Annotated in this window: 199 protein-coding genes, 7 pseudogenes and 1 other annotated feature (2 of these 207 cut by a window edge); of the genes and pseudogenes, 130 read left to right on the top strand and 76 right to left on the bottom strand. The window is 45.6% G+C overall.

The annotated features are described in order from the left end of the window. Window positions 1–603: the 5' portion of a class D beta-lactamase gene (gene blaOXA / locus QA442_RS21325; protein ID WP_071580983.1), read on the bottom strand. Its footprint begins 201 nt before the window's first position; the window shows 603 of its 804 coding nt (coding positions 1–603); it begins with the start codon at window positions 601–603; its stop codon lies off the left edge, out of view. A gap of 172 nt (window positions 604–775) precedes the next feature. Here blaOXA and cypC point away from each other — a divergent pair, with 172 nt between their 5' ends. Continuing rightward, on the top strand, window positions 776–2,029 hold the full coding sequence (gene cypC / locus QA442_RS21320) for a CYP152 family fatty-acid peroxygenase CypC (protein WP_095431161.1): 1,254 nt from the start codon (window positions 776–778) through the stop codon (window positions 2,027–2,029). Between the two features lie 39 nt (window positions 2,030–2,068). On the opposite strand, the gene QA442_RS21315 is transcribed toward cypC, so the two are convergent. Continuing rightward, window positions 2,069–2,329 (bottom strand): hypothetical protein, encoded by a 261-nt coding sequence (locus tag QA442_RS21315; RefSeq protein ID WP_003234883.1) that lies wholly within the window; start codon window positions 2,327–2,329, stop codon window positions 2,069–2,071. A 266-nt stretch (window positions 2,330–2,595) separates the two neighbouring features. Here QA442_RS21315 and QA442_RS21310 point away from each other — a divergent pair, with 266 nt between their 5' ends. Then, a complete protein-coding gene (locus QA442_RS21310) occupies window positions 2,596–4,215 on the top strand; it encodes a glutamate/serine transporter AimA (RefSeq protein WP_040084326.1) in 1,620 nt (539 codons plus the stop codon). Between the two features lie 205 nt (window positions 4,216–4,420). Continuing rightward, window positions 4,421–6,049, top strand: a complete 1,629-nt coding sequence (locus QA442_RS21305; RefSeq protein ID WP_095431242.1) for a Na/Pi cotransporter family protein — start codon at window positions 4,421–4,423, stop codon at window positions 6,047–6,049. Window positions 6,050–6,074: 25 nt separating this feature from the next. Here QA442_RS21305 and QA442_RS21300 read toward each other — a convergent pair whose 3' ends face one another. Next, window positions 6,075–6,965: a glycerophosphodiester phosphodiesterase gene (locus tag QA442_RS21300; RefSeq protein ID WP_071580981.1), complete on the bottom strand. Its 891-nt coding sequence runs from the start codon at window positions 6,963–6,965 to the stop codon at window positions 6,075–6,077. 98 nt (window positions 6,966–7,063) lie between these two features. Further along, entirely contained in the window at window positions 7,064–8,398 is a 1,335-nt protein-coding gene (gene glpT / locus QA442_RS21295) for a glycerol-3-phosphate transporter (protein WP_040084398.1), read from the bottom strand. Between the two features lie 294 nt (window positions 8,399–8,692). Here glpT and QA442_RS21290 point away from each other — a divergent pair, with 294 nt between their 5' ends. The 3 genes from QA442_RS21290 to QA442_RS21280 all read left to right on the top strand — a co-directional run bounded on the left by QA442_RS21290 (window position 8,693) and on the right by QA442_RS21280 (window position 11,196). Beyond that, window positions 8,693–8,941 (top strand): YbeF family protein, encoded by a 249-nt coding sequence (locus QA442_RS21290; RefSeq protein ID WP_095431243.1) that lies wholly within the window; start codon window positions 8,693–8,695, stop codon window positions 8,939–8,941. Between the two features lie 90 nt (window positions 8,942–9,031). Next, on the top strand, window positions 9,032–9,949 hold the full coding sequence (locus QA442_RS21285) for a bifunctional helix-turn-helix transcriptional regulator/GNAT family N-acetyltransferase (RefSeq protein ID WP_095431162.1): 918 nt from the start codon (window positions 9,032–9,034) through the stop codon (window positions 9,947–9,949). Continuing rightward, window positions 9,946–11,196: an MFS transporter gene (locus tag QA442_RS21280; RefSeq protein ID WP_095431163.1), complete on the top strand. Its 1,251-nt coding sequence runs from the start codon at window positions 9,946–9,948 to the stop codon at window positions 11,194–11,196. The genes QA442_RS21285 and QA442_RS21280 overlap by 4 nt, the downstream gene beginning before the upstream one ends. A 34-nt stretch (window positions 11,197–11,230) precedes the next feature. Here the strand turns inward: QA442_RS21280 and QA442_RS21275 are convergent, their stop codons facing one another. The 4 genes from QA442_RS21275 to QA442_RS21260 all read right to left on the bottom strand — a co-directional run bounded on the left by QA442_RS21275 (window position 11,231) and on the right by QA442_RS21260 (window position 15,740). Then, a complete protein-coding gene (locus tag QA442_RS21275; RefSeq protein ID WP_095431164.1) occupies window positions 11,231–11,656 on the bottom strand; it encodes a hypothetical protein in 426 nt (141 codons plus the stop codon). A gap of 76 nt (window positions 11,657–11,732) precedes the next feature. Further along, on the bottom strand, window positions 11,733–13,922 hold the full coding sequence (locus tag QA442_RS21270; protein WP_095431165.1) for a glycoside hydrolase domain-containing protein: 2,190 nt from the start codon (window positions 13,920–13,922) through the stop codon (window positions 11,733–11,735). Window positions 13,923–13,995: 73 nt separating this feature from the next. Next, the gene (locus QA442_RS21265) at window positions 13,996–14,916 is read right to left on the bottom strand and encodes a DMT family transporter (protein ID WP_071580977.1); all 921 of its coding nucleotides are present in this window, start codon (window positions 14,914–14,916) and stop codon (window positions 13,996–13,998) included. Then, a complete protein-coding gene (locus QA442_RS21260; RefSeq protein WP_095431166.1) occupies window positions 14,913–15,740 on the bottom strand; it encodes an AraC family ligand binding domain-containing protein in 828 nt (275 codons plus the stop codon). Before QA442_RS21260 ends, QA442_RS21265 begins: the two co-directional genes overlap by 4 nt. Before the next feature lie 205 nt (window positions 15,741–15,945). On the opposite strand from QA442_RS21260, the gene purT reads away from it, so the two are divergent. The 11 genes from purT to trhO all read left to right on the top strand — a co-directional run bounded on the left by purT (window position 15,946) and on the right by trhO (window position 25,540). Beyond that, the gene (gene purT, locus QA442_RS21255; RefSeq protein ID WP_014662609.1) at window positions 15,946–17,100 is read left to right on the top strand and encodes a phosphoribosylglycinamide formyltransferase 2; all 1,155 of its coding nucleotides are present in this window, start codon (window positions 15,946–15,948) and stop codon (window positions 17,098–17,100) included. Between the two features lie 144 nt (window positions 17,101–17,244). Continuing rightward, entirely contained in the window at window positions 17,245–18,186 is a 942-nt protein-coding gene (gene mpr, locus QA442_RS21250) for an extracellular metalloprotease Mpr (RefSeq protein ID WP_095431167.1), read from the top strand. After that, complete coding sequence (locus QA442_RS21245) at window positions 18,149–18,547, top strand: YbfJ family protein (RefSeq protein WP_095431168.1); 399 nt, start codon at window positions 18,149–18,151, stop codon at window positions 18,545–18,547. Before mpr ends, QA442_RS21245 begins: the two co-directional genes overlap by 38 nt. 172 nt (window positions 18,548–18,719) lie before the next feature. Further along, the gene (gene cesB, locus QA442_RS21240) at window positions 18,720–19,604 is read left to right on the top strand and encodes an enantioselective carboxylesterase CesB (protein ID WP_095431169.1); all 885 of its coding nucleotides are present in this window, start codon (window positions 18,720–18,722) and stop codon (window positions 19,602–19,604) included. A 198-nt stretch (window positions 19,605–19,802) separates the two neighbouring features. Then, window positions 19,803–20,336, top strand: a complete 534-nt coding sequence (pssA, locus tag QA442_RS21235; RefSeq protein ID WP_014475661.1) for a CDP-diacylglycerol--serine O-phosphatidyltransferase — start codon at window positions 19,803–19,805, stop codon at window positions 20,334–20,336. Then, window positions 20,327–20,815, top strand: coding sequence for a DedA family protein (locus QA442_RS21230; RefSeq protein WP_095431170.1), 489 nt, complete (start codon window positions 20,327–20,329; stop codon window positions 20,813–20,815). The genes pssA and QA442_RS21230 overlap by 10 nt, the downstream gene beginning before the upstream one ends. Then, window positions 20,808–21,617, top strand: a complete 810-nt coding sequence (locus QA442_RS21225; protein WP_095431171.1) for a phosphatidylserine decarboxylase — start codon at window positions 20,808–20,810, stop codon at window positions 21,615–21,617. Before QA442_RS21230 ends, QA442_RS21225 begins: the two co-directional genes overlap by 8 nt. Window positions 21,618–21,652: 35 nt before the next feature. Further along, window positions 21,653–21,931 (top strand): hypothetical protein, encoded by a 279-nt coding sequence (locus QA442_RS21220; protein ID WP_095431172.1) that lies wholly within the window; start codon window positions 21,653–21,655, stop codon window positions 21,929–21,931. A 104-nt stretch (window positions 21,932–22,035) separates the two neighbouring features. Continuing rightward, entirely contained in the window at window positions 22,036–23,376 is a 1,341-nt protein-coding gene (locus tag QA442_RS21215; RefSeq protein ID WP_095431173.1) for an erythromycin esterase family protein, read from the top strand. Window positions 23,377–23,484: 108 nt separating this feature from the next. Beyond that, window positions 23,485–24,363 (top strand): helix-turn-helix transcriptional regulator, encoded by an 879-nt coding sequence (locus QA442_RS21210; RefSeq protein WP_095431174.1) that lies wholly within the window; start codon window positions 23,485–23,487, stop codon window positions 24,361–24,363. A 208-nt stretch (window positions 24,364–24,571) separates the two neighbouring features. Beyond that, window positions 24,572–25,540 carry an oxygen-dependent tRNA uridine(34) hydroxylase TrhO gene (gene trhO, locus QA442_RS21205; RefSeq protein ID WP_014662617.1) on the top strand — a complete coding sequence of 323 codons (969 nt, stop codon included), beginning with the start codon at window positions 24,572–24,574 and terminating at the stop codon, window positions 25,538–25,540. A 34-nt stretch (window positions 25,541–25,574) separates the two neighbouring features. Here the strand turns inward: trhO and gltP are convergent, their stop codons facing one another. The 3 genes from gltP to nagB all read right to left on the bottom strand — a co-directional run bounded on the left by gltP (window position 25,575) and on the right by nagB (window position 29,630). After that, the gene (gltP, locus tag QA442_RS21200) at window positions 25,575–26,819 is read right to left on the bottom strand and encodes a glutamate-aspartate/proton symporter GltP (protein ID WP_069148882.1); all 1,245 of its coding nucleotides are present in this window, start codon (window positions 26,817–26,819) and stop codon (window positions 25,575–25,577) included. Between the two features lie 144 nt (window positions 26,820–26,963). Next, a complete protein-coding gene (gene ptsG / locus QA442_RS21195) occupies window positions 26,964–28,859 on the bottom strand; it encodes a glucose-specific PTS transporter subunit IIBC (RefSeq protein WP_095431175.1) in 1,896 nt (631 codons plus the stop codon). A gap of 21 nt (window positions 28,860–28,880) precedes the next feature. Next, window positions 28,881–29,630, bottom strand: a complete 750-nt coding sequence (nagB, locus tag QA442_RS21190; protein ID WP_095431176.1) for a glucosamine-6-phosphate deaminase — start codon at window positions 29,628–29,630, stop codon at window positions 28,881–28,883. A 218-nt stretch (window positions 29,631–29,848) separates the two neighbouring features. On the opposite strand from nagB, the gene gamR reads away from it, so the two are divergent. The 3 genes from gamR to QA442_RS21175 all read left to right on the top strand — a co-directional run bounded on the left by gamR (window position 29,849) and on the right by QA442_RS21175 (window position 32,144). Next, window positions 29,849–30,556, top strand: coding sequence for a transcriptional regulator GamR (gene gamR, locus QA442_RS21185; protein ID WP_014662621.1), 708 nt, complete (start codon window positions 29,849–29,851; stop codon window positions 30,554–30,556). Window positions 30,557–30,589: 33 nt separating this feature from the next. Further along, complete coding sequence (locus QA442_RS21180) at window positions 30,590–30,865, top strand: DUF1648 domain-containing protein (RefSeq protein WP_069148885.1); 276 nt, start codon at window positions 30,590–30,592, stop codon at window positions 30,863–30,865. Between the two features lie 208 nt (window positions 30,866–31,073). Then, window positions 31,074–32,144: a branched-chain amino acid aminotransferase gene (locus tag QA442_RS21175; RefSeq protein ID WP_069839762.1), complete on the top strand. Its 1,071-nt coding sequence runs from the start codon at window positions 31,074–31,076 to the stop codon at window positions 32,142–32,144. Window positions 32,145–32,180: 36 nt separating this feature from the next. Here QA442_RS21175 and mmuP read toward each other — a convergent pair whose 3' ends face one another. The 4 genes from mmuP to QA442_RS21155 form a co-directional block, all read right to left on the bottom strand. Further along, the gene (mmuP, locus tag QA442_RS21170) at window positions 32,181–33,593 is read right to left on the bottom strand and encodes an S-methylmethionine permease (protein ID WP_095431177.1); all 1,413 of its coding nucleotides are present in this window, start codon (window positions 33,591–33,593) and stop codon (window positions 32,181–32,183) included. 120 nt (window positions 33,594–33,713) lie between these two features. Beyond that, window positions 33,714–34,661: a homocysteine S-methyltransferase gene (gene mmuM / locus QA442_RS21165; protein ID WP_095431178.1), complete on the bottom strand. Its 948-nt coding sequence runs from the start codon at window positions 34,659–34,661 to the stop codon at window positions 33,714–33,716. Window positions 34,662–34,787: 126 nt separating this feature from the next. Then, a complete protein-coding gene (locus QA442_RS21160; RefSeq protein ID WP_014662627.1) occupies window positions 34,788–36,224 on the bottom strand; it encodes an alanine/glycine:cation symporter family protein in 1,437 nt (478 codons plus the stop codon). Between the two features lie 21 nt (window positions 36,225–36,245). Next, window positions 36,246–37,229, bottom strand: coding sequence for a glutaminase (locus QA442_RS21155; protein WP_069839766.1), 984 nt, complete (start codon window positions 37,227–37,229; stop codon window positions 36,246–36,248). A gap of 301 nt (window positions 37,230–37,530) precedes the next feature. Between QA442_RS21155 and glnK the strand changes: the two genes are divergently transcribed. The 15 genes and pseudogenes from glnK (at window position 37,531) to QA442_RS21080 (ending at window position 53,773) form a co-directional block, all read left to right on the top strand. Next, a complete protein-coding gene (gene glnK, locus QA442_RS21150; RefSeq protein ID WP_095431244.1) occupies window positions 37,531–38,763 on the top strand; it encodes a two-component system sensor histidine kinase GlnK in 1,233 nt (410 codons plus the stop codon). A gap of 10 nt (window positions 38,764–38,773) precedes the next feature. Then, window positions 38,774–39,718 carry a glutamine utilization two-component system response regulator GlnL gene (gene glnL, locus QA442_RS21145; protein WP_014662630.1) on the top strand — a complete coding sequence of 315 codons (945 nt, stop codon included), beginning with the start codon at window positions 38,774–38,776 and terminating at the stop codon, window positions 39,716–39,718. A gap of 225 nt (window positions 39,719–39,943) precedes the next feature. Then, window positions 39,944–40,868, top strand: a pseudogene (kdgD, locus tag QA442_RS21140) (5-dehydro-4-deoxyglucarate dehydratase). Window positions 40,869–40,897: 29 nt separating this feature from the next. Then, complete coding sequence (gucD, locus tag QA442_RS21135; protein ID WP_095431179.1) at window positions 40,898–42,364, top strand: alpha-ketoglutaric semialdehyde dehydrogenase GucD; 1,467 nt, start codon at window positions 40,898–40,900, stop codon at window positions 42,362–42,364. Between the two features lie 84 nt (window positions 42,365–42,448). After that, complete coding sequence (gene gudP / locus QA442_RS21130) at window positions 42,449–43,816, top strand: glucarate transporter GudP (protein WP_071580965.1); 1,368 nt, start codon at window positions 42,449–42,451, stop codon at window positions 43,814–43,816. 36 nt (window positions 43,817–43,852) lie between these two features. Next, window positions 43,853–45,220: a glucarate dehydratase gene (gene gudD / locus QA442_RS21125; protein ID WP_095431180.1), complete on the top strand. Its 1,368-nt coding sequence runs from the start codon at window positions 43,853–43,855 to the stop codon at window positions 45,218–45,220. 69 nt (window positions 45,221–45,289) lie between these two features. Further along, window positions 45,290–45,991: a FadR/GntR family transcriptional regulator gene (locus QA442_RS21120; RefSeq protein ID WP_095431181.1), complete on the top strand. Its 702-nt coding sequence runs from the start codon at window positions 45,290–45,292 to the stop codon at window positions 45,989–45,991. 92 nt (window positions 45,992–46,083) lie between these two features. Beyond that, window positions 46,084–47,616 carry a galactarate dehydratase gene (garD, locus tag QA442_RS21115; RefSeq protein ID WP_095431182.1) on the top strand — a complete coding sequence of 511 codons (1,533 nt, stop codon included), beginning with the start codon at window positions 46,084–46,086 and terminating at the stop codon, window positions 47,614–47,616. Between the two features lie 280 nt (window positions 47,617–47,896). Then, the gene (gene mphK / locus QA442_RS21110) at window positions 47,897–48,817 is read left to right on the top strand and encodes a macrolide 2'-phosphotransferase MphK (protein ID WP_095431245.1); all 921 of its coding nucleotides are present in this window, start codon (window positions 47,897–47,899) and stop codon (window positions 48,815–48,817) included. A gap of 56 nt (window positions 48,818–48,873) precedes the next feature. Beyond that, window positions 48,874–49,121, top strand: a binding site (T-box leader). Window positions 49,122–49,218: 97 nt separating this feature from the next. Further along, window positions 49,219–49,380 carry an anti-TRAP regulator gene (rtpA, locus tag QA442_RS21105; RefSeq protein ID WP_003234807.1) on the top strand — a complete coding sequence of 54 codons (162 nt, stop codon included), beginning with the start codon at window positions 49,219–49,221 and terminating at the stop codon, window positions 49,378–49,380. 20 nt (window positions 49,381–49,400) lie between these two features. After that, entirely contained in the window at window positions 49,401–50,339 is a 939-nt protein-coding gene (locus tag QA442_RS21100; RefSeq protein WP_095431183.1) for a DMT family transporter, read from the top strand. Between the two features lie 96 nt (window positions 50,340–50,435). Next, complete coding sequence (gene ycbL / locus QA442_RS21095; protein WP_095431246.1) at window positions 50,436–51,116, top strand: two-component system response regulator YcbL; 681 nt, start codon at window positions 50,436–50,438, stop codon at window positions 51,114–51,116. 1 nt (window position 51,117) lies between these two features. Beyond that, the gene (locus tag QA442_RS21090) at window positions 51,118–52,053 is read left to right on the top strand and encodes a HAMP domain-containing histidine kinase (protein ID WP_071580959.1); all 936 of its coding nucleotides are present in this window, start codon (window positions 51,118–51,120) and stop codon (window positions 52,051–52,053) included. 91 nt (window positions 52,054–52,144) lie between these two features. Then, the gene (locus QA442_RS21085) at window positions 52,145–53,068 is read left to right on the top strand and encodes an ABC transporter ATP-binding protein (protein ID WP_095431184.1); all 924 of its coding nucleotides are present in this window, start codon (window positions 52,145–52,147) and stop codon (window positions 53,066–53,068) included. Between the two features lie 18 nt (window positions 53,069–53,086). After that, window positions 53,087–53,773 (top strand): ABC transporter permease, encoded by a 687-nt coding sequence (locus tag QA442_RS21080; protein WP_095431247.1) that lies wholly within the window; start codon window positions 53,087–53,089, stop codon window positions 53,771–53,773. Here QA442_RS21080 and QA442_RS21075 read toward each other — a convergent pair. Together QA442_RS21075 and QA442_RS21070 are read right to left on the bottom strand one after the other, a co-directional pair. Continuing rightward, window positions 53,734–53,868, bottom strand: coding sequence for a hypothetical protein (locus QA442_RS21075; RefSeq protein ID WP_119122840.1), 135 nt, complete (start codon window positions 53,866–53,868; stop codon window positions 53,734–53,736). The two genes, QA442_RS21080 and QA442_RS21075, sit on opposite strands and share 40 nt — an antisense overlap. Beyond that, on the bottom strand, window positions 53,828–54,214 hold the full coding sequence (locus QA442_RS21070; protein WP_095431185.1) for a YndM family protein: 387 nt from the start codon (window positions 54,212–54,214) through the stop codon (window positions 53,828–53,830). The genes QA442_RS21075 and QA442_RS21070 overlap by 41 nt, the downstream gene beginning before the upstream one ends. A 359-nt stretch (window positions 54,215–54,573) precedes the next feature. Between QA442_RS21070 and cwlJ the strand changes: the two genes are divergently transcribed. The 6 genes and pseudogenes from cwlJ to tatC all read left to right on the top strand — a co-directional run bounded on the left by cwlJ (window position 54,574) and on the right by tatC (window position 58,850). Continuing rightward, window positions 54,574–55,002 carry a cell wall hydrolase CwlJ gene (cwlJ, locus tag QA442_RS21065; RefSeq protein WP_095431186.1) on the top strand — a complete coding sequence of 143 codons (429 nt, stop codon included), beginning with the start codon at window positions 54,574–54,576 and terminating at the stop codon, window positions 55,000–55,002. Between the two features lie 89 nt (window positions 55,003–55,091). Continuing rightward, window positions 55,092–55,810, top strand: a pseudogene (locus tag QA442_RS21060) (vWA domain-containing protein). Window positions 55,811–55,889: 79 nt separating this feature from the next. Beyond that, window positions 55,890–56,066, top strand: a complete 177-nt coding sequence (locus tag QA442_RS21055) for a hypothetical protein (RefSeq protein WP_003234785.1) — start codon at window positions 55,890–55,892, stop codon at window positions 56,064–56,066. An 18-nt stretch (window positions 56,067–56,084) separates the two neighbouring features. Beyond that, the gene (phoD, locus tag QA442_RS21050; RefSeq protein WP_095431187.1) at window positions 56,085–57,836 is read left to right on the top strand and encodes an alkaline phosphatase PhoD; all 1,752 of its coding nucleotides are present in this window, start codon (window positions 56,085–56,087) and stop codon (window positions 57,834–57,836) included. Between the two features lie 12 nt (window positions 57,837–57,848). Beyond that, on the top strand, window positions 57,849–58,061 hold the full coding sequence (gene tatAD, locus QA442_RS21045) for a sec-independent protein translocase protein TatAD (RefSeq protein ID WP_003223835.1): 213 nt from the start codon (window positions 57,849–57,851) through the stop codon (window positions 58,059–58,061). Window positions 58,062–58,121: 60 nt separating this feature from the next. Beyond that, window positions 58,122–58,850 (top strand): twin-arginine translocase subunit TatC, encoded by a 729-nt coding sequence (gene tatC / locus QA442_RS21040; RefSeq protein WP_095431188.1) that lies wholly within the window; start codon window positions 58,122–58,124, stop codon window positions 58,848–58,850. On the opposite strand, the gene pcp is transcribed toward tatC, so the two are convergent. Then, entirely contained in the window at window positions 58,847–59,494 is a 648-nt protein-coding gene (pcp, locus tag QA442_RS21035; RefSeq protein ID WP_095431189.1) for a pyroglutamyl-peptidase I, read from the bottom strand. The two genes, tatC and pcp, sit on opposite strands and share 4 nt — an antisense overlap. A gap of 78 nt (window positions 59,495–59,572) precedes the next feature. On the opposite strand from pcp, the gene QA442_RS21030 reads away from it, so the two are divergent. Next, complete coding sequence (locus QA442_RS21030; RefSeq protein ID WP_095431190.1) at window positions 59,573–60,685, top strand: aminotransferase class V-fold PLP-dependent enzyme; 1,113 nt, start codon at window positions 59,573–59,575, stop codon at window positions 60,683–60,685. A 42-nt stretch (window positions 60,686–60,727) separates the two neighbouring features. On the opposite strand, the gene lmr(B) is transcribed toward QA442_RS21030, so the two are convergent. Continuing rightward, the gene (gene lmr(B) / locus QA442_RS21025; protein ID WP_095431191.1) at window positions 60,728–62,167 is read right to left on the bottom strand and encodes a lincomycin efflux MFS transporter Lmr(B); all 1,440 of its coding nucleotides are present in this window, start codon (window positions 62,165–62,167) and stop codon (window positions 60,728–60,730) included. A 37-nt stretch (window positions 62,168–62,204) separates the two neighbouring features. Next, window positions 62,205–62,771, bottom strand: a complete 567-nt coding sequence (gene lmrA / locus QA442_RS21020; RefSeq protein ID WP_095431192.1) for a transcriptional regulator LmrA — start codon at window positions 62,769–62,771, stop codon at window positions 62,205–62,207. 214 nt (window positions 62,772–62,985) lie between these two features. On the opposite strand from lmrA, the gene ansZ reads away from it, so the two are divergent. Beyond that, window positions 62,986–64,113: an asparaginase AnsZ gene (ansZ, locus tag QA442_RS21015; RefSeq protein WP_095431193.1), complete on the top strand. Its 1,128-nt coding sequence runs from the start codon at window positions 62,986–62,988 to the stop codon at window positions 64,111–64,113. Between the two features lie 162 nt (window positions 64,114–64,275). Beyond that, the gene (gene estA / locus QA442_RS21010) at window positions 64,276–64,914 is read left to right on the top strand and encodes a lipase EstA (protein WP_095431194.1); all 639 of its coding nucleotides are present in this window, start codon (window positions 64,276–64,278) and stop codon (window positions 64,912–64,914) included. Between the two features lie 37 nt (window positions 64,915–64,951). Here estA and QA442_RS21005 read toward each other — a convergent pair whose 3' ends face one another. Continuing rightward, complete coding sequence (locus tag QA442_RS21005) at window positions 64,952–65,335, bottom strand: RDD family protein (protein WP_015482755.1); 384 nt, start codon at window positions 65,333–65,335, stop codon at window positions 64,952–64,954. Between the two features lie 234 nt (window positions 65,336–65,569). Between QA442_RS21005 and QA442_RS21000 the strand changes: the two genes are divergently transcribed. Beyond that, entirely contained in the window at window positions 65,570–66,646 is a 1,077-nt protein-coding gene (locus QA442_RS21000) for a helix-turn-helix domain-containing protein (RefSeq protein WP_095431195.1), read from the top strand. A 39-nt stretch (window positions 66,647–66,685) separates the two neighbouring features. Here QA442_RS21000 and natK read toward each other — a convergent pair whose 3' ends face one another. Further along, window positions 66,686–67,642 (bottom strand): two-component system sensor histidine kinase NatK, encoded by a 957-nt coding sequence (gene natK / locus QA442_RS20995; RefSeq protein WP_095431196.1) that lies wholly within the window; start codon window positions 67,640–67,642, stop codon window positions 66,686–66,688. Between the two features lie 12 nt (window positions 67,643–67,654). Next, window positions 67,655–68,356: a two-component system response regulator NatR gene (gene natR / locus QA442_RS20990; RefSeq protein ID WP_014662661.1), complete on the bottom strand. Its 702-nt coding sequence runs from the start codon at window positions 68,354–68,356 to the stop codon at window positions 67,655–67,657. A gap of 142 nt (window positions 68,357–68,498) precedes the next feature. Between natR and natA the strand changes: the two genes are divergently transcribed. The 3 genes from natA (at window position 68,499) to QA442_RS20975 (ending at window position 71,469) form a co-directional block, all read left to right on the top strand. After that, the gene (gene natA / locus QA442_RS20985; RefSeq protein WP_095431197.1) at window positions 68,499–69,239 is read left to right on the top strand and encodes a sodium ABC transporter ATP-binding protein NatA; all 741 of its coding nucleotides are present in this window, start codon (window positions 68,499–68,501) and stop codon (window positions 69,237–69,239) included. Continuing rightward, window positions 69,240–70,400, top strand: a complete 1,161-nt coding sequence (gene natB / locus QA442_RS20980) for a sodium ABC transporter permease NatB (protein WP_095431198.1) — start codon at window positions 69,240–69,242, stop codon at window positions 70,398–70,400. Between the two features lie 136 nt (window positions 70,401–70,536). After that, the gene (locus tag QA442_RS20975) at window positions 70,537–71,469 is read left to right on the top strand and encodes an aldo/keto reductase (RefSeq protein WP_095431199.1); all 933 of its coding nucleotides are present in this window, start codon (window positions 70,537–70,539) and stop codon (window positions 71,467–71,469) included. Window positions 71,470–71,508: 39 nt separating this feature from the next. Here the strand turns inward: QA442_RS20975 and QA442_RS20970 are convergent, their stop codons facing one another. Together QA442_RS20970 and QA442_RS20965 are read right to left on the bottom strand one after the other, a co-directional pair. After that, window positions 71,509–72,573: a DUF4352 domain-containing protein gene (locus tag QA442_RS20970; protein WP_069839784.1), complete on the bottom strand. Its 1,065-nt coding sequence runs from the start codon at window positions 72,571–72,573 to the stop codon at window positions 71,509–71,511. 22 nt (window positions 72,574–72,595) lie between these two features. Continuing rightward, on the bottom strand, window positions 72,596–72,727 hold the full coding sequence (locus QA442_RS20965; protein ID WP_139236117.1) for a hypothetical protein: 132 nt from the start codon (window positions 72,725–72,727) through the stop codon (window positions 72,596–72,598). A 173-nt stretch (window positions 72,728–72,900) separates the two neighbouring features. On the opposite strand from QA442_RS20965, the gene QA442_RS20960 reads away from it, so the two are divergent. Both QA442_RS20960 and QA442_RS20955 read left to right on the top strand, forming a co-directional pair. Then, the gene (locus QA442_RS20960) at window positions 72,901–74,319 is read left to right on the top strand and encodes a YcdB/YcdC domain-containing protein (RefSeq protein WP_095431200.1); all 1,419 of its coding nucleotides are present in this window, start codon (window positions 72,901–72,903) and stop codon (window positions 74,317–74,319) included. Window positions 74,320–74,504: 185 nt separating this feature from the next. After that, the gene (locus QA442_RS20955) at window positions 74,505–75,866 is read left to right on the top strand and encodes a YcdB/YcdC domain-containing protein (RefSeq protein WP_095431201.1); all 1,362 of its coding nucleotides are present in this window, start codon (window positions 74,505–74,507) and stop codon (window positions 75,864–75,866) included. Window positions 75,867–75,873: 7 nt separating this feature from the next. On the opposite strand, the gene cwlK is transcribed toward QA442_RS20955, so the two are convergent. Further along, window positions 75,874–76,377, bottom strand: coding sequence for a peptidoglycan L-alanyl-D-glutamate endopeptidase CwlK (gene cwlK / locus QA442_RS20950; RefSeq protein ID WP_014662669.1), 504 nt, complete (start codon window positions 76,375–76,377; stop codon window positions 75,874–75,876). Between the two features lie 122 nt (window positions 76,378–76,499). On the opposite strand from cwlK, the pseudogene rapJ reads away from it, so the two are divergent. The 6 genes and pseudogenes from rapJ (at window position 76,500) to znuB (ending at window position 82,914) form a co-directional block, all read left to right on the top strand. Continuing rightward, a pseudogene (rapJ, locus tag QA442_RS20945) lies at window positions 76,500–77,619 on the top strand (response regulator aspartate phosphatase RapJ). 107 nt (window positions 77,620–77,726) lie between these two features. Further along, entirely contained in the window at window positions 77,727–78,503 is a 777-nt protein-coding gene (locus tag QA442_RS20940) for an SDR family oxidoreductase (RefSeq protein WP_071581412.1), read from the top strand. 26 nt (window positions 78,504–78,529) lie between these two features. Beyond that, window positions 78,530–80,218 (top strand): glycoside hydrolase family 13 protein, encoded by a 1,689-nt coding sequence (locus tag QA442_RS20935; protein ID WP_095431203.1) that lies wholly within the window; start codon window positions 78,530–78,532, stop codon window positions 80,216–80,218. Window positions 80,219–80,403: 185 nt separating this feature from the next. Next, entirely contained in the window at window positions 80,404–81,363 is a 960-nt protein-coding gene (locus QA442_RS20930; RefSeq protein ID WP_069839790.1) for a metal ABC transporter substrate-binding protein, read from the top strand. 55 nt (window positions 81,364–81,418) lie between these two features. Next, window positions 81,419–82,114, top strand: coding sequence for a zinc ABC transporter ATP-binding protein ZnuC (znuC, locus tag QA442_RS20925; protein ID WP_014475714.1), 696 nt, complete (start codon window positions 81,419–81,421; stop codon window positions 82,112–82,114). After that, window positions 82,072–82,914, top strand: coding sequence for a zinc ABC transporter permease ZnuB (gene znuB, locus QA442_RS20920; protein ID WP_014662674.1), 843 nt, complete (start codon window positions 82,072–82,074; stop codon window positions 82,912–82,914). Before znuC ends, znuB begins: the two co-directional genes overlap by 43 nt. Before the next feature lie 36 nt (window positions 82,915–82,950). Here the strand turns inward: znuB and QA442_RS20915 are convergent, their stop codons facing one another. Further along, window positions 82,951–83,946 carry an LLM class flavin-dependent oxidoreductase gene (locus QA442_RS20915; RefSeq protein ID WP_095431204.1) on the bottom strand — a complete coding sequence of 332 codons (996 nt, stop codon included), beginning with the start codon at window positions 83,944–83,946 and terminating at the stop codon, window positions 82,951–82,953. Window positions 83,947–84,229: 283 nt separating this feature from the next. On the opposite strand from QA442_RS20915, the gene QA442_RS20910 reads away from it, so the two are divergent. The 7 genes from QA442_RS20910 to niaP all read left to right on the top strand — a co-directional run bounded on the left by QA442_RS20910 (window position 84,230) and on the right by niaP (window position 90,998). Then, a complete protein-coding gene (locus QA442_RS20910) occupies window positions 84,230–84,829 on the top strand; it encodes a TerD family protein (protein WP_014662676.1) in 600 nt (199 codons plus the stop codon). Between the two features lie 21 nt (window positions 84,830–84,850). Continuing rightward, on the top strand, window positions 84,851–85,432 hold the full coding sequence (locus QA442_RS20905) for a TerD family protein (protein ID WP_014475718.1): 582 nt from the start codon (window positions 84,851–84,853) through the stop codon (window positions 85,430–85,432). 34 nt (window positions 85,433–85,466) lie between these two features. Beyond that, window positions 85,467–86,045: a TerD family protein gene (locus QA442_RS20900; RefSeq protein WP_003241242.1), complete on the top strand. Its 579-nt coding sequence runs from the start codon at window positions 85,467–85,469 to the stop codon at window positions 86,043–86,045. Between the two features lie 51 nt (window positions 86,046–86,096). Further along, window positions 86,097–86,870 carry a TerC family protein gene (locus QA442_RS20895; RefSeq protein WP_014662678.1) on the top strand — a complete coding sequence of 258 codons (774 nt, stop codon included), beginning with the start codon at window positions 86,097–86,099 and terminating at the stop codon, window positions 86,868–86,870. A gap of 83 nt (window positions 86,871–86,953) precedes the next feature. After that, window positions 86,954–88,567: a YceG family protein gene (locus QA442_RS20890; protein WP_095431205.1), complete on the top strand. Its 1,614-nt coding sequence runs from the start codon at window positions 86,954–86,956 to the stop codon at window positions 88,565–88,567. Between the two features lie 15 nt (window positions 88,568–88,582). Next, entirely contained in the window at window positions 88,583–89,674 is a 1,092-nt protein-coding gene (locus tag QA442_RS20885) for a toxic anion resistance protein (protein WP_095431206.1), read from the top strand. 121 nt (window positions 89,675–89,795) lie between these two features. Further along, entirely contained in the window at window positions 89,796–90,998 is a 1,203-nt protein-coding gene (gene niaP / locus QA442_RS20880; protein ID WP_095431207.1) for a niacin permease NiaP, read from the top strand. 232 nt (window positions 90,999–91,230) lie between these two features. On the opposite strand, the gene QA442_RS20875 is transcribed toward niaP, so the two are convergent. Together QA442_RS20875 and QA442_RS20870 are read right to left on the bottom strand one after the other, a co-directional pair. Beyond that, entirely contained in the window at window positions 91,231–92,403 is a 1,173-nt protein-coding gene (locus QA442_RS20875) for an MFS transporter (protein WP_095431208.1), read from the bottom strand. A gap of 68 nt (window positions 92,404–92,471) precedes the next feature. Further along, on the bottom strand, window positions 92,472–92,774 hold the full coding sequence (locus QA442_RS20870) for an ArsR/SmtB family transcription factor (RefSeq protein WP_010886398.1): 303 nt from the start codon (window positions 92,772–92,774) through the stop codon (window positions 92,472–92,474). A 289-nt stretch (window positions 92,775–93,063) separates the two neighbouring features. Here QA442_RS20870 and opuAA point away from each other — a divergent pair, with 289 nt between their 5' ends. Genes opuAA through opuAC form a run of 3 tightly spaced genes read left to right on the top strand, consistent with a single transcriptional unit; the run spans window position 93,064 to window position 96,051 of the window. Beyond that, window positions 93,064–94,320 carry a glycine/proline betaine ABC transporter ATP-binding protein OpuAA gene (opuAA, locus tag QA442_RS20865; protein WP_095431209.1) on the top strand — a complete coding sequence of 419 codons (1,257 nt, stop codon included), beginning with the start codon at window positions 93,064–93,066 and terminating at the stop codon, window positions 94,318–94,320. Window position 94,321: 1 nt separating this feature from the next. After that, window positions 94,322–95,170, top strand: coding sequence for a glycine/proline betaine ABC transporter permease subunit OpuAB (opuAB, locus tag QA442_RS20860; RefSeq protein WP_014662685.1), 849 nt, complete (start codon window positions 94,322–94,324; stop codon window positions 95,168–95,170). Further along, window positions 95,170–96,051: a glycine/proline betaine ABC transporter substrate-binding protein OpuAC gene (opuAC, locus tag QA442_RS20855; protein WP_095431210.1), complete on the top strand. Its 882-nt coding sequence runs from the start codon at window positions 95,170–95,172 to the stop codon at window positions 96,049–96,051. Before opuAB ends, opuAC begins: the two co-directional genes overlap by 1 nt. Window positions 96,052–96,189: 138 nt before the next feature. Here the strand turns inward: opuAC and QA442_RS20850 are convergent, their stop codons facing one another. Together QA442_RS20850 and QA442_RS20845 are read right to left on the bottom strand one after the other, a co-directional pair. Then, on the bottom strand, window positions 96,190–96,789 hold the full coding sequence (locus tag QA442_RS20850; RefSeq protein WP_095431211.1) for a DUF421 domain-containing protein: 600 nt from the start codon (window positions 96,787–96,789) through the stop codon (window positions 96,190–96,192). 136 nt (window positions 96,790–96,925) lie between these two features. Beyond that, entirely contained in the window at window positions 96,926–98,029 is a 1,104-nt protein-coding gene (locus QA442_RS20845; RefSeq protein WP_255220396.1) for a chloride channel protein, read from the bottom strand. A gap of 420 nt (window positions 98,030–98,449) precedes the next feature. Between QA442_RS20845 and QA442_RS20840 the strand changes: the two genes are divergently transcribed. The 5 genes from QA442_RS20840 to QA442_RS20820 all read left to right on the top strand — a co-directional run bounded on the left by QA442_RS20840 (window position 98,450) and on the right by QA442_RS20820 (window position 104,184). Next, window positions 98,450–98,602, top strand: coding sequence for a hypothetical protein (locus tag QA442_RS20840; RefSeq protein WP_176465929.1), 153 nt, complete (start codon window positions 98,450–98,452; stop codon window positions 98,600–98,602). A 77-nt stretch (window positions 98,603–98,679) separates the two neighbouring features. Beyond that, window positions 98,680–99,171: a DUF6773 family protein gene (locus QA442_RS20835; protein WP_071581403.1), complete on the top strand. Its 492-nt coding sequence runs from the start codon at window positions 98,680–98,682 to the stop codon at window positions 99,169–99,171. A 235-nt stretch (window positions 99,172–99,406) separates the two neighbouring features. Continuing rightward, the gene (gene amyE / locus QA442_RS20830) at window positions 99,407–101,386 is read left to right on the top strand and encodes an alpha-amylase (protein ID WP_279473394.1); all 1,980 of its coding nucleotides are present in this window, start codon (window positions 99,407–99,409) and stop codon (window positions 101,384–101,386) included. Between the two features lie 175 nt (window positions 101,387–101,561). Beyond that, window positions 101,562–102,527 carry an L-lactate dehydrogenase gene (locus tag QA442_RS20825; RefSeq protein WP_069839801.1) on the top strand — a complete coding sequence of 322 codons (966 nt, stop codon included), beginning with the start codon at window positions 101,562–101,564 and terminating at the stop codon, window positions 102,525–102,527. Between the two features lie 31 nt (window positions 102,528–102,558). Continuing rightward, complete coding sequence (locus tag QA442_RS20820) at window positions 102,559–104,184, top strand: L-lactate permease (RefSeq protein WP_251199244.1); 1,626 nt, start codon at window positions 102,559–102,561, stop codon at window positions 104,182–104,184. 43 nt (window positions 104,185–104,227) lie between these two features. On the opposite strand, the gene bmr3 is transcribed toward QA442_RS20820, so the two are convergent. Continuing rightward, window positions 104,228–105,766 carry a multidrug efflux MFS transporter Bmr3 gene (bmr3, locus tag QA442_RS20815; protein WP_040084243.1) on the bottom strand — a complete coding sequence of 513 codons (1,539 nt, stop codon included), beginning with the start codon at window positions 105,764–105,766 and terminating at the stop codon, window positions 104,228–104,230. A 112-nt stretch (window positions 105,767–105,878) separates the two neighbouring features. Here bmr3 and QA442_RS20810 point away from each other — a divergent pair, with 112 nt between their 5' ends. From QA442_RS20810 to QA442_RS20800, 3 genes are all read left to right on the top strand, one after another. Further along, a complete protein-coding gene (locus tag QA442_RS20810; protein WP_014662695.1) occupies window positions 105,879–106,343 on the top strand; it encodes a MarR family transcriptional regulator in 465 nt (154 codons plus the stop codon). A 73-nt stretch (window positions 106,344–106,416) separates the two neighbouring features. Then, window positions 106,417–107,046 carry a LysE family translocator gene (locus QA442_RS20805; protein WP_069839804.1) on the top strand — a complete coding sequence of 210 codons (630 nt, stop codon included), beginning with the start codon at window positions 106,417–106,419 and terminating at the stop codon, window positions 107,044–107,046. Between the two features lie 69 nt (window positions 107,047–107,115). After that, window positions 107,116–107,877, top strand: a complete 762-nt coding sequence (locus QA442_RS20800) for a YqcI/YcgG family protein (RefSeq protein WP_279473393.1) — start codon at window positions 107,116–107,118, stop codon at window positions 107,875–107,877. A gap of 1 nt (window position 107,878) precedes the next feature. Here the strand turns inward: QA442_RS20800 and QA442_RS20795 are convergent, their stop codons facing one another. Continuing rightward, window positions 107,879–109,219 carry an amino acid permease gene (locus tag QA442_RS20795; RefSeq protein ID WP_014662698.1) on the bottom strand — a complete coding sequence of 447 codons (1,341 nt, stop codon included), beginning with the start codon at window positions 109,217–109,219 and terminating at the stop codon, window positions 107,879–107,881. 129 nt (window positions 109,220–109,348) lie between these two features. On the opposite strand from QA442_RS20795, the gene QA442_RS20790 reads away from it, so the two are divergent. Then, a complete protein-coding gene (locus QA442_RS20790; protein WP_003246345.1) occupies window positions 109,349–109,945 on the top strand; it encodes a DUF1989 domain-containing protein in 597 nt (198 codons plus the stop codon). Window positions 109,946–110,074: 129 nt separating this feature from the next. Further along, entirely contained in the window at window positions 110,075–110,893 is an 819-nt protein-coding gene (gene nadE, locus QA442_RS20785; RefSeq protein ID WP_071578697.1) for an NAD(+) synthase, read from the top strand. 49 nt (window positions 110,894–110,942) lie between these two features. Here the strand turns inward: nadE and tmrB are convergent, their stop codons facing one another. After that, entirely contained in the window at window positions 110,943–111,536 is a 594-nt protein-coding gene (gene tmrB, locus QA442_RS20780; RefSeq protein ID WP_147772878.1) for a tunicamycin resistance ATP-binding TmrB, read from the bottom strand. A gap of 256 nt (window positions 111,537–111,792) precedes the next feature. Here tmrB and QA442_RS20775 point away from each other — a divergent pair, with 256 nt between their 5' ends. Beyond that, entirely contained in the window at window positions 111,793–112,353 is a 561-nt protein-coding gene (locus QA442_RS20775) for a shikimate kinase (RefSeq protein WP_071581393.1), read from the top strand. A gap of 27 nt (window positions 112,354–112,380) precedes the next feature. Here QA442_RS20775 and QA442_RS20770 read toward each other — a convergent pair whose 3' ends face one another. Continuing rightward, window positions 112,381–113,142, bottom strand: a complete 762-nt coding sequence (locus QA442_RS20770; protein ID WP_279473392.1) for a class I SAM-dependent methyltransferase — start codon at window positions 113,140–113,142, stop codon at window positions 112,381–112,383. Between the two features lie 117 nt (window positions 113,143–113,259). Here QA442_RS20770 and QA442_RS20765 point away from each other — a divergent pair, with 117 nt between their 5' ends. The 7 genes from QA442_RS20765 (at window position 113,260) to putR (ending at window position 121,725) form a co-directional block, all read left to right on the top strand. Further along, on the top strand, window positions 113,260–114,234 hold the full coding sequence (locus QA442_RS20765) for a LysR family transcriptional regulator (protein WP_279473391.1): 975 nt from the start codon (window positions 113,260–113,262) through the stop codon (window positions 114,232–114,234). A 71-nt stretch (window positions 114,235–114,305) separates the two neighbouring features. Then, window positions 114,306–115,262 carry a cephalosporin C deacetylase gene (gene cah / locus QA442_RS20760; protein ID WP_014662705.1) on the top strand — a complete coding sequence of 319 codons (957 nt, stop codon included), beginning with the start codon at window positions 114,306–114,308 and terminating at the stop codon, window positions 115,260–115,262. 83 nt (window positions 115,263–115,345) lie between these two features. Next, window positions 115,346–116,128 carry a nucleotidyltransferase domain-containing protein gene (locus QA442_RS20755; protein WP_279473390.1) on the top strand — a complete coding sequence of 261 codons (783 nt, stop codon included), beginning with the start codon at window positions 115,346–115,348 and terminating at the stop codon, window positions 116,126–116,128. Window positions 116,129–116,315: 187 nt separating this feature from the next. Next, window positions 116,316–117,227: a proline dehydrogenase PutB gene (putB, locus tag QA442_RS20750; RefSeq protein ID WP_080478302.1), complete on the top strand. Its 912-nt coding sequence runs from the start codon at window positions 116,316–116,318 to the stop codon at window positions 117,225–117,227. Window positions 117,228–117,243: 16 nt separating this feature from the next. Continuing rightward, window positions 117,244–118,791: an L-glutamate gamma-semialdehyde dehydrogenase gene (gene pruA, locus QA442_RS20745; RefSeq protein ID WP_040084225.1), complete on the top strand. Its 1,548-nt coding sequence runs from the start codon at window positions 117,244–117,246 to the stop codon at window positions 118,789–118,791. A 124-nt stretch (window positions 118,792–118,915) separates the two neighbouring features. Continuing rightward, window positions 118,916–120,337, top strand: a complete 1,422-nt coding sequence (gene putP / locus QA442_RS20740) for a sodium/proline symporter PutP (protein WP_231560788.1) — start codon at window positions 118,916–118,918, stop codon at window positions 120,335–120,337. 152 nt (window positions 120,338–120,489) lie between these two features. Continuing rightward, window positions 120,490–121,725 carry a proline utilization transcriptional regulator PutR gene (gene putR, locus QA442_RS20735; RefSeq protein WP_095431221.1) on the top strand — a complete coding sequence of 412 codons (1,236 nt, stop codon included), beginning with the start codon at window positions 120,490–120,492 and terminating at the stop codon, window positions 121,723–121,725. A 36-nt stretch (window positions 121,726–121,761) separates the two neighbouring features. Here putR and QA442_RS20730 read toward each other — a convergent pair whose 3' ends face one another. The 3 genes from QA442_RS20730 to QA442_RS20720 all read right to left on the bottom strand — a co-directional run bounded on the left by QA442_RS20730 (window position 121,762) and on the right by QA442_RS20720 (window position 124,459). Then, window positions 121,762–122,619 (bottom strand): TIGR03943 family putative permease subunit, encoded by an 858-nt coding sequence (locus tag QA442_RS20730; RefSeq protein ID WP_095431222.1) that lies wholly within the window; start codon window positions 122,617–122,619, stop codon window positions 121,762–121,764. A 4-nt stretch (window positions 122,620–122,623) separates the two neighbouring features. Continuing rightward, a complete protein-coding gene (locus tag QA442_RS20725; RefSeq protein ID WP_095431248.1) occupies window positions 122,624–123,505 on the bottom strand; it encodes a permease in 882 nt (293 codons plus the stop codon). Window positions 123,506–123,595: 90 nt separating this feature from the next. Beyond that, window positions 123,596–124,459: an alpha/beta fold hydrolase gene (locus QA442_RS20720; RefSeq protein WP_095431223.1), complete on the bottom strand. Its 864-nt coding sequence runs from the start codon at window positions 124,457–124,459 to the stop codon at window positions 123,596–123,598. A 161-nt stretch (window positions 124,460–124,620) separates the two neighbouring features. Between QA442_RS20720 and ffoR the strand changes: the two genes are divergently transcribed. Continuing rightward, window positions 124,621–125,631 (top strand): ferredoxin--NADP(+) reductase, encoded by a 1,011-nt coding sequence (gene ffoR, locus QA442_RS20715; RefSeq protein ID WP_095431224.1) that lies wholly within the window; start codon window positions 124,621–124,623, stop codon window positions 125,629–125,631. Window positions 125,632–125,661: 30 nt separating this feature from the next. Here ffoR and cobA read toward each other — a convergent pair whose 3' ends face one another. From cobA to nirB, 5 genes are all read right to left on the bottom strand, one after another. After that, window positions 125,662–127,113, bottom strand: a complete 1,452-nt coding sequence (cobA, locus tag QA442_RS20710; protein WP_095431225.1) for a uroporphyrinogen-III C-methyltransferase — start codon at window positions 127,111–127,113, stop codon at window positions 125,662–125,664. A 60-nt stretch (window positions 127,114–127,173) separates the two neighbouring features. Continuing rightward, complete coding sequence (gene nirD, locus QA442_RS20705) at window positions 127,174–127,494, bottom strand: nitrite reductase small subunit NirD (protein ID WP_014662717.1); 321 nt, start codon at window positions 127,492–127,494, stop codon at window positions 127,174–127,176. Between the two features lie 31 nt (window positions 127,495–127,525). Then, the gene (gene nasD, locus QA442_RS20700) at window positions 127,526–129,943 is read right to left on the bottom strand and encodes an NADPH-nitrite reductase (protein ID WP_095431226.1); all 2,418 of its coding nucleotides are present in this window, start codon (window positions 129,941–129,943) and stop codon (window positions 127,526–127,528) included. A 120-nt stretch (window positions 129,944–130,063) separates the two neighbouring features. Continuing rightward, window positions 130,064–132,196 carry an assimilatory nitrate reductase catalytic subunit NasC gene (gene nasC / locus QA442_RS20695; protein ID WP_279473389.1) on the bottom strand — a complete coding sequence of 711 codons (2,133 nt, stop codon included), beginning with the start codon at window positions 132,194–132,196 and terminating at the stop codon, window positions 130,064–130,066. 6 nt (window positions 132,197–132,202) lie between these two features. Further along, window positions 132,203–134,518, bottom strand: coding sequence for a nitrite reductase large subunit NirB (nirB, locus tag QA442_RS20690; RefSeq protein ID WP_095431228.1), 2,316 nt, complete (start codon window positions 134,516–134,518; stop codon window positions 132,203–132,205). 179 nt (window positions 134,519–134,697) lie between these two features. Between nirB and QA442_RS20685 the strand changes: the two genes are divergently transcribed. From QA442_RS20685 to zinU, 4 genes are all read left to right on the top strand, one after another. Then, on the top strand, window positions 134,698–135,903 hold the full coding sequence (locus tag QA442_RS20685) for an MFS transporter (RefSeq protein ID WP_095431229.1): 1,206 nt from the start codon (window positions 134,698–134,700) through the stop codon (window positions 135,901–135,903). Between the two features lie 116 nt (window positions 135,904–136,019). Next, window positions 136,020–136,934 carry a GTP cyclohydrolase FolE2 gene (gene folE2 / locus QA442_RS20680; protein WP_095431230.1) on the top strand — a complete coding sequence of 305 codons (915 nt, stop codon included), beginning with the start codon at window positions 136,020–136,022 and terminating at the stop codon, window positions 136,932–136,934. After that, complete coding sequence (locus QA442_RS20675; protein WP_095431231.1) at window positions 136,931–137,515, top strand: L,D-transpeptidase; 585 nt, start codon at window positions 136,931–136,933, stop codon at window positions 137,513–137,515. Before folE2 ends, QA442_RS20675 begins: the two co-directional genes overlap by 4 nt. A gap of 373 nt (window positions 137,516–137,888) precedes the next feature. Beyond that, window positions 137,889–139,082, top strand: a complete 1,194-nt coding sequence (gene zinU, locus QA442_RS20670) for a zinc metallochaperone ZinU (protein WP_040084212.1) — start codon at window positions 137,889–137,891, stop codon at window positions 139,080–139,082. A gap of 48 nt (window positions 139,083–139,130) precedes the next feature. Here zinU and QA442_RS20665 read toward each other — a convergent pair whose 3' ends face one another. Next, entirely contained in the window at window positions 139,131–139,811 is a 681-nt protein-coding gene (locus QA442_RS20665) for an amino acid ABC transporter permease (RefSeq protein WP_095431232.1), read from the bottom strand. Between the two features lie 9 nt (window positions 139,812–139,820). Next, a complete protein-coding gene (locus tag QA442_RS20660; RefSeq protein WP_095431233.1) occupies window positions 139,821–140,684 on the bottom strand; it encodes a transporter substrate-binding domain-containing protein in 864 nt (287 codons plus the stop codon). 179 nt (window positions 140,685–140,863) lie between these two features. Between QA442_RS20660 and QA442_RS20655 the strand changes: the two are divergent. The 7 genes and pseudogenes from QA442_RS20655 (at window position 140,864) to bglC (ending at window position 145,046) form a co-directional block, all read left to right on the top strand. Beyond that, window positions 140,864–141,026: pseudogene (locus tag QA442_RS20655) on the top strand (hypothetical protein). Between the two features lie 32 nt (window positions 141,027–141,058). Further along, window positions 141,059–141,503: pseudogene (locus tag QA442_RS20650) on the top strand (RDD family protein). A gap of 80 nt (window positions 141,504–141,583) precedes the next feature. Continuing rightward, a complete protein-coding gene (locus QA442_RS20645; RefSeq protein WP_095431249.1) occupies window positions 141,584–141,916 on the top strand; it encodes a YckD family protein in 333 nt (110 codons plus the stop codon). 125 nt (window positions 141,917–142,041) lie between these two features. Next, a complete protein-coding gene (locus QA442_RS20640; protein ID WP_041521243.1) occupies window positions 142,042–142,464 on the top strand; it encodes a MarR family winged helix-turn-helix transcriptional regulator in 423 nt (140 codons plus the stop codon). After that, the gene (locus tag QA442_RS20635; RefSeq protein WP_095431234.1) at window positions 142,452–142,793 is read left to right on the top strand and encodes a DUF3147 family protein; all 342 of its coding nucleotides are present in this window, start codon (window positions 142,452–142,454) and stop codon (window positions 142,791–142,793) included. Before QA442_RS20640 ends, QA442_RS20635 begins: the two co-directional genes overlap by 13 nt. Window positions 142,794–142,811: 18 nt before the next feature. Next, on the top strand, window positions 142,812–143,540 hold the full coding sequence (locus QA442_RS20630) for an AAA family ATPase (RefSeq protein ID WP_014662733.1): 729 nt from the start codon (window positions 142,812–142,814) through the stop codon (window positions 143,538–143,540). A gap of 72 nt (window positions 143,541–143,612) precedes the next feature. Then, entirely contained in the window at window positions 143,613–145,046 is a 1,434-nt protein-coding gene (gene bglC / locus QA442_RS20625; protein ID WP_095431235.1) for a 6-phospho-beta-glucosidase, read from the top strand. A gap of 36 nt (window positions 145,047–145,082) precedes the next feature. On the opposite strand, the gene nin is transcribed toward bglC, so the two are convergent. The 5 genes from nin to hxlA form a co-directional block, all read right to left on the bottom strand. Next, window positions 145,083–145,481, bottom strand: coding sequence for a DNA-entry nuclease inhibitor (nin, locus tag QA442_RS20620; protein WP_095431236.1), 399 nt, complete (start codon window positions 145,479–145,481; stop codon window positions 145,083–145,085). Between the two features lie 26 nt (window positions 145,482–145,507). Further along, entirely contained in the window at window positions 145,508–145,957 is a 450-nt protein-coding gene (gene nucA, locus QA442_RS20615; protein WP_120698809.1) for a DNA-entry nuclease, read from the bottom strand. Between the two features lie 176 nt (window positions 145,958–146,133). Continuing rightward, complete coding sequence (tlpC, locus tag QA442_RS20610; RefSeq protein WP_095431237.1) at window positions 146,134–147,855, bottom strand: methyl-accepting chemotaxis protein TlpC; 1,722 nt, start codon at window positions 147,853–147,855, stop codon at window positions 146,134–146,136. A gap of 110 nt (window positions 147,856–147,965) precedes the next feature. Further along, window positions 147,966–148,523 (bottom strand): 6-phospho-3-hexuloisomerase, encoded by a 558-nt coding sequence (hxlB, locus tag QA442_RS20605; RefSeq protein ID WP_095431238.1) that lies wholly within the window; start codon window positions 148,521–148,523, stop codon window positions 147,966–147,968. Window positions 148,524–148,528: 5 nt separating this feature from the next. Next, on the bottom strand, window positions 148,529–149,161 hold the full coding sequence (hxlA, locus tag QA442_RS20600; protein WP_095431239.1) for a 3-hexulose-6-phosphate synthase: 633 nt from the start codon (window positions 149,159–149,161) through the stop codon (window positions 148,529–148,531). 232 nt (window positions 149,162–149,393) lie between these two features. Between hxlA and hxlR the strand changes: the two genes are divergently transcribed. The 6 genes from hxlR to QA442_RS20555 all read left to right on the top strand — a co-directional run bounded on the left by hxlR (window position 149,394) and on the right by QA442_RS20555 (window position 177,795). Further along, window positions 149,394–149,756, top strand: coding sequence for a transcriptional activator HxlR (gene hxlR / locus QA442_RS20595; protein WP_014662740.1), 363 nt, complete (start codon window positions 149,394–149,396; stop codon window positions 149,754–149,756). Window positions 149,757–150,319: 563 nt separating this feature from the next. Further along, entirely contained in the window at window positions 150,320–161,083 is a 10,764-nt protein-coding gene (gene srfAA / locus QA442_RS20590) for a surfactin non-ribosomal peptide synthetase SrfAA (protein ID WP_279473388.1), read from the top strand. A gap of 12 nt (window positions 161,084–161,095) precedes the next feature. Further along, complete coding sequence (gene srfAB, locus QA442_RS22290) at window positions 161,096–171,847, top strand: surfactin non-ribosomal peptide synthetase SrfAB (protein ID WP_423856553.1); 10,752 nt, start codon at window positions 161,096–161,098, stop codon at window positions 171,845–171,847. Between the two features lie 36 nt (window positions 171,848–171,883). After that, window positions 171,884–175,711 (top strand): surfactin non-ribosomal peptide synthetase SrfAC, encoded by a 3,828-nt coding sequence (gene srfAC / locus QA442_RS20565; RefSeq protein WP_095432802.1) that lies wholly within the window; start codon window positions 171,884–171,886, stop codon window positions 175,709–175,711. 28 nt (window positions 175,712–175,739) lie between these two features. After that, window positions 175,740–176,468 carry a surfactin biosynthesis thioesterase SrfAD gene (gene srfAD / locus QA442_RS20560; protein ID WP_095432801.1) on the top strand — a complete coding sequence of 243 codons (729 nt, stop codon included), beginning with the start codon at window positions 175,740–175,742 and terminating at the stop codon, window positions 176,466–176,468. Window positions 176,469–176,568: 100 nt separating this feature from the next. Continuing rightward, window positions 176,569–177,795: an MFS transporter gene (locus tag QA442_RS20555; protein WP_279473387.1), complete on the top strand. Its 1,227-nt coding sequence runs from the start codon at window positions 176,569–176,571 to the stop codon at window positions 177,793–177,795. 14 nt (window positions 177,796–177,809) lie between these two features. Here QA442_RS20555 and QA442_RS20550 read toward each other — a convergent pair whose 3' ends face one another. Both QA442_RS20550 and QA442_RS20545 read right to left on the bottom strand, forming a co-directional pair. After that, complete coding sequence (locus QA442_RS20550) at window positions 177,810–178,367, bottom strand: YcxB family protein (RefSeq protein ID WP_071581069.1); 558 nt, start codon at window positions 178,365–178,367, stop codon at window positions 177,810–177,812. Window positions 178,368–178,420: 53 nt separating this feature from the next. Continuing rightward, the gene (locus QA442_RS20545; RefSeq protein WP_095432800.1) at window positions 178,421–179,359 is read right to left on the bottom strand and encodes a DMT family transporter; all 939 of its coding nucleotides are present in this window, start codon (window positions 179,357–179,359) and stop codon (window positions 178,421–178,423) included. 123 nt (window positions 179,360–179,482) lie between these two features. Here QA442_RS20545 and QA442_RS20540 point away from each other — a divergent pair, with 123 nt between their 5' ends. Continuing rightward, window positions 179,483–180,817 carry an aminotransferase-like domain-containing protein gene (locus QA442_RS20540; RefSeq protein WP_095432799.1) on the top strand — a complete coding sequence of 445 codons (1,335 nt, stop codon included), beginning with the start codon at window positions 179,483–179,485 and terminating at the stop codon, window positions 180,815–180,817. Here the strand turns inward: QA442_RS20540 and QA442_RS20535 are convergent. The 6 genes from QA442_RS20535 to bsdA all read right to left on the bottom strand — a co-directional run bounded on the left by QA442_RS20535 (window position 180,812) and on the right by bsdA (window position 185,603). After that, window positions 180,812–181,486 carry a 4'-phosphopantetheinyl transferase gene (locus QA442_RS20535; RefSeq protein ID WP_040084190.1) on the bottom strand — a complete coding sequence of 225 codons (675 nt, stop codon included), beginning with the start codon at window positions 181,484–181,486 and terminating at the stop codon, window positions 180,812–180,814. The genes QA442_RS20540 and QA442_RS20535 overlap by 6 nt on opposite strands. Window positions 181,487–181,589: 103 nt before the next feature. Beyond that, window positions 181,590–182,237 (bottom strand): YczE/YyaS/YitT family protein, encoded by a 648-nt coding sequence (locus tag QA442_RS20530; protein ID WP_069839839.1) that lies wholly within the window; start codon window positions 182,235–182,237, stop codon window positions 181,590–181,592. A gap of 123 nt (window positions 182,238–182,360) precedes the next feature. Then, window positions 182,361–183,104, bottom strand: a complete 744-nt coding sequence (gene tcyC, locus QA442_RS20525; RefSeq protein ID WP_069148941.1) for a cystine ABC transporter ATP-binding protein TcyC — start codon at window positions 183,102–183,104, stop codon at window positions 182,361–182,363. Window positions 183,105–183,117: 13 nt separating this feature from the next. Next, window positions 183,118–183,822 carry a cystine ABC transporter permease TcyB gene (gene tcyB / locus QA442_RS20520; RefSeq protein ID WP_014662754.1) on the bottom strand — a complete coding sequence of 235 codons (705 nt, stop codon included), beginning with the start codon at window positions 183,820–183,822 and terminating at the stop codon, window positions 183,118–183,120. Continuing rightward, a complete protein-coding gene (gene tcyA / locus QA442_RS20515) occupies window positions 183,809–184,615 on the bottom strand; it encodes a cystine ABC transporter substrate-binding lipoprotein TcyA (protein ID WP_071581063.1) in 807 nt (268 codons plus the stop codon). The genes tcyB and tcyA overlap by 14 nt, the downstream gene beginning before the upstream one ends. 115 nt (window positions 184,616–184,730) lie before the next feature. Further along, a complete protein-coding gene (bsdA, locus tag QA442_RS20510; protein WP_095432798.1) occupies window positions 184,731–185,603 on the bottom strand; it encodes a transcriptional regulator BsdA in 873 nt (290 codons plus the stop codon). Between the two features lie 89 nt (window positions 185,604–185,692). On the opposite strand from bsdA, the gene QA442_RS20505 reads away from it, so the two are divergent. From QA442_RS20505 to QA442_RS20485, 5 genes are all read left to right on the top strand, one after another. Next, entirely contained in the window at window positions 185,693–186,307 is a 615-nt protein-coding gene (locus QA442_RS20505) for a non-oxidative hydroxyarylic acid decarboxylases subunit B (RefSeq protein ID WP_071581062.1), read from the top strand. A gap of 2 nt (window positions 186,308–186,309) precedes the next feature. Further along, on the top strand, window positions 186,310–187,731 hold the full coding sequence (bsdC, locus tag QA442_RS20500; protein WP_069839843.1) for a phenolic acid decarboxylase BsdC: 1,422 nt from the start codon (window positions 186,310–186,312) through the stop codon (window positions 187,729–187,731). A gap of 16 nt (window positions 187,732–187,747) precedes the next feature. After that, window positions 187,748–187,975: a phenolic acid decarboxylase subunit BsdD gene (bsdD, locus tag QA442_RS20495; RefSeq protein WP_071581061.1), complete on the top strand. Its 228-nt coding sequence runs from the start codon at window positions 187,748–187,750 to the stop codon at window positions 187,973–187,975. After that, window positions 187,972–188,436: a pyridoxamine 5'-phosphate oxidase family protein gene (locus QA442_RS20490; RefSeq protein WP_095432797.1), complete on the top strand. Its 465-nt coding sequence runs from the start codon at window positions 187,972–187,974 to the stop codon at window positions 188,434–188,436. Before bsdD ends, QA442_RS20490 begins: the two co-directional genes overlap by 4 nt. Before the next feature lie 68 nt (window positions 188,437–188,504). Then, entirely contained in the window at window positions 188,505–189,350 is an 846-nt protein-coding gene (locus QA442_RS20485; protein WP_103749796.1) for an alpha/beta fold hydrolase, read from the top strand. A gap of 39 nt (window positions 189,351–189,389) precedes the next feature. Here QA442_RS20485 and QA442_RS20480 read toward each other — a convergent pair whose 3' ends face one another. After that, window positions 189,390–190,868, bottom strand: a complete 1,479-nt coding sequence (locus tag QA442_RS20480; RefSeq protein WP_071581058.1) for a peptide MFS transporter — start codon at window positions 190,866–190,868, stop codon at window positions 189,390–189,392. A gap of 279 nt (window positions 190,869–191,147) precedes the next feature. On the opposite strand from QA442_RS20480, the gene QA442_RS20475 reads away from it, so the two are divergent. Then, complete coding sequence (locus tag QA442_RS20475; RefSeq protein ID WP_095432796.1) at window positions 191,148–192,902, top strand: right-handed parallel beta-helix repeat-containing protein; 1,755 nt, start codon at window positions 191,148–191,150, stop codon at window positions 192,900–192,902. A gap of 16 nt (window positions 192,903–192,918) precedes the next feature. Here QA442_RS20475 and QA442_RS20470 read toward each other — a convergent pair whose 3' ends face one another. Further along, entirely contained in the window at window positions 192,919–193,140 is a 222-nt protein-coding gene (locus QA442_RS20470) for a YczF family membrane protein (protein WP_071581056.1), read from the bottom strand. 125 nt (window positions 193,141–193,265) lie between these two features. On the opposite strand from QA442_RS20470, the gene gerKA reads away from it, so the two are divergent. From gerKA to gerKB, 3 genes are read left to right on the top strand one after another with little or no spacing between them, the layout of a single operon-like run. Then, on the top strand, window positions 193,266–194,900 hold the full coding sequence (gene gerKA, locus QA442_RS20465) for a spore germination protein GerKA (RefSeq protein WP_095432795.1): 1,635 nt from the start codon (window positions 193,266–193,268) through the stop codon (window positions 194,898–194,900). After that, window positions 194,890–196,113: a spore germination protein GerKC gene (gene gerKC / locus QA442_RS20460; RefSeq protein WP_095432794.1), complete on the top strand. Its 1,224-nt coding sequence runs from the start codon at window positions 194,890–194,892 to the stop codon at window positions 196,111–196,113. Before gerKA ends, gerKC begins: the two co-directional genes overlap by 11 nt. Window positions 196,114–196,138: 25 nt before the next feature. Continuing rightward, window positions 196,139–197,260 (top strand): endospore germination permease GerKB, encoded by a 1,122-nt coding sequence (gene gerKB, locus QA442_RS20455; protein WP_095432793.1) that lies wholly within the window; start codon window positions 196,139–196,141, stop codon window positions 197,258–197,260. A 104-nt stretch (window positions 197,261–197,364) separates the two neighbouring features. Here gerKB and QA442_RS20450 read toward each other — a convergent pair whose 3' ends face one another. Further along, window positions 197,365–198,045: an ABC transporter ATP-binding protein gene (locus tag QA442_RS20450; RefSeq protein ID WP_095432792.1), complete on the bottom strand. Its 681-nt coding sequence runs from the start codon at window positions 198,043–198,045 to the stop codon at window positions 197,365–197,367. 15 nt (window positions 198,046–198,060) lie between these two features. Further along, window positions 198,061–199,536: an ABC transporter permease gene (locus tag QA442_RS20445; RefSeq protein WP_095432791.1), complete on the bottom strand. Its 1,476-nt coding sequence runs from the start codon at window positions 199,534–199,536 to the stop codon at window positions 198,061–198,063. A gap of 212 nt (window positions 199,537–199,748) precedes the next feature. On the opposite strand from QA442_RS20445, the gene yclJ reads away from it, so the two are divergent. From yclJ to phrC, 4 genes are all read left to right on the top strand, one after another. Further along, window positions 199,749–200,432 carry a two-component system response regulator YclJ gene (gene yclJ / locus QA442_RS20440; protein ID WP_041521471.1) on the top strand — a complete coding sequence of 228 codons (684 nt, stop codon included), beginning with the start codon at window positions 199,749–199,751 and terminating at the stop codon, window positions 200,430–200,432. Continuing rightward, window positions 200,419–201,840, top strand: coding sequence for a two-component system sensor histidine kinase YclK (gene yclK / locus QA442_RS20435; RefSeq protein WP_095432790.1), 1,422 nt, complete (start codon window positions 200,419–200,421; stop codon window positions 201,838–201,840). The genes yclJ and yclK overlap by 14 nt, the downstream gene beginning before the upstream one ends. A 162-nt stretch (window positions 201,841–202,002) precedes the next feature. Further along, on the top strand, window positions 202,003–203,151 hold the full coding sequence (gene rapC / locus QA442_RS20430; protein WP_095432789.1) for a response regulator aspartate phosphatase RapC: 1,149 nt from the start codon (window positions 202,003–202,005) through the stop codon (window positions 203,149–203,151). After that, window positions 203,135–203,257 (top strand): phosphatase RapC inhibitor PhrC, encoded by a 123-nt coding sequence (phrC, locus tag QA442_RS20425; RefSeq protein ID WP_014662771.1) that lies wholly within the window; start codon window positions 203,135–203,137, stop codon window positions 203,255–203,257. The genes rapC and phrC overlap by 17 nt, the downstream gene beginning before the upstream one ends. A gap of 97 nt (window positions 203,258–203,354) precedes the next feature. On the opposite strand, the gene QA442_RS20420 is transcribed toward phrC, so the two are convergent. Continuing rightward, complete coding sequence (locus tag QA442_RS20420; RefSeq protein ID WP_040084173.1) at window positions 203,355–203,465, bottom strand: YjcZ family sporulation protein; 111 nt, start codon at window positions 203,463–203,465, stop codon at window positions 203,355–203,357. A gap of 142 nt (window positions 203,466–203,607) precedes the next feature. After that, window positions 203,608–204,972, bottom strand: a complete 1,365-nt coding sequence (locus QA442_RS20415; protein ID WP_069839855.1) for an aspartate kinase — start codon at window positions 204,970–204,972, stop codon at window positions 203,608–203,610. Between the two features lie 384 nt (window positions 204,973–205,356). Between QA442_RS20415 and yclN the strand changes: the two genes are divergently transcribed. The 5 genes from yclN to QA442_RS20390 all read left to right on the top strand — a co-directional run bounded on the left by yclN (window position 205,357) and on the right by QA442_RS20390 (window position 210,090). Further along, entirely contained in the window at window positions 205,357–206,307 is a 951-nt protein-coding gene (yclN, locus tag QA442_RS20410; protein WP_014662773.1) for a petrobactin ABC transporter permease YclN, read from the top strand. After that, entirely contained in the window at window positions 206,300–207,247 is a 948-nt protein-coding gene (gene yclO / locus QA442_RS20405; RefSeq protein ID WP_040084169.1) for a petrobactin ABC transporter permease YclO, read from the top strand. The genes yclN and yclO overlap by 8 nt, the downstream gene beginning before the upstream one ends. Beyond that, window positions 207,241–207,999, top strand: coding sequence for a petrobactin ABC transporter ATP-binding protein YclP (gene yclP, locus QA442_RS20400; protein WP_095432788.1), 759 nt, complete (start codon window positions 207,241–207,243; stop codon window positions 207,997–207,999). Before yclO ends, yclP begins: the two co-directional genes overlap by 7 nt. Window positions 208,000–208,020: 21 nt before the next feature. Further along, complete coding sequence (yclQ, locus tag QA442_RS20395) at window positions 208,021–208,974, top strand: petrobactin ABC transporter substrate-binding protein YclQ (protein WP_014662776.1); 954 nt, start codon at window positions 208,021–208,023, stop codon at window positions 208,972–208,974. Between the two features lie 180 nt (window positions 208,975–209,154). Beyond that, window positions 209,155–210,090, top strand: coding sequence for a restriction endonuclease (locus tag QA442_RS20390; RefSeq protein WP_095432787.1), 936 nt, complete (start codon window positions 209,155–209,157; stop codon window positions 210,088–210,090). Window positions 210,091–210,134: 44 nt separating this feature from the next. Here the strand turns inward: QA442_RS20390 and QA442_RS20385 are convergent. The 4 genes and pseudogenes from QA442_RS20385 to QA442_RS20370 all read right to left on the bottom strand — a co-directional run bounded on the left by QA442_RS20385 (window position 210,135) and on the right by QA442_RS20370 (window position 213,669). Next, window positions 210,135–211,554: pseudogene (locus QA442_RS20385) on the bottom strand (MDR family MFS transporter). A gap of 19 nt (window positions 211,555–211,573) precedes the next feature. Further along, on the bottom strand, window positions 211,574–212,452 hold the full coding sequence (locus QA442_RS20380; RefSeq protein WP_095432803.1) for a TetR/AcrR family transcriptional regulator: 879 nt from the start codon (window positions 212,450–212,452) through the stop codon (window positions 211,574–211,576). A gap of 163 nt (window positions 212,453–212,615) precedes the next feature. Further along, window positions 212,616–213,365, bottom strand: coding sequence for an oxygen-insensitive NADPH nitroreductase (gene nfsA / locus QA442_RS20375; protein WP_014662779.1), 750 nt, complete (start codon window positions 213,363–213,365; stop codon window positions 212,616–212,618). A 16-nt stretch (window positions 213,366–213,381) separates the two neighbouring features. Then, on the bottom strand, window positions 213,382–213,669 hold the full coding sequence (locus tag QA442_RS20370) for a putative quinol monooxygenase (protein WP_014662780.1): 288 nt from the start codon (window positions 213,667–213,669) through the stop codon (window positions 213,382–213,384). A gap of 140 nt (window positions 213,670–213,809) precedes the next feature. Here QA442_RS20370 and QA442_RS20365 point away from each other — a divergent pair, with 140 nt between their 5' ends. Continuing rightward, window positions 213,810–214,124 carry an ArsR/SmtB family transcription factor gene (locus QA442_RS20365; RefSeq protein WP_003234476.1) on the top strand — a complete coding sequence of 105 codons (315 nt, stop codon included), beginning with the start codon at window positions 213,810–213,812 and terminating at the stop codon, window positions 214,122–214,124. Between the two features lies 1 nt (window position 214,125). Here QA442_RS20365 and gabR read toward each other — a convergent pair whose 3' ends face one another. Then, window positions 214,126–215,565, bottom strand: coding sequence for a MocR-like transcriptional regulator GabR (gene gabR, locus QA442_RS20360; protein ID WP_095432785.1), 1,440 nt, complete (start codon window positions 215,563–215,565; stop codon window positions 214,126–214,128). A 105-nt stretch (window positions 215,566–215,670) separates the two neighbouring features. Between gabR and gabT the strand changes: the two genes are divergently transcribed. After that, window positions 215,671–216,981, top strand: a complete 1,311-nt coding sequence (gene gabT / locus QA442_RS20355) for a 4-aminobutyrate--2-oxoglutarate transaminase (RefSeq protein WP_095432784.1) — start codon at window positions 215,671–215,673, stop codon at window positions 216,979–216,981. A 68-nt stretch (window positions 216,982–217,049) separates the two neighbouring features. Beyond that, a complete protein-coding gene (gene gabD, locus QA442_RS20350; RefSeq protein ID WP_095432783.1) occupies window positions 217,050–218,438 on the top strand; it encodes a succinate-semialdehyde dehydrogenase in 1,389 nt (462 codons plus the stop codon). Window positions 218,439–218,537: 99 nt separating this feature from the next. Here gabD and QA442_RS20345 read toward each other — a convergent pair. The 4 genes and pseudogenes from QA442_RS20345 to QA442_RS22285 all read right to left on the bottom strand — a co-directional run bounded on the left by QA442_RS20345 (window position 218,538) and on the right by QA442_RS22285 (window position 223,022). Beyond that, window positions 218,538–219,685 (bottom strand): annotated as a pseudogene (locus QA442_RS20345) (IS3 family transposase). 179 nt (window positions 219,686–219,864) lie between these two features. Continuing rightward, window positions 219,865–221,622 (bottom strand): ATP-binding cassette domain-containing protein, encoded by a 1,758-nt coding sequence (locus tag QA442_RS20340; RefSeq protein ID WP_095432782.1) that lies wholly within the window; start codon window positions 221,620–221,622, stop codon window positions 219,865–219,867. Between the two features lie 292 nt (window positions 221,623–221,914). Continuing rightward, window positions 221,915–222,499, bottom strand: a complete 585-nt coding sequence (locus QA442_RS20335; RefSeq protein WP_095431768.1) for a hypothetical protein — start codon at window positions 222,497–222,499, stop codon at window positions 221,915–221,917. Beyond that, window positions 222,489–223,022, bottom strand: coding sequence for a MauE/DoxX family redox-associated membrane protein (locus QA442_RS22285; RefSeq protein WP_095431767.1), 534 nt, complete (start codon window positions 223,020–223,022; stop codon window positions 222,489–222,491). Before QA442_RS22285 ends, QA442_RS20335 begins: the two co-directional genes overlap by 11 nt. Before the next feature lie 356 nt (window positions 223,023–223,378). On the opposite strand from QA442_RS22285, the gene glcU reads away from it, so the two are divergent. Together glcU and gdh are read left to right on the top strand one after the other, a co-directional pair. After that, a complete protein-coding gene (gene glcU, locus QA442_RS20330; protein WP_014662784.1) occupies window positions 223,379–224,242 on the top strand; it encodes a glucose uptake protein GlcU in 864 nt (287 codons plus the stop codon). Between the two features lie 19 nt (window positions 224,243–224,261). After that, window positions 224,262–225,047 (top strand): glucose 1-dehydrogenase, encoded by a 786-nt coding sequence (gene gdh / locus QA442_RS20325; RefSeq protein WP_095431766.1) that lies wholly within the window; start codon window positions 224,262–224,264, stop codon window positions 225,045–225,047. Window positions 225,048–225,091: 44 nt separating this feature from the next. Here gdh and QA442_RS20320 read toward each other — a convergent pair whose 3' ends face one another. Genes QA442_RS20320 through cutR form a run of 3 tightly spaced genes read right to left on the bottom strand, consistent with a single transcriptional unit; the run spans window position 225,092 to window position 227,952 of the window. Then, window positions 225,092–225,706 (bottom strand): YcnI family copper-binding membrane protein, encoded by a 615-nt coding sequence (locus QA442_RS20320; RefSeq protein ID WP_095431765.1) that lies wholly within the window; start codon window positions 225,704–225,706, stop codon window positions 225,092–225,094. 13 nt (window positions 225,707–225,719) lie between these two features. Beyond that, entirely contained in the window at window positions 225,720–227,345 is a 1,626-nt protein-coding gene (gene ycnJ / locus QA442_RS20315) for a copper transporter YcnJ (RefSeq protein WP_095431764.1), read from the bottom strand. A gap of 34 nt (window positions 227,346–227,379) precedes the next feature. Further along, window positions 227,380–227,952, bottom strand: coding sequence for a copper uptake transcriptional regulator CutR (gene cutR, locus QA442_RS20310; RefSeq protein ID WP_095431763.1), 573 nt, complete (start codon window positions 227,950–227,952; stop codon window positions 227,380–227,382). Between the two features lie 164 nt (window positions 227,953–228,116). Between cutR and QA442_RS20305 the strand changes: the two genes are divergently transcribed. The 4 genes from QA442_RS20305 to QA442_RS20290 all read left to right on the top strand — a co-directional run. Further along, window positions 228,117–228,470: a hypothetical protein gene (locus QA442_RS20305; RefSeq protein ID WP_003246726.1), complete on the top strand. Its 354-nt coding sequence runs from the start codon at window positions 228,117–228,119 to the stop codon at window positions 228,468–228,470. A gap of 173 nt (window positions 228,471–228,643) precedes the next feature. Beyond that, window positions 228,644–230,080 (top strand): PTS mannitol transporter subunit IIBC, encoded by a 1,437-nt coding sequence (locus QA442_RS20300; protein ID WP_095431762.1) that lies wholly within the window; start codon window positions 228,644–228,646, stop codon window positions 230,078–230,080. 24 nt (window positions 230,081–230,104) lie between these two features. After that, window positions 230,105–230,536, top strand: a complete 432-nt coding sequence (locus QA442_RS20295; protein WP_095431761.1) for a PTS mannitol transporter subunit IIA — start codon at window positions 230,105–230,107, stop codon at window positions 230,534–230,536. 1 nt (window position 230,537) lies between these two features. Next, window positions 230,538–230,686 carry the start of a mannitol-1-phosphate 5-dehydrogenase gene (locus QA442_RS20290; protein ID WP_095431760.1) on the top strand. It continues 973 nt past the right edge of the window, so the window shows 149 of its 1,122 coding nt (coding positions 1–149); the start codon lies at window positions 230,538–230,540; the stop codon falls past the right edge of the window.

The raw sequence follows: 230,686 nt of genomic DNA, 5'->3' as shown, positions 1-230,686 counted from the left end.
CATCATGCGCTTGACGGTTTTCATTACCGGCTTGTCAAATGGAAGCTCCTCTTTAGCCAGTTTCTCCAAAAAAGTTTCTTGTTCCAGCGGAGATATTGTAAGCGAGCTTTGCAGCCAAAACTGGTCGATTCCCCCGCTGATATCCTCGTTGCCGTAAGATAGTGTATGAAGCCATGATTTCATCCTTTCCTCGCCGATATCTCTCGCTAATTCCTGATAATACCAGATTGCGGATTCGCGCATGGCCGAGCCAAGCGTATGGTCGCGGTTCCATGATTCGAATTCACGCTTGACCCCGTCCCATCGTTTAACATCGTATTCATCTCTTACAGCTTTGACCTGCAAACCGATTAAAGCGTTCACGACTTTAAAGGTGGATTGCGGAGTTTGTCTTTGATTTGCCCGTTTTCTGTTATAGACAAATGTCTGATCCTTTTGCAAATCGTGGAGAATGAAGGTTCCATCCGTATCCTTGAATTCGTCATCGACATTCATTCTGTTGACATTCAAGTGTTTTTCATGAGCAGATGATGCTGCGTGCACGGAAAAGCCGCCGATCCCTGCAATACTTAGCACAAGCACAACATATACCCATTTCTTCATTTTGTTCTCCCCTTTGTTTTGATTAACTACCTTTTCTCTCTTTCGTTTGTTCTTCCTTTAAAAAATAATCAAAAAGCGCTTAAATTTGGATTTGCAAACAAATACTGTTACTGGGTTTATATTCGGAAGATAACGTGAAAATAGAGGGTAAAAAGGAAGGCAGGGTAAGCGGATGAATGAGCAGATTCCACATGACAAAAGTCTCGATAACAGCCTGACACTGCTGAAGGAAGGGTATTTATTTATTAAAAACAGAACAGAGCGCTACAATTCAGATTTGTTTCAGGCCCGTTTGTTGGGAAAAAACTTTATTTGCATGACTGGCGCTGAGGCGGCGAAGGTGTTTTATGATACGGATCGATTCCAGCGGCAGAACGCTTTGCCTAAGCGGGTGCAGAAATCACTGTTTGGTGTTAATGCGATTCAGGGAATGGATGGCAGCGCGCATATCCATCGGAAGATGCTTTTTCTGTCATTGATGACACCGCCGCATCAAAAACGTTTGGCTGAGTTGATGACAGAGGAGTGGAAAGCAGCAGTCACAAGATGGGAGAAGGCAGATGAGGTTGTGTTATTTGAAGAAGCAAAAGAAATCCTGTGCCGGGTAGCGTGCTATTGGGCAGGTGTTCTGTTGAAGGAAACGGAAGTCAAAGAGAGAGCGGATGACTTCATTGACATGGTCGATGCGTTCGGTGCTGTGGGACCGCGGCATTGGAAGGGAAGAAGAGCAAGGCCGCGTGCGGAAGAGTGGATTGAAGTCATGATTGAAGATGCTCGTGCCGGCTTGCTGAAAACGACTCCCGGAACAGCGCTGCATGAAATGGCTTTTCACACACAAGAAGATGGAAGCCAGCTGGATTCCCGCATGGCAGCCATTGAGCTGATTAATGTACTGCGGCCTATTGTCGCCATTTCTTACTTTCTGGTGTTTTCAGCTTTGGCGCTTCATGAGCATCCGAAGTATAAGGAATGGCTGCGGTCTGGAAACAGCCGGGAAAGAGAAATGTTTGTGCAGGAGGTCCGCAGATATTATCCGTTCGGCCCGTTTTTAGGGGCGCTTGTCAAAAAAGATTTTGTATGGAATAACTGTGAGTTTAAGAAGGGAACATCGGTATTACTTGATGTATATGGAACGAATCACGATCCTCGTCTATGGGATCATCCTGATGAATTCCGGCCGGAACGATTTGCGGAGCGGGAGGAAAATCCCTTTGATTTGATTCCTCAAGGCGGGGGGCACGCCGAGAAAGGCCATCGCTGTCCAGGGGAAGGCATTACAATTGAAGTCATGAAAGCGAGCCTGGATTTTCTCGTCAATCAGATTGAATACGACGTTCCGGAACAATCACTGCACTACAGTCTCGCCAGAATGCCGTCATTGCCTGGAAGCGGCTTTATCATGAGCGGAATCAGGCAGAAAAGGTAAATAAAAAGCTCTCTTCCTTATCGAAGAGAGCTTTTTTGATTACTTCTTTTTTTCATCGTAGTATTGGACGGGATACATGGAGCCTTCTGATACCATTTTGTTGTCCTCGATATCTTGCGGGTCCGGGTGGCCGGCTTTATCGACTGGGAACGTTTCCATGTCTGGCTGTTTTGTTATTTTCATCTTCATGCTGTGAATGAATTCTCTTGCTTTTTGGCGATTTGACGGGTCTTTTAATAGATAAGAAGTGATGCCGACAGTTGAAACAGCGAGACCTGAAAGTAACAGTTTTTGTTTCATGGTGATACTCCTTTCTATTTTAAGAGTAGTGTTTCCTGTATCATTCCCGTTTTGGCTATAGCTAAACCTACTATGTTTTTATCATTCGAATTCTCAGTAAAATCCATTTTTTAAAAATTAGTGACTTCATTCCTGTATTGGAAGGTAATATACATTGATTTATTATTATTTTAGTCAAAATTCGATAAATATTGACAAGGTCAAGTAATCAGAATAATAATATAACTAGCAAGAGAATGCCATCATACATGAAAGGTGTTTACGATATGAATCAATTGCATCGAAGAATGGGAACGTTTTCCCTCATGATGGTCGGGCTCGGGTCGATGATTGGCTCAGGCTGGCTGTTCGGGGCGTGGCGTGCGGCCCAGATAGCAGGACCAGCTGCTATTATTTCATGGATTATTGGAATGGTCGTCATTTTATTTATTGCTCTTTCTTATAGTGAATTAGGATCTATGTTCCCTGAAGCCGGGGGAATGGTAAAATATACGCAGTATTCACACGGTTCGTTTATCGGTTTTATCGCAGGCTGGGCCAACTGGATTGCGATTGTGTCAGTTATTCCGGTTGAAGCCGTTGCCTCTGTTCAATATATGAGCTCTTGGCCTTGGGAATGGGCAAAATGGACAAGCGGTTTGGTGAAGAATGGAACACTGACTGGGGAGGGGCTGGCATTTGCCTCTGTATTGCTTCTCATTTATTTCCTGCTGAACTACTGGACAGTCAATCTATTTTCTAAAGCGAATTCATTCATTACAATTTTTAAAATTATTATTCCGGGTCTGACGATTGGAGCTTTGCTGTTTGTCGGATTCCACGGAGAAAACTTTACTGACGGTCAAAGCGTTGCGCCGAATGGCTGGGCGAGTGTGCTGACAGCGGTGGCCACTTCCGGTATCGTTTTTGCGTTTAATGGTTTCCAAAGCCCGATTAATATGGCGGGTGAAGCAAAAAATCCGGGAAAATCAATTCCGATTGCAGTTGTCGGTTCTCTTTTCGTAGCAACAGTCATTTATGTCCTGCTGCAGATCGCCTTCATCGGAGCGGTGAACCCTTCTGATATTGCTCATGGCTGGAGCCACCTGAACTTTAATTCTCCTTTTGCTGATTTGGCGATCGCGCTTAATATTAACTGGCTTGTGATCGTGTTATATGCGGATGCATTTGTATCACCTTCTGGAACTGGGATTACGTATACGGCGACAACGTCCCGAATGATTTACGGAATGGAAAAAAACAAATATATGCCGAGTATATTCGGGAAGCTTCACCCGATTTACGGTGTGCCGAGACAAGCCATGTTCTTTAACTTGATTGTTTCGTTCATCTTTTTGTTCCTGTTCAGAGGGTGGGGCGTGTTAGCGGAAATTATTTCTGTTGCTACGTTAATTTCTTATATCACCGGCCCGGTTACAGTGATGACATTGAGACGGACGGGGAAAGACCTGTACAGGCCTCTTCGTTTAAAAGGCTTAAACGTGATTGCGCCGCTTGGATTTATCTTTGCGTCGCTGGTGCTATATTGGGCCCGCTGGCCGTTAACAGGACAGGTGCTGTTTATTATCCTGATCGGTCTGCCGATTTATTTCTATTATCAGGCGAAGGCGAAATGGAAAGGGTTTGGCCGAAACTTCAAAGCCGGCGTCTGGATGGTGTTTTATCTGCTGGCCATGATGGTCATTTCTTATTTGGGCAGTGATAAATTCGGCGGCCTGAATGTCATTCATTATGGCTGGGATATGGTTCTGATTGCGATGGTATCACTTGTATTCTATGTGTGGGCGCTGAAGAGCGGCTACCAGACAGAATACTTAAAGGATGCGAAAGAGATAAATTCTCAGCTGCTTAATGGACAGTCAGAAGCTGCTGCCGGAAAAGAATAAATGAAAACCTTGCGCGGAGGGCGCAAGGTTTTTTTGTTGATTTGCTTCATATCGAAATGTTACACCATTGTAAATTCAATTTGGGTTTTAAAGGCCCATTGTTAAGTTAGTGTAAATTTGTTAGAAGATTCATTTACATTCATATGAACTTGAAACATAATCATAGGGAGTTTTGCTGATATATGTCGAGACAGAGGTGAAAGCGTTGACGATTGATATCCAAACATTACTGTTCGAATTCTTTGGGGGTCTCGGTATTTTCCTAATTGGAATTAAGTTCATGGGAGAGGGACTTCAGAAATCGGCTGGGGATAGATTGAGAAATATATTAGACCGTTTTACAAGCAATCCGCTGATGGGCGTATTGGCGGGCATCATTGTGACGGTTTTGATTCAAAGCAGCTCGGGAACGACGGTAATTACCGTCGGGCTTGTCAGTGCGGGCTTTATGACGCTTCGTCAAGCCATTGGCGTTATTATGGGAGCAAATATTGGAACAACGGTTACCGCGTTTATTATCGGGATTGACATAGGGGCTTATGCATTGCCGATTATTGCTGTCGGCGGATTTTTACTGTTTTTCTTTAAGCATAAACATGTGCAAAATGCCGGTCAGATTGTGTTTGGGTTTGGGGCTCTGTTTTATGGGCTGGAGTTAATGAGCGGCGGCATGAAACCGCTCCGTTCACTTGAGGCATTTCATGATTTAACTGTCAGTATGAGCTCTAATCCGTTACTAGGTGCTGTCATTGGGACTTTGTTTACGGTTCTTGTGCAAAGCTCCAGCGCCACGATCGGCATCTTGCAAGGTTTATTCTCAGACGGGCTGATTGATATTAACGGTGCGCTGCCGGTGTTATTCGGTGATAATATCGGGACGACGATCACCGCGGTTCTTGCGTCTTTAGGTGCATCTGTTGCGGCGAGGCGTGCTGCTGCTACTCATGTGCTGTTTAACCTAATCGGGACAGCAATTTTCCTGATTTTTCTTAAGCCGTTTACAGCATTGATTCTGTCACTTCAGGCTTCGATAGGGCTTGATCCGAAAATGACAATTGCATTCGCACATGGAATCTTTAATACGACCAATACGATTATACAGCTTCCTTTTGTCGGGATATTGGCTTTGATCGTAACAAAACTGATTCCGGGCAAGGATTCAATGGTCGAATACAAGTCGCATCTTGATCCGATTTTTATTGAACAATCACCATCTATTGCTCTCGGACAGGCAAAAGAAGAAGTGATCCAAATGGGGAATTTTGCGATGCAGGGGCTGGAAGTCACAAAGCAGTTTTTGGTAACAAAACAGCCAAAATATGCGGCCAATGCTTATCAGATAGAGGATGCGGTTAACAATCTCGACCGGAAAATTACCGATTATTTGATCGAACTTTCTTCAAGTTCTCTCTCAGAGCACGAGTCTGAGGAGCATCATATGTTGATGGATACGGTCAGAGACATTGAAAGAATCGGAGATCATTTCGAAAATGTGATTGAATTGATAGAATACCAGCAGGCGCATCGTGTGGTTATAACTGAATCTGCCATGACGGATTTAACTGAAATGATGGATTTGACGATTTCTACTGTGAAGGCGTCCATTGAAGCTTTGCACCACAATGATGCAAAGATAGCTGAACAAGTCATTGAAAAAGAAGATGACATTGACAAAATGGAACGGAAGCTTCGCAAAAAGCATATTATCCGTTTGAATGAAGGGCTGTGTACTGGACAAGCGGGCATCGTCTTTGTTGATATGATCAGCAACCTAGAGCGTATCGGCGATCATGCGGTCAATATTGCTGAAGCTGTTATTGGTGAAAATCGATGAGGAAAAAGCATAGAATCCTAGGATTCTATGCTTTTTTGTAGTCTTTTTTCACCTTCTGGAAGACATCAGCGTAATTTGTGAACACCCCTGTCACGCCCCAATCAAGCAGACGGCGCATATCTGCTTCTGTATTGACTGTGTAAGGGTGCAGCAGGAGGCCGTGGCTGCGGATCATACGGACGTTTTCTTGATTCAAAGCTTTATAATCCGGGCCTGCACCAACAGCGTATGTTTTGATTTCTTCCAGTTCAGCATCTGTCATTGTCGCCATTTGTTTGGCTTCCAGCAATTGAACGGTCGGCAGTTTTGGCTGTAATTGATGGACTTTTAACAGGCTTTCTTTGCTGAACGATTGAATGATCACCTGGCCGGGCTTAGAATGTTTGCCTAGTAATTTATGTTTCTGTAAGGAAGCGATCAGTTTTTCTTCCATACCAGGGTAGGTGTCAGGCGATTTTGTTTCAATGTAGTAGTTCGCGTGCTTTCCAAAACGGTCTAATACTTCTTCTAATGTAGGAACTTTAAGGCCGGCGTACTGCGGCTTCGCTTTTTCCGGATAAGCTTCATTAAACCAAGAACCGGCGTCCAGCTTCTTAATGTCTGCGAGCGTATGGTCTTTCACCCAGCCCGTTCCGTTTGTGGTACGGTCCAGTTTTTCGTCGTGCATGACAATCAATTTCCCGTCTTTTGTCATTTGCAGATCCAATTCAATATAATCTGCTTTCATTTTTTGAGCGGTTTCGTAAGACAGAATCGTGTGCTCAGGCACATATCCAGAAGCCCCTCTATGCGCAACAGTCAGGATACGGTCAGGCGACAGCAGGTTTCCTTTTGACGCTGCCGACACTGGTGTTACCATAAATGAGAGTAAGCCTAGCGACAGAACAACCAAGGCAAGTATTCTATTTTTTCTCATGATTTCTCCTCCTTATCGATAAAGACTACCTGTCTTTCATATTAAAAAACGGATGTAAACGGCGTGTTGGAAAATGATTAATCTTTTATGTGGCTTTTTTAAACGTGCTCTGCCCGTTTGCCTGTATTCCATGTCAAAGCTAAGAAGACGATAGCAAGAATGCAGGAAGAGATCAGCATGATAAAGCCGCCGTTCCAATCAAACCGATCAACGACAAAGCCCATAATGGCGTTTGCGAAAGCAGATCCGCCGATGTATCCGAAAAATCCGGTCAAACCGGCTGCAGTTCCGGCTGCTTTTTTCGGTGCTAGGTCAATCGCTTGCAGGCCGATCAGCATAACAGGTCCGTAGATTAAGAAGCCAATGCTGATCAAGGCGATATTGTCTACGAGCGGATTGCCGGCTGGATTCAGCCAGTACACCAATACGGCAATGAAAACACCTGCCATAAACAAAACGCCTGCCGGTGCCCGGCGGCTTTTGAAGAATCGGTCACTGATCCAGCCGCACAAAATGGTTCCCGGTATGCCGGCATATTCGTAAAGAAAATAGGACCAGCGCGAGTCTTCTGGAGAAAAGCCTTTGGCTTCTGTTAAGTAAGTAGGCGCCCAGTCCACCACGCCGTATCGCACGAAATAAACAAATACATTGGCAAACGCGATATACCAAAGAAATTTGTTATTCAGCACATATTGAAAAAGGATTTCTTTTGTTGTTAATTCCTTTTCTTGATTTTTAAAAGCGTGTTTTGGATAGTCATTCCGATACTCTTCAATTGGCGGGAGTCCGCAGGATTGAGGCGTATCACGAACCAATAAAACAATTAAAAATGAAATGATAATGGCGATGATGGCAGGGAAGAAAAACACGCTTTTCCAAGTGACGAACATCGCGATGCCAAGAGTGACAAGCGGAGCAAGAATACCGCCGCCTATGTTATGTGCGACATTCCAGATCGACATTTTTGTGCCGCGTTCACTTATAGAAAACCAATGGGCCATTGTCCTGCCGCATGGCGGCCAGCCCATTCCTTGAAACCATCCGTTGATAAACATAAAAATAAACATGATGGTGACGCTCGAAGTCACCCACGGCATTGAAACGAATAGAATATTGACGATTGCTGATAGAAATAAGCCTGTTGCGAGAAAATATCTCGGATTACAGCGGTCAGATACCATTCCCATGATGAATTTGCTGAAGCCGTACGCAATGGACACAGCGGCCAGCACCAAACCTAGTTCTGTTTTGGAAAATCCCTGTTCCTGCAGATAAGGAATGGCAAAGGCAAAGTTTTTCCGCAGCAGGTAGTAGCCTGCGTAGCCAATGAAAATACCAATGAATACTTGCAGCCTGAGCCGTTTATAAGCCGCATCCATCTTTGAATCATCCAGTCTCTCAATGTGAGGAGCCGGTTTAAATATATGAAGCATCAAAAAATTATCCCCCTTTGCTGTTTGTGCTGGATGTATGCGTGCCTCCTTTCTGAAAAACAAAAAGAGCCAGAAAACACCCCTTGTCAAAAGGGGTTGGATTCCTGGCTCTCCTCATCTCCATCCAAGCTATTAACTTATTATGATAGCGCTTTCTTAAGTTATCATAGTCTAGAAGGAATGTAAACAGGTATTTTCAAATTGGGTATTGAGAAAGTAAATATAATCCTTTTACTAAATGGAGTTATGTTTTTTTACTGGCAGCATAAAAATCTGGAGGGAGGCTGTTTAAAGGTGGATGAATTAGATATCGCATTCTTTATTTTACCGTTAGGAATTATGCTGTTGTCGATTGTCGGGACTTGTATTTGTAAAAAAGCGTATCTGATGCCAATGCTTAGTTTGGTGATTTCTCTAGTGCTCACCTTTACCATTTTTAATGAATCATTTTTGGGATGGGTTGTAGTCTATAGCTTGATTTCCCTGGTTTTATCCTATATCACATTGATTGTGGTAAGGAAAAAGAAAGAATCAGGAAAATAAAAATCCTCACTTTCTAACAGATTGTTGACTAAGGCAACTATATGTGATTATAATTGGCTTAGTCAACGATATTAGAAAGTGGGGATTGATTTGAAAACAAGAGAATCATCTGTCGGATTAAAATTCAGAAAGTTCAATCGATTTTATACAAACGTCCTTGGTTTCCTTAATGAGCATATTTACGACAGCCCGTTTTCCTTAACGGAAACACGGATATTATTTGAAGTTTATAATACGCCTAATTGTACGGCAAAAGCCCTTCAGGATAAGCTGGGGCTTGACCGGGGATATGTCAGCAGGATTGTGAAGCAGTTTGAGAAAGAAGGTTTGATCTATAAACAGAGGAGCAAAGATGACGCCCGCCACCATTATATTTTTGTCACAGAAACAGGAAAAACGATTTATAAAAAGCTGGAGGAGAAAGCCAACGAACAAGTAGAACTGATGCTGAAGGAAATCAACCAAAAGGAGCAGCACAAGCTTGCCGAGGCGATGGCAGAGATTGAAGTGATCCTTTCACAGTCGCTTTCTGCCAGAACATCAGAGATATCGATTAGAGATTATTTTCTGTCGGATGATCTTCAACTCCTTATTGAGAAACAAAGACAATTTTACGCGGAGGCTCACGGTTGGGACGACACGTTTTTAGCTTACCTTCAGGAGACATTTGACGCTGACATCGAAAACATATGGATTGCGGAAAGCGGCGGGAAATTTGCCGGCTCTGTCGGGCTGGTCAAGCATGATGATAAGACAGTCCAGCTCAGATGGTTTCTGGTTGATGCGGCTTTTCGGGGCAGGGGGCTCGGCACTCAATTGCTGGAGCATCTGGTTGCATACTGCCAAGACATGAAGTTTGACCGCATTTTCCTTTGGACGGTGAGCACCATGGCTGAGGCTCGTCCGCTCTACGAAAAATTTGGATTCAGGATAAGTGAAGTGAAACAAGAAGCGCCATTGTGGGGACAGCAGCTGACAGAAGAACGGTGGGATTTGGAGCTGTCATGAAAAGACTGCACTATGCTTGGATCATCGTCTCCGTCACCTTTTTGATCTTATTGGCGGTTCAGGGGGTGCGGCTGTCGTTTGGTGCATTTGTGGAGCCGTGGGAACGGCAATTTTCAATGGATAGAAGCACCATCTCGTTGATTTCGACGATGAGCTTTATTGTTTACGGCATATCACAGCCTGTGATCGGCCGGCTTGTGGACAAGTGGGGTGCTCGGGCTGTTTTGGCATGGAGTGCGTTACTGACAGGCGTCAGCATTTTCTTAACATACCTTGTGACTTCGCCTTGGCAGCTGTTTTTGCTTTATGGGCTGGGTGTCTCGCTTGGGGTTGGCGGAGCATCGAATGTGGCAGCAAGTGTATTGGTCGTCAATTGGTTCAGCAAAAAGCGGGGACTAGCCTTTGGGATCATGGAAGCAGGATTTGGCGCGGGGCAAATGCTTCTCGTCCCTGGCTCACTCATGCTGATCCATTGGTTTAGCTGGAAGCTGACGGTTGTGGTGTTGGGGCTGCTGTTAATCGTGATTGTTTTTCCGGCTGCGCTGCTGATGCTGAGGAACAATCCTTCAGAAAAGAAGACAGAGCCGATAGGCGGACTGGTTGCTTCAGAAAAAGACACAGCACCTAAAACAACTGCTCTTTCAGTGACCGGGATGTTTCGAATGAGGCAATTCTGGTTTTTGATATTGCCGTTTTTGATCTGCGGATTTACGACCGTTGGGCTGATGGATACCCATTTGATTCCCTTTTCTCACGATCACGGCTTTTCCACGAAGGTCACGAGTGCCGCTGTCAGTCTGCTGGCAGGCTTTAATATTGCCGGCATCTTACTGTCGGGAATTGTAGCGGACCGGTGGAGCAGCCGGAAAATCCTTTGCTTTTTATATGCGGTGCGCGCGATGTCGATCGTGATTCTCATATACAGCCACGAGCCCTACTTGCTTTTAGCCTTTGCGATTCTGTTTGGGTTAGTGGACTTTGCAACGGTAGCACCGACTCAAATGCTCGCCACCCAGTACTTTCAAAACTACTCGATCGGCCTCATGATTGGCTGGCTCTCACTCGCCCACCAGATCGGATCGGCACTTGGCGCGTACGTGCCTGGCGTCATCTATACGATAACAGGTGAATATACACTGGCTTTTTATTTGTCGATTGGAATGCTCGTGCTGGCGAGCGTGATGAATGTGATGCTGAGGGAGCCCGCGGCGGTCACGCGTGACAGTGCAGCTGTGATAGAGAAATGATAAGGGCAGAGGGGAAGCATCTCTGATTTCGGAATTATTCAGAGATGCTTTTTTTGTATTTTTGTTCTAATACGAAGTCGATCATACCGACAATGCGGGCGTTTTCGGATTTTTGTTTGAAGTTTTGGGAGACTTGAATGGCTTTTGCGTTTTTAAAACAAGAGGCAAGCCAGATAAACCCGACAACAACAAAAAATAATCTAGCAAGTAAACTCCCTGCATGGGGTAATTCATTCGTTGTAAAATATAAAAATAGAGTAACTAATGTGCCGTAGATTACTGTTTTTATACTATGTAAAAGAGTCAGCTGAGGCTCACTAAAGAATACTTTTAGTTGATTCAGCATGATAGAATCCTGTTTGGTTAGAAAGGCCAGGATCTCTTTATCATTTTCCTTGTACTGTTTAATAGTTTCGGCCATTTTTACAGTCTCTTTAAATGTTTGTTGATTTAGAGTCATCCAGTATCCTCCTTAAAAGTAAAGCACTACATGAGGAATGATAAAGATCCATAGACCCATGTAGTGCCGATCTATATTATTTATTTGCAGAAGGGAATAAAGCTAAAAACGCACTTATAAAAGCTACAGCTCCACCTACTGCTAAGGTTTCAGGTATAGCCGTTAGCAAGGCAGCAATTCCTAATACAGCAGCCACTCCAAATGTAATATGAGTGAGAGTAGATTCCCAATCTGGTGAGTATACTTCCTCAGTATCTGGTAAAGTAAAGTGCTTCTGTTTTATTTTAAACGTAATCGTAGTCGTTAGTCCAGTTGTGACATTGTCACCTACTGGAATATCAGGTGTATAGATTTTAATTTGAATATTTAAAGATTCAGCTGTTGGATTTACATAAACCTCCAAATAGCCGTTGCGTACTGATAAGCTGAGACTATTTAAAAGGTTTTGATAAGAGTCGATTTGTGACGCAGTGAGAGACGTTTGAGTGTCGCCCAATAAACCCGTGATATAGGCACCTGGTTTACCATTTGTAATGGTAATTGTGTTTGGTGAACCTTCACTTGGTATGGTTGCCAGAAGTGAAGTTGATAGAATAATATCCAACTCAGGTGATGTGAAAATGGTTTCTGTCGTATCAAATTCAAACATCGCGTTTGCCAAACTTGTTAGATTTTCTAAAGCCGGAATGGTAGATAAAATGTCTGTCAGTGTACGCAGCCTTGCATCATATACCGGATCAGACGGCGGATTTACATTGCTTGCACCTGAGTCTCTTCCTGAAAACCCGTCTTTATCAATCCCGATGCTTCCAGAGCCGCTTCCGATGGTTCCTTCATAAAATTGATCAAAGGCCCAGTTGTTGGGCATCGGATAGCCGAGATTGCCGCTAAATCCTGTTGACATATTTGCCACAAAGCTATACTTTGTCAGTCCTGCTTCTGATGTACGGATACAAATGTTTCTTGGTCCGTAAACCCCTATTTCATACTTAGGTGCGGTTGAAAATGTCTGCATCTTTGTAAATGCTGACTTAATCTCTTGGAAATAAGGAATGATTTTATCGGTCACTTCATAATCGTATGCATCAAAATCGACAGCAAAATAAATGGTCGTGCCTGACGGAAAACCTAATCTTCTAGCAGCAGAAGCGGCGCTATATGCATCTCTTGTGCCTTGGTCTTTGACAAAATAAGAAGATTCATAGCCGCCGTCTTGATAAATTGGGAAAACCTTCAACCCGGCATCAAAAATAACTGCAAGTTCTTTAGATGTCAGGGCTTTTGATGTGAGGCCGCTGCTTGTCCGCACATTTCCGGTCAAATATCTGCCAACCGTTTTATAACCGTTATTCCGCAGTGTTTGAGCTTTTTCTGCGGTTATAATTGCAGCAGTGTCACAAGCAGAAGCGGCGCGAGTTGTGTCTCCTGAGCTCGATAATAAAGCTTTAATGGTTGGCATATCTGCATAACCTGTTTGCGGCAGACACATGAACTCTTGAAATGCTTTAACGACTGAAACAACACCAACACCATATTTGCCGTCAAACTCACCAGGATCGAACGATTTTCCGTTACAATAAAGGGCGTACTGAACAATTAAGACAAACCCTGTTCTTGAATCGCCGGGAGTTAAAGTAGGGCATAAACTTGTGGTGCCATTTCCGAAAAATCCATTGGCAACACTTGTGCTCATGCCTTCTTCTTTTTGCAGGGCATAAATAAGAGCTTTATTTGTATCGCGGCCATACAGTCCGTCACAAGGCATTAACCCGATATAGTCATTGTAGTCTCGATTTAAGTTTTGTTGAATCTGGCGAATTCTTGAATCACCCCCAGACACCAGCTTAAAAGCGCTCATGTCTAATAAGGCTTTCATAATTAACGTGGTGACAATCCCATCCTGTGTTGTCAGTCCGGCAGCTTTTTGAAATTCTTTTACCGCATTTTCTGTTTTTTCGTAAAAGACGCCTGTAAAACCGCCGGGATTAAAGCCTTTACACCATAAAGCCCCTTGTAAAATAAAATTCATGTTGCTTGGTTTTGAATCTGGAGCTTGGCGTTTAAGAGGCTTAAATAAGCGCTGTGTTGTCGGCCCGAAGTTATCGGCTGGCTCTGAGATACCCAATTCAATTTGAAGCGCCCGAGTCAGGCCGTAGATCGTATCCCACCCAGTTTTCCCGCTTTCTTCAACTGGGTTATACCCATGTTTGCCGCTGTACGTATCGTTCAGCCATTGCTGTGTGATTAAGACCATTTCATCAACCATTTCGATTCCTCCTTTGTTAGATTGCGTTCATTTATAGGTGGCAAACGTAGGACAAAATAAAAAATGGATGCCGTTAAGCATCCATTCTAGATCCGTTCTCCATCAGCTTCGCTTTCGGTTTCAGCTCTGAAATGTAGAGGCCTGAAAGTGTAAGTGCGCCTCCTAGAAGAGCGATCCATGTCATGTTTTCGTGCAGAATCAGGACGGAAGCGGCGATTGTGATAACCGGGACCATGTAAATATACGCACTGGATTTGACGGCTCCGAGCACGCCAACTGAATAATTCCAAGTGGCGAAGCACAGGGCGGAAGCGCCAATGCCTAGGAAAAGCATGTTAAGCGCATTCGAAGCAGATGAAAATCGGCTCAGGCCAAAATGGAAGTCGAACAAAAATAAGGCGGGCACCATAAACAATAAGCCGTACAAAAATACTCTCTGTGTCAGCTCGATGATGTGGTATTCGTAAGCGCTTAATTTTTTCATGAATATCGAGTAGCCTCCAAACACGAGAGCGGCCCCGGCTGCCATGATGTCTCCGAGCGGATTCAGACGCAGTACCACATTGCCGTTAAACGTAATCAATAAAAGCCCGATCAGTGCCGAGACAAATCCAATGAAAAAAGTGAGACGCAGTTTTTCGCCTTCGAGCAGAAAATGGGCCAAAACCGCAGTGATCATCGGTATAATGGACACGATCATGCCGACATTGGATGCGTATGTATAGGTGAGAGCTATATTTTCTAATAAAAAGTATAAGGTTACGCCAAATAAACCAGCCCCGGCAAACAACAGCTCCTGCCGCCAATTTCTGAACGGAATCATGTTGGGACGAACGAGGATCAGAGCGATAAAGCCCATCAAAAACCGATAAAATAATATTTCCATTGGAGAGAAGTCAGCCAGCAGAACCTTTGTCGAAATAAAGGTCGTCCCCCAAATCAGAATGGTCACAATGGCTGCGATATGCCCGGAAGTTTCTCTTTGTATGTTCATCTGTGAAGCTCCTTTTCAAAAATCTTCATGTATTGCTTCGGTGTCAGCCCCACCTGCCGTTTAAAAAACTTCGTCATATGGCTCTGATCACTGAACCCTGTCTGAAATGCGGCATCAATTGGTCTAACCCCTTGTTCAAGAAGTTTTTTCGCTTGATTAATCCGGATTGTTTCCATATAGCTATTAGGCGTAATTCCTTTTTGTTTTGTAAACGAACGCAATAAATGATACTTGCTCCACCCTGTTAATTCACTCAAATCATTGAGCGTGACGTTTTCGGCATAATGCTCTTCTAAAAATTCGCAAACCAATTTGACTTCGTCGGATGGTTCGGGAACGCTATTAAGGAACGTAACATCGGAATAGTGGCGAATCAGCTCTTCCAGCAGATGAAGAAACAGCTCCTCCTTACGCAAAGCTTGTTTTTCGTCTGATATCAAAATATGCAATTCCTGCAGGCTGGCTGTCAGCTCATGGCGGAATAACACATGCTGGGAGAAGTAAGGGAGATGCCCGGCGTCGGTAATCTCTTTCACCGCCTTCTCCATGACATCTGGCATGACATTGATACACCGATAATCAAGCGTCCGGCCGTCAATCTGTTCACAGCTATGCGTGTCACGGGGGTTAAAGAGGAGAAGATCACCTGGATTGATGATATATTCTTGATCCTGACAGGCCAGATACCGTTGCCCTTTTTCAATAAATCCAATCACATAATAATCGTGAAAGTGGTTCGGGAACTTTTGCATAATCCCCTTGAAGCGGTAGGCTTCTATATGAAGATGTGGGTCAAGCTGCAGTGTGCGGGTTTCGTTTTGCATGGGATGCCTCCTGTCGGTATGGTGGTCTTGGATTAAGTGTAGCATGGTTTTGGGGGATTTCTTGTATGATGTTGCTGTTTAAAAAAGCTAACCTTTATTGGCTGCTTTCGTTTAGGAATCAAATAATAATATTTTCTATTTTAATAAAAATTTATTTTTCAAATATTTCAGTTATAATGGTTTGGAACAGATAGGAGGGGCAAAGATGTATCAATCAAAGAAGGTTTTATTGTTAGGTTCAGGTGAGTTAGGTAAAGAGGTAGTGATTGAAGCCCAGCGTCTTGGGGTACAGACGGTGGCGGTTGACAGTTACGAGCATGCTCCGGCGATGCAGGTGGCGCATAACAGCTATGTCGTTGATATGCTTGACCCCGAGCAGATCAGAGCCATCATTGAGAAAGAAAAGCCGGATTTGATTGTGCCTGAGGTTGAGGCGATTGCGACGGATGAATTGCTGAAGCTTGAAGAAGAAGGATTTCACGTCATCCCGAATGCCCGTGCGGCCAAGCTGACGATGGATCGGGAAGGCATCAGACGGCTTGCGGCGGAAACGCTCGGACTTGCGACGGCTGGCTATGAATTTGCGAATACATATGATGAATTTATACAAGCGGCAGCTCAGATCGGTTTTCCTTGTGTCGTTAAGCCCTTGATGAGTTCTTCTGGAAAAGGCCAAAGTGTGTGCCGCTCAGAAGCGGATTTAGAGAGCTGCTGGGAGACGGCGATGGAAGGCGGACGGGTGAAAAACGGCCGCGTGATCGTTGAGGAGTTTATCCCTTTCGAATCAGAAATCACACTCTTAACCGTACGTGCGGTTAACGGTACGGCATTTTGTGAGCCGATCGGTCATGTGCAAAAGGACGGGGATTATATCGAATCGTGGCAGCCGCATGATATGACAGAGCAGCAAATAGAAGAAGCGAAGCATATTGCAAAAGCGATCACGGATGAGCTTGGCGGATACGGCTTGTTTGGTGTTGAACTGTTCCTTGCGAAAGATAAGGTATATTTCAGTGAAGTATCTCCCCGTCCGCATGATACAGGCCTTGTCACGCTGGTGACGCAAAATTTGTCAGAATTCGCGCTGCATGTCCGGGCGATTCTCGGCTTTCCGATTACAGAAATCACACAGCTTTCTCCTGGCGCCAGCAGGCCCCTCAAAGCACCAGAAGAATTAGCGGATTACACTGTTGAAGGACTGGAACACGCACTGGCAGTCCCACAGACACAAGTGCGCGTCTTTGGAAAGCCAATAACGAAAGCCGGACGGCGTATGGCAGTTGCGCTTTCTGCTGCTGATACAGTCGAAACGGCGAGAGAGAACGCTAAGAAAGCATTGGATCAGCTAACGATAAAATAGAGTTTGAGCAGGCCTTGTCATCGCACAAGGCCTGTTTTTTTTCTTTCTCCATAAAAGTTTTATCATAAGAATCCGAAACCTGATTATAATGTAAAAGTCTTCCATCAATACGGGTGGTTGACACTAAAGGAGGGAGATGACAAAATGAAATTAGTTCCAAGATTCAGAAAACAATGGTTCGCTTACTTAACGGTTTTGTGTTTGGCTTTGGCGGCAGCGGTATCTTTCGGTGTACTGGCAAAAGCAGCAGAGAATCCGCAAACTTCTGTATCGAATACCGGTAAAGAAGCTGATGCCACGAAAAACCAAACGTCAAAAGCAGAACAGGTTTCCGCACCTTATGAGGGAACTGGGAAAACAAGCAAATCGTTATACGGCGGTCCAACGCAACTGGAAAAAAACATTCAAACCTTACAGCCTTCGAGCATTATCGGAACTGATGAACGCACCAGAATCTCCAGCACGACTTCTTTTCCATATAGAGCAACCGTTCAGCTGTCAATCAAGTATCCCAACACTTCAAGCACTTATGGATGTACCGGATTTTTAGTCAATCCAAATACAGTCGTCACGGCTGGACATTGTGTGTACAGCCAGGATCATGGATGGGCTTCAACGATAACCGCCGCGCCGGGACGCAATGATTCGTCATATCCATACGGAACTTATTCCGGCACGATGTTTTATTCAGTCAAAGGATGGACGGAAAGCAAAGACACCAATTATGATTACGGAGCTATTAAATTAAACGGTTCTCCTGGAAACACGGTTGGCTGGTACGGCTACCGGACTACAAACAGCAGCAGTCCCGTGGGCCTTTCCTCGTCAGTGACAGGATTCCCGTGTGACAAAACCTTTGGCACGATGTGGTCTGATACAAAGCCGATTCGCTCTGCTGAAACGTATAAGCTGACCTATACAACCGATACGTACGGCTGCCAAAGCGGCTCGCCTGTATATCGAAACTACAGTGATACAGGGCAGACAGCTATTGCCATTCACACGAACGGGGGATCGTCATATAACTTGGGAACAAGGGTGACGAACGATGTATTCAACAATATTCAATATTGGGCAAATCAATAAATACAGCAAACTAGCCATATTCATATCTATTTTGTTTTTATGCGGATGCAGTTCGCAGACGCATTCTTCACAAAAAGAAATGACGATTCCTGTCACTCTTCATGTGGAGGATGCTAAGGGGCTTCCGGTCGAAGGAGTTCAAGTGACGATTGTCAAAGCGCCTGCGTCAGATGAGGAGCCGAGTACAGAGATCGGCGAGATACTCGGTAAAACAGACAAAAACGGAGACATCAAATGGGATACCGGTAAAAAAGGCGATTATTCAGTCGCGTTGACGAAGGGTGAAACATCAGTAACCCATCAAATTTCATTAACAGAGGATAAAAAAGATCAAATCATTCCATTAGTCTTTAAAGAATAGCAGTTTCCCTGATTTTAAGGGAAACTGCCTTTTTTTTATTGATCACAGGAAGCCAAACTATATACTGGAAATTTATAATATGAGATAATAAGAAATAGGTATTTTTTCTTACGAGACAAAAGGGCGCTATCCTTTCATTTATATCAATCAAACCCGGAGGAAAAAGAAGAAGATGACACAAGATTCGATGCAGCTTGCCGCGGTTGAAAGCGGTCTTCGCTTTTACAAGGCGTATAATCAAAGCCTTTCTTTGTGGCCGATTGAGTCGGAAGCATTCTATGTTTCTACTCGTTTTGGAAAAACACATATCATTGCAAGTGGGCCAAAGGGCGCACCTTCGCTCATTTTGCTTCACGGGGGCCTTTTTAGCTCTGCGATGTGGTATCCGAATATTGCGGCGTGGAGCAGTCAATTTCGTACATATGCGGTCGATATAATAGGAGACAAAAGTAAAAGTATACCATCAGCAGCGATGGAAACAAGAGCTGATTTTGCAGAATGGATGAAAGATGTCTTTGATTCTCTTGGACTTGAGACAGCACACCTGGCCGGTCTTTCGCTTGGCGGCTCCCATATCGTGAATTTTTTGCTTCAAGCGCCTGAAAGAGTAGAGCGGGCGGTTGTTATGAGTCCCGCTGAAGCGTTTATTTCATTTCATCCGGATGTCTATAAATACGCTGCGGCGCTTACAGGGGCAAGAGGAGCCGAAGCATATATCAAGTGGATCACAGATAACAGATATGATCTGCATCCTTTACTGCAAAGCCAAATTATGGAGGGCGCGGCGTGGCAGGATGAACAAAGGAGCCTGAAGCCGACAGAAAATGGCTTTCCGTACGTGTTCACAGACCAGGAATTGAAATCAATACAAGTCCCGGTACTGCTGATGTTCGGTGAGCACGAGGTCATGTACCATCAGCAAATGGCTTATGAGCGGGCGTCGGTGCTGGTGCCGGGAATTCAGGCTGAAATCGTAAAGGACGCCGGACACTTGTTATCTCTGGAGCAGCCAGAGTACGTCAATCAACGCGTTTTGTCCTTTTTGGACGGAGAATAAATGAGTAAAAAACATGAAAAGATTGGCATTCATTTTTCAAATGGTAACAAATGTTGTATAATAATAGAATTTGAATGCTGCTTTTTTGGGGGCATTTTATGTTATCATGCTTATTGAAGAAATTTTTTCCTGAAACGCTATTCGATTACTATCGTCGAATAATATAGATGGTTTTACAATTGGAGGTTTGGTTACACTGTGAATTACATCCCCTGTATGATTACGATAGGAAACTTCATTTGCGGATTGCTGGCGATTCATTCCTTGCTCTATCACAACATTCATTCAGCAGTGCTATTCATTTTTACCGGCATGTTCCTTGATTTCTTTGACGGTATGGCTGCACGTAAGCTGAATGCCGTTTCTGATATGGGAAAAGAATTGGATTCGTTTGCCGACTTGGTTACGTTTGGGGTGGCTCCCTCTATGCTTGCTTACAGTGTCGCGTTGTATACCCTGCCATTTATAGGGATCTTATGCGCATTGACGTACAGCATTTGCGGAATGCTTCGTCTCTCTAAATTTAACATTGAACAAAGCAAACTCCCGACATTTATTGGTATGCCGATTCCATTTGCGGGCATGTGCCTTGTTATTCTAAGCTTCACCTATAACCCGATCCTTCTGGCAATCGGCACTTGCGGACTTTCATATTTAATGGTGAGTAAAATAAAATTCCCTCATTTTAAAAAACATGCGGCAGAAAACCTGGAGTCCGGGAGATGGAATTAGTTCAGCAGCTCATAGCGGATTACGGTTATCTCGCTATTTTTTTGATGCTCGTATTAGGGATTGTAGGATTGCCGATTCCAGATGAAGTGATGATGACCGTTGTTGGCTATTTCACGCATACCGATGTATTGAATTATGAGCTTTCGATATTGATCAGTTTTGTCGGGGCTTTGTTAGGTATGCTGATCAGCTACATGATTGGCAGAAAAGCCGGACGCCCGTTTATCGATAAGTACGGCAAGTGGGTCGGCTTAAAAGAAAAAAGAATGATGAAAGTGGAGAAATGGATGAAGAGATACGGTCCATATTCTCTTATTTTAGGTTATTTTATTCCAGGCGTCAGACATGTGACATGCTACTTTTCGGGGATCGGCAAAATGGATTTGAAAACGTATATTGCGTTTGCGGCAATCGGCGCCTTTTTGTGGTGCTTTGTTTTTATTACAATCGGAAGGGTAATAGGGATTATTCATGTTTAATACGGCTGTAAAGATTCTGTATCGATCATTGATAGAGCTGACGAATCATCGTCTGTCATCCTATCTGATTAAAGGATTTTGCGAGTCGAAAATCAGCAAACCGGTCATTCCGCTGTTCTCAAAACATTTTCGGCTGAATTGGGATGATGTGGACGGGACGGCTGCTGATTACGGATCGCTGTCCGAATTGTTCATTCGACAAATTAATCTGGAGCGGCGCCCTGTTTCAAAAGAGGCGCATGCGGTGGTCAGCCCTGTTGACGGTGTGGTTCAGACGGTAGGAATCATCAACCCGAATCAAACCTTTACGGTGAAGGGGAAAGATTACTCATTCGCTGAGCTGACTGGCTGTAAAAGCGCGGACCATCAATACAACGGCGGATACTTCGTCGTGCTGTATCTAAGCCCGCGTCATTATCACCGTTTCCATTCTCCGATCAGCTGCAAGTATCAAAAGCTGGCCGAGCTCGGAAATCGCTCATATCCGGTCAATCAATTAGGGTTGAAATACGGAAAAGATGTGCTGTCGAAAAATTATCGGTTTGTGTACGAACTGAATGGCGGCAGCCGAAATATCCTGATGATTCCTGTCGGGGCGATGAATATTAATTCTATCGTGCAGACAAATACCCGTGCTGAATTGGAGATCGGCGAGGAGCTGGGATACTTTTCATTTGGATCAACCGTCATTTTGATTTTTGAAAAAGACGCGTTCCAGCCGTCCGCCAATTTAACAGAAGGCCAAGAAGTTCAAGTCGGAGAACTGATAGGTTACGAAGAGTTAAAAGAGGAGCTTGCATAGACGCAGCGCCTCTTTTTTGAAGAAAGGTGAGACCCATGGAGAAACAAATCATCAGCTGGATTACAGATTATCAGAACACCGGAGATGAGACCGTCCTGAGGCAAGTGCGGGAAGCGTGCTGGCCGATCATTGAAGCGGTTTTGCAAGAGACGGCAATAGATGAAGAGCAAGCGAACAATTTGCGCGAAAAAGGAATCGAGCGGTTTCCCTTTATCATCAGCAAATACCAAGCGGATGTGCAGCTTCCGGTTGAGACATTTTTACGAAATACATATCGGTTTTACTTTCATCAGGTGATAAGAGAATCCAGCTAAAGCTTCTTTCAACAGAGAAGCTTTTTTTGTTGGCGGAAAAAGGAAACTTTTTCAATATCTATCTCGTAACGACTAGAGAACCTAATAGAAAAGGAGAGATAGAATTGAAACGAATCATAGTGAGAATGACCCTGCCGCTGCTGATTGTCTGTCTGGCGTTTTCTTCTTTTTCAGTCTCGGCACGTGCTGCTTCTGAAGAAAAACATTGGGAGCGCTGGATTGAACGACATGCACAGCCGCTGGATGCTTCCGATGCTTCAAACAAAGACCTTCGCTTTCTGAAGAAAGTGCTGAAAGGAAAACGAATCGTTCAGTTAGGAGAAACCACACACGGCGCTGGTGAAATCAACGCCACAAAGGTCCGCATGATCAAATACCTTCATGAAGAGCTGGGTTATGATGTGTTGGCCTTTGAATCTGCCTTTACCGATACTAATGCCTCCTACCTCAATATGGATCAATCCACACCTAAGAGCACGATGAAAAACTCCATTTATGCTGTATGGCACACAGAAGATGTCGTTGAGCTGTTTGATTATATGAAAGAGCAAAAAGAGAAAGGGGATCCGCTGATCCTTACCGGTTTTGATATTCAAAGCATGAAGAATTCATTCAATGATGCTGCGACTCAATGGGTAAAAGCGGTGGACCCGGAAAAAGCAGAGCTGCTTTCCCAATCAGAAAATGATTTTTCAACATTAGTGACAGACAGCAATACGTTTGATGAATTTTCGCAAAAGAAGGAAAAGCTTGTGAAAAACTATCAGGAGCTGATCAAATTCGCTGAAACACATGCCTCAGAGCTAAGAGCTAACCTTCCGAAAGAGACGAAAGCTTATGAAATGTTTATGCATTCCCTTCAGCTGAGAATTGATGTCATGGAAACGTATATGCTGGAAGAAATGAAAGAAAAACTAGAGGATTATCCCAAGAATATTGAGGATTTTTCATTCTTTATGAGAGACCGCATGATGGCTGAACAATTTCAGTGGGTAGCCGAAACCCTTTATCCGAAAAAGAAAATCATTGTCTGGGGCCACAATTACCATCTTCGCAAACAGAATACGAAAATGATAAAGGACTGGGTACAGCTAAACGGCCCTAACATGGGTGATTATTTGCCGGAGCGACTGAAGAAACAAACATATACGATTGGCATTTATGCTTACTCTGGTGCGAGTCTGAATAGTTCCGATAATAAGACGGTTATGCCGGTTACAAGCCCGCCGCAGTCTGGAAGTCTTGAAGCTTTGCTAAAAGCTGCGGACCATCCTGCTGTCTTTGTTGATTTTCTCCACACAAAAAACAAGAAAGGCACTTCGTGGATGTATACCCCGCGGACTGCGCTCTATTGGGGGAACATGGAAGAGCAGATGATCCTGAAGGAACAATATGACGGTGTCATTTGGCTGGAGCATATCACGCCGTCAGTCATTATCAAGTGACCAGTGTCCCCTGTGCTACAACAGGGGATTTTTACATATCGCAAAAATAATCAAAACATATAATCAGTGATCCATTATTCTAAAACAGAAAGGAGATTGGAGCGTGCAATGTATTATGAAAAGGCTGTCCAGAAAACAATCAATTGGATTGAATCACATTTACATGAGCAAATATCAAACGAGGATATTGTAAACGTTTCAAGCTTTTCAAAATTCCATTTTCATCGGATTTTTCAAAAAGAAGTCGGTATGTCGGTTGCTTCTTATATTCGCTTAAGACGTCTTGCGAATGCGGCAGCGGCTTTGCTTTATACAGATCTTCGTATTATCGATATTGCTTTGTATTTTCAGTTTGAATCTCAAGAAGCATTTACGAGGACGTTCAAAAAGATGTATCACATGCCGCCAGGTGCATACCGAACATTTATGAAACGCTTTACTTCAAAAAAGGAGGAATCTTACATGGAGAAAAAAATGAAGGGCTGGGTATTGAGCGGGAGCCATCCGTTCCAATTCGAAATGGGGATTGACCGGGAAAATGTACATCAGGGAAAAGCTTCAGGGTATTTAAAGTCAACAATGGTTCAGGATATTGGTGAATTTGCGACGATGATGCAGCAATTCAAAGCAGGCCGCTATCTTGGAAAAAGGCTTCGTCTATCAAGTTTTATCAAAACAAAAGGAGTGCAGCATTTTGCCTCGCTTTGGATGAGGGTTGACAGTGCCGCTGATGATGTTCTCCAATTTGATAATATGAGCAACAGACCTATTACCGGAACAACCAATTGGAATCATTATGCTATCGTTTTAGATGTTCCAGAAAATAGCGCAGTGATATCCTTTGGCGTTCAATTAGCTGGACCGGGGCAGGTGTGGATGGATCATGTTGTTTTTGAAGAGGTAGATAAGAGCGTACCTTCAACAAACCTTGAAATGCCGGGAGAGCTTTTAAATGAACCGGTAAATTTATCTTTTGAAGAGGAATGATAATGATAGTTTTCAGACAACTACATTTATTAGTAAGTTAATGGAAAATACTATCCGTCATTCAGAAACCCTTGTGCCACGCAGGTTTGTAAGAGCTTGGATATTTTTATCAGTCTGGGCGGATCTGTTCATCTTTGCGGCATTTTCCTGTATGATATAGTAAGAGTGTGCATAGCAACTAACTATAATTGAACAGGGTGTTTAAAACATGGAAAAACAATACAGAGTATTACTTTACTATAAATATGTTCCGATTGAAGATCCAGAGGCGTTTAGAGAGCAGCATCTGGCTTTTTGTAAGGAGCTTGGTTTGTTAGGCCGTATCCTTGTTTCTTCTGAAGGAATTAACGGTACGGTATCAGGAACGGTTGAACAGACAGAAAAATATATGGAAACAATGAAAGCTGATCCTCGTTTTGCGGACATGGTATTTAAAATTGATGAAGTAGAAGGCCATGCCTTCAAAAAAATCTTCGTGCGCCATAAAAAAGAGCTTGTCACGCTTCGTCTTGAAGATGATGTCGATCCGAATGAAACAACAGGTCAACATTTGAAGCCAGCAGAATTTTATGAGAAGATGCAGGACCCAAACACAATTGTAATCGACGCGCGTAATGATTACGAGTACGACCTTGGCCATTTCAGAGGTGCAGTCCGTCCTGACATCGAAGCCTTCCGCGAATTACCGGAATGGATCGAAGAACACAAAGATATGCTTGAAGGCAAAAAGATTTTAACGTACTGTACAGGCGGCGTACGCTGTGAAAAGTTTTCAGGATGGCTGGTGAAGCAAGGCTTTGAAGATGTAGCCCAGCTTGACGGCGGCATCGTGACATACGGAAAAGATCCTGAGGTGCAAGGCAAGCTTTGGGACGGCCAGTGCTACGTATTTGATGAAAGAATCAGCGTGCCTGTCAACCGTGTCGAGCATGTGATTGTCGGAAAAGACTACTTTACAGGAGAACCGTGTGAGCGTTATGTGAACTGCGCGAATCCTTCTTGCAATAAAAAAATGATATGCACACCGGAAAATGAGTATAAATATATGCGCAGCTGCAGCCACGAGTGCCGCACGAATCCAAGAAACCTGTATGTGAAAGAGCATAATATGACAGAAGAAGAAGTAAATGCAAGACTGGCAGCGATTGAAACAGAAGAACATGCTTCTGTTGAATAATGGAAAGAACACCTCGGAATGAGGTGTTCTTTTTTTATAAGCTTTCGGTTTGGCTGTTTGCGGAAACCCATTCTTTTTGGCGGAAGGCTTTTTCCCATTTTGACACCACGATGCAGGCGATCGCATGTCCCGGAACGTTCACGCCTGTTCGCGCCATGTCCATGACGCGGTCAACACCCGCGATAATGGCAACGCCTTCAGCCGGCAGTCCTACAGCATTGGCAGTCGCCAGCAGCACAACAAGCGAGCCAGAGGGAACAGCTGCAATGCCTTTACTGGTCATCACAAGCACAAGCATCATGAGGAGCTGCTGGGACAATGTCATGTCTACATGAAAGGCCTGCGCCAGAAAGATACAAGAAATCGATAAATATAAGCTCGAGCCGTCACAGTTCAATGACAAGCCGGAGGGAATGACGAATGATACCACTCGTTTGGGACAGCCGTATTTCTCCATTCTATCCATCAGCTGAGGGAGAATGGTTTCAGTGCTGGTGGTGGAAAATGCAATTAAAAACAGATCCCATATCATTTTCAATACTTCGAAATACTTAATCTGAAAGATGAGACCGACAAGCGGAAAGAGGACAAAGAGGATTAGGAACAGGCCAAGGAATACTGTGCCAACCAGCTTAAACATAGGAAGGAGGAGTTCAATGCCATATTGGCCTACAGAAGCTGCCATCAGGGCTAACACGCCGATAGGAGCAGTCACCATGACGATTTGCGTGAGTTTAAACATAATTTGTGCGGCGGATTCAAAGAAATTCATCACGGGTTCAGAGGCTTTGCCAATACCGGCAGCGGCGACACCGAATAAAATCGCAAAGAAAATCACGGCAAGCAAATCATTTCTGGCCATGACATCAATAATGTTTGTAGGGATAATATCGAGGATCATTTGTTTGAAATCAACAACTTTTTCAGTGTAGCCTGACAGTTCATTGATATCTTTTTTCGCCAAATGGGAGAGATTAAGCCCGACACCCGGTTTTAAGACATTTGCTAATAAAAGACCGAGCGCCAATACAAGCGTGGTAATCACTTCGAACCAAATGATTGTCTTGATACCGAGGCTGCCCATTTTTTTCATGCTTCCGCTTCCTGCGGCTCCGATGACAATGGTAGAAAACACAATCGGCACAACAATCATTTTAATCAAGCGGATAAATCCATCCCCGACAGGCCTGAGTGCCATCCCGAAATCAGGAAAAAAGTGGCCGATCACCGCTCCGGCAGCCAAAGCGATTAAAATTTGAAACGCGATTAATTTTTTCAAATGAATCCCCCTTTAGAATGATAGAATGAAGGCATATTCATATCATTCGTGATTCTAATGCAAACCCCTTTTTTCAAGTTATTTTATTTTGGTAACGCTTTCATTATGTTGGCGAAAAAGTCCCCCGCAGGAGGGGGGACTTTTTTACTTCATTTGAATGTGCTTCATATTACCTTCAGAGATATTTGTAAAAATAACCGGTGTTACGGCTGAAGCGGCATGCTGCTTGATGTAATCAAGATCAAAAGTGAGAAGCAGTTCACCTTGTTTGACGGCTTGTCCGCTCGTGACATGTGCTTCAAAGCCTTCCCCATTCAATTTCACGGTATCAATGCCGACATGAATCAGGATTTCGGTGCCTCCGGCGCTCATAAAGCCGATGGCGTGTTTTGTTGGAAAGATCGAGACGATCTCGCCGTCCGCAGGTGCAACGACTTTTCCTTCTGTTGGATTAATCGCGAACCCCTCGCCCATCATTCTTTCTGAAAAGACTTGATCGGGCACGTCCCCCAGAGAGACTATTTCTCCTTTGAGCGGATAAATAAAGGCCTCGCCGGAAACAGGATTTTGCTGCTTGTCCGTTTCCGTGTCCAGCGCGGCGGCGGTGTCAGGGACGCCTCCGGCCATGATCGTTTTGATGTCGTCTTTTAAGGCATCGGATTTTGTTCCGAATATCGCCTGAAAGTTGTTGTTGATTTCGAGCACACCTACTGCGCCAAGCCGTTTTAATTCATCTTTGCTGACTTTGCTTGGCTGATGAACGGTCACGCGAAGCCTTGTGATACACGCATCCAGATTAGCGATGTTTTGCTGTCCGCCCAAGGCCTGCAGCACGTGAAAGGCAAGCTGGTCTTTTGCGACTGGAGCTTTCTCCTCATTCTGACCGTCTTCATCTGTCTCACGGCCGGGCGTTTTCAAATTCCATTTCAGAATCGCAAATCGGAACAAATAATAATAAATGAAAGCAAACACGATCCCGACAGGAATGACAACCCAGCCGTTTGTAGACAGTCCGTAGTTCAAGACGTAGTCAATTCCGCCGCCTGAGAACGTATAGCCGTGGCGGACATGGAATAAATCACAAACGACAAAGATGACGCCGGCAAGAATAGAGTTAATCAAATAGAGCACGGGTGCAACGAATAAGAAAGAAAACTCAACCGGCTCAGTAATTCCGGTCAGCATAGATGTGAGTGCCGCAGAAATCATCACACCAGAGATCATTTTTTTCCTTTCCGGACGCGCGGTATGGATAATGGCAAGAGCAACTGCCGGCAGACAGAAAATCATGTAAGGGAAATCCCCCATCATAAAGCGCCCTGCTGTCGGGTCTCCCGCGAAAAACCTTGTCAGGTCGCCGGTTACGGTGTTGCCTGTTGACGGGTCTGTGTATTCTCCCATCATAAAATAGAAAGGCGTATAAAAAATATGATGCAGGCCAAAAGGAATCAGCAAACGATAGATCGTTGCATAAAAGAACAGGCCGACTGTTGAATCGGCAATTAAACTGCTGGCTGCGTTAATTCCATTTTGGATCAGCGGCCAAACGAATGAGAAAATGACACCGATCACTAATGAACTGACGGACGTAATAATCGGGACAAAGCGTTTTCCAGAGAAAAATCCAAGGACCGGATGCAGCTCGATTGATGAAAACCGCTTATATAAATAGGCGGCGAGAAGCCCGATGATGATTCCTCCGAAAACTCCCATATCAATCAGGTGCTCGGCTCCTTCATACGGAGGCTGAAGGCCGAGTAATTTTCCCATATTGTCGAGGGTAACGGTTAAAATTAAGTATCCAATGACAGCGGCAAGTCCGGCTACACCTTCGCCGCCGGCTAATCCGATCGCGACCCCAACGGCGAAAATCAGCGGAAGATTATCGAATACAACACCGCCCGCATCCTTTATAATAGGGATGTTCAGTAAGTCCTTGTCTCCGAAACGGAGCAAAAGACCCGCTGCCGGCAGGACGGCAACCGGAGTCATCAACGCGCGGCCAAGCTGCTGCAGAATTTGAAATGCCTTTTTAAACATGACAGTCTCCTTTTATTGTTTTTATGAGTATGGTGCACTCTTTAATTTTTGAGCTGCTTTATTATCGACGATAACGGTTACATGATTGTGTTTTTGAAGAATGGAGGCCGGTACATCTGTCGTGACAGGACCTTCAGCCATCTTTTGAATGGCGTCTGCTTTTTCCTCGCCGCTTGCTAAAAGCACAATATGTTTGCTGAATTCCATGATGGTTTTAATGCCCATTGAAATCGCGAGTCTCGGCACCAGCACCGGATCACCGCCGAAGAATCTGGCATTTGCCTGTATCGTGCTTTCTGAGAGCTTCACAACACGTGTCCGGTCCTCAAAATCAGATCCCGGTTCATTGAAACCGATATGGCCATTGGCGCCGATGCCGAGAATCTGGACATCAATGCCTCCCGCCTGGCGGATGAGATTTTCGTATACCTTGCATTGAGCCTCAAGCTGCGGATTGTCTCCTTGCGGGATATGAATATGATCAGGCTGCATATTGATATGCTGAAAAAGATGCTCATGCATAAATTTGTTATAGCTTTGAGGATGAAATGGAGAGAGACCAGCGTACTCATCCAAATTAAATGTAGTAACCTTTGAAAAATCAATTTCACCTGCCTGATAGTCTGAAATCAGCTGCTTGTACAAGCCGACCGGCGTGCTTCCGGTTGCCAGGCCGAGAACGGCATCTTTCTTAGCTTGTATTTGCTCTTTAATAATGGTAGCGCTTAACTTACAGAGTTCATCGTAGTGATTAGCGATCAGAATCTTCATGTGACACCCCCTCAAAGAGATAGACAAGCACCATATTTGTTATGACCAATTTTCGATACTTGTCATTACGAATTTAGCACCACCGTTATCAAACTGTCAATATTAATTTCTGAAAATTTGTTATAAAGGAAGGATACAAATCTTTCATATTGGGATGGCAAATGGTATTATGGTCTCAATGAAAAAGAACGGATTGCATACAGAATGGGGAGAATGAAATGACAGCTTTATATTCTGTTATCAAGTTTAAAATCATTGAATTAATTAAGTCGGGCAAATATCAGGCGAATGATCAGCTGCCGACGGAGAGTGAGTTTTGCGAACAATATGATGTCAGCAGAACAACTGTGAGACTGGCACTGCAGCAGCTAGAGCTTGAAGGATATATTAAGAGAATTCAGGGGAAAGGGACGTTTGTATCGGCGGCAAAAATACAAACGCCGATTCCGCATAAGATTACGAGCTTTGCAGAACAAATGAGAGGCCTGCGTTCCGAATCAAAAGTGCTTGAGCTTGTGGTGATACCCGCTGATCACTCCATTGCCGAGCTTTTGAAAATGAAAGAGAATGAACCTGTCAACAAGCTTGTCAGAGTCAGATACGCCGAGGGGGAGCCTTTGCAGTATCATACCTCGTATATTCCCTGGAAGGCGGCACCGGGGCTGGCGCAGGAGGAATGCACCGGCTCGCTGTTTGAATTGTTAAGGACAAAATACAATATTGAAATCAGCAAGGGAACGGAATCGATCGAACCGATTTTAACGGATGAAACGATCAGCGGCCACTTATTAACCAATGTCGGAGCGCCTGCGTTTTTATCAGAATCCCTTACCTATGATAAAAATGAAGAAGTGGTGGAATATGCACAAATTATTACGCGGGGAGACCGAACGAAATTCACCGTAGAACAGTCATATCATTCATAAAGCAATACGTGATAAGAAGGGAATGGTCGTTCTATGTTTCTATTGACGAATGGAAAAGTGCTGTGGGGAGCTGTGATTGCTGCATTCATCCTTTCACTCGTGTTTTACCCTTTTCTGCCGGCGCAGATGCCGATTCATTATGATGTAGCGAACAGCCCGGATCTGACAGTGAACAAGCTGGCGGGGACTGTGCTGCTGCCTGTTTTGATGGTGGTGTTTGCATGGGCGCGGAAGATCAATTGGCAATTAGTGTTCGCAGTGTATATTTTGCTGATTTGCCACATTGTCGTCCTATGTTTAGCGGTCTAAATCAAACAGCCAGAATAAAACTGGCTGTTTTTCTTTAATTTCAGCTTCATCTGACAATGAATGTGGTGTATAATAGCTGATGATCCTAAAGAATATTCTGAAATTTATCGGTGTGGAGCGGCGTATCATGAAAGGAAGGGCTATATTTTTTGCAGCCTAAAAAAAGACTGAATATTTAAACAATTACACGAAAGGTGTGCTGGTCAGATTGAATAAGCTTATTGAACGAGAAAAAACTGGATATTATAAGGAAAAGCCCGACCCGTCTTCCTTGGGGTTTGGACAATATTTTACAGATTATATGTTTGTGATGGACTACGAAGAGGGAATTGGATGGCATCATCCGAGAATTGCACCGTACGCACCGCTTACGCTCGATCCGTCTTCATCTGTTTTTCATTACGGCCAGGCTGTTTTTGAAGGATTAAAAGCATACAGAACAGAGGATGGCAGGGTGCTCCTGTTCCGTCCGGATCAAAATATCAAACGGCTGAACAGATCGTGTGAGCGCATGAGCATGCCCCCTTTAGACGAAGAGCTTGTGCTTGAGGCATTGACGCAATTAGTTGAGCTGGAGAAAGATTGGGTTCCAAAGGAAAAAGGAACGTCACTTTATATTCGTCCTTTTGTCATTGCCACAGAACCGAGTCTCGGTGTGAAGGCATCCAGGAGCTATACATTTATGATCGTGCTTTCGCCTGTCGGCTCCTATTATGGCGACGATCAGCTGAAGCCGGTTAGAATCTATGTCGAAGATGAGTATGTGCGGGCGGTCAACGGCGGAGTCGGATTTGCAAAAACGGCTGGGAACTACGCGGCCAGTCTTCAGGCACAGCGGAAAGCGAATGAGCTGGGCTATGACCAGGTACTGTGGCTGGACGCCATTGAAAAGAAATATGTGGAAGAAGTAGGGAGCATGAACATCTTTTTCGTCATAAACGGGGAAGCTGTCACACCTGCTTTAAGTGGAAGCATTTTAAGCGGGGTGACACGCGCGTCTGCGATTGAATTGATTCGAAGCTGGGGCATTCCGGTTCGTGAAGAGAGAATATCAATTGATGAGGTGTATGCAGCCTCTGCACGCGGAGAATTGACAGAGGTCTTCGGCACAGGCACGGCAGCCGTCGTTACGCCTGTCGGTGAACTCAACATTCATGGAAAAACGGTGATTGTCGGCGACGGGCAAATCGGGGACCTCTCGAAAAAGCTGTATGAAACGATAACAGATATTCAGCTTGGCAAGGTAAAAGGCCCGTTCAACTGGACAGTGGAAGTGTAAAAATTGAAAAAGAACCTGCCTGAAGGCAGGTTCTTTTTATTTTGAATGAGTCATATCAGCAGCCGGCAGGCTTTTGCGGTTTTTCACATAATATATTGCATAGCAAATGGCCATAAACGGAACGCCGCAATACAGTGCGATTCTTTGATTCGGATCAAAGGCAATGCCAATGACGGAAGCCAGGCATAACAGAAACGCTGCAATCGGCACGATCGGATACAAAGGCGTTCTGTATTTCAAATCAGAAACTTTGTTTCCCGCTTCGATATAACGTTTTCTGAACATGAATTGAGATGCAGCGATTCCCATCCATACGACAACGACAGCAAAACCGGAAATCGACACGAGCACAACGTATACAGTGTCTGGTGCAAATACACTGGACAGTAGCGACAGAATGCCGCCGATCATGCTGAACACCAGCGCGTTAAACGGGGTTCCTTTTGACGTCAGCTTTGCAAATGTCGGATGAAGCGTTTTTTCTTTTGATAAAGACCACAGCATCCGGGAAGAAGCGTAGAGTCCGGAATTAGCCGCTGACAGGATCGCTGTCAGGATAACAAAGTTCATGAGATCGGCCGCGTATGGTACACCGACTCTGTCAAAGACAGCAACAAACGGGCTTTTGATGACACCTGCATCTTGAATCGGAATCAGCCCTGACAGCACAAAAATTGTTCCGACAAAGAAGAGTGAGAGGCGCCAGACCGTTGTTTTAATCGCTTTTGGTATCGTCTTGTCCGGATCAACACTTTCACCGGCTGCGATTCCGATCAGTTCCGTTCCCGAAAAGGCGAAATTGACGGACAGCATCGTCATCAATATCGGAACAAATCCATTAGGAAAGAGCCCGCCTTCCGCCGTGAAGTTAGACAGCATCGGAGCGGCTTCTCCGCCTTTGATGGGGATGAGGCCGAACATGGCAGAACCGCCTAAAAGAATAAATAATATGATGGCTAATACTTTGATGCTGGAAAACCAAAATTCTGATTCAGCGAAAAACCTGACCGAAAATGTGTTAAGCAAGAAAATGAACAGCGCAAATACGGCACTCCACATCCAAACCGACGTATGGGGAAACCAGCGCTGCATTAACAGGCCGGCTGCTGTGAATTCCGATCCCAATGCCACGGTCCATGTCAGCCAGTACAGCCAAGCGACCGTAAAGCCGATGCCAGGCCCTATGTATTTGGCTGCATAGGTGTGAAAGGCGCCTGTCACAGGCATGGCGACTGACAGCTCACCGAGGCATAGCATGACCAGATAGACAATTCCGGCCCCGACTAAGTAGGCAAGTATCGTTCCAGCGGGGCCTGCCTGCTGAATGGTATAGCCAGAGCTTAAAAACAGTCCTGTTCCGATGACACCTCCTAAGGAAAGCATAAAGAGATGCCGGCTTTTCATACTTCTCTGAAAGGTTGTCTCATTCTTGTTGTGAGCAGAGTCCATCTTTTTCCAACTTTCTATCGGCGATTTATTTCCTTCCTAATAAAAAATCTCATGTCAGGAAGTGACACGAGACTCCGGCGAACCGGCTTTAAGTTAGAATATACAAACAATTCCGATAAGTCAAGTTGTTTTTAAAGAGCTGACCCAAGCCGCGATTTCTTGAATATCTTCGGGTTTTGTCCGGCAGCAGCCGCCGATCAGCTTCGCACCTTTTTCATGCCAGATGCGGGCGCTCGCCCCGTAAGATTCTGCGCATGCTGCGCCGTTCCACGTTTTAGTTTCCGGATCATATTGCTCACCTGAATTCGGGTAGACGATGATCGGCTTTGACGTGTTCTTTTTTAACTCCTCTATCAAGGAAGAAATATGCTGAAGCGGCGTACAGTTGATGCCGAGCGCTGCAATTTGGCGATGTTCATCAAGCCACGCCGCGCAGTCAGCGGCCGATGTTCCGTCACTGATATGCAGGCCGTCTTTGGCACTGAAGCTGATCCACGCATACGTTTCGGGAAATTCCTTCAGCAGCCGCACAATCGCTTTGGCTTCAGTCAGACACGGAATCGTTTCGCATGCCAATACATCAGCTCCGGCTTCAATCAGCGCCTTCATCCGGGGGCGATGAAATTCAATCAGTTCATCTTCTGATATTGCGTAGTTGCCGCGATACTCAGACCCGTCTGCAAGATAAGCGCCATAAGGGCCTACAGAAGCCGCAATGATCGGTTTTGGCCGATTCAAACGGTTCTCTTCAAGCGACCAAAATTCATCACGTGCTTCAGCTGCGATGCTGACGGACAACTCGATGAGCCGGCGTGCTTCCGCTTCGCTCAGCTCGCGTGCGGCAAAGCCTTCGAATGTGGACTGATAGCTGGCGGTAATCGCACAATCGGCGCCTGCCGCGAAATAATCAGTATGAACTTGTTTAATCAGGTCCGGCTCTTCCAGCAGGATTTTTGCCGACCACAGACTGTCGTTCAAGTCACAGCCCTTGCGTTCAAGCTCGGTCGCCATGGCGCCGTCTAGCACAATAAGCGGGAATGTATCTAGTATGTGTTGGATAGGATTCATAGAATGTACCGATGCCTTCTTTCAGATTTTTTAAAAAGATATGAAAATCGTAATGGAGGCTTACGTGTTTGTCAATAAACGCAAATAGAGAAAGGTGTTCAGCCCATATGTCTGAACACCTCTTTTTTATGATATTTGTTTGTTGTGTGAGTCTGACGATGTATCAGAAAGCGGCCAGCATTCAATGCCGTTGTGGTTTTTGAGCACATCTTTATAGAAGACCGGATCTTTGCCAGCTTTTTTCTGGCGTGTATAGTCCTTCAGCGCTGTAAAAACGACCTTTGATAATAAGAAAATTGCAATTAAATTCACGACGACCATCAAGCCCATGAACAAATCAGCAAGATCCCAGACGAGCTGGACTTTGGCGACACAGCCAAACACAATCATCGCCAGCACGCCGATACGGTAAACGAATATTAGTTTTTTGCTTTTGTTCAAAAAGCCAATATTGGTTTCGCCATAATAATAGTTTCCGATTAAAGCACAGAATCCGAATAACAAAATCAGAATGGCGAGAAAGCCTGATGCCCATGATCCGACATGGGAGCTTAGAGAGGCTTGTGTCAAGGCGATTCCGCTCAGACCCGGAGTATGATAGGCATCCGAAAACAGAATGATAAAGGCGGTGCTTGTACAAATGACCAGTGTATCAGTAAGCACACCAAAAGCTTGGATCAGCCCCTGTTTGACGGGATGGCTTGTTGTGGCGGTGGCAGCGGCATTCGGTGCGCTCCCCATTCCCGCTTCGTTTGAAAAGATTCCCCGTCTGACACCTTGCATGAGTGCCGCACCCAAAGCCCCGCCGGCGGCCTGGTCAAAACCAAACGCATTTTTCACGATTAGCGCAAGCACATCTGGAAGCTGCGTAATGTTGGTGAAAATGACGAAAAACGCAACTCCGATATACAGGACAGCCAATACGACGACAATGGATTCAGCCAATTTTGCAATGCGCTTGACTCCGCCGAAAATGATCGTGCCGAATACAGCAATTAAAATGAGTCCCAATGTCAGGCGGTTTGTGCCGAACGCGTTTTCAAAGGCAAGGCTGACTGTATTGGATTGAACCGAGTTGAAGACGATACCGAACGATAGGGTGATTAACACAGCGAACAGCGCGCCCATCCACCTTTTGTTCAGCCCTTTTTCCATGTAATACGCTGGCCCGCCGCGGAAGCCGTTTACATCTTTTACTTTATAAATCTGAGCCAGTGTGCTTTCCACAAAGCTGGATGCTGATCCGATAATGGCGATAATCCACATCCAGAAGATTGCACCGGGCCCGCCGAGTGCAATGGCGATGGCAATGCCCGTAATATTTCCCGTTCCGACACGGGCCGCCATGCTGATGCAAAAGGCTTGAAACGGAGAAATGGTGTTTTTCGACCGGGAAGCAGCACCTTCTCTTAACACCCTCACCATTTCTTTCAGCATGCGAACCTGTAAAAACTTAAGCCTGAACGTAAAATAGATTCCAAGAGAAAGAAGCAATACAATTAATAGCTTTGACCACAAAAGATCATTTGCGATACCGACGATATGTTCCAGGATTTGCTGCATACAATCACCTCTTTTTTATGTTTAAAAAATACTGAGTTCCCACTCCTGTGCCATATGCTTCAGCAGCATACCCCCGGTGAGGCTGTTGCCGTATTCGTCAATGGCAGGCCCGTAAATGCCGATACCGCATCCGGATTGAAAAGGCTGTTCTCTTCTGGCGCTTGGAGGAACCAGCGCCATGATGCCGCCGGAGACGCCGCTTTTGGCCGGCACGCCGACAAACGCCGCATATTTGCCTGAAGCATTGTACATGCCGCACGTCAGCATTAACGCCTTGGCCAATTTTGCCACATCTTTTGGAATCACCTGCTCGCGTCGAATCGGATGATACCCGTCATGGGCAAGGATCAGGCCGATCAACGCGATGTCTTCTGTGGTGCTCTCCATGGCGCATTGCTTCAAGTACACTTCAAGTGTTTCTTCTACGTCAGCTTCTAAAAAGTTTGTTTCTTTTAAATAGTAGGCCAGCGCTCTGTTGCGGTGGGCGGTTTCCCATTCAGAACGGAACACTTCCTCATTAATTCTCGGTTGTTTTCCTATTAAAGTTTCCATCACCGAGTATAGAAACTCGAGCTTTTTGTATGCCGATTCACCGGGAAGAATCGAGGCGATGGTAAGGGCACCCGCGTTGATCATAGGATTAAACGGCTTTCCCGGCTTGTTGATTTCGAGCCGAATGATTGAATTAAAGGCGTCGCCTGTCGGTTCGACATCTACGCGGTCCAGCACATAGGGAATGCCGCGGCTCATGCAGGCGGCGATAAAGCTGATCACTTTGGAAATGCTTTGCAGGGTAAAAGGGACGTTCCAATCGCCGGCATGTATCATCGTTCCGTCAGGCTCCAATATACAAATGCCGAGCTGTGAGTCATTGACTTTTCCTAAAGCGGGGATATAGTTTGCACTTTGTCCATTGGCGGCAAAGGGGCGATAATGCTCAACCCAATGATGCAGCTGTGACGCCGGGTTTATTTCTTTCAGAGTCTCTTTTATCAATTCTTTCATCGAATTCCTCCTCACTGATTTTCTTCTTTAAGGACTGAGGTTTATCAAAGCGAAGGCTGAAGGGGCGTTAAACGCTTTCATAAAAGCGGATGGTATATTTACTTTATAATGGCGACTACAGAATCATACAAAATACGACAAAAACATTTTGAAAATAAGCAGTAAGATTTATAAAAACCTGATTTTCTGGGTCAAAAGCAATTTGCAGGTTTTCTCCCGTTTCTCCAAAATAAAAAGCGAGGATGTGATCATCATAAAACTGGAACGTTTTATCGAAAAAGACGGATATATACTGGCTCTCATGCTGATTACGGTGCCGCTGGCCGGTGAACTGAAATTTTATCCCCTCAATGAAGAATTCCGGGTCAGCTTTGGCGCACCGGTTTTTTTCTTCTTTTTATCGTTGTTGCGGCATGTGCCCGCTGTGCTGCCGGGTTTTCTGACTGGAGCGGCTGTGTTTATCTTTCGCGTCTTTCTGGAATTATGGGGCGGAGGGCACAACGGATTGACTCCGATTCTGTATGACCAAGCGTCTAGCTTTTTCTTTTATATGACTTACGCTTGCCTGTTTTACATACTAAAGGCCAATCGTTTCCGTGAACGGCCGATTATGCTCGGTTTCATCGGGTTTATGATTGAAGTTGTGTCAGATTGTGTCGAGCTGGCTGTGCAATTTCTCATTTTTCATACGGTTGTCACGCCTGAGGAAATCACTGACATTGCGGTGATTGCGATTTCTCACACATTTATCGTGATGAGCTTTTATAGTGTGCTGAAGCTGTATGAAACACAATCGAGAGAAAAACAGACAAGGCAGCAGCATGAGCACATGCTGATGATCGTTTCTAATTTATATGAAGAAACGGTGCATCTAAAAAAGACTTTGAAAACGACAGAGAAAGTGACAAACGATTCGTATCAGCTCTATCGGGAAATGAAGGGCAAGGATCATCAGCTCAGCGGCAGAATCCTGAGACTGGCCGGGGAGATTCATGAAGTGAAAAAGGACAACCAACGGATATTCGCCGGGCTTTCAAAACTGATTTCGAATGAGAGTTTGAGAGATTATATGAGGGCCTCTGATTTGCTGCAGCTCGTGATTCGAATGAATGAAAAGTACGCTGAAGCACTGGGAAAGCAGATTGATTTTTACTGCTCCATAGAGGGAGAGCATGACGAATATCACGTATTTATTGTGCTTTCGATCATTAATAATCTAACGGCAAATGCGGTAGAGGCTATGGATGAAGAGGGAATGATCAGCCTGAGGCTCCATAAGTTAAATGAGAGTATGGTAGAATTTCAGGTGGAAGACAATGGTCCCGGTATATCTGAAAAAATAGGGGAGATTGTGTTCGACCCGGGCTTTACTTCAAAATATGACGAATTCGGCACGCCTTCTACGGGAATAGGACTTTCCTATGTGAAGGAAATGGTGACTGAACTAGATGGGGATATTACGTTTGATAATCAGCAGCGGGGAGTGGTGTTTGCCATCAGGCTGCCTGTCCGGCATTTGATTCAGAAAGGGTGAACCGAAAGCTATGCGTTTTTTTATCGCTGATGATGACCGTGCGGTACGGTCGATTTTAAGGCAGATCATTGAGGACGAGGATCTTGGGGAAGCTGCTGGTGAAGCAGACGACGGAAGCCAAGTGGAAGGGCATATGCTGCAGTTCAAACAGATTGATATTTTATTAATTGATCTGTTAATGCCCGGAAGAGACGGCATTGAGACAATTCGTGAGATCCAGCATACGTACTCCGGCAAAATCGTCATGATCTCTCAAGTGGAGGCAAAGGAAATGGTCGGAGAAGCCTACTCGCTCGGCATCGAATATTTTATCCATAAGCCGATTAACCGCATTGAAATTGTTACGGTTCTCCAAAAGGTGAAGGAGCGGATTGAGCTTGAACACTCGATTGGAGCCATTCAGCATTCACTAAGCCGGCTTGTCAATCGGACTGATCGGAAAGCGCGTCCCCAGCAGAAGAGTGACAGCGGTTTAAAAGAGGCGGGAGCATTTCTGCTGTCCGAGCTGGGCATGATGGGAGAAGGCGGCGCACAGGATCTCATGGCGGTCCTGCAGTATTTAGCAGAATATGAGCAATCCGAGCCGCACGAAAAACAAAGCCCTTCGCTAAAACAAATATTCACCCAAGTAGCCGAACGGAAGCTGGGGACAGGGGCCTCTCAGACGGAGGTCAATCGAGAAATGAAAGCCTCAGAGCAGCGTATCCGCAGAGCGATTATCCATTCGCTGCACCATTTTGCATCACTGGGGACAACTGATTTTTCGAATCCAAAATTTGAAACCTATGCGTCGAAGTTCTTTGATTTTCCGGTAGTCAGCCAGAAAATGAAAGAACTCCAATCCAAGGATGCAAAACCTCTCGCCCCTGCTAGAATAAATATGAAAAAATTCATCCACGTGTTTTTTTTGGAAGCGAAGCTTTTGCACGAGACGATGAAACAAAGAAGGATATAAACCAAACAGCCGGCTGATCCGGCTGTTTTTTTGCTGCGCAGAATCCCGGCGGGACAGCGATTTACTGTTTTTTTATAAAATATCAGAAAATAAAGATATTGACTTATTGTTTATTTGTCTTACAATTAAACAAAAGGATATACGGGAAGGAGCGGATGTGAAAAAAAGATTTATAAAGCGCTTTCAGTTAGGGGCTGTATACACAAATAACAGGAGGTTATGTTGATGAGCCGTATCAGAAAAGCACCCGCTGGCATTTTAGGTTTTCCGGTTGCTCCTTTTAACACACAAGGAAAGCTGGAGGAAGAAGCTCTTTTTCAAAACATTGAGTTTTTGCTGAAAGAGGGCTTAGAAGCGATATTTATCGCTTGCGGGTCTGGTGAATTTCAATCTCTCAGCCAGAAGGAATATGAGCAAATGGTGGAAGTCGCAGTCTCTGCAGCCGGGGGAAAGGTCGGTTTACACTGGGGTGGGCGGCAACCTCAGCACAGCGCTTGAATGGGCGCAGCTGTCGGAGAAAAAGGGCGCCGACGGCTACTTGATCCTGCCCCCGTATTTGGTGCATGGCGAACAGGAGGGACTGTATCAGTATGCGAAAACGATTATTGAAAGCACTGACTTGAATGCGATTCTCTATCAGCGTGATAACGCCATTCTCGCTGTAGAACAGATCAAACGCTTGACCGAATGTGAACAGCTTGTCGGTGTCAAAGACGGGGTAGGGAATATGGATTTAAATATTAACCTCGTCTATACGATCGGCGACCGCTTAGGATGGCTCAATGGAATGCCGATGGCTGAAGTGACGATGCCGGCTTACCTGCCGATCGGATTCCACTCTTACTCTTCAGCGATTTCAAATTATATCCCGCATATTTCGCGAATGTTTTATGATGCATTGAAAAACGGAGATGCCGAGCTGGTGAAGGAAATCTATCAGCATGTGATTCTCCCAATCAACGACATTCGCAAACAACGAAAAGGCTACGCCGTATCCTTGATTAAAGCGGGGATGGAGATCATGGGGCTGAATGTAAGAAATACAGCCAGACCGCCTGTCGGCCCGGTTGAAAAGGATCATTATCAGCAATTGGAAGCGATTTTGAAGCAGGCGGCTGACCGTTTTCCGAAAAAAGCCGCAACGGTTTGACCAGAAAAAACACGAGAGGGGCAATGGGCATGTCTGTGATCACGGAACAAAACACGTATCTCAACTTTATTAACGGAGAGTGGGTTCAGTCTCAATCAGGCGATATGGTTAAGGTCGAAAACCCTGCCGATGTGAATGATATTGTCGGTTATGTACAGAATTCAACAGCTGAGGATGTGGAACGTGCCGTCGCCGCCGCCAATAAAGCCAAAACGGCTTGGAGAAAGCTGACGGGTGCTGAGCGGGGCCAATACTTATACAAAACAGCGGATATCATGGAGCGTCGCTTGGAGGAAATCGCTGCCTGTGCAACGCGTGAAATGGGCAAAACACTGCCGGAAGCGAAGGGAGAAACAGCCCGGGGGATTGCCATTCTGCGCTATTACGCCGGAGAGGGCATGCGCAAAACGGGTGACGTCATTCCGTCTACTGACAAAGACGCCCTCATGTTTACCACCCGTGTCCCGCTCGGTGTGGTCGGCGTGATTTCTCCGTGGAACTTCCCTGTGGCGATTCCGATTTGGAAAATGGCGCCGGCACTGGTATACGGCAATACCGTTGTCATCAAACCGGCGACAGAAACAGCTGTGACATGCGCGAAGCTCATTGCCTGCTTTGAGGAAGCGGGGCTGCCGGCAGGGGTCATCAATTTGGTGACAGGCCCGGGCTCTGTTGTCGGGCAGGGGCTTGCTGAGCATGACGGTGTAAACGCCGTTACGTTTACCGGTTCAAATCAAGTCGGAAAAATCATCGGGCAAGCCGCTTTAGCGAGGGGAGCTAAATATCAGCTTGAAATGGGCGGCAAAAACCCTGTCATCGTAGCTGATGACGCTGACCTTGAAGCTGCGGCTGAAGCTGTCATTACGGGGGCCTTCCGTTCAACCGGCCAGAAATGCACCGCGACAAGCCGTGTCATCGTACAAAGCGGCATTTATGAGCGCTTGAAAGAAAAACTGCTCCAGCGCACAAAGGATATTACAATCGGAGACAGCTTAAAAGAGGATGTCTGGATGGGACCGATCGCCAGCAAGAATCAGCTTGATAACTGCCTGTCATACATTGAGAAAGGCAAGCGGGAGGGCGCTTCCCTTTTAATGGGAGGAGAAAAGCTGGAGAACGGAAAGTATCAAAACGGCTATTATGTTCAGCCTGCGATCTTTGACAATGTGACATCTGAGATGACGATTGCCCAGGAGGAAATCTTCGGTCCGGTGATTGCTTTGATCAAGGTTGATTCGATGGAGGAGGCGCTGGATATCGCCAATGATGTGAAGTTCGGTTTAAGTGCATCCATCTTCACGGAAAACATCGGCAAAATGCTTTCTTTCATTGAAGAAATCGATGCCGGGCTGGTTCGGGTGAATGCAGAAAGCGCAGGTGTTGAGCTGCAGGCGCCTTTTGGCGGCATGAAGCAGTCGAGCTCCCACTCCCGCGAACAGGGGGAGGCGGCGAAGGACTTTTTCACAGCGATCAAAACCGTTTTTGTGAAGCCGTAATGGTGCTGGAAAGAGGCGTATGTCTCTTTCCCAGCTTTATCACAGCCAGCATATGATTCTCTACTTTGAAAAGGAGAAGATACTATGAAAAAAGACTTTGCGAGTGTTACACCGGCGGGCAAAAAAACGTCTGTGCGCTGGTTCATCGTGTTTATGCTGTTTCTTGTGACCTCTATTAACTACGCGGATCGAGCGACGCTTTCCATCACCGGAGATTCCGTCCAGCATGATTTGGGATTGGATTCGGTCGCCATGGGATATGTCTTTTCTGCCTTTGGCTGGGCCTATGTCATCGGGCAGCTTCCGGGCGGCTGGCTGCTGGACCGTTTTGGTTCTAAGACTGTCATTGCGTTAAGCATCTTTTTCTGGTCGTTTTTTACGCTGCTGCAAGGGGCGATTGGCTTTTTCTCAGCCGGCACAGCGATTATCCTGCTATTTGCACTGCGTTTTCTGGTAGGCTTATCAGAAGCGCCTTCATTTCCTGGAAACGGCAGAGTTGTTGCCTCATGGTTTCCAAGTTCCGAGCGCGGGACAGCTTCAGCCTTTTTTAATTCAGCACAATACTTCGCAATCGTCATTTTTTCTCCTTTAATGGGCTGGCTCACCCACTCTTTCGGCTGGCATTCCGTCTTCGTTGTCATGGGGGCTGCGGGGATTCTTCTGGCTGTCATCTGGCTAAAAACGGTGTATGAACCGAAAAAACACCCAAAGATTAACGAAGCTGAGCTTGCGTACATCGAACAGGGCGGCGGGCTGATTTCCATGGATGACAGTAAAAGCAAACAAGAAACAGAATCGAAATGGCCGTATATCAAACAGCTGTTAACGAACCGCATGCTGATTGGCGTGTACATCGCGCAATATTGCATTACGACTCTCACATATTTCTTTCTCACATGGTTTCCGGTATATTTGGTTCAGGCCCGCGGCATGTCTATTCTAGAAGCTGGGTTTGTCGCTTCCCTGCCGGCGCTGTGCGGATTTGCCGGCGGCGTGCTTGGAGGTATTGTGTCAGACATCTTACTCAAAAAAGGCCGTTCACTGACCTTTGCTAGAAAAGTGCCAATCATTGCCGGCATGCTGCTGTCTTGCAGTATGATCGTCTGCAACTATACAGATTCAGCGTGGCTCGTCGTTGTTATGATGTCGCTCGCGTTTTTTGGAAAAGGCTTCGGCGCACTGGGCTGGGCTGTCGTGTCGGACACGTCTCCGAAAGAGTGTGCAGGACTGAGCGGCGGTTTGTTCAACACTTTCGGAAATATTGCCTCGATTACAACACCGATTATTATCGGTTACATCGTCAATGCCACAGGATCATTTAATGGCGCGCTCGTGTTTGTCGGCGCTAATGCGATTGTTGCGATCCTCAGCTATTTGCTGCTGGTCGGCCCGATTAAACGGGTCGTGTTAAAGAAACAAGAACAAGACCCCGATCAATCATTGCCTGTCTAATATTTATGAAAGCGCTTTATAAAAGGAGGAGAAAGCATGGGTTCATCGATACAAGAGCAGGTTCAAAAAGAAAAGAGATCGAATATTCCTTCAATTTCAGAAATGAAGGTGATTCCGGTTGCGGGACATGACAGCATGCTGCTGAATCTAAGCGGAGCGCACAGCCCGTTTTTCACCCGGAATATCGTAATCTTAACAGACAGCAGCGGAAATCAGGGAGTTGGCGAGGTGCCAGGCGGAGAGCGTATTCGCCGCACACTGGAGCTGGCAGAGCCGCTTGTTGTCGGAGCATCCATTGGTGCGTACCAGGCGATATTGCAAAGGGTCAGAAAGCAGTTTGGCGATCAGGACAGGGGAGGACGCGGAATCCAGACGTTTGATTTGCGCACCACTGTGCACGCCGTCACCGCATTGGAAGCGGCTTTGTTGGATTTGTTTGGAAAATTCCTTCAGGAACCGGTCGCAGCTTTGCTTGGCGAAGGGAAGCAGCGAGATGAAGTGAAAATGCTTGGTTACCTTTTTTACATCGGCGACCGAAAGCGGGCGACCTTGCCTTATCAAAGCGATGAGCAGTCAGATTGTGCGTGGTTCCGTCTGCGCCATGAGGAAGCGCTGACCCCCGAGGCCATTGTGCGTCTTGCAGAATCAGCACAGGAGCGCTATGGCTTTCAGGATTTCAAGCTCAAAGGCGGGGTGCTGCGAGGAGAAGAAGAAATCGAAGCTGTTACCGCCTTATCGAAACGTTTTCCAGAGGCAAGGATCACCCTTGACCCGAACGGGGCGTGGTCATTAGAGGAGGCTATTGCATTATGCAAAGGAAAGCAAGATGTGCTCGCGTACGCAGAAGATCCATGCGGTGATGAGAACGGCTACTCCGCTCGTGAAGTGATGGCTGAATTCCGCCGCGCGACAGGGCTTCCGACTGCGACAAATATGATTGCGACCGACTGGCGGGAAATGGGTCACGCGATTCAGCTTCAAGCGGTGGATATACCGCTGGCTGATCCGCACTTTTGGACGATGCAAGGGTCAGTGCGGGTGGCGCAAATGTGCCATGATTGGGGTTTGACATGGGGCTCGCACTCCAACAACCACTTTGATATTTCCCTTGCGATGTTTACCCATGTGGCAGCAGCAGCTCCGGGGCGCATCACGGCGATTGATACCCATTGGATTTGGCAGGACGGCCAGCGATTAACGAAACATCCCTTTGAGATTTCCGCTGGCTGTGTCAAAGTCCCTGATAAACCTGGGCTAGGCGTCGATATTGATATGGAACAAGTGGAAAAAGCGCATGAGATCTACCAAAAAATGAATGTAGGCGCCCGAAATGACGCGATCTCTATGCAGTTTCTGATCAGCAACTGGAAATTTGACCGAAAGCGCCCGTGTCTTGTGCGATAAGTTTTATTGTAAATATTGTCATATCGGCTATTTTGTCTTACAATTGAACAACTGAAGGGAGAGTTGTTCGTGTACGAAGGTTTAGAGGATTTGAAAGTCGATACAGTCAATCGGAAAACATTAGCCAAACAGGTCATCGAACGGATTGTCCATTTATTATCGAGCGGACAGTTGAGGGCCGGAGACAAATTGCCGACAGAAATGGAACTGATGGACATTTTGCATGTCAGCAGGCCGGTGCTTAGGGAGGCGCTCAGTTCACTTGAAACGCTGGGCGTCATTACGAGAAAAACCCGCGGGGGCACATATTTCAACGATAAAATCGGCATGCAGCCCTTTTCCGTCATGCTTGCCTTGGCGACTGATAATCTTCCGGCAATCATTGAAGCGCGGATGGCGTTAGAACTAGGACTCGTGACGATTGCCGCGGAAAAAATCAACGAGGATGAGCTTCAGCGTTTGCAGAAGACAATCGACGACATTGCCAACAGCACTGACAATCTTTATGGTGAAGCGGATAAAGAATTCCATCGAATTATAGCGTTAAGTGCCAATAATCCCGTTGTAGAGGGGATGATTCAATCCCTCTTAATCACCCATGCGAAAATTGACAGCCAAATACCGTACAGGGAGAGAGATGTAACGGTCGAATATCACAAAAAAATCTACGACGCCCTAGTCAACAGAGATCCTTACAAAGCGCATTACCACATGTATGAGCATCTGAAATTTGTCCGTGACAAAATTCTAAAAGGACTGGATGAAAAATAATGGTGAGACAACCGCAGTTGAAACGTAAGAGCTGCGGTTTTTTTAAAACCAATTTAGAAAACGCTTACTAAGATATGAGGAGTGATTTTCATATGGCGATGAATCTCAGGCAAAACCAAGCGCCCCTCTACATCAAAGTGAATGCCACAGATAACACGGCGATTATTGTAAATGATGGAGGACTGCCAAAGGGCACTGTTTTCTCATGCGGGCTCGTCCTTGAAGAGGATGTCCCTCAAGGCCATAAGGTGGCCTTAACCGATCTCAATCAAGGGGATGAGATCGTGCGTTACGGAGAGGTGATCGGGTTTGCTGATGAGACGATCAAGCGCGGAAGCTGGATACGGGAATCCCTCGTGAGAATGCCCGCTCCTCCGGCGTTAGACGATCTTCCTCTCGCAAACAGGGTGCCGCAGCCGCGGCCGCCTCTTGAAGGCTACACTTTTGAAGGATACCGTAATGCGGATGGCAGTGCGGGGACAAAAAATATCCTCGGCATCACCACAAGTGTTCAATGTGTCGTTGGCGTATTAAATTATGCGGTCAAACGGATCAAAAAAGAGCTGCTGCCGAAATACCCAAATGTCGATGACGTTGTGCCGCTGCATCATCAATATGGATGCGGCGTGGCGATCAATGCGCCCGACGCCGTCATTCCGATCCGCACGATTCAAAATCTCGCGAAGCATCCGAACTTCGGCGGAGAAGTAATGGTAATCGGATTGGGATGTGAAAAGCTCCTTCCGGCAAGAATTGCCTCTGAGAATGATGATGACATTCTATCGCTCCAGGATCATCAAGGTTTTGCGGCGATGATCCAATCCATTTTGGAAATGGCGGAGGAGCGGTTAATCAGGCTGAACAGCAGAACCCGGGTGTCTTGCCCTGTTTCAGATCTGGTTATCGGCCTGCAATGCGGCGGCAGTGATGCGTTTTCCGGCGTGACGGCGAACCCTGCCGTGGGGTATGCGGCTGATTTATTGGTTCGCGCAGGTGCGACGGTTTTATTTTCTGAAGTGACAGAGGTACGTGATGCCATTCATTTATTAACGCCTCGTACTGTCAGTGAAGAGGTCGGACAATCGCTGATCAATGAGATGAAGTGGTATGACAGCTATCTCCGGCGGGGAGAAGCTGACCGAAGCGCAAACCCGTCACCAGGCAATAAAAAAGGCGGATTATCCAATGTTGTGGAAAAAGCGTTAGGCTCGGTGGCGAAATCAGGCACTAGCCCTATCTCCGGCGTGCTCGGCCCAGGTGAAAGGGCAGAGCAAAAAGGCCTGCTGTTCGCCGCGACACCGGCAAGCGATTTTGTGTGCGGCACCCTGCAGCTGGCTGCGGGCATGAATCTGCAGGTGTTTACGACAGGGAGGGGAACACCGTACGGCCTGGCGGCTGCACCGGTGCTGAAAGTATCGACGCGGCATTCATTATCAGAGCATTGGGCGGATTTAATCGATATCAATGCCGGCCGAATCGCGACAGGAGAGGCCAGTATCGAAGATGTAGGCTGGGAAATCTTCAGAACGATTTTGGATGTGGCAAGCGGCCGCAAACAAACGTGGGCTGACCGTTGGGGTCTTCATAACGATTTGTGCTTGTTCAATCCTGCTCCAGTGACTTGATTCATTTTTTTATAGCGAAGAGATGGAATATGCTGTAAAATGCAATTAACGTCTAGGAAACGGAGGGGTTACAGCATGGCATTTATTAGATTCCGAGTGACACGAATTCAATAGTGAACAACTCTCGCCTGAATGAGGGAGAATCGGGATGAATCCGCCTATGTATGAGCCCTTATATGGTTATCAAAAAAGAGGGTGGCGATGCTTGCCCTCTTTTTTTGTGCCTTCAAACATCCCTTCTCTCTACAGCAGGCCGGAGCATGAGAAAGGGGAAATGGGGATGACAAACCTTGCCGAAAAACAGCTAATTACAGAGATTGTCGGGCTTGCACGCAACCAAGGTTTGAGAGTTCGCTCTGAGAACGCGCAATTGAATGAAACCGGAATGGACTTTCAAGTTGTATTTGCCGAGGACGATACAGGTATGCAATGGGTGCTGCGAAAGCCGCGTCGCAGTGATGTTGTGGAAAGAGCATCTGCGGAAGGCAAAACGCTTGCCTTTCTCCGCGCGAATCTTACAGCTGATGTGCCGGATTGGAGAATTCACACACCGGAATTGATCGCTTACCCAATGTTAAAAGGAACGCCGGCTGCTGGAATTGATTTGGAACAAAAGCAATATGTATGGAATATGGATCATCAGCCGCCGCCAGACGACTTTGTCCGCACACTTGCTGGCATACTGGCTGAATTACATGGCACGGATCTAATATCTGCTGGGCAATCCGGAATAGAAGTGATAAGTCCAGAAGATTTCAGGCAAATGACAGCAGACTCTATGGTTGATGTGAAAAATAAGCTTGGCGTATCTACGACGCTTTGGGAAAGATGGCAAAAGTGGATAGATGATGATGCATACTGGCCGGGTTTCTCTTCTTTGATACACGGCGATCTCCACCCGCCGCATATTCTTATCGACCAAAATGAACGTGTCACAGGGCTTCTGGATTGGACAGAAGCGAAGATTGCAGATCCAGCCAAGGATTTTGTTCTTTATCAAACCATTTTTGGGGAAAAAGAAACTGCCCGTTTACTTGAACACTATGATCGAGCAGGCGGCCGGATATGGGCAAAAATGCAGGAGCACATTTCAGAGATGCAGGCGGCGTATCCGGTGGAAATCGCCAAGCTCGCTCTGCAAACACAGCAGGAGGAGCACGTTCATATGGCGCTGGAAGCGCTCGGTGTAACATCGGATTAGGAATTGACTTCATTTCATGAACCAAGTATTATAAACTTTACAAATAATAGAACGGAACAACAATCGTGAGGAAGAGTAAGTACGCATCAGAATGGAGGTTCAGAGAGTCGGTGGCAGGTGTGAACCGATCCTCCCCTGATGCCGAATGGGCTTCTGAATTGCTTTGCTGAACGGATAGTAGGCGATGCCGGGTTTCTCTCCCCGTTACCAGGAGAGGAGTATTGAAACATAGGTTTTCTGTACTTAGAGTGAACGGCTGTATAGCTGTTAATAAAGGTGGTACCGCGAGACCCTCGTCCTTTGCATAGGATGGGGGTTTTTTTGTGTTTCTTAAAGGAGGTGACGGCCAATGGACGATGGCTGGTGGTGCATAGCAGATGAATAGGAAAGGAGGATGTCAAATGGTCATTGCAACTGATGATCTTGAGGTCGCATGTCCTAAATGTGAAAGAGCGGGAGAAATTGAAGGAACACCATGCCCGGCCTGCAGCGGGAAAGGTGTTATTCTGACTGCCCAAGGATATACGCTTCTCGATTTTATCCAAAAGCATTTGAATAAGTAAAGGAGAATAGCTGAGCTGAGATGAGAAAAGAAGAGAAGAGGAAGTTTCGCGAGGCCGCTTCAGGTACAATTTTTTTGCTGATCGGAACGGTTTGTTTTGCGTCTAAGTCAATTTGGATTAAATGGGCCTATCAAATGGGTGCTGAGCCAGACGCGGTGTTGTTATACAGACAGCTGATGGCTGTTCCGCTGTTTTGGCTGATTTTTTTGATATACCGCCCTCCAATGCCAGGCGGCAATAAAAAAGGAGACCTATGGAAGGCTTGTGGCGCGGGAGTGTTTTGTTTTTTTCTGTCTCCCCTGCTTGATTTTATCGGGCTGAACCATGTATCCGCAATGGTTGAACGTATATTGCTGATGAGCTATCCATTGTTTGTGTTTGGATTTACCGCGTGTCGTGACCGGAAAATGTCTTCAATTCAGGACCTTTTCGCAGTGCTGGCGGTCATGTTCGGACTTTTCTTAGCGTTGGGCGGCTGGGATGCTGAGCTTTTTCAGGCGAATATGATTGGATCTGCATTCATTTTGTTATCCTCGGCCGTCTATGCCGGTTATCTTGTCCTTTCCGGGCGGCTCGTCCATCAAATCGGAGGCATCCGTCTTAATGCGTACGGGATGACAGCTGCCGGAGCGGCCATGATGCTTTACATTGGCATCAAATCGACAATCGGTCTGAATACACCAATAGCAGCATATCCGCCTGCTGTCTATGGTTTGTTTGTGTTAATCGCAGTCGCGACTACTGTGATTCCATTTGTGCTGATGCTTGAAGGCATAAAACGAATCGGGGCACAGCGAGCCGCCGCCATTTCAATGGCAGGGCCTGTCCTGACGATTTTCTATGGGGCTTTATTTCTTGGTGAACGGCTTCGGCTTATTCAAGCCATCGGATGTGGTGCCGTATTCTTTGTCATTACGGTGATGGAATACAGGAAGCTGAAAACAGGAAAAAATGAATAATTTTTATAAAACACACACGTTTTTCAATTACAATAAGTGTAATTACGTGTGTGTTTTTTGATTTTGTAAAGGTTAGGTGAGAAGATGCAGAGCATATTGCTTGTGGAAGACGACCACTCAATCAGTGAAATGGTGGATCATTATTTAACAAAAGAAGGCTTTCGGATTGTACATGCTTTCGACGGAGAAGAGGGCATCCGGCTGTTTCAGCAGAGTTCATACGATTTGATCCTCCTCGATATCATGCTCCCGAAGCTGAACGGCATGGATTTTCTGAAAATCATCCGGGAAAGAAGCAATATACCGGTCTTAATGATTTCGGCAAAAGACGGAGATGTGGACAAGGCATTGGGATTGGGTTTTGGGGCGGATGATTATATCGCCAAACCGTTTTCGATGATTGAGCTGACAGCAAGAGTAAAAGCCGCGATACGAAGGGCGACTCAATATTCAGCAGAGGAACCGGCTGAGAATAAGGTGATCCGGATTCACCAGCTTGCGATCGATATAGACAATGTCTCAGTTATGAAAAATGGAGAACCGCTTCAGCTGACATCAACAGAATGGCAGCTGCTGTGCCTATTTGCGGCAAATCCTAAAAAAGTGTTTACGAAAGAACAAATCTACCGTTCTGTCTGGAATGAAGAGTATTTTGGCGATCAAAACATTATTAACGTACATATGCGGCGGCTTAGAGAAAAGATTGAAGATGACCCCTCCTCCCCTCAATATATTAAAACCCTATGGGGCATCGGTTATAAATTAGGAGAGTTTTAGAATGACAGTGCTATGGGTGGCCGCCGTCATCGTTCTGGCGTGCCTGAATGTGATTCAATTCATAATGAAAAAGAAGCGAGACGGGAATTTGGCATATATGGCAGAACAGCTTGGCTCCATGCTCAGGCAGGATTCGGCGGGGCGAATTTTGCTTCCTACAGACGATCAAGCGCTCAAAGACTTGCTTGTTAACATCAATCTTTTCCTTGAGAATCGTCAGCAGATCAGTGCCCGGTTTGCGAAAACAGAGCATTCCATGAAGCGAATGCTGACCAATATGTCGCACGACCTGAAAACGCCGTTAACGGTCATTCTCGGTTATATCGAAACCATTCAAAGTGATCCGAACATGCCTGACGAAGAGCGGGAAAGATTGCTGGGGAAGCTCCGCCAGAAAACAAATGAACTCATTCAGATGATCAATTCCTTTTTTGATTTAGCGAAATTAGAATCTGAAGATAAAGACATCCCAATCACCAAAGTACATATGAACGACATATGCAAACGCAATATCCTGCATTATTATGACGCAGTTCAATCTAAAGGCTTTCGTGCAGCCATTGATATCCCGGATACGCCGGTGTATGCGCAGGCGAATGAAGAGGCTCTGGACAGAATCCTGCAAAACCTATTGTCAAATGCGATTCAGTATGGCGCGGCCGGCAAGTTAATCGGACTGACGCTGTCATATGATGAGACGAACATTGCCATCACCATATGGGATCGCGGAAAAGGGATAAGTGAAACCGATCAGCAGCGGGTGTTTGAAAGGCTGTACACACTTGAAGAATCCAGAAATAAAGCATTTCAGGGAAGCGGTCTCGGTTTAACCATCACAAAGCGGCTTACAGAAAAAATGGGGGGCGCTATATCTGTCAAAAGCAAGCCGTACGAACGGACTGCATTTACGATCACATTGAAACGCATGACATTTTAAACGTAAGAATTTCGTAAGGTGTGAGAAATAAAAATGACAGGGCTCGCCGCTACAATAAAAAACAGGAAAAGAGAGGGAAGGAGAAACAAATTTGACTTATATCGTACAAACAAACGGACTGACCAAAACGTATCAGGGCAAAGAGGTTGTATCCGATGTCAGCATGCATATTAAAAAAGGTGAAATCTATGGCTTTCTCGGCCCGAACGGCGCGGGGAAAACAACCATCATGAAAATGCTGACGAGCCTTGTTAAACCGACAAGCGGTGAAATCATCATCCTTGGGAACAAGCTCACCCACACGTCATATGAGGTGCTGGGAAACATCGGCAGCATGATTGAATATCCGATTTTTTATGAAAACCTGACAGCTGAAGAAAATTTAGAGCTGCATTGTGAATATATGGGATATCACAATAAAAAAGCCATTCAAGAAGTGCTGGATATGGTGAATTTAAAACAAATCAACGAGCAGCCCGTCAAAACCTTTTCGCTCGGAATGAAGCAGCGCCTTGGAATTGCGCGTGCCATCCTCACAAAGCCGGATCTGCTTATTCTGGATGAGCCGGTGAATGGGCTTGACCCTCTCGGCATTAAAAAAATCAGGCAATTGTTTCAAGTGCTGAGCAAAGAGTACGGCATAACGCTGCTGATTTCAAGCCACCTGCTGGGTGAAATCGAACAAATCGCGGACACGATTGGCGTCATTCGGGACGGCAGACTGATTGAAGAGGTATCAATGGAGGATGTCAGAGGCCAGAACACTGAATACATTGAGCTTGTTACATCGAATCAGACAAAGGCCTGCTTTGTGCTTGAGAAAGAGCTGAATTTAACGAACTTTAAAATCTTAAATGAGAAAACGATTCGAATTTACGAGGCTGAAGCCACTCAGTCTGACATATCCAAAGCGTTGGTTTTGAATGATGTAGACATTGAATCAATGAACAAAAAGTATACGTCGCTGGAGGATTATTTTATCAACTTGATCAACGGCAATAGCATCAGTGCGTAAAGGAGGAGAGACACGTTGGTGAATTTGATCAGAATCGAATTAAGAAAAATGAAAATAGGCTGGTATGTCAGAGGCGCCCTCATTGCCAACCTGATTATTATGGGCTTTTTATGGCTGATCAGTTATTCCGAAAAAGCTGATGGCGGGGTTTCGTTCCAAAGTACGGATGAAGCATTCCTCATCATCGGTACCTTCGTCAGAGCGGTATTTATCGTATTTGGCGCAGTGCTGATCGCAAAATTGGTGATTTCGGAATATAAAAACAAAACCATTCTTGTGATGTTTACGTACCCGATCAGCCGTAAAAAGCTGCTCACCGCTAAGCTCATGATCGCGGGCGGACTGACGTTTATCACGATTTTACTTTCAAATATACTCATAGCCGCCGGTTTCTTTTGGCTGAACTCGATCTACCATTTCATACCGGGAGAGCTTACTTCCGAGATCATTTCTCAACAGGCGGTCAAAATGGCGGTTTTCGCTTTTGGCGCCGCTGGAACCAGTTTAGTTCCCATCTTTTTTGGGATGCGTAGACACTCGGTTCCGGCGACCATCATTTCATCTGTAGTAATTGTGATGCTCATCAGCTCAACAAGTCCGGGCTTCTCGATTTCATCTGTTGTGTATATCCCGTTATCGTTAGCGGCATTCGGATTGTTCTTTTCCTACATGGCGATCAGGAATGCGGACAAGCAGGATGCGTAAACAAAGGCGCCCAATATGTATAAAAGGCCGATGCTGTCAGCACCGGCCTTTCCATTATGAGTCTGTTCTTGTTTCAAGATAATGCTTCTTGCCAATTTCTTTGCTCATCATATAGAAATGGAAGCAATATTCACCGATTGCCATGACGATCGCGCCGAATAAAGCCGCCAATGCAATTTCACCGCCAGTCATCCCCATAGAAAGCGGCATGCCCATCAGCCAGATCACGAGAAAGGCCAAACCAAAATCAGCCAAAGTTGCAATCATATTATTCCATTTCGGCAATACATAAAGATCGCCCAGCAAATAAGAAATAACCCCTAACACAATCGTCATTAGCAGCGTATCACCAAACGTGAAACCAAAGCCCAGACCAAGCACCAGATACAACACAATAATCGTCATAATACCTTTAATCGCGAGCGCTTTCACATGTGTCATTACATTTCCTCCTTTTGTCAGTTGATTTGTTATGTATAATTCCTCAAATGTAAAAACTTAAACCTTATTTCGTGTTTTTCCGGAGCGGGTGCAAAATTGCCGGGAGAGGGAGGCCCAGCGCCATACATTTATTAAGGCGGATGAATCAGCATTGAGTCTCCTGCTGTTCGTCAGCGGAAATTGCAGAGTCCGTCTCGCACCAGACGCTGCTTTGACGGCCAACCACCCATTTTTCTTTGTAGCAAACAAAATGTTTGGTGTTTTTAGATGAATTAATTTTTAAAAACTTCTCCTGTCCCTCAGTCATCACTTCTGAAGTAATGAAATATGATGAAAGGAGATCAAGGGGAGGTGACGTGATGGCGGTCGTGAAAGCAACGAGTGCGGATGTCGATTTGCTGGCAAGGCTGCTCAGAGCGGAAGCGGAAGGCGAAGGCAAGCAGGGGATGCTGCTTGTCGGCAACGTTGGAATTAATCGGCTGCGGGCGAATTGCTCAGATTTTAAAGGCCTCCGCACCATCAGGCAGATGATTTATCAGCCACACGCGTTTGAGGCTGTGACTCATGGATATTTTTATCAAAGGGCGCGGGATAGCGAGCGTGCCCTTGCACGCCGGTCGATTAATGGTGAAAGGCGCTGGCCTGCAAAATTTAGTTTATGGTACTTCAGGCCGGAGGGAAACTGTCCCGCCCAGTGGTATAACCAGCCGTTTGTGGCCAGGTTTAAGTCACACTGCTTTTATCAGCCGACGGCGGAGACGTGTGAAAATGTATACAACACATTTTAGACAGGACACCGTTCAAATTGAACGGTGTTTTTCTTTGAAGAAATGCAATGGAAAATATTCCTGTGAAAAGAACTGACGGAGATGACAGAATGGCAACAATCGACCTGCAAAAGAAAAGTGTAAAGATCGTACTGGAGAAAAAGCAATTAACGAAGGTGATGGCTCGTGTCGGACTGGTTCTTGATATTTCGGGATTGATGAGATTGCTCTACAAAAACGGGACGGTCAACATGTGGTGGAGCGGATTTTGGCAGTGGCTGATCAGTTTGATGAGTTGCTGGGTGTATGAGTGTATGATAATGAATATTCCCGATAAAAGCCAGTTTCAGAAAAGGATTTTTCGGGCTATGTCGAGCGTGAAATTTTAAATAATGACCTCTTGCATAAATTCGGCAGAAATGATGAACCGCCGGTCATGAAGGACGTGCTGCGCAAATATGTTGCGGAGGAACCGAGCTCGTATCCCGCTTTCATTGTTTTTATCAATGACGGAGGCTGTAAAAAGTCGATTAAACCGATCATTGAAGCTTCCTCTGATAAGCCTGTGTTCTGGCAGTTTGTCGTCATTGGTAAATTGATTTTCTCAATAAACTCCATACGCTAGAAGGGCGTGTCGTTGGTAACACGAACATCCTGCTTAACGAAGAAATTGACCGCATTTCTGATGATGAGCTTTATGATGCTCTGCCCTGCTGAATTTCCATTTTGGCTGAAAGAAGCGAAGGAAAAAGGAATTGTAAGGGATCAAGAGCCCTCTGCTGAAAACCCGAAAAAGAAGGGCTTTTTCAGCAGATTGTTTTCGAAATAACTGATAAGGCACTGAGCCATTTTGCGAAATGGCTCGGTGTTTTTGTTTTTTTAAGATCATGTGAAGAAAAATAGGCCGAATGGGTGGCTTGCAAACGACAGGATATGCAGAAAACGCGTCATTCAGCCAGCTTTCGGCATGTTTCAGCGGCAGGCTTGTGAGGGAAGACCTGTTTTTGATGTTCAGCGCTTACAATCGGTTCACACTTCTTCACAGTCGTTTAACAATGATTTCCTATAATGGAGACGATCAATGAGAAGAGAGGGGATCTTGAATGGCATACGACAGTCGTTTTGATGAATGGGTACAGAAACTGAAAGAGGAAAGCTTTCAAAACAATACGTTTGACCGCCGCAAATTTATTCAAGGAGCGGGGAAGATTGCAGGACTTTCTCTTGGATTAACCATTGCCCAGTCGGTTGGGGCCTTTGAAGTAAATGCTGCGCCTAAATTCTCAAGCTATCCGTTTACATTAGGGGTAGCGTCAGGTGATCCGCTTTCTGACAGTGTCGTGCTCTGGACGCGCCTGGCACCAGATCCGTTGAATGGCGGGGGAATGCCGAAGCAAGCGGTGCCTGTCAAATGGGAGGTTGCAAAGGATGAGCATTTCCGCAAAATCGTAAGAAAAGGCACTGAAATGGCTAAACCGAGTCTTGCCCATTCCGTTCATGTGGAAGCAGACGGGCTTGAGCCGAACAAAGTGTACTATTACCGTTTCAAAACCGGACATGAACTAAGCCCTGTCGGAAAAACAAAAACACTGCCTGCCCCTGGCGCCAATGTGCCGCAAATGACCTTTGCGTTTGCTTCCTGCCAGCAATATGAGCATGGATATTATACGGCCTACAAGCATATGGCGAAGGAAAAGCTTGATCTTGTCTTCCATCTTGGTGATTACATATATGAATACGGGCCGAATGAGTATGTATCAAAAACGGGCAATGTCCGCACGCACAACAGCGCGGAAATCTATACGCTGCAAGACTATCGGAACCGTCACGCCCAATACCGCTCTGATGCCAATCTTAAAGCAGCACATGCTGCGTTCCCTTGGGTTGTGACATGGGATGACCATGAAGTCGAAAACAACTATGCCAATAAAATACCGGAAAAAGGACAGTCGGTTGAAGCATTCGTGCTCCGCCGCGCGGCAGCATATCAGGCATACTATGAACATATGCCGCTCCGCATTTCCTCTTTGCCGAATGGCCCGGATATGCAGCTGTACCGGCACTTTACGTACGGAAACCTGGTGTCCTTCAATGTGCTTGATACCCGCCAGTACAGGGATGACCAAGCCAATAACGACGGCAATAAGCCGCCTTCTGATGAATCACGAAATCCGAATCGAACCCTGCTTGGAAAAGAACAGGAGCAGTGGCTCTTCAACAATTTGAGCAGCTCGACCGCCCACTGGAATGTGTTGGCGCAGCAAATTTTCTTTGCGAAATGGAATTTTGGGACAAGCGCAAGCCCGATCTACAGCATGGATTCTTGGGACGGCTATCCGGCTCAGCGCGAACGGGTTATCAATTTCATTAAAAGCAAAAATCTGAATAATGTTGTCGTACTGACAGGTGATGTACACGCAAGCTGGGCATCGAATTTGCATGTCGATTTCGAGAAGACAAGTTCAAAAATATTTGGAGCCGAATTTGTCGGAACCTCGATCACATCCGGAGGAAACGGCGCAGATAAGCGGGCGGATACAGACCAAATTTTAAAAGAAAATCCGCACATCAAGTTCTTTAACGACTATCGCGGATATGTCCGCTGTACAGTGACGCCTCACCAGTGGAAAGCCGACTATCGGGTGATGCCGTTTGTAACCGAGCCGGGCGCAGCCATTTCCACGCGGGCTTCATTCGTTTACCAGAAAGACCAAACGGGGCTGAGAAAGGTATCATCCACAACGATCCAGGGCGGGGTGAAGCAATCCGATGAGGTCGAAGAGGATCGTTTCTTTGCGCACAACAAAGCCCACGAAAAACAAATGATTAAGAAGCGTGCAAAAATCACGAATTAAGGAGTGAAAATTATGTTTTCAAACATTGGAATACCGGGCTTGATTCTGATCTTCGTCATCGCCCTCATTATTTTTGGCCCTTCCAAGCTGCCGGAAATCGGACGAGCCGCCGGACGGACACTGCTGGAATTTAAAAGCGCCACAAAATCACTTGTGTCTGGTGATGAAAAAGAAGAGAAATCAGCTGAGCTGACAGCGGTAAAGCAGGACAAAAACGCGGGCTGAATGCTGAGGAGGCAGACACCGGGTCTGCCTCTTTTTTTATGAAAGGGAGGGCTTTTTTGAATGGATAAAAAAGAAACCCATCTGATCGGGCATTTAGAAGAGCTTCGCCGCCGGATGATCATAACCCTTGCGGCATTTCTTCTATTTCTCATCACGGCTTTTTTATTTGTACAGGATATTTATGACTGGCTGATCAGGGATTTGGACGGAAAGCTGGCTGTGCTTGGTCCGAGTGAAATCCTCTGGGTGTATATGATGCTTGCCGGCATTTGTGCCATTGCGGCCTCCATCCCTGTTGCCGCGTACCAGCTGTGGCGTTTCGTTGCTCCGGCGCTGACGAAAACGGAGCGCAGGGTGACGCTCATGTACATACCAGGTTTATTTGCGTTGTTTTTGGCGGGCATCTCCTTCGGATACTTTGTCTTGTTTCCAATCGTGCTCAGCTTTTTGACTCATTTATCCTCCGGCCATTTTGAAACGATGTTTACGGCTGACCGCTACTTCAGGTTTATGGTGAATTTGAGCCTGCCGTTCGGCTTCTTGTTTGAAATGCCCTTGGTGGTGATGTTTTTAACAAGGCTGGGCATCTTAAATCCCTACAGGCTGGCCAAAGCGAGGAAGCTGTCCTATTTTCTGTTGATCGTGGTGTCCATATTGATTACACCGCCGGATTTCATTTCTGATTTTCTCGTGATGATCCCGCTCCTTGTCCTGTTTGAAGTAAGTGTCACCCTATCAGCGTTTGTCTACAAAAAGAGGCTGAGGGACGAATCGGCGGCGGCCGCTTAGTGCAGCGCACCGCCTGGTGACTTCACATCCTCATCATATTGTACGGCCGTAACAGCGGCGATTCTCAATGCCCGGACAATCGTGTCGAGGCTGAGGCTCGGCGCTGTTTTGTCTGTTGTTTGCTCCGGAATGTAAGGAATATGAATAAACCCTCCGCGAATGTGCGGAGCTGTCCGGCTAATGTGATCCATTAATCCGTAGAACAGATAATTACATACAAAGGTTCCCGCTGTATACGAAACAGCGGCCGGAATGCCGTTTTCCTTCATTTTTTCAGTCATTCGTTTCACGGGAAGTCCCGTCCAGTAAGCAGCGGGCCCGTCTGGAGAAATCTCCTCATCAATTGGCTGCTGTCCTTCGTTATCGGGGATTCGCGCATCTGCAAGGTTGATCGCCACTCGTTCCGGTGTGACCTGCATCCGTCCTCCTGCTTGGCCGACACAAATCACGATATCTGGCTGATGTTTTTGAATGGCTTGGCGCAGAGTGTCCAGAGCGGATCTAAAGACGGTTGGAATTTGTTCCGCTGTAATGATGGCTTCATCCGTCTCGAAGCCATTAAGACGTTTTGCCGCTTCCCATGATGGATTGACGGTTTCTTTGTCAAAAGGGTCAAAGCCTGTGATCAGCACTTTTTTTCTCATCTACTCATCTCCTTTTTCTTTTATTCTATTGTTTATTTATGGGTTTTTCATCAAAATAATGTAAAGGAGTGAATCATAATGGAGCATTTGCCGCAGAAGTATCGCCAGTTATTCCCAACCTTGCAGACGCATACGATGCTTGCCAGCTGTTCTCAGAGCGCGTTGGCAGAGCCTGTATCAAGGGCGATCCAGGATTATCATGACAGCCTGCTGCATAGGGGGACGAACTGGAAAGAAGCGATCGAAAAAACAGAGAGTGCGAGAAACGAGTTTGCTAAGCTGATCGGAGCTGAACCGGATGAAGTGGCGATTGTGCCGTCAGTTTCTGATGCGCTGGTTTCCGTAGCATCGGCCCTATCTGTTTTTAGAAAGAAACATGTTGTGTATACGGAGATGGAGTTTCCGGCAGTGTCTCATGTCTGGCAGGCACAATGCGACTATCACGTATCCGTCATTCCATCAATAGACGGCGTGATGCCGCTCGAACAGTATGAAACGCATATTTCAGAAGAAACAGTGCTGACGTGTGTTCCTCACGTTCATTATCGTGACGGCTATGTTCAGGATATAAAAGCGATTGCCGAGATTTCTCAGAGAAAGGGCTCTTTATTATTTGTGGATGCTTATCAATCAGCGGGACACATTCCCATTGATGTGAAGAAGTGGGGCGTAGATATGCTGGCAGCAGGCACCCGGAAGTATTTGCTCGGCATACCGGGTGTGGCGTTTCTTTATGTAAGAAAGGAGCTGGCTGACGTACTGAAGCCGAAAGCATCAGCTTGGTTCGGCAGAGAGAACGGATTTGATGGGGCTTATGCAAAAGACGCGCGTCGTTTTCAAACAGGCACCCCAGCTTTTATCAGCATATACGCAGCTGCAGCGGCTTTGTCGCTGTTGAATCATATCGGGGTTTCTCATATCCGGAATCATGTAAAAACGATCTGTGCCGATGCTTGTCAATATGCTGCTGAAAAAGGCCTGCAGCTAGCGTCAGCACAAGGCGGGGTTCAGCCGGGCATGGTTGCGATCCGGGATGAGCGGGCATCGGAAACGGCGGAATTGCTGAAGAAGAAAAAAGTGATTTGCACGCCGCGAGACGAAGTCATCCGTCTCGCTCCCCACTTTTATAATACGAAGGAGGACATGCGGCACGCGATTGATGTAATCGCGGCGAAAATGGTCGATAAGTAAACATAGAAAAGCCCCTGAACACTAGGTCAGGGGCTTTTCATATTAATGGTCTACTTTAACGCGCTTCATAAAGAATGCGCCAACTAAACCGATAATGGCAACAATCATCGCAAACACAAACGCGTGCTGCACACCCGCTGTTAAAGCTTGCGGGATGACTGCCGGATCGGCAGGGTTTTTAACTGTGCTCATATAATCATGCTGGCCCGCAGCCATAATGCTGACCGCAACCGCTGTTCCGATGGCGCCCGCCATTTGCTGCAGCGTGTTCATAATGGCGGTGCCGTCTGGATAAAATTCGCGCGGCAGCTGGTTTAAACCATTTGTCTGCGCAGGCATCATGATCATAGAAATCCCGATCATCAAGCAGGTGTGCAGGATAATAATCAGCACAGCCGTTGATGTGGTTGTGACATTTGAGAAGAACCAAAGAACAACAGTGACAATCACAAATCCAGGAATGACAAGCCATTTTGGCCCGTATTTGTCGAACAAACGGCCTGTAACAGGGGACATAAATCCATTTAAAATACCGCCTGGCAAGAGAACAAGACCAGATGCAAATGCCGTCAGGACTAAGCCGCCTTGCAGGTACATCGGCAAAAGCAGCATAGATGACAGAATGACCATCATGCAAATGAACACCATGATCACACCCAAAATAAACATCGGGTATTTGAACGCACGGAGGTTCATCATCGGCTGCTTCATTGTCAGCTGGCGGATTGAAAATAGGATAAGGCCGACAACGCCGACAATCAGCGACACGATAACAGTCGGGCTGGACCATCCCCCGGAGCCTTCACCCGCGTTGCTGAATCCGAACACAATGCCGCCGAAGCCAATCGTCGACAGGATGATAGACAATACATCGATTTTCGGCTTTGTCGTTTCAGATACATTCTGCATATATGCGATACCGAAAACAAGGGCCAGCACAAGGAACGGAAGAGAGATCCAGAAAATCCAATGCCAGTTGAGGTGCTCCAGAACCAATCCTGAAAAAGTTGGGCCGATGGCGGGCGCGAACATAATGACAAGCCCGATCGTTCCCATTGCGGCGCCCCGTTTATGAGGCGGGAATATCACCAAGATTGTGTTAAACATTAGGGGCAGTAAAAGACCGGTTCCAAGTGCCTGAACGATCCTTGCCGCCAATAAAAACGGGAAGCTTGGCGCGAGTGCCGCGATCAAGGTTCCTATAATTGAAAAGATTAGTGACACGGTAAAAAGCTGTCTTGTTGTGAACCACTGCAACAGCAGTCCTGAAACAGGAACAAGGATACCGAGTACAAGCAGGTAGCCCGTCGTTAACCATTGGACGGTTGCCGCTGTAATGTTCAATTCCTTCATAAGGTCGGTTAACGCAATATTCAGTGCTGTTTCACTGAACATGCCGATAAAACCGGCCAACAGCAAGGAAATCATAATCGGCATCACTTTGTATTGCTGAGATGCTTTAGCTGTTGTTTCCAAAATCATTTCCCCTCTCTATCAACTGCATGTAGGATGTCGTTTTTTATCTCTTCAGCAGGTCAGGAATGCAGCTGGAGATATGAAGGAGCGGCGTACTGTTTTTTGCCGTCAAAGATAAAAGAATGCCGCCTTCAATCATCGCGTTAACTACAGTGCTGGCTTCTTTTGCATGGTTCTCGCTGCAGCCAGCCTGCCTCAGTTTTTCTTCATATACAGAGGCCCATTCTTTGTAGGCTTCATGGCAGGCTTCACGCAATGGTTCGCTTTTCAATGACGTCTCAGCCGCTAGCAAGCCCACAGGCAAGCCTTCAATGTCTTCCGTACATGAAAACTGGCAGGAGAGCTCCTTCAAAAAGGCTTGAATGCCTTCCGCCGGATCGGTGTAGGCTTCCATACAGTCCGCGATTTTCTGGCGGATATACTCCTTCATCTCATTCACGGCTTCGATCGCAAGCTGTTCTTTACCGCCGGGAAAGTGGTAATAAAGAGAGCCTTTAGGCGCGCCGCTTTCCTTTATAATCTGGTTCAGCCCCGTGCCGTAATACCCCTGCAGCTGAAAAAGCCGGGTAGCTGCCGAAAGGATTTTCTCACGGGAATCTCCATAACTCATAACATTCCCACCTTACTGAATTCAATCAAAAATATATTGACTGGTCTATTATCTTGATTCGTTCATCAATTGTCAAGAGAAATTCACTGTATGAAAAGACAAAAAAAGAAGGATATTACAACAAAAAAAGTGAGAGAAAAGCTGACTGGACTTTTGACTGAATAGATAAAATATTCAATGATTAATCATCATAAGGATGTAAGGAGAGAAAGAGATGAAAAAACAACGACTGCTTGCACTTTTTACCGCACTACTGTTTGTTTTTGCCGGATGTTCACATTCTCCTGAAACAAAAGAATCCCCGAAAGAAAAAACGCAGACACAAAAAGTCTCTTCGGCGTCCGCCTCTGACAAAAAGGACCTGCCAAACGTTACAATTTTAGCGACTGGAGGCACGATTGCAGGAGCCGATCAATCCAAAACCTCAACAACTGAATATAAAGCAGGTGTTGTCGGCGTTGAATCATTGATCGAGGCAGTCCCGGAAATGAAGGACATCGCGAACGTCAGCGGCGAGCAGATTGTCAACGTCGGCAGCACAAACATTGATAATAAAATATTGCTGAAGCTGGCGAAACGAATCAACAACTTGCTCGCTTCAGATGATGTAGACGGAATCGTCGTGACTCATGGAACTGACACGCTGGAAGAAACAGCTTATTTTTTGAACCTCACTGTGAAAAGCGATAAACCGGTTGTTATTGTCGGTTCGATGAGACCATCCACAGCGATTAGCGCCGACGGGCCGTCTAATCTGTACAATGCAGTAAAAGTGGCAGGCACACCTGAGGCAAAAGGAAAAGGTGCGCTCGTCGTTCTTAACGACCGGATTGCTTCAGCACGGTATGTCACCAAAACAAACACAACCACAACAGATACATTTAAATCAGATGAAATGGGCTTTGTCGGAACAATTGCCGATGATATTTATTTTAATAATGAAATAACCCGCAAGCATACGAAGGATACGGACTTTTCGGTTTCTAATCTTGATGAGCTGCCGCAAGTAGACATTATCTATGGATACCAAAATGACGGAAGCTACCTGTTTGACGCAGCTGTAAAAGCCGGAGCAAAGGGGATTGTATTTGCCGGTTCTGGGAACGGGTCTTTATCTGATGCAGCCGAAAAAGGGGCGGACAGCGCAGTCAAAAAAGGCGTTACAGTGGTGCGCTCTACCCGCACGGGAAATGGTGTCGTCACACCAAACCAAGACTATGCGGAAAAGGACCTGCTGGCATCGAACTCTTTAAACCCCCAAAAAGCACGGATGTTGCTGATGCTTGCGCTTACCAAAACAAATGATCCTCAAAAAATCCAAGCTTATTTCAATGAGTATTGAAGAAAAGAAGGCGAATAAGCCTTCTTTTTTTTGGCTTTTTAGGACCAATAATGACCTCTGAATCTTAAAATTTCTTTAAAAATAAGCCAAAATTACCCTTTACTTAATTAATTTGGTAACGTAATATAATTGGAGAATTTGTTACAAAAAAAGGAGGATATTATGAAATTTGTAAAAATAAGGATCATTGCACTTGTAACAATTTTGATGCTGTCTGTTACATCGCTGTTTGCGTTGCAGCCGTCAGTAAAAGCCGCTGAACACAATCCAGTCGTTATGGTTCACGGCATTGGAGGGGCATCATTCAATTTTGCGGGAATTAAGAGCTATCTCGTATCTCAGGGCTGGTCGCGGGACAAGCTGTATGCAGTTGATTTTTGGGACAAGACAGGCACAAATTATAACAATGGCCCGGTATTGTCACGATTTGTGCAAAAGGTTTTAGATGAAACGGGTGCGAAAAAAGTGGATATTGTCGCTCACAGTATGGGGGGCGCGAACACACTTTACTACATAAAAAATCTGGACGGCGGAAATAAAGTTGCAAACGTCGTGACGCTTGGCGGCGCGAACCGTTTGACGACAGGCAAGGCGCTTCCGGGAACAGATCCAAATCAAAAGATTTTATACACATCTATTTACAGCAGTGCCGATATGATTGTCATGAATTATTTATCAAGATTAGATGGTGCGAGAAACGTTCAAATCCATGGCGTTGGACACATCGGCCTTCTGTACAGCAGCCAAGTCAACAGCCTGATTAAAGAAGGGCTGAACGGCGGGGGCCAGAATACAAACTAATGAGATAAATAACCTTGAAGAGTCCTATTCTTCAAGGTTATTCTGCTTTTAGCACAATGGTTTTCGCCGCCATATCATGAACGGTTTGTTTTTTCTTCGTAAATGCGGCTGTCAAATAGATCAGGCGGGAGAATACATGCACCCACGCTATGATGTAACGGACAATCGCCTGTAGGAAAGAAATTTTCTCGTGTGTTTCGTCCCTCACGATTTGCAGCCCGATGATTTTTTTGCCCAGTGTGCCCTTCCAATTTGTCAGCGGCATCAGCAAAGGGTACACAATCAGCATCAATATGGCGACAATAATGACACCGGCGGACCCATCGCCAAACGTAAATCCGGCTGCCAAAATCACTGCTGCGGCAATGATTACATCAAGTACAAGCGCGCAGGCGCGCAGCATGAAACCAGCTAGTTCCAATAGAAACACTCCTTAAAATGTTAAATAAATACCTAATGATTGTAAAAAAGATGGGCCTGAAGTGGGAATAGGTGATAAGCCTTAAATCACAAAAGTTGGTGAAAATGTCATAGGTAAATTGGCATAATCAGCCAGCTTATCACATTACCAAATTCTTTTTTAGCCCGAAACCAAGCCCTCAGAAGTTATTTTTGTTAAAATAGAAAAGTTACAACAGAATTCGGAGGGTTTATTGTGGGAAAAGTGAAACGAAATGCCCCTTGCCCGTGCGGCAGCGGCAAGAAATATAAAAAATGCTGCGGAAGTAAAGTAGTCGACTTCCCGGCAGAGTTAGCGGCAAAAGAAGCAAAACAAATTCAGGAAGACTTAGTGGAGTATGCCTTCACAGTACATAGAGAAAGCATTTCAGGCTTTATCAACCAGCATGATTTTCTTTCTGCTATGGACAGACAGACGAAAGACATCAGCGTATTTAACTTGGGTATCTGGGGAATCTTCTTCCATCCGCTTGCCGGTGAGAAGACAATCTTCGAAGAGTACCTGCAGAAAAAAGGCGATTCGATCACTCGTCCGAAAACGCGTGAGATCGTTGAATCATGGAACAGCATGACGCCAGCTTTATTGTTGCTGAAGGACCTGAAAGAAGGCATCATTCACTTTGAAGATGTCATTACGGCAAAACAATTCGAAGTGGAAATGGACGCCAGCAATCAAGACCTTCCTCCAGTGGGAAGCCTGATTCTTGGATATCCAATCCACGAAGCCGAAAAAGCAGAATTCTTCATGCAGTTCACGATCTTCCCGGTGAAGAGAACAGAAGCGCTGATCAGCAAGGTGAAGAAATATGCGGATGCCGCTGTGAAGAACGGCAAAACGCCGGAGGACTTCATGAAGCAGGAATTCAACAACGTTCTGTTCGCGCTGTTAGCTGAAAAGGATGAAGAGCCGCAAGCAGAAAAAGCGGAGGAAAGCTCTGTTGAGTGGGCAAACGACTTGGAGAAAGAAACCGCTGCGGCTATCGAAGAAGGCATGAGCGGAGATGAGTATCCGACTGAGTTGATTCCGGCTGTTATTGACATCTGGAAAACATTCTGTGAGAAAAAATCACCTGTCATCAGAAAGCCGGAAGCTTTTGCGGCGGCAGTTGAATATTATGTGAACGCGATTTCTCTTAACGGCGCGTCCGTTTCCCAGGCTAAACTGGCGAAAAAATACGGCGTCAGCGCATCAACCATTTCCAGCCGTTACAAAGAAATTGAAAGCACGCTGCAGGACGAAGCGGATCGCTTTGCCCAAGCGTTATCCTCATAATGAAAAAAACCTTGAAAAGCCAGGCTTTTCAAGGTTTTTTTATTTCTGAAACGGAATTTTGATTTCTAACCGGAAGACGGGGTGACGGTAGGTAAAATCCAGCCTGCCAAAAGCGCTCTTCACCAGTTTTTGAATGATATATGTGCCCATGCCTTCATGAGCACCGCCTTTTGTTGAGCGGCCAAACGATTGATACAGAGTATCGAGCACCGTAGGGTCCATGCCGGGGGTGCTGTTTTCACAAATCAGCACATAAAGCCCGCTTCGCAGCGAAGTTTCCAGCTTAATCTCCGCTTTTTCTCGGGCCTCCGCCGCGCTGTCGAGCGCATTTTCCAATATGTTGCCGACCAAGCTGACCTGATCAGCAGCTGAAAACGGAAGTGAAGAAAGCGGTGTATGCATATGAAGTGAAACACTCACATTCGAGGCGCGGGCTTTTTCTAGAAAATCATAAAGCACCCCTGCAACGTACGCATTCTCTCCCTTCAAAAAACGGTCATATTGACTGTATTGATCTGCCCAGTTTTGAATATATGCTTGTGTATCTGCCTTGGGCTGAGCTGATTTGATTGCTGTGATATGTTTCATTGTGTCATGATTCCGGCTTCTGACATCAATCAGCATTTGATTGGCGTGCTGTTCAGCTTGTGTCAGCTTATCAATTTGATCAGAAAGCCTTGCTTGCAGGGCAGACTGTCCGATACGGAGCCCTTCACACCCTGCAAATATCACGATCGCAAATAATGCCGGCGGTATGTCAGAGCCGAACGGCACTACCGCCGCTGCCATCGCTTGAATCACCGCAATCCACGCACAAAGCTGGAAGGAACAGCGGTCCCACACCAGCTTCGTTTTCCATAGGTACAATCCTGCTGCCGCCGCACCTAAAGCAGCGGCGAGCCAAGAGACGGCTGTACTGTGCCAAAGGGCAGCAGCCCCCTGATAACATATGAAACTAAATAAAAACAGATAAAGACATTGAAAAAGGGTAATCACGTACTAAACTCCTCAAAAATAGTAGTTTTGAAAATAATCAAGCTGCTGCTTGGTGATCATCGCTTTTTTAGACGTTCCCTCAAAAGAAACCGTGAATGAATGCTTGGTATAAGCGGAAAAGTGCTTTATGTAATGAATGTTGATAATAAAGGAACGATGCGAACGGAGAAAATCCTTTTCGGGCAGGTCGCCTTTAATATCATTTAATGTTTGATACGTTTGCACCTCTTCAGCGGTTGTCACAATCGTCGTGGAACGTCCTGTCCGTTCTGCGAAAATGATATCCTTCTTTTGCAGGACGTGCATTTCAGATTTTTGCTTGATCAAAATACGCCCATTCAAACTCGTTTCCGTTTTCTTTTTCAAATAACGGTCGAAGGAAGCGGCCAGACGGTCAGCATAGTAAGGCTTCATAATATAATCGTGGACGTTCAGGTCAAAGGCGTGAACCGCATAACCGCTGTGGCCGGTAACAAATATCACATCCACATCAAGTGAATGGGATCTGATCAAATCCGCAAGCTCGTAGCCAGACATATGAGGCATCTCGATATCGGCAAGCAGCAGATCAATGTCTTCATTCTTTACCCGGCTGTAGGCTTCCTCCGCTGAATCGGTGGAAAAGACAATTTCGACATTTTGCATTCTGGATACGATCGCTTCCAGCTTCTCTAAATCTACTCGATAATCATCGACAAGTCCGACTTTTACCATTATCATTCTCCTAGTTACATAGAATCATCTTTATTCTATCCCATTTCGCGACATAAAAAGAACTCTTCGCGACAACTTTATCCAACAAATCCAGCATTTCGTATATAGTCATTATTAGAAAAAAGAAAAGGGAGATTATGACATGATTACACTGACCGATTGCAGCCGCAGGTTTCAGGATAAGAAAAAAGTAGTCAAAGCGGTGCGAGATGTAAGCTTAACAATTCAAAAAGGAGAAGTCGTCGGCATTCTCGGAGAAAATGGTGCGGGCAAAACGACGATGCTGAGAATGATTGCTGCCCTGCTTGAACCGTCACAAGGGGCAATCACGGTAGACGGCTTTGACTCGGTCAAGCAGCCGGCTGAGGTCAAAAAAAGAATCGGTGTCTTATTCGGAGGAGAAACCGGGCTTTACGACAGGATGACCGCTAAAGAAAATCTCCAATACTTCGGCAGGCTGTATGGGCTGAACCGCCACGAGATTAAAGCAAGAATTGAAGATTTATCGAAACGGTTTGGCATGCGCGATTATATGAACCGCAGAGTGGGCGGGTTTTCGAAAGGCATGAGGCAGAAGGTCGCCATTGCCAGAGCGCTGATTCATGATCCGGACATCATTTTATTTGATGAACCGACTACAGGGCTTGATATTACATCCAGCAATATCTTTCGCGAATTCATCCAGCAGCTGAAAAGAGAACAGAAAACCATTCTTTTTTCCAGCCACATTATGGAGGAAGTGCAGGCGCTCTGTGACAGTGTCATCATGATTCACAGCGGAGAGGTGATTTACCGGGGGGCGCTCGAATCACTATACGAGAGCGAGCGCAGTAAGGATTTGAATTACATCTTTATGTCTAAGCTTGTCAGGGGGATTTCTTAAATGCTGAGCCATATTTATAAAAAAGAAATGATCGACGCTTTGCGCGACAGAAAAACGATATTACTCACAATCCTAGTGCCGATGATTATGATGCTTGGGCTTGTATTCTTTTATGAAAGCATGCTGTCCGACAAAGAGGAGCAATACACGCTGGCTGTCGGCCATTCTCTGCCGCCCGCACTGGAAAGTAAGCTTCATGCGATTGACGAGATCAGCGTAAAAACGTTTGCTGAGCCTAAAGAAGCGGTTGACGAAGGAAAAGCAGATGCCTATCTGAACGTCCCGAAAGAGTTCGAATCATATGTCAACAGCATGACGCCATTTAAGATTGATGTTTACGGCAATTCAGTCGATCAAGGGTCGTCAAATGCCATGCAGCTTGTGCAGTCTGCCTTAGATCAGTATAAAAATGAAATTGTGCAGGACCGTTTAACAAATAAGCGCATTGATCAATCGGTTATCCAGCCATTTACGATTCAGCAAAAGGAAGCGGATGAGGAGAAAGGGGTTTCCGCTATTATGCTTTCCGCCATCCTGCCCATGCTGATTCTGACTTCCATTGTTTCCGGCGCAATGCCGATCGCTCTTGATATCATGGCCGGGGAAAAGGACCGGAAATCAATTGAGGCGCTGTTATTGACGCCAGTCAGCAGAAACAAAATGCTGGTCGGCAAGTGGCTTGCGGTTTCTACTTTTGGCGTTGCTTCAGGTGTATTTGCTTTGGTGTTTTTGATTTTGTCCACCGTCTTATTTACTGAGAATTTAAAAACGGCCCTCCAGCTGGGAGATCATATGTGGAGTGTAATTGGCGCTTCAGCTTTAATCATCGTGCTTTCTGCATTGCTGATATCTGCGATGGAGCTTTTCATCAGCATCATTTCGAGCTCGGTAAAGGAAGCGCAAAGCTATATGTCTCTCGTCGTCTTTCTGCCTGTGTTCCCGATGTTTTTCATCTTCAGCAAGGCACCGAATCAATTTGATTTATCGTACTTTCTTATCCCGTTTCTGAACCTGCATGCATTATTCAAACAACTTTTATTCGGGATGGTTGACCCGGCTGCCATTTGGTGCACGTCAGGAACCATCGCCGTGCTCATCGCCATTTTCTTTTTACTGGCCAGAGCCTGCTTCCTGAAAGACAAATGGGTTCTTCCGAAATAAACTTTGCAAAAGGAGAAATACACTTTCTCCTTTTTGTATATCCTGAAAAAAGAAGGAAAATAGAAAAAGGATATCTAATACAAAAAGTGAACCTGCACTATTTTTCATCAAAATTGGTTTCGAAGGAGAAGGAACAATGGATCATACACGTACACTCGGCAAAACGAAGATGAAAGTGAAGCGGATCGGACTCGGCGCGAATGCGGTCGGCGGGCATAATCTATTTCCAAATCTACATGATGAAACTGGGAAGGATTTAGTGCGTACGGCATTGGATGGCGGCGTGAACTTTATCGACACCGCCTTTATATATGGATTGGGGCGATCTGAAGAATTAATCGGCGAAGTCGTGCAGGAGCGCGGCGCACGGAATGAGCTCATTATTGCCACCAAAGGTGCCCATAAAGAAGTGAATGGCAGCATTGAATTAGACAATAGCCGGGAGTTTCTTCGCAGCGAGGTGGAAAAGAGCCTGAAGCGGCTGAAAACAGATTACATTGATTTGTATTATGTTCATTTTCCGGATGGAAAAACGCCTCTCGCTGAAGTGGCGGGCACTTTGAAAGAGCTGAAGGATGAGGGGAAAATCAAAGCAATCGGCGCATCGAACCTTGATTATCAGCAATTGCAGGAATGTAATGCTGACGGCTATTTGGAGGTCTTCCAAGCCGAATACTCTCTCATTCAGCGTGATGCCGAGAAGGAGCTTCTTCCATACTGTGAACAACACGGCATTTCTTTTATTCCTTACTTTCCGCTTGCGTCCGGACTGCTGACAGGAAAATTCTCGCAAGACACAGTCTTTGATGACATCAGAAAGGATAAACCGCAATTTCAGGGTGAAACGTTTATCCACAATCTCAAAAAAGTAGATAAACTGAAAGCGGTAGCGGAGGAAAAACAAGCCGAGACAGCACATGTTGCTTTGGCGTGGCTGTTAACGAGACCAGCGATTGATGCCATTATTCCGGGAGCTAAACGCCCTGAGCAATTACAGGATAACCTGAAAACCTTAAACGTTGATCTGACCGAGGATGAAGTGAATTTCATCAGCGACATTTTCAAATAAAAAAGGAAATAGCCGTCAAGGCTATTTCCTTTTGGTGTTTTATTCTTTGATGAATGCTTCGACTAATTCTGCTGCTCTGTAATCGTCCATATCAAGCTGCCATTGATCGATGTCATTTTTCTTCATTTTCACTTCAACCGTTTTTTCAGATGAAGCCGGTCCAAGCTTTTTGAATTCCTCAGGATAGACTTGAAGCGCGTATTTCACAGCTTCTTCATAGCTGGCATTAGAGTTTTTGCTATAGTAGTCTTTCACTTTGTCTTCGATACGGTCTGAAAGAGAAGATGCATCTACAGGTTTCACTGTGGCTTCAACAATGGCTTCGTCCTTAGAGATTGAAGTCGTTTTTGCCTGAATGGAAGAGTTTTTGCTTAATCCCTCTTTAATGCCGTTTACGATATTATCAAGCGCTTTGCTGTCCGCATATGTGCTTGAAAGGCCGGAAGCTGATAGATAACCGTCTTTGGCTGATTCGTTGAAGTCATTGACAATTTCATTCTTGTTAGCGCCGGTGATTTTTTCGAAATCGGCGTTATCTTTGCCGAAAAGAAGGACATCAATATAAGCCGATAACGCTTTTGCAGAATCTTGGAGCTTATCTGCCGTCGCCAAGATTTTTTTATCTTTTCCGTCAATTTTAAAAGTAACTGATTTTGGCTTTTTATCACCGTAAGACTCAGGCGTATAGTTAAGTTCGTATTGTTTGCCTTTATCTACAACGAAGAACAGATTTCCTTCAACGGATTTGTCAGCGTTAATCGTGCTGCCTTGAAGCTTTTCACTATAGTCTTCAGGATCTGTGTCAGACATTTTCGTATCACCTTGATACAAAGTGAAATCCATGCTGTCTACATTCAGCGGGTCTTTTCCTGTGTTTTTCACAGCGACATTCACTTTTAACACAAGCTGGTCATCTGAAGTGGACTTATCATATTTAGACGGAAGCGTGTAAGAAACATCCTTGATTTTGACTTGAGCTATATCTGAGCTTTTTTCTGTTTCTGATTCTTTCTTCTCCGCGCTTGTTTTGCTGCCAGAACAAGCAGCTGTAAACATCATCAGCAGAAGAATTAGGAAAACAGCGTACGTTTTTTTCTGAAACATTCATTTTTCCTCCTCAAATGGTTTAGGGAAGGGGAGTCTTTTGTCTTTGAGAAATGGATCTTTTTGAATGGATTAGCATCATATAACCAAAAAAATCAGTTCTTTTCTCATGGTTTTCACCGGATTTTCTGGAAACTCCGCCCTCCTTTGTCATGAATGGACCTATAAAAAGTTACAACGGAATTAATTTTAAGATTATTAGCTTTTATATTGAATAGGTTCATCATCCTATTTTTGGCGAAAAATGTTCTGGTAAAACTGGTAAACTCAGAAAAATGTGCATTTTAGACTATTACTTTTTAACCTGTTGAAGGGGACATATGAAGGATGAAAGGGGCTGTCTTTGTGAAGAAAGAGGAATTGAAACAAAAAGCACTGGAAATCGGCCGAGTGCCGACACACTTAAAACTGGAAATTGAAGATTTTGACGATGATGACAAAAGAGCTCATTTTTGTTGGACAGATCCTCAGGATGAGAATATCGGCATTATCGTGGAACTTGGACCGGGCGGGGAGCTGGAATCCCTTTCCCGTGATAAGGAGCCTGAAAGCGGAGAAAGGCTGTCTGAGGAGAAACTAGAGGATATCATGCGCCAATTTGTAGAGACCCATCATCCGGGAGCACTCTCTGCCTTTGTTCGTGAAGAAAATGACCGTACATCCTGTGATAAAGTGAGATTTTCATATGTTCAAATGGAGGCCGGGCTTCCTCTCCCTATGAGCGGATTTATGGCTGATGTTTCTTTATCAGGTGAGATCGTTTCCTTCCGCTATTACGGCAAAGCCGGCAGCATCATCAAGCCAAAGCGAATCGCGGATGATAAAGAGGCACTTGCCTTCTTCAAGAAGGACGTGGAGTTTGACCTTTTATTTGAGGTTCTCCATCGTTCTGTTTACGAAAACGGAGATGATCAGCCGCATTTGGTGTATGAGCCTGAATGCAGGGCCATTACCGTACCTGCGGATTTGGTTCTAGAAGAACAGGCAGTTGATGATGACGATGATTACAGGGAGCCGGAGAGCTTTCCTCTCCCTTTATTCGAGGAGATTCACGAAAAGGCCGATCCTGACAGCATGATTGGAATCGAAAAAGGATTTGTCAAAGAACGGGAAGTGGATTTGGACGATGGGAGAATCGGGATCGTTTGGCGGAATCCGAATGAACCTATGTATCAGCCGGCGGATAAAAGTTTGGACAGCTGGTTCAAGGGACGGACGCATCAAGTGCTGAAAACCATCTATCACAAAGAAACCGGAAAACTCGAAGGCGTCATGTCATTTATGGAGAAAAAAGGGCCATTGACAGTAACTGAGGCAGAGTGCGAAAAAATCGCGCTGCGCTTTCTGTTTGCTTTATTTCCAAATGCCGATCAATATTTTAGGATCAGATACGACGAAAAGGATGAAGAAGAAAACGCAGTCGCTGGTTTTACGTTTGAAGCGCATTGTCACGGAGTTCCGCTCCGATTTGGGCAGATCAGAATTTGCGTCAGCCGCCAGACAGGGGATATCACCGTTTATATGGGGCCGGATATTGACCCAAATGAGCTGGCAGCCATTGATCCAGTTCCAGCCATTTCAGTTGAACAAGCCAAGACTCTCTTTTGGCAGCATTTTAAAGTTGAGCTTGGCTGGGAAAGAGAATACGGGGATGATGAAGAACCCAGCTACCGGCTCGTCTATCAGCCGGTGTATCCCCGTTTTATCGAAGCCCATACAGGAGAGCCTGTCTTTAGCTCATGGTAAAACAGCTAAAAGTCACACAATTGCCTTAGATTTATAAAGGGATATGTGATGAAAGTAACAGGAGGAATGTCAAAAAACAATGATAATAATATAAAAGGACCTTTCTTCACTTTAAAAGAAGAAAGGTCCTTTTATATAATAAACTGGATTCTCTTTGTCGTAGACTCTTTGAAAGGATGACTTCATTGGTAAATAAACAGCTGAAAAAGAAGGCGCAAGAGATCGGGAATGTACCGCCGCATTATGAGCTTGAGATAGAAGATTATGATCAAAAACAAAAGAAGAAGGGGCGGGCATACTTCATCTGGAGGAACCCTGAAGATCCGGAAAAGCACATTACAGTGGAACTCGGAAATGATGGTGCTTTGCTCACCTTTTCAACATCCGTCCGCTCCGAGACAGACAAACAACTTCCAGACGCCGAGCTGAAGCTGACGGCTCTTCAGTTCGCCGCTGCCAACCATCCCGGCACATTTATGAATTTTCATTTTCAAGGCAAGGAAGAACGGAGGCAGCACATTCGTTTTATGTATACCAAAATGGAATTAGGGCTTCCGCTTCCTAATTCAGGCTTTTTAATTGATGTGACACGCAGCGGTCAGATCATCCATTTTTTATATTACGGAGAAGGGCACAAAGCCGAAGTTCCAAAAGAATTTGTAGCGAAAGAGAAGGTTGTGTCCCATTACTTAAATACAATGTCTTTTCAGCTGATGTACGATGTCATTGATGGCGATCAGGCACCCAGGCTTGTATATGAACCGATTCTGCCGGGATACAGCTATCCCGCGGATATTGACGAAATTGTGCCCGACCAGCATATCGGAGATGAAAGAATAGAAAACGCGGCGCCATTGCCGCCGCTTCGGAACAACGAAGAAGTCGATATATTTGCCTTGCTGGGTCTTACCCCTGATATGCAGAAAGTCAGTGAAAAAGACTTTGGGGAACAAATAGGAAGCACGTGGCGCAGGGGGACTGCGCCGGAGCGTAAGGATCTGAGCATAGGAAGTTATTTTGAAACGAGAAATAAAAACACAATCAAAATGAAGACGGATAAAAGAACCGGAAAATTAAAAGCAGCGCTTTCTTTTATCGAGCGGCGCAACAACCGCCAATGCTCAATGGAAGAATGCCAGACAATAGCGCTTCAATTTTTGTATGCTCTTTATCCGAGAGCAGCCGAGTTTTTCAAATTGAATCCCGTCCGAATTGATGAAAGAGGGAGAATCCGCAACCATTTTTCTGTCTGGTATAAAGGAGTGCCGCTGCGGTTCGGCGCCGCCCGTATCATTGTCAATCCGGAAACGGGATTGATTGATGCTTTTATGGCGCCTGATATTGAACCTGAACAATTGGAAGCAATAAATCACAGGCCGGATATTTCCGCTGAAGAAGCGAGAGAAGCGTTTTTAGCCGTTTTTGATGTGAAGCTGGAATGGCAGCCTGATTTTACAGCAGGCAGTGACCAGCACTGCAAACTTGTCTATAAGCCGGTTTACCCTTCCTATATTGATGCGCACATAAGGAAAAAGAAAAGGCTGTGAGGGATGTCTAGTTAGGAATCATCTCCAAGTGGGGATAGTCCTTGAATCGTTTCCAATCCCCGCCCCATTCAAAACCGAGTTGCTTGGCGATCTCCACAACCTCCAGCCAATCTGATTTTCCATTTTGATTGCCGTCATATTCCATATCCCATATGATGCTGCCATCCTTTTTTTGCAGGGCGAAATCAATCGCTAAACCATAGTTGTGATACGATTCCCCTCCTCTTGCATAGGTGACAATATTCCCTTTTTTTGTACGTCCCTGTTTATATAATTCGTCTTGTTCCTTAAAGGATCTGAATCCTTCAGTAATAACGACGGTAATGCCTTTATTCGCTGCTGCGGCTTTGAGTGCATCGGCATTCTGCTTCACAATCGGGTGAAGATCCGAAGGGACAGGCATGTGCTGCAAGGCGTTTTGAGAATGCCATTCATGCCGAATATAACTAACACAAAGATTTAGAAAAAATAGAATACATAAGATAACAGATGTTTTTGCGGCCAACTTCATATCGGTCTCACTTTCTCAAGATGTGCTGAATGTTAACGCTTTTAAGTGATTGACTCTCTCTAAAAGCGGACAGCTATGATAAAATATAACATAAATAGTAGCAGGAGGAAGGAGGCAGACCGATGAGAGCAAAGATTCCATCTGAAGAAGTAGCAGTAAAGCTAAATGAATGGTACAAGCTCATTCGCGCATTTGAAGCAGATCAAGCAGAAGCGTTAAAGCAGGAGATTGAATACGATTTAGAAGATATGGAAGAGAACCAGGACTTGCTTTTATATTTTTCTTTGATGGAATTCCGGCACCGAATCATGCTTGATAAGCTGATCGGTGAAAGACAGCGACACCAAGCCTCCGTTCTCTGATATGCTGAATGAAATTGAAAGCAATCAGCAAAAACTTACGGGCTTATTGGAATACTACTTTTATTATTTCAGAGGAATGTACGAATTTAAGCAGAAAAATTTCATATTAGCGATTAACCATTATAAACATGCTGAGGAGAAGCTCGAGTATGTTGAGGATGAGATCGAAAAAGCTGAGTTTCTTTTTAAGGTTGCAGAAGTGTATTATCACATCAAACAAACGTATTTTTCCATGAACTATGCGAGCCAGGCGCTTGATATCTATACGAAATATGAACTGTACGGCCGACGCCGCGTGCAGTGTGAATTTATCATCGCCGGAAATTTGACGGATGTGTATCATCATGAAAAAGCACTGACCCATTTGTGTAGTGCCTTAGATCATGCCAGGCAGCTGGAAGAAGCGTATATGATCGCCGCTGCCTATTATAATGTCGGCCACTGTAAATACAGTCTGGGCGATTACAAAGAAGCGGAGGGCTATTTCAAAACAGCCGCCGCTATTTTTGAGGAGCACAACTTTCAGCAGGCTGTTCAAGCTGTTTTTTCACTGACTCATATGTACTGTAAAGAAGGAAAATACGACAAAGCAGTAGAGACATATGACCGCGGGATAAAGAGCGCGGCTGAATGGAAAGATGACATGTACTTGACGAAATTCCGCCTCATTCATGAGCTGTATCTTGGAAGCGGCGACCGGACCGTGCTTACAGAATGCTTTGACCTGCTGGAATCCAGGCAGCTTCTTGCCGACGCCGAAGATCTGCTGCATGATACAGCGGAACGTTTCAATCAGCTAGAACATTACGAGTCCGCCGCTTTCTTTTACCGCAGGCTGATGAATATTAAAAAGAAGCTTGCTGAGCAGCGCTTTCAATAGAAAAAAGCAGAGAACTACAGGTTCTCTGCTTTTTTTGTGCTGTTTTCAACTCGGAAAAACAGGGTATTTTCCACTGCATAGTGAGAAATCAGAGGAGGATATCATGTATGTATAAAGAGTTAACTGGAAAAACAGCGATTGTGACAGGGTCTTCAAAAGGAATCGGGAAAGCCATTGCGGAACGGTTCGGACAGGAGAAAATGAATGTTGTTGTAAACTACCACAGCGACCCGTCTGGAGCCGATGAAACCCTGGAAATCATCAAGCAGAACGGAGGGAAAGCCGTTGCAGTTGAGGCGGACGTGTCAAAAGAAGAGGGGATTCAGGCGCTCTTGGACACAGCTTTAGAGCATTTCGGCACGCTCGATGTGATGGTGAACAACTCCGGCTTTAACGGCACGGAAGCCATGCCGCACGAGATGAGTCTTGAAGATTGGCAGAGAGTGATTGATGTCAATGTCACCGGAACCTTTCTGGGAGCGAAAGCGGCACTTAACCACATGATGAAAAACAATATCAAGGGCAATGTGCTGAATATCTCAAGTGTTCATCAGCAGATTCCGCGCCCAGTCAACGTTCAGTATTCCACATCCAAAGGCGGCATCAAGATGATGACGGAAACGCTGGCGCTCAATTATGCGGATAAGGGAATCCGCGTCAATGCGATAGCGCCCGGCACCATTGCCACAGAATCAAATGTTGATACAAAAAAGGAAGAGAGCAGGCAAAAACAATTGAAAAAAATCCCGATGAAAGCCTTCGGAAAACCGGAAGAGGTGGCGGCAGCAGCTGCTTGGCTCGTATCTGAGGAAGCAAGCTATGTGACCGGGACTACACTTTTCGTCGACGGCGGAATGACTCTTTATCCGTCTCAGCTTGAATAGAACATCAAATACAGGGGGATTGCGGGATGAACACAGACTGGTGGAAGGATGCGGTGGTGTACCAGATTTACCCGAGAAGCTTTCAGGACAGCAATGGAGACGGAATTGGGGACTTGCGGGGGATTATTTCCCGTCTTGACTACATAAAGGAGCTCGGGGCGGATGTGATTTGGGTTTGCCCAATCTATCCTTCTCCGAATGTTGATTACGGCTATGATGTGACAGACCATAGGGCAATCATGGATTCATACGGAACAATGGACGATTTTCACGAGCTGCTGGACCAGGTGCATCAGCGGGGATTAAAGCTGGTGATGGACTTTGTGTTAAATCACACCTCTGTCGAGCATCCGTGGTTTAAAGAAGCGGAGCTGGACAAAAACAGCAAATACCGCAGCTATTATTACTGGCGTCCCGGCACAAAGAACGGCCCGCCGACGGACTGGCTCTCAAACTATGGCTGCCCGGTCTGGCAATACGAGGAGCATACCGGAGAATATTATCTCCATATGAACGCCGTCAAACAAGCTGATTTAAACTGGGAAAACCCCGAAGTTCGCCAAGCGGTGTATGACATGATGAAGTTTTGGCTCGATAAAGGGGTCGACGGCTTGCGCATTGATCAGCTCCATCTCATTTCTAAGAAAGAATATCTTCCTTCGTATGAGGACTATATCAATCAGCAGGCAGAGCCGAAGCCCTTTCAGCCAAATGGCGATCGAATCCATGACTATTTGAAAGAAATGACAGATGAAGTGTTTTCTCAATATGATGTCATGTCTGTCGGAGAGGTCGGCAATGTCACGCCGGAAGAAGGCCTAAAATATACAGGAACAGATAAGCATGAGCTGAATATGATTTTTCACTTTCAGCATATGGAGCTTGACCAGCAGCCCGGAAAAGAACATTGGGATGTAAAGCCCCTTGAGCTTTCTGATTTAAAATCGGTTTTGACCGCATGGCAAAAAAAGCTTGAACATCAAGGCTGGAATACATTATATTGGTGCAACCATGACCAGCCCCGGATTGTATCCAGATTCGGGGACGATGGGAAATACCGCAAAGCATCTGCGAAAATGCTGGCTACCGTACTTTATTTCATGAAGGGCACGCCATACATTTATCAGGGAGAAGAAATCGGGATGACAAACGCGCCGTTCACCCAGATTGAGGACTACAAAGATATCCAAACGATCAATATGTATCATAAACGGGTATTTGAAAAAGGCTATGATCCAGAGGATGTAATGAGATCAATCTTAGCCAAAAGCCGGGATCATGCTCGGACCCCGATGCAGTGGAACAGCGGCAAACATGCCGGATTTACTGACGGCACGCCTTGGCTGAAGGTCAACCCGAACTTCACCTCTATCAATGTGGAGGAAGCGCTGAGTGACCCCGATTCGGTCTTACTCTATTACAAAAAGCTGATCAGACTGAGAAAGCGGTATGCTGATCTTATAAAAGGAAGCTATGATCTTTTGCTTCCGGACGACCCGCAGTTGTTTGTATATATGAGAGAAAACGGTAACCAGCAGCTTTTGTCAGTCAATAATTTTTCAAAAGAGCAGGCTGTTTTCCCATGGCCGAAGAACTGCTGCAAAGCTCAGGCATCTCTGCTTCTCAGCAACTATAACAACAACGGCGACCTTGCTGACGAAATGGTGTTCCAGCCTTATGAAAGCAGGGTGTACCTTCTGGACAAAACAACCTAATGATTTAGCAGCCCGGCATTCAGCCGGGTTTTTTTAGTACATATATTCGCTCTGCAGGCGGGAAGAATAAAAAGAAAATGAAATTTATTCTTGCAAAACGTAATGACTTCGGTTTATTATGATATAGGATTACAAAATCGTTATCATTTTGATTTAAAGCTACTGAAAAAGAGGGGATATACGATATGTTTAAAAAATGGAGCGGTTTGTTTGTGATTGCAGCGTGCTTTTTATTGGTTGCAGCATGCGGCAACTCATCAACAAAAGGGTCGGCGGATTCAAAGGGTGATAAACTGCACGTTGTCACAACGTTTTATCCAATGTATGAATTCACAAAGCAAATTGTAAAAGACAAAGGCGATGTGGATCTGTTAATCCCATCTTCCGTTGAACCGCATGATTGGGAACCGACGCCGAAAGACATTGCCAACATTCAGGATGCTGATCTGTTCGTTTATAATAGTGAATACATGGAGACATGGGTTCCGTCAGCTGAAAAAAGCATGGGCCAAGGCCACGCCGTTTTCGTTAACGCAAGCAAAGGCATTGATTTAATGGAAGGCTCTGAAGATGAACATGAAGACCACGATCATGGGGAGCATGAGCACAGTCATGCAATGGACCCTCACGTATGGCTAAGCCCTGTTCTGGCGCAAAAGGAAGTTAAAAATATTACGGCGCAAATCGTAAAGCAAGACCCGGATAACAAAGAATACTATGAGAAAAATAGTAAAGAATATATTGCAAAACTGCAGGATCTTGATAAACTATATCGTACAACCGCAAAAAAAGCGGAGAAAAAAGAATTTATCACGCAGCATACTGCTTTTGGCTATCTCGCAAAAGAATATGGCCTGACGCAGGTTCCGATTGCAGGGCTTTCTCCTGACCAAGAACCGAGCGCAGCCAGCTTGGCAAAGCTGAAAACATATGCCAAAGAACATAATGTAAAAGTCATTTACTTTGAAGAAATTGCATCCTCAAAGGTCGCAGATACGCTCGCCAGTGAAATCGGCGCGAAGACAGAAGTGCTGAATACACTGGAAGGCTTAAGCAAAGAAGAACAGGATAAAGGTTTAGGGTATATCGACATTATGAAACAAAACCTCGATGCCCTGAAAGATTCACTATTGGTTAAATCATAAGATAGTGTGCGCCGAAGGGGTGCACACTATTTCTTTGTGAGAAAGGAAGATTAACATGAATCTCGTCTCATTGAAAGATATCGTTTTCGGCTATTCCCATACGCCTGTTTTAGATAAAGTATCACTTGATATTGAAAGCGGTGAGTTCGTCGGCATCACTGGACCAAACGGCGCCTCTAAATCGACGCTCATAAAAGTAATGCTCGGCATGCTGAAACCGTGGGAAGGCACAGTGACGATCAGTAAAAGAAACACAGAAGGGAAACGCCTGACCATTGGGTACGTCCCGCAGCAAATTTCTTCATTTAACGCCGGCTTTCCGAGCACGGTGCTGGAGCTTGTCCAGTCAGGCCGATACACAAAAGGGAAATGGTTTAAACGTTTAAATGAAGAAGATCATCTTGAAGTAGAAAAAGCACTGAAAATGGTGGAAATGTGGGAGCTCCGCCATCGCAAAATCGGTGATTTATCAGGCGGACAGAAGCAGAAAATCTGTATCGCCAGAATGCTCGCCAGCAACCCGGATCTCCTGATGCTGGACGAACCGACAACTGCAGTTGACTACGACAGCAGAAAAGGATTTTACGAATTTATGCATCACCTCGTGAAAAATCACAACCGCACAGTTGTGATGGTTACTCACGAACAAAACGAAGTACAGCAATTTTTAGATAAAGTGATTCGGTTAGAGAGAGGAGAAAAAGGCGGATGGAAATGTTTGACTTGGAATTCATGCGACGAGCTTTTCTAGCAGGCGGCATGATTGCCATCATGGCTCCGATACTGGGAGTGTATCTCGTTCTCAGAAGACAGGCCTTAATGGCTGACACACTTTCACATATCTCGTTGTCAGGTGTGGCCATCGGCTTTTTTCTCAGCACCAATATTACCGCAGCGAGCATAGTCGTCGTGACCATCGGCGCGATCGGAATTGAATACATGCGGCGGGCGTATCGGACTTATTCAGAAGTGTCCATTGCCATCTTAATGGCAGCTGGTTTGTCCTTCGCGATGTTTTTAATCAGCCTTTCCAAAGGCACAGCCAATATGAGCATCGATCAATACCTATTTGGATCGCTTGTGACAGTCAACCAGCAGCAGGTCTATATTATCGGTATTATCACACTGCTGATCCTGCTTTACTTTATCGTATTGAGAAGACCGCTCTACCTGCTGACGTTTGATGAAGCAACAGCCAAAACATCGGGAATTAATACAAACGTTCTCTCGTTGTCATTCAGTATTGTCACAGGCCTTGCGATTTCAGTCATTATACCGATCATCGGGGTCCTTCTTGTATCAGCCCTGCTCGTATTGCCGGCAGCATTCGCCATTAGAATTGCAAAAGGCTTTAACATGGTCTTCATTACAGCCATACTCATTTCGTTATTCAGCGTATTTGCGGGACTGACATCATCCTATCAGCTCGGGACGCCGCCAGGGCCGTCTATTACCCTGCTATTGATCGTTCTGCTTTTGCTCGGATTTGCAGTTCAAGGAGTTTGGATGTTTATCAAAAAAGAAGCGCAGCGCAAAAAAGGGCGCCAATAACAAAAAAGCAGCTTCCCCAGGGGAAACTGCTTTTTTTTATAGAAATAATCCGGCAAGGCGCTCATACGATTCTTTTTTCGCCTCAAAATCAAACACATTGCACAGAGCCATGATTTCATTTGTTTCATAGCGGTCTGTGAGGTCTAACAGCTGCTGTTTGACAGTGCTTGGAGAACCGATTATCATCCGCTTTCTGTTTTCTGCAATGAGTTTTTTATCGGATTCAGTGTAGGGATGCGCTTTCGCTTCCTCGATGCTCGGCACGCGGCTGTCCAAGCCTTTTCCGACGCGAAGAAGCCATAAATCCTGGCTTAACGCGAGTTCCTCTGCCTCTTCATCTGATTTTGCGCAAATGACAAAAATCGTAAAAAGGGCGGCCGGATTTGAGAAATGGGCTGAGGGCCGAAAGCTTTCTCGGTAGATGCGGAACGCATTTTCTCCTCGTTCTGGATTAATGAAATGCCCAAATACATATCCAATCCCCTGTTGCGCTGCACGTCTTGCACTGTTTTCGCCAAGGCCGAGCACCCATAGCTCTGGTGCAGTGTCAATCAGGGGCGCCGCTTTGATTCCGGCATACGGATGGTCGGGAGGAAGGGAATCTGTGAGAAAATAAGAGACATCCAGCAGCTGTCTGTTAAATTCGGTTAAGCTTTTTTTTACCCCGTCTGTTAGCGCAAGCCGGGTTTTTGTCGTGCCTCCGGGGGAACGGCCGACGCCAAGGTCAATCCGGTTTGGATACAGGGCCTCAAGCTGGCGAAAGGTTTCAGCCACTTTAAACGGACTGTATTGGGGCAGGAGCACGCCGCCTGATCCGACACGAATCGTGTTTGTCTGTGCTGCGATGCGGGCGATCATGATTTCAGGCGCTGTGCTTGCCAGTCCTTTCGTGCTGTGGTGCTCGGCAAACCAATAACGCTTATAGCCCCACTGTTCGCTTAATTGAGCAAGCTCAACCGAATGCTGAAGAGTTGTCACAGGGCTTTCTCCTTTAGAAACAGGTGCCTGATCAAGTATGCTTACATGAATCAAATGGCCGCTTCCTTTCTGTCTGTTTTTACAATGTGACACAAGAATAGGCAAAATGACTCGCTCACGTCAAATGGTTTGTTTAAGAAGTGCATTTTATAGCATTTGCAAATCATATATCAAATATGGAAGTTTTTTTTCGAGGTTTTTCGTCAATTATTCTTAACTTTTACGAAACTTTGATATAATAACAAACGTATATATTAGTAATTTACGGCTTATTTTCCTTGTGAGCGTAAAAATAAATGTGACTATCTTCACATTTTGATGAGTAGGAGTGAATCGTGTGGCAATTTCTTTAGAAAAAGGTCAACGAATTGATTTAACAAAAGGAAAAGCCGGTCTGTCAAAATTGATGGTCGGTCTCGGCTGGGACCCAGTGTCCTCAGGCGGAGGATTCTTCAGCAAACTGCTTGGCGGAGGCGGTCCGAATATCGACTGTGACGCTTCAGTGCTGATGTTGGAAAACGGAAAATTCACCGAAAAGAAAAATCTGATTTATTTCGGCAACCTGAAAAGCCGCTGCGGCGGTGTACAGCATACAGGCGACAACCTGACGGGTGACGGTGCGGGCGATGACGAGCAAATTATGATAGATTTAGATAAAGTGCCTGGAAACATCGATAAGCTTGTATTTGTAGTGAACATTTACGATTGTGTCAGAAGAAAACAAGATTTCGGCATGATTCAAAATGCGTTTATTCGCGTAGTTGATCAATCTAATCATGAAGAAATGCTCAAATACAATTTGAGAGACAATTATGCCGGCAGAACAAGCCTGATTACAGCAGAAATCTACCGCAGCGGCAGTGAGTGGAAGTTTGCGGCGATTGGTGAAGGCACGAACGATACGAGATTAGAAGATATTATCAGCCGATACGTATAAAAGAAAAGGAGTGGATGAAACATGACAATTTCATTGGCAAAAGGACAAAAAGTAGATTTAACAAAAACAAATCCGGGTCTTTCAAAGGTTGTTGTCGGTTTAGGCTGGGATACGAACAAGTATGACGGCGGACACGACTTTGATCTTGACTCAAGTGTGTTTCTGTTAGACGCTGCAGGCAAATGCGCGTCACCAAACGACTTTATTTTCTATAACCAGCTTGAAGGCGGCAACGGTTCAGTCGTTCATTCAGGCGACAACCTGACTGGTGCTGGCGAAGGCGACGATGAGAATGTAAAAGTAAATCTCAGCGCTGTACCGGCAAACATTGATAAAATCTCATTTGTTATTACCATTCACGAAGCAGAAGCGCGCAGCCAAAACTTTGGACAAGTTTCAAACGCGTTCGTCCGCATCGTAAATGAAGAAACAAATGAAGAGCTCATCCGTTACGATCTTGCAGAAGATTTCTCTATTGAAACGGCAATCATTGCAGGGGAGCTTTACAGACATAACGGCGAGTGGAAATTCTCCGCAATCGGCTCAGGCTACCAAGGCGGCCTTGCCCGCATTGCAACAGACTACGGTTTGCAAGTCGGTTAAGAAAAATACGAAGAGCAGAAAGGAGAGAGGCAGTATGGCCATTCAATTATCAAAAGGACAGCGCATTGATTTAACGAAAACAAATCCGGGACTGACAAAAGCGGTGATCGGTTTAGGCTGGGATACAAACAAGTACTCCGGCGGACACGATTTTGACCTGGATGCTTCGGCCTTTTTAGTTGATGCGCATGATAACTGCGTAAATGATCTCGATTTCGTCTTCTATAATAACCTTGAACACCCGAGCGGCGGTGTCATCCATACGGGTGACAACCGTACGGGTGAAGGCGACGGAGATGATGAGCAGATTATCGTGGATTTCTCAAAAATTCCTGCTCACATTGAGAAAATCGGCATCACAGTGACCATTCACGACGCTGAAGCACGCAGCCAAAACTTCGGACAAGTTTCCAATGCGTTTGTGCGTGTTGTGGACGAAGAGACGCAGAATGAGCTTCTTCGCTTCGATTTGGGAGAAGACTTCTCCATAGAAACAGCTGTTGTCGTTTGTGAGCTGTACAGACACGGCGGCGAGTGGAAATTCAATGCAATCGGCAGCGGTTTTTCCGGCGGGCTGGCTGCATTGTGCCGGAATTACGGTTTGCAAGTGTAAACGAGTGACAAATAGAGAAGTCACCGTTTCAAATTAATAGGAGGAAAAAACTTGGACTTTTTACATCATATCATGTCTACGTATGCTTCATTTTTCGATTGGAAAATGTGGGGGGAAGTTCTGACTGATCCTGTTTCCTGGGGTCTGATCGGTTCCCTTGTTGTTCTGGAAGGCCTTTTATCGGCCGATAACGCGCTTGTTCTTGCGGTCATGGTCAAACACCTGCCGGAAAAACAGCGTAAAAAAGCGTTAACGTATGGTTTGTTTGGAGCTTATATTTTCCGGTTTATTTTCATCGGGCTCGGTATGCTCCTCATTAAATTCTGGTGGATCAAGGTGCTTGGCGCGCTTTACCTAGCTTGGCTCGTCATTAAGCACTTCTGGATAGGCGAAAAAGAAGAAGAAGCGGACGGCATGAAGAAAAACTCTTGGATGGTCCGCACGTTCGGGATCTTCTGGGCGACTGTCGTTTCAGTAGAATTAATGGATCTTGCCTTCTCTGTGGACAGCATCCTGGCCGCGTTTGCGGTATCTGAAAAAGTATGGGTGCTTCTGATCGGCGGTATGCTTGGTATTTTAATGATGCGTACAGTGGCAAAAGTGTTCCTTGTGCTGATTGATAAAATTCCTGAGCTGGAAAACACAGCATTCGTGTTAATCGGCATTATCGCGCTAAAAATGGCGGGGAGCGCTTTCCATTACGAAATGCCGCACTCTGTATTCTTCATCATCATTATCGCTGCATTTGCGGTAACATTGATCATTCACTACATCAACAAACAAAAGCAGGTGCGCGAACAAACAGCCGCTTCAAAAGAAGAATAAAACAAAACAAGGAGGGAGGTTCAATGTCCTTCCTTTTTTGTTACCGAAATATCGTTCAATAACAAACCGGAAAGGAGGATATGATGAGACAAGAAGAAGTAATCATTCATAAAGCACTTCCGGCTGATGGGGATTGGAAAAGCCTGCTGTTTCAGCCATTGCCGGAGCGAGATCACTATGAAACAGCACAGGGCCTTTCGTTTTCCCGCCTTGCCGGACAGATATTAGGCACGCCTATTGATGAGACGGACTACTATAACGAGCTGTACGAGCTGTCTGTAAATGACGGCATGACTATTTTGAGTGAAACGCTTGATAAAACAATCGAACCGGAAACATTCCAAAAGCTTCAGCATATTCATTCCATCAATCAGAAAGAAAAAGGGCTGTCAGTCAGCCGCTTTGTTGCCTTTCTGGACGGGGAAAAGCTGATTGCGAGGCACTCAAATCCCTTGATGCACCGCCATTTAAGAAAAGCGCTGATGACGCTTTTACATACCTTTGCGGACAGTCATGAGAAGGGGCTGAATCATCCTGATTTTCGCAGAGTGCTGCTTGATGTCTCGAAGTTTTCTTTAAATCACCTGAATCCGTGGCTGGAAAAAACCGATATAGAGCGTGAGATGCCAAAGGTTGTTTGGTATGGAGATGCGACGAAAAGCCAGCTCTATTTCTTATATTATCTGATGCTGGTCGGCTGTGATGTTCTGCTGTTTCATCCGGCGGGTACCGATCAGCTGGCGCTTGTCGATCCAAAGCAGGAGCTCAGTTTTACGGAAAAGCTCCCGGATGTTTCGGAGCTTCAGCCGTTTCCGAAAGAAAAACCAGACCGTAAATCAACAGTGGCTTACCGCTCAACAAAAGAAATTGAACATGTGCTGAATCACGAGGAGTCCATGCTGTACAAGCCATGGCAGTTCAGAGATCACACACCGGTGTCCGTTACGCTGAAAACGACCTATGATGAACTGTTTTTAATCACGAAAGAACGCGCCTTTATTCGGCCGAATTTCAAAGCAGATAAACACTCCATTGAGATTCCGAATGTTTTCGCCAAAATTATGGGCGTGTCCAAAGACAATAAGGAATATTGGAACAGGCTTCATACTCTAGCGGATTATCAGGAAACAGAAATGGTCAGAAGCTTTCCATTTACAGAAGAAATAAAGTCGAACTATCAATTTCACTACAGCCACGCACTTGACCACGAAGAGAATATTGATCCGGACAAGCTGATGGCAAGCAATGTGTGGCAGTACAAACAGCTGCCGGCGGGCGTTCAGACCGCCATTGCCAAAACGATTTCGAGAATGTGCAGGCATCCTCGGCTTAAGGCTTTGCATCAGGAACATGTCAAGGATGTTCAAATCTATTTGTTTAAACAAACGACAAACCTGCCTGCGAATCTGCTGAAATTGATTCAAATGTTTGACTATGCGCAAACCGTTCCGAAACTCGTTTTATATCATACGGAAATGAGCGGCGGACTCACGCGTTCGGATGCCGCTGCCCTGCTGTTCCTGAATGAAATCGGAATCGATATCATCATTTATAATCCGCCCGGACACCAAGATATTGAGCAGTTTATTGAAGAGGATCAGTATGATATCCACTGGCTGGACGACATGGTGTTCCAGCAGGACTACAAAGAGCCTTCGCTTGTGAAAAGGCTCTTCAGAAACATTACCCAAAAATAAGGAGAGAAGAAAAGCATGACAACAGAAAATCAAAATCCGCTTGTTCTCGATAAAAATGAAGAGATTTCCCAGCAAAAAGCTGACGATATCCGTCTTCAGCTCCGTCAGGAACCAGAGGTAAAGCGGCTCGCTCAACAAATTGACGTTAAAAACCAAATGGAGCTGCTTGAGTACGGCAAGGAGCCGGCCGTTGAAATTTCCAAGTTCTCTGACCGCATCTTGGGGATGATGAAGACAACAAGTGTGACAGACTCCGGCACAATGCTGACTCAGCTTGGAAAAATCATGGACCGCTTCGACAAAAATGATTTTGATGAGCCTAAGGGATTAATGGCGAAAATTTTCAAACGCGGCGGCAGCATGGTTGAAAAAATCTTTAAAAAGTATCAGACACTCGGCGGAGAGATTGAAAAAATCAACGTTGAGATTTCGAAATACAAAGATGAGATGACGAAGACGAACTACACGCTCGATGAAATGTATGAAAACAATATCAAATACTATATGGAGCTTGAAAAATACGTCGTTGCCGGGCAGATGAAACTGGAAGAGATGCAGTCGATCCTTCCTTCATATGAGGAAAAAGCGGCAAGCGGAAACCAGCTGGCGCAAATGCAGCTTGATACGTTGCGCAACGGTATTCAGGCGCTTGAGGAACGGGTGTATGATCTGGATATGGCACGGATGGTGGCTCTTCAAACCGCACCACAAATCCGTCTCCTGCAGCGCGGAAACGCAAAGCTGATCGGGAAAATCAATTCCGCGTTTATCATTACCATTCCGATTTTCAAAAACGGCATTATTCAGGCTGTTACGGTGAAACGCCAAAAGCTTGTGGCTGATTCTATGAGCGAGCTTGACCGCCGGACAAACGAGATGCTAAAACGAAATGCTGAAAACATCTCGAGCCAAAGTGTTGAAATTGCCAGAATGGCCGGCAGACCGAGCATAGATATTGAAACGATCGAATCGTCTTGGAACACGATTGTCAGCGGCATGCAGGAAACAAAACAAATCGAAGAAGAAAACAAACGCCTCCGCGAAGACGGCGCGAGACGAATTGCCCAGCTTCAGGATAATATTAAAAAAGCAGCATTACAGCAATAATCAGAACCCCGCTTGTGGAACATAAGCGGGGTTTTTCATTTACATCATTTAGTTAATGACAATGTGTAAAGACAGGTGTAAACTTAAACGGTAATCATTTTGCATATCAGAGGTGTTGGCAATGGGAAAACAACAGCCTATATCCCAGCGTAAATTGCTGGGCGTCGCCGGTTTGGGGTGGCTGTTTGATGCAATGGATGTCGGAATATTATCGTTTATTATCGCCGCGCTCCATGTAGAGTGGAATCTGTCGCCCGAGGAAATGAAATGGATCGGAAGCGTCAATTCCATCGGCATGGCTGCGGGAGCGTTTTTGTTTGGTCTGCTGGCTGATCGAATCGGCCGAAAAAAAGTATTTATTATCACCCTTCTATGCTTTTCCATCGGAAGCGGCATTTCCGCTTTTATGACGAGCTTATCGGCATTTCTAATCCTTCGTTTCGTGATCGGCATGGGACTTGGCGGAGAGCTTCCAGTCGCTTCGACACTCGTTTCGGAAGCGGTTGTGCCTGAAAAGCGGGGCAGAGTGATTGTGCTTCTGGAGAGCTTTTGGGCTGTGGGCTGGCTCGCAGCGGCCTTGATTTCTTACTTTGTGATACCAAGCTTCGGCTGGCAGGCTGCCCTGCTGTTAACCGCACTGACTGCTTTTTATGCGTTATACCTGCGGACGAGTCTGCCTGATTCACCAAAATATGAATCGCTTTCTGCCAAAAAGAAATCTGTGTGGGAGAATGTAAAAAGCGTCTGGGCAAGACAGTATATACGGCCGACCGTAATGCTGTCGATTGTTTGGTTCTGTGTGGTGTTTTCTTATTACGGCATGTTCCTATGGCTCCCGAGTGTCATGCTTCTGAAAGGCTTCAGCATGATTCAAAGCTTTGAATATGTCCTGCTGATGACGCTTGCTCAGCTACCGGGCTATTTCTCTGCCGCATGGCTGATTGAAAAAGCGGGCCGGAAGTGGATACTTGTCATTTACCTGATTGGTACAGCAGGAAGCGCCTATTTCTTTGGAACGGCTGATTCTTTAGGCCTTCTGCTTACGGCTGGAATGCTGTTATCGTTTTTCAATCTCGGTGCGTGGGGCGTGCTGTATGCGTATACCCCGGAGCAATATCCGACTGCGATTCGCGCAACAGGTTCAGGAACGACGGCGGCGTTTGGAAGAATCGGCGGCATCTTCGGGCCTCTGCTCGTTGGAACGCTCGCAGCCCGTCATATTTCGTTTTCGGTCATCTTTTCAATCTTTTGCATTGCCATCTTACTCGCGGTTGCTTGTATTTTAATTATGGGGAAAGAGACGAAACAAACTGAGCTGGAATAGGAAAAGCACCTCTTGAAATAGGTGCTTTCAGCGTGTCGACAAACCCTCGCATTCGTTGTCAGGACTGCGCTTCGGTGCTCACGAATTAGAACATTCGCTCCGCTCCTATGCTCGTCCTTCCTAGACTTCAAGGGTTTTCAATCACGCTGAAAAGATGACAAAATCCTAAAATGAAGACCATTTTAGGATTTTGTCAACAATCTGAAGCACCTCTTGAATGAGGTGCTTTTTTTTACATCTGCACCCGGGCTGCGGATTGGCGTTTCCCGGTTTTATTGATTGTCTGGTAGAGCGCCATTGACAGCATGAATAGTATGGCAGTAAATCCTGTGACAGCTCCGAAATGCTGTGTGCTTTGATATAAAAAACCTGCAATACCTGTGCCGACAGTGGTTCCTGCATACATAGCGGCATTGGAAAGGGAAGCGATGGTTCCACGCGCGTTTGGTGAAATGGATTGAGAGACACCCATCATTAACGGAAAGATAATGCCAGCTGTAAAGAACGTGAGAAAAAAGCTCGTTTCGACTAAAAATAAGTTAGGAAAGAAAGGAAGAGCGAAATAGAGAGCGCCCATCAGCAGCATCCCGCCGATCAATGTCTTAAACATGCCAAGCTTTGCTGAAATCCGGCTGCCGATAAGGCTTCCGAGCATATTTCCCAGTCCGAGAACAAGCATAGCTGCCCCAATTTGTGACACGGTTAAATGATAATCCGCAGCAAGCCAAGTGCCTAGAAAGCTGAATGAAGCGAAGTTTCCGGTTTGAAAGAGAAAATAGGCAAGCAGAATGACCGATGTTTTCGGCAATGAAAAAAGCTCCCGATATGGGTTGATTGTTGATGGGCGCGCCAAGGATTCAGAAGGGCGGATATCAGGCATAACCACCGCCAGAATCAATAGAAGAATAATCGAGCACGCTGACAAAACGAAAAATGGCGTATGCCATGTAAAGGAAGCGAAAAACCCTCCGATCGGCAGTCCGAGCATTTGTGAAGCGGCCAATCCTGCTGTCGCTATCCCCATGCTTTTTATAATCTGAGACGGCTTAACAATGATTGGGATGGACGCCCAAATCTGAGGCGTCACAAACGCAGCGCTAACGCCTGCGGCAAAACGGAACAGGCACATGGCGGCAAAAGAGGGAGCGATGCCGCATAAAAACGTGGATACGATAAAGCCCGCAAGTCCCCACAGCATGACTGTTTTCCTGTTCAAACGGTCTGAGATTGGGCCCGCGATGAAAGCGAAGAGCGCATAACCGAGTGCATAAGCACTGACCATCCAGCCTGACAAATCAGTAGAGACATGAAACTGCTCCTGTAAAAGCGGGAGAAGCGGAGAAAGCAAAAAGGTATCTGTGCCAATGACAAACATGACACTGAAGAAAAGCCAAATACGATTCAAATTTTATCACTCCTATAGTTTTATAACTTTGAAACTATGAAACAAATATGTATAGAGAAAACCCTTTGTTAGAGGGTTTCCAAAAAGCCAGGCAGGTATGTTTGAAATGTGTCTTCACGGAGACTGACATATTTTGTCCGCGAATCTTTTCGGGTTGCCGTCAATCCCGCTTCACGCAGCGTTTTAAAATGATAAGATGCCGTGGTTTTGACAATATTGCACTTTTCACCTACTTCACCGCAGCTGAGTTCTTTTCCGCTGACATAAAGCGTACGAATAATAGCAAGCCTTGATTCATCAGACAGTGCTTTAAAAATTTGCGCTCTGATTTGATCATCTGATTGTTTCATAGTCATGAAACTATAATACATAATTGATGCTGGGAAAGCAACTTAATTTTCCAGTAAAGGAGCAGGAAGTCATAATAGGCAGGAGGAATTCAATTCCAATAAAAGCGTTTTCATCTATAGATAGGAGAAAAATCACCCGTAAAATACAATTATATAGGAGGATTACAGAGTATTTAGAAGCATAAATAAGATCATGTGGTCACATGGATGTTTATAAAGAAATGGTACAGAATAAAAGAGAATATGCTGTTTGTGTGGGAAGTTACATAAATGTTACGGTTATTAGGATTGCTTAATATGGAGGGAAAATATGAGTGTAGATGAGAAACCAATTAAGATAAAAGTCGAGAAAGTCTCTAAAATTTTTGGGAAACAAACAAAGAAGGCAGTTCAAATGCTTGCCAATGGAAAGACAAAAAAAGAGATCCTGAAAGCAACCGGTTCAACCGTTGGGGTTAATCAGGCAGATTTTGAAGTATATGATGGTGAGATATTTGTCATCATGGGTCTATCAGGGAGCGGTAAATCAACTTTAGTACGGATGTTAAACCGGCTTATTGAACCGACTGCCGGAAATATTTACATTGATGGTGACATGATAACAAATATGTCTAAAGACCAGCTCCGGGAAGTCCGCCGGAAAAAAATCAGCATGGTCTTCCAAAAATTCGCTCTGTTCCCGCACAGAACGATACTTGAAAATACAGAATACGGACTGGAACTTCAAGGTATAGACAAACAGGAGCGCCAGCAAAAAGCGCTTGAGTCCTTAAAGCTCGTCGGACTTGAAGGATTTGAACACCAATATCCTGACCAGCTTTCCGGCGGGATGCAGCAGCGTGTCGGCCTTGCCCGCGCGTTGACAAATGATCCGGACATTCTTCTGATGGATGAAGCGTTCAGTGCGCTCGATCCACTGATTCGTAAAGATATGCAGGATGAACTTCTTGATCTTCACGATAATGTCGGAAAAACGATTATCTTTATTACGCACGACTTGGACGAAGCATTGCGGATCGGCGACAGAATTGTTCTGATGAAGGACGGCAACATCGTTCAAATCGGCACGCCTGAAGAAATCCTGATGAATCCATCTAACGAATATGTTGAGAAATTCGTCGAGGATGTTGATTTATCTAAAGTCCTCACAGCAGGCCATATTATGAAACGCGCTGAAACAGTGCGGATTGATAAAGGGCCTCGCGTGGCATTGACATTGATGAAAAACCTTGGAATTTCTTCAATTTACGCAGTGGATAAACAAAAGAAATTGTTAGGTGTTATCTATGCGTCTGATGCGAAAAAAGCGGCTGAATCTGATTTGTCACTTCAAAATATCTTGAATACAGAATTTACGACTGTACCAGAGGATACGTATTTGACAGAGATTTTTGACGTTGTTTCTGACGCGAATATTCCAATTGCGGTTGTAGATGAGAAGCAAAGAATGAAAGGGATTGTCGTAAAAGGCGCACTGATTGGCGCGCTTGCCGGCAATAACGAGTATATCAATGCTGAAGGCACTGGCGAACAAACACAAGATCCTTCTGCACAGGAGGTGAAGTAAGATGGATAGACTGCCTAGAATACCTTTAGCAGATATCATTGACCGTTTTGTTGACTGGATTACAATGACGTTTGGCGGATTCTTCGACGGAATCGCAAACGGACTTGCCGCTTTTGTAAATGGAATTGTCAGCGGACTTGGATTTATCCCATCTATTTTGTTAACGATTATTTTCGCCGCACTTGCGTGGTGGATCAGTACAAGAGGAATTGCGTTATTTACATTGATTGGATTCCTCCTGATCGATTATTTAGGATATTGGGACCCAATGCTGCAAACATTGGCGCTTGTTTTGACATCTGTGATTATTTCGATTGTGGTCGGGGTTCCGATCGGAATTTGGGCGTCCCAGAAAGAAATGGTACGCCGTATTGTAACGCCAATTCTTGATTTAATGCAGACAATGCCTGCTTTCGTATATCTATTGCCGGCGATTTTCTTCTTTAACATCGGTGTTGTGCCGGGTGTTGTTGCATCAGTTATTTTCGCGATGCCTCCGACAATCCGCATGACCGTTCTCGGTATTAAACAAGTGCCGGCGGATCTGATTGAGGCGACTGAGGCGTTCGGTTCTACAACAGCTCAGCGTTTGTTTAAAGTTCAGCTTCCGCTTGCGACAAAAACCATCCTGGCCGGAATCAACCAAAGCATCATGCTTGCGTTATCAATGGTTGTTATCGCCGCAATGGTCGGTGCGCCGGGACTTGGTTCTGAAGTATACAGCGCCGTTACACAGCTGAAAACCGGGGTCGGAGTAGAGGCCGGTATCGCCATCGTTATCGTTGCCATTACCCTGGACCGTATTACTCAAAATATTAAAGTGAAGAAGAAAAGCAGGGGGAATGCCTGATGCTTAAAAAAATCATCGGCATTGGCGTTTCCGCCATGCTGGCGCTCTCACTTGCGGCTTGCGGTTCACAACACGATGAAAATGCAACCGCAGCAGAACAGGTGAATAAGACCATCATCGGGATTGACCCCGGTTCAGGGATTATGTCCCTGACTGACAAAGCGATGAAGGATTATGACCTGAATGACTGGACATTGATTTCAGCGTCAAGTGCCGCGATGACCGCAACACTTAAAAAGTCATACGACCGTAAGAAACCGATTATCATTACAGGATGGACACCGCACTGGATGTTCTCCAGATATAAGCTGAAATATCTCGATGATCCGAAACAATCTTATGGCAGCGCGGAGGAAATCCATACGATCACACGCAAAGGCTTCAGCAAAGAGCAGCCGAATGCCGCAAAGCTTCTGAGCCAGTTTAAATGGACTCAAGACGATATGGGCGAAGTGATGATCAAAGTGGAAGAAGGCGAGAAACCTGCCAAAGTCGCAGCTGAGTATGTGAAGAAGCACAAAGATCAGATTGCGGAGTGGACAAAAGGCGTTCAAAAGGTCAAGGGGGACAAAATCAACCTTGCCTATGTGGCGTGGGACAGTGAAATTGCAAGTACAAACGTGATCGGCAAAGTCTTAGAAGACTTGGGCTATGAGGTGACGCTTACTCAGGTAGAGGCCGGTCCGATGTGGACTGCAATCGCGACGGGAAGCGCGGATGCATCCCTTTCCGCATGGCTGCCGAATACCCATAAAGCATACGCCGCCAAATATAAAGGCAAATATGACGATATTGGCACGAGTATGACGGGCGTGAAAATGGGTCTTGTTGTTCCTCAATATATGAAAAACGTTAACTCAATTGAAGATTTGAAGAAGTAAAGACAATGAAGGCTGCCGAGTAAATCTCGACAGCCTTCATTTTTTCCTCCAAGAAAAAGATATAAGCGGAGCAAACAAAGAAAACCTTAAGTGAGAATGTAAAAAAGTTATGATGACCTAGTCACTTATCACTTTTTCCTAATCCAAATGGTCTTTAGGTTTTTCGTTATGCTTTCTATTTTTCACTTCAGTAAATATGTTATTTGAAGTATTTTCGGATTCATTGGAGGGCTTAGATTGATGTGATTCAATCAGCGATTTAAGCATTTGAATATCCTCTTTTGTAGCGTATTGTTTTTCGGATTTTAACATATAACCTAACTGGCCGTTCGATTCGATTGTAGCCCATTGTAAATCAGTCAAGTGCTGAATATTTTGTTGTCTCAACCTTACTTCAAGCATATCAACTGTTAACCGCAGTTTTTTTAAATTTCTTTCATTCACTTTGCCGTTTTCGACTACTGTAAGTGATTTTCCATAAATAAACGTCTCAAGGGCATCCGATTTCAAAACAATATATTCAATAAAAAGAAGCGTGAGTACCATTAAAAACGTAATCACCATTGTAATCCAAATGTTCCTGTTGCCAACAGGTTGAATAATTAATGATCCAACAGCTATCATCATGACAGTCTGAGCTACCGTAAGCTGAGAAACTGATTTTCTCCCAGCTAACCGCAAAATAAGAACTCCTCCTGCCACAACCACTATAGATTTCCATATGAAATTTAAATCCAAAAACATCCCCTCTTTTCGACCAATCAATATCTTCCTGGGCTGTTTATATTGTGGGTTATATTTTGTATTCTATTCTTCAGTGATAGTCTCAAGCGGAATCCAAATGCAGCAGGCTGCTTTATTTCTGCCAGTCTGTCTAAGACTTTTTTTTCTTTTCAACATTCTCAATGGTTTCTCCGTGAGGGATATGATATAACCTGCTCTTAGGCTCGTACATTTTTTGAGAAGGCCATAGTCCATGGTGTCCTGAAAATAAATAACTAACGATACAAGCAACAAAAAAGTATTCCAGCCCCTTTCCGTGAAACATCTCCATTGCCAATAGGAAGGCTGCTAAAGGGGTATTGGCGCCTCCGCAAAAAACAGCGATTAATCCCAATGCAGCGAGAAATGACATAGGTAAATCCATGAATGTGTGAATGGTGTTCCCTAATGTTGCCCCCATAAAAAATAAAGGTATGGCCTCTCCGCCAACAAAGCCGGTTCCAAGCGTAACTGCTGTAAAAACCAGTTTGGCGAGGAAGGCAAAAGGAGGAACATCTTCTTTAAAGGATTGCTGTAGCATCCCTAATCCCCGGCCATTGTAATCTTGTGAACCTGCTATTAGCGTTAATGCCACAATGATGATCCCGCCAACAAAGGCCCTCTTCATATGATTTTTTTTGAAAAGCTTCTCCGAAAATGTTTGTATACCATGTCTCATTTGGCAGTATAAAACACTTAATAAACTGAAGATAACAGCTGCGAGAATCACTTTAATAAACGCCATAACAGATAGCTGCGGCACAATTTGTATAATAAATTCTTCGTGTTTATGCCCCCAGGCTGCTGTTGTCATAAAGTGACCGACAAAGCTGGCCGCCAGACAAGGAACAAGCGCTTCGAATTTCAGTTTTCCTAAAGCAGCCATTTCCATTCCGAAAACAGCACCTGTTATGGGAGCTCCAAAGGCGGCGCCAAACCCGGCGCTTATGCCGCTCATGATGAACATTTTACTGTCAAATATGTTTAAACGAAAAAACTTGTGTACTGCTGCAGCGATGCTTCCTCCCATTTGGACAGCCGCCCCTTCCCTTCCTGTAGACCCGCCAAAAAAGACTGTTATGAAGGTTCCCAAATAGACGATAGGTCCCATTCTCCGCGGGACCACTTTCTTACCATGAACCGCGTCTATCACTAGATTATTTAATTCAGCAGTGTCATGTAATGTGTTATTCAACCATACCTTTCCGTAGTTCATATAGATGTATCCTAAGATCAAACCCCCTAAAGGGAGAAGGAAAATAAGCCAATCCCTTTTTTTCCGCACTTCTCCTAGATAATCGTTTGTCTCTAAAAGGAAAGTTGTTGTCGAGCCCACAATGATACCAATAAGGCTTCCGAAAATGATCCATCGAACAAGAGTGGAAAAGAAGTTTTTATACTTTAGTATGATTTCAGTCATCCACTACCCTCATTTCGCATTTCTAGCTGCTTAACTTATGTCTATTTTGATACGCTTACTTTTGCGATTTTTGGTTACATGTTTGATTTGTCAGCATGTAAAACGATCTAAGCTACTGTTTGAACCTATTATTGCCCATTGGTCATAAATTGATGAGCGAAATTTTAAAGCAAAAGGATGCTTCTAAATGAATCAGCTCTTACAAAGGGTGGAATGGTGAAGCATCCGGCTGAAGGCCGCAGCCAATTTTGGATGCTGTGCGTGCCGCAAGCGGGATTTTCGTATGTGAAGCGGCTGCGGTATATACTGCCGCTCACTCTGATTCGGCTCATCTTGACTAGGGGACTGGCTTGTGCGGCGGGCTTTTGATTTATTCATTGCAGAAGCACAGGCTGTTATTGTAAGATGTAAGCCAAAGCCATTCGTAAAAGTGCGGGAGGAAGGTCATGAATAATCTGCGTAATAGACTTTCAGGCGTGAATGGGGAAAATAAGAGAGTAAAAGAAAAAGAACAAAAAATCTGGTCGGAGATTGGGATGATAGCGGGATCGTTTGCGCTCCTTGATGTGATCATCCGCGGCATTATGTTTGAATTTCCGTTTAAAGAATGGGCTGCAAGCCTTGTGTTTTTGTTCCTCATCATCTTATATTACTGCATCAGGGCAGGAGCGTCAGGAATGCTCATGCCGAGAATAGACACCGAAGAAGAACTGCGAAAACGGGTAAAGCAGCAGCGAATAGATTCAATTGCGGTCGCCTTTGCGGTAGTGGTGCTTACGATGTACGACAGGGGGATTCCCCATACATTCTTCGCTTGGCTGAAAATGATTCTTCTTTTTATCGTCTGTAGCGGCGTTCTATTTTTGCTTCGATATGTGATTGTGAAGCTGGCTTACAGAGGAGCGGTAAAAGAAGAAGCAAAGAAGAAATCATCTTGATGGTGGTTTCTTTTTTTGTTTATAAGAGCAAAGTCTTTTTATTTGATAGGAATATAGATTTGAATTCACTCTGCCGCGTTGCTTTGATAGAGAGGGTGTGATAAGTTCAAATGTAAGCGTTAACATAATTCTTCTCCAGTCTTCACAACAGTTGAAAGGAGGAAGCTGAAGAAAGAGTAAGAGGAATTTTTGACTCCGCAGTCAGTCTTCAAAAATCAAATAAGGAGTGTCAAAAATGTTTAAAAAACGATTCAAAACCTCTTTACTGCCGTTATTCGCTGGATTTTTGTTGCTGTTTCATATGGTTTTGGCAGGACCGGCGGCTGCAAATGCTGAAACTGCAAACAAATCGAATGAGGTGACCGATTCATCGGTCAAAAACGGGACCATTCTTCATGCTTGGAATTGGTCATTTAATACGTTAAAACACAATATGAAGGACATTCATGATGCAGGATATACAGCCATTCAGACGTCTCCGATTAACCAAGTAAAGGAAGGGAACCAAGGAAATAAAAGCATGTCGAACTGGTACTGGCTCTATCAGCCGACATCGTACCAAATTGGCAACCACTACTTAGGCACTGAACAAGAATTTAAAGAAATGTGTGCAGCTGCTGAAGAATATGGCGTAAAAGTCATAGTTGACGCGGTCATCAATCATACCACCAGTGACTATGCCGCCATTTCTAATGAGATTAAGAGTATTCCAAACTGGACACACGGAAACACACAAATTAAAAATTGGTCGGACCGATGGGACATCACTCAAAATGCATTGCTAGGGCTGTATGATTGGAATACACAGAACACTGAGGTGCAAACCTATCTGAAACGTTTCTTAGAAAGAGCATTGGATGACGGAGCAGACGGGTTCCGCTATGATGCCGCCAAGCATATAGAGCTTCCGGATGATGGGAATTACGGCAGCCAATTTTGGCCGAATATCACAAATACATCGGCGGAGTTCCAATACGGAGAAATCCTGCAGGATAGTGCCTCCAGGGATGCTGCATATGCGAATTATATGAATGTGACAGCGTCTAACTATGGGCATTCCATAAGGTCCGCTTTAAAGAACCATAATCTGAGTGTATCGAATCTCTCCCACTATGCCTCTGATGTGTCTGCGGACAAGTTAGTGACATGGGTGGAGTCACATGATACGTATGCCAATGATGATGAAGAGTCCACATGGATGAGTGATGACGATATCCGTTTAGGCTGGGCAGTGATTGGTTCGCGCTCAGGAAGCACGCCTCTTTTCTTTTCCAGGCCTGAGGGCGGCGGAAATGGTGTAAGATTTCCAGGGAAAAGTCAAATAGGAGATCGCGGGAGCGCCTTATTTAAAGATCAGGCGATCACTGCGGTCAATCAATTTCACAATGAAATGGCCGGGCAGCCTGAGGAACTCTCAAATCCGAATGGGAACAATCAAATATTTATGAATCAGCGCGGCTCAAAAGGTGTTGTGCTGGCAAATGCAGGTTCCTCTTCTGTCAGCATAAATGCTCCAACGAAATTACCTGATGGCAGCTATGATAATAAAGCCGGGACCGGTTCATTTCAAGTCAGGGACAGTAAACTGACAGGCACGATCAATGCCAGATCTGTGGCTGTGCTTTATCCTGACGATATTGCAAATGCGCCTCAAGTTTTCCTTGAGAATTACAAAGCAGGCGTAACACATTCTTTCAATGATCAACTGACGATTACCCTGCGTGCAGATGCGAACACAACAAAAGCTGTTTATCAAATCAATAATGGACAAGAGACAGCGTTTAAAGATGGAGATCAATTCACAATCGGAAAAGAAGATCCATTTGGCAAAACATACACCATCATGTTAAAAGGAACGAACAGTGATGGTGTAACGAGGACCGAGGAGTACAGTTTTGTTAAAAGAGATCCAGCTTCGGCCAAAACCATCGGCTATCAAAATCCGAATCATTGGAGTCAGGTAAATGCTTATATCTATAAACAGGATGGGGGCGGGGCAACTGAATTGACCGGATCTTGGCCTGGAAAACCAATGACTAAAAATGCAGACGGAATTTACACGCTGACGCTGCCTGCGGATACGGATACAACCAACGCCAAAGTGATTTTTAATAATGGCAGTGCCCAAGTGCCTGGCCAGAATCAGCCTGGCTTTGATTACGTGCAAAATGGTTTATATAATGACGCGGGCTTAAGCGGTTCTCTTCCTTATTGAGAACAAGGCTGACGGGTTATAGTGAAAGAAACCATCATAGATGGTTTCTTTTTTGTTCATAAATCAGACAAAACTTTTCTCTTGCAAAAGTTTGTGAAGTATTGCACAATATAAATGTGAAATACTTCACAAATAAAAAGACATCAAAGAGAAACATACCCTGGAAGGATGATTAATGATGAACAAACATGTAAATAAAGTAGCTTTAATCGGAGCGGGTTTTGTTGGAAGCAGTTATGCATTTGCGTTAATTAACCAAGGGATCACAGATGAGCTTGTGGTCATTGATCTAAATAAAGAAAAAGCAATGGGCGATGTAATGGATTTAAACCACGGAAAGGCGTTTGCGCCGCAACCGGTCAAAACATCTTTCGGAACATATGAAGACTGCAAGGATGCTGATATTGTCTGCATTTGCGCCGGAGCAAACCAAAAACCTGGTGAGACACGCCTTGAATTAGTAGAAAAGAACTTAAAGATTTTCAAAGGCATTGTCGGTGAAGTTATGGCAAGCGGATTTGACGGCATTTTCTTAATCGCGACAAATCCGGTTGATATCCTGACTTACGCGACATGGAAATTCAGCGGCCTGCCAAAAGAGCGGGTGATCGGAAGCGGCACAACACTAGATTCTGCGAGATTCCGTTACATGCTGAGCGAATACTTTGGCGCAGCGCCTCAAAATGTGCACGCGCATATTATCGGAGAGCACGGCGACACTGAGCTTCCTGTTTGGAGCCACGCGAATGTCGGCGGTGTGCCGGTCAGTGAACTCGTTGAGAAAAACGATGCGTACAAACAAGAGGAGCTTGACCAAATTGTAGATGACGTGAAAAACGCAGCTTACCATATCATTGAGAAAAAAGGCGCGACTTATTATGGCGTTGCGATGAGTCTTGCCCGCATTACAAAAGCGATTCTTCATAATGAAAACAGCATATTAACTGTCAGCACATATGTGGACGGGCAATACGGTGCAGATGACGTGTACATCGGTGTTCCAGCTGTCGTGAACCGCGGAGGGATCGCTGGTATCACTGAGCTGAACTTGAATGAGAAAGAAAAAGAACAGTTCCTTCACAGCGCCGGCGTCCTTAAAAACATTTTAAAGCCTCATTTTGCAGAACAAAAAGTCAACTAACCGCAACTTTAGAGTAAAGGGCTGATTGTCAATGTGGGAGCAGTTGTATGATCCGTTTGGAAACGAGTATGTGAGCGCACTTGTGGCGCTCACTCCGATTCTCTTTTTTCTTTTGGCTTTAACTGTTTTGAAAATGAAAGGCATACTTGCGGCGTTTCTTACTCTAGCCGTCAGTTTCTTCGTCTCCGTTTTGGCATTTCACATGCCGGTTGAAAAAGCGATTTCTTCTGTTTTGCTAGGAATCGGGAGCGGGCTGTGGCCCATTGGCTACATCGTCCTGATGGCGGTGTGGCTGTATAAAATCGCAGTGAAAACCGGGAAATTTACTATTATTCGGTCCAGCATTGCCGGCATTTCGCCTGACCAACGATTACAGCTATTATTAATTGGCTTTTGTTTTAACGCGTTTTTGGAAGGCGCGGCCGGTTTTGGTGTTCCGATTGCGATCAGCGCGGCGCTGCTCGTCGAACTTGGTTTTAAACCGTTAAAAGCGGCAGCGCTCTGCTTGATCGCAAACGCAGCTTCCGGAGCCTTTGGGGCAATCGGGATTCCTGTCATCACAGGGGCGCAGATTGGTGATTTGTCTGCTCTTGAGCTGTCACGGACATTGATGTGGACACTGCCGATGATCTCATTTTTCATACCGTTTCTGCTTGTATTCCTATTAGATCGAATGAAAGGAATCAAACAGACATGGCCTGCCCTTCTGGTTGTGAGCGGTGGGTATACAGCGGTTCAGACACTGACAATGGCAGTGCTCGGGCCGGAATTAGCCAACATTTTGGCGGCCTTGTTCAGCATGGGCGGGCTTGCCCTCTTCCTCCGCAAATGGCAGCCGAAAGAGATTTATAGGGAGGAAGGAGCCGGCGATGCTGGTGAGCAAAAGACATACCGTGCCGCTGACATTGCGAAAGCGTGGTCACCTTTCTACATTTTAACTGCGGCAATCACCATCTGGAGCCTTCCCGCCTTCAAAGCGCTTTTCCAAGAAGGCGGACTGTTATATCAAACAACGCTCCTGTTCAAAATGCCTTTTCTGCACCAGCAAATTATGAAAATGCCGCCGATTGCGCCATCTGCCATGCCGTTAGATGCGGTCTTGAAAGTTGATTTGCTGTCAGCGACTGGTACAGCGATTTTAGCCGCAGTCATCGTGACAGGACTGTTCAGCAAAAACTTCTCCTCTCGAGATGCCTTTGCTTCCTTGAAGGAGACAGGAAAAGAGCTGTGGGTGCCGATTATCACGATCTGCTTCGTGATGGGGTTTGCCAATCTGGCCAACTTCGCAGGGCTCAGCTCTTCAATTGGATTAGCGCTGGCGAAAACAGGAGACCTGTTCCCGTTTGTCAGTCCCGTTCTCGGCTGGATCGGCGTGTTCATTACCGGATCTGTTGTCAGCAATAACGCTTTGTTCGGACATTTGCAGGTTGTCACCGGAGCGCAGATCGGTGCGGGTTCTGACTTGCTGTTGGCCGCAAATACTGCGGGCGGGGTCATGGCAAAACTTGTTTCTCCTCAATCTATCGCCATCGCTGCCGCAGCGGTCGGCCAAACAGGCAAGGAATCTAAACTGTTTAAACGGACAGTGGCGTACAGCCTGATTCTTTTATTGGGCATATGTATTTGGACGTTTATTCTTGCAAGATTAGGAGTGTAATAGAAAAAAGCAGTACATGCCCAGCATGTACTGCTTTTTTATGTTAATTTGCTTTCTTTGTTATTTCGGCTGTTGTCTTCACTCTGGCTTTTCCCATAAACAAAATGGTAATCGCCGCGAGGACAATTGGAATCAAAGCGAGCAAAAATACATACGTGATACTTGATGACATCGCGTCAATAATGCGATTCAGGATTGCGTCAGGAATTTGGGAACGTGTTCCCGCTTGGAAAATCTCCTGCGGGTCGCCGATATTTTGCGCCGCGCCTGATCCCGCTGAGCCTTTCATGCCGCTGAAGGCGTCGCTCAGCTTGTTTGTGAATACGTTTGTTTGCACCGTTCCGAAAATGGTGACGCCCAGGGTCATGCCGAATGATCGCAAAAACGAATTTGTAGAGTTTGCCGTTCCCCGAAAGCGGGGTTCGAGGTCATTCATCGATGCCGCCGGCAGCAGTGAGAAGTTAAAGCCTACGCCAAAGCCTGAAATCATCATAAAGACTGTCAGCCATACCCGTGCTGTGTCAGGCGTCATATTGGAAAGAAGCAGCATGCCGATAAAGAAAGCTATAACAGATATCAGCATCAAATTGCGGAAGCTTGCCTTCGTTTGGAAGATCCCGCCGATCATGCTGCCGATGACTGATCCAATCATCATTGGCGTCAAAATGAAGCCCGCGCTTGTCGCTGAGCTGCCGTAGACCGCCTGAACGAAAATCGGAATAAATACCGCTAAAATAATGAATGTTCCGCCATACAGGAAAGCAAGAATCTGTGCTGTGGCAAACAATCTGTTTTTAAACATCCAGAACGAAATGATCGGCTCTTCCGCTTTTCTCTCCACAATAAAAAAGGCGATGAAGAAAACAGCGAATACAATAAACAGCCCAATGATCTGAATGGAGTTCCAATCGTATGTTTTGCCGCCAAGCTCAAGGGCGAACATCAGGCATACAATGGATACGACTAAGGTAATCGCGCCGCCCCAGTCAATTTTTTGCTTTCTGGGCTCCAGAGATTCTTTGTAATAGCGAATAATGAAAAACAATGACAATGCGCCGATCGGCACATTAATGTAAAACACCCAGTGCCAGCTGATCGAATCTGTAATGATTGCGCCTAAAAGCGGCCCAAGAACACTGGATAATCCGAATACAGCGCCGAACATGCCGGACATTTTTCCGCGTTTTTCCGGCGGAAACAAATCAAAGATAATCGTAAAGGCAATCGGCAGGAGCGCGCCGCCCCCGATTCCTTGAATGGCCCGGTAGATGATCAGCTGATTCATCGTCTGGGCAATTCCGCATAAAGCCGAACCGATTAAGAAAAAAATGAGTCCAAACAGGAAAAAACGTTTTCGGCCGTACATATCGGAAAGCTTGCCGTAAATCGGCATGCCAGCCATAACCGCCACCATATAGGATGCCGTCACCCAGGCAAATTTATCGAAGCTTCCAAGATCGGCTACGATGTTGCCCATCGCGGTGGCAACAATCGTATTGTCCATCGCGGACATCAAGATGCCCAGCAGGAGACCGAGAACAACAAATTTTGTGGAAGCCTGTTTTGCTGTTGTTGTGTCCATTTGTTCTACCTCCTCTTACTTTTCTATGTAAGTTCTGATATCATGATAATAGTTTGATTATTGAATATCTCGATTATCAAGATAAACTCGATTTTATAGGGAGGACTGTCAGTTGTCAACAAGAAATTCCAGAAGTGAGTTGGAAAAGACTGCTGTTCAGCTTTTTCGAAAACTGGGCACAAGAACGGTTCTGTTTCATCAGGCAGCCGCTCAAGCTCTCGGTCTGTTTCCCACCGATTTGAAATCAGCTGACATTTTAAATGAAGCAGGACCGATGACGGCCGGAGAGCTGGGGAAAAAAACCGGACTTAGCACGGGTTCCGTCACGGCGCTTGTTGACCGGCTGGAAAAAGCGGGGTATGTGGCTCGTGAAAAGGACCCGAACGATCGCAGGAGAGTCGTAATCGTCCCTTTGACTGCTTCGAAAAAACATATAAAGGATTTGTTCCGTCCTCTGTCTGAGTCGACGATGGATTTGTGCTGCGAATATACGGAAGAGGAACTGGAACTCATTTTCAGTTTTGTAGGCAAAGCCGCTGATATCATGGAGAAAGAGCTTCAACGTTTGAAACAGTAAGTGAAATTGTGCATAGCTTGGCCCGTTCCCGAATAAATTGTACAAGTTACGTAAGAGAAGGGAGTACGGGCCGGTGAACATTTTTTTGAGCTATATTGTGCTGGGACTGTCCTTGTCTGCGCCTGTGGGGCCAGTGAATGCGGCGCAAATAGACAAAGGAATTAAAAACGGTTTTTGGCATGCATGGATATTTGGTTTAGGCGCCATGACAGCGGATGGGCTGTACATGCTTTTTATCTATTTCGGGCTGTCACAGTTTTTGACCGCTCCATTTGTAAAAACGTTTTTGTGGCTCTTCGGCTTTTTTGTGCTGACCTATACTGGAATTGAAACGCTGAAAAACGTCAGAGAGCCGATGGATGTGCGAAGCTCGCGGGGAAAACCGTCATTCCGGAAAACGTTCGCTTCAGGTTTTCTCATTTCACTCTCAAATCCATTGAGCATCCTTTTTTGGCTTGGAATTTACGGAAGCATTCTTGCGAAAACAGCAGAGGCCTACAATATGAATCAGCTGCTGATCTATAGCTCCGGCATCATGATCGGCATTTTAATCTGGGATTTCTGCATGGCGATTACAGCCAGTACATTCAGAAACCTGCTTCATGAAAAGCTATTGAGAGGATTGACCGGAATGGCCGGTGTATCACTCCTCGTGTTTGGCCTTTACTTTGGTTATCAGGGCATCAAACAGTTATTGGGCTGATTCATAAAGGACAGTCACCTGCCGCTTCCAGTTTTAATATAGTATCCAGATGATACTGGAGGTGGATCAATGGTGAGTGGGATTTACACCAAAAGTTTTCTGGAACGTATTCAAGAAGAGCTTCCTGAATGGCAAAGAATCGCTTTTGAGCTGCTGGCAGAAACTCTGGCGGACGATGCGGATACGTTTCCGTGCATTCCCGGACGCCAGGCGTTTCTGACTGATCAGCTTCGCATTGCTTTTGCCGGAGATCCGCGGGAAAACCGTACAGCGGAGGAACTGGCTCCGTTGCTTGCGGAGTACGGAAAGATATCGCGGGACACTGGAAAATACGCATCCCTCGTTGTGTTGTTTGATACACCGGAAGATTTGGCGGAGCATTATTCGATTGAAGCGTATGAAGAGCTGTTTTGGCGCTTTTTAAATAGACTGAGTGAACAAGACGAAAAAGAATGGCCGGAAGACATTCCGGCCGATCCCGAGCATTATAAATGGGAGTTTTGTTTTGACGGCGAACCGTACTTTATTCTTTGCGCTACACCGGGGCACGAGGCGAGAAAAAGCCGAAGCTTTCCTTTTTTTATGATCACCTTTCAGCCGAGATGGGTGTTTGAAGAGTTAAATGGCTCAACCGCTTTTGGCCGCAACATGAGCAGCCTGATCCGCTCCCGTTTAGAGGCCTATGATGAAGCTCCGATTCACCCGAAATTAGGCTGGTATGGAGAAAAGGATAATCGTGAATGGAAGCAGTATTTCCTCCGTGATGACGAAAAACAGGTATCAAAGTGCCCATTTTCTTATTTAAAGAACATGTTCAACAAACTGAAATAAATCACGGACTTGCAGGGCGGTCTTTATGACCCTGCTTTTTTTGATAGATCATGGTCACGATGGCGATGATCACAAGAAAACCGATGCTCACAAAAAAACCGGGCCGGCTTGATTTTTCAAACAATGTACCGGACACAGCCGCAGCAATCAGAATCATCGCTAAATAAATTTGCGTTTTTCCCATGCCCTCAGGATCAGTCAGCTTTTTGCTGGAGAACAGGATAAACAGCCAAGTGTATAAAAGCATAAGCCCCGCGGCTGTTGTCATATGCTCATAAATGTTTTTAGGCAGCACTAATGACAGAATAATGGAGAGGATAAGCCCCGCAAACGTCAGCCCCAGTGCCGGCCAGCATATTTTTTTGCCTTCCTTTAGAGTAAAGCATTTCGGCGCGTCGCCGTCATCAGCCATCGTACAAAGCAATGTCGTAACCGCAAAAAGCGAAGCGACAAGGGTCGAGAACCCGGCGATGATGAAAATCCCGTTAAATATATCGAGGATGATCTCAAGGTTATATCCTTTTAACGACGTAATGAACGGACTGTCCTGTTCAGTGAACGAGTGTAACGGAACCAAAAGCAGAGCCAGCCCGATTGAAATGATATAAACAATCGCCAGTGTCGCCAGCATCAGTTTCCCTGATTTAGACGCTTCCTCAGGTTTTTTTAAGTGAACCGCCATCAGCCCCATGACTTCAATTCCGCCAAAGGCGTAAAATGCGTAGATTAAACCTGTCCACAGCCCCATGGCGCCGTATGGGAAAAACTCACTCGTCTTATTTGGAACATGTATGCCATGATTTCCGCCTGACAGGATACCGCATAACGCCAGGATGGCAATGACAATAAACATAAAAATAGCGGCTGTTTTAATCACTGCCAGCACGTTTTCTGTCTTTTCAAAGACAGACAGGCCGGTGAAAATAATAAGAAGCCCCAGTACCGCGTAGATTGAGGCAAACACCCATAGCGGCACTTGAGGAAACCAATGCTTCGTAAATAGCGAAATGGCTGTCAGCTGGCTGCCGGTAATCAGCATTTCTGACGACCAGTACACCCAGCCGTTGCTGAAGCCTGCCCATTTGCCGAATGCTTTCCGGGCATACGCACAAAACGAGCCCTTTTCCGGTTGCTTCGCCGACAGCTTGGCGAGCTGTTCAAAGACAAAATACGTACCGATCCCTGCGATCAGAAATGAAAGGAGAACGGAAAAACCACTTTTTACAATTGCGATGCTGGAACCGAGAAAAAAGCCAGTTCCAATCGTGCAGCCGACTCCGATCAGTGACAGCTGCCACCAAGCCAGATTCCCTTTTGGCTGGTCTTTTTTTGTTTGGCTCATTATTTATTCAACCCCTTTTATCTAAGGTTAGATTGTGATCTGTCCGTAGCTTATATACATCGGATTTTTGCCTCTTTTTACATGGAGAAGGAAGCGGACGCTCATACTAATGAAAAAAGGAGCAAACCAATGACACAGCAATATATCGTGGAGCCGAAAAAAGGGCTTGGGCTGAAGCTGAAAAAGGGGCAGATTTTGAAGGTGGTTGATGTAGAAGGCCAGCAGGTGGCTGATTTTGTTGCATACCATGCCAAGGATTTTTATGAACACCTTGATCAGGGAGCGACGATAGACGCCAATCACTCCATTCATGTGAAGGTCAACGACCATCTCTACTCCAACCTGTACAAGCCGATGCTAACACTGATTGAAGATACGGTCGGCAAGCATGACCTGCTTCTGCCCGCCTGCCGTCCTGATATGAACAGGCTCTTATACGGCAAGCAAAAGGATGAGTTTCAGGATACGTGCTATGACAATATGAACCGTGCGCTTGAACAGTTTGGCGTGCCGAAGCCTCACATGCATTATCCCTTTGCGATTTTTATGAATACCGTTCTTGATGAGAAAGGGAATCTGTCTGTGGAAACACCGCTTTCAAATGCCGGAGATTACGTAAGGCTTAGGGCGGAGATGGATTTAATTGTCGCGTTTTCTTCCTGCCCGATTGAAAAAGGGAAATGCAATGGCGACAGTGTGACATCCATACGGGTTGAAGTCAGCTGATCTCTCTTGTTCACTGTGAATGAAGACCTGTGCTATATTTAAGAGGGATACATAACAGTCATGATTCATTTTCATTGATTTGGGGAAATGAACAGTAACAAGGGAAAATGTACAGGAGGAATGATTGGGATGAGCATGCAGGAAAAGATTATGCGTGAGTTACATGTGAAGCCCTCAATTGATCCAAAGCAAGAAATTGAGGACCGAGTCAATTTTTTAAAACAATATGTAAAGAAAACCGGTGCTAAAGGCTTTGTATTGGGAATCAGCGGCGGCCAGGATTCAACGCTTGCGGGAAGACTCGCTCAGCTTGCGGTGGAGAGCATTCGCGAGGAGGGCGGGGACGCTCAATTTATCGCGGTCCGTCTTCCGCATGGCACACAGCAGGATGAAGACGATGCCCAGCTCGCTTTGAAGTTTATTAAGCCGGATAAATCATGGAAGTTTGATATTAAATCGACAGTCAGCGCGTTTTCGGATCAGTATCAGCAGGAAACAGGCGACCAGCTGACTGACTTTAATAAAGGAAACGTAAAAGCGAGAACAAGAATGATTGCGCAATACGCGATCGGCGGCCAGGAAGGCCTTCTTGTGTTAGGAACAGATCATGCGGCTGAAGCAGTGACTGGTTTCTTTACGAAGTACGGTGACGGCGGAGCAGACCTCCTGCCGCTGACAGGCTTGACGAAGCGCCAGGGAAGAAGCCTGCTGAAAGAGCTGGGTGCACCGGAACGCTTATATTTAAAAGAACCAACTGCCGATCTGCTCGATGAAAAACCGCAGCAGTCGGATGAAACAGAGCTTGGCATTTCCTACGAAGAGATTGACGATTATCTCGAAGGAAAACAAGTATCAGCGAAAGTATCAGAAGCATTGGAAAAACGCTACAGCATGACTGAACATAAACGTCAGGTTCCAGCGTCAATGTTTGATGACTGGTGGAAATAAGTAGAAGAAAGCCCGCTCTCGGAGCGGGCTTTTGTCATGTCCCGGCGCTTTATTTGATGCGGATATGATTCAGTTTAACCCTTAATCTGTCGGTGAACCTTCGGAGACTGCCTCTCGTATCAGGATCTAATGGGAGCTCGGCTCTCGCGGCAATGGTTTCTGCCACATCCTGAATCGACAGGTTGTCTGTTTGAATGCGGCCCTCAAAAATGGGTGATGATAATCCTTCAACGCAGCGGTCAATTTGTTTGGCGGCCCATGAGTTTTTTCCTTCTGCTCTGGTACGCAGCCGTTTTAACAAGGTTTCCTTTGAAGCCATTAGTGTAAAGTGGTGAACGATCCTGCCTTCATGTCTGAGCCTGTCGATGATCTCATTGAAGTATTCAGGATGCACAATCGTCATAGGCACAATAATGATGCCGCGGTATGTATCTGTCAGAGAAGCTAGCAAACGGTAATTGAACGTCCGCCATAAGGGATAGCTTTGAAAATCGTCCTCTGCAATCTCCTGCGGCACCATGGAGCGCAGCGCAAAGCCCATTTTCTCAGGATCATACACATAAGAGGATTTTAGCCTTCTGTGCAGTTCGAAGGCTGTTTGTGTTTTTCCGGAACCGAATGCCCCGTTTATCCAAATGATCATTGCCATTTCTCCCTTCTTATTTATCATACAAAAAAAGACCCTTCGATCGAAGAATCAGCTGGAAAAACACGGAAGGTTTTAATGCTTTTTTGCGTCGAAGTATTAAAATATCTGCAGAAATGTTGTACAATGAATGTCATTCAGGCAAAAACGTTTGAAACGGAAAAGGACGGGCAAGCCGGCATCTATATAAATATTCGCTAAATAAGCATATAATGAAAATAAAATTTCATTCCTTAGGAGGATTTCGCCGAAGATGAACGCTAAACGAGCCATCCCAGTAAGAGAAAGAAATATCGTCCTGATCGGATTCATGGGTGTTGGAAAAACAACAATCGGCCAATTGGTCGCTAAAAAATTATATAGAGATTTTATCGATATTGACCAAGAGATCGAAAAGGATTTCAACATGTCAATCCCTGAAATGTTTGAGGAAAAGGGAGAAGACTTTTTCCGAAAAACGGAGAAGGCATATATTTTAGACATCTGCCAACATAAACGGTTCAAAATCGTTTCATTGGGCGGGGGGTCTTTTAAACAAGAGGAAATCAGAAATTGCTGTCTGGAAAACTGTCTCGTGCTCCATCTGGACCTGTCATGGGAGAACTGGAAGCAGCGCGCGGATTTATTGATTGAAAGCCGCCCGGTGCTGCATAACCGTTCAATGGATGAAATGGAACAGCTGTTTAACGAGAGAAAAGTCATTTATGACAAGCACAATTCAAAAGTGGCAACAGACAACCTTTCCCCGGAAGAGGTTGCCGATTACATTGTAGAGACATTAAAAATTGGCTGGGATCTTTATCAGCCGATGTAAAAAGCCGTGCGCAGCGCACGGCTTTTTTTATCGTTTTATCCCTTGTATCAAAATCGCTTTTAAACAAAAGGAGTCGGGCTGTCCGTTTTGGTTCAATGTAATACAGAATGTGTCTTGTGCTTCGTCTGATGCGTGATTCAAGTGGGTAATGATTTGTTTTTCCCGGTCAGCGGAAGTTCCGCCTCGTTTGATCCAGCTATCATATTGAATCGGCAAATTCCACTTTTGGATGTCATGATAGGCCAGTTGGTTGGCGCTGAACATCGCCTGCCATTCTGATAATGAGCTTTCTCGAACATGGGAAGGGTCTCGAAGCCGGTTCAACTGATTGACAAACTCATCAAGAATGGGATCTTCAGGCGCGTAGTGATCCACTAAAAGAAAACGTCCGTCCTGTTTCAATACGCGCGCAACCTCGCTGACGGCTTTGCGGACATTTGAAAAATGGTGGGCTGCGTATCGGCAGGTGATGATATCAAATGAATCGTCAGGGAAGGGAAGTAACTCTGCCGTTCCTTGTTGAAAGCGTACGTTTTCAGCTCCTTTTTCTTGCGCGAAGGAGGACGCAACCTCTACCATCTCTTTCGTCGCATCAATACCGATGCACTCCTGTACATAAGGAGAAAATGCCAGCGCCGTATGTCCGGCACCCGCTCCGATATCCAGCACCCGATGCTCTGCCCGGCATTCCGCCGTTTTGATCATCAGCCCCAAATCTTCCCCCTCGGCAAATACCTTCTCATCCCGATACATCTCGGCATTTGTAGAAAACGGTGTTTCATTTGTCATTTGAACCAGCTCCTTCTTTTGTTTGATGATGATATGGATTATGTTAGCAATTTCTGTTATGATTCGTCCAAGATATAAAAATGATAAAAACGATAGGTTCAACCTATGGAGGCTGAAATGGATATTAGAGTAATGGAATACGCAGCGGAAATCGCCCGGCACCAAAGCTTTACAAAAGCGGCGGAGCATCTTCATATCGCTCAGCCGTCTCTCAGCCAGCAAATCAAAAAGCTTGAGGCAGAGCTGGGCCTTACTCTTTTTCACAGATCCCACGGCTCTGTTACAATGACACCCCACGGCAGGCGTTTCATTGAAAAAGCCGAGGACATCATTCGTTCCAGAAATGACTTGCTCCGGGAGATGCAGGAGCGCTCGCAAGGACTGGGGCAAAAGCTTTCGATTGGAATTCCTGCTGTAACAGGGAGATATCTCTTTCCGCCGCTGCTGAAGCAGTTTTTGGCGCGCTATCCCCATGTGGAGGTTCAGCTTGTTGAAAAAGATCCGGTTTCATTAGAGGAAATGACGGCAAAGGGAGAGGTTGACCTTTCTGTTTTATCCTTGCCGATCGAAGATGAACGGCTCTCCATTACACCCTTGCTCACGGAACCGATTGTTCTCGCAGTGCCGAAGGAAAAGCAAAGATGGATGCCGCCGGAAATGATCGCGCTGATTGAGAAAGCGCTGGAAGGTAAAGAGGGCCGCCAGCCGTGCGTGCCGCTTGACATGGTCAGGCAGGTGCCGTTTATTCTGTTAAAAGAAGGCTTCGGCTTTCGCAGAACAGTTCTCGATCTCTGTGCGGAAAGCGGCTTTAAGCCGAATGCTGCCTTTAAGACGAGCCATATTGAAACGGCCCAATCCCTTGTGGCTAACGGATTAGGTGTGACAATGGCGCCGAATATGGTCAGAAGGGATAAAGATCCGGGTGTGATCTATTTATCGATTCAATCCGCGCCATCACGAACCCTCGTCTTTGTCTTTCTAAAGAACCGCTATGTCAGTCTGACAGCCCGGGCCTTTATGGAACTGAGCCGGGAAGGCCTTAAACAAACGTTTGATGAAAGCTGTCTGGGAAACAAAGATGAAAATATTTAGAAAACAAATCCGAAACATGATAGTATAGGAATACAAACTAAATCTTATAAAACAAAGGGGAATAATCGGAAATGCAACTATTCGATCTGCCGCTCGACCAATTGCGAACATATAAGCCTGAAAAAACAGCATCAAAAGATTTTTCTGAGTTTTGGAAATTGTCTTTGGATGAACTTGCAAAAGTCCAAGCAGAACCTGATTTACAGCTGGTTGACTATCCTGCTGACGGAGTAAAAGTGTACCGTCTCACATATAAAAGTTTCGGAAACGCCCGCATTTCTGGATGGTACGCGGTGCCTGACAAGGAAGGCCCGCATCCGGCGATCGTGAAATATCATGGCTACAATGCAAGCTATGACGGTGAAATTCATGAAATGGTAAACTGGGCACTTCATGGCTACGCCGCATTCGGCATGCTCGTCCGCGGCCAGCAGAGCAGTGAGGATACGAGTATTTCACCGCACGGTCACGCTTTGGGCTGGATGACCAAAGGCATTCTTGATAAAGATACATACTATTACCGCGGTGTTTATTTGGACGCCGTCCGCGCGCTTGAAGTGATCAGCAGCTTTGACGAGGTTGACGAAACAAGGATCGGTGTGACAGGCGGAAGCCAAGGCGGAGGATTAACTATTGCCGCCGCAGCTCTGTCAGACATTCCAAAAGCCGCCGTTGCCGATTATCCTTATTTAAGCAACTTCGAACGGGCCATTGATGTGGCGCTTGAACAGCCGTACCTTGAAATCAATTCCTTCTTTAGAAGAAATGGCAGCCCGGAAACAGAACTGCAGGCGATGAAGACACTTTCATATTTCGATATTATGAATCTTGCTGACCGAGTGAAGGTGCCTGTCCTGATGTCAATCGGTCTGATTGACAAGGTCACGCCGCCGTCCACCGTATTTGCCGCCTACAATCATTTGGAAACAGAGAAAGAGCTGAAGGTGTACCGTTACTTCGGACATGAGTATATCCCTGCTTTTCAAACGGAAAAACTCGCTTTCTTTAAGCAGCATCTTAAAGGCTGATAAATGTGAAAAGCCGCCAAATATTTTCCGGCGTTTTTTTTCTGCAAACTGCCGGAATGAGAACAGACTGGAGACGAATAGATATGAAACAAAGAATCATTGATGAATTAAAACGAATCGAGCAGTCATACGGGGTCAAAATCGTGTATGCCGTCGAGTCAGGAAGCCGCGCATGGGGATTCCCGTCGCAGGATAGTGATTACGATGTCCGCTTTATTTATGTGCCGAAAAAGGAGTGGTATTTTTCAATTGAGCAGGAGCGTGATGTCATTGAGGAACCGATTCACGATTTGCTGGATATCAGCGGCTGGGAGCTGAGAAAGACGCTTCGGCTTTTCAAAAAGTCAAACCCGCCGCTCCTCGAATGGCTGTCCTCAGACATTGTATATTACGAAGCATTTACGACCGCAGAGCAGTTAAGAAAACTGCGCACGGAGGCATTTAAGCCTGAAGCAAGCGTGTATCACTATATCAATATGGCGAGAAGGAACGTCAAAGATTACCTTCAAGGACAAGAGGTCAAAATCAAAAAGTATTTCTACGTGCTTCGGCCTATCTTGGCCTGCCAATGGATTGAAAAGCACGGAACCATTCCGCCAATGGACTTTACTGTTTTGATGAATGAACTTGTTGCTGAACCCGAGCTGAAGGCTGAAATGGAGACCTTGCTTGAACGGAAAAAAAGAGGTGAAGAACTTGACCTCGAAGCAAGAATCGATGTTATTCACCAATTCATTGAAACGGAAATCGAAAGAATCATGGAAGCGGCAAAAGAACTGAAGGCAGAGAAAAAAGATATGACACCTGAATTGAACCGTTTGCTTTTGAATACGGTTGAAGAAGTGTGGAAGGATGGAGGAAGCTGATGTTTTTTGTCGCTTCCTTTTCTCCTTTATTCGACAGAATTCCCCGACTTTCTAACTATCTGATTGTGGAAAAACCACAAAAATAATCAGAATCTTTGTATTTTGAGAATATTGTGAACGTCGGTTTTGTCCATTTACAATAAACTCATACAAATACTTCTTAGATTGCGGGGTGTTGAGGTTGGAAGTGATCACAAGAGATTTTTTCTTATTTTTATCCAAAAGCGGCTTTCTCAATAAAATGGCAAAGAACTGGGGAAGCAGAGTAGCAGCGGGTAAAATTATCGGCGGGAATGACTTTAACAGTTCAATCCCGACCATTCGACAGCTTAACAGCCAAGGTTTGTCAGTTACTGTCGATCATTTAGGAGAGTTTGTGAACAGCGCCGAGGTCGCACGGGAGCGTACGGAAGAGTGCATTCAAACCATTGCGACCATTGCGGATCAGGAGCTGAACTCACACGTTTCTTTAAAAATGACGTCTTTAGGTCTGGATATAGATATGGATCTGGTGTATGAAAATATGACGAAAATCCTTCAGACGGCTGAGAAGCATAAAATCATGGTCACCATCGACATGGAAGATGAAGTCAGATGCCAGAAAACGCTTGATATTTTCAAAGATTTCAGAAGGAAATACGAGTATGTAAGCACAGTGCTGCAAGCCTATCTGTACCGGACGGAAAAAGACATTGACGATTTAGATTCTTTAAACCCGTTCCTTCGCCTTGTAAAAGGAGCTTATAAAGAATCAGAAAAAGTAGCTTACCCGGAGAAAAGCGACGTCGATGAAAATTACAAAAAAATCATCCGAAAGCAGCTCTTAAACGGTCACTATACAGCGATTGCCACACATGACGACAAAATGATCGACTTTACAAAGCAGCTTGCCAAGGAACATGGCATTGCCAATGACAAGTTTGAATTTCAGATGCTGTACGGCATGCGGTCGCAAACCCAGCTCAGCCTCGTAAAAGAAGGTTATAACATGAGAGTCTACCTGCCATACGGCGAGGATTGGTACGGCTACTTTATGAGACGCCTTGCAGAACGTCCGTCAAACATTGCCTTCGCTTTCAAAGGAATGACAAAGAAGTAAAAAAGGAGAGATTATCATGACAACACCTTACAAACACGAGCCATTCACAAATTTCCAAGACCAAAACAACGTGGAAGCGTTTAAAAAAGCGCTTGCGACAGTAAGCGAATATTTAGGAAAAGACTATCCGCTTGTCATTAACGGCGAGAGGGTAGAAACAGAAGCGAAAATCGTTTCAATCAACCCGGCTGATAAAGAAGAAGTCGTCGGCCGAGTGTCAAAAGCTTCTCAAGAGCACGCTGAGCAAGCGATTCAAGCTGCTGCGACAGCATTCGAAGAGTGGAGATACACATCTCCTGAAGAGAGAGCGGCTGTCCTGTTCCGCGCTGCTGCCAAAGTCCGCAGAAGAAAACATGAATTTTCCGCTTTGCTTGTAAAAGAAGCAGGAAAGCCTTGGAATGAGGCGGATGCAGATACGGCTGAAGCGATTGACTTCATGGAGTATTATGCACGCCAAATGATCGAACTGGCAAAAGGCAAACCGGTCAACAGCCGTGAAGGCGAGAAAAACCAATATGTATACACGCCGACTGGAGTGACAGTTGTTATTCCGCCGTGGAACTTCTTGTTTGCGATCATGGCAGGAACAACAGTGGCGCCGATCGTTACTGGAAACACAGTGGTTCTAAAACCTGCGAGTGCTACACCTGTTATTGCAGCAAAATTTGTTGAGGTGCTTGAAGAGTCCGGATTGCCAAAAGGCGTAGTCAACTTTGTTCCTGGAAGCGGAGCAGAAGTAGGCGATTATCTTGTTGACCATCCGAAAACAAGCCTTATCACATTTACAGGATCAAGAGAAGTTGGCACGAGAATTTTCGAACGCGCGGCGAAGGTTCAGCCGGGCCAGCAGCATTTAAAACGTGTCATCGCTGAAATGGGCGGTAAAGATACGGTTGTTGTCGACGAGGATGCGGACATTGAATTAGCGGCTCAATCGATTTTCACATCTGCATTCGGCTTTGCCGGACAAAAATGTTCTGCAGGTTCACGTGCAGTTGTCCATGAAAAAGTGTATGATCAAGTATTAGAGCGTGTCATTGAAATTACGGAATCAAAAGTAACTGCTAAACCTGACAGTGCAGATGTTTATATGGGACCTGTCATTGACCAAGGTTCTTATGATAAAATTATGAGCTATATTGAGATCGGAAAACAGGAAGGGCGTTTAGTAAGCGGCGGCACTGGTGATGATTCGAAAGGATACTTCATCAAACCGACGATCTTCGCTGACCTTGATCCGAAAGCAAGACTTATGCAGGAAGAAATTTTCGGACCTGTCGTTGCATTTTGTAAAGTGTCAGACTTTGATGAAGCTTTAGAAGTGGCAAACAATACTGAATATGGTTTGACAGGCGCGGTGATTACAAACAACCGCAAGCACATCGAGCGTGCGAAACAGGAATTCCATGTTGGAAACCTATACTTCAACCGCAACTGTACAGGTGCTATCGTCGGCTACCATCCGTTTGGCGGCTTCAAAATGTCCGGAACGGATTCAAAAGCAGGCGGACCGGATTACTTGGCACTGCATATGCAAGCAAAAACAATCAGTGAAATGTTCTAAAGCGGGACTAAATGGGCATCCTCCCTGCGGGGATGTCCATTTCATCCATATACCATAAAAAAGAGGAGGAAGTGCCATAGAAAACATACAGCTGATTATTTCGATTTGTATTTATATGGCGGGGATGATGCTGATCGGCTACTTTGCTTACAAGCGCACGTCGAATCTGACGGATTACATGCTTGGAGGACGCTCTTTGGGTCCGGCCGTAACCGCTCTCAGTGCCGGTGCTGCCGATATGAGCGGCTGGCTGCTGATGGGTCTCCCGGGCGCCATGTTTTCAACAGGTCTGAGCGGTATTTGGATTGTGTTCGGACTTTGCCTTGGGGCATGGGCGAACTGGCTCTATGTTGCGCCTCGGCTGAGAACTTATACTGAACAAGCGGGGAATTCCATCACAATTCCCGGGTTCCTTGAAAATCGCTTCGGAGACCATTCGAAGCTGCTGAGACTATTTTCAGGGATTGTGATTTTAGTTTTCTTCACATTTTATGTTTCGTCTGGAATGGTATCCGGCGGCGTTTTATTCAACAGTATTTTGGGGATGGATTATCACACCGGCCTGTGGGTTGTGACTGGTGTTGTTGTGGCGTATACCCTGTTTGGCGGCTTTTTGGCAGTCAGCTGGACAGATTTTGTTCAGGGGATCATTATGTTTGCCGCACTCATCCTTGTTCCGATCGTTACGTTTTTCCATACGGGAGGAGCAAGTGAAACAGTTACTGAAATCCGCTCTGTTGATCCAGATATGTTTAATATTTTCAAAGGAACAAGCGTCCTTGGCATTATTTCTTTGTTTGCCTGGGGTTTGGGCTACTTTGGCCAGCCGCATATCATTGTGCGTTTTATGGCGATAACGTCCGTAAAAGAGATCAAAAGAGCGCGCAGAATCGGAATGGGCTGGATGATTTTGTCGGCAGTCGGCGCTGTGCTGACCGGTTTGGGCGGAATCGCTTATTACCATCAGAATGGCATGACACTGAAGGATCCTGAGACGATTTTTATTCAATTAGGGAATATTTTGTTCCATCCGATTATCACAGGTTTTCTGATTTCAGCTATTTTGGCCGCAATTATGAGCACAATTTCTTCCCAGCTGCTTGTGACATCAAGCTCTCTGGTAGAAGATTTGTATAAGTCGATGTTCAGACGCTCAGCTTCTGATAAAGAGCTGGTGTTTTTGGGCCGTATGGCTGTGCTTGTGATTTCTGTCATCGCATTATTCCTGGCTTGGGAGAAAAATAATACAATCCTTGGATTGGTAAGCTATGCGTGGGCGGGCTTCGGTGCATCATTCGGGCCGGTTGTGCTGCTCAGTCTGTTTTGGAAACGAATGACCAAATGGGGGGCACTCGCCGGCATGATTGTGGGAGCAGCAACTGTAATCATTTGGGCGAATGCCGGTCTTTCGGACTTTCTGTATGAAATCATACCTGGTTTTGCTGCGAGTCTATTAACTGTCTTTATCGTCAGTGTATTGACGCAAGCTCCGTCACAAGCTGTCGAAGACCAGTTTAAAGACTACCAAGATACAATGTCACAATAAAAATCGAAAGGAGGAGGAAGGGGCTATCCCTTTTTCCTCTTTTCTCCTTTTAAGCGGCCATTTTTTTCTTTTGGAAACAAACGTATTTTTTTCTATACAAAAAGCCCCCGTATGGATATGATTAAAGTAAAAAAAGTATAGGAGAAAAAGGTATGGAAGAGCTTTTAGAGAGAGTTTTTTCATTTTCAGATGTTGATAAGCTGATTGATTTTATCAGTTATGAACTGCAAAAACCAGTCATCCTGGAAAGCGCGGATTTCTTTTTGTTAGCCTATAATTCTTACTATATTAACCATTTTGACTCTGCCAACCAGCAGACTATTTTCTCAAAAAAATGTCCGGTTCAGATTTTTGAGAGGTTTTTGAAGGACGGAATCATTGAAAGACTGAAAACAGAACCTGAGCCTTTTCGCGTCAATAAAATTGAAAGCATTGGGTTAAACCAGAGGGTGGTCGTGAGTGCAAAGCACAAAGGGGAAGTCATGGGCTACATCTGGGTTCAGGAGCTGGACCAAAATCTGACGGAAGAAGAGCTCGACTTTTTGTATGAGACCTCTTTTCATGTCGGGAAAATCATTTATAAAACGAACAAATTGAAACAGGAAAAGGAAGAAAAAGCAGAGGATCTCATCAAACGGGCGATCTATCAGCAATTCACCTCTGAGAAGGACCTCAGAAGGGAAGCTGAAAAGATCAACACCGTGCTGCCTTCCATGTTTTCAGTTGTTATCCTGCACGCCGCAAATGGGGATGGGGAAGCGGTTGAGGATTTAAAGGAAAATATCAGGTCGTACCTGAATTTACGGGATAAAGTCAGTCATGTCTTAACGATCGAATCAAATATTGTCATCGTCGTAGCGAGTTTTTCCCAAAAAAGCTCCGTCTCCTCAGCAGCTTCTGAATTTATTAACAAGCTGTTAACACATTTTCACTTTCAAAAAATACCTACCCCTATTTATATCGGTATCGGAAACGAATATAATCACCTTCTCAAGCTTGGCAAGAGCTACACAGAAGCACTCGAAGTCATCAAAGCCGCAGAAATCACCGGCAATCAGGAAAACATTCCATATGAATATGCCAAACTCGGCATTTATCGCTATTTAGAAAGCATTGAACAAAAAAACGAATTTCTAGAATACGAGAATAAGGATTTGGCTTTATTAAAAGCGAAAGACGAAGAAAGCAGCACTGAGCTGCTCAAAACCTTGGAAATCTATCTCCTCAACAACTGCAAAACAAAACCAGCGGCAGACCAGCTCTTTATTCACCAAAATACATTGAATTACCGCATCAAACAGATTACTGAGATGACGTCGATCGATTTAAGCGATTTCAGAACGCGGTGCCAGCTCTATCTCGATTTGATGCTGATGAAAAAGAAATAAAAAAGAAACCAGTACTTGTACTGGTTTCGTCTTCATTTAAAATCCTCTGTAAACGTACGGATCATCAGGCTTTTTAATGGTGTTCCAATCGGTTACTTTCACAACAGGGAGAGTTGATTTGAATGGCTGGTAATATTCTGAGGCCAAAGTGCCTTTAATCTGAATCCATTCATCATCCTTGATGTTCATGTCCTTCGGAAACTCCACAAGCATCCCGTACACGCCGGAATCAGCGATACAGTGAATGACGCCAAACCTCAACACGAACAGCTGATTTTTGTTAATGGCGTTTCCTTTGTACGCAAATCCATGAAATTCAATCGTCCGTCCGAGAAATTCACCCGGATAGTTATAGATGGTTTCCATTCCTTTTAGGAAATCATCATCGGTCAGAGAAATCTCTTTTTTGCTGGAATACTTATTAAACAGCTGTTTCATCTGTTTGTCATAGCTGTCTTGCGCGTAATAAAGGCTGGCATCAGGCCGCAAATACTGTGTTTGGGAGTAATGATCTCCGCTCTCCATTGCCTTAAACGAGAACCCTTTTGTTTTGACAATCGATGAGTCAAGCGTTGCAATCGGGAAGAAAATGCCTGACACCAAAGGAAAAAGAAAAACGATATAAATCAAATACCGCTGATAAAATGGTTTGTTTTGCTCATGGTCATGCTCGTGATCATGGCCGCACCCGCAATCATGGTCATGGTGATGCCCGCCTTTTTCAGGCGACTTGATAAATAGATATGCTTGGACGGCGGTCAGAATGGCAAGCAGGAAGATCGCAATAAAGGAAAGATAGGCATATTTCATATTGATATATTTTGTTAGATTTCCTGAGGCATGCAGATGATAAAAGAAAAACGTAAATCCCATCAGCACCAATAGACGAAACACCCAATCACCCCTTTACCAGTAGTGATCCTGCTAAAACAATCACGACAATGTATGTAATCAGCAGGAAAACAAATCGTTTTTTGAAGGCCGCAAGCATCATCAATAGATTCTTAATATCCACCATTGCCCCAAAGACGAGAAAGGCGATTAACGATCCTAATGAAAATGTGCTGCTGAAGGAAGACGCGATGAATGCATCAACTTCTGAACAAAGCGACAAGACAAATGCCAGACCCATCATCACGAGGGAAGAGGATACATCATTCTGCCCGATCGCAAGCAAAGTGGATGTTTTGACATACGTCTGCATGGCTGCTGCGATAAAGGCGCCGATGATTAAATATTTCCCCACGGAGAAAAATTCATCAATGGCATGACGCAAGGTCCCGCCCAGCTTTTGGAGCAAGGTGCCGTGATGATGATGGTGCCCGGGTTCGTCAGGCTTTAAAAGCTGGTTATCCTTAAATTGATAGGATAAGATGACCCCGATGATCAGCGAAACGGCGAGAGCCAGTCCGCCTCTGTAAAAGACCACGCTCCATCTATTTCCGAACGCAATAAAAGTAGAAAATAAAACGATAGGATTAATGATAGGCGCGGTCAGCATGAAAGCTACGCCCGCATGCAAAGGGACTCCCTTTAATAGAAGCCGCCTCGTAATCGGGATGATGCCGCATTCGCAGGCGGGAAATAAAATGCCGGCCAGCGCACCGAATAAAACGGCGAGAAAGCGGTTTTTCGGCATGATTCTTGCAATCATTTCTTCAGAAACAAACATTTGAATGATTCCGGAAAGTATGACGCCAATCAGAATAAACGGAATGGCTTCTATTAAAATGCTGATAAAAATAGAATTCAGCTGAAGAAAAGATGATTGTGCTGTCACAATAAAACCTCCGCTCATGTTAAGCTGCTTCTCTTATGATACCAGAAAAAAAGGCACTGCTTGTTTGACGGAGGAGGAGAAAGGATCGTTTCACTTTGGTGAGGATTCTAAAAAGCCGAGTAGGATACTGTCTGTTTCAGCAGCTTCTTTTCCGAGCCAAATCAGGTGCCCCCATGAGTGAAGCAAACAGAGGGCGGCGTCATGAATGTGCTCTTTTGCATGATGTCCATGTGACAAGTTGACAAATCCATCATAAACACTTTGCATAATCAGCACGGGACATGAGATAGCCTGCAGTTCTTTCGAAGAGACAGCGGTTGTTTGTGACAAGTCAAGAAGAAATCCTTCACCCGAGCGCTGCCGGCTGTTCATTTTTTGAAAAGCTTCTATGTCGCTTTCATCCATCAAGGACTTGATTCGCTGAAACGGAAGCGTGCTGAATTGCGGGCTCATAGCACGAAACATCAAACGCGGAAAGGCGTTATTCAAAGAAGAAATCAGCTTCCATATCCACTTTTCCAGCGGCGGACGGAAGAGAATCCTCCCCAATTTATATTCAGTATCTTTTGGGGTGAGCCATTCTTTGGTGACCGCGGATTGCAAGGTCAATGTATTTACTCTTTCCGGATAATGTGAGGCAAAGCATATGCCGCTCGGCCCTCCTGCTGAGATGGCGATCACATGGACGCGTTCGAGTTGTAAATGATCTAATATATTCACATAAAAACGGCAGGCATCAGCAAGGCTTTTTCCAATCTCTTTTGACGTTCGTCCGTAGCCGGGCCTTGAAGGCGTAATGATGGAATACCCCTGCTCAATCAGTGCTGTGTACCCGAATTCCTCGTAACAATTTGAATGCCCGCCATGCATGACAAGGATTGGGGTGCCCTTGCCTGTCACAGAATATTCTAGTGTATGGCCTTCGATAGTGATTGTTTCGACTCGTCTTTTCATTTGTTTCACCCAATTGTTTTTTGCCTATTATAGAGTTTTCAACAATTGACCACAAGGAGAAGAAATGAATAAACAAAGGCCCTTGAAATATGATATACTTTGTATTGATATTCATTCTCAATTAAAGTTGTTGATATAGATGTGAACGGGAGGCAGGACGGATGGCTGAGAATCAAGAGGTATATGACGTTACGATTATAGGCGGGGGGCCGATTGGGCTGTTTACTGCTTTTTACTGCGGGATGCGGGAGCTGAAAACAAAGGTAATCGAATTTTTGCCGAAGCTCGGAGGGAAAGTGTCTTTATTCTTTCCTGAGAAAATCATTCGCGATATCGGCGGCATACCGGGGATTGCGGGAAAGCAGCTGATCGAGCAGCTGAAGGAGCAGGCGGCAACGTTTGATCCTGATATCGTATTGAATCAGCGTGTGACCGGGTTTGAACGCCTGAATGACGGCACCATTGTATTGACAGGTTCTGAAGGGGAAAAGCACTATACAAGAACTGCGATTTTGGCTTGCGGCATGGGCACGCTTGAGGTCAATGAGTTTGACAGCGAGGATGCAACTCGGTACGCGGGCAAAAATCTTCATTATGGAGTGGAGAAGCTTGATGCGTTTAAAGGGAAGCGCGTGGTGATTTCAGGCGGCGGGGATACTGCCGTCGATTGGGCCAATGAGCTGGAACCGATTGCGGCGTCTGTGACTGTCGTTCATCGCCGCGAGGAATTCGGAGGAATGGAAAGCAGTGTGACGAAAATGAAGCAATCATCGGTGCGAGTGCTGACGCCTTATCGTCTGGAGCAGCTGAGCGGCAATGAGGAGCGCATCCAAAAAGTGACGATTTGCCATACGGAGACTGGCCAGAGGGAAGAGATAGAGGTTGATGAACTGATCATTAATCATGGCTTCAAAATTGATCTCGGGCCAATGAAGGAGTGGGGGCTGGAGATTGAAGAAGGCAGGGTGAAAGCAGACAGACATATGCGGACGAATCTTCCGGGCGTTTTTGTGGCAGGGGACGCGGCTTTTTATGAAAGCAAGCTGAGATTGATTGCCGGCGGCTTTACCGAAGGCCCGACAGCGGTCAACAGCGCTAAGGCTTATTTGGACCCTAAGGCTGAGAATATGGCGATGTATTCAACCCATCATAAAAAATTGGTGCATAAATAAAACAGCCCTTGAAAAAAGGGCTGCCATCCATCAGCTGTGAAGGAGTTTTTTTTCCGCTTGTTGATTGTGGATGAAAGCAAACAATTCATCCTGTGCTTTGACGGCTGCGAATCCATAAGCGCCGGCAGCCGAATCATCGCCTATGCAGACGATAGGGGGGCAGCTTGCTGACAATTCCGGCGAAATGCCAATTTGTTCGCCACCATTGATCAATTGCTGAACGGACAGCTTGTTCGGGCAAATGACCATGTGCAACGGGGATTCACTGATGGTACGCTGAATCATGTGGGTGAACCGGTCGTCTATGACGTTTTCATGAGTGATATAAAACGAACTGGACTCATGCGTCTGGACATTTTCCACTGCAGGGCGGCTCCCGACAACAAGGCGTTTTTCTGAATCAGGCTGAATGGCGGTGACAAGAAAACCCCGTTTTTCAAGCTCCGCCTTTGCTTGCTCAGTTGCTGCACTCAGTCGGGCTGTCAGCTGGCGGATGTCGATTTTCTTAGAAGCCAGTGCTTTGAAAAATTCACAAACCGCACGGCGCGATGTGAAAAGTATGTCTTCAAAGCTGCCGATCTTTCGAAGAATGTCTTCATTGACGGGCATATTTTCAGTCCGCCACTTGGGCCATTCGATGACATCGGCGCCGGAATCACGCAGCCTGTCTGCAAGCGGGTCTTCATCCTCGCCATGAGTGACTATCATCATATGCCGGCCGATAAGCGGTTTGCTTTCAAACCAGCTGTGTGTTTGAAAATTAACGATATCTCCGATGACGATAATCGCAGGGTTTGTTATCTGGTGCTCCTGCACTTTTTGCTGAATGTTCTCAAGCGTTCCTTTCACACTTCGCTGGCGGCCCCAAGTTCCCCATTGGATGACAATGACAGGGACAGAAGGCGATTTTCCGTATGAAATGAGCTGCTGGCAAATATAAGACAAGTTCTTGACACCCATGTAAAAAACAAGGGTTTGAACGCTTCGGGCAAGCCCTTCCCAGTCAAGGTTCGGCGTGCCTTTTAATGATTTATCATGCGCTGTAATCATGGCAAAAGACGATGCGAAATCCCGATGCGTGACGGGGATGCCCGCATATAGCGGCGCTGCGATTCCAGAGGTGATTCCCGGCACCATTTCATAGCGAATGCCGTGCTCATGAAGAGCATCCGCTTCCTCGCCGACTCTGCCGAATACGCTCGGATCTCCGCCCTTCAAGCGAACGACGGTTGACCCATTTAATGCTTTTTCAACCAGCAGGGCGTTAATTTCTTTTTGTTTCATAAAATGGCGGTCTGGCAGTTTTCCGCAATAAATAAACTGGCAGTCCGGTGATGCAAATTCGAGCAGCCTCGGGTTGGCGAGCCGGTCATATAAAATGACATCTGCTTCTTCGAGCGCCTGTTTTCCTTTGATGGTGAGCAGGCCTGGGTCGCCGGGTCCGGCTCCCACGAAATATACGATTCCGTTCTTCATGATCATGTCATCCTTCCGTCACTGTAAAAAATGAAGGACCACTAGAAAAGTGATCCGGTCTTTTGATCAATATACGAGATAAACATGCTCTCCTTCGATCAGCGTTTCGTATGTTTTGACGCATCCGTGGTCAGGTTCTTGAACGATTCCGTCTTCTAAGGAGATTTTCCAGTCGTGCATCGGGCAAAAAACATATTCGCCGCTGACGATGCCTTCTGCCAGAACGCCGCCCTTATGCGGACAGCGGTTTTCGATGGCGCGGATGCTTCCGTTTGAAAGCTTGAAGACTGCAAGCTCCTTATCTTCAATATACACTGTTTTGCCTAATTGTTCAGGCAATTCTCCAATTTTTCCGATACATACTTTTGTTACGTCTTTGTTTACCATGTCCATTCCTCCTTAATGTTTGTTTTTGTCATTATGATGTGGTGACGACATTTTCAAATAATTCTTTAGAGGTTTGTTTATCCTCTAAAAAGTCTTTCCACGGATCCTTGTGGACAGAGAGTGTTTCATTCATTCTGTCGTTCAGCTCCTGCCGTTTTGCCGGATCGTTTAACACGGACTGGACATGGGATAAACCGACGCGCTCAAGCCATGCGGATGTACGCTCCAGATAGTTTGCAGTTTCCCGGTAATATTGCAGGTAAGCGCCTGCGTATTCTAACACTTCTTCATTTGTTTTTACCTTCATCAGCAAATCGCCGGCACGCAAATGGGTTCCGCCGTTTCCGCCGACATAAAGCTCCCAGCCTCCGTCGATGCCGACTACGCCAAGGTCCTTAATGCCGGATTCCGCACAGTTTCGCGGGCAGGCAGACACGGCCATTTTGACTTTATGAGGCGTATTCAGCCCTTCGAATTTTTTCTCAAGTGCAATGCCCAGTGCCATGGAGTCTTGTGTGCCGAAGCGGCAGAATTGCTCGCCTACGCATGTTTTTACTGTCCGAAGTGTCTTTCCGTACGCGTAGCCTGATGGCATATCAAGATCTTCCCATACCTTCGGAAGGTCTTCTTTTTTCACTCCGATAAGATCAATTCGCTGGCCGCCTGTCATTTTCACGAGCGGGATCTCATATTTGTCGACGACATCAGCGATTTTGCGCAAATCTGTAGAGTTGGTCACGCCGCCGTACATCCGGGGAACGACTGAGTATGTTCCGTCTTTTTGAATATTGGCGTGCATTCGTTCATTAACAAAGCGGGATGTCCGTTCATCCTCGTATTTGGTTGGATTGATCATGCCTAAGTAGTAGTTCAGAGCCGGACGGCATTTGGAACAGCCTTCTGGCGTTTTCCAGCCGAGCACATTCATGACTTCTCTTGTATGTGACAGCCCTTTGGCTTTGATTTCTTCTACGACCTCATCTCTAGACAATGTGGTGCAGCCGCAAATGGCTTCTTTTTGCGCTGACGCATCAAAGTCTGATCCGAGCGTATGCTGGAGGATTTCTTCTACGAGCGGCTTACAGCCTCCGCATGAACGGGATGCGCCAGTGCATGCTTTGATCTCGTCCGTTGACGAGCAGCCCTTTTCCTGTATGGCTTGAATAATCGCACCTTTTGACACGCCGTTGCAGCCGCAGATGATTTCATCGTCGCTCATCGCTGCGGTAATGCTTGTGCCTGCTTCTTGGTCGAGAGGCTGTAAGATTGATATTTTTGAGGTTTCAGAGATATCGGCTTCTTTTTGAATCATAGAAAACAGGCGGTTGCCCTCGCTGCTGTCGCCGAATAAAACAGCACCGACAATTTGATTGCCTCTCAGGACGATTTTTTTATAGATGCCTTCCTGCTCATCAAAGACTTTAATCGCTTTTTTCTCCTCTGATTCGTTAAAGTCACCGGCAGAGAAGACTTCGACGCCTGATACCTTTAACTGTGTGGAGAGAACGGAACCTTCATACGGTTTTGTGTCGATGCCGCAAATATGCTTCGCCAGCACTTTTGCCTGTTCATAAAGTGGCGCCACAAGCCCGTAGGCGATTCCGCGGTGCTCAGCACATTCGCCGACCGCATAAATGTGCGGGATTTCCGTCTGCATATAATCGTTGACGATGATGCCGCGGTTGACCGGAATGCCGCTCTCGGCCCCGAGCGTTGTATTTGGGCGGATGCCGACAGCCATGACGACCAAATCAGCTTCAATGCTTGTGCCATCCTTGAAACGGAGGCCTTCGACACGATCGTCACCAACAATTTCTTCGGTTTGCTTTTCAAGTAAAAAGGTCATCCCTTGTTTTTCTAACTCGTTTTGCAGCAGGCGTCCTGCCGTTGCATCAAGCTGGCGCTCCATCAGGAATGGGGCGAGGTGGATGACGGATACTTCCATGCCGAGATTCAGCAGTCCGCGAGCGGCTTCCAAACCAAGAAGTCCTCCGCCGATGACGGCTGCTTTTTTATATTGTTTTGACGCGGCGAGCATTGTGTCTGTATCTTTTATATCCCGGAAAGCTGTGACGCCTTTTTTGTCTGCGCCCGGAATCGGAAGGATAAAAGGGACAGAGCCTGTCGCCAGAATCAATTCGTCGTAAGGCTGGATTCTGTCTGCGTCTGTGATGACTTTTTTGTTTTCCGTATCTACTTTGATGACCGTTTCATTTGTATACAATTGAATGTTGTTTTCTTCGTACCAGTCCCAATCGTTTAACGTAATATCTTTAATATCTGTATCGCCTTGAAGCACTTTTGACAAAAGGATTCGATTATAGTTGGGATGCGGTTCGGCACCAAAAATTGTGATCTGAAACTCGTCTTTAGCAACACTCAGTATCTCTTCAATGGCCCTTACCCCGGCCATTCCATTACCAACAAGAACTAGCTGTTTTTTTCCCATCAGATGATCCGCTCCTTATCAATGTTTTTTCCAGCGTAGCACAGCAAAAAGGAATATTTAAGATACATGTTATAAAATGTAACAAAATATACGAAAAGTTCTAAAAATTTTATGAAAAATTTAAATAGGTCTGATTCGGACGGCGCATACCTTAAAACCGGGCATTTTACAGGCTGGATCTAAGGCCTCCCCGATTAAATCATTCACATTTTGAGCGTCTGCCCAATGAATGGGAACAAAAACGGTATCCTTTCTGATTTGTTCTGATAATTTGCTGCGGACGGTGATGCTTCCCCGCGGAGATTCTATTTTTACCAGTACACGGTCCTCGATATTGTAGGTCGCTGCTGTTTGCGGATGGATTTCCATAAACGATTCAAAATGTCTTGCGGCAAGGGCGGCGCTTTTTCTTGTTTGAACGCCTGTTAAGTAGTGAGACATGACGCGGCCTGTCGTTAAATAAAGCGGATAATCGGCTGTCGGCTTCTCTTTTGGAACAGGCGGTTCATTTGGAATTACACTTAATGCTGCTTTTTGCTCCGGATGAGCAAATGATTCTGCAAACAAGCGCCCGGTTCCGGGATGATCAGGTTCTGGACATGGCCAGTGAATGCCGCCTTCACGTCTTAGCCTCTCATATGTGATGCCTGAATAATCGGCGATCCCTCCTCGGCTCGCTTCTCTTAATTCATTAAAAATATCCTCCGCTGACGTATAAGAAAAGTAGCGGCCTTTGCCGAGAACGGATGCGAGATCACAAATGATCTGCCAATCATGCTTTGCTTCGCCGGGACATGGCCGGCTTGCTTCTCTTAATGTCACGCGTCCTTCTACATTTGTCATGGTGCCCTCATCTTCTAAATAAGAGGAGGCTGGCAAAATCACATCTGCGTATTCCGCAGTCTCTGAAATAAACAAATCGATTGCGACAAAGAATGTTAGTTTTCTTAGGGCTTTTTTCACGAGATGCGCATTTGGGCTGGAGACAGCAGGATTGGAGCACATGAGGAACAGTCCTTTAATGTCGCCGTCATGGATTTTTTCCATCATTTCATAGGCTGAGACACCTTTTCGCGGCAGATCATCCTGATGAATTCCCCACACTTTCGCAATATGTGCCCGGTGTTGCTCGTTTTCAATAGATCGGTAGCCCGGAAGCTGATCGGCTTTCTGGCCATGCTCTCTTGCACCTTGCCCGTTGCCTTGTCCGGTGATCGCTCCGTAACCTGAGTAAGGCTTGCCGATTTTCCCTGTGATCAGCACCATGTTTAAGAAGCCTTTCACAGCCGCTGTTCCATCGGTTTGCTGTTCAATCCCGCGGGCTGTAAACAGCATGCCGGACGTTTCCTTTGCAAACTTTACAGCAGCTTTTCTTATATGCGCCAGCGGAACACTCGTCTGTTCGGCGATGTCATTCAGGTTTAACGAGTCAGTATGCTGCTTCAGCTCTTTGAATCCATTTGTTCGTGATTGAATGAAATCCTCGTTTATGAGCTGCTCGTCAATGATGATTTTGACGAGACCGTTGGCAAGGGCGGCGTCTGTGCCGGGTTTGATTTTTAGATGAAGATCGGCGATTTTTGTTGTCGCTGTTTCACGCGGATCAATGGCAATGATGTAAGCTCCGTTTTCTTTCGCTTTTTCAAAATACGGCATCATTGTAGGCTGGCATTCCGCAATATTGGTGCCGGCCAGAATGATCACGCGGGTGTGGGGAATGTCTGACAAGGGGTTCGTTAGGCCTCTGTCCGCGCCGAATGTTTGATTGGCTGCGGTTGCGGCGGCGGACATACAAAGCCTCCCGTTGTAGTCAATGTATTTTGTCTGTAAGCCCACCCGTGCGAATTTCCCCAACAAATACGCCTCTTCATTTGTTATCGAGGCGCTTCCGTATACAGCCATGGCGCAATGGCCGTGTTCTGTTTGGATCGTTGTCACTTGTTCTTTGATGTAATTCAGTGCTTCTTCCCAAGAAACAGGCATAAATTCGCCGTTTTTCTTTAGCAGCGGGTGGGTGATGCGAGAGGAGTTCAACGCATGCTGGTGAGCATTCATGCCCTTCATGCAGAGACGGCCCTGTGTCGTAGGATTGTCAATCCCAATCGCTGTGTACTTTTTCCGTGTGACGATGGTTTGTTCCACGAGCTGCATTTTGCACTGCATGCTGCAAAATGGGCATTGGGTGTCATACGTTTTTTCTGATTGGATGTCTTGTTGTTTATCGCGGAAATATCTAAGCAGTCGTTCGGTCAAAATGCCTCATCCTTTCTTATATGAGCCCGCCTCTACAGTCGGGTTTTGAATCAGTGACAGGTCTGTATGAAGGCTTTCCAGCAGCTGTGTCCTTAGGTCTTCTTCAAATAGCACTTCTCTGATATGAATGATTCCGAGACGGTCCATCCACTGATGAACGGCTTCTAAGTAATGAGCTGTTTCACGATAATACTGGATCAGTCCTTTGATCATGCCGGCAGTTTTTTCTGCGTTGTCTGTCACGCAAAACAGGGATCCGGAACGGGCGTGGGTTCCCCGGACGCCGCCGAAGTGAATGTCCCAGCCAGCTTGTGTCCGAATCGCGCCGACATCCTGCAGGGCGGCATCGGTGCAGTCTGTTTCACATGATAAGCTGATAGAAATGGGAGCGGGGAAGGAAAGCGTCTCAAGGTGTCTTTCGATTTGGGCTGCCAGCTGCTGAATCAATCGATTTTGCCCGCATGTACATGCTTTGATGCTTTGCAGCGTGTGCCGGAGTTCATTGGTGGAAACGGGCATCTTCAGGTCTTTTTTTATGTTCGGGAGATCCGCAGATTTGATCCCCGAAAGCTTCAGTCTTTGGCTGTGAGTGATGGATACGTCAGGGATGCTGTATGCCTCAATGATGTTGGCGATGTTTCTCAACTGCTCCGCGTTTGTCCGCCCGCCGTACATTTGCGGGATCAGAATGCATGTGTCTTCAGCGGCTGGCTCAGGCTGGACAAACCCAGGGTACAGCATTTCCAGATAGTATTGAATCGCAGGAACACAAGTACTGCATCCGTTTTTTGTTTTCCAGTCAAGCTGGTTCATCACTTCTGCCGGATTAGTGAATGGCCTGCGCTGAAGCTCAGCGATGATGTCGTCTTCTGTAAAATCAGTACAGCCGCAAAACGAAAGTGTGCCGGCGGGCTTCGTATATTCGCTGTTGGTCATGTACCTCAAAAGGTCTTCAACGAGCGGTTTGCATCCTCCGCAGGACCCAGAGGCTTTGGTGCAGTGCTTGACTTCCTCAACAGTTGTTAAGCTTTTCGTGTGCACCGCTTCTTCAATCGCGCCTTTCGTCACTGTGTTGCATTGGCAAATCGTTTCACTGGAAGGCATGGATTCAAATAAAGTGCCGCTTGTCTCCGGTTCGATGATCTGCTTTTTGACAATGGAGATGTCTCGTTGTTTAAGCAGGCTGTCGAGAAGCCGCTGCTTGTCACGGGTGTCTCCGAATAAAATAACGCCGGCCAGCTTGTCATCCTCAAAAAGTGCTTTTTTGTAAATGCCAGCTTGTTCGTCGTAAATATTGATGCTCGTCGTGTGTTCATCCTCTTGAATTTTTCCTGCTGACCACACATCGATTCCAGCTATTTTTAATGCCGCAGCTGAGGGTGAGCCTTGATATCCCTCACATGGAACGCCGCAAATATGTTTGGCGAGAACGTTTCCCTGCTCATAAAGCGGTGCCACCAATCCGTACACCGTTCCGTTATGCTCGGCGCATTCGCCAACGGCGTAGACATTAGGTTCGCTTGTCTGCATGCAGTCATTCACGATGATCCCGCGGTTCACTTCGATTCCAGCGGATACAGCCAATTCAATATTCGGTCTAACGCCAGCCGCCATCACAATCAGGTCTGCTTTTAGTGAAGCGCCATCTTTAAAATGGATTCCGTCTGCCCGCGTGGTTCCGGATATGGAGACGGTGTCTTTCTCCAAAAGAAAGGTTAAGCCTTTTTGTTCCAGCTTCGTTTGCAGCAGCCGCGCTGCCGTTTGATCGAGCTGTTTTTGCATAATGCCGGCGGAGTGGTGAATGACGCTGACATCCATGCCGAGCCGCTGCAAACCGATTGCAGCCTCCAGTCCTAATAAGCCGGCTCCGATCACCGCCGCCTTTTGATAGCGCTCGGCCATCTCCATCAGCGCTTGGCAGTCTTCTATTGTCCGAAATCCATAGACGCCTTCTTTGTCTGCCCCGGGGATAGGGAGAATATAAGGGGAGGAGCCTGTTGCAACAATGAGTTTGTCATACGACAGGATGCGCTTGCGATCCGTGATGATGCGCTGCTGATCTGTATCAATTTGAATAACCGTTTCGCCTGTGTAAAGCGTAATCCCGTGCTTGTCATACCAAGCCTTGCTGTTCAGTGTAATGTCATCGAGTGACGCTTCACCCTGCAATACAGAGGATAAGAGAATGCGATTGTAGTTGGGATGCGTTTCACTCCCGAAAATGACAATCTCAAACATGTGGCGATTCAGCTTTACTATTTCTTCAATACAGCGAATACCGGCCATGCCGTTTCCTGCTAACACCAACCTTTGTTTCTTCATGTATCAGACCTCCTTTGACGCGGCTCGTAAGTTTTCTCCTATTAAAAATTATGTCACAATGCATTGTTAACGCATTAAACGTGTCATAAAAACTAACACATGTCTTTTCCAGAAAATAATGGTCCTATATCCTTGATTCAGAAAATGTAAAATAATGAGGGTCAAGAAAGGGGAATCTTATGAAGCTGTCGGAACTGAAAACTAGCGGTCATCCACTCACTTTGCTCTGTTCCTTTTTATATTTTGATGTCAGTTTTATGATATGGGTGATGCTTGGGGCGCTGGGTGTTTATATTTCTCAGGATTTTGACCTGTCTCCTTTTGAGAAAGGGCTTGTCGTGGCTGTGCCGATTTTATCTGGGTCTGTGTTTCGTATCATTCTGGGTATTTTAACGGACAGAATCGGACCGAAAAAAACGGCAGTGATCGGGATGCTGGTGACAATGATTCCGCTGCTGTGGGGGACATTTGGCGGCCGTTCACTGACTGAGCTGTATGCCATCGGGATTCTGCTAGGCGTAGCTGGGGCAAGCTTTGCCGTTGCGCTGCCAATGGCAAGCCGCTGGTATCCGCCTCATTTGCAGGGGCTTGCGATGGGGATTGCCGGCGCGGGAAACAGCGGCACGTTGTTTGCAACCCTGTTTGGCCCTCGTCTGGCAGAGCAGTTCGGCTGGCACATTGTTATGGGAATTGCGCTTATTCCATTATTGATCGTCTTTATTCTTTTTGTCTCCTTGGCTAAAGATTCTCCTGCACAGCCGGCTCCGCAGCCGCTCAAAAGCTATCTTCATGTGTTTGGGCAAAAGGAAACATGGTTTTTCTGCCTGCTGTATAGCGTCACATTTGGCGGATTTGTCGGGCTCTCAAGCTTTTTATCTATTTTCTTTGTTGATCAATACCAGCTGTCAAAAATTCACGCAGGGGACTTCGTTACATTATGTGTGGCGGCGGGGAGCTTTTTCAGGCCTGTCGGGGGTTTGATTTCGGATCGCGTCGGCGGCACGAAAGTTCTTTCTGTATTGTTTGTCATCGTGGCACTGTGTATGGCCGGAGTCAGCAGCCTGCCGTCCCTCTCAATGGTCATTGTTCTATTGTTTGTCGGAATGATGGGGCTCGGAATGGGCAACGGCGCAGTATTCCAGCTCGTGCCGCAGCGTTTTCGCAAAGAAATTGGCATGGTGACGGGAATCGTCGGTGCGGCCGGAGGAATCGGAGGGTTTTTCCTGCCGAACATCCTAGGATCTCTCAAACAGATGACAGGCACGTATGCCATCGGTTTTATCACGTTTTCCTGTATCGCGCTGCTGGCGTTTGCACTCGTGCTTGCCGTAGGCTATTACTGGCGGAAAAGCTGGAGCGCGGAAAGCAGCCCGGCGGATGTGTAGGTTTTTGACGGACACGCGTTTGTGCGTGTCTTTTTTATTTTCTCTTGATTTTCATCAGTGAACCGATCAAAATAAATAGTAATTATTACGATTTGTTAGCGAGAGGAGTTTTCTGAATGAATCAACATACGCTGCTCCCGAAAAAAACGGAGCGTCTTCGATACTTTGGATCGGTCAGTCCGGCCAAGGGTGAGAAACCAGTGGAAAAAGAGAAAATGAAGGACCTGCAAAATATCAGGAAGGATTATTTTTTTGACATTCAGCATGTAGGTGTTGCTGATGTGTCCCATCCAGTCACAATCACTTCCGCCATGACGCCTGCCGAGCAAACAACGGCCGCGAACTTTATTATGACTTGTGATTTGCCGAGAAATCAAAAGGGAATAAACATGAGCCGGTTAACAGAGCTGCTGCAAGTCTATCATCAAAACGGCTGGATTCTCTCATTTTCCTCCCTTCAGCAATTTACGAAAGAGCTTGCAGAAAACATGGACGCATCCTCTGCTTCAGTCGAAGTGAGGTTTCCGTGGTTTTTCGAACGGAAAAGTCCGAAGCTTGAGAAAGCAGGTCTGATGCATGCTGACATATTCATGTCTGTTACGTATCGTGAAGATCAGCCGTTTAAACAGCGTGCCGGCATCTCAGCAAAGGTAACGACTCTGTGCCCTTGCTCCAAGGAAATTAGTGAATACAGTGCCCATAATCAGCGGGGAACGGTCAATATTTGGACTGATATTCACCCGGCTGCATCGCTGCCAAGTGATGTTAAAGCTGATTTGCTTCACGCCGCAGAATCAAATGCCTCTGCGAGACTGCATCCGGTATTGAAGCGCCCTGATGAAAAAGCGGTGACGGAAACGGCCTATGAGAATCCGAGGTTTGTTGAGGATCTCGCCCGGCTGATTGCTGCGGATTTGTTTGAGCTTGAATGGGTGTCAGCCTTTGAGATTGAATGCCGGAATGAAGAATCAATCCATCTCCACGACGCCTATGCGAAGCTGTGTTTTTCGAAGGAAGTGGATAGAATATGAAACTCTCATTATTCATTGTTGCCGTTCTTATGCCAGCCTGCCTGCTGTCAGCCTGCTCCGATCATGCGGAAGAACACGCAAGTGCCGATAAAAAGAAAACGGTCGAGCTCATAACGGACGTTCGAAAAACAGCAAAAGCAAGCATTGATTGGACAAAGCCTTCGGGCGGAGAATACCCGGATATGAAACAGAAGCATGTCTGGATTGATGTGAATGTGAAGGAGCAGAAGGCTTACATCAAAGAAGGAAGCAACACCATCTATACAATGATGATCTCTTCAGGCCTTGATCAAACAAAAGATGATGCTACACCAAAGGGCACCTTTCATATAGAGCCTGAACGGGGAGAATGGTTTTTCTCCGAAGGATACCAGGAAGGCGCGGAATATTGGATATCATGGAAAAACCATGGAGAATTTCTATTTCATAGTGTGCCAATGACAAAGGATCAAAAAGTCATCAAAGCTGAAGCAGCAAAACTAGGAACGAAAGCATCTCATGGGTGTATCAGGTTGACCATCCCGGATGCGAAATGGATATATGAAAATATCCCTGAACATACCAAAGTGGTGATCAACTGAATTGAAAGCTGTTGACAAAAAGGAAAAAAGACCATACAATTCAAATCGTAACAATTACGTTTTGTGGTAAATGAGGCTGTTCATCTGTGAAAAGTCCTCTTGAAATCTGGAAACGAAACACAAGCCACAGGTGAAATAATTGCGTGCTCCATCGGTTCATTACATGGACACAGAGCCGTTTAGATGCGCAAATCGAGCAATTGTCCTATGCAAGCTGCGGCTTTTATAGTGGTGAAAAGGATGATATATGATGGGAGCCCATGCTGAATGAGAAATCGGGTCGACAGCGAGAAATACTTTTTACACCATTGCGCATACAGCGAAGCATAAAATTTAAATCGTAATCGTTCTATTTTAAAGGGAGGATATCATGATGAAAAAAATTCCGGTTACCGTACTGAGCGGCTATCTTGGCGCGGGAAAAACAACATTGTTGAACAGCATTCTGCAGAATCGCGAAGGCTTAAAAATAGCGGTCATTGTAAACGATATGAGCGAGGTGAACATTGACGCGGGCTTGGTTAAGCAGGAAGGTGGCCTTTCCAGAACAGATGAAAAGCTTGTGGAAATGTCAAACGGCTGCATTTGCTGCACGCTTCGCGAAGACTTATTAATAGAGGTTGAGAAGCTGGCAAAGGACGGACGGTTTGATTATATCGTCATCGAATCAACAGGAATCAGCGAACCGATCCCGGTGGCCCAGACTTTCTCTTATATCGATGAAGAGATGGGAATCGACCTGACAAAATTCTGTCAGCTGGATACGATGGTGACAGTGGTGGATGCCAATCGTTTTTGGCATGATTATCAGTCAGGCGAAAGCCTTCTGGACCGCAAAGAGGCATTGGGAGAAGAGGATGAAAGAGAAATCGCCGACCTCTTGATCGATCAAATTGAATTTTGCGATGTACTGATCTTAAATAAATGTGATTTAGTCAGCGAGCAAGAGCTTGAACAGCTTGAAAACGTTCTTCGCAAACTGCAGCCTAGGGCCAAATTCATCCGTTCTGTCAAAGGAAATGTAAAACCGCAGGAGATTTTACATACAGGGCTATTTAACTTCGAGGAAGCGAGCGGATCGGCCGGCTGGATTCAAGAGCTGACGGCAGGCCATGCGGAACACACCCCGGAAACAGAAGAATACGGTATCTCTTCATTTGTCTATAAGAGACGTTTGCCGTTTCATTCTACACGATTTTACCGTTGGCTGGATCAAATGCCAAAGAACGTGGTTCGTGCCAAAGGAATCGTCTGGTGCGCATCTCATAACAACCTTGCTTTACTGATGTCGCAAGCAGGTCCGTCGGTTACGATTGAGCCTGTATCATATTGGGTGGCGGCGCTGCCGAAGCTTGAGCAGGAGCAAGTCAAACAGCAAGAGCCGGAAATGTTGGCGGAGTGGGACCCTGAATTTGGAGACCGCCTAACGCAGTTAGTGTTTATCGGAACTGATCTGGATGAAGAAGCGATCACGAAAGAGCTTGATCAATGCCTGCTGACTGAGTATGAATTTGATTCCGACTGGTCGCTGTTTGAAGACCCATTTAAATGGAAACTGAATCAATAGAAAAAAAGCCGTCCCCTGGGGGAGCGGCTTTTTTAATGAAACGTTTGTTTAAACATAATGAGCGTATTTTTTCTCAAGGATATTCTGAAAGGTTGCGGCAATTGAGCAGATGGCCCAATAAATGAGAGCGGTCAGAATATACATGGTCATGTAATCAAACTCTCTGCCTCCGATGATTTTCGCATGCTGGAGCAATTCCGGCACTGTAATCATTGCAGCGAGAGATGACGCTTTGATTAAGTCGAGCAATACATTGGCAAGCGGAGGCAACGCAATACGTATCGATTGCGGCAAAATGATGCCCCTCATCGTCTGCCAATAGGAAAGGCCCAGCGAGGATGCCGCTTCCCATTGTCCTTTATCAACGGATGAAATGGCTGAACGGTTAATTTCCGCAATGTAGGCGGCACTGTTAAGGCTAAAGCCGATTAAAGCAGCCGTGACAGCGGAAAATTCAATGCCGATGTATGGAAACCCAAAATAAAGGATAAACAAAATCACCAAAATCGGAACGCCCCGCATAAATGAGATATAGAGCTTCGCCGGCCATCTTAACAAAGCAAGCTTAGACATTCTGGCGAGTGATATGAACAGGCCGATCACAGTTCCGGCAAACATGCTTACAAAAGAGATGAGCAGTGTATACCCAATGCCTTTTATGACATAAGGAAACGATTCAATGGCCAGCTTCGTGTTGAAAATATATTCCCACTGAACGCTATTGATCATGGCGTCCGATTACAAATCAACGTCCTGAACGTCGACATTCAGTTTCTTTGATACATCTGCTTTATTGAAGAATTGCTTCGACAGCTTAGTCAAAGTGCCATCCTTGCTCATTTCCTTCAATGTTTCATTCATCTTTTTCTGAAGTGCCGCATTGCTTTTTTTCATGACAAGCGCCTGTTTGTTCGGCATGTACTTGATGTCAGGATGGATCGTAATGTTGAGATCCGGGAATGCTGCGAGCGCGAGTGTCTGCAGGTAATAGTCGTTTAAAATGACATCAGTGCGTCCGTTGGCGACATCTTTTAAATATTGCTCATTCGTCGCATTATCATAAATCACTTCTTTGGCGCCGTATTTTCTCGCGACATCCATGTAGACGGTGGTAGCAGCGCCAGCCGCTTTCTTCCCTTTCAAATCCTTAAGCGTTTTAATCCCTGATAAATCGTCTTTACGGACGATTGCCGTGCCGTATGAATATTTATAAGGAGTAGAAAATGCGAACTTCTTCTCGCGGTCCTTCGTCACATCGATGTCATTCGCGGCTGCGTCAACCTGTCCGCTGTTCACCGCTGTCAGCATCCCGTCAATGCCCATCTCCTTGAACTCAGCCTTCAGCCCCAATCGTTTTGCCGCTTCGCGAACGACTTCAACCTCGTAGCCCGTCAGCTTATCGGAGCCAGAGTCGGTATCGTGATAAGAAGTAGGATAGAGCGTACCTGATGTAGCGACTACGATTTTCCCTTTATCCTTAATCTGCTCCCAGCCTGTATCCTTGGAATCGGCTTCATTTTTGCCGGAACAGGCTGCCAATATAAGAAAGAAAGCCATTGTGAAACTGAATATAACGGCTTTGGATTGCTTGAATGATTTCACCTATAGTTCCCCCAATCTGTTAATCAACTAAAAAGATAGCATTGAACATAAGGGGTTGCAATATGTTGATGACGTTTTCAAAAAGTTCGAATTGTGTATACAAAAGGTATGGGTGGGTGTTTAAAAGCGGCTATGAAGGGAAGAGGTGATGAAAAAAGGAGTTATCCAAGGATGAATGCCTGACGTACCAAGGAAACGCATGTTAAAGGAAGGATGCAGCAGATCCGTCATTCATCTATGCCAATACCGTAAGAAATGGTCAAGAGGCATGAAAGCGATCTTCAGAATAAATTAAGTCTTGCTGCTGCCCCTAAGGCATATGATATATTCGGTGAGGAATAAAATGGAAATATTTAAACCGTAATGGGGGGCAAATGAATATTTACAAACCAGCCGGATTTTGGATCAGACTGGGAGCTGCATTGTTAGATTACATTATAGTCTCGGTACCTCTTTTGCTGATCTATTGGCTGATTACAGGAAAAGACCCGAACGACAGCCTGTTCATCGGCTTGGTTGTTCTGCTGTACTCTATGCTGCTGCCGGTGTTTTGGCGCGGCTACCTTATCGGAAAAAGAATCTGCGGAATCAGAATCGTAAAAAAAGACGGATCACAAGTCAGCCTGTTAACAATGTTTTTACGGGTTATTGGTTTACGGTATAACCTTCGGACTCGGCTTGATCGCCAGCCTGATTCTGATTGCTGTACGAGAAGACAAACGAACTCTGCATGATTTAATCGCGGGAACGTATGTCACGTACGCGTCACCCGGTGAAGAAGAACTTTATACTGACGAAGAGATTAGAAAGAGCGAATAATGTTCGCTCTTTTTATTTTTATGCATAAAAAATACAATGCAGCAAAACATATGAAAAATAGGATTGGAGGAATAAACTGGATGAAACGAATAACCATCAACGTGATCACAATGTTCATTGCCGCGGCTGTCATTTCTCTGACCGGTATAGCTGAAGCCGCTGAAAAACAGCAGCAGCCTCCCGCAAATGTCACACTGACAGATCGGCAAAAGAAAGAGATTGAAAAAATGGAAGCAGAGATTCTAAAAAAACGCAAAGACGTGATCTCAAAGTATGTACAATACGGCGTACTGCCTAAAGAAAGAGGAGAATATATCAAAAATCACATGGACAAACACTTTGAAATGATGAAACAAAACGGTTTTGTTCCAAAGCCCCATCCCCACCCGCATAAATTTGAAAAAAGACATTAAGATGTAAGCATCCAATGGGAGTTGGGTGCTTTTTTATTGTTAAAGGTTGCAAAATGAATTTTCCGAAAAATACATCGTTTAAATTGATTATATCTTATGATAAGATATAAATGAGGTGTATAAAGATGGAAACGGACTTCATAGCAAAACTTAATCAGCAGTGGACAGAAATTTATTATTTATTACATTATCAACATAAGGATAATATTTCTCACCAGGCAATACGAATCATGCAACATATCGAAAAGCAAGGTGAGGCAACAATAGGAGCTTTGGCTGAATACTTGTCTGTCTCACACAATACAGCGTCTGAGCATATTAAACGTTTGATTCAAAAGGGATTTATAGCTAAACGGCGAAGTCAGCAGGATGAACGAAAAGTTTTCGTTTTCTTAACGCAAGAAGGAAGAGCTGTTCTTGAACAGCATACACAGCTAGATAAAGAGAAATTGAAAGAAATAATTGAACGAATGAGCACATCAGAAAAGGAATTAGTTGAACAGGCATTTGAACTATTGAGTAGGAAAGCTAAACAATGGCAGTTTTAAGTAAAGTAATCATCTCTGCGTTGATTATCGGTTTTGTTACTGAAATATCAAAAAGACACCCGACCTATGGCGGCATCATTGCTGCTTTGCCCTTGGTCAGTTTATTAAGCCTTTTTTGGATGCAGTTACAAGGTGAAAAAACAGCTCAATTAAGTCAATTTGCATCTGGTGTGCTTACAGGAATCCCAGCTACAGTTTGTTTACTAGCTATTTTGGCTTTTTTGCTGAAAATTCATGTGTCGTTTTGGTTTGCATTATGTGTTGGAATACTAGGATGGGCTATGTTTTTATGGATGCAGAAGATCTTTCTCAATATATTATTTAACTGAGTATAGAAAGGAGATGCTATGTTTTTAAAAAAGGTTACTCTTCTTCGAGATAAGATTTTGGACTTTGACAGATTTCCTTTTACTATCCCGGCTATAAGTCAATTAAATGACATCTTATTTACTAGCCAAGTGACTTTTTTTGTGGGGGAAAATGGGTCTGGAAAATCTACTTTGCTTGAAGCGATAGCAGATAAGTGTGAATTCAATACAGCGGGTGGAAGCCGAAATAATGTCTATGAATTACAGGAGTCAGATTCCCATTTAGGAGATTACATACGTTTATCTTGGCTTCCAAAGGTAACAAATGGCTTCTTCTTAAGAGCTGAAGCGTTTTATCATCTTTCTCTTCATCTGGATGAAATGGAATTAGATGCTCCTCAGCCCTACCGTTCCTATGGAGGGAGACCGCTACACAAACAATCACATGGAGAGTCCTTTATGTCTCTATTCCGTCATCGTTTTAAAGAGAAAGCGATTTATCTTTTAGATGAGCCAGAAGCAGCACTTTCTCCAGCTAGGCAGCTAGCTTTTTTGAGAGTTATACATGATTTGGTGAAGGGCGGAAAGGTACAAATGATCATTGCAACTCATTCCCCTATCCTGCTGGGCTATCCCAATGCTAATATTTTAAGCTTTGATGATGGAAGAATACATCATATTGAATATGAGAATACAGAACATGTTCAATTAACACGATATTTTCTTGGACAAAGAGAAAAAATATTAGCTGAACTGTTCCGCGACTAAGATCGAGTTGATCTGAAACGCGTTTCATAGCCTATGATAGGTTTATCAAATCATTCAGGAGTGATAAACACTATGATTCACCAGCATCCAGAATCTTTTCCGAAACATTTTTTGTGGGGCTCTGCTTCTGCAGCGTACCAGATTGAAGGCGCATGGAATGAAGATGGCAAAGGCCCTTCTGTTTGGGATGTATTTACGAAAATACCTGGCAAAACGTTTAAAGGAACCAATGGAGACATTGCGGTTGACCATTATCACCGATATAAAGAAGATGTCGCCCTGATGGCTGAGATGGGATTAAAAGCGTATCGATTTTCCGTCAGCTGGCCGCGGATTTTTCCAAAAGGAAGAGGAGAGATCAATGAAGCAGGTCTAGCGTTTTACGACAACCTGATTGATGAATTGCTTTCTCATCACATCGAGCCGGTTTTGACTTTATATCACTGGGATTTGCCTCAAGCGCTTATGGACGAGTACGGCGGGTTTGAGTCAAGAAAAATCATAGAGGATTTTAATCATTACTGTATTACTCTTTATAAACGTTTTGGAGATAGAGTGAAATATTGGGTTACGTTAAACGAACAGAACTACAATTTTAATCACGGCTTTATTACAGCCATGCATCCGCCTGGAGTGAAAGACAGAAAACGATTTTATGAAGCAAACCATATTGCATTTCTGGCTAATGCAAAAGCCATTGAATCCTTTAGAGATTATGTGCCTCAAGGCAAAATCGGACCAAGCTTTGCTTATTCTCCGGCTTATCCTTTATCAAGCCATCCAGAGGATATCCTGGCATTTGAAAACGCAGAAGAATTTATGAACAATTGGTGGCTTGACATGTATTGCTGGGGAACCTACCCGCAAATCCCTTTCCGTTACTTGGAAAAACAGGGATGGGCGCCGACTATCGAAGCGGGAGATATGGAGCTCCTTGCCAAAGGGAGGCCTGATTTTGTAGGTGTCAATTATTATCAGACGATCACCTACGAACGAAATCCGCTTGATGGTGTGTCGGAAGGGAAAATGAATACGACAGGCCAAAAGGGAACCAATCAGGAGACGGGGATACCGGGAGTGTTCAAAACGAAAAAAAATCCTCACTTGACAACGAGCAACTGGGATTGGACAATTGACCCAATTGGGCTGCGTATCGGTCTTCGCCGAATTACAAGCCGCTATCAGCTTCCAGTGTTTATAACAGAGAACGGTTTAGGTGAATTTGATAAAGGTGAGGACGGCACTGTACAGGATGATTATCGAATTGATTATTTGCGTTCGCATCTTGAGCAATGCAGACAAGCCATCAGTGACGGTGTCGATTTAATCGGCTATTGCAGCTGGTCGTTTACTGATCTGTTAAGCTGGCTGAACGGCTACCAAAAAAGATACGGATTTGTATATGTCAATCGTGATGAAGAAAGCACATACGATTTAAAACGCTTGAAGAAAAAAAGCTTTTATTGGTATCAAGATGTCATCAAGACGAACGGAGAAAGTTTATAAAGAGTCCCTGAGAGTTATTCTCTCAGGGGTTTTTCATTACACAGAAACAGCATCAATAATATAAGTGTCAGCGTGCAAATCTGACATTTCAGCCGGCACAGTCCAGCATGTCAATTGATAGTCTCCTTTGGGGAGATCAAAGGACAGTCTTTTAGACATGATGCTTTCAATTTGAATTCCGTTTTCTGTGAGATGAAAAGGAACAGTCACTTTTTTCTCGTAGGCGTTTACTGTTTCTGAACTGTTCAGGCGCAAAAGAATAAAGGCCTTTGTATTTCGCTGCGCCTCAAAGGAAATGGCCCCGTCTGCCGCAGTATAACCTTTTTCAATCGCTTCGTCAGTCCAATCCATTACAGGAGGTGCAGAATCCTTTTGAAATACAGTAAATTGATGATATGAAATCGAAAGTTCTTGCGGCTTCCATGATTTGATCAATGTGCTGTTCCTCCTCTATGTACTGTTTACTGAATTGTGAATAAAACCTTTGTGCCGTCTGGATAATCGGTAAGCTGATGCCCGACCCAAGAGCCTGCTCCGCGATTGTCAGCGGGAGAAATGTATTCTACAGAAGCTCCCTCACCGCCTTCTTTGCACATGGCCATTGGCCATTCATCTCTGTCATACCCCGTTTTTGGCGGTACGTCTTTTAATGATTGCTCGCGGCGTTCCTCAGCTCCGTCTCTGTCGATGGTGCACACATCTGAGTGCCCCTCATTTATCGCATCCTTAATATGTTTGGCCGTTTCGGGATAACGGTCAGAAGGGAGGGCGATCGTTTCGTCATATTCTTTCGTTTGAGACGTTTTTTGATCAGCTGAGAAAAAGTCTCCCTTTATCAGGCCGACAGCTGCAGCTGCTATGACGACGATGACGAGAAGTATTGTTTTTATGATGTCCATCGTGATGTTCACCTCCCGCTTTTAGCAACTTTAAAACTGACACAAGAGTAATCCAGAAAGCATGTGGTGTAAAGGTTTAAATTTTAGGTTTTCTGCTCAGTTTATTGCAGAAATCGTAATTTTAGCAGGTCGAAATATTAGTTTTCAGCAAAATACGAATGCCAATTTACAATAATGATAGTAAGTCATCAGCCGTTTTCAGCTTGAATAATCATTTTAAATTGGCTTATGATACCGGTAAGCTCCTCAGCTAATTGAGACAGCGTTTCAGAAGCTGCGGTAATCTCCTCCATTGCAGCAAATTGCTCCTCTGTTAATGCAGCCGCTTGCCGGGTATTTTGAGTAGATTCTTTAATGTCGGCCGTATTGGCTGCAAAGGAATCATTTATTTGATGTGCACTGGCTGAAATGTTTGTTACAGATGCTGATAAATCACTAATCTCGGCGCTGATTTCACCTGTTGCAGCTGCAATTTCCTTAAATGCATCTCTGGTGCGCTGGATCATGGTGACTCCTTCTGCAGCTTCTGTTTTCACATGCTCAACAGATCTTGCAGATTGGTTCATATCATTTTGTATTTCTTTGATCAGTTTTGAAATCTGTCCCGCAGACTGTTGAGACTCTTCCGCTAATTTGCGTACCTCATCGGCAACAACAGCAAAGCCTTTTCCATGTTCACCGGCTCTGGCAGCTTCGATCGCTGCATTCAGCGCAAGCAGGTTTGTCTGGTCGGCAATTTGGGTGATGACCGATAAAATTTGCTCAATTTGTTTAGAGCGGCCGTCTAGCTGGTGTATGATTTCTCCGCTTTTCTGAATTGAATTGTGAATCGCGTCCATTTGAGCCTGTACATGTAAAATTTCCTTTTGCCCAATATCTGCTTTTGATTGCGCGAGCTGTCCTTTGTCGGCGATAGCGGCAGTATTTGCAGAAATATCCCGGATGTCTGCTGAAGCTTGTTGTAATGAGCTTTCACTGTTTTCAATTCGTGTGATCTGATCTTGGGCTCCATTTGCAATCTGCTGTACAGCTTCTGTAATCTTTTCTGAAGCTTGATTCGTTTCTTCTGCTCCGGCTGAGAGCTGCTGAGAGGCTGATGCAAGCTGAAGGGCTGATTGTTGTACAGTTTGGATGGTATCGTTCAGCTTCATTCTCATCTTGTTATAATAGGCGCTTAGTTCTGAGAGCTCGTCACCGGTTTTATCTGACACCACTATTGTCATGTCTCCGTTTCCGGCACTTTCAAACGCGCTTTTTAAAGCGTTCAGCCGCTTATTGATTTTTTTTGTGAAAACCAGGACAAGGATGACTGATACCATAATGACGATAACAAGAACGATAGCGAATTGAGTGAAAAGCGAATGTGTAAGTGATGCTAATATGCTTTGATTGGCTCCGGTATAAAGCATGCCGATGATGTTCCCGTTTTGATCTTTTAACGGCATGTATGCCGTCTGATAAGAGGAGCCTGCAACATCTGCCTGTCCGTAGAACCGTTTGCCGTTCTTTAATACAGCTTCAGTAACTTCAGAAGAAGCCTGGGTGCCAACAGCTCTTTCTCCATTCTTCATGACATTGGTTGCAACACGAGTATCGCCTTTGAAAATGGTAATGGTATCACCCGTTTTTTCGCCAAGCAGATCAACGATATCTTCATTTCCATTGATTTGTGTTTGCCCTTTATAGAGCTTATTGTTTTTCACCTGCCAGTCCCCTGAAATGACATCATCAATATAAGCATTGCTTAAAGCGAGATCCCCTTTCGCTTTTTCAGTTGCCATTTGTTTCATGTTTTCTGTAATTTCCTTAAGCATCACCGTGCCGACTGATGCGGAAAATAAAAGAATCACCACAAAAACCAGGAAAAGAATTTTAGTTCCTAGCTTTAACTTAAGTCGTTTTATCAACATAATTCCTCCTTTTGTGATTCGTAGGTCATATTACTTATCGGATTTTAGGGCTTAAAGTTTTATTTTAGAAAAAATAAAACCGGCCTGATCTTCAGGCCGGTTGTGTGAGGCTATTCAAGGTTCGCGTGGTGGGTGAACATGGTTTCAGAATCGAGTTCTTTTTTCTCCATGAGTTTTAAAATTACTGCGTCGTAGAATAGCAGCAACGTTTGTTCAAATAATGATCCCATTGGCTGAATGGTTTTATAGCTTCCGTTTGACTGGTCTTTAGGAGAACCAGGCATTCTAATGATCAGGTCTGCTTGTTTTCCGATACTTGATTGCGGATTGATGGTTAAAGCTACAACATTTCCGTGTAAGCTTTTCGCTTTTGCTGCGGTATGAATCAAGCTCTTTGTCTCGCCTGAGCCTGAGCCGATAATAACTAGATCTCCTTCGGCGAGCGGCGGAGTGAGAATTTCACCGACTATATGGGCGTTGAAGCCCATGTGCATCAATCTCATCGCGAAGGATTTTGCCATCAGGCCAGACCGCCCCGCACCCGCAGTGAAAATTTGATTAGACGAAAGAATGTGATCGGCAAGCTGGTCAGCTTCTTCATCAGAAATATAAGCTGCTGAACGGTGTAACTCATTGAGAATTTCCGTTACGTATTCAGTCGTTTTCATCTGATTTATCCTTGGGCAATCAGCTGTTTCATTTTTGAAGCTGTTTTGGCTTTGTCTGCCGCGCTTGTAATTCCGCCCCCAACAATGACAAGGTCAGGCTTTTGTTTGATTACTTCTGGCAGTGTATCAAGTTTGATGCCGCCTGCGATTGCGGTTTTTGCGTTTTTTACGGTATTTTTGATTGTCGTTAATTCTTCGAAAGAGTTTTTGCCCTCTGCTTGAAGATCATAGCCAGTGTGGACGCAGATGTAGTCAACACCGAGTGCGTCGATTTCTTTCGCGCGGGATTCGATGTCTTTCACGTTAATCATGTCCACTAGGATTTTCTTCTTTTGTTTTTTGGCTTCTTCTACTGCGCCTTTAATCGTTGCATCGTCTGTAGCCCCTAAAACGGTGATGATGTCAGCGCCCGCTTCCGACGCTTTCATGATTTCATAGCCCCCGGCATCCATGATTTTCAGGTCTGCGAGAACTTTCAATTGCGGAAATGTGTCTTTTATCTCTTTAACGGCTTTTAGGCCTTCATTAATGACGACCGGTGTTCCGATTTCAACCACGTCGATATATTGTTCCACTTCTTTGACAAGCTCAATGGCTTCGGGGATGTTGACGAGGTCTAATGCAAGCTGTAATTCCATTGTTGATCCACTCCCTTTTTCGAATTATTTTTCATTCTATAGGTTCCTTCTATTGATGAGAAGTAGGCACTTTGAAGTCAACAAGTTACTTGGAGGATACTGTGTGGAGCGGCAATCAGATTTCTTTCTCTTAGTATTATGTGTGAGTATAATGAAAAAAGAGTCTGCAAAAAAGTAAGTAAGTGACGATACGTATCTAACATATAAAAAGGTTACTGAGGGGGGATTTCTTTTGAGCCGGATGGACGGAAAAAGGTTTAATTGTGAGAAGGAATTAACGCTTGCAGTGATTGGCGGTAAGTGGAAAATGCTCATTTTGTGGCATTTAGGAAAAGAAGGCACAAAACGGTTCAATGAATTAAAAACATTGATTCCTGATATTACGCAGAAGATCCTCGCGAATCAGCTGAGAGAGCTTGAGCAGGATATGATTGTTCACAGGGAAGTGTATCCGGTTGTCCCGCCGAGGGTTGAATATTCTCTGACCTCCCAAGGAGAAAGCCTCATGCCTATTCTTGATGCCATGTATGAGTGGGGGAAAGGCTATATGGAATTGTTTGATATCGACAAAAATGTCATGAAAGAATCGTTATAAGGCGCTCTTCGCAAGGGTGTCTTTTTTTTTGCCTGTTTTTCGGTTTTTGCGCGGTAAACATATATCATGTAAAGACTGTAAATCGCAGTCAACAATAAATAAGATTGAACGCAGAAGTTTGTTTTAAAAATTTTTATTTTTCTGTAAATAATGTTTAGTGGAAATAATTGCGGTATCCCGCAAAAATATCCCTGTAAATAAACTGGAATCTTTCGGCATCCCGCATGAAACTTTTCACCCATTTTTCGGTGATAAAAACATTTTTTTCATTTAAAGTGAACGGTAGCAAGATAAAAAATATTGAAAACAATGAATAAATAGCCAAAATTGTTTCCTATTAGGGTGGGGGTCTTGCGGTCTTTATTCGCTTGTGTTAAACCCCGCAATGCTGACTGACGGCAGCCTGTTTTAATAGCGGTAGATTGGAAGCACTGCTTTTTAAGTGTAGTACTTTGGGCTATTTCGGTTGTTAGTTCATAAGAATTAAAAGCTGGTATGGATAAAAAAGAGAAAATGCGCTGCACATGTTCACTGCTTATGAAGACTAGGGGAGGTATGACAATATGGAAATAACTTTTTATCCTTTAACGGATGCACAAAAACGAATTTGGTATACAGAAAAATTTTATCCTCACACGAGTATTTCAAACCTTGCGGGGATTGGTAAGCTGGTTTCAGCCGATGCGATTGATTATGTGCTTGTTGGGCAGGCGATTCAAGAGTTTATTCGCAGAAATGAGTCCATGCGCCTTCGGCTGCGGCTCGATGAAAATGGGGAGCCTGTTCAATATATTAGCGAGTATCGGCCTGTTGATATAAAACATACTGACACTACTGGAGATCCGAATGCGATAGAGTCTATTTCACAATGGAGCCGGGAGGAAACGAAAAAACCTTTGCCGCTGTACGATTGTGATTTGTTCCGTTTTTCCTTGTTCACCATAAAGGAAAATGAAGTGTGGTTTTACGCAAATGTTCATCACGTAATTTCTGATGGCATCTCCATGAATATTCTCGGGAATGCGATCATGCACATTTATTTAGAATTAGCCAACGGCTCAGAGTCAAAAGAAGGAATCTCGCATTCATTTATCGATCATGTTTTATCTGAACAGGACTATGCTCAATCGAAGCGGTTTGAAAAGGACAAGGCGTTTTGGAACAAGCAATTTGAATCGGTGCCTGAACTTGTTTCCCTGAAACGGAATGCTTCCGCAGGAGGGAGTTTGGATGCTGAGAGGTTCTCTAAAGATGTGCCTGAAGCACTTCATCAACAGATTCTATCGTTTTGTGAGGCAAACAAAGTCAGTGTTCTTTCGGTGTTTCAATCGTTGCTTGCCGCCTATTTGTACAGGGTCAGCGGCCAGAATGATGTTGTGACGGGAACCTTTATGGGCAACCGGACGAATGCGAAAGAGAAGCAAATGCTAGGCATGTTTGTTTCTACGGTTCCGCTTCGGACAAACATTGACGGCGGGCAAGCGTTTTTAGAATTTGTCAAAGATCGGATGAAGGATCTCATGAAGACACTTCGCCACCAAAAGTATCCGTATAATCTCCTGATCAATGATTTGCGTGAAACAAAGAGCTCTCTGACCAGGCTGTTTACAGTTTCTCTTGAATATCAAGTGATGCAGTGGCAGAAAGAAGAGGATCTTGCCTTTTTGACAGAGCCGATTTTCAGCGGCAGCGGATTAAATGATGTCTCGATTCATGTAAAGGATCGATGGGATACTGGGAAACTCACCATAGATTTTGATTACCGAACTGATTTATTTTCACGTGAAGAAATCAACATGATTTGTGAGCGCATGATGACCATGCTGCAGAACGCGTTAACGCATCCAGAACATACAATTGATGAATTAACACTGATTTCTGAAGGGGAGAAAGAGAAGCTGCTTGCGATGGCCGGCGGTAAATCTGTGAACTACCGTAAGGACATGACGATCCCAGAGCTTTTCCGAGAAAAGGCTGAGCTGCTTTCAGATCACCCAGCAGTTGTATTTGAAGATCGCACATTGTCCTATCGAGCGTTACATGAGCAATCTGCACGCATTGCCAATGTGCTGAAACAAAAAGGGGTTGGCCCGGACAGTCCTGTCGCCGTACTGATTGAACGCTCTGAACGGATGATTACATCTATCATGGGGATTTTAAATGCCGGCGGAGCCTATGTGCCGATTGATCCCGGTTTTCCTGCTGAGCGGATTCAATATATTTTGGAGGATTGCGGGGCGGACTTCATCCTGACTGAATCGCAGATTGAAGCTCCTGCGTCCGATGCTGAATTGATTGATTTTGATCAGGCGATTGCGGAAGGCGCAGACGACATGCCGGAGGCTGATGTAAACGCGCGGAATCTTGCTTACATTATTTACACATCGGGAACAACCGGACGTCCGAAAGGCGTTATGATCGAGCATCGCCAGGTTCATCACTTGGTTGAATCTCTGCAGCAGACGATTTATCAAAGCGGCTGCCAAACCCTGCGGATGGCATTGCTTGCGCCTTTCCACTTTGATGCGTCAGTGAAGCAGATTTTCGCGTCGCTTCTTTTGGGACAAACCCTATATATCGTACCGAAGAAAACAGTGACGAACGGGGCCGCCCTTGCTGCTTATTATCGGAGAAATAGCATTGAGGCGACGGATGGTACACCTGCCCATCTGCAAATGCTGATAGCGGCGGGCGATCTTGGCGGACTTAAGCTGAAGCATATGCTGATTGGCGGAGAAGGCCTATCCTCTGTCGTTGCGGATAAGCTGATGAAGCTGTTTAAAGAAACAGGCGCGGCACCGCGTTTGACCAATGTGTACGGACCGACTGAAACGTGTGTTGACGCCTCTGTTCATCCGGTTATACCGGAGAGTGCCGTTCAATCAGCGTATGTGCCAATCGGGAAAGCGCTGGGAAATAACCGCTTATATATTTTGGATCAAAAAGGCCGGCTGCAGCCTGAAGGCGTGGCTGGCGAGCTTTATATCGCGGGAGACGGTGTAGGCCGAGGCTATTTGCATTTACCTGAATTGACGGATGAGAAGTTTTTACAAGATCCGTTCGTGCCGGGCGAGCGCATGTACCGAACCGGGGATGTGGTGCGCTGGCTTCCAGATGGAACAATCGAATATTTAGGCAGAGAGGATGACCAGGTCAAAGTCCGCGGATACCGAATTGAGCTTGGGGAAATTGAAGCTGTGATTCAGCAGGCGCCCGACGTTGCAAAAGCCGTTGTTTTGGCACGGCCTGACGAACAGGGAAATCTTGAGGTTTGCGCATATGTTGTGCAGAAGCCTGGAAGCGAATTTGCGCCAGCCGGCTTGAGGGAGCATGCGGCCAGACAGCTTCCTGACTATATGGTGCCGGCTTACTTTACAGACGTGACAGAAATTCCGCTTACGCCAAGCGGCAAAGTCGATCGCCGCAAGCTGTTTGCGCTAGAGGTGAAGGCTGTCAGCGGCACGGCTTATACAGCGCCGCGAAATGAGACTGAAAAAGCAATCGCAGCCATTTGGCAGGATGTGCTGAACGTTGAGAAGGCGGGGATCTTTGACAATTTCTTTGAAACGGGCGGACATTCATTGAAGGCCATGACCCTTTTAACGAAGATTCATAAGGAAACAGGCGTCGAGATTCCGCTTCAATATTTGTTTGAGCATCCGACGATTGCGGCTCTTGCACAGGAAGCAGATCACAGAGAAAGCCGGGCATTTTCGGTGATTGAACCTGCTGAAAAACAGGAGCATTATCCGCTTTCTCTGGCACAGCAGCGAACATATATCGTCAGCCAGTTCGAGGATGCGGGAGTCGGCTACAACATGCCGGCGGCAGCAATTCTGGAAGGGCCTTTAGATATTCAAAAACTGGAGCGAGCATTTCAGGGGTTAATCCGACGCCACGAGTCTTTGAGAACGTCATTTGTTCTTGAAAACAGCACGCCGAGACAGAACATTCACGACAGCGTTGAATTCAACATTGAGATGATTGAAAGAGGCGGCCGCTCAGATGAGGCAATTATGGCTTCATTCGTTCGGAGATTTGACTTGGCGAAAGCTCCGCTGTTCAGAATCGGTTTGCTGAAGCTTGAAGAGAACCGTCATATGCTGCTGTTTGACATGCACCACTTGATTTCTGACGGTGTATCCATTGGCATTATATTGGAGGAATTAGCACGCATTTATAAAGGCGAACAGCTTCCTGAGCTTCGTCTCCAGTATAAGGACTACGCCGTATGGCAAAGCAGGCAGGCTGCTGAAGGGTACAAGAAGGACCGAGCTTATTGGAAGGAAGTCTTTGCAGGCGAGCTCCCGGTGCTTCAGCTTCTGTCCGATTACCCGAGACCGCCTGTTCAAAACTTTGAAGGGGATCGGGTGTCAATCAAGCTGGATGCGGGGGTAAAGGATCGCCTCAATCGTTTGGCTGAACAAAACGGCGCCACTTTGTATATGGTGATGCTTTCCGCTTACTATACGCTTTTGTCAAAGTATACGGGACAGGATGACATTATTGTCGGGACACCGTCAGCCGGCAGAAACCATTCCGATACAGAGGGCATTGTCGGGATGTTCGTCAATACGATTGCGATTCGCAGTGAGGTCAAGCAGGATGAGACGTTTACTCAATTGATCTCGCGTGTCCGCAAACGGGTGCTGGATGCCTTTTCTCATCAGGACTATCCGTTTGAGTGGCTTGTTGAAGAGTTGAACATCCCGCGTGATGTAAGCAGGCATCCGCTGTTTGACACGATGTTCAGCCTTCAAAACGCGACAGAGGGCATTCCGGCTGTCGGCGATCTGTCCTTGTCTGTTCATGAGACCAATTTCAAGATAGCCAAATTTGATTTGACAGTGCAGGCGAGAGAAAACGATGAAGGCATTGAGCTTGATTTGGATTACAGCACGAAGCTCTTTAAACAAAGCACGGCAAACAGGCTGCTTACGCATTTTGCGCGTTTGCTTGAAGATGCTGCGGCTGAGCCGGAACAGCGGATTTCAGAATATAAGCTTCTTTCTGAAGAGGAGGCAGCTTCGCAAATTCAGCAGTTTAACCCGGGCAGAACACCTTATCCGAAAGACAAAACAATTGTTCAGCTGTTTGAAGAGCAAGCGGCGAATACGCCAGACCACACTGCGCTTCAATATGAAGGCGAATCACTCACTTATCGTGAGCTGAATGAACGGGCCAATCGTTTAGCCCGCGGCATTCTTTCTCTTGGAGCTGGCGAAGGCAGAACTGCGGCTGTCTTATGTGAGCGGTCAATGGAGATGATTGTGTCGATCTTGGCAGTATTAAAATCAGGTTCGGCTTATGTTCCGATTGATCCGGAACACCCGATTCAGCGAATCCAGCATTTCTTCCGTGACAGCGGCGCAAAGGTGCTTCTCACACAGAGAAAATTAAAGGCTTTAGCGGAAGAAGCTGAATTTGGCGGCGTTATCGTGCTCGCAGATGAGGAAGAAAGCTATCATGACGAAGCGCGAAATCTCGCACTGCCTCTTGATTCTGCGGCAATGGCCAACCTGACGTATACTTCTGGAACGACAGGAACCCCTAAGGGGAATATCGTGACACATGCCAATATTCTCCGTACGGTGAAGAAAACGAATTATCTCAGCATTACAGAACAGGATACGATTCTCGGACTTTCTAATTACGTGTTTGACGCGTTTATGTTCGATATGTTCGGCTCTTTGTTAAACGGAGCCAAGCTGGTGCTGATACCGAAGGAAACCGTCTTGGATATGGCTCGCCTGTCTCGCGTCATTGAACGGGAGAACATCAGCATTCTCATGATTACAACCGCTTTGTTCCACTTGCTTGTGGACTTGAATCCAGCGTGCTTGTCAACGCTGCGCAAGATTATGTTTGGCGGGGAACGGGCTTCAGTTGAGCATGTCAGAAAAGCTTTGCAAACGGTTGGAAAGGGCAAGCTCCTTCACATGTATGGGCCGTCTGAAAGCACGGTTTTCGCGACATATCATCCGGTTGATGAGTTAGAGGAGCACACGCTGTCTGTTCCGATTGGAAAACCGGTCAGCAATACGGAAGTATATATTCTTGACCGTACGGGACACGTGCAGCCGGTGGGGATTGCCGGAGAGCTTTGTGTCAGCGGCGAAGGACTCGTGAAAGGCTATTACAATCGTCCAGAGCTGACTGAGGAGAAATTTGTTCCCCATCCGTTTGCATCCGGTGAACGCATGTATAAAACGGGAGACCTTGCGAGATGGCTGCCGAATGGCAACATCGAATTTATCGGGCGCATCGACCATCAGGTGAAGATTCGCGGACAGCGCATCGAGCTTGGAGAAATCGAACATCAGCTGCAAACCCATGATCGTGTTCAGGAGAGTGTTGTGCTTGCCGTTGATCAAGGAGCGGGAGATCAACTGCTTTGCGCTTACTATGTCGGAGAGGGAGACATCTCATCACAGGAGCTGAGAGAGCATGCTGCGAAGGACTTGCCGGCATATATGGTTCCTGCGGTGTTTATCCAAATGGACGAGCTGCCGCTGACAGGGAACGGAAAAATTGACCGGAGAGCGCTGCCGATTCCTGATGCCAACGTTTCAAGAGGTGTTTCATATGTTGCGCCACGCAATGAAACGGAACAAAAAGTCGCAGACATTTGGGCACAGGTGCTTCAGGCTGAACAAGTCGGCGTTTATGACCACTTCTTTGACATTGGCGGACACTCATTAGCAGGCATGAAGATGCTTGCCTTGGTTCATCAGGAACTGGGCGTTGAGCTGTCACTCAAAAATCTCTTCCAGTCACCGACGGTTGAGGGCTTGGCACAAGTGATTGCTTCTGCTGAAAAAGGGACAGCCGCAAGCATCAGCCCGGCAGAGAAACAAGATACGTATCCTGTTTCTTCACCACAAAAACGGATGTACGTGCTCCAGCAGCTTGAAGGAGCGCAAACGAGCTATAACATGCCGGCGGTTCTGCGCCTGACAGGTGAGCTTGATGTTGAAAGGCTTAACAGCGTCATGCAGCAGTTAATGAAGCGTCATGAAGCCTTGAGAACCACGTTTGAAATAAAAGATGGAGAAACGGTGCAGCGGATCTGGAAAGAGGCTGAGTGTGAGATGGCCTATTTCGAAGCCCCGGAAGAAGAGACAGAGCGGATCGTTTCTGAGTTTATTAAGCCTTTCAAAATCGACCAACTTCCACTGTTCAGAATAGGGCTTATCAAGCATTCAGACACTGAGCATGTGCTGCTGTTCGATATGCATCACATTATTTCTGACGGTGCGTCTGTCGGTGTGCTGATTGAGGAGCTTTCAAAGCTGTATGACGGAGAAGACCTTGAGCCGCTCCGTATTCAATATAAGGATTATGCCGTGTGGCAGCAGCAGTTCATTCAGTCTGAGCTTTACAAGAAGCAAGAGGAACATTGGCTGAAGGAGCTGGATGGAGAGCTGCCGGTATTGACGCTTCCGACTGATTACAGCCGGCCTGCCGTTCAAACATTTGAGGGAGACCGCATTGCATTTTCATTAGAAGCAGGCAAAGCCGATGCTCTGCGCAGGCTTGCGAAAGAAACGGATTCCACGCTTTACATGGTGCTTCTGGCTTCATACAGTGCGTTTTTATCAAAATTGAGCGGACAAGACGATATCATCGTCGGTTCACCTGTGGCCGGACGATCTCAAGCGGACGTCAGCCGCGTTATCGGAATGTTCGTCAATACATTGGCGCTGCGCACGTATCCGAAGGGTGAAAAGACCTTTGCTGACTATCTTAATGAAGTGAAAGAAACGGCACTCAGCGCTTTTGATGCGCAGGATTACCCGCTTGAGGACTTGATCGGAAATGTTCAGGTTCAGCGTGACACAAGCAGAAATCCGTTATTCGATGCAGTTTTTTCAATGCAAAATGCGAATATAAAGGATTTAACAATGAAAGGGATTCAGCTTGAGCCGCATCCGTTTGAACGGAAAACAGCCAAGTTTGATCTCACACTGACAGCTGACGAAACCGACGGAGGGCTTACATTCGTACTTGAATACAATACAGCTCTGTTTAAGCAGGAAACGATTGAACGATGGAAGCAATACTGGATGCAGCTTTTAAATGCTGTTACCGGGAACCCGAACCAGCCGCTTTCCAGCCTGTCACTCGTCACTGAAACAGAAAAACAAGCGCTTCTCGAGGCATGGAAGGGCAAGACGCTGCCTGTGCCGACAGACAAAACGGTTCATCAGCTATTCGAAGAAACGGCTCAGCGCCACAAAGACCGCCCTGCTGTCACATACAACGGCCGATCCTGGACGTACGGTGAGCTGAATGCGAAGGCAAACCGTCTCGCGCGGATTCTGATCGACTGCGGCATCAGCCCGGATGAGCGCGTCGGCGTCCTTACGAAGCCGTCGCTTGAAATGTCCGCCGCGGTGCTCGGCGTCTTAAAGGCGGGAGCGGCGTTTGTGCCGATTGATCCTGACTACCCGGATCAGCGGATTGAGTATATTTTACAGGACAGCGGCGCGAAGCTTCTCTTGAAGCAAGAAGGGATTTCTGTGCCGGACAGCTATACGGGGGATGTCATTCTTCTCGACGGAAGCCGCACGATTCTAAGCCTGCCGCTTGATGAAAACGACGAGGAAAATCCAGAGACCGCTGTAACCGCGGAGAACTTGGCGTACATGATTTACACGTCTGGAACGACCGGACAGCCGAAGGGTGTCATGGTCGAGCACCATGCGCTTGTGAACCTGTGCTTCTGGCACCACGACGCATTCAGTATGACAGCGGAAGACCGCAGTGCGAAGTACGCGGGCTTTGGGTTTGACGCCTCCATTTGGGAGATGTTCCCGACCTGGACGATCGGCGCCGAGCTTCACGTTATTGATGAAGCGATCCGCCTCGATATTGTCCGCCTGAACGATTATTTCGAAACGAACGGCGTAACGATTACGTTCCTGCCGACACAGCTGGCGGAACAGTTCATGGAGCTTGAGAACACATCACTTCGTGTCCTCTTGACTGGAGGAGACAAGCTGAAGCGTGCCGTGAAAAAGCCGTACACACTCGTCAACAACTACGGGCCGACAGAAAACACGGTCGTTGCCACAAGCACAGAAATCCATCCGGAGGAAGGCTCGCTTTCCATCGGACAGGCAATCGCCAATACGAGAGTGTACATTCTTGGCGAGGGCAATCAGGTACAGCCGGAAGGCGTAGCCGGAGAGCTTTGTGTAGCGGGACGCGGATTGGCGCGAGGCTATCTGAATCGAGAAGACGAAACCGCGAAGCGGTTTGTCGCTGATCCTTTTGTGCCGGGTGAGCGCATGTACCGCACCGGTGATTTGGTGAAGTGGGTGAACGGCGGCATCGAATACATCGGCCGAATCGACCAGCAGGTCAAGGTCCGCGGCTACCGAATCGAGCTCTCAGAAATCGAAGTCCAGCTCGCGCAGCTTTCTGAGGTGCAGGATGCGGCAGTGACAGCCGTGAAGGATAAAGGCGGCAATACAGCGATCGCGGCGTATGTCACACCGGAATCAGCTGACATAGAAGCACTGAAATCAGCACTGAAGGAAACCCTGCCGGATTACATGATCCCGGCGTTCTGGGTAACGCTGAGCGAGCTTCCGGTTACGGCAAACGGCAAAGTGGACCGCAAAGCCTTGCCTGAGCCGGACATCGAAGCGGGAAGCGGAGAATACAAAGCGCCGACGACCGACATGGAAGAGCTGCTTGCCGGCATCTGGCAGGACGTGCTTGGAATGGCTGAAGTCGGTGTCACCGATAATTTCTTCTCGCTTGGCGGAGATTCCATCAAAGGAATTCAGATGGCGAGCCGCTTGAACCAGCACGGCTGGAAGCTGGAAATGAAAGATCTCTTCCAGCATCCGACGATCGAGGAGCTGACCCAATACGTAGAGCGTGCCGAAGGCAAACAGGCAGACCAAGGCCCGGTGGAGGGCGAAGTCATCCTGACGCCGATCCAGCGCTGGTTCTTTGAAAAGAACTTCACGAACAAGCACCACTGGAACCAATCGGTGATGCTTCACGCCAAGAAGGGCTTTGATCCTGAACGTGTGGAGAAAACATTGCAGGCGCTGATCGAGCATCATGACGCGCTTCGCATGGTTTACCGTGAGGGACAGGAAGATGTCGTTCAATACAACAGAGGACTTGAAACCTCTTCCGCTCAATTGGAGGTCATCCAGATTGAGGGACAAGCGAAAGATCATGAAGACCGTATAGAAAGAGAAGCGGAGCGTTTGCAAAGCAGCATCGACTTGCAGGAAGGCGGATTGTTAAAAGCAGGATTGTTCCAAGCGGAAGACGGAGACCACTTGCTGCTTGCCATTCACCACTTAGTGGTTGACGGCGTGTCGTGGCGGATTTTACTGGAGGATTTCGCCGCGGTATATACGCAGCTTGAGCAAGGCAATGAACCGGTTCTCCCGCAGAAAACACATTCATTTGCAGAGTATGCAGAGAGATTGCAAGACTTCGCGAACTCCAAAGCCTTTTTGAAAGAAAAAGAGTATTGGAGACAGCTTGAAGAACAAACTGTCGCAGCAAAGCTTCCGAAAGACCGCGAATCTGGTGATCAGCGAATGAAACATACAAAGACAATTGAATTCTCGCTGACTGCTGAAGAGACAGAACAGCTCACCACAAAGGTGCATGAGGCATATCACACAGAAATGAATGATATTTTGCTGACGGCATTCGGATTGGCGATGAAGGAGTGGACAGGCCAAGATCAAGTAAGTGTTCATTTAGAGGGGCATGGACGTGAAGAAATCATAGAAGACCTGACCATTTCCCGCACAGTCGGCTGGTTTACAAGTATGTACCCGATGGTGCTTGATATGAAGCATGCGGATGACCTGGGCTACCAGCTGAAGCAAATGAAAGAAGATATCAGACATGTGCCGAACAAGGGAGTCGGATATGGCATTCTGCGCTATCTGACGGCACCGGAACATAAAGAAGATGTGGCGTTCTCGATTCAGCCGGATGTCAGCTTTAACTATTTAGGACAGTTCGATGACATGTCGGATGCAGGCTTGTTCACGAGATCAGAGCTGCCATCAGGACAATCGTTAAGCCCGGAAACAGAAAAACCGAACGCGCTGGATGTTGTCGGATATATCGAAAACGGAAAACTGACGATGTCACTGGCCTATCATTCTCTTGAATTTCATGAAAAAACGATAAAGTCATTCAGCGACAGCTTTAAAGCGCATCTACTCAGAATCATTGAACATTGCCTATCTCAAGATGGTACGGAACTGACCCCGAGTGACCTTGGTGACGACGATTTGACGCTGGATGAGCTTGATAAATTAATGGAAATTTTCTAATAGAGGTGGCATATGAGCAAAAAATCGATTCAAAAGGTGTACGCACTGACACCAATGCAGGAGGGAATGCTGTATCATGCGATGCTTGATCCGCATTCTTCCTCATACTTCACACAATTAGAGCTTGGGATTCACGGCGCTTTTGATCTTGAAATCTTTGAGAAAAGCGTCAATGAACTGATTCGGTCATACGATATTCTCCGTACGGTATTTGTGCATCAGCAGCTGCAAAAACCGCGTCAGGTCGTATTAGCGGAACGCAAAACAAAGGTGCATTATGAGGATATCAGTCATGCAGACGCGAGCCGCCAGAAAGAGCACATTGAGCGTTACAAACAAGACGTTCAGCGACAAGGCTTTAACCTGGCAAAAGATATTTTGTTCAAGGTGGCAGTTTTCCGCCTTAATGCAGATCAGCTGTATCTCGTCTGGAGCAATCATCATATTATGATGGACGGCTGGAGCATGGGCGTCCTCATGAAAAGCCTGTTCCAAAACTATGAAGCGCTCAGAGCAGGCAGGACACCGGCAAACGGTCAGGGCAAGCCTTATTCCGACTACATCAAGTGGCTTGGAAAACAGGACAATGAAGAAGCGGAGAGCTACTGGAGCGAGCGCTTGGCGGGTTTTGAACAGCCAAGCGTGCTCCCGGGCCGCCTGCCTGTGAAAAAAGACGAATACGTCAATAAAGAATATTCATTTACATGGGACGAAACACTGGTTGCCCGTATTCAGCAAGCCGCAAACCGCCATCAAGTGACAGGGCCTAACCTATTTCAGGCCGTTTGGGGCATTGTTCTCAGCAAATACAACTTTACGGATGATGTGGTCTTCGGAACGGTCGTCTCGGGCCGGCCGTCTGAAATCAGCGGGATTGAAACGATGGCGGGGCTGTTTATCAACACCATTCCGGTGCGGGTAAACGTTGAACGAGATGCTGCTTTCGCTGATATTTTCACAGCTGTTCAGCGGCATGCAGTTGAAGCGGAGCGTTACGATTACGTGCCGCTCTATGAGATTCAAAAACGCTCAGCCCTTGATGGCAATCTCTTAAACCATTTGGTCGCGTTTGAAAATTATCCGCTTGATCAGGAGCTTGAAAATGGCAGCATGGAAGACCGCCTCGGGTTCTCGATCAAGGTAGAAAGCGCATTTGAACAAACGAGCTTCGATTTCAACCTGATTGTGTATCCGGGCAAAACGTGGACCGTCAAAATCAAATATAACGGCGCCGCCTTTGATTCCGCTTTTATCGAACGGACAGCGGAGCACCTTACCCGCATGATGGAAGCAGCTGTCGATCAGCCGGCCGCGTTTGTGCGTGAGTACGGGCTTGTGGGAGCCGAAGAGCAGCGGCAAATTGTCGAGGTGTTTAACAGCACGAAAGCCGAACTCCCGGAAGGAATGGCTGTTCATCAAGTGTTTGAAGAACAAGCGAAACGGACGCCGGCGAGCACTGCCGTTGTATATGAAGGAACCGAGCTAACATATCGCGAGCTGAATGCCGCGGCCAATCGTCTGGCGAGAAAGCTAATTGACCAAGGTCTTCAAAAAGAGGAAACAGTCGCGATTATGAACGACCGCTCAATAGAAACCGTTGTCGGCATGCTGGCTGTGTTAAAAGCAGGTGCCGCATATGTGCCGCTTGATCCAGCGCTTCCTGGGGACCGTCTTCGGTTCATGGCAGAGGACAGCTCCGTTCGAATGGTCTTGACCGGAATTTCTTATACAGAGCAGGCGCATCAGCTGCAGGTGCCGGTCCTTACACTGGACATAGGCTTGGATGAGAGCGAAGCGGCTGACAATCTCAACCTGCCATCCGCCCCGTCCGACTTGGCATACATCATGTACACATCCGGTTCAACGGGCAAACCAAAAGGCGTCATGATCGAACATAAAAGCATTCTGCGCCTCGTCAAAAATGCCGGGTACGTTCCTGTTACTGAAGAGGACCGTATGGCGCAAACAGGAGCGGTCAGCTTTGATGCCGGAACGTTTGAGGTATTCGGCGCACTGCTAAATGGCGCAGCGCTTTATCCGGTCAAAAAAGAGACGCTGCTTGATGCGAAACAATTTGCTGCATTCCTGCGCGAGCAAAGAATCTCGACGATGTGGCTGACATCACCTTTATTCAACCAGCTTGCCGCAAAGGATGCGGGTATGTTCGGCACACTGCGACATTTAATCATCGGGGGAGACGCCCTTGTCCCGCATATTGTCAGCAAAGTCAAACAGGCATCGCCGTCGCTTTCATTGTGGAACGGATACGGCCCGACAGAAAACACGACGTTTTCAACAAGTTTTCTGATCGACCGCGAGTATGGCGGCTCTATCCCAATCGGGAAGCCGATCGGAAATTCCACTGCCTACATCATGGATGAGCAGGCACGCCTGCAGCCGATTGGCGCACCCGGCGAGCTTTGCGTCGGCGGAATCGGTGTGGCGCGTGGCTATGTCAATCTCCCTGAGCTGACGGACAAGCAATTTCTCGAAGACCCGTTCAGACCGGGTGAAAGGATTTATCGCACTGGCGACTTGGCAAGATGGCTGCCGGACGGCAATATCGAATTTTTAGGCAGAATCGACAACCAAGTGAAGGTGCGCGGCTTCCGAATTGAGCTTGGCGAAATTGAAACAAAACTGAACATGGTTGAGCATGTGACAGAGGCTGCGGTGATCATCCGCAAAAACAAAGCGGATGAAAATGAAATTTGCGCGTACTTTACGGCGGACCGTGAAGTTGCTGTGAGCGAGCTGAGAAAAAAGCTATCTCAGTCTTTGCCTGACTATATGGTCCCTGCCCACCTGATTCAAATGGACAGTCTGCCGCTCACGCCGAACGGGAAAATCAACAAAAAAGAACTGCCCGCGCCGCAATCAGAAGCCGTGCAGCCGGAATACGCAGCACCAGAAACAGAGAGTGAAAAGAAATTAGCGGAGATCTGGGAAGGAATACTCGGTGTCAAAGCAGGTGTTACCGATAACTTCTTTATGATCGGCGGCCATTCTTTGAAAGCGATGATGATGACGGCAAAAATCCAAGAGCATTTCCATAAGGAAGTACCGATTAAAGTGCTTTTTGAAAAGCCGACCATTCAAGAATTGGCGCTGTATTTGGACGAGAACGAAAGCAAGGAGGAGCAGACGTTTGAACCGATCAGGCAAGCACCTTATCAGCAGCATTATCCTGTATCCCCGGCCCAGCGGAGAATGTATATCCTCAATCAGCTTGGACAAGCAAACACAAGCTACAACGTCCCCGCTGTACTTTTGCTGGAGGGAGAAGTAGATCAAGACCGGCTTGAAAACGCGATGCAGCAATTAATCAACCGGCACGAAATCCTTCGTACATCGTTTGACATGATCGACGGAGAGGTTGTACAAACCGTTCATAAAAACATATCGTTCCAGCTGGAGGCTGCCAAGGGACGGGAAGAGGACGCGGAGGAAATGATCAGAGCGTTCGTTCAGCCGTTTGAATTACATCGTGCGCCGCTCGTCCGTTCGAAGCTTGTCCAGCTGGAAGAAAATCGCCACCTGCTGCTCATTGATATGCATCATATTATCACTGACGGCAGTTCAACAGGCATTCTGATCGGTGATCTTGCCAAAATGTATCAAGGCGCGGATCTGGAGCTGCCGCAAATTCACTATAAAGATTACGCAGTTTGGCACAAAGAAAACGCTGATTATCAAAAGGATGAGGCATACTGGCTGGATGTCTTTAAAGGCGAGCTGCCAATACTGGATCTTCCCGCGGATTTCGAGCGGCCTGCTGAGCGGAGCTTTGCGGGAGAGCGCGTGATGTTCGGGCTTGATCAACAGATGACTGCTCAAATCAAGTCACTCTTGGCAGAAACGGATACGACAATGTACATGTTTTTGCTGGCGGCATTCAATGTACTCCTTTCTAAGTACGCGTCGCAGGATGATATCATTGTCGGCTCGCCGACAGCTGGCAGAACACATCCTGATCTGCAAGGTGTGCCGGGGATGTTTGTCAACACGGTAGCACTCAGAACGGCACCAGCTGGGGATAAAACCTTCGCGCAATTCCTTGAGGAGGTCAAAACAGCCAGCCTTCAAGCATTCGAGCACCAGAGCTATCCGCTTGAGGAGCTGATTGAAAAGCTTCCTCTTACAAGGGATACAAGCAGAAGTCCGCTGTTCAGCGTGATGTTCAATATGCAGAATATGGAGATTCCTTCTTTAAGATTAGGAGATTTGAAGATTTCCTCGTATTCCATGCATCATCATGTGGCGAAATTTGACCTCTCCTTGGAAGCGGTCGAGCGTGAAGACGATATCGGCCTAAGCTTTGACTATGCGACTGCTCTGTTTAAGGACGAGACGATCCGCCGCTGGAGCAGCCACTTTGTCAATATCATCAAAGCTGCCGCGGCTAATCCGAACGTTCGGCTGTCTGAAGTAGATATGCTTTCATCTGCAGAAACGGCTGCTTTGCTGGAAGAAAGACATATGACTCAAATTACGGAAGCCACCTTTGCAGCTCTTTTTGAAAAACAGGCCCAGCAAACACCTGACCATCCTGCGGTGAAGGCTGGCGGAAATCTGCTGACCTATCGCGAGCTTGATGAACAGGCGAACCAGCTGGCGCACCATCTTCGTGCCCAAGGGGCAGGAAGTGAAGAGATCGTTGCGATTGTTATGGACCGGTCAGCTGAGGTGATGGTATCCATTCTCGGTGTCATGAAGGCGGGGGCAGCTTTCCTTCCGATTGATCCTGATACACCCGAAGAACGAATCCGTTATTCATTAGAAGACAGCGGAGCAAAAATTGCGATCGTCAATGAAAGAAACATGACGGCTATTGGGCAATATGAAGGGACAATCGTCAACCTTGATGAAGGTAAATGGAGAAATGAAAGCAAGGAGCGCCCAGCATCCATTTCAGGGTCTCGCAATCTTGCATATGTCATTTATACGTCCGGTACGACCGGAAAGCCGAAGGGCGTGCAGATCGAGCATCGCAATCTGACAAACTATGTCTCTTGGTTTAGTGAAGAGGCGAGCCTGACGGAAAAGGATAAGACTGTATTGCTATCCTCTTACGCATTTGACCTAGGCTATACGAGCGTGTTCCCCGTGCTTCTGGGCGGGGGCGAGCTCCATATCGTACAGAAGGAAACCTATACGGCGCCGGATGAAATAGCGCACTACATCAAGGAGCATGGGATCACATATATCAAACTGACCCCGTCTCTGTTCCATACAATGGTGAACACATCCAGTTTTGCAAAAGAGGCGAACTTTGAATCCCTGCGCTTGATCGTCTTGGGAGGAGAAAAAATCATCCCGGCTGATGTTCTTGCCTTTCGCAGGATGTATGGACATACCGAATTTATCAATCACTACGGCCCAACAGAGGCAACGATCGGCTCCATCGCCGGACGGATTGATCTGTCTGAGCCGGATGCATTTGCGAAACGCCCGGCAATCGGAAAGCCGATTGCGAATGCCGGCGCGCTTGTCTTAAATGAAGCATTGAAGCTTGTGCCGCCGAGAGCGAGCGGACAGCTCTATATTACGGGACAGGGGCTTGCGAGAGGATATCTCAACAGGCCTCAGCTGACAGCCGAGAGATTTGTGGAGAATCCATATTCGCCGGGCAGCCTCATGTACAAAACCGGAGATGTCGTACGGAGACTTTCTGACGGTACGTTTGCATTTATCGGCCGGGCTGATGATCAGGTGAAAATCCGCGGCTACCGCATTGAGCCGAAAGAAATCGAAACGGTCATGCTCAGCCTCAGCGGAATTCAAGAAGCGGTTGTGCTAGCGGTTTCCGAGGGCGGCCTTCAAGAGCTTTGCGCGTATTATACGTCGGATCAGGCCATCGAAAAAGCAGAGCTCCGGAACCAGCTTTCACAAACACTGCCGTCTCATATGATTCCTGCTTTCTTTGTGCAGGTTGACGCAATTCCGCTGACGGCAAACGGGAAAACCGACAGAAACGCTTTGCCGAAGCCGAATGCGGCACAATCTTCTGGCAAGGCCTTGGCGGCACCGGAAACAGCGCTTGAAGAAAGCTTATGCCGCATATGGCGGAAAACGCTTGGCATAGAAGCCATCGGCATTGACGACAATTTTTTCGATTTAGGCGGCCATTCATTAAAAGGAATGATGCTGATTGCCAACATTCAGGCAGAATTGGAGAAAAGCGTACCGCTTAAAGCACTGTTCGAGCAGCCGACTGTTCGCCAGCTGGCGGCTTATATGGAGACATCTGCTGTTTCAGGCGGCCATCAAGTCCTCAAACCGGCTGACAAGAAGGCTATGTATCCATTATCATCCGCGCAGAAACGGATGTATGTGCTTAATCAGCTTGACCGCCAGACGATAAGCTACAATATGCCATCTGTTCTTCTAATGGAAGGTGAGCTTGATGTTTCTCGCCTGCGCGACTCGCTCAATCAGCTTGTGAACCGTCACGAATCATTGCGGACGTCATTTATGGAAGCTAATGGTGAGCCTGTTCAGCGCATTATTGAGGAGGCGGAGGTTGATCTTCATCTGTTTGAAGCGGAAGAAGACGAAGCGGACCAAAAGATTAAGGAATTTATCCAGCCATTTGACTTAACCGACGCACCGCTCATTCGCGCCGCTTTGCTCCGAATAGAAGCGAAGAAACATTTGCTGCTTTTAGATATGCATCACATCATCGCAGACGGCGTCTCAAGAGGCATCTTTGTAAAAGAATTGGCGCTGCTTTACAAAGGAGAGCAGCTTCCGGAGCCGTCGCTTCATTATAAAGATTTCGCCGTTTGGCAACATGAAGCTGAGCAAAAAGAACGGATGAAGGAGCATGAGGCGTACTGGCTGTCGGTTCTTTCAGGCGAGCTGCCAGAGCTTGATCTCCCGCTCGATTACGCCCGTCCGCCGGTGCAAAGCTTTAAAGGAGATACGGTTCGTTTCCGTACGGGAAGTGAGACGGCAAAGGCGGTCGAAAAACTGCTTGCTGAAACCGGAACGACCTTGCACATGGTGCTCCATGCTGTTTTCCACGTCTTTTTAAGCAAAGTTTCGGGACAGCGGGATATCGTCATCGGCTCCGTTACTGCGGGCCGGACGAATGCTGATGTCCAAGACATGCCGGGAATGTTCGTCAATACACTTGCCCTGAGAATGGAAGCGAAAGAACAGCAGACATTTGCGGAGCTTCTGGAGCAAGCGAAGCAGACGAACCTGTCAGCGCTGGAGCATCAGGAGTATCCATTTGAAGATCTGGTTAATCAGCTTGATCTCCCTCGGGATATGAGCCGAAATCCAGTATTTAATGTGATGGTGACGACAGAAAACCCCGATAAAGAACAGCTTACATTGCCAAATCTGAGCATTTCACCTTATGAGGCTCATCAGGGAACCTCTAAGTTTGATCTGACATTGTGCGGGTTTACTGATGAAACCGGCATTGGCTTGCAGCTCGAATATGCGACAGATCTGTTCACAAAAGAAACGGCTGAAAAATGGAGCGAATACGTTCTGAGGTTACTAAAGGCTGTTGCGGAAAACCCGAACCAGCCGCTTTCCAGCCTGTCACTCGTCACTGAAACAGAAAAACAAGCGCTTCTCGAGGCATGGAAGGGCAAGACGCTGCCTGTGCCGACAGACAAAACGGTTCATCAGCTATTCGAAGAAACGGCTCAGCGCCACAAAGACCGCCCGGCTGTCACATACAACGGCCAATCTTGGACGTACGGCGAGCTGAATGCGAAGGCAAACCGTCTTGCGCGGATTCTGATCGACTGCGGCATCAGCCCGGATGACCGCGTCGGCGTCCTTACGAAGCCGTCGCTTGAAATGTCCGCCGCTGTGCTCGGCGTCTTAAAGGCGGGAGCGGCGTTTGTGCCGATTGATCCTGACTACCCGGATCAGCGGATTGAGTATATTTTACAGGACAGCGGCGCGAAGCTTCTCTTGAAGCAAGAAGGGATTTCTGTGCCGGACAGCTATACGGGGGATGTCATTCTTCTCGACGGAAGCCGCACGATTCTAAGCCTGCCGCTTGATGAAAACGACGAGGAAAATCCAGAGACCGCTGTAACCGCGGAGAACTTGGCGTACATGATTTACACGTCTGGAACGACCGGACAGCCGAAGGGTGTCATGGTCGAGCACCATGCGCTTGTGAACCTGTGCTTCTGGCACCACGACGCATTCAGTATGACAGCGGAAGACCGCAGTGCGAAGTACGCGGGCTTCGGATTCGACGCTTCCATTTGGGAGATGTTCCCGACCTGGACGATCGGAGCCGAGCTTCACGTTATTGATGAAGCGATCCGCCTCGATATTGTCCGCCTAAACGATTATTTCGAAACGAACGGCGTAACGATTACGTTCCTGCCGACGCAGCTGGCGGAACAGTTCATGGAGCTTGAGAACACATCACTTCGCGTATTGCTCACAGGCGGAGACAAGCTGAAGCGTGCGGTCAAACAGCCGTACACGCTCGTCAACAACTACGGGCCGACAGAAAATACAGTCGTCGCCACAAGCACGGAAATCCATCCGGAGGAAGGCTCGCTTTCCATCGGACAGGCAATCGCCAATACGAGAGTGTACATTCTCGGCGAAGGCAATCAGGTGCAGCCGGAAGGCGTAGCCGGAGAGCTTTGTGTGGCGGGACGCGGATTGGCGCGAGGCTATCTGAATCGAGAAGACGAAACCGCGAAGCGGTTTGTCGCTGATCCGTTTGTGCCGGGTGAACGCATGTACCGTACCGGCGACTTGGTGAAGTGGGTGAACGGCGGCATCGAATACATCGGCCGGATCGACCAGCAGGTCAAGGTCCGCGGCTACCGGATCGAGCTTTCAGAAATTGAAGTCCAGCTCGCCCAGCTTTCTGAGGTGCAGGATGCTGCGGTGACAGCTGTCAAGGATAAAGGCGGCAATACAGCGATCGCGGCGTACGTCACACCGGAATCAGCTGATATAGAAGCACTGAAATCAGCACTGAAGGAAACCCTGCCGGATTACATGATCCCGGCGTTCTGGGTGACGCTGAGCGAGCTTCCGGTTACGGCAAACGGCAAAGTGGACCGCAAAGCCTTGCCTGAGCCGGACATCGAAGCGGGAAGCGGAGAATACAAAGCGCCGACGACCGACATGGAAGAGCTGCTTGCCGGCATCTGGCAGGACGTGCTTGGAATGGCTGAAGTCGGTGTCACCGATAATTTCTTCTCGCTTGGCGGAGATTCCATCAAAGGAATTCAGATGGCGAGCCGCTTGAACCAGCACGGCTGGAAGCTGGAAATGAAAGACCTCTTCCAGCACCCGACGATCGAGGAGCTGACCCAATACGTGGAGCGTGCCGAAGGCAAACAGGCAGACCAAGGCCCTGTGGAGGGCGAAGTCATCCTGACGCCGATTCAGCGCTGGTTCTATGAAAAGAACTTCACGAACAAGCACCACTGGAACCAATCGGTGATGCTTCACGCCGCGAAGGGCTTTGACCCTGAACGTGTGGAGAAAACATTGCAGGCGCTGATCGAGCATCATGACGCGCTTCGCATGGTTTACCGTGAGGAAAACGGGGACATCATTCAGGCGTATCAACCGATCGGTGAGAGCAAGGTAAGTTTCGAAATCGTGGATCTATACGGCTCTGATGAAGAGATGCTGAAAAACCAGATTAAGATTCTGGCGAACAGGCTGCAAAGCAGTATCGATCTGCAAAACGGGCCCCTTCTAAAGGCGGAGCAATACCGCACGGAAGCTGGGGATCACCTGCTCATCGCTGTACACCATCTCGTGGTCGACGGTGTGTCATGGCGGATTTTGCTTGAAGATTTTGCTTCAGGCTACATGCAGGCTGAGAAAGAAGAGAGCCTTGTCTTCCCGCAAAAAACAAACTCCTTCAAGGACTGGGCGGAAGAACTGGCAGCATTCAGCCAATCAGCGCATCTTTTACAGCAGGCTGAATACTGGTCGCAAATTGCCGCTGAGCAGGTTTCTCCTTTACCGAAGGATTGTGAAACAGAGCAGCGGATCGTCAAGGATACATCATCCGTCCTATGTGAATTAACGGAAGAAGACACGAAGCATCTTTTAACAGATGTTCATCAGCCATATGGAACTGAAATCAACGATATACTTCTCAGCGCGCTTGGTTTGACAATGAAAGAATGGACAGACGGTGCCAAAATCGGCATTAACCTTGAGGGACACGGCCGGGAGGACATCATCCCGAATGTGAATATCTCCAGAACGGTCGGCTGGTTTACGGCACAATACCCAGTTGTGCTCGACATGTCTGAAGCAGATGCCTCAGCTGTGATCAAAACAGTCAAAGAAAACCTGCGCCGCATTCCGGATAAAGGTGTTGGCTACGGCATTCTTCGTTATTTCACAGAAACAGCGGAAACAAAGGGCTTCACACCGGAGATCAGCTTCAACTATTTGGGCCAATTCGACAGTGAAGTCAAAACCGATTTCTTTGAACCGTCCGCTTTCGATATGGGGCGCCAAGTAAGCGGAGAATCAGAGGCGCTGTACGCTTTAAGCTTCAGCGGCATGATCAGAAACGGCCGGTTTGTGCTTTCCTGCTCCTACAATGAGAAGGAGTTTGAAAGAGCTACGATTGAAGAGCGAATGGAACGGTTTAAAGAAAATCTTCTGATGCTGATCCGCCATTGCACGGAAAAAGAAGACAAGGAATTCACACCAAGCGACTTCAGCGCCGAAAACCTTGAAATGGATGAGATGGGAGATATCTTTGACATGCTTGAGGAGAATTTAAAATAAAACGCAAGGGAATTACAGAAGGCGGGAGCGAAACATATGAGTCAATTTAGCAAGGATCAGGTTCAAGATATGTATTACCTATCGCCGATGCAGGAAGGGATGATGTTTCATACCATCCTGAATCCCGGCCAAAGCTTTTACCTTGAACAGATCACGATGAAAGTAAAAGGCAGCTTGAATATCAAATGCCTAGAAGAAAGCATGAATGTGATCATGGACCGGTACGATGTATTTCGTACCGTGTTCATTCACGAAAAAGTAAAAAGGCCTGTCCAAGTCGTATTGAAAAAACGGCAGTTTCATATAGAAGAAATCGATCTGACACATGTAACAGACAGCGAGCAAGCAGCCAAAATCAATGAATACAAGGAACAGGATAAGATCAGAGGCTTTGATTTGACGCGGGATATTCCGATGCGGGCAGCTGTTTTCAAAAAAGCTGAAGAAAGCTTTGAATGGGTATGGAGCTACCACCACATTATTTTGGACGGCTGGTGCTTCGGCATCGTCGTACAAGATCTATTTAAAGTATACAATGCTCTGCGCGAACAAAAGCCGTACAGCCTGCCGCCAGTCAAACCGTATAAAGACTATATCAAGTGGCTTGAAAAGCAGGATAAACACGCATCACTGCGTTACTGGCGCGAGTACTTAAAGGATGTTGAGGGACAAACGACGTTTGCGGAGCAAAGAAAGAAACAAAAGGACGGCTATGAGCCGAAAGAGCTGCTCTTTTCATTGCCGAAGGCGGAAACAAAGGCCTTTACCGAGCTTGCAAAATCGCAGCATACCACTTTAAGCACGGCGCTGCAGGCAGTCTGGAGCGTATTGATCAGCCGCTATCAGCAGTCTGGCGATTTAACGTTTGGTACAGTCGTTTCCGGGCGTCCCGCGGAAATTAAAGGCGTTGAACATATGGTTGGACTGTTTATCAACGTTGTCCCGAGACGTGTGAAGCTGTCTAAGGATATCACATTTACCGGCTTGCTCAAGCAGCTGCAGGAGCAATCGCTGCAGTCCGAGCCGCATCAATATGTGCCGCTTTATGACATCCAAAGCCAGGCCGATCAGCCGAAACTGATTGACCACATCATTGTTTTTGAGAACTATCCGCTTCAGGATGCGAAAAATGAAGAAAGCAGTGAAAACGGTTTTGATATGGTGGATGTTCATGTTTTTGAGAAGTCGAATTATGATCTCAACCTGATGGCTTCTCCAGGTGAAGAGATGCTGATTAAGCTTGCTTATAATGAGAATGTGTTTGATGAAGCGTTTATCCTGCGCTTGAAATCTCAGCTTCTCACAGCAATTCAGCAGCTCATCCAGAATCCGGATCAGCCTGTCAGCACGATCAACCTCGTTGACGACAGGGAGAGAGAATTTTTGCTTACCGGCTTAAACCCGCCGGCTCAAACTCATGAGACAAAGCCTCTGACCGATTGGTTTAAGGAAGCGGTGAATGTCAATCCGAATGCACCGGCGCTTACGTATTCCGGCCAGACCCTGTCTTATCGCGAATTAGATCAGGAAGCGAACCGCCTTGCGCACCGTTTGCAAAAACACGGTGCGGGCAAAGGCTCCGTTGTAGCGCTGTACACGAAACGCTCACTTGAACTGGTAATCGGCATTCTCGGTGTATTAAAGGCGGGAGCGGCTTATCTGCCGGTTGACCCGAAGCTGCCAGAGGACCGAATCTCGTATATGCTGACTGACAGTGCGGCAGCTTGTCTGCTGACACATCAGGAGATGAAAGAACAAGCGGCTCAGCTGCCGTATACAGGCACAACGCTCGTCATCGATGATCAAACACGGTTTGAGGAAAAGGAAAGCGATCCTGCCACCGTGATTGATCCCGATGATCCGGCATATATTATGTACACGTCGGGCACAACCGGAAAGCCGAAGGGCAATATGACCACTCATGCCAATATTCAAGGTTTGGTCAAGCATGTAGACTACATGGCATTTTCTGAAAAAGATACGTTCTTATCTGTTTCGAATTACGCCTTCGACGCATTTACCTTTGATTTCTACGCTTCCATACTGAATGCGGCACGGCTCATTATCGCAGATGAACATACGCTGCTTGATACAGAGCGGCTCACTGATCTGATCAAGCAGGAGAATGTCAATGTCATGTTTGCCACAACTGCGCTGTTTAATCTTCTCACAGATGCGGGAGAGGATTGGATGAAGGGGCTTCGCTGTGTGTTATTTGGCGGGGAGCGCGCGTCTGTGCCGCACGTCAGGAAAGCGCTGCGGGTCATGGGGCCGGGCAAGCTGATTAACTGCTACGGGCCGACTGAGGGAACAGTGTTTGCGACTGCTCACGTCGTGCATGATATACCGGATTCCATCTCCTCATTGCCGATCGGAAAGCCGATCAGCAATGCCAGTATTTATATTCTGAATGAGCAAAGCCAGCTCCAGCCATTCGGGGCGATCGGTGAACTGTGCATCAGCGGAATGGGCGTGTCAAAAGGATATGTAAATCGTGCTGACCTCACGAAGCAAAAGTTTATCAAGAACCCGTTTAAGCCGAAAGAAATGCTTTACCGCACAGGGGATTTAGCACGCTGGCTGCCGGATGGAACGATTGAATACGCCGGCCGTATTGACGATCAGGTCAAAATACGGGGACACCGGATTGAGCTTGAAGAAATTGAAAAGCAGCTGCAGGAATACCCGGGAGTGAAAGATGCGGTCGTTGTTGCGGACTGCCCTGAGTCTGGCGATGCATCAATCAACGCCTACCTGGTGACCCGGACGCAGCTTTCAGCTGAAGGCGTAAAGGCGCACCTGAAAAAGCAGCTTCCTGCTTACATGGTGCCGCAAACCTTTACTTTCTTGGATGAGCTTCCTTTAACGACAAACGGGAAAGTCAATAAACGGCTGCTGCCAAAACCTGATCAGGATCAGCTGGCGGAAGAATGGATCGGACCGCGAAACGAGATGGAAGAAACAATCGCGCAAATCTGGTCTGAGGTTCTCGGCAGAAAACAAGTCGGCATTCATGACGATTTCTTTGTGCTCGGAGGACATTCCTTGAAGGCAATGACCGCCGCCTCCCGCATCAAGAAGGAGCTCGGGATTGATCTTCCGGTAAAGGTTTTGTTTGAAGCGCCGACAATCGCCGGTATTTCAGCGTTTTTGAAAAACGGGGGCTCAGATGGATTACAGGATGTAACGATAATGAATCCCGATCAGGAACAGATCATTTTCGCATTTCCTCCAGTCTTGGGCTATGGCCTCATGTACCAAAACCTGGCCAACCGCTTGCCGTCATACAAGCTGTGCGCCTTTGACTTCATTGAGGAAGAAAATCGCCTTGACCGCTATACGGATTTGATCCAGAAGCTTCAGCCGGAAGGGCCTTTGACTTTGTTTGGATATTCAGCAGGATGCAGCCTGGCGTTTGAAGCTGCCAAAAAGCTTGAGGAACAAGGCCGTATTGTTCAGCGGATCATCATGGTGGATTCCTATAAAAAACAAGGTGTCAGTGATCTGGACGGACGCACGGTTGAAAGTGATGTCGAAGCGTTGATGAATGTCAACCGGGACAATGAAGCGCTCAACAGCGAAGCCGTCAAACAAGGACTTAAGCAAAAAACACATGCCTTTTACTCATACTACGTCAGCCTGATCAGCACAGGCCAAGTGAAAGCAGATATTGATCTGCTGACTTCAGGCACTGATTTTGACATGCCGGAATGGCTTGCATCATGGGAAGAGGCAACAACAGGTGTTTATCGTGTGAAAAAAGGCTTCGGAACACACGCAGAAATGCTGCAGGGCGAAACGCTAGATAGGAATGCCGTAATTTTGCTCGAATTTCTTAATACACAAACCGTAACGGTTTCTTAAATGAAGTGATGAAAGGAGGAGACAGCCAATGAGCCAACTCTTCAAATCATTTGATGCGTCGGAAAAAACGCAGCTCATCTGTTTTCCGTTTGCCGGCGGCTACTCAGCGTCGTTTCGCCCTCTCCATGCTTTTTTGCAGGGGGAGTGTGAGATGCTTGCTGCTGAGCCGCCGGGACACGGCACGAATCAAACGACAGCCATTGAGGATCTCGAAGAGCTGACGGATTTGTACAAGCAAGAACTGAACCTGGGCCCTGATCGGCCGTTTGTGCTGTTCGGACACAGTATGGGCGGCATGATCACCTTCAGGCTGGCGCAAAAGCTTGAGCGGGAAGGCATCTTTCCACAGGCCGTTATCATTTCTGCGATACAGCCGCCCCATATTCAGCGGAAGAAAGTGTCCCATCTGCCTGATGATCAATTCCTTGATCATATTATCAAATTAGGCGGAATGCCCGCAGAGCTTGTTGAAAATAAGGAGGTCATGTCCTTTTTCCTGCCTTCCTTCCGATCGGACTACAGGGCGCTTGAACAATTTGTGCTTCACGATCTGGCCCCGATCCAATCGCCTGTTCATGTCTTTAACGGGCTTGATGATAAAAAATGCATGCGAGATGCGGAAGGCTGGAAGAAGTGGGCAAAAGACATCACATTCCATCAATTTGACGGCGGCCACATGTTCCTGCTGTCACAAACGGAAGAAGTCGCAGAACGGATTTTTGCAATCTTGAATCAGCATCCGATCATTCAATCGTGATCAAAAGCGGACAGCTTAGGCTGTTCCGCTTTTTTAGTGTGGAATGACAATTTTTGCATGGTATAATAGTCGAAATACTCAAATAAAGGCAGGTCAAAACATGCGCACGTCTCCCAGGATGAAATGGTTTGTATTGCTGTTTACGTTTGTTTTCGCCATCGGAATGAACTCATTCAGAAACTCCTTTCAATTTTTTATGCTGCCAATGGCGGATACCTTCCATGCCGACAGGTCGCTGATCTCGGTTTCTGTCAGCATTTTTATGATCACAACCGGCATCGTCCAGTTTTTTGTCGGTTTTTTTATCGACCGTTTCAGCGTCAGAAAAATTATGGCGCTGGGTGCTGTTTGCATCAGCGCTAGCTTTTTGGTGCTTCCGTATTCACCAAATGTTCATGTGTTTTCCGCTATTTACGGTGTGCTTGGCGGGATCGGCTATTCCTGTGCGGTCGGCGTGACGACCCAGTATTTCATCAGCCGCTGGTTTGACACACACAAAGGTCTGGCGCTTGCTATTTTGACCAATGCCAACTCTGCGGGCTTGCTGCTTCTCTCGCCCATTTGGGCAGCGGCTCCGTACCATGCCGGCTGGCAGAACACCTATACCATTTTGGGAATTGTCATGGCGGCTGTTCTGCTGCCGCTCCTCGCCTTCGGGATGAAGCATCCGCCACATGCACAAGTGCAGTCAGTGAAAAAATCTTATGACTGGCGGGGATTTTGGAACGTGATGAAGCAGTCTCGCCTCATTCATATCCTGTACTTCGGGGTGTTTACTTGCGGATTTACGATGGGAATCATTGATGCTCACCTCGTCCCGATACTGAAGGATGCGCATGTCTCTCATGTCAACGGAATGATGGCCGCGTTCGGGGCGTTTATTATCATTGGCGGATTATTGGCGGGCTGGCTGTCAGATCTCCTCGGCAGCAGAAGCATCATGCTATCCATCTTATTTTTCATCCGGCTGCTCAGCCTGATTTGCCTGCTCATCCCCATTCTCGGAATTCATCACAGCGAACTTTGGTATTTTGGCTTTATCCTGTTATTTGGACTCAGTTACACAGGCGTGATCCCGCTGACCGCGGCGTCAATTTCAGAAAGCTATCAAACAGGATTGATAGGTTCGCTGTTAGGCATCAATTTCTTTATCCATCAGGTTGCCGGGGCTCTCAGTGTGTATACGGGCGGTTTGTTTTTTGACATGACTCATGATTATCTGCTGATTGTTGCTGTGTGTATCGTGTTTGTGGGTGTATCGGCTGTAATAGAGCTTGTGCCGTTTTTCGATAAACAAAAGGCAAAAGAAACCCATCAATCAATATAAAAGGACCGGCACTATCAATGCCGATCCTTTTTAAATTTGAGTTTTTTTGTTTCGGTATTTTTAAGGATAATCTCCTTGAATCTGTTCATCTCCACTTCGGAATGAAAAAAATGTTTTGGTATCGCAATATATTGGCTGCTGGATGTATTGATCCGAAAGATATTCTTATATTCGAAAACAGCTGTGATTTCATTCCAATTGAAAATGAGGTCATATTTTTTAGAACTTATACGAATTCCTTCTTGATTCACAGTATATGTTCTTTTGGATTTCATCCGTTCGTTCTTCTTGTATGCTCTGGAAAACTTCACATATAGAAGAAGGAGAAGCAGCAGTGTAAACAGAACGGACATCACGATAATCAACATACTGTTCATAAACAAGTTAAGCGCGTCACTGCCATAAACGATACGGGGCCATCCGTTAATGAAGTTAACTGCAGCAAATATGGCGCAACACAACAGAAAGTAAAAGCATGACATTTTTGCGATTTGATAAAAAAAGATTTCTCTTACATCCTTAAAAGTGATTTCTCCTGGAAGAATGATACTTTCACTAGCATATTGAATCATACGGTAAACCTACACCTCTAACCATGTTTTTCCTTTCAGTCTAGCATAATTTCTCATTTTTTTGCAGGCATACCAGAGCGCTTTGTTTTTTTCTGCAGATTGGTATTGCTCCCCAGCACGCCAATCATAATACAAACCGCTCCGGCAAGGTGATACCAGGCAAGGCTTTCGTTTAGAATCACCACTCCTGCAATCATCGTTACGATAGTAGATACATGATTAAAAGCACTCATTTTAAACGCCTCAATCCGTGACAGCGTATAGTTAGACAAGAATGAAGTGACAAGTGAAGACAGCACGCCCAAATACAAAATAGAGAGAACGAAGCCGGGCTCCCGGAATGGCAGAAAATAAGTGCCGACAGTTCCCGCCGCTCCGTGGCGCACAAGGGCAATGGCGTTGAAGACGACAAAGCCGATGGCAGACATGATGTAGGTAAGCTCGGTCAGCTTGAACCGCTGCGTCATTTTTCTGGCAGCGGTATTGTACATCGCTGAAGACAAGGCGGACAACAGTATCAGCAAAGACCCTTTTAAGCTGGCTGATTCCACGTCAACGCCTTTCATCACAAAAATAAACATGACACCGGCAACGGATAAAACCGTGAACCCCTTTTGCATCCACGTCGGGCGTTCCTTTAAAACATAAGCGGCAAACACCATCGTGAAAATCGGAATGGCTGCCTGAATAACCCCCGCTTCAGATGAGGACGAGTACACAAGGCCGAATGCCTGAAAGCTGAAAAATAGCGCGGGATACAGCAGGGCGAGCGGCAAAATGGCAATGACGTCCTTTATGCGGATTGAAAGCTTTACCCAGCCGAATAAGACAGGTACAGTGGCCGCAGCAAACGCAATGGTGAACCGGTGCGCCAGAATATCAAACGGCTCTGCTGTTTGCAGTGCGATTTTTACGAATAGAAAGGATAAACCGATAATAACCGAATAGAAAACAGCCGCTATATAAGCGGAGGCTTGCTGATGTTTAACCATAATGGGAGGTGCTCCTTTACCTGAATTGCAGCGCCGGTCGCTCCCTTTATTGTATGGCCGCGGTCAGCACGGTACAATGAGAAAAACAATGAACTGTACCGGTACAAAACAGGAGGAGAAGACATGGAGAAATACATGTGTCTATTAACGAGGATAGAGGAGATGATGCAAAGCACCGCCTATCAAGAAGGAGACAGGCTTCCATCTATCCGTCAGCTGTCCGCCCGCTACCAAGTCAGCAAAAGCACAGTGATCCGCGCGCTGCAGGAGCTGGAAAAGCGCCACCTTATCTATTCCGTTCCGAAAAGCGGCTATTATATTGTGAAAAAGACGGGGAAATCAAAAAGTGGGCAGCCTGGCCCCATCGACTTTGCCACATCTGCGCCGGATCCAGATGTGTTTCCGTATCTTGATTTTCAGCACTGCATCAACAAAGCGATTGATACATATAAAAACGATTTGTTTATTTATGGGACGCCAAAGGGGCTTCCATCACTCATCCGTGTACTCCGAAAGCTCTTGGCCAATCAGCAGGTATTTGCGGATGAACGGCACATTTTCATTACTTCAGGTGTCCAGCAGGCGTTATCCTTGCTTTGTGCCATGCCGTTTCCAAATGGGAAAGAGAAGATCGCCATTGAACAGCCGGGCTACCATTTGATGGTCGAACAGCTTGAGACGCTTGGAATTCCCGCCATCGGGGTGAAACGAACGGAAGAGGGGCTCAATTTAACCGAGGTTGAGCGGCTGTTTCAAACAGAATCGATCAAATTTTTTTATACGATGCCCCGCTTCCATAATCCGCTTGGCTGCTCTTTGTCAGAGCGTGATAAACAGGAGCTTGTAAGACTGGCAGAAGCGTATGATGTCTATCTCGTTGAGGATGATTATCTCGGTGATTTGGAGGAAAATAAAAAGGCAGATCCGCTGCACGCATATGACCTGTCCTCACATGTCATTTATTTAAAAAGCTTCTCGAAAATGATGTTTCCCGGCCTTCGCGTGGGGGCGGCTGTTTTGCCCGAAGCACTGACTGACACGTTTCATGCGTACAAAAAGCTGAACGACATCGACTGTTCGATGATTTCTCAAGCGGCATTGGAGATTTATCTGAAAAGCGGTATGTATGGCAGGCACAAGGAGAAAATCAGAGATTCCTATAAGGAGCGATCACTGAGGCTTCATCAAGCCATTCAAACCCACAGGCAGCTGGGAAGCGGACGCTTTACGTTTTCATGCGGCCAGGCACCCTGTATGCACACCCATCTGGTGCTTCCTGAGGATCTACCGGCCTCAAGAGTGATTCATAGACTGAAAAAACAAGGGGTTCACCTTGAGGCGATAGACCGTCATTATTTATCAGGTTATCAAAAAGAAAATCTATTAAAAATCAATATATCCAATGTGAAAACGGAAGATATTGATCGCGGTGTCAAGCTGTTGATGAGCCATTTATAAAAGCGCTTCGTACGAGACCATTGTGATATCCTCAGGGAAATCAGGGTGCGCGGCGCATACAGCCATTTTGTAGCCGGGATCGACATCATACGTTTTGATATAGCAGGGGGAATGGCTGTCCGGAAGCTCAATGGATACTTCTCCGTCCTGATGCAGGCGCACTGAAAAGGAATCAAGCGGTAGTGATAACCCCTTGCCCTCCTGTTTGATAAAGCTTTCTTTCATTGACCATAGATGATAAAAATAGTCTGTTTGCTCGTCCTTGTTTTTGGCTAAAAGGTCGCTGTACTCTGTTTTTGAAAAGAAGCGCTTGGCGATCTCAAGGCTGATCGGTTTCATTTTTTCAATATCGATGCCGATGGGCTGTGAATCAAACGCACCAATGACCCAGCGGCCGGAATGAGAAATGTTGAAATGGGCGTCAGGAAGATCGGGGATGCAGGGCTTCCCGTATTCCTGCGTGCTAAAGCGGATATCGGATTTGTCCAACTGATACTGCCCGCTTATGACTGAACGAACAAGCACATCTCCCAGCAGGGTGCGATGTGCATCTTCTTTATGATAAAATCTCCGGCATTTCTCCCGTTTTTCAGGCGATATGAAAGACATGAACCGTTCAGTCTCTTCCTGTGAAAGCGGGCGGTCCATATAAATTCCGTAAATCTTCATTCTAGGTCCTCCGTCTGCAAAAGATTGTCAAAACCATCCTATCATACATCAACAAGACTCATATAGAGGAGAAAATAAAAAACAAAGCCAAGACGGCTTTGTTTTAGTGTACAGGCGGAGATGCTTTCACAGCGGCTGTCCGCCTTGCCACGGCATAATTCAGCAGCTGGATTGACTGCGGCAATGAAAAGCGCAAAATGAGTCCGGTGAAGATGGCGGTCAAAATGGTGCCAAAACCGATCGGGCCGCCCATGCCCCATGCCGCAAATAAAATAGTTAATTCCATGCCGTTCCGCACCCATTGCACATTCCAGCCGGTTTTTTCTGTAATCAGCATCATCAGTGAATCACGCGGCCCCGCGCCAAGGCCTGCTGATACATAAACACCGACGCCGTAACCGATCAGCACCACGCCGAGAGAGAAGACGATGACGGAGCCCGTGTAGGTCGAGGGAGCAGGCAGAAGAAAATTGAAAAAGTCTATAAATACACCGATGAGCACCATATTCAGGATCGCTCCAATTTTTGGCCAAGCCCTAGTGAACAATGACGTTAATCCGACGATGAGCGCTCCAATAATGATGGACCACTGGCCGACGGTAAGCCCGTAGTGCTGAAACAGGCTGTAATGAAATGCATCCCACGGACTAATGCCGAGTGCTTTTCCTTCTATCGTCAGGGATACACCAAAAGCCAAAATGATCAAACCGGCAAAATAAAATGTCCAGCGCAGAACAAGTTCTTGCTTCACGTGAGGTCCCTTCTTTCGTAAAAATCAGTCGATTGTCATTGTAGCACATCTGACAGAAGGGCGGAATAGGCGAAAGGAGCTCAACAAAAAAACAGGGCCGCCGCAGGCGCCCTGTTTTTCTTATTACAGCGGGTTCAAAATCCGGTTCAAGAACCGCTGTGTCCGTTCTTCTTTTGGGGCGGAGAAAATTTGCTCCGGCGGTCCTTGCTCCACGATTACACCGCCGTCGATGAAGATGACTTCATCAGCAACTTCCTGCGCGAACTTGATTTCGTGGGTCACCACGACCATGGTCCAGCCTTCATTGGCTAAGTCCTTGATAACCTTCAGCACCTCTCCGACGAGCTCCGGATCAAGCGCTGAGGTCGGTTCGTCAAACAGCATGAGCTCAGGCTGAATCGCCAGTGCGCGGGCGATGCCGACACGCTGCTGCTGGCCGCCGGAAAGCTGGAACGGATATAAATCCATTTTGTCCTTCAATCCGACTTTATCAAGAAGCTGGATCGCTTCTTTTCTGACTTCCTCTTTGTTCCGTTTTTGCACCTGAACAGGGCCCTCCATCACATTTTCGAGGGCTGTGCGGTGCGGGAACAGGTGATACGCCTGAAATACCATTCCGGATTTTCGGCGAAGCTTTAGGATATCCGCCTGTTTCACCTTTTTGGAGAAATCGATGGAGAAATCATCAAATGCAAGCTCTCCGCGATTCGGAATCTCCAGCGCGTTCAGGCAGCGGAGCAGCGTCGTTTTCCCTGAACCTGAAGGCCCAAGTATGGCGATGACTTTTCCTTTTTCAATCTTCATATCTATCTTTTTTAAAATTTCATTTTCACCGAATGATTTGTTTAATCCTGTAACGGTAAGCATACTCGGAACCTCCTTATTTGGCCACGTAGCGGTCAAGACGCCGTTCGATGACATGCTGGACGAGTGAAAGCAGGAAGCAGATAATCCAATAAATAAAGGCTGCTTCAATATAGATCACTAAAATTTGATCAAGATTCCGCGCGCCGATTTCCTGGGCTTTTCTGAACAGCTCAGCGACCAGAATTTGAGAGGCGAGGGATGTATCTTTAATCAGGCTGATAAAAGTATTGGATAATGGCGGGATCGACACACGAAACGCCTGCGGCAGTATGACGCGGAACAGCGTTTTCTGATGTGTCATGCCGATTGTGTAGCCGGCTTCCCATTGCCCTTTCGGCACGGATAAAATAGATGCCCGGATGATTTCAGATGCATAGGCGCCGACGTTTAATGAAAAGGCGATAACTGCGCTTGGAAATGGATCTAATGTGATGTTAAAGGCCGGGAACAGATAGAAAATGATGAACAATTGAACGAGAAGAGGAGTGCCGCGTATTGCGGATACGTATACGCTGAACACCCATCTCAAAGGTCTCACTTTCGACATTCTGGCAAGCGCCGTAATCAGCGCCAGGATCATTCCAAATATAAAGGAAAGAATCGTAAGGGGAATCGTATAGTAGATTCCCCCTGAAAGTATCGGCCAGAATGACTGCTGCACCAGATCCCACGGGATCGCCGTGCCAAGCGTCAATGCCGGCAGATTATTTAGAAACATCTTCGCCGAACCATTTTTTAGAAATTTTAGAAAGAGTCCCGTCCTCTTTCATTTCTTTTAATGCTTTGTTGACTTGATCAACAACCTCGCCGCTTCCTTTACGGAACGTGAAATACGTTTCCTGCGGATCGCCTGTTTCAAACGCGATTTTTACGTTTTTGTTGCCGGATGTTTTTAAGTAGTTCAATACGGCAAGCTTATCGTTGTAGGTCATATCAACGCGGCCTTGCTGGATCATTTGAAGGGACTGCGCCATGCCTTCAACGCCTTCTACTTTCGCGCCAGCATTTGTAGCTAGTTTGTTATAGTTGCTTGTCAGTGATTGAGCTGACGTTTTTCCTTTTACGTCTTTTTCAGACTTAATATCGTTGTTGTCTTTTTTCGTTACGACAACGGCTCTTGATGTTGTGTATTTATCTGAGAAATCATATTTGTTCTCACGGTCTGTTTTTCCGACTTGGTTGGCAACAACGTCAAACCGTTTGGAATTCAGGCCGGCAAACATGCTGTCCCATTGTGTTTCTTTAAAATCGACTTTCAGCCCGAGGCGTTTTGCGACTTCTGTGATGACTTCGACATCATAGCCAGTCAGCTTGTCAGTGTCTTTGTCGTGGTAAGTGAACGGCTCATATGTTCCTTCCGTTCCGACTGTGAGCACACCTTTTTTCTTGATTGAAGCCCAAAGATCGCCATCTTTGGCATTATCTTTTGACTGATTGTCATTTCCTGCTCCGCAAGCTGCAAGAGCTGCAATACTTACGACCATGAATAAAGCCAATAATGCTTTTTTCATCTTATTCCCCACTTTTCTGGTTGATTTTATTGAAATAAAAAATTAGCTTACAAATCTAAAGGATAACTTTTTTTTAGTATGAGTCAAGTATTTGGTTTTCATAAGACAAAATCTTTTAAAATAAATCCAAAAATTGCTGTGCCGGTTTAGGCAAATAACTGTCCGTTCTCCACATGACAGCAGGCGTCATAATGAAGGGATTATTTTCGATATGGACGGTGTGAACGTGATTTCGCATATGAACGGGAATCATTGTGACAGGCAGAATGGACGCGCCAAATCCGGATGACACGAGGCTGAGCAAAGTTGCAGAGTCATGGCATTCACAAACAATGCTCGGCTTCAGGTTCAAACGATGAAATTCATTCATGACCTGATTATAAACGCCTTTTCCGTTAACAGGCCGGAGCAGTATCAGAGGAAACGAAGGAATGTCCTCCATTTTAATCGTGTCTCCGCACGGATATCCGGCTTTATCTGAAAGCACGAGCACACATGGAATGTCATCAAGCTGCTTGAATTGTACTCTGTCACTTTTGATCAGTGTTGTCGTGACCGCCGCATCGATTTGCCGGCTTTCCAGCAGTTCCAACAGTGTCGCAGGCTCATTTTCCCAAATATTAAAGGTGAGATGGGGGTATCTCTCTTTGATCTGTGTGACTTTTTCAAGCATCAGAGCCGCACAATAAATTGTTGAACCCACGGCTAGCGTGCCGGCTACCTCCTCCTTCAGCTCCTGTACCTCGATGACGGCATCTTCAAACCTATGCAAAATCTCCTTTGCTCTTTTCAGAAAAACAGTTCCTTCATATGTAAGCGTCATTTGTTTTTTCTTGTTCCGATCAAACAGAACAACACCAAGCTCGTCCTCCAGCTGTTTGAGCTGCCTGCTTAAAGGCGGCTGCGCCATGTGAAGCTTTTTGGCTGCGGACGTGATTTTCTGTTCTTGGGCAATGGTAATGAAGTATCGAAGCTGGCGAATGTCCAAAAGAAAGCGCCTCCTAATCATACCTTTTAGGTATTAAATATAGATTTTATAGATATTTTTCATATGGATATATCAGGAGTATGATTGAAATGAAAGCAGAATTCAAGCGTAAAGGAGGGGGCAAAGTGAAACTCGTTGTCGGAATGACAGGGGCAACAGGGGCGATTTTCGGGGTCAGGCTGCTGCAGTGGCTGAAGGCCGCCGAAGTGGAAACCCATCTCGTTGTGTCTCCTTGGGCGAACGTCACGATCAAACACGAAACAGGCTATACCTTACAGGAAGTAGAACAGCTGGCCACATACACTTACTCACATAAGGACCAGGCGGCAGCCATTTCAAGCGGGTCGTTTGATACCGATGGAATGATCGTTGCGCCGTGCAGCATGAAATCTCTCGCAAGCATTCGCACCGGAATGGCGGATAATCTGCTTACACGTGCGGCGGATGTCATGCTCAAGGAGAGAAAAAAACTCGTCCTCTTAACGAGAGAGACGCCTTTGAACCAAATTCATCTCGAAAATATGCTAGCGCTTACGAAAATGGGTACAATCATTCTTCCTCCGATGCCGGCATTTTATAATCAGCCGAGCAGTTTAGAGGAAATGGTTGACCATATTGTATTTAGAACGTTGGACCAATTCGGCATTCGCCTTCCTGAAGCGAAGCGCTGGAATGGGATTGAAAAACATAAAGGAGGAGCTTGATCATGGCTTATCAAGATTTCAGAGAATTTCTCGCAGCCCTCGAAAAAGAAGGACAGCTGCTTACAGTGAATGAAGAGGTAAAGCCGGAGCCTGATTTAGGGGCCGCCGCACGCGCAGCCAGCAACCTTGGCGATAAGAGCCCCGCGCTTTTATTTGACAACATTTATGGCTATCATAACGCGCGAATTGCGATGAATGTCATCGGCTCTTGGCCGAACCATGCAATGATGCTGGGCATGCCGAAAGACACACCGGTAAAAGAACAGTTTTTTGAATTCGCAAAGCGTTATGACCAGTTTCCGATGCCGGTCAAACGTGAGGAAACAGCGCCATTTCATGAAAATGAAATCACAAAAGATATCAATTTGTTCGATATACTGCCTCTTTTCAGAATTAACCAAGGTGATGGAGGCTACTATTTAGACAAAGCATGTGTCATTTCCCGTGATCTTGAAGACCCTGACAACTTCGGCAAACAAAATGTCGGCATTTACAGAATGCAGGTCAAAGGAAAAGACCGCCTCGGCATTCAGCCTGTCCCGCAGCACGATATTGCCATCCATTTGCGCCAAGCTGAAGAACGCGGCATCAATCTTCCAGTCACGATTGCGCTTGGCTGTGAGCCGGTTATTACAACAGCGGCATCGACTCCGCTTCTCTATGATCAATCAGAATACGAAATGGCAGGCGCGATTCAAGGCGAACCATATCGCATCGTCAAATCAAAGCTGTCTGATCTTGATGTTCCGTGGGGCGCTGAAGTGGTGCTTGAAGGTGAGATTATTGCCGGAGAGCGCGAATATGAAGGGCCGTTCGGTGAATTCACAGGCCATTATTCCGGCGGACGAAGCATGCCGATCATTAAAATTAAACGCGTCTATCACAGAAACAATCCGATCTTTGAACATTTATACTTAGGCATGCCTTGGACAGAATGCGATTACATGATCGGCATTAACACATGCGTGCCGCTTTATCAGCAGTTAAAAGAAGCGTATCCGAACGAAATTGTGGCAGTAAACGCCATGTACACACACGGTTTAATCGCGATTGTATCCACAAAAACCCGTTATGGCGGATTTGCGAAAGCGGTCGGCATGCGCGCATTGACCACACCGCACGGACTTGGCTACTGCAAAATGGTCATTGTCGTTGATGAGGATGTCGATCCATTCAACCTCCCGCAGGTCATGTGGGCGCTTTCGACCAAAATGCATCCGAAACACGATGCGGTCATCATTCCGGACTTATCTGTTCTGCCGCTTGATCCGGGATCTAATCCGTCAGGAATCACGCACAAAATGATTCTTGACGCGACTACACCGGTTGCGCCGGAAACAAGAGGCCACTATTCACAGCCGCTTGACTCTCCGCTTACAACGAAAGAATGGGAACAAAAACTAATGGACTTAATGAATAAATAAGGAAAGGATGTTCGAAATGCATACATGTCCTCGATGCGACTCAAAAAAGGGAGAAGTCATGAGCAAATCGCCTGTAGAAGGCGCATGGGAAGTTTATCAGTGCCAAACATGTTTTTTTACATGGAGATCCTGTGAACCGGATAGCATTACAAATCCCGCGAAATACAATCCGGCGTTTAAAATTGATCCGAAGGAAACAGAAACAGCCATTGAAGTTCCGGCGGTGCCGGAACGAAAGGCTTGATCAGCGTGAACTGTCTATCAGACCGTCTTTTTGAACTGCTTGACGGGGACCGCCTAAATGAGAAGCAGCATGAGGCCTTCGTTCTGCAAACAGTATCAGAGGATGGCTGGCCGCATGCCGCTATGATCAGTGCGGGGGAAATGATCGCGCTGAACCGAAATGATATCCGAATCGCTCTGTGGAAAAACACAATGACTTCGGCCAATATCCTTCGCACAGGAAAAGCTCAGTTCACGGCATGGTGGAAGGGAGCCGCTTATTATGTAAAGCTTGAATGCACGCCTTTGTCGCCTTTGAAAGATGCCGAATATGATAGAGACCGTTTTGCCTGCCGCATCGTTTCGGTGAAGGAGGACGTTGCGAAATATGCTGTTTTGACTTCTGGTGTCCATATCCAGCTTCACAGCCCTGAAGAGGTGCTGAATAGATGGGAAAAGACGCTTGAGGAATTGAAGCAATAATATCGAAAGCCTGACGCCATGCGTCAGGCTTTTATTTTTATATAATGAAAACAAAGGAGGCGAGAGAAATGGAACGTACGGGGATCTGTCACTCAGACGGTTTTGATTTATCATATCGAATCGAGGGAGAGGGCGCACCCATCCTTGTGATCGGGAGTGTGGTTTACTACCCGCGCCTTTTTTCCTCAGATCTCAAACAGAAATATCAATGGATCTTTGTCGACCATAGGGGATTTGCTAAGCCTAAACGAGAGCTTCGTGAGGAGGATTCGAGACTTGATGCCGTTTTGGCTGATATTGAAAGGATGAGAGCATTTCTTCAGCTTGAGGATGTTATCATCCTGGGACATTCCGGGCACGCTTTTATGGCTTTAGAATATGCCAGGACATATCCTGAACATGTCCGGAAGGTTGCGCTTTTCAATACTGCGCCTGATAACAGTCAAGAAAGACAACGAAAAAGTGAATCATTTTTTATGGAAACAGCCAGTCCTGAGAGAAAGAAACGCTTTGAAACAGATATCGCGAATTTGCCGCAGGACATTGAAAAAGATCCTGAAAGACGCTTCGTGCACATGTGTATTCGCGCTGAAGCGAAAAGCTTTTATCAAGAGCGGCCGCATGCAGCTGCTTTATGGGATGGCGTATTTACGAATATGCCGATCATGGATGAATTATGGGGGAATACATTTGCCCGGCTGAATCTCATTCAGCGGTTAGCTGATATACAAGTGCCGGTGTACATCGGCTTAGGAAGATATGATTATTTGGTTGCGCCTGTTGCGCTATGGGATACTGTTGACGATTTATATCCCCATGTGGAGAAGGTTATTTTTGAAAAGAGCGGCCATCAGCCGATGCTGGAAGAACCGCAAGCCTTTGAACAAAGCTTCAGGAAATGGCTTGATCAATAAAAAACAGCCCGCAGATCAACATCCGCGGGCTGTTTCTGATTATAAGACCCCTTTCATCGCGCGTTTGATCACCGGCGAGAGCAGCAGGAGAATGCCGCCAAGAACGATAGAAATCAAACCGATGGTGCCGAAGTACGTTGTTTCAGGAATTTTATCAAACAATCCGGCTACTTGGGCATTGATCGCTTGGGCTGCTGCGTTCGTCAGAAACCACATACTCATTGTCTGTGCAGAGAAGGCAGCTGGCGCCAGTTTCGTTGTCACGGATAAACCGACTGGAGACAGGCACAGCTCTCCAAGCACAACAAGCAGGAAGCTGAGAACGAGCCAAAGCGGGCTTACGAGTGCTTCTTTTCCTTGCATAGCCGGGAATACCATAATGATAAATGACAATCCGGCAAGAATAATTCCGATTGAGAATTTAACTGGCGTAGACGGCTGGCGTTTGCCGAGCTTCATCCAGAGCCATGCGAATATTGGCGCAAAAATGACGACAAACAATGGATTTAATGATTGGAACCAAGATGATTGAAGTTCGAATCCGCCCAATGAAAGTCTTATGCGTTCATCAGCGTATACCGCAAGAATGGTCGCTCCCTGTTCCTGAATGGCCCAGAACATGACAGCACCGATAAACAAAGGAACGTAAGCGGCAAGACGGGATTTTTCTGTTTTGTCCGCTTTTTTGCTAGTAAACATGATGATGAAATAAATAACAGGAATCAAAATACCGAGAATACTTACAAGGTCGATGAAACGCTTGATCGTCAGCACGCCTGTTTGTACGGAGATAATCACTGCGATCGCCACAATGATCACACCGATTCCGGTGCCAATCGCAGATTTTTTAGACAGCGGATTCGGCACATTGGAACCTGCAAGACCGAGGTTTTTCTTTCTTGTCAAAGCAAATACGATAAGTCCGAGAAGCATTCCGACCGCGGCAGCTCCGAAGCCGAGATGATAGTTGTACTTCTGTCCGAGTGTTCCGACAATTAACGGCGCAAGTAAACCACCGAGGTTAATCCCCATGTAGAAAATACTGAAACCTGAGTCGCGGCGCGGGTCTTCTTTCGTGTAAAGATCCCCAACCACGCTTGAAACGTTTGGTTTTAATAAGCCTGTTCCGACAATGATAAGCACCATGCTGATATAGAATGCTACCGAACTGCCTGGATAGGCGAGTGCAATGTGGCCGAACATAATGAATATGCCGCCGTAAAACACGGTGTTTGCGGTACCGAATACCCGATCAGCGAGCCATCCGCCAATAATAGTGGACATGTATACGAGTGAGCCGTAAATCGACATAATGGCAACCGCAGTGCCTTTGTCAAAACCAAGCCCGCCGTTTACCGTCTCTGTATACAAATAGTAAAGTAAGATTGCTCTCATTCCATAGTAAGAGAAACGCTCCCAAAATTCGGTGAAAAATAGTGTAAATAGTCCTCGCGGGTGACCAAAGAACCCTTTTTGCGGGACGCTTTTAATGATACTTTCGTTATCAATCGAAGCCATGTCAGCCAAACCCTTTCTAAAAAAAGTGTATTATAAAAATCATATTCTTATATAATACTTGTGTCAATATAATTTATACTCATTTCAAATAGTTCCATAATGGAAAAATTATAAATGCCTAAAAATAGTGATTTTATCCTAATTTTTATACTCTTTATCGTGAGATTTTCTTACACAACTATTCCTTTATATTTTTTCAATAAAATTTTAGAGAAATGTACAAGCAGACCGGGCCTTTGTGAGTAACATGATAGTAATCATAGAGAAGGAGGCTCGCAATTGGCTGAATTCATATTAAATGCAGCGGATTTCGGTGTTCCTGGAGATGGTCAAACGGATTCGACAGAACTGATTAACCAGTGCCTTAGTACAGCTGTTTCGAAAGGCTATCATACTGTCTGGTTTCCAAAGGGCACATATTTAATAGATGGAACGCTTGGCGGAGATCTTAATCAGAAGTTTCGAAACGCGGGTATCATTGTTCCCGGTAACCTTGAGATTATGATGGACCCGGAGTGTATCATGAAAGTAATCCCGAATAGCTCGTGGGGTTATTCCGCATTTTATGTAGGCAAGCAAGAGAATATAACCATTTCCGGGGGACAAATTATCGGCGAACGCGATGAGCATACGTATGCCTCGGCAGGGATCAGGTCTACCCATGAATGGGGCTTTGGCATATGTATTGAAGGATGCTCGAATGTTGTCATTGATCAAGTGAAAATTTCTGATTTTACCGGCGATGGGATCATTGTCAGTCCGAGGGGATTAAAGACCAATCAAGATTATCGAACGTCAGAGCAAATTATCATCCGCCGCTGTGAGGTTCGGCGGTCAAGGAGAAATAACATTTCCATTACCGGATGTGACATGGTCACGGTGGAGGAATGCGTGATTGAAGATGCCGGAACGGGGAATGGGACAGCGCCGAAATACGGAATCGACATTGAAGGATATGGCGAAGGTGATGTTGATTATGAGGAACCGATTAATGTATCAATTCGCAATAACTACTTTATTGGAAACGTTTCAAGTTCTGTGACCAATTTTAATGGGTATGGCGTTTTAATAGAAGGAAATCTCTCAGATAATACAATCAGCTATGGATATGGGACGCAAACAGTGATCAAGGGAAATATTCTAAGAGGCCCTGAAGACGCGGCGGCTGCGACAAGAGTCGGGATAACCGGACTCGGTGTGTCACAAGGAAAAGAGACCAGTGATGCGGTGATCTCCGGCAATTTGATTACCGGATTTTCAACTGGAATTGATGTCAGGGGAAAGAGCGTTCTTGTGACCAACAACAAAATCAGCAACTTTGAAAACACAGGGATATTGGTTTATCAGTCTTCTGACGTAAAGGTAGACGGAAACCACATTCAAAACGGACTGTCTGAAACAAGGCGCAGCATCGGTCTTCGCGCAGTGCTGTCAGATGACATCGCGTTTCTGAATAACTGTCTCATTCAAGTCATTGACGGTGTGAACATCTCCGGAGGCGACATGATCATTAAAGATAATCTCCTGAGAAAATTCAGCCGAGGCATTTGGATCGCTCAAGGGAATGCGGCGATTGAAGGAAATACACTGCATCCTGACACGTTTGAAGCGGTCCCGGAATCATATGCTGTTTCCGTCACAAATAATGCTGGCGCTATCATCAAAAACAATACATTTAAAGAGTTTAAAAATTACCCGATTTACTGCTCCACAAGTGCAAAAACCTCAATTATCGGCAACCACCTCGAGAAATCTCCGCTTTTGGTCACCGTCTATATCAGCACAGGTGTGCATGAGATTTTTGATAATACCATTTCAGTCAACAGAACAGCCGGGAATCCGATTGTGATTTATGTCAATGGATCAGCAGGCTCTATCATTTCTGGAAACACCATCAATAACCTCTCCGCAGGCACTGCGACAGCTATTCAAACAAACACCTCAACCAATTCCAAAATCATTGGCAACCGCATTTTTAAAGGGACCATCAACAAACACAGCAGTGATACACTAGACGGCAATATTATCGCCTGAAAAAAAGCGCCCCCCTCTAGGGGTTCTTTTTTTCCGATTTATAGATCACGTATATTTCCCTCACAAGCACAATCACAAAAAATAAAAGCACGACCCATTCCGCAAACGTTGTCATCTTAAAGCTGGACATATTGTTATAAATGGCTTTTGTTAAACTGAACCCTTGAAGCATGTCCATCAATACAGAAATAGTTAATAAACAAATCAATATGACTCCAGTCACACCCAATATCTTCATGCTTCATCATCCTCCGCTTTTAGTGTCTATCGTTGGCGGCGAAGTTATACGGCATCTAAACCTAATGCATAATCTCAATTCTAATAGGAAGAATATGAGAAAACGACAAGGAAAGGTATTTGTGTATGCCTTTATTTTCTAATCGAAAGAACAATACCGGTTCAAAAGACAAGCAGAATACAGAAGAAAAGAATCAGGAACGGCAGCAAGAAAAAGAAAGGCCGGTTCTCATTTCCCCTAATTTGGCAAAGAATATAGCGAAAACGAAAAAGGAAGTCGGAAGCAGCTCTGACGTTATCATTCGCGAGATTAAAATCGGGGAGCAGGATCGTGTCCATCTAGCTGTCATCTATATTGCTGGGCTGGTCGATAATCACACGATCCATGAGTCGTTAATCGATCCATTGGTACAGGATGAGTCTATCCAGAATACTCATGCGATCCAGCAAATTCTTGAAAAAACGCTCCCGCTGGGCGGGGTGAAAGCGGAAAAGAGCTGGGATAAGCTTTTTTCCGAGTTAATGCTCGGCAATGCGCTTGTTTTTGCCGATGGCTATGCCGAAGCGCTGATTTGCAGCACTCAAGGGGGAGAGCAGCGCTCCATCCAAGAGCCGAGTACCCAGGTGTCATTCCGCGGTCCGCGCCAAGGGTTTACAGAGTCTCTGCAAACCAATATTTCCATGATCCGGCGATACATTAAAAATCCGAATTTATGGGTTGAAAAAATGAAAAAAGGCTCTGTCACAAATACGGATATCGCTCTCATGTACATTGAAGGAATATGTGATGAAAAGGTGCTGAAGGAAGTGAAGCAGCGCCTGGAAAAAATAGATATTGACAGTATTTTGGAATCCGGATATATTGAGCAGCTGATTGAAGATGAAACCTTTACGACGTTTCCGACTATGTATCATACAGAACGCCCCGATGTTGTAGCGGGAAATCTGTTAGAAGGAAGATTCGCGATTATTGTGGACGGCACACCGTTTGTGCTTATTGCCCCGGCTTTATTTGTCCAATTTTTTCAGTCTGTTGAAGATTATTATTCGCGTTTTGATATAGCGACAAGCATACGTGTCCTGCGGGTTTTAGTCTTTTTCATTTCGCTTGTGGCTCCGGCTGTCTATGTGGCAGCCACGACGTTTCACCAAGAAATGATACCGACTCAGCTGTTAGTGGTCATTGCGGCTCAGCGGGAAATTGTTCCGTTTCCGGCTGTTGTCGAAGCGCTAACGATGGAGGTTGCTTTTGAGATTCTGAGGGAAGCGGGGGTCAGGCTTCCCCGGGTTGTCGGCTCGGCAGTATCAATCGTAGGCGCTCTTGTAATCGGCCAGGCTGCCGTACAAGCTGGTATTGTCTCTCCGGCAATGGTGATTATCGTGGCACTCACCGCGATTGCGAGCTTCGCGACACCTGCGTTTGCAATGGCGATTTCAGCCCGGCTCATCCGGTTTATTTTTATTATTGCCTCAGCTGTTATGGGTTTTTACGGGCTGATTTTAGGGATCATTATGATGTTTGTGCACTTATGCAGTCTTCGTTCATTTGGCGTTCCATATATGTCGCCGCTTGCACCCTTTTCTTCACAAGGCGTAAAGGACGCGCTGTTCCGGGTTCCGTGGTGGGCCGATGAAAAGAGGCCGGAATCGATCAGTAAGGAAGATAAGGTGCGGCAGGGAGAGGGTCAGCGCCCAGAGCCGGCCGCATCACGAGGAATGGTGAACAAAGATTTGGAAGAAGGGGATCAGAATGGTACGTAAATGTCTATTAGCCGTTCTCATGCTTTTGAGCGTCATTGTGCTGCCCGGCTGCTGGGATAAGCGGGAGCTGACGGATCTTGCGATTATCTCGGCGATTGGCATCGATCGGACAAACAACGGCAACTACGTGCTGCATCTTCAAATTATCAATCCAGGAAATGTTGCCGGCGGCCTTCAAGGAGGCGGTGCCGGAGACAGGCCGCCTGTATCTGTCTATTCGATTGAAGGTAACAATATAACGGAAGCACTCAGAAAAGCCTCCATAAAGGTGTCACGCCGGCTTTATTTTGCCCATACCAATCTAGTCGTGATCAGTGAAAAGCTGGCAAAAGAAGAAGGATTGGATTTTGTTTTAGATAATCTTGACCGGGACACAGAATTCAGGACAACGGCAACATTCGTTGTTGCTCATAAAACAAAAGCAGAAAACATTGTGAAAATCTTGACGCCAATTGATAAAATTCCATCAAATAAAGTCAATAAAACTCTGGATTTCACCGAGGCGGAATACGGACGGGTGGTCAAAACCAATATTCAGGACGTTTTAAAAACACTTGCCGCCAACACTAGGGCACCGGTTATTCCGGGATATATGATGATTGGTGACGATAAAAAAGGAGTCAGTATGGAAAACACGCAGGCGACTGACCCGAAAGCCATTCTTCAGGCAGATGGTTTGGCGATTTTTGATAAGGCTGGGTATTTAAAGTATTGGCTTGAAGATCATGAAAGCGTGGGGGCAGTCTGGCTTATGAATAAGATCCAGCATACGTTTATTAATGCTGACTGGGACAAGACGAAGGATGCGGTCAGCTTGCAGGTTACCCATCAGGATACGAAGCTGGTACCGGAGATACGGAACGGACGTCCGTACATCCATGTGAAAGTGTCGGTTGAAGGTATTATAGATGCTGTCAAATACCCTTTCCACTTGTCTGACCCCAAGGTGCTGCCCGCTATTGAAAAAGCCCTCAACAAAGAGCTGGAAAAGGAAATCAGCCATACTGTGAAAAAGATCAAGAAGAATCAAATAGACTTTATCGGTTTTGGTGACACGATATATAGAAAGTATCCGGAGCAGTGGGCGAAAATGAAGGACACATGGGACAAAGAGTATTTGCCGGAACTGCCCATCGATGTGAAGGCCGAGACGTATATCAGAAGGACGGGATTGCGAAACAATCCGATCAAACACCAGTTTAAAGATGATTAGGTCTGTGAGAAAGGGGAAGTGACAGATGGAAAAAGCCAGAATAAGCATAAGGCAGCTGTTTGTCATGATTATCATTTTTGAACTGGGCAGCTCCTTATTGATTACACCCGGATCGATGGCGGGCAGGGATGCTTGGATAGCAGTTCTATTAGGCTGTGCGGCCGGGCTGTTTCTTTTCTATTTGTATCAGGGCATTTATCAATGCTATCCGGAATCTTCGCCGAAAGAATATATGGATGATATGCTCGGAACCAAGCTGAGCTGGCTGTTTTCATTTCTCTATATCTTGTACTTTGCCTATATTGCCGCAAGGGTGCTGCGTGACTTTGGAGAAATGCTGCTGACGTTTGCTTATCATGATACACCTATCATTATTGTAAATGCTTTATTAATGGTAGTAAGCATATATGCCGTAAGAAAAGGAATTGAAGTGCTCGCACGCGCGGCCGAACTGCTTTTCGGGGCCATGTATTTACTAGGCGCGCTCGGCCTCGTGCTGATTATTGTCTCAGGCACTATAGACCCGCACAATTTAAAGCCGGTTTTGGCAAACGGCATTTCTCCTGTCCTTCACTCTGTTTTCACACAGACCATGTACGTTCCATTTGGTGAAGTTGTTTTATTTGTGATGATTTTCCCTAACCTGAATGACAGAAAAAATGTGAAAAAAATGGGGATGATCGCCATGGCTATTAGCGGATTGGTTGTGGCGCTCACCGTGGCGATTAATATCAGCGTGCTTGATGTTGATCTTACACTCAGATCCCAGTTTCCGCTTTTAAGCACGATCCAGACAATCAAAGTCGAAGAATTTTTAGATCGGCTTGATGTCTTTTTTATGCTGGCGCTGATCATTGGCGGCTTCTTTAAAGTCAGTCTCTACTTATATGCCACTGTGGTGGGGACATCTACGCTCTTTAAGGAAAAGAATCCCTCCCAATTGGCTTATCCGATGGGATTGGGCATTTTAATCCTCTCTATTACGATTGCGACTAACTTTTCGGAGCACTTGAACGAAGGCCTGAAAGTGGTGCCGCTGTATATTCATTTGCCTTTTCAATTATTGTTTCCGCTCTTTCTGTTTATTGTGGCTGTTTGGAAAAAGAAACGAAGAGAGAAGTCAAAAGGGGCGGAAGCAAAAAAATGATAAAAAGAGCGGGGGGATGCAGCCGCCGCTCTTTTTATGTTCACTTCTATATAAAAGGGGGATATAGGGTGCGCCCCTGTCTGCACTGGCAGAGGCGCGTTTTGTTATACGACTGCGATGTTTTCCTTCACAGTAAAGCTTCCTCTTGAAAGTCTGATATTGATGTCTGACACTTTTGCAATTTGTTCATCGTGCGTCACCATGATGACACATTTATTTTCCTTGTGTGCCAGATCCTGAAAGAGCCGTACGATCTCTTTTGATGTGTCCTCATCAAGGTTTCCGGTCGGTTCATCGGCTACGATAAGATTCGTGTCACAGCAGAAAGCCCTTGTAATTGATACCCGCTGCTGCTGTCCGCCGCTCAGTGTGAGCACTTTTTGCCGGGCTTGTTTTTCGTTGATGCCAACCTTCTGCAGCATGTCAAGCGCATATGATTCTTTGTTCTTTTCTTTAGAACCTGTGATTTCCATAGCGGTTGTGACGTTCTGCAAAGCCGTCATATACGGAAGCAGGTTGTACGCCTGAAAAACAATTGATACATATTGATTTCTGAAATTGGTTAAGCCGATTTTAGAAACCGCTTTTCCGCCGTAAAGAATGTCTCCTTCTTTTGGTGCGTCAAGTCCGCCTGCCAGAGACAGGAAAGTGGTTTTCCCCGTCCCTGATGTGCCGACGATTGTGTAGAATTTGCCTTTTTGAAAGCTGATGTTAATATCCTGAAACAATGGCTGGCTCTTGTCTTTATACCAGTAGCCGACTTGTTGAAATTCTAATAAGCTCATAGGTTCCGCCTCTTTCTATTCCTGTTTTGTCAATATCGTTTTCGGATGAAGCCGCAGTACTGAAATGGACGGCAGCAATGTTGCAATGATTGCGATAAGGATGCCGATCCCGCCAAGAACAAGCATGTCGTTCATAGAAACCGCGACGTTCAGTGAATCGATAACGTCCGCGTTTGATGAACTGTGGCCGAACATTCCGCCGCCCATGCCGCCACCGCCGCCAGGCATTTGTCCGTTTTGCCCGCTTGCAGTTTGCGTTGAATCGGTTGATGAACTGATCTGCTGGGATAAAAGCTGATTTCCAAGCTGATTTGCGACGAGATTTCCAGTCACCGATGCAAGGCCGATCGCGATAACGGCCACGATCAGAATCTCAGTCAAGAACTGTCCAATCAATTTCCACCGTTTTTCACCGATAGCCATTAACACGCCCATTTCGTATTTGCGCTCCCTGATCGACATCATGACAATCAGGCCAAGAATGACAGCCCCTGCCACTGATACAAGATACACCACGTTTTTAGAAAAAGAAGCTACATTTTCAATCGGGCCGACCATTTGCTGGTACAACTGATCGTTTGTATTCAGTGTGTACGTATCGAAGTCAATGGATGTTTTCTTCGCTGCTTTTACGAAAGCATCCATATTTTTCGCATCGTCCATATAGTAAACGGCTGAGTCAATCGTATTTTGATAGTCGTCGCCTTTCAGCGCCTCTGTCGCTGTGTAAGGTGTATAAAGCTTGTTATAAGGATTTAAGAAAGAGAAATTTTGGGCTTGGTCATCGCCTGAAGATGTTGTTTTATAAATACCGACGATCTTCAGCTTTACTGTTGTATCCTCATCTGTTGCTGATTCAATTGTGATCGAATCGCCAACGCTTAAATCATTTTCTTCCGCTAATGTTTCGTTGATCACTGTTACTTTTTTGCCGACATCTGATTTTGTAATCGCGCGTCCGTCAGTGATTTTTGAATCCCCGTCAGAGAAATCATCAACTAATGCTGTGCTGATGACACCTTCAATCGAAAGATCGGCTTGCACCATTTGCGGTCCGCCTTGTCCGCCGCCTTGGCTGTTTTTAGCATTTGAGTTTGAACTGCTTGAACTGGAATCGCTTGAACTGGAGCTTGAGCTTTCAATCGCATCAAAGTTCCCCGCGTTGGCTGAAGCTGATGTGATGTAATTGTAGCTCTTCACATGATCGAGTGCTGCAAGCTTATTTGCATCAGACACTTTGACCGGTGTTGATTCGAAGCTGCGTTTTTCGCCGCTGTCCTGCTGTTTTTCCATTTGCTTTTGGCGGTCAACCTGTAGTGTCACGCTTCCGCCGAGCTCTTGTCTGGCCAGTTCGCTTGATTTTTGTGCTGCCGACTGGATGGTGAGGCCTGATAGAACAAAGACACATATGACTGTAAACACAAATAATTGCAATAACGTTTTTCCCTTTTTAGCCTTCATATTCCAAAAGGCCCGTTTGATAAAGTTCATTTATGTTCCTCCGTATAGGTATTGTTATTGATAAGGCCGCCTCTGGGGCGGGCTTGCTTGTTGATAAATTAATAGTAGTCCAAAGGTATGAAAAAAATATGAACAATCTATTTCTAGTTGATGAAATAAAAACTAACAATTGCGAAACGCAAAACCTTCTGTTTAAAATGGTGCTATTATAGAAAAAAGCATCAAAACAACCGGAGGATATAATGAAAATATTAATGATAGAAGATAATGTTAGTGTCTGTACGATGACGGAGATGTTCTTTTTTAAGGAAGGTTTTGAAGCGGAATTCGTTCATGACGGATTAGAGGGATACCAGCGTTTTACGGAAGAAAATTGGGATCTGATCATCTTGGATATCATGCTTCCATCTATGGATGGCGTGACCATTTGCAGAAAAATAAGAGAGACAAGCACGGTGCCGATTATCATGCTGACTGCCAAAGACACCGAATCAGATCAGGTCATCGGTTTTGAGATGGGGGCGGATGATTATGTCACGAAGCCGTTCAGCCCGCTGACATTGGTTGCCCGCATCAAAGCCGTCATCAGAAGATACAAGGCGACAGGCAAAGCGGTTGTTGATGAAGATATGATCGAATCGGAATGCTTTACAATTAATAAGAAGACGAGAGAAGTCTTTTTGAACGGAGAGCCTGTAGAAAATCTCACGCCGAAGGAATTCGATCTGCTTTACTACCTTGTCCAAAATCCACGGCAGGTGTTCTCCAGAGAACAGCTGCTTGAACAAGTATGGGGCTATCAATTTTATGGAGATGAGCGGACGGTTGACGTTCATATCAAACGGCTGCGGAAAAAGCTTGCCAGCGAAGACAAGCCTTTCCTATATACCGTGTGGGGAGTAGGGTATAAATTTGATGAAGATTAAATATTTATACCAGCTGCTTCTGAGCCATATCAGCATTTTGATTTTAGCGTTTGTCATTATCATTTCGCTATTTTCACACTTTGTGAAAGATTTTGCCTATCAAAATAAAGTAGAGGAACTGACGTCATATGCAGTGCAGATCGCGAATGAATTCCAAGCCGGCCAGGTTGATATGCGCAGGCTCTACCCTTATCAGGACATTTTAAGCACAAGAAAGACTCAGTTTATCATCTTCAATGAAAAGCAGCAGCCTTATTTTCTTCCTGAAGGCTTTCATCATCAGCCAAGGGAACAGCTGAAGAAATCAGAATGGAACAAGCTGAAAAAAGGGCAGACTGTCATGATCAGGGCAGATGGCCGTTTTGATGATGAAGTGTCTCTTGTGGCGCAGCCTATATTTGTTCAGAACGAGTTTAAAGGCGCCGTTCTGCTGATTTCTCCAATCAGCGGCGTTGAACAGATGGTCAATCAGGTCAACCTCTATATGTTTTACGCTGTAATCAGCACGCTCGTCATTACGATTCTTGTGAGCTGGCTCCTATCCAAATTCCATGTCAAACGGATTCAAAAGCTGAGAGAAGCGACAGATAAAGTGGCTTCCGGCGATTATGACATCCACTTGGAAAACAGCTACAGGGATGAAATCGGCGTACTGGCGTCCGACTTTAATATTATGGCGAAAAAGTTAAAGCAGTCGAGGGATGAAATCGATCGCCTTGAGAAGCGGAGAAGGCAGTTTATCGCTGATGTGTCACATGAATTAAAAACTCCGCTGACGACGATCAACGGTTTGGTTGAAGGGCTGAATAGCCATACGATTCCTGAGGATAAGAAGGATAAGTGCTTCTCGCTGATCAGTGAGGAAACGAAGCGCATGCTGCGGCTCGTAAAAGAAAATCTGGATTATGAAAAAATTAGGTCCCAGCAAATTACCTTGAACAAGCTGGATGTTCCGCTGATCGAGGTGTTTGAAATCGTAAAAGAGCACTTGGAGCAGCAGGCGGACGAAAAACAAAACAGGCTGATGATTCAGGTAGAGGATCACGTGATCGTTCATGCCGATTACGACAGGCTCATTCAAATACTCGTCAACATTACGAAAAACAGCATCCAATTTACGCAAAACGGTGACATTTGGCTGCGCGGAATAGAAGGTTATAAAGAGACGATTATTGAAATTGAAGATACGGGGATCGGCATTTCAAAAGAGGATATTGAGCATATTTGGGAGCGGTTCTATAAAGCAGATATTTCAAGAACGAACACGGCATACGGTGAATACGGACTCGGTCTCTCGATCGTCAAGCAGCTCGTTGAAATGCATCGGGGCACAGTAGAGATCAAGAGTGAAGAAGGGAAAGGCACAAAATTTATCATCCGCCTTCCCTTAACGGCAAAGCAGCAATAGCATACAGGGCGGCAGCATCATCAGATGAGCCGCCTTTTTTGCACACCGCTTCGGTTTATTGCGTGCTCCCGAAAACAAAGATTGCGTGTTTTTCGGGTTAGGACAGTCTATAAACATGATAAAATATGACATAAACAGTTTTTGATGGGAGAGGGTGAAGGAATGAAGAGCGGGGTAATTCCTTCTTCAGCGGTCGGTCAAAAAATTAACGAGTGGTACAAATATATCCGGACATTCAGCGTGCCGGATGCCGAAGTGTTAAAAGCTGAAATCCAGCAGGAACTGAAACACATGCAGCATGATTCCAACTTGCTGCTTTATTATTCACTAATGGAATTCCGGCACCAGCTTATGCTGGATTATCTTGAGCCGTTAGAAAAATTAAATATCGAAGACCAGCCAAGCCTGTCTGAATTATCACGAAACATTGACAGCAATCAGGCAGATCTTAAAGGGCTGCTCGACTATTACGTGAATTTTTTCCGCGGGATGTATGAGTTTGATAAGCGGGAATTTATTTCTGCCATCACATACTATAAACAGGCGGAGAAAAAGCTTTCCTTTGTCGCAGACCATATTGAACGGGCTGAATTCTACTTTAAAATCGCGGAAGCTTATTATTATATGAAGCAAACGTATTTTTCATTGATTAATATCAAAAACGCCTATGAAATTTACGTGGAGCAAGAAACCTATAATGTGAGAATCATTCAATGCCATTTCGTGTTCGGGGTTAACCTGATGGATGAAAGAAATTTCGAACAAGCCGCGCGCCATTTCAAATTGGCACTCGATATGGCCCAAGCGGAACAAAAAGCCCAGCTGGTCGGAAGAGCATACTACAATCTCGGATTATGCTATTACAATCAAGATCTTCTTGACCCTGCCATTGAGTACTTTGAAAAAGCGGTCTCCACGTTTGAAAGCAGCAGGATCATCAATTCTTTGCCGCAAGCCTATTTTTTAATCACCCTGATTTATTATAAACAGGGAAAACATGATAAAGCTTCGGAATATCACAAGCGGGGCTATGAATATGCTAAAGAAACAGACGATGCAGACTATGCCGTAAAATTCGAGTTTTTGGAATCCCTATATCAGGATCAGCCCAGTGAAGAAGGAATCGAACGATGTTTTCAATACCTAAAAAATAAAAATATGTACGCTGATATAGAGGATTTAGCCCTAGAAGTAGCAAAATATTACTATGAACAGAAGTGGTTTAAACTGTCTGCTTCCTACTTTCTACAAGTTGAAGAGGCAAGAAAACAAATACAAAGGAGTGAAGGTTTGTATGAAATTGAAATCTAAGTTGTTTGTTATTTGTTTAGCCGCAGCCGCGATTTTTACAGCGGCTGGCGTTTCTGCTCATGCGGAAGCACTCGACTTTCATGTGACGGAAAGAGGAATGACGTAAGAACCAGCCCCTTCTCTTTGGTGAGAAGGGGTTTTTCTTTTCAAAAAAACACCGCAAGACATAGTCTTGCGGCGCCCCCGCAGAGACGGTCAGCAGCTTAGTAGCCGCCAACAAACGCAGTCCCTACGATAATTAAAAGAATGAACAATACAACGATTAAAGCGAAAGAACTGATGCCGTAACCGCCGCCAGTAGAGTATCCTGACATAAGGTTTCACCTCCCTATGAAGGATACTATAAGATATGCTGAGCCGATCTGTTTGGCAGGGATAATAGTGGACAAGAGAAAAAAATGAACAATTCGGCTATATGAAAAATAGCGGGCGCTGCGGCCCGCTATTTATGTACGATTAAGAGATCAGCACGCCCGCGAAAAATTCCTGGTATAACGCTTGAACGGCTTTTCTTTCTTCGGCTTCTTTTACGCCAAACATCATGCTCACTTCAGATGATCCCTGATTGATCATTTCGATATTCACTTTAGCCTCTGATAATGCTTTGGCGGCTCTTGCTGTTGTACCGACATTGTGGCGCATCGCTTCTCCTACAACCATAATCAGTGCGAGATGATGCTCGACAATGACTTCGTCGGCATGCAAATCCTTTTCGATCCGTTTGATCACGCTGCGTTCAGTGGCGGCATCCATTTGACCCTCCCGCAAGATGATGGTCATGTCATCAATTCCCGATGGAACATGCTCATACGTCAATCCGTGCTCCTCCAGGATTTGAAGGGCTTTGCGGCCAAATCCGATTTCTCTGTTCATTAAATACTTGCTGATATAAATGCTGCAAAAACCGGTATCGCTGGCAATGCCGACGACAGGCCCGTTCGTGTTATCCCGCTTGCTGACGACACGGGTGCCTTCGGCTGAGGGGTTGTTCGTATTTTTGATCTGAACAGGAATCCCCGCTCTAAATGCCGGAATGAGCGCTTCATCATGAAACACTGAAAAACCGGCGTAAGACAGCTCCCGCATCTCTCTGTATGTCAGCTCACTGATTTCCTTTGGATTTTCAACGAAGGACGGATTGACAGAATACACAGCGTCCACGTCTGTAAAGTTTTCGTACAAATCAGCTTGAAGTCCGTTGGCAAGAATCGAGCCGGTAATATCAGAACCGCTCCGTGAGAATGTGATCACATCGCCATCCTTGCTGAATCCGAAAAAACCGGGAAAAATAATGAGTCCGTCACGTTCCCGAAGACGATAGAGGTTTTGATAGGATTCAGGAAGAACTTGCGCGTTGCCGGGTTCATTTGTCACAAAAAGGCCGGCATCCTTCGGGTTGACATATTCCGCTTTGACGCCTTTATAACGGAAATAAGCGGCGATCAGCTTGGCGTTGTTATCCTCCCCGCTGGCCTTAACTGCGTCAAGATATTGCTCGGGATTGCTTTTGTCTCCTTCTAAAAGCGTAAACAAATCATCTCTGATTTTATCGATAATGCTTTGCCCCAGCTGAAGCTCATTGGCGATGAGAGCGTACCGTTCCACAACCGCTTCCGCCAGTTCAGGTGCGCTGCCTGATGCCAAATATTGTTCTGCACATGCGATTAAGAGATCAGTCACTTTCGTATCCTCGGCATAGCGTTTTCCCGGAGCTGAAACGACTACAGCTTTCCGTGCCGGGTCTGAGGTAACGATGTGAAACACCTTGTCAAGCTGGGCGCCTGAAGCAAGTGAGCTGCCTCCGAATTTAACGACCTTCATGTTTACATCTCCTAATGTTTAAAATTTTCACACAAATTTAGTATTTATTATCTCTCTTTCAGTCCTGTAAATCAAGGGATAATTTCTCTCCGGAATGAACATTTGTATTTCCCACGAGGAATGATGTCGGGTTTGCTGACAGTAAACAGGCGTTCAAAAGATAAATATGGTAAACAGCCTAACGTTTTGGGATGGAAAATGGTTAGAATGATTAGTAAAATTGATAAATGACCAGGTTAATATTTTTAAAGAATATTGACTAACACTAGAAAAATGGTAATATGTAAATGATAATGATAATCAATTACTATATGGCCATATTGTTTTGAGTCCTTGCGGAGTAGGAGATACGTTCTTTTTGCTGTAAGGATGTAAGGAGGCAGCATGAAGCTACGTTATTTATTTATTCTACTTATCATATTAGCCGTCACATCTGTATTTATCGGCGTAGAAGATCTGTCGCCGCTTGATCTCTTCGATTTAAGCAAACAAGAGGCGTCAACGCTGTTTGCAAGCCGTTTGCCGCGATTAATCAGCATTGTCATCGCGGGCTTAAGCATGAGCATCTGCGGTTTGATTATGCAGCAGATCAGCAGAAACAAATTCGTGTCACCGACGACGGCGGGCACGATGGATTGGGCTCGGCTCGGCATCTTAATTTCCTTGCTGCTGTTTACATCCGCCAGTCCTTTAATCAAAATGCTGGTCGCGTTTGTCTTTGCCCTGGCAGGCAACTTCCTGTTTATGAAAATCCTTGAAAGAATCAAGTTTAACGACACCATCTTTATTCCGCTTGTCGGTTTAATGCTCGGGAATATCGTCAGTTCAATCGCGACTTTTATCGCGTATAAATATGACTTGATCCAGAACGTGTCATCATGGCTTCAGGGAGACTTCTCCTTAGTCGTGAAAGGGAGATACGAGCTTCTTTATCTGAGTATTCCGCTCGTTATCATTGCCTATGTGTATGCGGATAAATTCACATTGGCCGGTATGGGAGAAAGCTTTTCTGTCAATCTCGGCCTAAAGTACAAGCGGGTAGTGAACATCGGGCTCATTATCGTATCCCTGATCACGTCTCTTGTCATTTTGACTGTCGGTATGCTGCCGTTTCTCGGTTTAATCATCCCGAATATTGTATCGATTTACAGAGGAGACAATCTGAAGAGCAGCCTGCCGCATACTGCGCTATTGGGAGCGGTTTTTGTGCTGTTTTGCGATATATTGGGCAGAGTCATTATCTTCCCTTACGAAATCTCGATTGGCCTGATGGTCGGAATCATCGGCAGCGGCATTTTCCTGTTTATGCTGTTAAGGAGAAAAGCGTATGCGTAACCAGATGAAAATGGCGTTGCTCGTTGGTTTAGCCATTGTATGTATTGGCTTGTTTCTGTTTTATGACTTAGGCAATTGGGATTACACCCTGCCGAGACGAATCAAAAAGGTCGCCGCCATTGTGCTGACGGGGGGAGCGATTGCGTTTTCGACCATGATCTTTCAAACGATTACGAACAACCGCATCCTGACGCCGGGCATCTTGGGCCTCGATTCTCTCTACATGCTGATTCAGACCGGTATTATCTTTTTGTTCGGTTCTGCGAATATGGTCATTATGAATAAAAACATCAACTTTATCATCTCTGTTCTTCTGATGATACTGTTTTCTCTTGTTTTGTATCAGATCATGTTCAAGGGTGAGGGGAGAAATATCTTTTTCCTTCTGCTTATCGGTATCGTGTTTGGCACGCTGTTCAGCAGCCTGTCTTCCTTTATGCAGATGCTGATTGATCCGAATGAGTTCCAAGTGGTGCAGGACAAGATGTTTGCCAGCTTTAACAACATTAATACAGATTTGTTATGGCTCGCGTTCATCATCTTCCTGCTGACAGGCGCTTATGTCTGGCGTTTTACAAAGTTTTTCGATGTGCTGTCGCTCGGACGCGAGCACGCCGTGAATTTGGGCATTGACTACGACAAAGTGGTGAAGCAGATGCTGATCGTGGTTGCGATTTTGGTTTCTGTGTCAACAGCGCTAGTCGGGCCGATTATGTTTTTAGGCCTTCTTGTCGTCAACCTGGCGAGAGAATTTCTGAAAACCTATAAGCATTCATACTTAATCGCAGGCTCTGTTTTCATCAGCATCATTGCGCTGGTCGGAGGGCAGTTTGTGGTTGAGAAAGTGTTTACCTTCTCAACGACGCTGAGCGTCATTATTAATTTTGCCGGCGGGATTTATTTTATCTACTTGCTGTTAAAGGAGAATAAATCATGGTAGAGGTCAAAAATGTAAGCAAACAATATGGCGGGAAAGTTGTCCTTGAAGAGACGTCAGTCACGATTCAAAAGGGCAAAATCACCTCGTTTATCGGTCCTAACGGCGCCGGCAAAAGTACGCTGCTGTCTATCATGAGCCGCCTGATCAAAAAAGATTCCGGCGAGATTTACATAGACGGACAAGAGATTGGATCATGCGACAGCAAAGAGCTTGCCAAGAAAATGAGCATTTTGAAGCAGGCGAACCAAATCAATATTAGGCTCACGATCAAAGACCTCGTCAGTTTTGGCAGGTTTCCGTACTCACAGGGCCGGCTGACTGAGGAAGACTGGGTTCATATCAACCAGGCGCTCAGCTATATGAAGCTGGAAGACATTCAGGACAACTACCTCGATCAGTTAAGCGGCGGACAGTGCCAAAGGGCATTTATCGCCATGGTCATTGCCCAGGACACCGATTATATCTTTCTGGATGAGCCGCTGAACAATCTGGATATGAAACATTCAGTTGAAATTATGAAACTGCTGAAACGGCTGGTAAAGGAGCTTGGAAAAACGATCGTCATCGTCATTCACGATATCAATTTTGCTTCTGTCTATTCGGACTATATCGTAGCTTTGAAAAACGGCCGCATCGTAAAAGAGGGGCCGCCTGAAAAAATAATAGAAACCTCTGTGCTTGAGGAAATCTACGATATGACCATCCCGATTCAGACGATTGATCATCAAAGAATAGGTGTCTATTTTTCTTAATATATAGAAGAGGTGAAGAGCATGAAAAAGTTCGCATTACTATTCATCGCTTTGGTGACGGCAGTTGTCATTTCTGCATGCGGAAACCAAAGCACAAGCAGCAAAGGTTCTGATTCGAAGAAAGAACAAATCACGGTGAAACACCAGCTGGACAAAAACGGCACAAAAGTACCGAAGAACCCTAAAAAAGTTGTCGTATTTGACTTTGGAAGCTTAGATACATTAGATAAACTAGGACTTGATGATAAAGTAGCGGGCCTGCCGAAACAAGCCCTTCCTAAATATCTGTCCAAGTTCAAAGATGACAAATATGCTGATGTCGGAAGCTTAAAAGAGCCAGACTTCGAGAAAGTGGCAGATTTAGACCCTGACTTGATCATTATCTCAGGAAGACAATCTGAGTCTTACAAAGAATTCTCTGAAATCGCTCCGACAATTTACCTTGGCGTAGACACAGCGAAGTATATGGAATCATTTAAATCAGACGCGGAAACAATCGGTAAGATTTTCGATAAAGAAGACGAAGTGAAAGATGAACTCGCAAAAATCGATGATTCAATCGCAGATGTAAAGAAAACGGCTGAAAAGCTTAACAAAAACGGTCTCGTCATCATGGCGAACGACGGGAAGATCAGCGCATTCGGCCCTAAATCAAGATACGGCCTGATCCATGACGTGTTCGGCGTGACACCGGCTGATAAAAACATCAAAGCGTCTACTCACGGACAAAGCGTTTCATACGAGTACATTTCAAAAACAAACCCGGATTACCTGTTTGTCATTGACCGCGGTACAGCGATCGGAGAAACATCATCTACAAAACAAGTCGTTGAAAACGATTATGTGAAAAACGTAAACGCAGTGAAAAATGATCATGTCGTCTACCTTGATTCTGCTACTTGGTACTTATCAGGAGGCGGTCTTGAGTCTATGGCGCAAATGATTAAAGAAGTGAAAGACGGTTTAGAAAAGTAAAATAAGAACCCGATCTTTAGAATCTGATTAATTCAGTCTAAGGTCGGGTTTTTTCTTTCAAAAATCTCGATTCATAGAGATTTTAATGTTGAAATATAGAAATAAACTTTACTTTGTTTTTATATAGATGGATAATAAAGGTTATATTCATGAATTTATTGTTTTCAAGGAGTGATCCTTATGAGTCTAGAATTTTCTCCTTCAGTTATTTCACATATGAAAGATTGCATTTTGGAATTATTTTGGAGTAAATCTGATCTTTATGATTTTTTTAGAAGCAGTGGTTGTCCTCACCGACACTTGCCTCTGAAAAAAGAGCTACGTGATATGAAGAGATACCAAATAGTGGATGGTGTTTTTCGCAGTTTATCTTCCACACCGGATAAGGGAATAATACATATACGTAATATGCTCGAAACATTAAGTCAATGGGACTACTTTGATCCATATTATTTTGAGGAACTAAATAAATTAGATAGAAGCAAAGCAGAATCTTATATAAATAAGCTTAGTATTATTTATAAAGACTACACTAATAAGATAAGGGAGCAAAAAAAGAATAAACTAGGAAAAAGCTCTACTTCTAAAAAAACTATCTTGTTAGAAGAGATACATAATGAATACATGAGCTTATTGAGAAATAAAGATAGTAATGGACGTATAATAAGTAGTCAAAGAAGAGGGTATCATTTTGAGCGTTTAATAATGAAGATAGCCGAGCGAGAAAAGTTTGATGTTACTGAGCCATTTAAGATAAAAGGTGAACAAATTGATGGAGCAATTAAGTATGATGGAGAACATTATTTATTAGAAGGGAAATGGAATGATTCAGCCACAGCCTCTATTGATATGTATCACTTTGCACATAAGATTGAAGGGAAAATGTATGGAAGAGGACTATTTATCTCAGTGAATGGTTTCTCAATTGATTCAGTAAAGAGCCTTGTTTCAGGTAAATCAATTAAAACTATACTGATTGACGGAACTGATCTTATGTATGTTACAGAAGGTAGAATAACTTTTTGTGATTTATTAGATAATAAAATTAAAGCTGCTCAAACAGCAGGCTTTATTTATTTTGATGCTCTTATGCAAGAATCTAAGGTGTTAATTTAAAACGACTTAATATAAAAAAAGCAGCCCTAAACAGGGCTGTTTTTTTAGCGTGCCGGCTGCTGTTCGGCAGGGCGCTGAGGTTTCTTTAGTGTGAATGAGAGAAGGAAGCCGACAAGTGCTATGACGGCAGCCACAATAAAAGCGGCGTTCATGCCGTGCAGGGCGGCGTGCTTTACATTTGTCGTGCCTGCATGTGCCGCCTGGTTGCTCATCACGGAAACCAATAGCGCGGTTCCGATCGAGCCGCCGACTTGGCGAATCGTGTTGTTCATCGCCGTTCCATGCGGAATCAGGTGGCGCGGCAGCGCATTGATGTTAAGCTGTTGTCACCGGCATCATGATCATGGCGGTGCCTAAGAGACGAACGGTGTATAAAACGACAATCCAAGCGAGTGACGTATGATCAGTCAGCTGCATAAACGGCAGTGATGTCAGGAAGATGATGCAGAAACCGGCAATCGCCAGCCCTCTTCCGCCGACACGGTCAAAAACTCTGCCGATAATCGGCGACATGAAGCCCATCACAACGGCTCCCGGCAGAAGCATAAGCCCTGTATCAAAAGCTGTGACGTTTCTGACGTTTTGTGTATAAAGCGGCAGGATGGTTTCCGTACCGATCAATAATGCAAAGACAAGGGTTCCCAGCAGTGTTGTTAAGCTGAAAACGCCAAACGTGAAGACGCGGAATTCCAGCATCGGTTTTTCAAGCTTCATTTGTCTTGTGATAAATAAGAGCAGCGCGATGACACCCACCAGCAGTGAAATCAAGACGGTTGAACTGGTCCAGCCGTAAGAGCCGACGCTTGAGAAGCCGTACAGAAGGCCGCCGAATCCAAATGTTGAAAGGATCACTGATAAAATATCAATCTGTGTTTTTCTTAAAGTCGTCACGTTTTTCATCAGGATGCTGGCAAGAATCAAATCAATCACAGCAAACGGAAGAATAATATAAAACAATGATCTCCAAGAGAAAGCTTCGACAGCCCATCCGGAAAGAGTCGGTCCGATCGCAGGCGCGAATGAGATGACCAATCCAACCATACCCATAGCCTGGCCGCGCTTTTCAATCGGAAAGATTGTCAGGAATACAGTCTGCATGAGCGGCATCATAATGCCGGCTCCGGCCGCTTGAATGATACGAGCCGTCAGCAGAACCGGGAAGTTCGGCGCGAATGCCCCGACAATCGTTCCGGCGGTGAAAATGCTCATTGCTGTGATGAGCAGCGCCCGGCTTGTGAATTTCTCAATTAAAAACGCAGTGATCGGAATTAAGATCCCGTTGGTTAACATAAATGACGTGGTCAGCCACTGTGCTTGGTTGGCATCGACATTGAAATCCCTCATGATATGGGGGAGGGCGGTAATCAACAATGTTTGATTTAAAATCGCCACAAACGCTCCGGCTAACAAAATGCCGACAATGACAGAACGGTTAAAAGGTTTCGGTTCAATACTTGTGTCCAATACATATCCCTTCTTTTCTCTAAGTAATTAACAGTGTTTTTAACATGGAAACGGGCTGTGTTAAAACACCGGTTTGTTCCAGATAGCCAATCAGTGATTTGAGTAAAAAAGCGCGGGGTTCTTCCTTCTTCGCTTCTTCCTCCAGCATGGCGGCTGCGGATGTCAGTTCATCTACGTTATAGTCCGCGGCAGGCAGGGAAGAGATGCCTTTATGTAATTCCTTCAGGCTTTCCGATAATAGGACTGACTTATCCTTTGGCTTGTAGGAGGATGCCGAATGAATATAAAGATCGATGGCTTCGGGCGGAAGAAGAGACTGATGGGTTTCCCTGTTTCTGACAATCTGATTGAGGGTGCTGATGATAAACGCTGCGATCGGGTCAAGCTCAAGCGGTTTTTCCTCGATTTTGATCAGCATTAAAAACTCACGCATCATGCCGTGAAGAATGATGACCAAATCCCACACAAACGGGAGAATGGTTTCTCCATACGCCTGGATCAGCGAATCACGGTGCCAGCAGATAATCGTCGATCTGGTCTGATGGATATGCTGTTTGACCCGGTCATTATGCAGCTTGGGATTTCCGTAGGTCAGCATATTGAAAAACTGCTGATTCCGCCTGAAGCCCTCCAGTTCCATTTTGACCTTTTGCGTCAAACGCTCCTCCGGTGTAAGTGCGGTATTTTCCTGAAGTCTTGAGGCCGCGGCCACCATTTGCTTCTGGTTAAATGACAGTAGCTCCAAAAGCAGGTCTTCTTTAGATTGAAACAGCTTATATATCGAAGCTTTTGACATCTTACATTCTTCTGCGATCGCCTGCATGGAAACCGACGTAAAATCCTTTTCCGAAAAAAGCTTTCGCGCGGCTAACAAGATATCTGTTTTTTTATCAAGCATCTCATGGCTTCCTTCTTTCTTGAACATTAGAAAACCCATTGGTTCACAGAAAACCAATGAGTAACAATGAAAAAATTTTACCAAATAAACAAAATAGAAGTCAATGGATTTTAACCGGGTAAATGAAAGGCCTGCCGGAAAATCCGACAGGCCGGGTGAAGGCTTATTTTTCAACCTTAAATCCTTGTTTTTCAAGCATTTCACGGATATGCGGATAGTACAGGCGCTCATAGTAGGAAGCGATGCTCTGTGACCAGTTTCTTGTTTCTTTTCCGTTTGTCCGTTTATTCATGTATTCAGACATCTGTTCGTCGTATGCCTGAATGTGAGACGTCAGCTCATCCTGGTTCAAATAAGTTTCCTGATGATTGACTGCTGCCTGCGGGAGGCGCGGTTTTTTCGCGGAACGGTCAGCAGGATGCCCAATGACAAGTCCTGACAAAGGGAACACGTATTTCGGAAGCTCAAGCAGTTCGATCAGCTCTTGAGGGTTTCCGCGAACCGCGCCGATCGGAACTGTGCCAAGTCCGAGTGACTCAGCGGCTGCTGTTGCTGTGCCGAGGGCAATACCAGCGTCTACTGCCCCGACAAGAACAGATTCCAATCCATTTGTGATTTCCATTTTGAAATCATGCAGATCTTCAAGCGCGATTTTGGCCCGGTTAAAGTCTGCGCAGAACAGCAGGAAAACAGGGGCTTGATCGATCCATGGCTGGCCGCCTGCCAGCTCAGAGATTTTCTTTTTGCGCTCTTTATCCTGCACTGTGATCACAGTCACTTGCTGCCCGTTGATAGAAGAAGGGGCTGCTTGCACCGCTTCAATGATTTGGTCCAATTGCTCTTGAGCTACAGGTTCATCTGTGTAGCTGCGAATTGAGCGGTGGTCTGTTAATGATTTAATCACTTCATTCATATGAGACACCCTTTCTTTACTCGCTAAGCTCTGTTCGGACAACATCAAGAGGCGCGCTCAGCAGTTCTTTTGCTTTTGCGACAAACCCTTGGAAGTGTGCAGTTTCATTGTGGGATTTCATCGCTGCTTCACCTTTCCATTGTTCAAGCATGACAAATGTATTTTCTTCGCCTACTTTTTCAAATAGGTCGTACTGCGCGTTGCCTTCCTCAGCTCTTGAATGCTGAACAAGCGATTGCGCCTCGCTCAAAAATTCCTCGCGTTTTTCTGGTTTTACTTTCATGTAAGCTTGTAATACGATCATTCTAATCTCCTCCATCGTTATGCTGAATTTATTGTTCGAATTTCATCGAACTAACTGTACCATGTAATCTACATGAGGTAAAGGAAAAACCCTTAATTAGTAAAATTGTCATTCTAATTGTTGTGTGATACATTTGTGTCATGAACATTCCAAACCATCCAGAAACAGAAACATTGCAGCTGACAAAGGTTCTTCATGCACTTAGCGATCCGCTTCGTTTAGAGCTGGTCAAGCAATTAGCTGAAGCGAAAGAAAAAACGTGCAGCACCTGTGCGGATGTGCAGGTTGCTAAATCGACTTTGTCGCATCACTTTAAAGTTTTGAGAGAATCAGGCATCGCGCAAGTTCGGATAGAAGGAAAGCGCCGGTATTACTCGCTTCGCGCTGAAGACCTTGAAAAGGCATTTCCGGGCCTGCTTGAAGCCGTGCTGAATGTAGACCAGGACCGCTGGTGAATCAATCCCCTGTAACGGGGATTTTTTTATGTCCGTAAACAGCTTTGAAAAGCCGCTGCACACCCTCCTGAATATCCTCTTCCTTCAGCCGGGCAAAGCCAATAATGAGTGCTGGCCTGCCTGTTTGCCGCTGGTTTTTCTTCAAGTTAAACCGGCTCATACCGAATATTTCAAGCTGCAGGCCGGCGGCATGTGAGAGGATGTCTTGTTCGGTGCGGCTGGTATCAAATTCGGTAACAAAGTGCAGCCCCGCATTTGCTCCTTTAACGGTAACTGCTCCGCAGAACCCTGCTTCTAAAGCGGTGATCAGGCGTTCTCTCTTTTCTTTATAATGCTGCTTCATTTTTTTTATATGCTTCTGATATTCGCCAGACTCGATAAATTCCTGCAGGGTGAGCTGCGTCAGTGACGAGCAAGTCTGCAGATCATAGCCCCGCTGTTTGTATGTCCTCAACAGCTCAGGCGGCAACACCATATAGCTGATCCTCAAGCCGGGGAGAAGGGACTTCGAAAACGTTCCCATATAGATGACATTTTGAAAACGATCTAAGCTTTGCAGTGCCGGTATACTGTCTACATCATATGTAAATTCACTATCATAATCGTCCTCAATGATGTATCGGCGCGGCTTCCCGGCTGCCCAGTTCAGCAGCTGAATTCTTCTGGATACAGGCATAATCGTTCCGGACGGAAACTGATGCGACGGGGTCGTCACCAGCACATCAGGCTGCTGTCTGGTGATTTCAGCAATCGACATGCCTTTTTCATCCAGAATGATCGTTTTTACTTGTTTTCCGGCATTCCTCAAAAGCTGGTACATGCGCCTGTAGCCAGGCTCCTCCATCGCATACACGGCTTCCTTGGGCAAAAGCTCAGTCAACAGCTGCATGAGCACCTGTGTGCCTGCCCCTATGATTATTTGTTCCGGCCTGCATTTTACACCCCGCGTCAGAGAAATGAGCCTGGTAATGGCCGCTCTCACTTCATATATCCCTTGCGGATGCGACATCTCGCCGAGCGTGCGGTATGAGCGGGAGGCCGCTTTTTGCTCGCAGCGAAACCAGCTTTTGATCGGAAAATGGTCTGTATCGGAGCTCATGTGTGAAAACGAAATCCAATCGCTCTGATCAATGTGTATCTCTTTTAGGTCATCGGGCAGTGCATATGGAGTATGCTCCTCGGCGGAAAACATGTCTAGCTCCTCCACGAAGAAACCCTTTCGCTCAATGGCGTACAAATACCCCTCAGCCAGCAGCTGCTGATAGGCTGAATTCACTGAATTTACGCTGACCTTCAGATTTTCAGCCAGCTCCCGCTTGGAGGGAACCTTCGAGTGTGGCAGCAAATTGTGGCTGAGGATTTCTTTTTTCAGCTTTTGATAAATTTGCTGATAGATATAATCAGCTTGTTCTGAACGATCGAGTGTAATCGTGATATCCATTTGCAGATTCTCCTTCTGATACCATCCAAAAGTTATAATTGGTACTTTTCATCATACCAAAGAGAAGTCAGAATGATAAGAAAATAACGACAGGGGGATATTCACATGAGTCAAACAACAGCAAGCATCACAACTGCACAATGGCAGCAAAAACGAGATCAATTTGTGTCAAAAGGTGTGAGCAACGGCAACCGCAGTCTGGCGGTCAAAGGAGAAGGGGCTGAGCTGTATGATCTGGACGGCCGGAGATTTATTGATTTTGCAGGCGCCATCGGAACGTTAAACGTCGGACACTCTCATCCGAAGGTGGTTGAGGCTGTGAAGCGGCAGGCGGAGGAGCTGATTCACCCAGGCTTCAATGTCATGATGTATCCGTCTTATATCGAATTAGCCGAAAAACTGTGCGGCATTGCACCGGGCGATCACGAGAAAAAAGCGATTTTTCTTAACTCAGGGGCGGAAGCGGTCGAAAACGCTGTGAAAATCGCCAGAAAGTATACAAAACGTCAAGGGGTTGTCTCGTTTACCCGCGGGTTTCACGGGCGTACGAATATGACGATGAGCATGACAAGCAAGGTAAAACCTTATAAATTCGGTTTCGGGCCTTTTGCGTCAGAGGTTTATCAAGCGCCGTTCCCTTACTATTATCAGAAGCCGGCCGGCATGACTGATGAAAGCTATGACGACATGATGATCCAAGCGTTCAATGATTTCTTTATCGCTTCCGTTGCGCCTGAAACGGTAGCGTGTGTCGTGATGGAGCCGGTGCAGGGAGAAGGCGGATTTATTATTCCTTCGAAACGCTTTGTGCAGCATGTTGCTTCATTCTGTAAAGAACACGGCATTGTTTTTGTTGCTGATGAAATTCAAACCGGCTTTGCCAGAACTGGCACTTATTTTGCGATTGAGCACTTTGATGTAGTGCCTGACCTGATCACGGTGTCTAAATCGCTTGCGGCTGGCCTGCCATTAAGCGGTGTGATCGGCCGTGCGGAAATGCTAGATGCGGCAGCGCCAGGCGAGCTAGGGGGCACGTATGCCGGCAGCCCGCTCGGCTGCGCGGCGGCTTTGGCTGTCTTGGTTATTATTGAAGAAGAAGGGCTGAATGAGCGATCTGAAGAAATTGGCAAAACCATTGAAGGCAAGGCGTATGAGTGGAAACAAGAATTCCCGTTCATCGGTGACATCCGCAGACTCGGGGCGATGGCGGCAATCGAAATCGTCAAGGATCCTGACACGCGTGAGCCTGATAAAGCAAAAGCAGCAGCGATTGCTGCCTATGCGAATCAAAATGGATTACTTTTGCTGACAGCGGGAATTAACGGTAATATCATCCGCTTTTTGACACCGCTTGTCATCTCAGACAGCCTTTTAAATGAAGGGCTAAGCATCCTGGAGGCGGGCCTGCGAGCTTAATCATTGGAAAGAAAACGGCTGGGTCTGCTATCATTTTAAGTAATCATGAAAAGAAAGGAATGTTCAATATGCCTAATCAATTAACGGTCTACAACCCGGCTACGGGCGAGGAGATCAAAACGATCCCTCAGCAATCAGCCAAAGAAGTAGAAGAAGCCATTGAACGTTCACATCAAGCGTTTAAAACGTGGTCTAAAACATCAGCGAACGAAAGAGCGTCTCTTTTGAAAAAATGGTATGAGCTGATTGTTGAACATAAAGAAGAACTTGCAGATTTAATTACAAAGGAAAACGGAAAACCCTATCAGGAAGCAGTCGGAGAGGTATTATACGGCGCAGGCTATATCGAATGGTTCGCAGAGGAAGCGAAGCGTGTGTACGGAAGAACGGTCCCCGCTCCGACAACGGGTAAACGAATTGTGGTCACACGCCAGCCTGTCGGTCCCGTTGCTGCTATCACGCCTTGGAATTTTCCGAATGCGATGATTACACGCAAAGCGGCGCCTGCTCTTGCTGCGGGCTGTACATTTATCATCAAGCCGGCGCCGGACACACCGCTGTCTGCTTATGAGCTTGCGCGCCTCGCATATGAAGCGGGTATTCCGAAGGATGTTCTTCAGGTTGTGATCGGCGATGGAGAAGAAATCGGAAATGTGTTCACAAGCAGTCCGAAAATCCGCAAAATCACGTTCACAGGATCAACACCAGTAGGGAAAATCCTCATGAAAAACAGCGCGGACACTGTGAAACACGTTTCAATGGAACTCGGCGGACACGCCCCGCTGATCGTAGATGAAGATGCGGACATTGACCTTGCCGTTGAACAGGCGATGGCGTCCAAATACCGGAACGCCGGGCAAACATGCGTATGTGCCAACCGCCTGATCGTTCATGAATCCATCAAAGATGAATTTGCTGCGAAACTGAGCGAGCAAGTGTCTAAGCTGAAAGTCGGAAATGGACTTGAAGAAGGCGTCAATGTCGGCCCGATCATCAACAAACGAGGCTTCGAAAAAATCGTCAGCCAAATAGATGATGCGGTTGAAAAAGGCGCGAAGGTTATTGCTGGGGGCACATATGACCGAAACGATGACAAAGGGTGCTACTTTGTGAATCCGACAGTGCTCATCGATGTCGATACGTCCATGAACATCATGCATGAGGAAACATTCGGCCCGGTCGCCCCGATCGTCACGTTTTCTGATATTGATGAAGCGATTCAGCTTGCCAACGATACACCGTATGGCTTGGCTGCTTACTTCTTCACAGAAAACTACCGCCGCGGCATCTATATTTCCGAGAATCTAGAGTATGGCATTATCGGCTGGAATGACGGCGGACCGTCAGCGGTTCAAGCGCCATTCGGCGGAATGAAAGAAAGCGGCATCGGCCGTGAAGGCGGTTCGGAAGGCATCGAGCCGTACCTTGAAACAAAATATTTGTCCATCGGTTTGTAAAACTTAATATGTTATGAAAATGCGAATGAAAAGCGAAAACAAAAAACCTTTGTCGTAAGGGACTGACCCCCGTTTTTGAGACAGGGATCACAACACCTTTTATACAGCCAACTGCCGATGTTTATCGGTGATTGGCTGTTTAGTTTCATTTGAATACGAGTGTTGTTATATTAATGAATGTATTCTTTGACGGTGCGTTCTACGATGTCGGTCGTAGTACGACCAATGCTGTTCAGATAGAACGTTTTAAACTTTAATGGGGAATGAAACGATTCAATGGTGGCATTATCAGTGGGCATCCCTTTGCGGGACATGCTCATGGTAATGCCTTTTGTTTTAACAGCTTTCTGATACTCTTAAGATGTATACACAGATCCTTGGTCACTATGTAAACGCAGTTCACAGGCAGTGTTGGCAACTGATCAAGTGTGTTTAGAACAAAATCTGTGTCCTGTTTATCTCCAATCGTAAAAGCAATCACTTCTCCATTGTATAAATCCAATATATTGGAAAGGTGCAATTATTTCTGTCCAAGGCAAATACGTGATGTCCGTTACTAGTTTTTCTAGAGGACGATCAGACTGAAAATTCCGATCCAATATATTATCGATCACGGCATATGGACTACCCATTCTTCTTATGCTTTTTCACCTTAACCCGGCACTGCCACTGATTTTCCTGCATAATACGTTGAACCGTTTTATGGTTGATACGCATTCCCTTTTTTTAATATGGCTGTGATTTTCCGATATCCATATCGATACTTGTGCTGTTCGCACAACGTGCCGTTTTGTTTTTCCAAATGGCGCTTGGGATGATCTTTCGTCAGATTCTTCTTCTAACGATAATAAGACGCACGTAAGATACCTAAATGAATACAGACATCCTGCACGGTCATTGTGCTGTGCAATACTTCTACAAGTTCGACTGACGTTTCGCTATCAACTTCCTTTTTAATTCGTTGTACTTTTTTAAAACTTCATTCTGTTGTCTCAGTTAACGAATCTCTTCCTGCAGTTTCTCTAATTCGGAAGAATACTCCGAACCTTTACCGTAAGTGTATTGCTTACCAACAGGCTGTTCAAATCGATGTTTATCACCAGCCTTATACCATCTGACCATGTCTTAATCTACGTATTATTTTTGATATTCAACTCCTGCATGATCTCTTTCATAGGCAAGCCTGCCAATCTCATTTCTACAGCCTTCTGTTTCACTTCAACCGGATAACTCACTCTTGTCCCCATAGAAAAAACACCTCCAAGTCTAATTTTGGATAACAATCATCCGTATCCAAACTTGAAGGTGTTTTTATTTGTCTCATCTTATGGGATCAGTCCCGTAAATTCAAAGGCTTTTGTTTAAATTATTTTCACGTAAAGAATTTTTATTCAAATGATGCTTCTAAGACAACAGAAGTTGAATGTCATAACTTAAGATATCCATCTTGAGTTTGAGATGTATACAACTTATTGTAGTATGAACTTGATTTGATTAGCTCTTTATGTGATCCAATGTCAGTTATTTTACCATCTTTCATAACTATTACTTTGTCAACTAAAGTACATACATTTAAACGATGAGTAAGTATAATAATGGTTTTATCTTTGTCTTCTTTAAACAAATTCTTATAAATTTTATTTTCTGATATGGGGTCTATTGCGGATGTGGGTTCATCCATAACCATTATATTAGAATCCCGATAGTATAATCTAGCTAAAGCAACTTTTTGCCATTGCCCACCAGATAAATCAATTCCCTCTTCAAAAGAAGGATCAAGCACCGTTTTTAGTTTTAACGGTAATTTTTTTGCAAATTCATTAACTAAGCTTTTTTCTAAAGAATAAGTTAAATCAGGATCAATTTTTCTCATATTACCTAAATATACATTTTCCTCTAGAGAATATGGATATTCTATAAAGTCCTGAGCTAACCAGCCTATTTCTTTTCGTATCGTGTCTTGATTATATTCTTGTATTTCTCTACTGTCATAATATATACTTCCATCATAATTATCATATAGCCCTATTAAACATTTAATTAAAGTGGTTTTGCCAGACCCATTAAACCCAACAACTGCAACTTTTTCACCTTTTAATATTTCTAAATTGACATTTTTTAAAGAGTAGGATTCTGAGTTAGAGTATCTAAAACTTAAATCTTTTACACGAATACTATGTTCTAATTTATCGAAATTAATTTTCTTAGTGCCAGTCGATTCTTCCTCTTCCTTATTTAATATATTGAAATATAGAGGAAGGTAAATTATAGTTTGATGCAAGTTTGTTAAAGAACCGACTATCTGATGAGAAAAGCCTTGGAATTGTGATATTGCTTGAATTAGCAACATAAATGTTCCAATTGGTATATTAGGCCAATTGGAAATAATGAAAATGATTAGAATAACCAATTGCAAAATTTGAGTACCAATCATTAAAATTTGAACTAGAAATTCTCGTTTATTGTTAAGCCTTCGTTCAGGATTTACTGCTTTCCAGTAATATTTACTCCACTTGTTTATTAAATAAACGCCAACTTGAAACATTTTTATTTGAACAACTGATTCTCTGTTTTTTAACAGATCCCAAATTGTATCTTTTTTTCTTTTTATTTCACTAGTTTTATTCAAAATGGCTAGTTCTTCTTTATTATACAACCTTGACATAAGAAAATTAATGACGCTGATAATTACTAATAAAGTAACGATCGACCAGTGCAAATTCTTAAGGATTACAATTAATCCAGTTATGGATAAAATACCTTTAAATAGCTCTATAATATCAATTAATAAACGAGTCCCCATCAAAGGGATTACTTGGGAAACTTGTAGGATATCATTATATATTGTGGAATTATCTAAAGTGGAAGTCTTAATCTTACCTACTTTATTAATTAATTTTAATTCAAAATGGTACGTGAATTTGTAGTCTAAATTATTTTCGATGATGCTATTGATCAAAGAAAGTATCTGAATGCTAATATATAAGATTGCTTGAAAAATCAATAACCAGATAATCTTTGAAAAATCAGTCGAATTTGAAATGTTATTGCCTATCTCCTCAGTAACTGTAAGTGAATAGATAGGGAGTATAGAAAGCATAACAGAAAACAAAAGGAGAATAATCAAACTAAGTTTTGATATATGAAAGTAAATTTTAATAATTTTAAAAACTTTTCTAAACATTTTTAACCTCTTCAAAACGAACTAATAGTTTAAATTTGTTAAAGTGGAATTAATAAGTGAAATTAAATAAAAAAGAAAGACTTTAAAAGTCTTTCTTTTTTATTTATGCTTTGATACAAGGTTTAGCTGAGCATTTAGGCATTGCAACGATTACAGATTCACCCTTTTTGCAACCCCAAACCTCAGTATAACGGTAATATGAATAACCTACAAGATGGTTACATTTTGAGAAGTTATAAACACATCTATTTTTTGTTTTACATGCCATTGTATTCACCCCCTTTCATGATACTCACATTTTATTCCAAGTTGATAAATCACGTAAGACATCAATATTACCATGATACGTACCTAACGATCGACCTTCATAATCGATAGCCATAATTAATGGAAATTGATTGAATTTCAATTGTTCAAGTGTATCAACAGAGCTAATATAGTGAGTTATTCCTGGCAATTCTTCGATCACACTAAAATGTCTATTTCTATCTTTGTCAGGAATAACATTAGCTTCTGGAGGCATAAATGATAATACAACTATATTTTCATTCATGTTTCTTAAGTTATAAATAGAAAGGTCCTCCAGCAACTTTTGACATTCACCACAGCCGACTGCTGTAAATAAAAGAAAACCACCTTGTAAGGTATTTGAAGGGATTGCAGTTTCTTTGTAATTTACAGGATCAATAATCGTAAATTCAGGAATAATATCGCCTTTTTTAATTCCTTGATCTGTTACCTCATGAAGTTCTATTTTTTTCTTAATTGATAACCCAGTTTCATTCTTTTGCAATAGATTAGTTATCTTCCACATCAAATACAAAATTATAATTAATAAAAGCATTATTATAAGGTTGAAAATCAGATCAATCTGCATTTAAATCCCACTTTTCATCTAATAAATTATGAATATTCCGAGCGATAATAAAACCTGTAAATAAAAAAAAGATTCCTAGTTCTAGTAATATGAAATAGTATACATTTACTGTATTTGTTTTGGTGGGAATAATTAGTATAGCGGAAGATAAGAGCAGTAAGCTCAAATTTCTGAGAATGGTTTTTTTTCCAATAAAACTGCTTCCAAGAATTCCTCCACAACTACATTTTATAATGTTTTTTTTCTTTAAATTAAATGAAATTAATAATGTAAATACTAACAACAGAATTGATATTCCAAGTGCTCCAATCCATCGCGTCGATTGAAAAAATAATAATAATGATAAAACTAACTCTGCAGCAATGACAAATATAGAAAAAGTTAAAATGATTCGTGAATTATTAATTTTAGTAAAGGAAAAAACTGTTTTTTTAAAATTTGTGAACTTCATTATTTTTGAAAAACTCGTACTTATAAATATATTTGCCAGGAGTAAACGAAAAACTAAGGAGATACTTATCATTCTATAACAAGCCTCTTTTCAATCTTATATATGGAAATGGTAACTATTTCTTCTGAAAGGTATCATAACATCAGACGGATAGATTTACAATATATTTCATTATTTTTCATGTAATATACTTAAACGCTGATTTGTTGTTTGTCTTGTTAAGTTTTTTACCATAGACTAACTATTTAAAGTGAACTGAAATTATTATTATTTAAATATTTTTTTGAAAATAAATTATTACTGCAGCTTGTTCTTGGGATTTTGATTCGATTGTTAAAGATGGTTAAAAAATGTTTCTTTAGGCGAATAATCACAACAATTCCAGCCAAAATAACAGCAAATACATTTTGAAAGAAGGTTCCCCAACAATGGATTTATTATTGGCTCTTCTCCCAGCTTTGTTTTGGGGGAGCATTGTTCTCTTCAATGTGAAATTAGGCGGCGGGCCGTACAGCCAGACACTGGGAACGACGATCGGGGCGCTCATTGTTTCTATCGTGATTTACTTTTTTGTTCAGCCCGTTCTGTCACTTCGCATCTTTATTGTTGGAATCGTATCCGGCTTATTTTGGTCACTTGGACAGGCCAACCAGCTGAAAAGCATTCAATTGATGGGCGTATCTAAAACAATGCCGATTTCCACAGGAATGCAGCTCGTTTCCACCTCGCTGTTCGGTGTGATCGTGTTCCGCGAATGGTCAACACCGATTGCGATTACGCTCGGCGTTCTCGCTTTGATCTTTATCATTGTGGGAATCATTCTCACGTCCTTGGAAGATAAGAATGATAAAAAAGAAGGCGAGCCAAGCAATTTGAAAAAGGGCATTTTGATTCTCCTCGTCTCGACTCTTGGTTATTTGGTTTATGTAGTCGTAGCTAGATTGTTCAATGTGTCCGGCTGGTCCGCGCTGCTGCCGCAGGCAATTGGCATGGTGGTCGGGGGGTTAGTTTTAACCTATAGACACAAACCCTTTAACAAGTATGCAATCAGAAATATTCTCCCAGGCTTAATCTGGGCAGGCGGAAATATGTTTTTGTTTATTTCTCAGCCGCGAGTTGGCGTTGCAACGAGCTTCTCCCTTTCACAAATGGGAATTGTCATTTCTACGCTCGGGGGTATTTTCATCCTGCGTGAAAAGAAAACGAAACGTCAGCTAATAGCAATTGCAATCGGGATTATCCTGATTATTGCGGCCGCCGTCTTCTTGGGTATCGCGAAATCAAATTCATAACAAATGGAGGAAGATGTATATGTATCCGGATTTAAAAGGAAAAGTCGTTGCTATTACAGGAGCTGCATCAGGGCTTGGAAAGGCAATGGCCATCCGCTTCGGCAAAGAGCAGGCAAAAGTGGTTATCAACTACTATAGTAATAAACAGGATCCAAACGAGGTAAAAGAAGAGGTCATCAAGGCGGGCGGTGAAGCTGTTGTCGTCCAAGGAGATGTCACGAAAGAGGAAGATGTAAAAAATATCGTGCAAACGGCAATTAAAGAGTTCGGCACACTCGATATTATGATTAATAATGCCGGTCTTGAAAATCCTGTGCCGTCTCACGAAATGCCGCTTAAGGATTGGGAAAAAGTCATCGGCACGAACTTAACGGGTGCCTTTTTAGGAAGCCGTGAAGCGATTAAGTACTTCGTAGAAAACGATATCAAGGGAAATGTCATTAACATGTCCAGTGTGCACGAAGTGATTCCTTGGCCGTTATTTGTCCACTATGCGGCAAGTAAAGGCGGGATAAAGCTGATGACAGAAACATTAGCGTTGGAATACGCGCCGAAGGGCATTCGCGTCAATAATATTGGGCCAGGCGCGATCAACACACCAATCAATGCTGAAAAATTCGCTGACCCTAAACAGAAAGCTGATGTAGAAAGCATGATTCCAATGGGATATATCGGCGAACCGGAGGAGATCGCCGCAGTAGCAGCCTGGCTTGCTTCGAAGGAAGCCAGCTACGTCACAGGCATCACGTTATTCGCGGACGGCGGTATGACACAATATCCTTCATTCCAGGCAGGACGCGGTTAAACAAAAAAAGCGACCCAGACATCACATCTGGATCGCTTTCTTTATTAGGCGCGTTTTTTCTTAACAAGCGCTGCTACAGATAAAATAATGGCAGCCGCGGACAGCACAATCGCTGTAATGTCTAGAGCTGAAGAACCTGCGTTTTCAGAATCATCTTCTGTTTTCGTGGCGCCGTGCTCATCTGTCACTTGTTTTGCAGAAGTGATCTTTGTAATGGAGTGAGGTGTATCGGCATTCTCGTCACCTGTCCATTCAACAATGCTGCCGTCCTTATAATATTGATATGCGTCCCAAGCGGCTTCCTCCGCTTTGTCAGGGTTTTTTGCAACAAAGGTAAACTGCTGGAACTGTCCTTCCTGAATACCGCCGCCAGTCGCTTCCCACGTCACGGACACTGATTTGTCATCATGTTTTTGGGTGGAAACCTTCCAGCCTGGAATTGGCTCGTACTGCTGGAATTCAACATCCTTCGGCATTTTGAGGACAACCTTCGTTGTCGGTTGATTTTTCTCGGAAGGAACCTTCATTGTATACGTTTCCCAAGAGCCTGCAGCAGATTCAGCCGGTTTTACAGAAACATGCGCGCTGGCAGGAGCCGTAAAGAATAAGAGAGAGCCGACAATAGCCGGACATAGTGTCAATGCGATTTTTTTCAACAACGTAAACACTCCTTTAATTGGTCTTTGTAAACATGATATTGATTTCGTTAAAGTCACCGGTCAGTCCGTGGACTTTGATCTTCCAGTTTCCCTTCTCATTAATGGACAGGTTTTCATCCTGGAAGACGCCTTTTGTTTTCTCTTTTAATTGAAACGTGCTTTTGTTTTCGCTGCCTGACAGCCCTGTTTTATAAATGGTTAACGTGATTTGCTGGATGTTTTTCACCGGATCTCCGTTATGGTCGGTGACTCGCAGCTCAAAAACATTTTTCCCGGGCTGGTTTGGGCTGATGCTGAGTGAAACGCTTTGTCCGTTCTCAATCGCTTTGGTTTGGTAGAACGGTTCCGGCTGCGGCTCAGGCGGGCTTGGCAGGCTTGTAAACACAGCAGCTGTGATCAATACAGCAATGCCGATTGCCCACTCCGCTTTCAACGTTCGGCTGATTCCTGTGCGGCGCTGCTTTCTGGTGAGAAGAAAATGAATCGCGCCTAAAACCAGCATGAAAACAAACAGCCCGCTTTTCACTAAAAGTGCTTGGCCATACGCTGTATGGAACAGTGAATCCATTGAACGAATGATGAAAAATCCATTGAGCAAGCCTGAAAACAAAATGACGCCGACTGCAGTGAGTGCCCATGGGGAGAACCGGCTTACCGTTTCCCATGCGAGCGTTTTGTCAGGCTGCCTCCATTCTTTTGAGAGCAGCAAAACGAGTGCCGCAATTCCGCCGACCCAGATGGAAGCGGAAGATAAATGAAGGAAATCCATCAAAATGCCCACTGTTTTTTCTTCAACGACAGCCGCATGCCCTGTAAACGCCTTGGCAAGCAGGAGACCGAAAAAGAAAATGAGCGGCGCAGTCCAATAGCCAAAAGATGAAAAGCGGTTTTTCCGTATTGCAGGGATTACAGACAGTGCGAGCAGCACGAACAGTGCGGCCTGTATAATCCAAATTGAGCCGCCTGCTGTCTCAAACAGTGTTTCTCTGATGTAGCCCGGCTGGAATGCGCTGCCCCAGCCACCGCCTGCGTTCGCTTTTGTTTGAATCGGAAGCTGAAGCAAAAGCGCCAGACCCAATGCTGCGATCGAGACGATCAGGATACGTCTCGTCCGTTTCACGAGCTGTTCTGGTTTCCCTTTATACCAGAAAAGATGGAAGAAAACCGTTCCGATAAACAGAGATAAGGCTGTATACAGAATCGCGCGATCTGCGGCTGTTCCCGGATTCAGCGCTGAAACGGATGCTTTTTGGCTGCTGAATCCGCCATCCGCTTTCCCGATACTGAACGGAATGACGCCGGAAACCGGATGCCCGTCCGCGGATACCGCATTCCATTCCGCTCTGTACACATCATGAGGCAGATTCTTTTTTAGCTTCGCTGTCATGATGTGATTGTTGTCTTTTTTGATTTCCGTCTTGTCCATATCCACCCGGTCGCCGTTTGAATTATAGACTTTAATGTAATGAAACCCTTCTTCAACAGGTTCATTAAATTCAATCTCCACCTGTGCAGGCGCGGTTTTTAATTCGCTGTTTTCCCCAGGTGAGGATTTGACAATATAGGCGTGAGCAAAGCTTGTTTTCGGCAGGAAAACAAGAAAAAGCAGCAGGATGATCCACCATCTGTTTCGCTTCATCACTCAGACACCACCTTCCGCTGTATGTGTTGTGTTATTTCTTGGTGCAGGTGCAGCGTTTCTTTCTGTCTTTGAGCATGTCTTCCAGCGCTTGGTCGAAAGTGCGGACGGCGCCGCCGAATCCTGTTTGAAATCGTTCGGCATGATCGAGCGTCGCAAACGGAATGGCCTGCGGCTGGCAGCAGTGCAGGTTTAATTCAGCATTTACGACGAAATAAGCCGAACCGGCACTGACGGTTGTGTGTAACAGAAAATCTCTGCAAATCAAGTGTGAAACCTCTTCCGTTTTATCGGCGTAACGCAAAAATGCACAATGTGCGCAGCATAGCTGTTCAATGTCTTGGTTTACCGTAATCAGCTGAACCGAATGAGCTTGATTGACTGGCTTCAAGCAATAGCTGCACATATGATCTGTTTGAGGTGTTCGGACGGGAAGCGTGATACCGCCGGCTGTTTTAATGACTTGATTTGACTGAACCAGCTGATTGACATCTCTATATACCGTCATTTCCGAAACGCCGAACCTTGCGCTGATGTCAGAAATTCTAAGCGATCCTTCTTCTTTCAGCCACTTTAGTATGTGTTGCTGTCTATTAATCGGAAGCATGCATACACCCTCTTCATTAAGATCTATTTAAGCGTAGAGGATTTTAGAGACGGAGACAAGTAAGTGGATGATAAAAAATGTGAAAATGTGTTGAACAGAAACAAAACGTAACAGAAGGGACTCTGGTATAATAGACAGATGGAATAGAAAGTGAGGAATACCCTATGAAAGAAACACCATGCCCGAACTGCGGCAAACCTTTGACAGGCGATATGGTCAGATCATCAAATGTGCCTTGTCAATTTCGCTGCGGCCACTGCCGGGAACGGCTTTATGAATATAAAGTTTCAGCTCCGATTATGCTGGTATCATTAGCGGCTATCGTGCTGCTTATTTACCTTTTGATGCTCCTCCGCAATGCGGCAGGCTCAGTGCTGCCAGCTGTACAGCACGTGCCGATGGCTGTATTTGCGCTTGTGTGCGCGTATCCCGTTTTTATTGTGAGTGAGCGGATGATTGCAAAGTACGTGATTCAAAACGGCAACATTATTTATAGAGGAAAAAGAAAAGGCTCCTGATATCAGGAGCCTTTTTATTTTTAAAAAATTGTCACAGTCATGTGCCAAAGTCCTCTTTACTTTCAATTGTATAGGGGCTGTAAGCGTTTTAACATAGAGTCAAAGGGAAGGCATCATTCTCTAAACATATCTTTGTATTTTATAGCGACAAACAAAACAGGGAGGGTTTATATATGCAGCAGCAAGAACAGCAGCAAGGCGGCATGAAAGTGAAAGTGCAGCGCTTTGGGAGTTATTTGAGCGGAATGATCATGCCGAACATCGGCGCGTTTATCGCGTGGGGCATCATTACCGCGTTGTTTATTCCAGCAGGATGGTTTCCAAATGAACAGCTGAATACGCTTGTCAGCCCGATGATCACGTATTTACTGCCGCTTTTGATAGCGTATACAGGCGGAAAAATGATTTACGACCACCGCGGCGGAGTCGTCGGGGCGACAGCGGCAATCGGGGTGATTGTCGGGTCAGATATTCCAATGTTTCTAGGCGCAATGATTATGGGGCCGCTTGGCGGATACCTCATTAAACAAACTGATAAATTGTTCAAGGATAAAGTCAAACAAGGCTTTGAAATGCTGATCAACAACTTTACGGCAGGGATTGTCGGCGCGGCTTTAACGATTCTCGCGTTTTACGCCATCGGCCCGGTTGTCCTGACACTAAACAAATTGCTGGCGGCTGGTGTGGAAATCATTGTACACGCGAATTTACTGCCGGTAGCCAGTGTTTTTGTAGAACCGGCGAAAGTGTTGTTCCTCAACAACGCCATTAACCATGGAATCTTAAGCCCGATCGGAATCGAGCAAGCATCTCAAACAGGAAAATCAATTTTGTTTTTAGTGGAAGCAAACCCTGGACCGGGGCTCGGCATTTTGCTGGCGTACATGTTCTTCGGTAAGGGATCTTCAAAATCAACGGCTCCCGGTGCGGCGATCATCCATTTCTTCGGCGGGATTCACGAGATTTATTTCCCGTACATTTTGATGAAACCGGCCTTGATTCTCGCAGCCATTGCCGGCGGAGCAAGCGGACTTTTAACATTCACGATCTTTAATGCCGGACTTGTCGCAGCGGCGTCACCGGGAAGCATTATCGCATTGATGGCGATGACGCCAAGAGGAGGCTATTTCGGCGTATTGGCGGGTGTATTGGTCGCTGCAGCTGTATCGTTCATCGTTTCAGCAGTGATCCTGAAATCCTCAAAAGCAAGTGAAGAAGACCTGGCTGCCGCAACAGAAAAAATGCAGTCCATGAAGGGGAAGAAAAGCCAAGCAGCCGCTGCTTTAGAGGCGGAACAAACCAAAGCGGAGGAAGCGTCTGAGCTGTCTCCTGAAAGCGTAAACAAAATAATCTTTGCGTGTGATGCGGGAATGGGATCAAGTGCCATGGGGGCATCCATCTTAAGAAACAAAGTGAAAAAAGCAGAGCTTGACATCAGTGTGACCAACACGGCCATTAACAATCTGCCAAGCGATGCGGATATTGTCATCACCCACAAAGATTTAACAGACCGCGCGAAAGCAAAGCTGCCGAACGCGACACACATATCAGTGGATAACTTCTTAAACAGCCCGAAATACGATGAGCTGATTGAAAAGCTGAAAAAGTAATCTTATAGAAAGAGAGTGATACTCATGCAAGTACTCGCAAAGGAAAATATTAAACTCAATCAAAAGGTATCATCAAAAGAAGAGGCCATCAAATTGGCGGGCCAGACGCTGATTGACAACGGCTATGTGACAGAGGATTACATTAACAAAATGTTTGAACGTGAAGAAACGTCTTCTACGTTTATGGGGAATTTCATTGCCATTCCACACGGCACAGAAGAAGCGAAAAGCGAGGTGCTTCACTCTGGAATCTCAATCATTCAGATTCCAGACGGTGTTGAGTACGGAGAAGGCAACACGGCAAAAGTGGTATTCGGCATTGCGGGTAAAAATAATGAGCATTTAGACATTTTGTCTAACATCGCCATTATCTGCTCAGAAGAAGAAAACATTGAACGCCTGATCTCCGCTAAAAGTGAAGAAGATTTGATCGCCATTTTCAACGAGGTGAACTGACATGATCGCCTTACATTTCGGTGCGGGAAATATCGGGAGAGGGTTTATCGGCGCGCTGCTTCACCACTCCGGCTATGATGTGGTGTTTGCGGATGTAAACGACACGATGGTCAGCCTCCTCAATGAAAAAAAAGAATACACAGTCGAACT

Origin of the sequence: Bacillus stercoris (genome assembly GCF_029772985.1) — a bacterium.
In the GTDB taxonomy this organism is placed as follows: Bacteria; Bacillota; Bacilli; order Bacillales; family Bacillaceae; genus Bacillus; species Bacillus stercoris.
The sequence above is the reverse complement of the archived record's forward strand: the minus strand, read 5'-3'. Positions and strand labels throughout refer to the sequence as shown.

Bases quoted from the DNA above. Each gene is read 5' to 3' on its own strand.
- gdh (WP_095431766.1), top strand. From the start codon at position 224,262: ATGTATCCGGATTTAAAAGGAAAAGTCGTTGCTATTACAGGAGCTGCA.
- cobA (WP_095431225.1), bottom strand. From the start codon at position 127,113: ATGATCATGAAGAACGGAATCGTATATTTCGTGGGAGCCGGACCCGGC.
- QA442_RS20970 (WP_069839784.1), bottom strand. From the start codon at position 72,573: ATGTTTCAGAAAAAAACGTACGCTGTTTTCCTAATTCTTCTGCTGATG.
- QA442_RS20450 (WP_095432792.1), bottom strand. From the start codon at position 198,045: ATGAGCTTATTAGAATTTCAACAAGTCGGCTACTGGTATAAAGACAAG.
- QA442_RS21180 (WP_069148885.1), top strand. From the start codon at position 30,590: ATGTTTCTATTGACGAATGGAAAAGTGCTGTGGGGAGCTGTGATTGCT.
- QA442_RS22285 (WP_095431767.1), bottom strand. From the start codon at position 223,022: ATGATAAGTATCTCCTTAGTTTTTCGTTTACTCCTGGCAAATATATTT.
- QA442_RS20445 (WP_095432791.1), bottom strand. From the start codon at position 199,536: ATGAACTTTATCAAACGGGCCTTTTGGAATATGAAGGCTAAAAAGGGA.
- natR (WP_014662661.1), bottom strand. From the start codon at position 68,356: ATGGTAAAAGTCGGACTTGTCGATGATTATCGAGTAGATTTAGAGAAG.
- yclO (WP_040084169.1), top strand. From the start codon at position 206,300: ATGCGTAACCAGATGAAAATGGCGTTGCTCGTTGGTTTAGCCATTGTA.
- gabD (WP_095432783.1), top strand. From the start codon at position 217,050: ATGCCTAATCAATTAACGGTCTACAACCCGGCTACGGGCGAGGAGATC.
- glcU (WP_014662784.1), top strand. From the start codon at position 223,379: ATGGATTTATTATTGGCTCTTCTCCCAGCTTTGTTTTGGGGGAGCATT.
- tcyC (WP_069148941.1), bottom strand. From the start codon at position 183,104: ATGCTTACCGTTACAGGATTAAACAAATCATTCGGTGAAAATGAAATT.
- phoD (WP_095431187.1), top strand. From the start codon at position 56,085: ATGGCATACGACAGTCGTTTTGATGAATGGGTACAGAAACTGAAAGAG.
- QA442_RS20470 (WP_071581056.1), bottom strand. From the start codon at position 193,140: ATGAAGATATTGGGTGTGACTGGAGTCATATTGATTTGTTTATTAACT.
- yclP (WP_095432788.1), top strand. From the start codon at position 207,241: ATGGTAGAGGTCAAAAATGTAAGCAAACAATATGGCGGGAAAGTTGTC.
- QA442_RS21225 (WP_095431171.1), top strand. From the start codon at position 20,808: ATGTTTAATACGGCTGTAAAGATTCTGTATCGATCATTGATAGAGCTG.
- QA442_RS20635 (WP_095431234.1), top strand. From the start codon at position 142,452: ATGGCAGTTTTAAGTAAAGTAATCATCTCTGCGTTGATTATCGGTTTT.
- gabR (WP_095432785.1), bottom strand. From the start codon at position 215,565: ATGGATATCACGATTACACTCGATCGTTCAGAACAAGCTGATTATATC.
- QA442_RS20480 (WP_071581058.1), bottom strand. From the start codon at position 190,868: ATGGCTTCGATTGATAACGAAAGTATCATTAAAAGCGTCCCGCAAAAA.
- QA442_RS20420 (WP_040084173.1), bottom strand. From the start codon at position 203,465: ATGTCAGGATACTCTACTGGCGGCGGTTACGGCATCAGTTCTTTCGCT.
- QA442_RS20550 (WP_071581069.1), bottom strand. From the start codon at position 178,367: ATGATTCAATATGCTAGTGAAAGTATCATTCTTCCAGGAGAAATCACT.
- mmuP (WP_095431177.1), bottom strand. From the start codon at position 33,593: ATGGACTCTGCTCACAACAAGAATGAGACAACCTTTCAGAGAAGTATG.
- QA442_RS20930 (WP_069839790.1), top strand. From the start codon at position 80,404: ATGTTTAAAAAATGGAGCGGTTTGTTTGTGATTGCAGCGTGCTTTTTA.
- rtpA (WP_003234807.1), top strand. From the start codon at position 49,219: ATGGTCATTGCAACTGATGATCTTGAGGTCGCATGTCCTAAATGTGAA.
- QA442_RS20975 (WP_095431199.1), top strand. From the start codon at position 70,537: ATGGATCATACACGTACACTCGGCAAAACGAAGATGAAAGTGAAGCGG.
- QA442_RS20775 (WP_071581393.1), top strand. From the start codon at position 111,793: ATGAACGCTAAACGAGCCATCCCAGTAAGAGAAAGAAATATCGTCCTG.
- yclN (WP_014662773.1), top strand. From the start codon at position 205,357: ATGAAGCTACGTTATTTATTTATTCTACTTATCATATTAGCCGTCACA.
- bsdD (WP_071581061.1), top strand. From the start codon at position 187,748: ATGCATACATGTCCTCGATGCGACTCAAAAAAGGGAGAAGTCATGAGC.
- pcp (WP_095431189.1), bottom strand. From the start codon at position 59,494: ATGAGAAAAAAAGTGCTGATCACAGGCTTTGACCCTTTTGACAAAGAA.
- QA442_RS20505 (WP_071581062.1), top strand. From the start codon at position 185,693: ATGAAAGCAGAATTCAAGCGTAAAGGAGGGGGCAAAGTGAAACTCGTT.
- QA442_RS21265 (WP_071580977.1), bottom strand. From the start codon at position 14,916: ATGAACATACAAAGAGAAACTTCCGGGCATATCGCAGCCATTGTGACC.
- znuC (WP_014475714.1), top strand. From the start codon at position 81,419: ATGAATCTCGTCTCATTGAAAGATATCGTTTTCGGCTATTCCCATACG.
- gerKC (WP_095432794.1), top strand. From the start codon at position 194,890: ATGGTACGTAAATGTCTATTAGCCGTTCTCATGCTTTTGAGCGTCATT.
- mpr (WP_095431167.1), top strand. From the start codon at position 17,245: ATGAAATTAGTTCCAAGATTCAGAAAACAATGGTTCGCTTACTTAACG.
- phrC (WP_014662771.1), top strand. From the start codon at position 203,135: ATGAAATTGAAATCTAAGTTGTTTGTTATTTGTTTAGCCGCAGCCGCG.
- QA442_RS20770 (WP_279473392.1), bottom strand. From the start codon at position 113,142: ATGACAAATGAAACACCGTTTTCTACAAATGCCGAGATGTATCGGGAT.
- QA442_RS20535 (WP_040084190.1), bottom strand. From the start codon at position 181,486: ATGAAGATTTACGGAATTTATATGGACCGCCCGCTTTCACAGGAAGAG.
- QA442_RS20555 (WP_279473387.1), top strand. From the start codon at position 176,569: ATGCGCACGTCTCCCAGGATGAAATGGTTTGTATTGCTGTTTACGTTT.
- QA442_RS20825 (WP_069839801.1), top strand. From the start codon at position 101,562: ATGATGAACAAACATGTAAATAAAGTAGCTTTAATCGGAGCGGGTTTT.
- QA442_RS21245 (WP_095431168.1), top strand. From the start codon at position 18,149: ATGTATTCAACAATATTCAATATTGGGCAAATCAATAAATACAGCAAA.
- rapC (WP_095432789.1), top strand. From the start codon at position 202,003: ATGAAGAGCGGGGTAATTCCTTCTTCAGCGGTCGGTCAAAAAATTAAC.
- natA (WP_095431197.1), top strand. From the start codon at position 68,499: ATGATTACACTGACCGATTGCAGCCGCAGGTTTCAGGATAAGAAAAAA.
- QA442_RS20835 (WP_071581403.1), top strand. From the start codon at position 98,680: ATGAATAATCTGCGTAATAGACTTTCAGGCGTGAATGGGGAAAATAAG.
- nasD (WP_095431226.1), bottom strand. From the start codon at position 129,943: ATGGGAAAAAAACAGCTAGTTCTTGTTGGTAATGGAATGGCCGGGGTA.
- gudP (WP_071580965.1), top strand. From the start codon at position 42,449: ATGAAAAAAGACTTTGCGAGTGTTACACCGGCGGGCAAAAAAACGTCT.
- cah (WP_014662705.1), top strand. From the start codon at position 114,306: ATGCAACTATTCGATCTGCCGCTCGACCAATTGCGAACATATAAGCCT.
- srfAA (WP_279473388.1), top strand. From the start codon at position 150,320: ATGGAAATAACTTTTTATCCTTTAACGGATGCACAAAAACGAATTTGG.
- nfsA (WP_014662779.1), bottom strand. From the start codon at position 213,365: ATGAATGAAGTGATTAAATCATTAACAGACCACCGCTCAATTCGCAGC.
- QA442_RS20765 (WP_279473391.1), top strand. From the start codon at position 113,260: ATGGATATTAGAGTAATGGAATACGCAGCGGAAATCGCCCGGCACCAA.
- QA442_RS20675 (WP_095431231.1), top strand. From the start codon at position 136,931: ATGAAACTCTCATTATTCATTGTTGCCGTTCTTATGCCAGCCTGCCTG.
- bglC (WP_095431235.1), top strand. From the start codon at position 143,613: ATGATTCACCAGCATCCAGAATCTTTTCCGAAACATTTTTTGTGGGGC.
- estA (WP_095431194.1), top strand. From the start codon at position 64,276: ATGAAATTTGTAAAAATAAGGATCATTGCACTTGTAACAATTTTGATG.
- QA442_RS21100 (WP_095431183.1), top strand. From the start codon at position 49,401: ATGAGAAAAGAAGAGAAGAGGAAGTTTCGCGAGGCCGCTTCAGGTACA.
- gabT (WP_095432784.1), top strand. From the start codon at position 215,671: ATGAGTCAAACAACAGCAAGCATCACAACTGCACAATGGCAGCAAAAA.
- QA442_RS21300 (WP_071580981.1), bottom strand. From the start codon at position 6,965: ATGAGAAAAAATAGAATACTTGCCTTGGTTGTTCTGTCGCTAGGCTTA.
- QA442_RS21270 (WP_095431165.1), bottom strand. From the start codon at position 13,922: ATGGTTGATGAAATGGTCTTAATCACACAGCAATGGCTGAACGATACG.
- bmr3 (WP_040084243.1), bottom strand. From the start codon at position 105,766: ATGGACACAACAACAGCAAAACAGGCTTCCACAAAATTTGTTGTTCTC.
- QA442_RS20370 (WP_014662780.1), bottom strand. From the start codon at position 213,669: ATGATCGTATTACAAGCTTACATGAAAGTAAAACCAGAAAAACGCGAG.
- QA442_RS20305 (WP_003246726.1), top strand. From the start codon at position 228,117: ATGAAAGAAACACCATGCCCGAACTGCGGCAAACCTTTGACAGGCGAT.
- QA442_RS20900 (WP_003241242.1), top strand. From the start codon at position 85,467: ATGGCCATTCAATTATCAAAAGGACAGCGCATTGATTTAACGAAAACA.
- tcyB (WP_014662754.1), bottom strand. From the start codon at position 183,822: ATGTTTCTAAATAATCTGCCGGCATTGACGCTTGGCACGGCGATCCCG.
- cypC (WP_095431161.1), top strand. From the start codon at position 776: ATGAATGAGCAGATTCCACATGACAAAAGTCTCGATAACAGCCTGACA.
- garD (WP_095431182.1), top strand. From the start codon at position 46,084: ATGGCGATGAATCTCAGGCAAAACCAAGCGCCCCTCTACATCAAAGTG.
- cwlK (WP_014662669.1), bottom strand. From the start codon at position 76,377: ATGAAGTTGGCCGCAAAAACATCTGTTATCTTATGTATTCTATTTTTT.
- QA442_RS20485 (WP_103749796.1), top strand. From the start codon at position 188,505: ATGGAACGTACGGGGATCTGTCACTCAGACGGTTTTGATTTATCATAT.
- gamR (WP_014662621.1), top strand. From the start codon at position 29,849: ATGACAGCTTTATATTCTGTTATCAAGTTTAAAATCATTGAATTAATT.
- QA442_RS20335 (WP_095431768.1), bottom strand. From the start codon at position 222,499: ATGCAGATTGATCTGATTTTCAACCTTATAATAATGCTTTTATTAATT.
- folE2 (WP_095431230.1), top strand. From the start codon at position 136,020: ATGAATCAACATACGCTGCTCCCGAAAAAAACGGAGCGTCTTCGATAC.
- gucD (WP_095431179.1), top strand. From the start codon at position 40,898: ATGTCTGTGATCACGGAACAAAACACGTATCTCAACTTTATTAACGGA.
- tmrB (WP_147772878.1), bottom strand. From the start codon at position 111,536: ATGATCATTTGGATAAACGGGGCATTCGGTTCCGGAAAAACACAAACA.
- natB (WP_095431198.1), top strand. From the start codon at position 69,240: ATGCTGAGCCATATTTATAAAAAAGAAATGATCGACGCTTTGCGCGAC.
- QA442_RS20885 (WP_095431206.1), top strand. From the start codon at position 88,583: ATGACAACAGAAAATCAAAATCCGCTTGTTCTCGATAAAAATGAAGAG.
- QA442_RS20390 (WP_095432787.1), top strand. From the start codon at position 209,155: ATGAGTCTAGAATTTTCTCCTTCAGTTATTTCACATATGAAAGATTGC.
- hxlA (WP_095431239.1), bottom strand. From the start codon at position 149,161: ATGGAATTACAGCTTGCATTAGACCTCGTCAACATCCCCGAAGCCATT.
- QA442_RS20340 (WP_095432782.1), bottom strand. From the start codon at position 221,622: ATGTTTAGAAAAGTTTTTAAAATTATTAAAATTTACTTTCATATATCA.
- QA442_RS20665 (WP_095431232.1), bottom strand. From the start codon at position 139,811: ATGATCAATAGCGTTCAGTGGGAATATATTTTCAACACGAAGCTGGCC.
- tatAD (WP_003223835.1), top strand. From the start codon at position 57,849: ATGTTTTCAAACATTGGAATACCGGGCTTGATTCTGATCTTCGTCATC.
- QA442_RS20415 (WP_069839855.1), bottom strand. From the start codon at position 204,972: ATGAAGGTCGTTAAATTCGGAGGCAGCTCACTTGCTTCAGGCGCCCAG.
- QA442_RS20720 (WP_095431223.1), bottom strand. From the start codon at position 124,459: ATGAAAAGACGAGTCGAAACAATCACTATCGAAGGCCATACACTAGAA.
- purT (WP_014662609.1), top strand. From the start codon at position 15,946: ATGTATCAATCAAAGAAGGTTTTATTGTTAGGTTCAGGTGAGTTAGGT.
- putP (WP_231560788.1), top strand. From the start codon at position 118,916: ATGATGCTGATCGGCTACTTTGCTTACAAGCGCACGTCGAATCTGACG.
- glnL (WP_014662630.1), top strand. From the start codon at position 38,774: ATGCGTTTTTTTATCGCTGATGATGACCGTGCGGTACGGTCGATTTTA.
- opuAA (WP_095431209.1), top strand. From the start codon at position 93,064: ATGAGTGTAGATGAGAAACCAATTAAGATAAAAGTCGAGAAAGTCTCT.
- yclJ (WP_041521471.1), top strand. From the start codon at position 199,749: ATGAAAATATTAATGATAGAAGATAATGTTAGTGTCTGTACGATGACG.
- opuAC (WP_095431210.1), top strand. From the start codon at position 95,170: ATGCTTAAAAAAATCATCGGCATTGGCGTTTCCGCCATGCTGGCGCTC.
- trhO (WP_014662617.1), top strand. From the start codon at position 24,572: ATGGAAAAACAATACAGAGTATTACTTTACTATAAATATGTTCCGATT.
- QA442_RS20685 (WP_095431229.1), top strand. From the start codon at position 134,698: ATGAAGCTGTCGGAACTGAAAACTAGCGGTCATCCACTCACTTTGCTC.
- QA442_RS21160 (WP_014662627.1), bottom strand. From the start codon at position 36,224: ATGCAGCAAATCCTGGAACATATCGTCGGTATCGCAAATGATCTTTTG.
- cwlJ (WP_095431186.1), top strand. From the start codon at position 54,574: ATGGCGGTCGTGAAAGCAACGAGTGCGGATGTCGATTTGCTGGCAAGG.
- QA442_RS20630 (WP_014662733.1), top strand. From the start codon at position 142,812: ATGTTTTTAAAAAAGGTTACTCTTCTTCGAGATAAGATTTTGGACTTT.
- QA442_RS21070 (WP_095431185.1), bottom strand. From the start codon at position 54,214: ATGACACATGTGAAAGCGCTCGCGATTAAAGGTATTATGACGATTATT.
- lmrA (WP_095431192.1), bottom strand. From the start codon at position 62,771: ATGAGTTATGGAGATTCCCGTGAGAAAATCCTTTCGGCAGCTACCCGG.
- srfAB (WP_423856553.1), top strand. From the start codon at position 161,096: ATGAGCAAAAAATCGATTCAAAAGGTGTACGCACTGACACCAATGCAG.
- QA442_RS20960 (WP_095431200.1), top strand. From the start codon at position 72,901: ATGAAAGGGGCTGTCTTTGTGAAGAAAGAGGAATTGAAACAAAAAGCA.
- QA442_RS20640 (WP_041521243.1), top strand. From the start codon at position 142,042: ATGGAAACGGACTTCATAGCAAAACTTAATCAGCAGTGGACAGAAATT.
- QA442_RS20890 (WP_095431205.1), top strand. From the start codon at position 86,954: ATGAGACAAGAAGAAGTAATCATTCATAAAGCACTTCCGGCTGATGGG.
- ycnJ (WP_095431764.1), bottom strand. From the start codon at position 227,345: ATGAAGCGAAACAGATGGTGGATCATCCTGCTGCTTTTTCTTGTTTTC.
- QA442_RS20755 (WP_279473390.1), top strand. From the start codon at position 115,346: ATGAAACAAAGAATCATTGATGAATTAAAACGAATCGAGCAGTCATAC.
- QA442_RS20940 (WP_071581412.1), top strand. From the start codon at position 77,727: ATGTATAAAGAGTTAACTGGAAAAACAGCGATTGTGACAGGGTCTTCA.
- pruA (WP_040084225.1), top strand. From the start codon at position 117,244: ATGACAACACCTTACAAACACGAGCCATTCACAAATTTCCAAGACCAA.
- zinU (WP_040084212.1), top strand. From the start codon at position 137,889: ATGAAAAAAATTCCGGTTACCGTACTGAGCGGCTATCTTGGCGCGGGA.
- QA442_RS20795 (WP_014662698.1), bottom strand. From the start codon at position 109,219: ATGAGCCAAACAAAAAAAGACCAGCCAAAAGGGAATCTGGCTTGGTGG.
- QA442_RS20935 (WP_095431203.1), top strand. From the start codon at position 78,530: ATGAACACAGACTGGTGGAAGGATGCGGTGGTGTACCAGATTTACCCG.
- QA442_RS20845 (WP_255220396.1), bottom strand. From the start codon at position 98,029: ATGAACTACGGAAAGGTATGGTTGAATAACACATTACATGACACTGCT.
- QA442_RS20380 (WP_095432803.1), bottom strand. From the start codon at position 212,452: ATGCTTGATAAAAAAACAGATATCTTGTTAGCCGCGCGAAAGCTTTTT.
- QA442_RS21155 (WP_069839766.1), bottom strand. From the start codon at position 37,229: ATGAAAGAATTGATAAAAGAGACTCTGAAAGAAATAAACCCGGCGTCA.
- glnK (WP_095431244.1), top strand. From the start codon at position 37,531: ATGCTGATTACGGTGCCGCTGGCCGGTGAACTGAAATTTTATCCCCTC.
- ptsG (WP_095431175.1), bottom strand. From the start codon at position 28,859: ATGTTTAAAAAGGCATTTCAAATTCTGCAGCAGCTTGGCCGCGCGTTG.
- ansZ (WP_095431193.1), top strand. From the start codon at position 62,986: ATGAAAAAACAACGACTGCTTGCACTTTTTACCGCACTACTGTTTGTT.
- mmuM (WP_095431178.1), bottom strand. From the start codon at position 34,661: ATGAATCCTATCCAACACATACTAGATACATTCCCGCTTATTGTGCTA.
- QA442_RS21315 (WP_003234883.1), bottom strand. From the start codon at position 2,329: ATGAAACAAAAACTGTTACTTTCAGGTCTCGCTGTTTCAACTGTCGGC.
- ffoR (WP_095431224.1), top strand. From the start codon at position 124,621: ATGGCTGAGAATCAAGAGGTATATGACGTTACGATTATAGGCGGGGGG.
- gerKB (WP_095432793.1), top strand. From the start codon at position 196,139: ATGGAAAAAGCCAGAATAAGCATAAGGCAGCTGTTTGTCATGATTATC.
- gerKA (WP_095432795.1), top strand. From the start codon at position 193,266: ATGCCTTTATTTTCTAATCGAAAGAACAATACCGGTTCAAAAGACAAG.
- tcyA (WP_071581063.1), bottom strand. From the start codon at position 184,615: ATGAAAAAAGCATTATTGGCTTTATTCATGGTCGTAAGTATTGCAGCT.
- hxlB (WP_095431238.1), bottom strand. From the start codon at position 148,523: ATGAAAACGACTGAATACGTAACGGAAATTCTCAATGAGTTACACCGT.
- QA442_RS21230 (WP_095431170.1), top strand. From the start codon at position 20,327: ATGGAATTAGTTCAGCAGCTCATAGCGGATTACGGTTATCTCGCTATT.
- QA442_RS20790 (WP_003246345.1), top strand. From the start codon at position 109,349: ATGACACAGCAATATATCGTGGAGCCGAAAAAAGGGCTTGGGCTGAAG.
- yclQ (WP_014662776.1), top strand. From the start codon at position 208,021: ATGAAAAAGTTCGCATTACTATTCATCGCTTTGGTGACGGCAGTTGTC.
- tatC (WP_095431188.1), top strand. From the start codon at position 58,122: ATGGATAAAAAAGAAACCCATCTGATCGGGCATTTAGAAGAGCTTCGC.
- glpT (WP_040084398.1), bottom strand. From the start codon at position 8,398: ATGCTTCATATATTTAAACCGGCTCCTCACATTGAGAGACTGGATGAT.
- QA442_RS20965 (WP_139236117.1), bottom strand. From the start codon at position 72,727: ATGACAAAGGAGGGCGGAGTTTCCAGAAAATCCGGTGAAAACCATGAG.
- QA442_RS20820 (WP_251199244.1), top strand. From the start codon at position 102,559: ATGTGGGAGCAGTTGTATGATCCGTTTGGAAACGAGTATGTGAGCGCA.
- QA442_RS20800 (WP_279473393.1), top strand. From the start codon at position 107,116: ATGGTGAGTGGGATTTACACCAAAAGTTTTCTGGAACGTATTCAAGAA.
- nadE (WP_071578697.1), top strand. From the start codon at position 110,075: ATGAGCATGCAGGAAAAGATTATGCGTGAGTTACATGTGAAGCCCTCA.
- QA442_RS20905 (WP_014475718.1), top strand. From the start codon at position 84,851: ATGACAATTTCATTGGCAAAAGGACAAAAAGTAGATTTAACAAAAACA.
- niaP (WP_095431207.1), top strand. From the start codon at position 89,796: ATGGGAAAACAACAGCCTATATCCCAGCGTAAATTGCTGGGCGTCGCC.
- putR (WP_095431221.1), top strand. From the start codon at position 120,490: ATGGAAGAGCTTTTAGAGAGAGTTTTTTCATTTTCAGATGTTGATAAG.
- QA442_RS21280 (WP_095431163.1), top strand. From the start codon at position 9,946: ATGAAAAGACTGCACTATGCTTGGATCATCGTCTCCGTCACCTTTTTG.
- opuAB (WP_014662685.1), top strand. From the start codon at position 94,322: ATGGATAGACTGCCTAGAATACCTTTAGCAGATATCATTGACCGTTTT.
- QA442_RS21210 (WP_095431174.1), top strand. From the start codon at position 23,485: ATGTATTATGAAAAGGCTGTCCAGAAAACAATCAATTGGATTGAATCA.
- QA442_RS21090 (WP_071580959.1), top strand. From the start codon at position 51,118: ATGACAGTGCTATGGGTGGCCGCCGTCATCGTTCTGGCGTGCCTGAAT.
- amyE (WP_279473394.1), top strand. From the start codon at position 99,407: ATGTTTAAAAAACGATTCAAAACCTCTTTACTGCCGTTATTCGCTGGA.
- QA442_RS20545 (WP_095432800.1), bottom strand. From the start codon at position 179,359: ATGGTTAAACATCAGCAAGCCTCCGCTTATATAGCGGCTGTTTTCTAT.
- QA442_RS21055 (WP_003234785.1), top strand. From the start codon at position 55,890: ATGGGTGGCTTGCAAACGACAGGATATGCAGAAAACGCGTCATTCAGC.
- srfAD (WP_095432801.1), top strand. From the start codon at position 175,740: ATGAGCCAACTCTTCAAATCATTTGATGCGTCGGAAAAAACGCAGCTC.
- QA442_RS21275 (WP_095431164.1), bottom strand. From the start codon at position 11,656: ATGACTCTAAATCAACAAACATTTAAAGAGACTGTAAAAATGGCCGAA.
- QA442_RS20295 (WP_095431761.1), top strand. From the start codon at position 230,105: ATGCAAGTACTCGCAAAGGAAAATATTAAACTCAATCAAAAGGTATCA.
- znuB (WP_014662674.1), top strand. From the start codon at position 82,072: ATGGAAATGTTTGACTTGGAATTCATGCGACGAGCTTTTCTAGCAGGC.
- tlpC (WP_095431237.1), bottom strand. From the start codon at position 147,855: ATGTTGATAAAACGACTTAAGTTAAAGCTAGGAACTAAAATTCTTTTC.
- QA442_RS20365 (WP_003234476.1), top strand. From the start codon at position 213,810: ATGAACATTCCAAACCATCCAGAAACAGAAACATTGCAGCTGACAAAG.
- gudD (WP_095431180.1), top strand. From the start codon at position 43,853: ATGGGTTCATCGATACAAGAGCAGGTTCAAAAAGAAAAGAGATCGAAT.
- cesB (WP_095431169.1), top strand. From the start codon at position 18,720: ATGACACAAGATTCGATGCAGCTTGCCGCGGTTGAAAGCGGTCTTCGC.
- QA442_RS20300 (WP_095431762.1), top strand. From the start codon at position 228,644: ATGCAGCAGCAAGAACAGCAGCAAGGCGGCATGAAAGTGAAAGTGCAG.
- QA442_RS21310 (WP_040084326.1), top strand. From the start codon at position 2,596: ATGAATCAATTGCATCGAAGAATGGGAACGTTTTCCCTCATGATGGTC.
- QA442_RS21030 (WP_095431190.1), top strand. From the start codon at position 59,573: ATGGAGCATTTGCCGCAGAAGTATCGCCAGTTATTCCCAACCTTGCAG.
- QA442_RS21260 (WP_095431166.1), bottom strand. From the start codon at position 15,740: ATGCAAAACGAAACCCGCACACTGCAGCTTGACCCACATCTTCATATA.
- cutR (WP_095431763.1), bottom strand. From the start codon at position 227,952: ATGCTTCCGATTAATAGACAGCAACACATACTAAAGTGGCTGAAAGAA.
- QA442_RS21220 (WP_095431172.1), top strand. From the start codon at position 21,653: ATGGAGAAACAAATCATCAGCTGGATTACAGATTATCAGAACACCGGA.
- nagB (WP_095431176.1), bottom strand. From the start codon at position 29,630: ATGAAGATTCTGATCGCTAATCACTACGATGAACTCTGTAAGTTAAGC.
- mphK (WP_095431245.1), top strand. From the start codon at position 47,897: ATGACAAACCTTGCCGAAAAACAGCTAATTACAGAGATTGTCGGGCTT.
- nirD (WP_014662717.1), bottom strand. From the start codon at position 127,494: ATGGTAAACAAAGACGTAACAAAAGTATGTATCGGAAAAATTGGAGAA.
- QA442_RS20645 (WP_095431249.1), top strand. From the start codon at position 141,584: ATGAAACGAATAACCATCAACGTGATCACAATGTTCATTGCCGCGGCT.
- bsdC (WP_069839843.1), top strand. From the start codon at position 186,310: ATGGCTTATCAAGATTTCAGAGAATTTCTCGCAGCCCTCGAAAAAGAA.
- srfAC (WP_095432802.1), top strand. From the start codon at position 171,884: ATGAGTCAATTTAGCAAGGATCAGGTTCAAGATATGTATTACCTATCG.
- nirB (WP_095431228.1), bottom strand. From the start codon at position 134,518: ATGAAGAAACAAAGGTTGGTGTTAGCAGGAAACGGCATGGCCGGTATT.
- QA442_RS20870 (WP_010886398.1), bottom strand. From the start codon at position 92,774: ATGTATTATAGTTTCATGACTATGAAACAATCAGATGATCAAATCAGA.
- QA442_RS20540 (WP_095432799.1), top strand. From the start codon at position 179,483: ATGGAGAAATACATGTGTCTATTAACGAGGATAGAGGAGATGATGCAA.